This window comes from Pseudomonas tremae (genome assembly GCF_023278125.1).
Lineage (GTDB): Bacteria > Pseudomonadota > Gammaproteobacteria > Pseudomonadales > Pseudomonadaceae > Aquipseudomonas > Aquipseudomonas tremae.
In genome coordinates, this window is sequence record NZ_CP066270.1 from 4,864,905 (window position 1) to 5,095,590 (window position 230,686).

The following is a 230,686-nucleotide window of genomic DNA, read 5'->3' on the forward strand; positions in this document are numbered from 1 at the left end:
CAGAAATTGGTCGGAACCGACGATACGCCCCTTGGCCTTGTCGAACAGGCCGTCCTTGGAGGACAGCATGATGACCGGCGTCGATTTGAATGCGCGGTTGTTCTTGATCAGTGCACAGGTCTGATAGCCGTCCAGGCGCGGCATCATGATATCGACGAATATGATGCGCGGGTGGTTATCGGCAATTTTGGCCAGTGCGTCGAAACCGTCTATCGCCGTGATGACTTCACAGCCAGCGTTTTTAAGCAGCGTTTCGGCGGTGCGGCGGATAGTCTTCGAGTCATCGATGACCATGACTTTCAAGGCGGAGGCGTGTTGTTCCATAAGCTGCTCTTCCATCGCCGCAGCGAATTTTTGCGCATTCTGCGAGTCACCGGGAGCCTGACTTTATCGCTTCATTGATCCAAAGGGATTGAAGCCCGGATGCGCAGTCTTTTTAGCACACTCTCCAGACTCAATCCATAAACTGCACCGTGGCGGACCTGCCCCTTGACCGGGAGCAATCGGAACGCCACCCTGATGCCAATTTTACGGCCTTCACGGCCCTTACCGATCAGAGGATATTGCCCATGAGCGTTCGCCTAGGGATTGTCATGGACCCCATTGAGCGCATCTCCTATAAAAAGGACAGCTCGCTGGCCATGCTCCTTGCCGCCCAGAATCGCGGCTGGTCGCTGTTCTACATGGAACAGAAAGACCTGTACCAGAACGCTGGCCAGGCCCGCGCGCGCATGAAGCCGCTCAAGGTGTTTGCCGATCCAGCCAAGTGGTTTGAATTCGAGGCTGAAGTCGACGCTAGCCTGGACGATCTGGACGTGATCCTGATGCGCAAGGACCCGCCGTTCGACATGGAGTTCGTCTACGCCACTTACCTGCTGGAGCAGGCCGAGCGCGCCGGCGTGCTGGTGGTCAACAAGCCGCAAAGCCTGCGCGACTGCAACGAAAAGCTGTTTGCCACGCTGTTTCCGCAATGCACCCCGCCGACCTTGGTCAGCCGCCGTGCCGATATCATTCGCGAGTTCGCCGAACAGCAGGGCGACGTGATCCTCAAGCCGCTGGACGGCATGGGTGGCGCATCGATCTTTCGCCACCGTGCAGGCGATCCTAATCTGTCAGTCATCCTTGAAACACTGACGGCTCACGGCACTCAACAGATCATGGCGCAGGGCTATCTGCCAGCCATCAAGGACGGCGACAAACGCATCTTGATGGTTGACGGCGAGCCGGTGCCGTACTGCCTGGCGCGTATCCCGGCAGCGGGAGAAACACGCGGCAACCTGGCCGCTGGTGGCCGCGGCGAAGCCCGCCCGCTGAGTGACAAGGACCGCTGGATCGCCGAACAGATCGGCCCTACGCTGCGCGAAAAAGGCCTGTTGTTCGTCGGTCTGGACGTGATCGGCGAGCACCTGACCGAAATCAACGTGACCAGCCCGACCTGTATCCGCGAAATCGACAACGCCTACGGCACCGACATTGGTGGCCTGTTGATGGATGCCATCGAGAAGAAACTCGAAGCGCGCAAGGGCTGATCAAACGCTGACGCTGCTGGCTGCGGTCAAACCTTACGCCACGGCGTCCCTTCGTCCGATCCGCCGTAAAGCCGCACTACACATTGCGTTATCATGCGCCACCTGTAACACGACACGGATTTTGACATGCAGGCTGACGAGATGCTGAACCGCCAATGACATCCATGGCCAAGAACGACCTCCCCCTAGAGCTCTCCACTGCGGGTGTGCGCCCTGCCGATCGTCTGGGCTTCACCATGATGATCGCGGCGCTGATCCACCTGGCAGTGATCCTTGGCGTGGGCTTTACCTACGTCAAGCCGGAGCATATCTCGCAGACCCTGGAAATCACCCTCGCCACCTTCAAGAGCGAAGAAAAGCCCAAACAGGCGGATTTTCTGGCGCAGGACGACCAGCAGGGCAGCGGCACCCTCGACAAGGCCGAGACGCTCAAGACCACCGAACTGGCGCCCTATCAGGACACCAAGGTCAACAAGGTCACCCCGCCCCCAGCCAGCAAGCCCGTGGTCAGGCAGGAAGCACCCAAGACCGCCGTGGCGACCACAGCGCCCAGCCAGCAGAAAACCGTTGCCAAGCGCGAAGAGGTCAAGCCCGAACCGACAGCCAAGGCCGCACCGACCTTTGACAGCGCGGAACTGAGCAACGAGATCGCCAGCCTGGAAGCCGAACTTTCGACCGAACAACAGGCTTATGCCAAGCGCCCCAAGATCCATCGCCTCAATGCGGCTTCGACCATGCGCGACAAAGGCGCCTGGTATAAGGACGACTGGCGCAAGAAGGTCGAACGGGTCGGAAACCTGAACTATCCTGAGGAAGCACGCCGCAAGCAGATCTACGGCAATTTGCGACTTCTTGTGTCAATCAATCGGGATGGTTCGCTGTACGAGGTGCTGGTGCTGGAGTCGTCGGGGCAACCGCTGCTCGATCAGGCGGCTCAGCGAATCGTGCGTCTGGCAGCGCCTTTTGCGCCGTTCACCGGCGATCTGGCGGATATCGACAGACTTGAGATCATTCGCACCTGGAAATTTGCACGCGGCGACAAACTGTCCAGCAACTGACATTTTTGCCAATGGACAACGGGCACCTGCTAAGTGCCAGTTGTCAGGCCTGTAACACGACGCCAAACTAGGACTCATGAAAAAAGTCTCTCCGAGTTATCTCAAGCATCAGTTCCTGATCGCCATGCCCCACATGCACGACGAGAACTTTGCTCAGACCTTGACCTACGTTGTCGAGCACAACGCCAATGGCGCGATGGGGCTGGTGATCAACCGCCCGCAAGGCCTGTCTCTGGCGGATGTGCTTGAACAATTGCGGCCGGAGCTTCCTGCGCCCAAGCGCTGCGAGGAAATCGCCATTCATTACGGCGGCCCGGTGCAGACCGACCGCGGTTTTGTCTTGCACCCCAGCGGTCAGATGTTTCAGGCCACGGTCGCCTTGCCGGGCGGTATCTCGTTGTCCACTTCCCAGGATGTGCTGTTTTCCATCGCCGACGGCTATGGCCCTGATCAAAATGTGATCACCCTGGGCTATGCGGGCTGGGACGCCGGTCAACTGGATGCCGAAATGGCCGACAATGCCTGGCTGACCTGCTCGTTCGACCCAGCCATCCTGTTCGATGTCGACAGCGATCAGCGCCTCGACGCAGCAGCGAGGCGCCTTGGCGTCAACCTCAGCCTGATTTCGACCCAGGCAGGACACGCTTGATGGCCGCGCTACGGCTTCTGCTGGGCATCGATTACGGCACCAAACAGATCGGCGTTGCCGTCGGCCAGGCAATCACTGGTCAGGCTCGCGAACTCTGCACGCTCAAGGCGCAGAATGGCGTACCGGACTGGGACAAGGTCCAGGCGTTGATCACCGAATGGAAACCTGACGCAATTGTGGTCGGCCTGCCATTGAACATGGACGGCACACCCAGCGACATGAGCGCCCGCGCCGAGAAGTTCTCGCGCAGGCTCAATGGTCGCTTTGGTGTAACGGTCTACACCCACGATGAACGCCTGACCACCTTCGAGGCGAAAGGCGAGCGCATGGCGCGCGGCGGACAGAAAGGCAGCTATCGCGACAACCCGGTGGACGCCATCGCGGCTGCACTGCTTCTGCAAGGCTGGCTGGACGAGCACCCCGAGCTGCTGAATGTGTGACTTTTGCAGCCCAGACCGCTTCGAGATAACCGGATTCCACGTTACCGCTTGAGCAAGGCGCCATGGATGGACGCTGCCCGAGCCTCAAAGGAGCAACCATGAGTCTGCCAAATCCCGCCGAGCTGATTCGTCAGATGGCCACTGACCTGAACGCTCATCTGAGCAAGCGCAGCATCAGCGACCCTCGCTTCATCGGCATTCGTACCGGCGGCGTATGGGTCGCTCAGGCGCTGCTCAAAGCGCTGAACAATCCGTCGCCACTCGGCACCCTCGACGTTTCCTTCTATCGCGATGATTTCAGCCAGAATGGGCTGCACCCTCAGGTTCGCCCTTCAGAGCTGCCTTTCGAGATCGAAGGCCAGCACCTGGTGCTGATCGATGACGTACTGATGAGTGGCCGTACCATCCGCGCCGCACTCAACGAGCTGTTCGATTACGGCCGCCCGGCCAGCGTCACGCTGGTCTGCCTGCTGGACCTGGACGCCGGTGAATTGCCGATCTGCCCTGACGTGGTCGGGGCAACGCTGTCGCTGGCACCGAACGAACGCATCAAGCTGTCCGGCCCTGCGCCAATGACACTCGAACTTCAAGACCTTTCCACCGCCCTTTAAGAGTTCATTGCGATGACGCCTCTCGACGCCAAGAGCCCGCTGCAGCTCAACCATCAGGGCCAGCTGCGCCATTTCCTGTCTCTGGACGGCTTGCCCCGCGAGCTGCTTACCGAAATCCTCGACACCGCCGACTCTTTTCTCGAAGTCGGCGCCCGCGCGGTGAAAAAGGTCCCGCTGTTACGCGGCAAGACAGTGTGCAACGTGTTCTTCGAAAACTCGACGCGCACCCGAACCACATTCGAGCTGGCGGCACAGCGACTGTCGGCCGACGTGATCACCCTGAACGTCTCGACCTCCTCCACCAGCAAGGGCGAGACGCTGTTCGACACCCTGCGTAACCTTGAAGCGATGGCCGCCGACATGTTCGTCGTGCGCCACGCCGACTCGGGCGCAGCGCATTTCATTGCCGAGCACGTGTGCCCGGACGTGGCGATCATCAACGGCGGCGACGGCCGCCATGCCCACCCTACCCAGGGCATGCTCGACATGCTGACGATTCGTCGTCACAAGGGTGGTTTCGAGAACCTGTCGGTGGCCATCGTCGGCGATATCCTGCATTCGCGGGTGGCGCGTTCCAACATGATTGCGCTCAAGGCGCTGGGCTGCCCGGACATCCGTGTGATCGGGCCGAAGACCCTGCTGCCGGTGGGTGTCGAGCAGTATGGTGTGAAGGTCTACACCGACCTCAACGAAGGCCTGAAGGATGTCGACGTGGTGATCATGCTGCGCTTGCAACGCGAGCGCATGACCGGTGGCCTGCTGCCCAGCGAAGGCGAGTTCTATCGCCTGTTCGGTCTGACCACCACGCGCCTGGCGGCCGCGAAGCCGGATGCGATTGTCATGCACCCCGGCCCGATCAACCGCGGTGTAGAAATTGAATCGGCGGTGGCCGACGGAGCGCATTCGGTGATTCTCAATCAGGTGACCTACGGCATCGCCGTGCGCATGGCGGTGCTGTCGATGGCCATGAGTGGACAAAACGCGCAACGACAATTCGAGCAGGAGAACGCCCAGTGAAGCTAAGCATCCTCGGCGCTCGCGTCATCGACCCGGTCAGCGGGCTGGATCAGATTACCGACCTGCACATAGAAGCAGGCAAGCTGTGCGCAATCGGCGCCGCACCGGAAGGCTTCGAGCCCACCCAGACCATCGACGCCACCGGGCTGGTCGCAGCTCCCGGTCTGGTCGATCTCAACGTGGCCCTGCGCGAACCCGGCTACAGCCGCAAAGGCAGCATCGCCAGCGAAACCCGTGCAGCGGTAGCCGGCGGCGTGACCAGCGTGTGCTGCCCGCCGCAGACCAAACCGGTGCTCGACACCTCGGCAGTAGCCGAGTTGATTCTGGACCGCGCCCGCGAAGCCGGTTTCAGCAAAGTGTTCCCCATCGGGGCGCTGAGCAAGGGCCTGGAAGGCGAACAACTGGCAGAACTGATGGCCCTGCGCAGCGCAGGCTGCGTGGCCTTCGGCAATGGTCTGAGCAGCTTCAGCAATACCCGCACGCTGTGCCGGGCGCTGGAATATGCGGCCACGTTTGACCTGACGGTGATTTTCAATTCTCAGGATCGGGATCTGGCCGAAGGTGGTCTGGCGCATGATGGCCCGACTGCCGCCTTTCTGGGGCTGGCCGGCATTCCTGAAACAGCCGAAACAGTGGCGCTGGCTCGCGACCTGTTGCTGGTCGAGCAAAGCGGCGTGCGCGCGCATTTCAGCCAACTGACCAGCGCCCGTGGCGCGGCGCTGATCGCCCAGGCTCAGGCACGTGGGCTGCCTGTGACAGCGGATGTGGCGCTGTATCAGCTGATTTTGACCGATGAAGCGCTGATCGACTTCTCCAGCCTGTATCACGTCCAGCCGCCGCTGCGCACCCGTGCCGACCGCGATGGCCTGCGTGAAGCTGTGAGGTCAGGGGTTATTCAAGCGATATCGAGCCACCACCAGCCTCACGAGCGCGATGCCAAGCTGGCACCGTTTGGCGCGACAGAACCGGGCATCAGCAGTGTCGAACTGCTGTTGCCGCTGGCGATGACACTGGTTGAAGATGGCTTGCTGGACCTGCCAACCCTGCTGGCCCGCCTGAGCAGCGGCCCGGCACAAGCCTTGCGCCTGCCAGCCGGCAAGCTGAGTGCTGGCGCGCCTGCCGACATCGTGCTGTTCGACCCGGCTGCCTCCACCGTTGCAGGTGAGACCTGGCTGTCAAAAGGCGACAACTGCCCCTTCATCGGCCACTGCCTCCCGGGCTCGGTGCGCTACACACTGGTGGATGGGCGTATCAGCTACAGCCGCTGAGGCAAGCCACCGGCCTCCACGCTCTGACCAGCGGCGGGCGGACCGCACTCTGCGTCCGCCCACCCCAAGCATTCAACCGCGTCGGGCGTTCTTCATCGAGATCTGGTCATTCAACGTCCAGAAGTCATACAGGATGCCCACCAGGAACAACCCACCGGTCAACAGGTAGATGACGCCCGTTATCCACTTGCCCTGATACATGCGGTGCAGGCCGAACAGGCCGAACGTGAAGAACCAGATGGTCCCGGTCACCGGCTTGCCGTAGTAGAAACGATGCGCTCCCAGGAACCCGAAAATCCACATCAGGTAACCCATGACCTTGCTGTGCGTATCAGAACGATAGCCGTTCATTTTTAACCTCTTTGCGCTGATAGAAAAAAATACATAACATTTTTGTGACTTGGTTTCGCTCATCCGACGTATGGCACATGAGCCGGTTTAATGCCGCCAAGCCCTTGTCACTAAAGGGATTAGCGATAAAAAAGAAAGAGTCTGTCGCAGAAAACGCAACGATACCAGTGTGATGCACTCGACAAATGGGGTCAGATTTTTCGAAAAAGCTGTTATAAAGTTGCGCGCTGACCACTACGAGCCCTGCCGAATGCGTCCTTTTTTCAAGACATGGCTAACCATTTGCCTATTTATGCCACTGGCCGCCCACGCCACCAATCGTGAGCAACAACTTCCTGCGAGCTTCACGGGCCATACCGCCAAAAGTCACTCTTCACCGGCACTCGCGACTCGCACTGCACCCAAGGAAGCCACACCAGTATCCGTTCAACCCAAAAACTCTCGCGCCAGCAAGCCGCTGTCGCGCAAGAATGCCCAAAAGGCAGCCCTGCAGGCATCGGTGCCTGCCAAACAGGGCAATGCCGTTGTAAAACGGGCCTTGCAGGCTGTCGGGACGCCTTATCGCTGGGGCGGCAACACGCCCGGCAAAGGCCTCGACTGCAGCGGTCTGGTCAAATATGCCTACACGGATGTCCGTGAAGTCAATTTGCCACGCACCTCCAATGCCATGGCCCAGGGTCATGGTCAGACGGTGGATCGCAAGGACCTGAAACCCGGCGACCTGCTGTTCTTCAACATCAAGAGCAGCAACATCAACCACGTAGCCATCTACCTCGGCGACAACAAGTTCGTTCATGCGCCGCGCCGTGGCAAGGCCGTTACTGTCGATACGCTGAACAAACCGTATTGGAACAGTCACTACAAGGTCGCCAAGCGTGTGCTGCCCAAGCAGCCGGGGCAGATGCGCGTCGTCCAGCGCTGACCTGATCGCAGCGTGACAAAGGGGGCCTTGAATTCATTCAAAGCCCCCTTTTCGTTCCACTCTCATAACATCCGAAGGCTTGCGGAACAGGTCAGAAATTGTCAGGCACCTTGGCCCGCTCGCGTGCGCTCTCGCGGGTGATCAGGCCCTTCTTGACCAAGTCGGCCAGACACATGTCCAGCGTCTGCATACCGACCGACCCGCCGGTCTGGATCGAGGAATACATCTGCGCCACCTTGTCCTCACGAATCAGGTTACGAATCGCCGGGGTGCCCATCATGATTTCGTGCGCCGCCACGCGTCCTCCGCCAACCTTCTTGAGCAACGCCTGCGATACCACGGCGTGCAGCGATTCGGACAGCATCGAACGGATCATCGACTTTTCCTGTGCCGGAAACACATCGACGATCCGGTCAATGGTCTTTGCCGCCGACGTGGTGTGCAGGGTGCCGAATACCAGGTGACCAGTCTCCGCAGCGGTCAACGCCAGGCGAATGGTCTCAAGGTCGCGCATCTCGCCGACCAGAATCACATCCGGGTCCTCACGCAGGGCCGAGCGCAGCGCTTCCGAGAAACCCAGCGTGTCACGATGAACCTCACGCTGGTTGACCAGGCACTTCTTGGACTCGTGGACGAATTCGATCGGGTCTTCGATTGTCAGGATATGGTGATGCTTGTTGCAATTGAGGTAGTCGATCATCGCCGCCAGAGTGGTCGACTTGCCTGAACCGGTCGGCCCGGTGACCAGAATCAGGCCTCGCGCCACATCGGTAATCTTCCGAAACACATTGCCCATCCCCAAGTCTTCCATACTCAGAATTTTTGAAGGAATGGTCCGGAAAACGGCGCCTGCGCCACGATTCTGGTTGAATGCGTTGACCCGAAACCGCGCGACACCCGGCACTTCGAAGGAAAAGTCAGTCTCTAGACGCTCTTCGAAATCCTGACGCTGCTTGTCGTTCATGATGTCGTAGATCAGCGCCTTGACCTCCTTCGCGTCCAGCGGCGGCAGGTTGATGCGGCGCACATCACCATCGACACGAATCATCGGTGGCAGACCTGCAGAGAGGTGCAAGTCCGACGCGCCCTGTTTGGCACTGAAGGCCAGCAGCTCGGTAATATCCATACAGCTCCTCAATCACATAGAATGCCGCAGACCTTAGCCTGACTGGCGCAAATCAATGTCCACGATAGCAGCGAACATTTCAACGCTTGAACAGCGAATTCGCGACGCAGCCCACGCTGCCAACCGCGATCCGGCCTCCGTTGGCCTGCTGGCGGTCAGTAAAACCAAGCCGGCGAGCGACCTGCGAGAAGCTTACACGGAGGGCCTGCTTCATTTTGGCGAAAACTATTTACAGGAAGCACTGGGCAAACAGCTCGAATTGACCGACCTGCCCTTGTGCTGGCACTTCATCGGCCCCATTCAATCGAACAAGACGCGTGCTATTGCCGAGAACTTCGCCTGGGTACATTCCGTGGATCGCCTGAAAATCGCTCAACGCCTGTCCGAGCAGCGCCCCGACGCGTTGGAGCCGCTGAACATCTGCATTCAGGTGAACGTCAGTGGCGAAGCCAGCAAATCGGGTTGCGCGCCTCAGGACCTGCCGGAGCTGGCAGCCGCCATCAACGTGCTGCCGCGGCTGAAGCTGCGCGGCCTGATGGCGATTCCCGAGCCAACGGATGACCCTCATGAGCAGGCAGCGGCTTTTGCCGCCGTGCGCACCTTGCAGGAGCAACTGGGCCTGCCTCTCGACACACTTTCCATGGGCATGAGCCACGACCTGGAGGCCGCCATTGCACAAGGCGCCACCTGGGTACGGATCGGCACTGCCCTTTTTGGCGCTCGCGACTATGGGCAGCCATAACTTTGCACACAAGGACCCTTTCATGAGCAAGACCCGTATTGCCTTTGTCGGCGCAGGAAACATGGCCGCCAGCCTGATCGGCGGCCTGCGCGCGCAAGGTGTGGACGCGGCGCTGATCTGCGCCAGTGCGCCGGGCGCCGAAACCCGCGAGCGAATCGCAAAAGATCACGGCATCAAGGTATTCGCAGACAATGCAGACGCGATCAACGGCGCGGATGTCGTGGTGCTGGCAGTCAAGCCACAGATGATGAAAAGCGTCTGCCAGGCCTTGAAGTCCAACCTCGAACCTCACCAGTTGATTGTTTCGGTGGCTGCCGGTATTACCTGCGCCAGCCTGACTCAGTGGCTGGGCGAACAACCGGTTGTGCGTTGCATGCCCAACACCCCGTCGCTGCTGCGTCAGGGTGCCAGCGGGCTATATGCGACCGACAAGGTCACTGCCGAGCAACGCGATCAGGCCGAGCAACTGTTGTCAGCCGTCGGGCTGGCGGTCTGGGTCGAACAGGAAAAACACATGAACGCGGTGACGGCGGTGTCCGGCAGCGGCCCTGCGTACTTCTTCCTGATGATGGAAGCGATGACCGCGGCAGGCGTGAAACTGGGCCTGCCGAAGGATGTCGCTGAAAAGCTCACGCTGCAGACGGCGCTGGGCTCGGCCCTGATCGCGACTGGCAGCGATGTGGATGCGGGCGAATTGCGCCGTCGTGTCGCCTCACCGGGCGGGACCACCGAAGCAGCAATCAAGGCATTTCAGGCGGGCGGCTTCGAAGCGCTGGTGGAAACGGCGCTGACCGCCGCAGATCATCGTGCAGCCGAGCTGGCTGAACAACTGGGCAAATAATTTTCGGGTTTTCTGGAGCAGATCGATGATCGGATTGAACACCGCTGCAATTTACGTCCTGCAGACGCTCGGCAGTCTGTACCTGCTGATCGTACTGCTGCGCTTTGTGCTGCAATTGGTGCGGGCCAACTTCTATAACCCGCTGTGCCAGTTCATCGTGCGCGCCACTCAGCCGCTGCTCAAGCCACTGCGACGCATCATTCCGAGCCTGTTCGGCCTGGACATGTCGTCGCTGGTGCTGGCAATCATCGTGCAGATGATCCTGATGGCGCTGACCCTTCTGCTAATGTTTGGCACCACCGGCGATCCGCTGCACCTGCTGCTTTGGTCGATCATTGGCGTGACGGCGCTGTTCCTGAAGATATTCTTCTTCGCCCTGATCATCAGCGTGATCCTGTCGTGGGTGGCACCGGGCAGCAACAACCCTGGCGCAGAGCTGGTCAACCAGATCTGTGAGCCAGCCCTGGCACCGTTCCGCAAGATTGTCCCGAACCTGGGCGGTCTGGACATCTCGCCGATCCTGGCGTTTCTGGTGCTCAAGCTGCTCGACATGCTGGTCATCAACAACCTCGCCGCCATGAGCAACATGCCCGATGTACTGCGGTTGTTGATGTAAGCGAAGTTCCGAATCGTCCGGATATATAGAGGTTTTGTGGGAGCGAACCGGGCGACGCTCCCACAACAGCCCTGCCTCAACTATGGTGCGACGCTCTGCGTCCTAGCCAGATAGCGCAACTGATTTACGCCTCACAACATCCCTTATTGCCGCTGCACCCCGCGGTCTTTAGACTTACGCCTCATTCACGCGAGAGCAGGGTCGATGCCCACGGTTTTCCCCCACGATTCTGTCGGACTGGTCACACCGCAAATGGCGCATTTCAGCGAGCCTTTGCCGCTGGCCTGTGGCCGTTCGTTGCCAGCCTATGACCTGATTTACGAAACCTACGGTCAGCTCAACGCTGCTCGCAGCAACGCCGTGCTGATCTGCCACGCGCTGTCAGGGCATCATCATGCCGCAGGCTTTCACAGCGCCGACGACCGCAAGCCCGGTTGGTGGGACAGTTGCATCGGCCCTGGCAAGCCAATCGACACCGACCGGTTCTTCGTCGTCAGCCTCAACAACCTTGGCGGTTGCAATGGCTCGACCGGCCCAAGCAGCATCGATCCAGACACCGGCAAACCATTCGGTGCCAATTTCCCGGTACTGACCGTGGAAGACTGGGTCAACAGCCAGGCCCGGCTGGCCGATCTGCTGGGTATCGACACATGGGCTGCGGTGATTGGCGGCAGCCTGGGCGGCATGCAGGCGCTGCAATGGACCATCAGCTACCCGGATCGCGTGCGCCATTGCCTGGCAATCGCCTCGGCCCCCAAGTTGTCAGCGCAGAACATCGCCTTCAACGAAGTGGCGCGCCAGGCGATTCTCACCGACCCGGAATTTCACGGCGGCTCGTTCCAGGAGCAGGGCGTCATACCCAAACGCGGGCTAATGCTGGCGCGGATGGTCGGGCATATCACTTACCTGTCCGACGACTCGATGGGCGAGAAATTCGGTCGCGGCCTCAAAAGCGAGAAGCTCAACTACGATTTCCACAGCGTAGAGTTTCAGGTCGAAAGCTACCTGCGCTATCAAGGTGAAGAGTTTTCCGGGCGTTTCGACGCCAATACCTACCTGTTGATGACCAAAGCGCTGGATTACTTCGACCCTGCAGCCAGCTTCGACGACGACCTCGCAAAGACTTTCGCTAACGCCACCGCGAAGTTCTGCGTGATGTCGTTCACCACCGACTGGCGCTTCTCGCCAGCCCGCTCGCGGGAGCTGGTGGATGCGTTGATGGCTGCCCGCAAGGACGTCTGCTACCTGGAAATCGACGCGCCTCAAGGGCATGACGCTTTCCTGATCCCGATTCCGCGCTACCTGCAGGCTTTCGGTAATTACATGAACCGAATTTCGTTGTGAGGACCTCATGAGAGCCGATCTGGAAATCATCCAGGAATGGATCCCCGCAGGCAGCCGCGTGCTCGACCTCGGTTGTGGCAATGGCGAATTGCTGACCTGGCTGCGTGATCACAAACAAGTGACCGGGTACGGGCTTGAAAACGACGCCGAGAACATTGCCGAATGCGTAGCCAAAGGCATCAACGTCATCGAGCAGGACCTCGACAAGGGCCTGGGCAACTTTGCCAGCAACAGCTTCGACGTGGTGGTCATGACCCAGGCCCTGCAGGCCGTGCATTACCCGGACCGAATCCTCGACGAAATGCTCCGCGTCGGTCGGCAGTGCATCATCACATTCCCGAACTTCGGTCATTGGCGCTGCCGCTGGTATCTGGCCAGCAAGGGGCGCATGCCGGTGTCAGAATTTCTGCCGTACACCTGGTACAACACGCCGAACATCCACTTCTGCACCTTCGGCGACTTTGAAGAACTGTGCCGCGAACGCGATGCACAGGTGCTCGACAGGCTGGCGGTCGATCAGCAGCACCGTCATGGCTGGGCCAGCAAACTCTGGCCTAACCTGCTGGGAGAGATCGGCATCTACCGGGTTACCAGCCCAGGGCTGGCGGAGCACAAGATTGCCGTTTAAACGATCGTTTTCAAGCACCACCACCACAGGCCGACCATGAACCTCACACAACTCGTACTGGCCAGCCACAACGGCGGCAAACTCAAGGAACTCCAGGCCATGCTCGGCGGCAGCGTGACGCTACGTTCGGTGAGCGAGTTCAGCCTCGTGGAACCGGAGGAGACCGGGCTGTCGTTCGTCGAAAACGCGATCCTCAAGGCACGCAACGCATCGCGGCTGTCCGGGCTGCCTGCGCTGGCCGATGACTCGGGGCTGGCAGTAGATTTTCTCGGCGGTGCGCCAGGCATCTATTCCGCGCGCTATGCCGATGGTCAGGGCGACGCGGCCAACAATGCCAAGCTGCTGGAGGCGCTGAAAGACGTGCCGGACGAGCAGCGTAGCGCGCAATTCGTCTGTGTTCTGGCGCTGGTGCGGCATGCCGACGATCCGCTGCCGATTCTCTGTGAAGGCTTGTGGCACGGGCGCATTCTGCACGCCGCCAGCGGTGAGCACGGCTTTGGCTACGACCCGCTGTTCTGGGTGCCGGAGCGCAATTGCTCAAGTGCCGAACTCGGCCCCGGCGAGAAAAACCAGCTCAGCCATCGCGCTCGCGCGATGGTCCTGTTACGCCAACGCCTGGGTTTGCAATGACCCACGATTCGCCTGCACAGCCGCTGTTTCTCGGCGAAAGCGGTTTCTCATCAGAGAGCCCACGCCCTGCACTGCAGCACCTGCCACCGCTGTCGCTGTACATCCATATCCCGTGGTGCGTGCGCAAATGTCCGTACTGCGACTTCAACTCGCACACCGCCAGCCCGGTGCTGCCGGAACAGGAGTACGTCGACGCCTTGCTGGCCGATCTGGACCTGGACCTGCCGCACGTCTACGACCGCGAGCTGCAATCGATCTTCTTCGGTGGCGGTACGCCGAGCCTGTTCAGCGCCGACGCTTTGGGCCGCTTGCTGAAGGGCGTCGAGCAACGCATCCGCTTTGCCAGCGACATCGAGATCACCCTGGAAGCCAATCCCGGCACCTTCGAACAGGCCAAGTTCAGCGCCTATCGCGGCCTGGGGATCAATCGGCTGTCGATCGGCATCCAGAGCTTTCAGGAATCCAAACTCAAGGCGCTGGGCCGCATACACAATGGCGACGAAGCGATTCGTGCCGCTGACATGGCGCGTCAGGCCGGTTTCAACAACTTCAACCTGGACCTGATGCACGGCCTGCCGGACCAGTCCCAGGATGAAGCGCTGGCCGATCTGCGCCAGGCTATTGCGCTGGCACCGACTCACCTGTCCTGGTATCAGCTGACCCTGGAACCCAACACGGTGTTCTGGAATCAGCCACCGGTTTTGCCGGAAGACGACATTCTTTGGGATATTCAGGAAACCGGACAGCAGTTACTGGCCACTCATGGGTACGCGCAGTACGAAGTGTCGGCCTATGCGCAACCCGGAAAACCGGCGCGGCATAACCTCAACTACTGGGCGTTCGGTGATTTCATCGGTATCGGCGCAGGCGCGCACGGCAAGCTGAGCCATCCGGACGGGCGCATTATCCGCACATGGAAGACCCGGCTGCCCAAGGATTACCTGAACCCGGACAAGCCGTTTCAGGCAGGCTCGAAGCTTTTGCCGCTGGACGAATTACCGTTTGAATTCCTGATGAATGCACTGCGACTGACAAATGGTGTAGACGCTGCGTTATTTCGCGAAAGAACGGGTCTAAGCCTCGATTCGCTTGCCGAGGCACGCAGGCAGGCCGAACAAAAGGGTCTGCTGCATGAAGATCCGTCACGCCTGATCGCCACGCCTCAAGGCCAGCTGTTCCTCAATGACTTGCTGCAATACTTTCTGATCTAAGGACCCTGCATGGATTTCGTACTCGACTTGCTCGCCACCGTTTCGCGCTGGAGTCGCAGCAATCTTTCAGAAATCGCGCTGGCATTGGTGGGCTGCCTGCTGGTGCTGTTTGGCGCAGACATCAAAGGCTGGATAGAACAACGCATCAGCAGCATGACCGGCGCCCTGCGCATTCCGCTCATTGCCCTGCTCTGCGCAGTCGGCAGCGGTGCGGCGCTGATCTACGCCACTCCTTGGGTGGTGCGCGGCCTCAGTCAATTCAACAACTACAGCCTGGCGCCGGTGCTGTTGGTGGTGCTGGTGTTGATCGGGGTGATTGCGGACCGCAAGTGAGCCTTTCAACTGGAGCCCCACGTCGCGTTATTGAACGATGAGGCAACTGGCAAACGTGCATGCGCCTGTTTTCCCGGTGAGTGTCACAAACTTTATGCTCGGCGTGCCACTGACAGGGGTGATACTCAGCGGGTAAGTGGCGACGCGACTAATGACGTAGGTGCCCTTGCTCGCCACCTCCTGCTTCACGCCCTTCTGTATGACATAAATCGCGAACGTACTGTTATTGCGGACCTGTACCGCTGTCTCCACTTCCTGAGCGATATCAGTGGGCGGAGCTATTTCATTTTGGGTGGCGTCTGTTGAGTCAACTGCGTATGCACCAAGGCAAACGCTCATGAACAATGTCGGTGCCAGGAACCATGCTCTCATCACGTTCTCCATAACATTTGATAGCGGTTCGCCGCAGAGGATTTCGCGGCTGTTGGGCCACTGTATAGTGCTGAAACGCTCTCGACACCTGTCAGAAATACCACTGTGTCTAAAGTGCTGCGCACAATCTTTGGACAAAAAAACACCCCGACTGGCGGGGCGTTTTCATACCAAATCAAACGTTCGCGCTATGGCACCAGCTTGTCCAGCAACGCCTTGTCACGCACGGCGCCCTTGTCGGCACTGGTCGCCAGCAAGGCGTAGGCCTTGAGTGCAGTGGTCACCTTGCGTGGACGCGACTCGACAGGCTTCCAGCCGTTCTTGTCCTGTTCGGCGCGACGATCAGCCATCTCGGCGTCGTCGATCATCAGGTTGATCGAGCGATTCGGGATGTCGATCAGCACTTTGTCGCCGTCACGGACCAGACCGATTGCCCCGCCCGCTGCGGCTTCCGGCGAGGCGTGACCGATGGACAGACCGGACGTACCACCCGAGAAGCGGCCGTCGGTGAGAAGCGCACAATCCTTGCCCAGGCCTTTGGACTTCAGGTACGAGGTCGGATAGAGCATTTCCTGCATGCCCGGACCGCCTTTCGGGCCTTCGTAACGAATGATGACGATGTCGCCAGCCTTCACTTCGTCAGCCAGAATCCCGCGTACAGCGCTGTCCTGGCTTTCGAAGATCTTCGCGTTGCCTTTAAAGACGTGGATCGACTCGTCGACACCGGCGGTTTTAACCACGCAGCCATCCAGCGCGATGTTGCCGTACAGCACGGCCAGGCCGCCCTCTTGCGAGTAGGCGTGCTCGACGCTGCGGATGCAGCCGTTTTTACGGTCGTCATCCAGGCTTTCCCAACGGGTCGACTGGCTGAACGCGGTCTGGGTCGGGATGCCTGCCGGGCCGGCCTTGAAGAAGGTATGCACGGCTTCGTCGTCAGTCTGGGTGATATCCCATTTGGCGATGCCTTCGGCCAGGGTTTTGCTGTGTACGGTGGGCAGGTCGGTGTGCAGCAGGCCGCCACGGGCCAGCTCACCGAGGATGCTGAAGATCCCGCCGGCGCGGTGCACGTCTTCCATGTGGTACTTCTGGATGTTCGGTGCCACCTTGCACAGCTGCGGCACCTTGCGCGACAGACGATCGATGTGACGCAGGTCGAAGTCGATCTCGGCTTCCTGAGCGGCTGCCAGCAAGTGCAGGATGGTATTGGTCGAACCGCCCATGGCGATATCCAGCGTCATTGCGTTTTCGAACGCCTTGAAGTTGGCGATGTTGCGCGGCAACACCGAATCGTCGTTTTCCTTGTAGTACTGGCGGCACAGGTCAACGATGGTCCTACCAGCCTGCAGGAACAACTGCTCGCGGTCGCTGTGGGTAGCCAGTGCAGAGCCGTTGCCCGGCAGGGCCAGACCCAGCGCTTCGGTCAGGCAGTTCATCGAGTTGGCGGTGAACATACCCGAGCAGGAGCCGCATGTCGGACAGGCGCTGCGCTCGTATTCGGCGACTTTCTCGTCGCTGGCAGTCGAATCGGCAGCGATGACCATTGCATCGACAAGGTCCAGACCGTGGCTGGCCAGTTTGGTCTTGCCCGCTTCCATCGGCCCGCCGGAAACGAAGACCACCGGGATGTTGAGTCGCAACGCCGCCATCAGCATGCCGGGGGTGATCTTGTCGCAGTTGGAAATACACACGATGGCGTCGGCGCAGTGCGCGTTGACCATGTACTCGACCGAGTCGGCAATGATCTCGCGGCTCGGCAGCGAATACAGCATGCCGTCATGGCCCATCGCAATACCGTCATCGACCGCAATGGTGTTGAATTCCTTGGCCACGCCACCGGCGCGTTCGACTTCCCGCGCGACCAGTTGGCCCATGTCCTTGAGGTGGACGTGGCCCGGCACGAACTGAGTGAAGGAGTTGGCGATGGCGATGATCGGTTTCTTGAAATCTTCGTCTTTCATGCCCGTAGCGCGCCAAAGGGCACGGGCGCCGGCCATGTTGCGGCCGTGGGTGGACGTTTTCGAGCGGTAATCAGGCATTGGAGCACTCCGGCAAAAATAAGGCTGATCAGGAAGGGAGTGAGCTTCTATTGACGTCGCGGGCGTGCGGCAGTGACCACAGGCAGCGAAGAAACCGAACACCACGGGATCACCGTGTACTCGGCCTGAGCTCATAAACCCGCCGGGGATGAATGGCGATGAATAGCGCGATTCTACACCGCCGACTCCGTTTGGTGGGTGAACAATGTTTGTACAGCTCGCGCTGTAATCTCTGTGGACAAAACGCTACCAGCCCATCTATCTTGGTCGGCAGGCCGCCTCATGCGGCCGCGTCGCTCGGACGGTTCCGGGCGCTTACGTTTGCGAGATACTCATGGCCGAACAAGGTTCGCCGCGCCGCTTTGCGCGCATAGATCGACTCCCCCCTTACGTGTTCAATATCACCGCCGAGCTGAAAATGGCTGCCCGTCGTCGCGGTGAGGACATTATCGACTTGAGCATGGGCAACCCCGACGGGGCCACGCCGCCACATATTGTCGAAAAACTGGTTACCGTCGCCCAGCGCGAAGACACCCACGGTTACTCCACATCACGCGGTATCCCCCGCCTGCGTCGCGCCATTTCCAACTGGTACAAGAAGCGCTACGAGGTCGATATCGACCCTGAAAGCGAAGCCATCGTCACCATTGGTTCCAAGGAAGGCCTGGCGCACCTGATGCTCGCCACGCTGGATCAGGGCGACACGGTGCTGGTGCCCAACCCGAGCTATCCGATCCACATCTATGGTGCCGTGATTGCCGGCGCCCAGGTGCGGTCGGTGCCGCTGGTACCGGGCGTGGATTTCTTCGCCGAGCTGGAAAAGGCCATTCGCGGCTCGATTCCCAAGCCGAAGATGATGATTCTGGGCTTCCCGTCGAACCCGACCGCGCAATGCGTGGAGCTGGATTTCTTCGAGCGCGTGGTGGCGCTGGCCAAGCAGTACGACGTACTGGTGGTGCATGACCTGGCGTATGCCGACATCGTCTATGACGGCTGGAAAGCACCGTCGATCATGCAGGTGCCTGGAGCCAAGGACATCGCCGTCGAGTTCTTCACCTTGTCCAAGAGCTACAACATGGCAGGCTGGCGAATCGGTTTCATGGTCGGCAACCCGGAGCTGGTCAACGCATTGGGGCGCATCAAGAGCTACCACGACTACGGCACCTTCACGCCATTGCAGGTCGCGGCCATTGCGGCGCTGGAAGGCGATCAACAGTGCGTTCTCAACATCGCCGAACAGTATCGCCAGCGCCGCAACGTGCTGGTCAAAGGCTTGCATGAAATGGGCTGGATGGTCGAGAACCCCAAAGCGTCCATGTACGTCTGGGCCAAGATCCCGGAGGTTTACGCGCATCTGGGCTCGCTGGAGTTCGCCAAGAAACTGCTGGCAGAAGCTAAAGTCTGCGTCTCGCCGGGCATCGGTTTTGGTGAATACGGCGACGATCACGTGCGTTTTGCGCTGATCGAGAATCAGGACCGAATCCGTCAGGCTTTGCGCGGGATCCGCAGCATGTTCAGGGCCGACGACAAGCTCAAGTCCTGAGTTTTCCCTGCGCACCCTGCCTGCTGACCGACTGCGGTCGGCAGGCAGCAACCTCATCGTCAATTACGCTCCTCAGCCTGACCGACAGTCGCTTCGACAATTTTTACTTACTGCAAATGGCCGCAGACCGGTATGATCGCGCGCCCTGATACACCCGGAATTCTGAAATAAAATGAAACCCACCTTGATCGCCGCCGCAGAACTCGATCGCATCGACACTTGGGCCAAGTACTCCAGCCACATGTGCGGAGGCTGCATCTCCAGCTGCTGCACGCTGCCGGTAGAAGTGAAGATCAAGGACCTGATCCGCATCGGCATCGTCGATGAGTTCGAGCGCGGCGACCCGGCCAAGAACATCGCCAAACGCCTGCAGAAAGAAGGCATCGTCGAGCGTTACAACCAGAAGTCGGAAATCTTCACGTTGCAGCGCATGAGCAACAACGACTGCCTGTACCTGGACCGCAAAAGCCGCCTGTGCACCATCTACGAAAAGCGCCCTGACACCTGCCGCAACCATCCGAAGATCGGCCCGCGCCCCGGCTATTGCGCCTACAAGCCCAAAGAGGTCGTGCGTCAGGAAAGCGGCTCACTGAAGAACGCCACCAGCGCGCCAGTGCCAAAATTCTGAGCCTTCGTGGATGACGCAAGGCGTCAGCAATGCAGCGATTTCAATCAAGCCCCGGTCAGGGGCTTTTTTGTGGGCGATTGGAAAACCCCAAGAATGTTAAATTTTGTTAGAAATAAAAATACTTCACATTATTTACTCATTGATTCACTATCTGATTCACAGATCAGAACAATGACGCTCGAATGCCGGCTTCACAGGCATCGGCACTGACTTTGAGGATTACTGCATGAACACTAAAAACGTTGGCGTCATCGGCCTGGGCGCGATGGGCTTGGGTATCGCCCGCTCGTTGCTGCGCAGCGGTTTCAATGTGCATGCCTGCGATGTGCGCACCAGCGTGACCGAAGCGTTCGCCCAGGAAGGTGGTGTTGCCTGCCAATCCCCAGCCAGCATGGCCGCTGCCTGCGACGTGATCATTACCGTCGTGGTCAATGCCGAGCAGACCGAAACCGTCTTGTTTGGAGAAAACGGTGCCATTGCGGCCCTGCGTCCGGGCAGCCTGGTGATCGGCTGCGCAACCGTCGCACCGACCTTCGCCGTCGAACTCGGCGAACGTCTTGCCGCACAGAATCTGCTGTACCTCGACGCCCCGATCTCCGGCGGCGCAGCCAAGGCCGCTGCTGGCCAGATGACGATGATGACCTCCGGCCCGAACCAGTCCTATGCCAAGGCCGAAGCCATCCTCAACGGCATGGCCGGCAAGGTCTACCGCCTGGGCGACGTCCACGGCTTGGGCTCGAAGGTCAAAATCATCAACCAGTTGCTGGCGGGAGTGCATATCGCTGCCAGTGCCGAGGCAATGGCCCTAGGCCTGCGTGAAGGCGTCGATGCCGACGCACTCTACGAAGTGATCACCAACAGCGCCGGCAACTCGTGGATGTTCGAAAACCGCGTGCCGCACATCCTCAACGCCGATTACACACCGCTGTCGGCTGTGGATATCTTCGTCAAGGACCTGGGCCTGGTGCTGGATACCGCACGCAGCAGCAAATTCCCGCTGCCGCTGTCGGCCACTGCGCACCAGATGTTCATGCAGGCTTCCAGCGCTGGCTACGGTCGTGAAGATGACTCGGCAGTGATCAAGATTTTCCCGGGCATCGAATTGCCCAAAGCCAAGCCTGAAAAAGCCTGAGGAGCGAATGATGAGCCTGAACACCGCTCGCCCGCTGCTGGGCTGCATTGCCGACGACTTCACAGGCGCGACCGATCTGGCCAACATGCTGGTCCGTGGGGGCATGCGCACCGTGCAAAGCATCGGTATCCCCAGCGTCGAAATGGCTGCGGGGCTGGACGCCGACGCGATTGTCATCGCCCTGAAATCCCGTACCACGCCAAGCGCTGAAGCGGTTGCAGAGTCCCTCGCGGCGCTGGAATGGCTGCGCGAGCGCGGCTGCGAGCAGATTTTCTTCAAGTACTGTTCGACCTTCGACTCGACCGCAGCAGGCAACATCGGCCAGGTCAGCGAAGCGCTGCTGGAGCAACTGGGCAGTGATTTCACCCTCGCCTGCCCGGCCTTTCCGGAAAACGGCCGCACGATTTTCCGTGGTCACCTGTTCGTGCAGGACCAGTTACTCAGCGAATCGGGCATGCAGAACCATCCGCTGACACCCATGACCGATGCCAATCTGGTGCGCGTGCTGCAAGCGCAGACCACCCACAAAGTCGGCCTGCTGCGCTACGACACGGTTGCCAAAGGCGTAGAAAGCGTACGCGGCAAAATTGCCGAGCTGCGCGCCGAAGGGGTGAGCATGGCCATCGCCGATGCCCTGTCGGACGCCGACCTGTACACCCTGGGCGAAGCCTGCGCCGACTTGCCGCTCTTGACCGGCGGTTCGGGGCTGGCATTGGGCTTGCCGGGCAACTTCCGCAAGGCCGGCAAGTTGCGTGATATCGACGCGGCCAAACAGATCGCCATCAGCGGCGGTGAAGTGGTGCTGGCCGGCAGTGCATCGGTTGCGACCAATGGCCAGGTCGCGGCCTGGCTGGAAGCCAATCGCCCTGCCCTGCGCATCAACCCGCTTGATCTGGCCGCTGGCAAACCAGTAGTCGAGCAGGCGCTGGCGTTTGCCAGAGACGCCGCTCAGACAGTGCTGATCTACGCCACCAGCACCCCGGACGAAGTCAAAACCGTGCAGAAAGAACTGGGCGTCGAACGCTCCGGCGCGATGGTCGAAGCCGCACTCGGCGAAATCGCCAAAGGCCTTTTCGACGCTGGCGTACGCCGTTTCGTGGTGGCCGGTGGCGAGACGTCCGGGGCCGTGGTTCAGGCATTGGGCGTGCAACTGTTGCAGATCGGCGCACAGATCGATCCAGGTGTCCCGGCCACCGTCAGCAGTGGCAGTGAGCCGCTGGCACTGGCGCTGAAGTCCGGCAACTTCGGTGCTCGCGACTTCTTCGCCAAAGCCCTCAAGCATTTGGCGGGGGAAGCCTGATGATTGATGAAAACGCCCTGCGTCAGGAAATCTGCGACGTCGGCCGGCTGTTGTATGGCCGCGGCTACACGGTCGGCAGCGCGGGCAACATCAGCGCACGTCTTGATGACGGCTGGCTGATCACGCCGACCGACGCCTGCTTGGGCCGCATGGACCCGGCAGATATTGCCAAGGTCAATCTGGCTGGCGAATGGGTGTCGGGCAGCAAGCCGTCCAAGACCCTTGCGTTACATCGCGAAGTCTACGACCGCAACCCTGAAGTCGGCGGCGTGGTGCATACCCACTCGACGCATCTGGTGGCGCTGACCCTGGCCGGCGTGTGGCGTGAAGACGACATTCTGCCGCCGCTGACGCCCTATCAGGTCATGAAAGTCGGCCACATCCCCTTGATCCCTTACGAACGTCCGGGCTCGCCAAAAGTCGCCGAACGTGTTGCGCATCTGGCCAACAGCGTGCGCGGCGTGATGCTTGAACGGCTCGGCCCGGTGGTCTGGGAAAGCTCGGTGGCCAAGGCCTGCTACGCCCTCGAAGAGCTGGAAGAAACAGCTCGTCTATGGCTGATGACCGATCCAAAACCTGACCCGCTTGACCCTACGGCGCTTGAAGAATTGCGTCAGGTGTTCGGCGCGAAGTGGTAACGGGCACACATTGATCGTGAGGCGCACGACGCCTCCCGGCCAAAAAACAATAACAACAGGAATCGAGAGCATGACTCACCACAAACTCGCTGTTTCGCAATCATTCTTCACCAACATTGGTTGGAGTACACGGGCATGACGCCGCTCATGTTGATGGTCGTAGCCGGTGCGGGCATCGCACTGCTGCTGTTTCTGGTGCTCAAGTACAAATTCCAGCCCTTTGTCGCCCTGATGCTGGTCAGCATCATCGTGGCCTTGGTCGCCGGTGTTAAACCCGCCGATCTGGTTGCCACCATTGAAGGCGGCATGGGCAAGACCCTCGGCCATATCGCGATCATCATTGCCTTGGGCGCCATGATCGGGCGCATCATCGAGCTGTCGGGCGGCGCCGAAGCGTTGGCCAGAACCCTGATCAACCGCTTCGGCAACAAGCGTACGCCGCTGGCCCTGACGATCGCGGGCTTCATGGTCGGCATCCCGGTGTTCTTCGAGGTCGGCGTGATCATTCTTATGCCGCTGGCTTATGGTGTGGCCCGCGCGGCGCGCAAGCCGTTGCTGATTTTCGCGCTGCCGATGTGTGCTGCGTTGCTGGCGGTGCATGCGTTCCTGCCGCCACACCCTGGCGCCGTTGCTGCGGCCAGCCAGTTGGGTGCGGACCTGGGTCGTGTGTTGATGCTGGGTATCCCGATTGTCGCGGTGCTGTGCATGGTCGGCTACTTCGTCGCGGGCCGCATGACCCGCAAGACCTACCCGATGACCGATGACATCCGCGCCGAAGTCTACGGCCCGCACGTCACCAACGAAGACCTGGAAGCCTGGGCACGCAACGATTATTCAGCGGTACGTGAAGCCACTGAAACCAGAACCCTCGGCGCAGAAGAAAGCGCCAGCAGCCTGGCAAGCAAGCTGCCGCCAGCGCCCGCACCGGGTTTCGGGTTGATCATCGCCCTGATTCTGCTGCCGATCGTGCTGATTTTGATGGGCACTCTGGCAACCACGCTGCTGCCCGCAACCTCCACGCTGCGTGCGGTACTGACTGTTCTGGGCGCGCCACTAGTGGCCCTGCTGATCGACACCCTGCTGTGCGCCTGGCTGCTGGGCTCGCGTCGTGGCTGGAGCCGCACGCAGGTGTCCGACGTGATCGGCTCGGCCTTGCCCGGTGTGGCGATGGTCATCCTGATCGCCGGTGCCGGTGGCGTGTTCGGCAAGGTGCTGGTGGATACCGGTATTGGTGCGGTGGTTTCCGAGGCGCTGCGCAACACTGGTCTGCCAGTGCTGGCGCTGGGCTTTCTATTGACGCTGTTACTGCGCGCTGTTCAGGGTTCGACCACTGTTGCGCTGGTGACCACCGCCGGCATTCTCAGCCCGCTGATTGCCACACTTGACCTGAGCGCCAATCACCTTGCCCTGCTGTGCCTGGCAATGGGCGGTGGCGGTCTGGCCATGTCGCACATCAACGACGCCGGTTACTGGATGTTCACCAAACTGGCGGGCCTCAACGTCGCTGACGGCTTGCGCACCTGGACTGTGCTGGTCACGCTGCTCGGCACACTGGGTTTCGTGATCACTCTGCTGCTTTGGCCATTCGTCTGACCTTTTGAAGACTGGAGTCAACATGCCTCGTTTTGCCGCCAACCTCAGCATGCTCTATCCACAGCATGATTTTCTTGAGCGTTTTGCCGCCGCCGCTGCCGACGGTTTCGGAGCGGTTGAGTATTTGTTTCCTTACGCCTACACGCCGCAGGAGCTCAAACAACGCCTGAGCGACAACGGCCTGGTGCAGGCACTGTTCAACGCCCCACCGGGCGACTGGGATGCGTGCGAACGAGGCATCGCGACATTGCCAGGCCGCGAAGCGGAATTTCGCAGTGGCATCGAACGTGCGCTGGAATATGCGCAGGTGTTGGGTAATGACCGCGTGCATGTGATGGCCGGTCTGCTGCCCAGCGAGGACTTGCGCGAGCGCCATCAGGCGGTTTATCTGGAAAACCTGGCGTTTGCGGCCGAGCAGGCGAAGTCTGTTGGTGTCACGATCCTGATCGAACCGATCAACACGCGTGACATGCCGGGCTTCTTCCTCAACCGCCAGGATCAGGCGCAGGAAATCCGCAGGCTGGTGGGTGCAGACAACCTGAAGGTGCAGTTCGACTGCTACCACTGCCAGGTCGTCGAAGGCGACTTGACCAGCAAGCTGCGCCGGGACTTTGCAGGCATCGGCCACATTCAGATTGCAGGCGTACCGGATCGCAACGAGCCGAACCTCGGCGAACTGAATTACGAGCACCTGTTCAACGTCATCGACGATCTGGGCTACACCGGCTGGGTCGGCTGCGAATACCGCCCGAAAGGCGATACCAGCGAAGGCCTGGCGTGGTTGCGAGAGTTCCAGGCCAAGGGCTGAGCCAAGCTGTGTGGACGACGCGGAGCGTCGTGAAGGGCATTCCCAAACGGAGCGTGAGGTACGATCACTTTGTAACTATCGTGCCCACGCTCTGCGTGGGCATGCCGTTGCGAACGCTCTGCGTCCAATCTTCAGCAACCTGAACGTCAGTCCTCTACGTCGAACTGATCCTTTATATAGCGGATCTCGGTCCGCCCATGTGGCGCTGGCTGACCGTCTTCGTCGAGGTTGACGAAGACGATCTTCTCGACCGTCAAGATGCTCTTGCGGGTGATCTTGTTGCGCACCTGGCATTTGAGGGTGATCGAGGTGCGGCCGAACTCGGTGGCGGTGATGCCCAGCTCGATGATGTCGCCCTGACGCGAAGCGCTGACAAAGTTGATCTCGGAAATATACTTGGTCACCACCCGCTGGTTGCCCAACTGGACAATCGCATAGATCGCAGCCTCTTCATCGATCCAGCGCAGCAGGCTACCGCCGAACAGGGTGCCGTTGGGGTTGAGGTCTTCGGGCTTTACCCACTTGCGGGTGTGGAAATTCATGTTCATTCCTGAGCGTATGGCCGGTAGAGGGTTGCATGATGGCAGAGCAGAAGGCTTCCGCCCATGCTGGTCTCATAGAGACTATGCATAGACCCTATTACCGCTAGATGGCAAAAGCATGGCCTTTAACCCGACAGAAAGCCTTGGGAAGAATCGCCAGCACAGCTATACTGCCAAACGTTTCACAACGGTCATCAACGCTTGATACCGTTCCCGCCACCTGTCCGAGGGGCGCTGCAGCAGGTTTTCCCTGTCAGGCTCGGATAGGGCGTTGTTTGCAAGGTTGATCATCAGCCGGCAAGCCTTAAACGCACAACGGCGCCCATTCGCATTTTTATGGAATGGAGACTCTCAATGAGTGCTGTAATCACGCCCGCAGATTTTAACGACTACAAGGTTGCCGATATTTCTCTGGCCGCCTGGGGCCGCCGCGAAACCATCATCGCCGAATCCGAAATGCCTGCCCTGATGGGTCTGCGCAGCAAGTACGCCGCTGAACAGCCGCTCAAGGGCGCGAAAATTCTCGGCTGCATCCACATGACCATTCAGACCGCTGTACTGATCGAAACCCTGGTTGCCCTGGGTGCCGAAGTACGCTGGTCGTCTTGCAACATTTTCTCGACTCAGGACCAGGCCGCTGCTGCCATCGCCGCTGCGGGCATCCCTGTTTTCGCCTGGAAAGGCGAGACTGAAGAAGAGTACGAGTGGTGCATCGAGCAGACCATCCTCAAGGATGGCCAGCCATGGGACGCCAACATGATCCTCGACGACGGCGGCGACCTGACCGAGATCATCCACAAGAAATACCCGGCGATGCTGGACAAGATCCACGGCGTGACCGAAGAAACCACCACCGGCGTTCACCGCCTGCTGGACATGCTGGCCAAGGGCGAGCTGAAAATCCCGGCCATCAACGTCAACGACTCGGTGACCAAGAGCAAGAACGACAACAAGTACGGCTGCCGTCACAGCCTGAACGACGCCATCAAGCGTGGCACCGACCACTTGCTGTCCGGCAAGCAGGCGCTGGTGATCGGCTACGGTGACGTGGGCAAGGGCTCGGCCCAGTCCCTGCGTCAGGAAGGAATGATCGTCAAAGTGACCGAAGTCGACCCGATCTGCGCCATGCAGGCTTGCATGGATGGTTTCGAGCTTGTCTCCCCGTTCATCGACGGCGAAAACGACGGCACCGAAGCCAGCATCGACAAGGCTCTGCTGGGCAAGATCGACCTGATCGTGACCACCACCGGTAACGTCAACGTCTGCGACGCCAACATGCTTAAAGCGCTGAAAAAACGCGCTGTAGTGTGCAACATCGGTCACTTCGACAACGAAATCGACACTGCTTTCATGCGCAAGAACTGGGCATGGGAAGAAGTGAAGCCACAGGTTCACAAGATCCATCGTACTGGCGCCGGCTCGTTCGACGCGCAGAACGATGACTACCTGATCCTGCTTGCCGAAGGCCGTCTGGTTAACCTGGGCAACGCCACAGGTCACCCAAGCCGCATCATGGACGGCTCGTTCGCCAACCAGGTTCTGGCACAGATCTTCCTGTTCGAGCAGAAGTACGCTGACCTGGCTCCGGCCAAGAAAGCCGAGCGTCTGACTGTTGAAGTACTGCCGAAGAAACTTGACGAAGAAGTGGCCCTGGAAATGGTCCGCGGTTTCGGCGGTGTGGTGACCAAGCTGACCAAGACCCAGGCCGATTACATCGGCGTGACCGTCGAAGGTCCGTTCAAGCCAGATGCTTACCGCTACTGATTGAGCAGGTCCGGTACGCTTCTGCTGCCAAAAGAAGCAGATCGGGCCGTCTGCTCCCGTGCAAGTGGGCAGAGGTTGCAATCAGCCTTCACCGGACGTAGTTGATACTCCGGTGATGCTCGGTATCTGAAGGTCCTTCCGACCTTTTCGCGAACAAGTTCGCTCCTACGATGAGATCGGCTCCATGTCTCAAGATCGCCGCTTCAGTTTCGAGTTTTTTCCTACCAAGACCGACGCTGGACATGAAAAGCTGCTGACCGTTGCTCGTCAGCTGGCCACGTACAACCCCGATTTTTTCTCCTGCACCTACGGTGCCGGTGGTTCTACCCGCGACCGCACGCTCAATACCGTGTTGCAGCTGGAGAACGAAGTAAAAGTGCCTGCCGCGCCGCACCTGTCGTGCGTTGGCGACGGCAAGGACGACTTGCGCAGCCTGCTGGCCCAGTACAGGGAGGCAGGTATCAAGCGCATCGTAGCCTTGCGTGGCGACCTGCCTTCCGGCATGGGCATGGCCAGCGGCGAGCTGCGTCATGCCAACGACCTAGTGACCTTCATTCGTGAAGAAACCGGCAACCACTTCCACATCGAAGTTGCCGCCTACCCGGAAATGCACCCTCAGGCGCGCAATTTCGAAGACGACCTCAAGCACTTCGTCAACAAGGCAAACGCGGGTGCCGACAGCGCAATCACCCAGTACTTCTTCAACGCCGACAGCTATTTCAATTTTGTCGAGCGCGTCGAAAAGATGGGAGTGAGCATCCCGATCGTGCCCGGCATCATGCCGATCACCAATTACAGCAAGCTGGCACGCTTTTCCGATGCCTGCGGCGCAGAGATCCCGCGCTGGATCCGCAAGCAACTGGAAGCGTACGGCGATGACGTGCAGAGCATTCAGGCATTTGGCGAAGAAGTCATTACGCAGATGTGTGAACGCCTGCTGCAAGGTGGCGCCCCAGGCCTGCACTTCTACACGCTGAACCAGGCAGAACCGAGTCTGGCGGTGTGGAACAACCTGCAATTGCCACGCTGACAGTCCTGCAAAGCCGTGATCTGACGGGCAATTCCCTGAAGATCGCGGCCTGATACACCGTTGGGCAGCAGGAAAGCAGCGTATTGCGCTCGCTCTGTTATACTCCAGCCTTCCCGCCAGGCTTACGCCCGGACGCGCGGTCTTGCAATCGTCACTCGTTCACGCCATCAGCGCATTTTTTTCATCAAGCGCAGACGTCACGAGATGCACTGAAGACCCTGCAGGACCGGACGGGATCGCGTTGTCTTTACACGCCATTCGCGCCAGGCAAGACATCCCTTGAGCTTAAGCTCCAACAGAACAGGATTACTCATGTCCTTTGCTTCCCTCGGTCTCTCCGAGGCTTTAGTCCGCGCCATCGAGGCAGCGGGCTATACCCAGCCTACCCCCGTGCAACAGCGGGCCATTCCCGCCGTGTTGCAAGGTCGCGACCTGATGGTTGCGGCGCAGACAGGTACTGGTAAAACCGGTGGTTTCGCCCTCCCTATTCTGGAGCGGCTGTTTCCCAATGGTGTTCCGGACAAATCCCAGCGTCATGGCCCGCGCCAACCGCGCGTACTGGTCCTGACCCCGACTCGCGAACTCGCCGCGCAAGTGCATGAAAGCTTCAAGCTCTATGCACGCGACCTGAAGTTCGTCAGCGCCTGCATCTTCGGCGGCGTAGGCATGAACCCGCAGGTTCAGGCCATGTCCCGCGGTGTGGATGTACTGGTAGCCTGCCCTGGCCGCCTGCTCGACCTCGCCGGTCAAGGCAGCGTTGATCTGTCCCACGTCGAAATCCTGGTGCTTGATGAAGCAGACCGGATGCTCGACATGGGCTTCGTACATGACGTCAAAAAGGTCTTGGCTCGTCTGCCGGCCAAGCGTCAGAACCTGCTGTTCTCGGCGACGTTCTCCAATGACATCACGTCATTGGCAGGCAAGCTGCTGCACAACCCCGAGCGCATCGAAGTAACGCCTCCGAATACCACGGTCGAGCGTATCGAGCAGCGGGTGTTCCGTCTTGCGGCCAACCACAAGCGTTCGTTGCTGGCGCACTTGATCACCGTGGGGGCCTGGGAACAGGTGCTGATCTTCACGCGTACCAAGCACGGCGCCAACCGTCTGGCCGAGTACCTGGACAAGCACGGCCTTGCCGCCGTCGCTATCCACGGCAACAAGAGCCAGAACGCACGCACCAAGGCTCTGGCCGACTTCAAGGCCGGTGATGTGCGCATCATGGTCGCGACCGACATCGCCGCACGCGGCCTGGATATCGATCAGCTGCCACACGTCGTCAACTTCGAATTGCCGAATGTCGACGAAGATTACGTACACCGCATCGGCCGTACCGGTCGTGCAGGTCGCTCGGGCGAAGCCATTTCTCTGGTTGCACCGGACGAAGAAAAGCTGCTCAAAAGCATCGAGCGCATGACCAAGCAGAAAATCCCGGATGGCGACCTGATGGGCTTCGACATCACGGCAGTCGAGGCTGAAAAGCCGGAAGTACGTGAGCGTCCGGATGTTCGCAATTCCCGTGGTGCGCGCCCTGCTCGTGCCGATGGCGACAAGAACAACGGCGGTCGTCGCGACAAGGGCAAGGACAAAGGCAAGGAAAAACCTGCCGCTGCTGCCGCCACTGGCGAACGTCCTGCAAGGCAGCCACGCGAAAAAAAACCTCGTGAGGGCACGCCTCGCAGCGAACAGCGTGCATCGCAACCAGCCACACCGCGCCCGGCATCGGATCGCGCCCCGGACGAGTTCCGCGATGACGAAGTAGATAACTTCGGTAATCGCGCTGACTACGTGAGCCCTTATCAGGGCAAAGGCCAGAACCGCGGTCGTCGCCCTGCTGCCGCGCCTGGCGCAGCACCGGCAACCGGTGGCGCTGCACGCCCGGCCAATTCGGGCCGCCCTGCGGGTGGCGCACCACGTACCGGTTCCGCTACTGGCGCACCCAAGCGTAACGGCTCGGGTTCTTCGGCACCGCGCTCGCGCGATAGTCAGCCACGCGGTCGTCGCCCGGCACGTGAAGATCAACCCTTGCCACGTGAAGGCCAGGAGCCTGCTGTACGCGCCCCGCGCGACGGTCAGCCTCAGCCGAAGATCGTGCACAAGGAATCAAAGATCGACCGCTTCCCGTCTGCCGAGCAACTGGACCAATTGCCAGCACGCCCACGCGGTGAAAAACCGGCCCTGCTGACCCGCAACCGCGACAGCTGACAGCCACGCAACAAAAAAACGCCCCGACTTGCTCGGGGCGTTTTTGTTTGTGGTGTCGATCATGGCTCCCATGCGCCGCGTCCGATTCTGGGCAGCACCAACAAAAACGCCGACCCAAGGGTCGACGTTTTGTCGATCAGGCGAACACTTACTTCTTCTGTACGCCTTCGAAGGTGATGTCCAGGTCCAGCGTCTGCGACGTCGGGCCAGGGCCTTTGATGCCGAAGTCGTTCAGGTTCAGCGTCGAAGTACCGTTGAAACCGGCACGGTAGCCGCCCCACGGATCCTTGCCTTCGCCGTTGAAAGTCGCCTTGATCACGATTGGCTTGGTGACGCCGTGCAGGGTCAGGTCGCCAGTCACGTCAGCTGTTTTCTCACCGGTCGATTTGACGCTGGTGGAAACGAACTTGGCTTCCGGGTACTTGGCAACGTCCAGGAAGTCTTTGCTGGAGATGTGCTTGTCGCGCTCGGCGTGGTTGGTGAACAGGCTGGCGGTCTTCAACTCGACATTGATTTTGCTGGCCTCAGGCTTGGCAGCGTCGAAGCTGAACGTGCCGTCCCAGTCCTTGAACGTACCGTGAATGAAGCTGTAGCCCAGGTGGCTGATCTTGAAGTCAACGAATGCGTGTTGACCTTCCTTGTCGATAACGTAGTCGGCAGCCATGGCCTGGCCGGCAGACAACAGTGCGGTACCCAGAGCCAAAGCGGCGAGAGACTTCTTCAACATGCTTTTCTTCCCTTTTTGGTTAAACAATCAATTACGACCCAGCATGCGCTTGAGCGTCACATCGTGATCGATGAAGTGGTGTTTCAGTGCAGCAAGGCCGTGGAGCACCGCGAATATCACGATGACCCAAGCCAGATACAAATGAATCCAGCCCGCGGTTTCTGCCTGGTCAGGAAGACCTGATACCAGCGAAGGCACCTCGAACAGACCGAATACCGGTATTCCCACACCATCAGCTGTGGAGATCAGGTAGCCGGCAAACATCACGGCAAACAGTGCGACGTACAGGAATAGATGGCCGAACGCTGCGCCGAGACGCGTCAACTTACTGTAGCTGGTCAACGGCGGTGGCGGCGGGCTGAGCAAGCGCCAGACCACACGGATCAACATGACCGCAAACAGTGTGATGCCAATGCTTTTGTGCAGATCAGGGCCGGCCTTGCGCCAAGTGTCGTAGTAATCCAGCCCGACCATCCACAGCCCCAGCGCAAACATACCAAACACGACAGCAGCCACACCCCAGTGCAGCACCATGCTGACCAGACCGTAGCGAGAGGATGAATTACGTAGCTGCATTACCAGTACCTGTCAGAAGTATTACCAGACTAGCTTTTTATCTATCGAATGAAAGCGCAAAATTTCGCTTTGACCTATCGAACAATACGATGGATCTGCATGAAGCTTTTGCTTTCGCCATGCTGGTTTATCAATGTCTGGCGAGCCTCTCAGGGTTGCCAGACGGCGTTTGTCGCAGCAGCATCGCGATAATTTGCAGTCAGTAACACTTTGCAATGACCATCGGCCGTTCGATACCGATGAACGGCATAATCACGCCCGGTCTCATCAGCGCACATAAAACAGAACGAATTCGGCACGCGTAAAAAAGGGACGCGGCGTGAGCCGCGTCCCTTTCAGTCATCTGGCGCCAAGTCAGTTGTTGGCGTCTGCGGGGGCTGTTTCAGCGGATGGCTTGGCGGGAGCAGGCTTGGCCTGAGCCTTCTTCGCAGCCTCTTTTTTTGCTGCCTCCTTCTTGGCGGCTTCTTTTTTAGCGGCGTCCTTCCTGGCTGCTTCCTTTTTCGCAGCATCAGTCTTGGCGGCAGGCTTTTTCGCAGGCTCGGCCTTTACCGGAGGCTGGACTGCCGGTGCGACCACAGGAGCGGGCGCTGCAACCGGCGCTGGCGCTGGAGCGGGCTCCGGGGCTTTCTCTACCGGGGCAGGTACAGGCGCGGGAGCCGGCGCTTCAGAGCCGCCGAACATGCGCGAGAAGAAGCCAGGCTTGTCCGCTTGAGGTTTTACGGGTTCAGACGGCTTGTCGGAAGAACCACCGCCAAACAGGTTACTAAAGAAGTTGCCTTCGGATTTCTGCGAAGCCGGCGCCGGGGCTTTCGGCGGAGCGACCTTGACTGGCTCGAACGATTTGCCAGCGGCCAGATCCTGCACCTGACTGGCCGCACGCTGACCACTGCGCAAAGCGCCTTCCAGCGTGCCAGGGTACAAGGTGTCCGTGTGTTCGCCGGCGAAGGCTACACGCAGTATCGGCCTTTCCCACAAGCGCCAGTATTTACTGATCTGACCGGGACCGAACGCCAGGTAGGAGCCTCCCGTCGAGGGGTCAACGCTGTAACGACGAATTTCATAGCCGGTGTAGGCGCCGCGGGCTTCAGGGTAGAACGCATGCAGCCGGATCAAAACCTGATCGACCATCTGCTTGTCGCCGAATGATTGCATGATGCGGGCATTGTCGCCGGAGAGGTTGATCACCACATTGGCGCCACCCTTGAGTGCAGGCTCGACCCACAGCATGCCCAGGCCGGTGTTGCTGAACACTTCACCCGACATGCGCGCCTTGCTGTCCCAGACCGGGGTCTTGAACTTGAGCATGATCTGGTCGCGCCAGCCGTAGTTGGTGCTCTTGATCGCGCCCATGTGCTGGGCGTCCAGCGCTGGCGTCATCTGAATCTTGCTCAGCGAACGCAGCGGTACGGCCATGACCACGTAATCCGCCGTGTAGCTGATGGCGCCAGCCTTGACGGTGACCTTGTCCTTGTCCTGAATGACTGACGTCACAGGCGAGTTGGTCTTGACGGTCTTGAGCTGCTTGACGAAAGCCTGGGTCAATACCGCACTGCCACCGGGCAAGCGCGCAGCGCGCAAGTCACGCTCATCGACAGCACGATAAACCCGTGATTGCTGGGCGAGGTACAGCAGCGACAGCCGCGAAGGCTCGTCATAGCGAGTACGGATCTGCTGATTGATCAACTGACGAGCCGTGGCAGGCAGGCTCAGACGGTCCAGCCAGTTGGCGACGTTGATCTGATCCAGGGCATACAGCGTACTGTTGGACGCCGGGTTCTCCGGGTCGTCAACCGAGCGCGCCAGATTGTCCAGCGTGTCGTTGTAGCGCTTGATGGCTTCGGCGGTTGCAGGCTGTTTGACGGCCAGGTCGGCTTGAGTGAAGTACACACCGTCAATCAGGTAGCTGGGCGTACGCACAAATTCAGGGGCTGGCACGGTAGGTAGCTTGAAGCTGTCCAGGTAGTGGTTCAGCACCGGCTGGGCCTTGGTATTGCCGATCCATTCACTGGTTGCCAGACCGGAGCGACCGCCCAGCACAGGTTTGGCTTCAAGCAGCGTCACTTGCCAGCCCTTGGCCTGCAGCTCATAGGCAGCAGTCAGGCCTGCAAGACCACCGCCGACGACGATCGCGGTGCGTTGTTTTTCATCGGCGAGCGTCGAAACGCTGACCAGCCCTGCAACTATCAGCGCACATGCGCGCAGCCACCCAGAAAGCATTCGGCGAACTCCGAAAAAACGTAGGAAAGATTGGGCAAGTCACCCCGAAAGATCGACTCGCTGCGCAGGATACGCGAGCCATCAAATAGCTGCCAGCAATGTCAATCGGGCTTTAAAACTGCATCAAAGGTTGTTCCATGGGCGGGCATTGCATAGGCTTGCGCGATTGTTCGTCCTCGCATCAGGCGAGTCGCTACCCGGAGATTGAAAATGGGCCTCAATGACCAGTGGATGCAACGTGACCTCAAGGTCCTGTGGCACCCCTGCACCCAGATGAAAGACCACGAAAATCTGCCGCTGATACCGATCAAGCGTGGTGAAGGCGTATGGCTCGAAGACTTTGAAGGCAAGCGCTACCTGGATGCTGTCAGCTCTTGGTGGGTGAACGTGTTCGGGCATGCCAACCCGCGCATCAACCAGCGCATCAAGGATCAGGTCGACCAGCTGGAGCACGTGATTCTGGCCGGTTTCAGCCATCAGCCGGTAATCGAGTTGTCTGAGCGGCTGGTCAAGCTCACCCCCGAAGGTCTGACGCGTTGCTTCTACGCCGACAACGGTTCTTCGTGCATAGAAGTTGCGCTGAAGATGAGCTTTCACTACTGGCTCAATCGCGGCCAGCCAGAGAAGAAACGCTTCGTCACCCTGACCAACAGCTACCACGGTGAAACCATGGCGGCGATGTCGGTCGGCGATGTGCCGCTGTTTACCGAAACCTATAAGGCGCTGCTGCTGGACACCATCAAGGTGCCAAGCCCGGACTGCTATCATCGCCCTGAAGGCATGGGCTGGGAAGAGCATTCGCGGAATATGTTTGCCGCGATGGAACAGACCCTCGCCGAGCACCACGCCAGTGTCGCGGCAGTGATCGTCGAGCCCCTGATTCAGGGAGCCGGCGGCATGCGCATGTATCACCCGGTGTATCTCAAGCTGCTGCGCGAAGCCTGCGACCGCTATGGCGTGCACCTGATCCACGATGAAATTGCCGTTGGCTTTGGCCGTACCGGCACCATGTTCGCCTGTGAGCAGGCCGGCATTCGCCCGGATTTCCTGTGTCTGTCCAAGGCGCTGACCGGCGGCTATCTGCCGCTGGCGGCCTGCGTGACCACAGACGACGTGTACGACGCGTTCTATGACGACTACCCGACCCTGCGCGCGTTTCTGCACTCGCATAGCTATACCGGCAACCCGCTGGCCTGCGCTGCTGCGCTGGCGACCCTGGATATCTTCGAGCAGGACAACGTCATCGAGAACAACAAGGCGCTGGCGCAGCGTATGGCGGCGGCAACGGCGCACCTGGTGGATCATCCGCACGTCGCGGAAGTGCGTCAGACCGGCATGGCCATTGCGATCGAGATGGTTCAGGACAAGGCCACCAAAACTGCTTACCCGTGGCAGGAGCGGCGTGGCATGAAGGTATTCCAGCATGCACTGGAGCGTGGCGCGTTGCTGCGCCCGCTGGGCAGCGTGGTGTATTTCCTGCCCCCTTATGTGATTACCCCGGAGCAGATCGACTTTCTCGCTGAAGTGGCCAGCGAAGGCATTGATATCGCGACGCGCAGCAGCATCAGTGTTGCAGTGCGCGAGAATTTCCATCCGGATTTCAGGGATCCGGGTTAGGGCCGGAATTTTCGGCGCAATGGCTGGCGCCTTCGCGGACAAGTGCGCTCCCACAGTGTTTAGTCGACGGTTCGCTCGTGGGAGCGGACTTGTCTGCGAAGCCATCATCACAAAATAAACATCAGAACCGAGACACACCATGAGACTGTCCCGCTTTTTCACTGAAACGCCGCTGAGCCTGGGCGAGCACGAGCTGCCCGAGGCTCAGGCGCATTACATCAGCCGTGTGCTGCGCATGGCCGAGGGCGATGCGCTGCAACTCTTCGACGGCTCGGGCCTGGAGTTTCGCGGCACGCTGCTGGAAGTCGGCAAAAAGCGTGTGCGCGTGCAAATGACCGAGCGCTTCGCCGGGCAGGTTGAGTCAGGCTTGCGCATTCATCTGGGCCAAGGCTTGTCGCGTGGCGAGCGCATGGACTGGGCGATTCAGAAGGCGACCGAGCTGGGCGTCAGCGAGATCACCCCGATTGTCAGCGAACGCTGCGAAGTGCGCCTCAAGGACGAACGCGCCGAGAAGCGTCAGGCGCACTGGCAGCAGATCGCGATCAGCGCCTGCGAGCAGTGCGGTCGCTCGGTAGTGCCGGTGATCCATCCGCCCATGCCGTTGGCCGACTGGATCAAGCTGACCGAAGCCGACCTGAAGCTGGTGCTGCACCCGGTGGCCGAACCGCTGACCAGCCATGACAAGCCAGCCAGGCTGGCTTTCCTGATCGGCCCGGAAGGCGGACTGAACGATGCAGAAATCGATCAGGCGCAAGACGCAGGCTTCCACGCCGCCCGCCTTGGCCCACGCGTCCTGCGCACCGAAACCGCCCCGGTGGTTGCCTTAAGCGTGGCGCAGCAATTGTGGGGCGATTTCTGACTGTTTATCGTGCCAATGCGCCGCACTGAAGGCTCAAGAGCGGACGCGAAGCGTCCACGAGGGCGTTACCACGCTGGAGCGTGGTAACGATAATCGAACCCAACGAGAACCTGGCTTCAGCGCCCACCTTCACAACACATAAAAACAGATAGCCACAAAATGCATCAGGCTGCCGCCGATCACGAACAGGTGCCAGATGCCGTGAAAGTGGCGGATCTGGTCGTAGGCGAAGAACAGGATGCCGACGGTGTACAGCACGCCGCCGCCAGCCAGCCAGATGAAGCCCGCCGTGCCGAGCGCAGCCAGTAGCGGCTTGACCGCCACCAGCACGATCCAGCCCATCACGGCGTAGATCACGATGGACATGATTCGCGCTTCGGAGCGGGGTTTTATCTCCTGCAAAATACCGATCAGCGCCAGCCCCCAGACGATGCCGAACAGCGTCCAGCCCCACGCGCCGCGCAGCGTGACGAGGCAGAATGGCGTGTAACTGCCAGCGATCATGAGGTAGATCGAAAAGTGATCGACCTTTTGCATGATCGACTTCGTGCGCCCCTGAACGCTGTGGTAGACGGTTGAAACGCTGTACAGCGTTATCAGGCAGACACCGTAGATCGCCATGCTGACCACTTTCCAGACATCACCCTGCAGGCTTGCCATGACCAGCAGCCAGATCGCGCCGACGGTCGCCAACACTGCGCCCACCAGGTGGGACCACGCGTTGAATTTTTCTCCGTAGTACATCCGCTCTATACCCTCTTATGGCGAAAACACTGGTTACAGAGGCTCCGGCTTATTGAAACAAACCGCAACACCTATGTCTGTGAGGGATATTTTAAGCAGCTATCGGGGCATGAGTTGGGCACAATCAGCGCACACCAACAACAAGCGCCACGACATGCAGATCGATGACGAACTCACGCTGAAGAAACTGGAAATATTCCTGGCGTTCATGCGCACAGGCAATCTGGCCCGTGCTGCAGAAGCGCTGCAGACCAGCAATGTCAGCGTTCACCGGGCGATCCATTCTCTGGAGAGCGCCCTGCGCTGCCCTCTGTTCAAGCACGAAGGGCGCAATCTGACACCGCTGGAAAGTGCTTATGTGCTGGAAGAGCGCGCGCAAAAGCTGGTGCAGGATGTGCTCGCCACGGTCGAGCTGACGCGCCAGGCCGCGGGTTTCTCGGCGGCACGTTTTCGCCTTGGGGCGCTGTACTCGCTGACGGTCAAGACCGTGCCGCAATTGATCATGGGCCTGAAGATACGTCGCAGCGAGCTGAATATCGACCTGATTCTAGGCTCGAACATCGACCTGCTCTACAAGCTCAAGAACATGGAAGTCGATGCGATGCTGGTGTCGCTGGACGAAAGCACCAACGACCCGGATTGCGAACACTTGGCGCTGTTTTCAGATGACATCTTCCTCGCCGTACCGACCGATTCACCGTTCGCGGCACACGACGAAGTGGACTTGAGCGACTTGCGCGAAGCGACGTTCATCACCCTTACCCAAGGCTTCGCAACCCATCGCGACGGAGTACGGGTATTCCGGCAAGCCGGGTTCGAGCCCAAGGTGGCGATGCAGGTAAATGATATTTTCACTCTGTTGAGCATGGTCAGTTCCGGCGTCGGCTATGCCCTGCTGCCGGGACGCATCGCCGCAGTCTATGAAAACCGCGTGCGGCTGATTCCGCTGCAGAGCCGTTACCGGATGCAGCAGCACATCGGCATGGTCTTTCTCAAGTCAAAGGAACGCGACCCTAACCTGCTGGCGCTATTGGCTGAATGCCGCATGTACGCCAATCGCCTGCTGGACCAAGCTACCTGATCGACAGGCACTAACCGACGATGCCGCGCACAATGAAATACAACACCGAAGGCCCTAGCAGGCAGCCAAGCCCGGTGTGGAAGGTGGCAGTCAGCGCGCCATAAGGCACCAGGCGCCGATCCGTTGCGGCCAGCCCGGCGGTCACGCCGCTGACCGTACCCGCCAACCCACCGAAGACCATTGCCGAGCGCGGGTTGTCCAGGCCCATCCAGCGCGCAGCCATCGGCGTACCCACCATCACCAGAATCGCCTTGATCAGGCCCGTGGCGATCGACAGCGCCATGACGTCCGAGGTTGCTCCCAAGGCAGCACCGGTAACCGGACCGACGATATAGGTCACCGCACCCGCGCCAATGGTCGTCATGCTGATTGCATCACGATAGCCAAACATCCAGGCAATACTGGCACCCACGATAAACGGCAGAATGGTGCCCAGCAGCAAGGCAATCACACCGATCAGCCCTGCCTTGCGTGCTTCGGTGGCCTGCACTTCAAGGGCCGTCGCCACGATAGCGAAGTCGCGCAGCATCGCACCGCCCATCAGGCCGATGCCGGAAAACAGCGTGATATCGGCAAGACCTTTCTGGCCGCCGGTCATGGTGCCGCCGACCCAGGCCAGAATCAGACCGATGACGATAGCAATCGCAGAGCCGTGAACCCTGCCGAAGGTCAGGCGCTTTGAAAGCACTACCGAGACCCACATGATGATGCCGACAAAGGCAAACGCCGTGATCAGGCCGTTGTGCTCCAGTCCCTTTTCGATGAGAGCCCACATATCAGCGACCTCCAGCCGGAGCGATATCGGGGGTCAACAGCGGCTCTTCATCAGGCAACGGGTCGCCTCGATTGGTGCGACTGATGAGTGCGATAGTGCAGGCACACAGCACCACTGAACCTACTGCAGCCAGCACGGCAACAGGGCCGCCCTTCAATGCAGTCACGACGTTCTGTTGCGCAGCCATCGCGACCACCACCGGGATGTACAACGCGCCCCAGAAGCCGACGCCCATTTCACAGTCTTTGGTCATGCCGCCGTGTTTCTGCATCCACAGGCGTGCGCAGATCAACAGGATCATGGCGATCCCGACCCCGCCCACATTGGATTTGACGCCCAGCAGAACGCCGAGCATGTCACCGAGAATCACGCCCGCAAGCGTGCAGATAGCCAGTAGTGCAACACCGTAGATAATCATTGTTGTTATTCCTCTGTTTGCATTGCTGAAGTTGTTGTTTTTGTCCTTCGTAGCAGCTGCACGGCGGCTCTATCGGGTGCGGCAACCCTCCTCTCGCGACAGCGCGACCAGGCTGTCCAGACGCGCAGCCTGAAAAGCCAATGCGCTTCCCTGCTGGAAGACCTTGCGCGCCAGCCCGGTGAGCACGGAGCCGGGCGGCAACTCGATGTGCAGTCGCACACCGCGTTCGTAGGCGGTTTCCACCGTGCCGCGCCAGTCGATGACCCTGCACATATTGAAGGCCAGGTCATCACGCATCTTTTCGACATTCAGTAGCGGACGCGCCGTGCTGCCGCTGAGGTAGCGCACCTTGGGTGTTTTAAGCTCGATGCCTGAAAAAGCCTCGGCCAGCTTTTGTGCGGGTGCTTCAAGCAAGGCGCAATGAGAGGGCACGCTGACGGCCAGACGCTTTACGGCTGCGGCGCCTGCAGCCTTGGCCTGTCGACCGACCTGTTGCATCGCCTCGGCGCTGCCTGCGATGACCATCTGGTTGTCGGCATTGATATTGGCAAGAAACACGGGCGTTTTCGCGCTGTGTACCTGGCCGATCATCGCTTCGACCTGGGCCTGATCCAGCCCGATGACAGCGGTCATGCCGTAGCCTTCGGGGTAAGCGCTCTGCATCAGCTCGCCGCGCAGCGCTACCAGCCGCATGGCATCGTCGAAGGCCAGCGCGCCGCAGATGACGGCTGCCGGATAGGCGCCGATCGAAAGCCCTGCGACGTAATCCGGCACGCACTCGCGGGCCTGTAACAAGCGCGCGCAGGCAACACCGGCGATCAACAGACACAGCTGAACGGCGCGGGTCGATTGCAAAGCCTCGGGGGTGTCCAGCGCCATGACATCCTCACCCAGCGCATCAGCGGCCTCTTGCAGGCAATCGCGAATAATCGGGTCGTCAGGCAACTGATGCAGCATGCCCGCCTGCTGCGCACCCTGGCCGGGGAACACCCACAGGCTGCTCATGCGCACGCCTCGACCAGGTACCACGGATTGGTCACAAGTCGCGCTCCGCTGGCGGTCCTGAGCAGCACCCGCCCTGCTGGCCGTGCCCATTCCTGTAGAGCGATTGCACCGTGATCTAGCTGTAACTGGACATCGACCCGGCAGGCCGATGTCTCCAACGCCTCGACCAGCTCGGCGGCGCAACGCCGACTGAACGGCTCGGGGGTGCGCAGAATCAGGTCCAGGTCGCTGTCCTGATTCAGCGCTGCGAAACCGCTGGCCAGTTCGAATCCGGCACTGCCGCCGATGCCCCAGACCAGCTCCAGTGCTTCCATCACCGGACGGATCTGGCGCAGGGCGCACAAGGCTGGGCAGTCCTGACCAGACCCGGTCGGACAAGCGATAAGTTGCTCGGGGCTTACCCGGTGAGAAATCTGCGAGAGCAGCATGCTCGCGGCATAACGCTGCTCACGTCCGTGGCCACGCAACCCTACCGCCACCTGACCGGCTGGCATCGTCTGACGCCGCACCACAACCGGCTGCCCGGCGATCAAGCCCTCGACCGCCCACTTTGGCGCGTCGTTCGGCAAGGCGGACAGCGGCATACCCCACAGCAAATCATGGGGCAGCACTGCGCCAGTACGATCACTCACCATTGCGCTCGCATCAGCTGGCGCACTTTTGCCGACGCCGCTCGGTTGCTCGCGCCCAGGCGACTGCTCAGGTCGACGCCAGCGGCCTGCGTGTCCTTGATGGCACGACTCAGCACATCGCGGACCTGGGCCAGGTCATCTGCAGCGGGTTGTTCGATCTGACTGACCTGCAGGGTTTCCCACAGCAGACCGAGGCTGGCGTAGCTGTCGATGTCGTAGGCCATCGGCGGGATGCTGGCAGCGAGCTTTTTCAGGTCTTCGACACTGCGCAGGGTCACGCGGGCGGCCGAGGCTTTGCCCATCGCGTGCACCATGACGCCAGGGTCGCGCAGCGCGATCAACCGATTGGCCTGGTAGCCGTGGGCCAGAAACGCGCCGGACATCGCTTTGCCCACCAACAGGCCAACCACCGGATGCCCGGCCAACCGCGCCCGCGCATAGCTGTCCACTGCCCCGGCCAGCGCCTGGTGAATGCCTAGCGCCTCTTCGCGACGGCCAAAGGCCTGGCTCGGTACGTCGACAATGGCGATCAGGGCGCGCTTCTCGGCACGCTCGCGATCCTGTTCGATGGCATCGTCCACCGCCTTGGCCAGCCCCCAGCCTTCCAGCAAACCCACCTCGCCCTGACGCGCACGAGGGAAGCGGTTTTCGGTATCGGCAATCACCGCCAGAAAGCGCACCGGCTGCTCGCCCAGCCTGCCATCGGCTACCTTGAGCGAAGCAGGCAGACCCGCAACGGCGGCGCCCCCTGAGCTCAATGCGTTGAACCAGTTCAAACCCCGTTGTGAATGACTCATGAGAGGGCTCCTTGGTAAAGAGTGCGCACACGTTGTGGATCGATTTGCGCTTCGGTATCGAGGCTGGCCAGACGGTTTAAAAACAGCTCGTACTGGCTGCTGCGATGCGTTGCGGGCACGCCTTGCCTGAGCCAGTCGCTGACCTGCTGACGAATAGCGGCCACGTCATCGCTGGCAAAGCCATCGACCAGATCACTGGCGAAACGCTGTTCACCACCAGTCAGGCTCCAGATGAACGGTCGGTCACGGGAGTCGTATTCTTCGATGCCGGCTTCCTGCTCGATCACCTGCGGGCCGTTCAGCCCGAGGCGCGCTTCCTGGGTCACCAGCAGATAACTGCAAAGCCCTGCAGCAATGGACATTCCGCCAAAACAACCAACGCTGCCCGCTACTACGCCGATCACCGGTTGGTACTGACGCAGGTCGACCATCGCGGCATGAATTTCGGCAATCGCCGCCAGGCCCAGATTGGCTTCCTGTAAGCGCACACCGCCGGTTTCCAGCAATACAATCGCGGCGGTGGGAATACCGTTGCGATTGTCTTCGGCAGCCAGTTCCAGTGCGCCGGCCATTTTTGCGCCGCCGACCTCACCCATGCTGCCGCCCTGAAACGAGCCTTCGATGGCAGCGATGACCACCGGCAAACCATCGACAGTGCCTTTGGCGACCACCACGCCGTCGTCGGCCTGAGGCACCACGCCTTGCATGGCCAGCCAGGGCGACATGACGCGGTCGAACGGGCCGAGCAATTCCCGAAAGCTCCCCGTGTCCAGCAAAGCGCGGGCGCGTTGACGGGCGCCGAGTTCGATGAAGCTGCGCTGGCTCAGCAAACGTGCGTTATCAGTCATGGCCGATCTCCTCGAAACCTTGCTCCAGACGCAAGCGCACCACGCCGGGGGTTGCACCGAAGTCATGGATATCGATGCTCAGCGCGGGCGGGGTCTGGCCCTCGAACATGCGTTCAAACAGGTGCTTCCAGCGCAGCGAGGCGCCGTTCACCGAGGTCACCACCTGAATAGACAGTTTGCCCGGCTGTCCTGGTTCCAGCAGCACTTCCAGGTCACCGGAACCCACCACGCCCACCATCGCCCGGCCTTTGGGCGGCTGTCCGGCGGGGAATTCAAAAGACAGGGTTTCCATTTCAGGCACTCCTCGAAACAGGGCCTAGCGCAGGCTCCAGGCCATCGATAAACAGGCAGGCGGCGAGCAGATCAGCAGCTCCGCCAGGCGAAGCGTTCAGTGCCAGCAATTGCTGATCCAGTCCGTTCAGCGCTCGGCGACCGGCCAGGCTGGCACTGCCACCGGCATCCAGCACACGCTGCGCGCCCTGTTGCATGACGCTCAGCCCTTCGATACCCGAACGATGCAGCACGCAGGTGTCAGCCAGGCGGGTCATGATCGCCAGCAATGCATCAAGCCGGGCGTTCTGCTCGCCACTGCCTGTCGCGCGACTGCGCTGCAACTGCGGCAGCGCGAACAGCGTTATGGCAGGAAAGCCCTGCTGCGCCTGCTCCTTGGCCCCCATGACCTTGTAGCGACGAACCACTTCACTGCCGTGGCTATTTTGCGTGAGCACCTGGCGGTCCTTGATCATTGCCAGCCTGGCTGCGCGCTGACAGACTGCGTCAGATCCACAGTCATGCGGCTCCAGCGCCACCGCCGTGACCAGCAGCCCCAATGCCCAGATTGCGCCCCGATGGGTATTTACCCCGCCCGTGGTGCGCAACATGGAGCCCTCGCCCTCACGTCCCAGACGGCCAAGCGCCTCGCGCAACGGCTGGCCCACTGTCTTGAATTGCGCGGCGGCATCGGCCATCAGCTTGAACGTCGGCCATAACGAGAGCGCCGAAGCATGCATAAGCCCCAGGTGCAGGTCGGTGTGCGCGCCACTGCCACGACGGTCGACCAACGCGGGTTTCGGCGAAAGGTCGGCTTCGGCGATCAGGGCGTCGACTGCCAGATCAGCCAGTCGCTCGGCCAGTGAGGCCGGTTGCGGTGTCAGTTGAAGTGCGCTCATTACCAGCTCCTGAATTTGGCAGGCGGGTTGTAGAGGCCACCGGACCACTCGACCAGATCGGCGATGCTTTTGGCCGCCAGCAGTTCGCGACTGGCATCGGTGCGGCGGATGCCGAGGTCTTCAGGCAGCGCGATCAAGCCTTCTCGACGCATGCGGGCAGTGTCTTTCGGGTTGTGGCGCAAACCGATCACGGTCACGCCCGCCACCGCTGCAATCATCGCCTGACGCTCTTCCAGGCTGCGCGCCTTGTACAGATAGGCGATGCCTTCTTCGGTCAATAAATGAGTGACGTCGTCGCCGTAGATCATGATCGGCGCCAGCGGCATGCCGCTTTTCTTCGCCACCTCAACGGCATCGAGCGTTTCGACGAAGGTCGGTTTGCCGCCCTCCTGAAAGGTCTCGACCATCTGTACCACCAGCTTCTTGCCACGTTCCAGATAGGCAGCCGGGCCGTCTTCGGTCTGCTGGCGCATATCCAGCCAGGCCGGGGTGGTATGCCGTCGGCCACGCGGGTCATGGCCCATGTTCGGCGCGCCGCCGAAACCTGCCAGACGCCCACGAGTGACAGTCGAGGAATGCCCGTCACCGTCGACCTGCAGAGTCGCACCGATGAACAAATCAACGGCGTACTGACCAGCCAGCTGACAGAGCTGCCGGTTGGAACGCAGTGAGCCGTCGCGCCCGGTAAAGAACACGTCCGGGCGGGCGGCAATATAGTTTTCCATGCCCAGTTCGGTGCCGAAGCAATGCACGCTCTCGACCCAGCCGCTCTCGATGGCCGGGATCAGGGTCGGGTGCGGGTTGAGCGTCCAGTTGCGGCAGATCTTGCCTTTGAGCCCCAGCGACTCGCCATAGGTCGGCAGAATCAGTTCGATGGCGGCGGTGTTGAAACCGATGCCGTGGTTCAGCGATTGGACGTTGTGTTTCTCGTAGATGCCGCGAATCGCCATCATCGCCATCAGCACGTGTACTGGCTTGATGTGACGCGGGTCGCGGGTGAACAGCGGCTCGATATAGAAAGGCTTGTCGGCCACCACCACGAAATCGACCCAAGAGGCCGGAATGTCGACCCGAGGCAGTTCACTGACGTCATCGACCAACTGATTGACCTGAAAGATGACAATGCCGTCGCTGAAGGCAGCGGGCTCGATCAGTGCGGGGGTGTCTTCAGTGCTGGGCCCGGTATAGATGTTGCCTGCACGGTCGGCCATGAACCCTGCGGCCAGTACGACATTGGGGATAAGGTCCACCACCAGCCGTGAATAAAGCTCGATGTAAGTGTGAATCGCGCCGATTTCCAGCAAGCCGTCTTCCAGCAACTGGCTGATACGCAGGCTTTGTGTGCCGGCAAACGAGAAATCCAGTTTTCGGGCGATGCCCTGCTCGAACAGGTCCAGATGTTCTGCACGGCCAACGCTCGGCATGATCATGTGCAGGTCATGCACCTTGCCTGGGTCAACTTTGGCCAGCGCGCGGGAGAGAAAATCCGCCTGTTTCTGGTTATTGCCCTCAAGTACCACCCGATCACCGGAAACCAGCAACGCCTCCAGCGCCTCGACGATCTTGTCGGTCGGCAACACCACGCCATCGGCCAATGCCCGCACCTGCTCGAGACGCCTTTTTTTCTCGGTGCGACGACGTGTCCAGCGCGCGTCGGGGGAAGTTGTTGTTGTCATGATCGCTCCACGATTGTGCTGTCGTGGGCCACCTTAGGAGCGATGGATGCCTTGCATCAATCAAGCAGCGAGCCCGATCGTTACGGCTGGGGTAACGATGAGCGAAATAATCAGTTTTAGGCACACTTTATATGTGCCTCTGCAACATCTCTGAAACGCGCTGCTGATGTTTACGTGGGATGTGTCTTTAACTGGCTTTGGTCGATGCCGAGGCGCTGATTTGCACCTAGCCTCAGGCCTTCCGGAACCTACAGGAAGTACTGCCATGTCATTCATAGTCAGGGAAGGCGATTCCACTACAAGCGGCGGCTTTGTGCTGAGCGCATCGGCGCAAGAGGTGATCGACGAGCGCCGCGTAGCGCGCATGGGGGACCCGGTCTGGTGCCCCGCATGCACGAGTATCGGCTTCATCGCCCAGGGCAACCCGACTTACGTCGACGACCTGGTGGCAGTGGCCACTCAAGGCCACCATGTACGCTGCGGCTGCGAACCCGGCAGCAATACACTGACGGCCTCGCAGGAGAGATTTCAGGCTGATATGGACGCAACCATCAGCATCCCCGAAGAACAGGCCTCGAAAGCACGCCTGCATGGCGAACACCTGGCGCGCTCATTGAGAGACGGCAGCTACACGCCAGAGGTGCTGAGGCCACGATGACTCTCATGCCAATGCCCGTATGCCATTTTGGACGCTCTGCGCCCGCTATCGAGCAGGCGGCGCGGCGCAGATCTGTGACGTGGAGCGTCACCCAAGGCATTACCACGCTGGAGCGTGAGGAACGATAGACGCATATGCTGGGAGGTGAGGCACGATAGGCGTCCGGAAGAACTCCTATCGTGCCCACGCTCCAGCGTGGGCACGCATTTCTGGACGCTCTGCGTCCGATTTCGGGTGCGCAATGGCCCATCAAGGATGGGCATTGGTCTCCAGCAAATGGTGCAGGTCGACAAACTGTTGCGTCAGTTTGTGGCGTGGGTCTAGGTGGATCAGGGGCAGATTGGCCTGGTGCGATTCACGCATTTTCACCGAAGCATTCAAATAGACCGGCAGCACTGGCAGGCCCTCGGCGATGAGCTCGTCGAGCATCTGCTGCGGCAGGCTGGCCCGCGGCTGGAACTGGTTGACGATGATGCCCTCGACCAGCAGATCCTCGTTGTGATCTTCCTTCAACTCTTCGATTTCACGCAGCAGCCCGTACAGTGCCTGTCGCGAGAAACTGTCGCAATCGAAAGGGATCAATACGCGATCTGAAGCAATCAGCGCCGAAACCGCATAGAAATTCAGTGCAGGCGGCGTATCCAGATAGATCCGCTCGTAGTCCTCGCTTAGCTCATCCAGCAGTTTGCGAAGCTTGTTGATCTTGTGTTTTGCCTCAAGCTTGGGCTGCAGGTCAGCCAGCTCGGCCGTGGCGGTGACCACATGCAGATTGTCGAATGGCGTTTCATAGATATCGACGTGGTTTTTCTTGGCGAACGGGGCAGCCGCCAGCGTGTTCTTGAAAAACTCGGCAATCCCCATCGGAATATCGTGGCCAGTCAGGCCGGTAAGGTACTGGGTAGAGTTGGCCTGGGCATCGAGATCGATCAACAGTGTCCGATAGCCTTCGTGAGCGCTGACTGCAGCCAGATTGCAGGCGATGCTGGATTTGCCGACACCGCCCTTCTGATTGAATACCACGCGACGCATGCTTTGGACTCCTCGAAGATGAAGAAACAACAAGAGTGGCCGATAACGACCATAGGTGCATCGATTCTAGGCAGCAGATGTGACAACAACGAGCTTACCCCATACGGAGGGTGTCTGGTTGTCATACACAAAACAGACTCGAACCTTACAATACCTGCCTGTAAACAGTTTTTCATGTAACAAATTTGCTAGTAATGACACCCATCGGGATAATGCGCGCACTCGGGATAATGACCGCACCCAGGCTGATATCGACCTGATATCGATGTAGCGAGAAACATGCCCACAGGGGCGGGAAGGCATAGTCTTGATCACGTTCAACATTGCACGATGGCAGGCTTGGGCCCCGGGCCTGGCAAGCGCGGATGACTGGCAGAAATGGAGTCGTGACCCGACGCCTTTGCAAGACAGTGATGAAGCGCCGGACGTGTCTTTTCTGCCTGCCATGCAGCGCCGACGTCTGGGTCGCATGGCGCGCATGGCGTTTGCGGTCGGCTGGCCATTGACCGAAGGCTACGGGCGAGTGCCGCTGGTGTTCGTATCGCGCCACGGAGAAACCCCGAGAACGTTTGAAATTCTGCGTGACCTGGCCGCAGACGAGCCGCTTTCGCCGACCCAGTTCAGCCTCTCGGTGCATAACGCAGTGATTGGCCTGTGGTCGATAATGCGCGGCGAGACCAGTGAAATGACGGCGTTGGCAGCCGCAGGCGATGGCCTGGAATATGGAGCATTCGAGGCAGCTGCGCTGTTGGCCGAAGGAGCTGAAGCAGTGCTGCTGGTGGTGACCGAAGAGCAACCACCGCAAGCCTATGCCCAATGGATTGATGATGTGCCCTTTCCCTACGCCGTCGGCTTGCTGCTGACGCCTGGCAGCGAGTGGGAATTGTCTTTGCACGGCGACACGCAAGGAACCCGACGGACTCAGTGGCCCCACGCACTGAATCTGCTGCGCGCCTTGCACACTAATCAATCGGCCTGCCTGCACCCCTGGAATAACCGGTTATGGAACTGGCAACGCAGTCACTGAAAAAAGGTCAGGACGCCTATTACTGGCGCCTGCTGGCAACCGGCATCAGTTTCGCCCTGTTCGGGTTGAGCGGCCTGTGCCTTCGATTGTTCGTTTTTCCGGTATTGAGCTGCCTGCCAGGCAGCAAGGCCAGCCACCAGCGGCGCGCGCGACGGACCATCAGCCACCTGTTCTGGCGGTTCATCCGCATCATGGCGCGTATGGGCGTGCTGACCTACGAGGTGCAGGGCGCCGAAAAACTGGGGCGTCCCGGGCAGATGATCATCGCCAATCACCCATCACTGATCGACGTGGTGTTTCTGATCGGTCTGGTGCGTGACGCCAACTGCGTGGTCAAGCGCAGCCTCTGGGAGAACCCGTTCACACGTGGCCCGGTGCGCTCCACCGGATATATCAGCAACGACGGCAGCATGGACATGCTCGACGCCGCAGTGGAGCGCCTGCAAAGCGGCCAGACGCTGATCATCTTTCCTGAGGGCACGCGCACACGGCCCGGTCAGCCGCCGGTCTTTCATCGGGGCGCGGCCGCCATCGCGTTGCGCGGCGCGAGCCTCATCACCCCGGTGACCATTCAGGTACGCCCGACCACCCTGACCAAGGCCGAGCCTTGGTATCGCATTCCGCAACGCCGCGTGCACTTCACTTTTCGCGTCGGTGCCGATATAGACCCAAACGCCTTCAGTTCGCTAGGCCCGCCACCCATAGCGTCCCGCAAGCTCAACGATTACCTGCATGACTATTTCACCAAGGAGCTCGCCTCAGATGAGCGATCTGCACCAGGACATTAAATTGTTGATCATCGATGCCCTGGGCCTCGAAGACATCACTCCGGAGGATATCGGCAACGATATGACGTTGTTCGGCGAAGGACTTGGCCTGGATTCGGTCGATGCACTGGAATTGGGTCTAGCCATCCAGAAGCGCTACGGCATCAGGATCGACGCCGATGCAAAAGACACACGTAACCATTTTGCCAGCGTCGACAGCCTAGCGGCCTTCGTCAGCGCCAACCGGCCTGAGAATTGAACATGCAAACCCGTGAAGACATCTTCGAAATCCTGCGCACCGCAATGGTGGAACTGTTCGAACTGGAGGCCGAGAGGGTCACGCTTGACGCTAACCTCTATCAGGACCTGGAAATCGACAGCATTGACGCCGTGGACTTGATCGACCACATCAAACGCAAGACAGGGAAGAAGATCGCCGCTGAAGAGTTCAAGTCGGTCAAGACCGTGAACGACGTGGTCGAGGCTGTTTACCGACTGGTCAACGCGACCGAATGAAGCGCCTGATCGGGCTGATTCTGGTCCTGGCCGGTGTGCTGTATCCATTTGCCGTCTATTGGGGAACCGAGCACTTCGCTCCGTGGCAGTTTGCGCTGCTACTGGGAAGCCTGTGGCTCGCCCGCGCGCTTACCGGCGAACGAAAACCCGGCAGCCTGGCAATGGCGCTAGTGGCCCTGGCCTTCTGTGTGGTGCTCGGTGTCGTCGACAGCCACCTGATGCTGCGCTGGTATCCGGTGCTGGTCAGCGCATTCATGCTCAGCCTGTTCGGTTCAAGCCTGATCTACGGGCCGCCGATCGTGGAAAAAATGGCGCGCCTGAACCGTCCGGACCTGCCTGAGGCCGGCATCCGCTACACCCGCAGGGTCACGCAGATCTGGTGCGGGTTCTTTCTGTTCAACGGCCTTGCTGCAACGCTGCTGACGTTGTGGGCGCCGTTGTCTTGGTGGACGCTGTACACCGGCCTGATTTCCTACGGGTTGATGGGCGTGCTGTTTGCTGTCGAATGGATCGTCCGCCCTCCCTCTGCGGGCGGCAAATGAAATGGATCGCATGAACTGGTTGAATCTGCAAGACCTGCTGCTGGCCCCCCTGCCGGGTCGACTGCTGACCCAAGCCCCAGAGCTTGACCACGCGCAGTTCTGCCATCAGGCGCTGAGCGTCGCGGCGGACTTGCAGGCACGTGGTGTCAGGCAGATTGCGGTGCATCTGGAAGACGCCGCCGAGCTGGCTGTCGCGTTGTTCGGTGCCTGGCGCGCGGGTGTCCACGTACTGCTGCCCGCCGACCTGCAGGGTCAGACCCGTGAGCGCTGGGCAACTCAGGTAGATCTATGGCTGACCGATCAGCCAGGCGACACGCATCTGCACGACCTGCACGCTGCGCCGCTTGCCCCTGCTGCGCTGGACCTTGACCAGTGCCGGCTTGGCCTGTGTACCTCGGGGTCCAGTGGCGAGCCCAAACTGATTGAAAAGCGCCTTCGACAACTGGCCAACGAAGTCTGCGCACTGGAACAATTGTGGGGCGCAGAACTGGGTGAGGCGTGCATGATCGGCAGCGTCGCGACCCAGCATATTTATGGTTTGCTGTTCCGCCTGCTGTGGCCACTGTGCGCGGCACGCCCCTTTGTTCGCCACCAGTTGCCGTTTGCCGAAGACCTGCAACGCGCCAGTCGCGAGTACCCTTCATTCGCCTGGGTTGCCAGCCCGGCGCTGCTAAAACGCATGGGCGATAACCTCGACTGGGCCAGCCTGAGTGCCGTGCGCAGGGTCTTTTCATCCGGCGGCGTGCTGCATGCCGACGCCGCGCAGAGCCTGCAACAGCGCCTCGGCCAGTGGCCAACGGAAATTCTCGGCAGTTCGGAAACAGGCGGCATCGCATGGCGTCAGGGCGAACAGCACTGGCAAGCCTTCGCCGACGTCGAGCTGAGTCAGGACGCTGAAGGCGCATTGCGCATCCGCTCGCCCTACCTGCCGCCCGGTCATACCGAGCAGACCTCTGATGCCGTTCGAATAGGCCAAGACGGGCGTTTCGAGCTGCTGGGCAGACTGGACCGTATCGTCAAACTCGAAGAAAAACGCGTTTCGTTGCCACTGATCGAGCAAGCTCTCGCGACTCACGAATGGGTGAGTGAAACGCGCCTTGGCGTGATCCAGGAAAACCGTGCTTCGCTGGGCGCAGTGCTGGTGCTGAGCGATGCGGGCTTGCTGGCCCTGCGCAACCAGGGCCGCCGTGCCCTTACCGAGGTTTTGCGCCAGCACCTGCGGCCGCATTGCGAAACCATCGCGCTGCCGCGGCGCTGGCGTCTGCTGCGGCAGATGCCGCTGAATGCACAGGGCAAACTGCCTCAGGCAGAGGTCGAGGCGCTGCTGCTGGCGCCACGTTCGACACAACCGGAAGTACTCGAACAACAGACCGTCGAAGGCGAACTGCATCTGCAAATGATCGTCCCGCCCGACCTGGCGTTTTTCAGCGGGCACTTCCCCAAGGCGCCGATCCTGCCCGGCGTGGTTCAGGTCGACTGGGCAATCAGCCTGGGCCAGCGACTGCTGGATCTGCCACCCGATTTTGCTGGCATGGAAGTGCTCAAGTTTCAGCAACTGGTTCGCCCCGGCGATCGCCTGAAACTGACCCTGCGCTTCGACGCCGCGCGCTCCAAGCTGCATTTCGCCTTTCACAACAGCGAAAACGCACCCTGCTCCAGTGGCCGAATCCTGCTGGGGGGCAAGCATGCATAAGCCCTGCGTCATCATTCCGGTGTTCGATCACGAGTTGGCGGTGCCCAATGTGGTCAAGGCCGTGCGCGACGCCGGCTTGCCCTGCGTACTGGTGGACGACGCCAGCAGCCCGGCCTGCGCCGCCGTGCTGCAACAACTGGCCCGGGGCGACGACATTTACCTGCTGCGCCTGCCGGTCAACCAAGGCAAGGGCGGCGCAGTCATGGCAGGCTTCAGGGAAGCGGCACGCCTGGGTTTCAGCCATGCGTTGCAGGTCGATGCCGACGGCCAGCATGACCTGCGTGACATCCCGGTGTTTTTGGAGCAGTCGCGCCAGTACCCCGATGCGCTGATCTGCGGCTATCCGCAATACGACGACAGCGTGCCTAAAGGCCGCTTGTACGCTCGCTACCTCACCCACGTCTGGGTGTGGATCAATACGCTGTCGTTGCAGATTCGCGATTCGATGTGCGGCTTCCGCTTGTACCCGCTGGCGCCTGTGCTGACCCTGATCAACCATGTAAACATCGGCAAGCGCATGGACTTCGATTCGGAAATCCTCGTGCGCCTGTCATGGCGGGGGCAGGCGATGCGCTGGCTGCCGACCCGCGTTCATTATCCACAGGACGGGCTGTCGCATTTCCGGCTGTTTCATGACAACGCACTGATCTCGAAAATGCACGCCAAACTGTTCTTCGGCATGCTGATCCGATCGCCGATGATTGTTCGCCGCAGGTGGCGTTCATGAGCCTCAACAAGCCCCCCAAAGAACATTGGGCCAGTCACGAAGAGCGCGGCAGTTTCATGCTCATGAAACTCACCGCCTGGGGCATGCGTGTACTGGGCCGGCGCCTGCTCAGCCCGGTGCTGTATGGCATCGTCCTGTATTTCTTTGTGTTCGGTCGACGTGCCCGGAGCAGCATCTGGCAATACCAGCAGCGGCTGTCTGACTGGAGCGCCAGACCCGAACTACAACCCAGCCAGAGGCGGGTGTTTGGCCAGTTCATGGCCTTTGCCGAAGCGTTGCTCGACAAGCTCGATGTGTGGAACGGCAGGCTGGGCCTCGACCAGATCGAAATCGTCGACCGCGGCATGATCCGCCAGAACCTGCGCGGCGAACGCGGCCAGATGCTGGTGGGTGCGCACCTTGGCAACCTTGAAGTATGCCGCGCACTGGCCGAACTCGGCGAAAAGATCACCATGAACGTGTTGGTACACACCAAGCACGCCGAACGCTTCAATCGTCTGCTGGGCGAGGCTGGCGCGACCAACCTGCGGCTGATTCAGGTCAGCGAGCTGGACCCGGCGATCATGTTGCAATTGAGCCAGCGGCTGGACGAAGGCGAGTGGCTGGCGATTGCCGGCGACCGTGTCGCCTTGCATGGCGGACGCAATGTGCGGGTTGATTTCCTCGGCCATTCCGCCGCTTTTCCGCAAGGCCCGTGGTTGCTGGCCGGCCTGCTCAAATGCCCGGTCAACCTGTTCTTCTGCCTTAAAGGCACGCAGGGTTATCGAGTGATTCTTGAACCGTTCGCCGAGGCAATCGAATGGCGCCGCAGTGACCGCCCTCAGGTGATCGCCCTCTGGGCCACGCGCTACGCCGAGCGGCTTGGGCATTACTGCCTGGAGGCGCCGCAACAGTGGTTCAATTTCTACCCGTTCTGGAAATCCGACGATGAACCAAGCTCCTGATCCGATCACGTTCGGCGAACATGCCCTGCGTATCGAAGATGTGTTGACCCTGGCCAATCGCCAGGCACCCGGCGTGCTGCAGAACGACGCCACGTTTCGCGCACGCATCGCACGGGGCGCAAGGTTTCTGGACTCGTTGCTGGCCAGGGAAGGCGTTATCTACGGCGTCACTACCGGTTACGGCGACTCCTGCGTGGTAGCCGTACCGCTGGAGCATGTGGAGGCACTGCCACGTCATCTGTACACCTTTCACGGCTGCGGGCTGGGCAAGTTGCTGGATGAGCAAACAACCCGAGCAGTGCTGGCAGCGCGCTTGCAGTCATTGTGTCAGGGCGTTTCCGGGGTCAGGATCGAACTGCTCGAGCGTCTGCAGGCGTTTATCGATGAGGACGTCCTGCCGCTGATCCCGGAAGAAGGCTCGGTAGGCGCAAGTGGCGATCTGACGCCGCTGTCCTATGTAGCCGCGACCCTGTCCGGCGAGCGCGACGTTATGTTTCGCGGTGAACGCCGGCAGGCCGTTGATGTACATCGCGAGCTGGGCTGGACACCTCTGGTGCTGCGTCCCAAAGAGGCGCTGGCGCTGATGAACGGCACCGCAGTCATGACCGGCATTGCCTGCCTGGCGTTTGCCCGCGCCGATTACCTGCTGCAACTGGCAACCCGTATCACCGCCATGAACGTGGTGGCACTGCAAGGCAACCCGGAGCATTTCGACGAACGCCTGTTCGCCGCCAAGCCGCATCCCGGCCAGATGCAAGTGGCGGCGTGGCTGCGCCAGGACCTCGCAATCGACGCGCCGACCGCCCCATTGCACCGTTTGCAGGACCGCTACTCACTGCGTTGTGCGCCGCATGTGCTGGGCGTGCTGGCTGACAGCCTGAACTGGTTGCGCTCGTTCATCGAGATCGAACTGAACAGCGCCAACGACAACCCGATCATCGACGCCGAAGCCGAACGCGTGTTGCACGGTGGGCACTTCTACGGTGGGCATATCGCCTTTGCGATGGACAGCCTGAAAACCCTGGTGGCCAATGTGGCGGACCTGCTTGACCGACAACTGGCGCTGCTGGTCGACGAGCGCTATAACCACGGTCTGCCAAGCAACCTGTCAGGTGCCAGCGCCGAGCGGGCAATGCTCAATCACGGCTTCAAGGCGGTGCAGATCGGCACCAGCGCCTGGACTGCCGAAGCGTTGAAAAACACCATGCCGGCCAGCGTGTTCTCGCGCTCCACCGAGTGCCACAATCAGGACAAAGTGAGCATGGGCACCATCGCCGCGCGGGACGCCATCCGGGTGCTGGAACTGACCGAACAGGTGGCCGCGGCTACGCTGATCGCAGCCAATCAGGGCATCTGGCTGCGCAGCAAGGCTGCCGATGCGCGGCCGCTGCCGCCGGCCCTGGCCGCCATGCACGATCAGTTGAGCAAGGATTTCGCCCCTGTCATAGAAGACCGGGCACTGGAAGGCGAATTGCGCCTGTGCCTGAAACACATCGCCAACCGCCGCTGGAGGTTGCATGCGCAGTAAAGGCTTTCTGCACGTCGACACCGAAATCGTGGTGCCGTTTTTCGACGTCGACATGATGAACATCGTCTGGCACGGCAACTACGTCAAATACCTTGAGGTCGCGCGCTGCGCGTTGCTGGACCATATAGGGCATAACTACATGCAGATGCTCGAATCCGGTTATGGTTGGCCAGTGATCGACCTGCAATTGCGCTACGTGCGCAGCACCGTGTTCGGCCAGACGCTGAACGTGCGCGCCAGTCTGGTGGAATGGGAGAACCGTCTGAAGATCAACTACCTGATCACCGATGCACACACCGGGGAGCGACTGACGCGCGCCAGTACGGTGCAGGTCGCCGTGGACAGCCAAAGCCGCGAGATGCAGATGGTCTCGCCTCAGGTCTTTATCGATGCCGTAAAGAGAGCCCTGCCATGAGCCGACCGTTTCGTACGTTGCTGCTACTGGGTTTGCTGGTCCTGTCTTCACTGGCCCAGGCTTTCGACCTGCAGCAGTTGAGCGACCAGCTCGCCAAACCTGCGGTGGTGCAAGGCCGCTTCATTCAGGAAAAGCATTTGCGCGCCCTGCCGCAGCCGCTGCTCAGCAAAGGGCGCTTTGTCCTCGCCAGAGATTTCGGCCTGCTCTGGCTGCTGGAGACACCGCTGAAACAGGATTACCGCATCACAGCCAGCGGCATTTCCCGCCGTGAAACCGTCGGCGACGTCAGCACCTGGAAACCGGTGCCGAACAAGAACGCCGGTGCCGAGCAGAACCGCCTGTTCCTCTCCGTGCTGCAGGGTGACAGCAGCGGCCTGCAACGGGATTTCGACTTGCAGCTCAAAGGCGATGCGAGTGCCTGGCAACTGACTCTGGTGCCGCGCTCGCTGTTGCTGCAACAGGTCTTCAAGCAGATCAACATCGATGGCGGCGAGCTGGTCCAGCGGATCGAACTGCTGGAAACCCAGGGCGACAGCACGGTTCTGAAAATGATCGACAGCAGCAGCGCCCCGGCCCTGACAGATGCGCAGCGTAATGACTTCAGCAACTGAGCGGCGACTGCCGCGACTATTCCTGCTGATTCTGGCAGGCATTCTGGCGCTGGCCGTCTGGCAATGGCACGACCGTTCGCCGCTGTCGGCCAACCTCATGGAGCTGGTGCCGGGCACTGACAACGATGCGCTGGTAGAGAGCGCTGAAAAGCGCATGCAAGAGCCGCTCAACCGCGAAATGCTGGTGCTGGTGGGGCATACCGATCGCCAGCAAGCCGTCGAGCTGGCCCGCAAACTGGGCGAGCAATGGCAGGCGAGCGGTCTGTTCGAGAAGGTTCAGTGGACGCTGCAGGCTGACCTGCCGGCTTTGCGCACCCAGTTGCTGAAAGGCCGTATTGCGATGTTGCCGGCAGCGGATCGGGCCCTGTTGATCGAAGACCCGAAAACCTTCATCGAGCAACGCGTGCAGACCCTGTTCGACCCGTTCGCCGGTTTCAGCCTGGTGCCGAGCCAGGATGACTGGCTGGGCCTTACCGGACGCATTCAGAACGGCCTGCCAAAACAGGGCTCGGTCGAACCCGACTTGGCCAGTGGCGCGTTGATTGCTACCGCCGAGGGCAAAAGCTGGGTGCTGCTGCGCTCGCGAACCCGCAGTGATGCGTTCGACATGCACCTGCCCGGTCAGGTCGCCGACCTGCTGGCGCAGGCCCGAGTGCAGGCGAGCGACGCCGGTGGCCAGTTGCTTGCAGCCAGCGGCCTGCTTTACGCGGCAGACGGCCAGAAGCAGGCCAGCCGGGAAATTACTTGGGTTGGCGGGGGTGCGACGGCAGGTATTTTGTTACTGCTGTTGCTGGCCTTCCGGCGCTGGAGTGTGCTGCTGGCATTCGTCCCGGTGGTGGTCGGCATGCTGTTTGGTGCGGTCGCCTGCGTGGCATTTTTCGGCAACATGCATGTCATGACACTGGTGCTGGGCTCCAGCCTGATCGGCGTGGCCGTGGATTACCCGCTGCATTACCTGTCCAAAAGCTGGAGCATGAAGCCTTGGCGCAGCTGGCCTGCGTTGCGCCTGACGCTGCCCGGCCTGAGCCTGAGCCTGATCACCAGCTGTATCGGCTACCTTGCACTGGCTTGGACGCCATTCCCGGCACTGACGCAAATTGCTGTGTTCTCGGCTGCAGGCCTTGTGGGCGCCTACCTGACAGCGGTGTGCCTGCTGCCCGCGCTGCTCGCAAACGTAGAGATCCGTCCTGCGCAATGGCCATTGAGGCTGGCACAGCAGATGCTCGATTGCCGGGCTGCACTGCTGCAACGCATCAGCACGCCGATCCTGCTGGTACTGCTGCTGGCCTTTTGTGCCGTAGGCATCTGGCACCTGACCACCAAGAACGATATCCGCCAATGGGTAGCTGCCCCTCAGGCGCTGACCGACGAAGCCCAGACCATCGCGCAAATCACCGGCTATCAACCGACCAGCCAGTTCTTTCTGGTGCGCGGCAAGGATCAGCAGCAGTTGCTGGATCGCCAGACGGCGTTGACCCAGCGGCTTGATCAACTGGTGAGCATGGACAAGCTGCAGGGCTACATGGCGATCAACCAGTTGCTCGACTCGCCGGCCGAGCAGCAGGCGACCCGCGACGCTCTGAGCAAACTGCCGCAGTACTGGGAGCCGCTGGTGCAACTCGGCGTGCCGGCCAACGCCTTGAAGGCCGAACTCGCCCAACTGCAGGCCCTGCCGACGCAAGACATCGATGGTGCGCTGCAAGGCCCGCTGAGCGAGCCGTGGCGCACACTCTGGCTGGGCGCCATCGACAACCCTGAAGGCGGCGTTGCGGGAATCGTCAGCCTGCGCGGCCTGAACAGCATGGCGTTATTGCGCGTGCAGGCTATCGGGCTGGAAGGCGTGCAACTGGTTGACCGCCTTGGCGAACTCAATGACGTGTTCGCTCACACGCAGATCAGCGCCGCCGAGCTGAAACTGGCTTCATGCCTGTTGATCGTCCTGCTGCTGATTGTCCCGTTCGGCTTCAATGGCGCATTGCGCATCGTCGCGCTGCCTCTGCTGGCAGCGCTGTGCAGCCTCGCCAGCCTGGGTTGGCTTGGCCAGCCGTTGACCCTGTTCAGCCTGTTCGGCCTGCTGTTGGTCACCGCAATCAGCGTCGATTACGCCATCCTGATGCGCGAACAGGTCGGAGGGGCCGCAGTCAGCCTGCTTGGCACGCTGCTGGCGGCCGTCACCACCTGGCTGTCGTTCGGCCTGCTGGCGGTTTCCGGCACTCCGGCGATCAGCAATTTCGGGCTCTCGGTCAGCCTGGGGCTGGCCTTCAGCTTTTTGCTCGCACCGTGGGCCAGCCCGCGTCCAGACACTCATGTGCCCTTGTCGTCCTCCCCTGCCTCCGTCAAATCGGAAAGGAACAGCCGTGCCCATCATTGATAGGGAAATGCGTCAGGTCGTGGTCATCGGTGCCGGCCCCGCCGGTTCGATTGCGGCCGCGCTGCTAAAGCGCCAGGGTCATGACGTGCTGATCATCGAGCGCCAGCTTTTTCCGCGTTTTTCGATCGGCGAAAGCCTGCTCTGTCATTGCCTGGACTTCGTCGAAGAGGCGGGAATGCTCGACGCGGTGCAGGCTGCCGGTTTCCAGCGCAAGAATGGCGCAGCCTTCGCGCGCGGCGAGCAGTACAGCGATTTCGATTTCGGAGACACCTTCAGTCACGGCAAGCCCACCACCTTCCAGGTACAGCGCAGTGAGTTCGATAAACTGCTGGCCGATCAGGCCGAGCTGCAAGGTGTGGAGATTCGCTATGAGGAGGAAATCATCAGCGCAGATGTCGATGGCGCGCAGCCTGTATTGCGGGTAAAGCGCGCAGATGGCAGCCAATACAGCGTGCAGTCTGCCTTTGTGCTTGACGCCAGCGGCTACGGTCGCGTGCTGCCGCGCCTGCTGGACCTGGAAGCACCTTCGGGTTTTCCGGTACGTCAGGCAGTGTTCACGCATGTCGAAGATCACATCGACAGCCCACCTTTTGATCGTCAGAAAATCCTTGTCAGCATCCACCCGCAGCACAGCGACGTGTGGTTCTGGACGATCCCGTTCAGCGAGGGCCGTTGCTCGGTGGGCGTGGTGGCCTGCGCCGAGCGCTTCAAGGACAAGCCCGACGACCTGGACGCCTGCCTGCGAGCCTTTATCGATGAAACACCGCAACTGGCGAATGTGCTGAAAAATGCCGTCTGGGATACGCCTGCCAGAACCATCGGCGGCTACTCTGCCAACGTCAAAACGCTGCACGGCAAGGGCTTCGCGCTGCTAGGCAACGCTGCAGAGTTCCTCGATCCGGTGTTCTCTTCGGGCGTGACCATCGCCATGCGTTCAGCGAGCATGGCGGCCAGCGTCCTGAGCCGGCAGTTGCAGGGCGAGCCTGTGGATTGGGAAAGCGAATTTGCCATCCCGCTGAAACGCGGCATCGACACCTTCCGGGCCTATGTCGAAGGCTGGTACGACGGCACCTTCCAGAGCGTCATCTTCTACCCCGGCAGCGCTCCGGACATTCGCCGCATGATCAGCTCGATTCTGGCCGGCTATGCGTGGGACGAGCGCAACCCGTTCGTCAGCGAACCCAAGCGACGCCTGCGCACGCTGTCGGAAATCTGTGCGGACAGTGGCTCATGACTCGACCGTTCCTGAGCGACAGCTACGTCGAGGAAACCCGCTTCGGGCTGTGGTTTCTGCGCAGCCATACCTGGCAACACCGCGTGCTGCGCGTCGCGATCGACGACCTGCGCACGCTGTTTTCAAGCCCGCCACCGGTTGCGCCGGTCTTGCTGGATGCCGGTTGCGGGCAGGGCAAGTCGTTCCAGCACCTGAGCAAGGTCTTCAAGCCGTCCAGGCTGATCGGTGTCGACGCCGATCCGCACAGCCTGAGCATGAGCCGCCAGGAAGCGGTTGCCAAAGGCATTGAGGTGGAGCTGATCGGCAGTGACTGCGCCGCCCTGCAATTGCCGGATGCCAGCGTCGATCTGCTGTTCTGTCATCAGACCTTCCATCATCTGGTCGAGCAGGAACAAGCGCTGGCCGAGTTTTTCAGGGTACTCAAGCCGGGCGGTTATCTGTTGTTCGCAGAGTCCACCGAGGCCTATATCGATACCTGGGTGATTCGCTGGCTGTTCCGTCACCCGATGCACGTTCAGAAAAGCGCCGATCAGTATCTGGACATGCTCCGCGAGCAGGGCTTCGAATTCGCCGCACATAATGTTTCCTACCCTTACCTGTGGTGGAGCCGTGCCAGGGATTTCGGCTTGCTGGAAGCCCTGAAACTGCGCAAGCCCAAACCATTCGGGCAACGAGAAGAAACCCTCGTCAATGTCGTGGCCCAAAAACCGTTGCGAGGTGACGCCTCATGATCCGACTGCTGTTGCTGGCCTTTCTGTTGCTTGGCGGCTGCGCTGCACAGGCGCCACTGCCTGCTACCCCGCCGACCCTGCAATTGCCGATGCAACTGCACATCGAACGTCATCAGGCGGAGCAGAGTCAGGACTGGGTGCTGGTCATCCAGCGCGAACCGACCGGGCTACGTTGGTCGATGATGGACCCGATGGGCATTCCTCAGGCACGCCAGCTACTGATCAACGGAGAGTGGCAGGCCGATGGTCTGCTGCCGCCCAACCCAGAGGCCCGCGAATTGTTTGCGGCATTGATGTTTGCCATGACGCCTGATCTGGAAATGCATGGCCGCTATCCCACGGCTTATCGCCAAGGCATGCAGCGCCGCCTGGATGACCGCTGGCTGGTTGAATACCAGTCGGCCAACGCGTTCACCATCCGCCTCAAGGACCATCTGAGCTACAAAGTGACCCCGCTGAACAACGGGACCGCGCCATGACCGCCTACCTCAATGCGCTCGGGGTCATCTGTTCGCTGGGTGCAAGCCGAGAAGAAGTATCGCGCAGGCTGTTTGCCGGTGACAGCTCAGGCATGGTGGTCGAGAGCGGCTGGGTGCCAGAGCGTGCGCTGCCAGTCGGGGCGGTAAAGGCCGAACTGCCGGCCATGCCGCCAGCCATGAGTTCGCAACACAGCCGCAACAACCAGTTGTTGCTGGCCGCCGCCTTGCAGATCGAAGACGATATTCGGCTGGCCATCGAACGCTTCGGTGCAGCGCGCATCGGCGTCATCATCGGCACCAGCACTTCCGGCATCGACGAAGCGAGTAGCAGCATGGCGATCTGGCTGCGTGATAAAGCGTTCCCCGAACACTACGATTATCGCCAGCAGGAGCTGGGCGCACCGGCTGGTTTCCTTGCCAGCTGGCTGCAATTGACCGGCCCGGCATACGTGATTTCCACCGCATGCACATCCAGCGCACGCGCATTGCTCAGTGCTCGTCGGGCTCTGGACATGGGCCTGTGCGATGCAGTGCTGTGTGGCGGCGTCGACAGCCTGTGCAAGCTGACCCTCAACGGTTTCTCGGCGCTCGAAGCAATGTCGCCCCAGCTGTGCAATCCATTCTCGCGTCATCGAAACGGGATCAATATCGGCGAGGCGGCCGCGCTGTTTCTCATGACTCGAGAAGCTGGCAGCACGCATTCGGTTGCGCTGTTGGGCGCGGGCGCCAGTTGCGATGCTCACCACATATCAGCCCCCGAACCCAGCGGACGTGGCGCACAGAACGCCATGTTGCAGGCGTTGAGCAATGCCCGACTGGACGCCGCACAGATCGGCTATCTGAACCTGCATGGCACAGCAACGCCGCTCAACGATGCGATGGAAAGCCGTGCGGTGCAGGCCGTGTTCCCGGAGGGTGTGCCCTGCTCTTCGACCAAACCACTCAGCGGCCACACACTGGGCGCGGCCGGGGCGCTGGAAGCCGCCTTTTGCTGGCTGAGTCTGGCGCCGCACAACAGCCAACAGGCCCTGCCGCCACACGTGTGGGACGGCGAGGCAGACCCACAGCTGCCTGCCCTGCAATGGACACTGCCGGGCACTCGCCTGGCCTCTGCCGACGCTCGCTACATGATGAGCAATTCCTTTGCCTTCGGTGGCAACAACATCAGCCTGATTATCGGAGATGCCCCATGACCGAGTGGCCGCTCGCCGAACTTATTCCCCACGCTGGCGACATGATCCTTATCGATCAGGTTCTGGACTTTGACGCAGAGCAGATTCACACCCGTCTGACCGTGCGCGCCGACGGCCTGTTCAATCAGGCGGACGGCAGCCTGCCCGCCTGGCTCGGCGTAGAACTCATGGCACAGAGCGTGGCAGCCTTTGCCGGCTGCCAGGCGCGTATCAAGGGCGAAGCGGTCAAGCTGGGTTTTCTGCTCGGCAGCCGCAAGTTCGAATGCAATGTGGCGCGCTTCCCTCTGGGCAGCGAACTGCATATTCATGCCATACGCTCGCTGCAGGATGACAGCGGCATGGGCGTCTTCGAATGCACCCTGACCGGCCCGGACATCACAGCGTTTGCCCGCCTCAATGTATATTGCCCAACCAACACTGCTGATTACCTGGCTGAAGGAGCCCCGGCATGACTGAATCGATACTGGTCACCGGCTCCAGCCGTGGCATCGGCCGCGCCATCGCCTTGCGCCTGGCGCAGGCCGGCTATGACCTGATCTTGCATTGCCGCACCGGGCGCAGTGAAGCCGAGGCCGTGCAGGCCGAAGTACTCGCCTTGGGACGTCAGGCGCGGGTTCTGCAATTCGACGTCTCGGACCGCGCCGCCTGCAAGACGATTCTGGAAGAGGACGTGGAAACCCACGGTGCTTATTACGGCGTGGTGCTCAACGCCGGCCTGACCCGCGATGGCGCCTTTCCGGCACTCAGCGAGGACGACTGGGATCAGGTGCTGCGGACCAATCTGGACGGTTTCTACAATGTCCTGCATCCACTGACGATGCCGATGATTCGCCGTCGTGCTGCAGGCCGAATTGTGTGTATCACCTCGGTCTCGGGCCTGATCGGCAACCGTGGGCAGGTCAATTACAGCGCGTCCAAGGCAGGTCTGATCGGCGCTGCCAAAGCACTGGCCATTGAACTGGGCAAGCGCAAGATTACCGTCAACTGCGTCGCGCCGGGGCTGATCGACACAACGATGCTCGACGAGAACGTTCCCGTGGATGAACTGATGAAAATGATCCCGGCACAGCGCATGGGCACGCCCGAAGAAGTTGCTGGCGCTGTGAATTTTCTGATGTCGGCGGAAGCCAGTTACATTACCCGACAGGTGCTGGCCGTCAATGGAGGGTTGTGCTGATGAAGCGTGTGGTGGTCACCGGTATGTCCGGCATTACCTCAGTGGGCAGCGACTGGGCCACCATCAATGCGAGTTTCACGGCCAACCGCAGCGGCATTCGCCGGATGGACGAATGGGACCGTTTCATCGAGCTGAATACTCGCCTGGCTGGCCCCATCGACGATTTCGCCGTACCTGCGCACTGGACGCGCAAGCAGTTGCGCAGCATGGGCCGTGTCTCGCGGCTGGCAGTGGGCGCCGCCGAACAGGCGCTGATCATCGCCGGGCTGCTGAACGACCCGATCATTCGCGACGGCCGCATGGGCACAGCCTGCGGCTCATCCACCGGCAGTACCGACGAGATCAAGGCCTTCGGCAACATGTTGATCAACTCGGTGGCGCTGGACCTGAATGCCAATTCGTATGTGCGCATGATGCCGCACACCACGGCGGCCAACATCAGTATCTTTTTCGGCCTGACCGGACGCCTGATCCCGACCTCCAGCGCCTGCACCAGCGGCAGCCAGGGCATCGGTTACGCCTACGAAGCGATCAAATTCGGGCGTTTGCCCTTAATGCTGGCAGGCGGTGCCGAAGAACTGTGCCCGACCGAAGCGATGGTGTTCGACGCACTGTACGCGACCAGCCTGAAGAACGATGCACCGCACACCACGCCGCGTCCTTACGACAGCGGGCGCGACGGGCTAGTCATCGGTGAGGGCGGCGGCATGCTGGTGCTTGAAGAACTTGAACACGCCCAGGCACGCGGCGCGCCGATCTATGCCGAGGTAGTCGGCTTTGGCAGCAATGCCGACGGCGCTCACAGCACCCGGCCGGAACAAACCACCATGCGCCGCGCCATGGAGCTGGCCCTGGAAGATGCGGGCTTGCCGCCGGAGGCCATCGGCTACGTCAACGGGCACGGCACGGCCACCGAACAAGGCGACATCGCCGAAACCCTGGCCACCAGCAGCCTGTTCGGCCCACGCATGCCGCTCAGTTCCCAGAAAAGCTTCCTCGGCCACACCTTGGGCGCATGCGGCGCACTCGAATCATGGTTCAGCATCGAAATGCTCAACAGCGACCGATATATCCACACCCTGAACCTGACTGACATTGACCCACAATGCGGGGAACTGGACTACATCGTCGGCGAACCCCGGAAGATGAGTAACGAATACGTCATGAACAACAACTTTGCCTTTGGCGGAGTAAATACATCGTTGATCTTCAAGCGTTGGGGTTGAGAGGTAGTTCATACGCAGAACAAGGTTTCTGCCCCCAGGACGTGAGAGTTTCAGGAGGTTAAGACCGCTACGATGGGCTGCAAAGGGGCCTTCGAACAGGTCTACGCTCCGCGCAGGACGAAGATCTGAACGCCATGCAACCGATCTTGAGTCTGCGGGAGCGCACAGTTTTGTGACGCAGAGCGTCACGACAGGCATTCCCACGCTGAGCGTGAGTAACGCCAGGTATTCTTCCTCAGGCTACGTTGCGCGTCAGCAGGTCGGTAAATGCCTTGGCCATCGGTGATTGTTCGTCCTTGCGCTGTACCAGCCATACCGCGCTGGTTGCGCCGGGGTCGAGGACGTTGCGGTAGACCACGCCGTCAATGCGCATCCGCCGATAGGATGCAGGCAGCACCGTCACACCCAATCCGGCTGCGACCAGACCAATGATGGTCATGACTTCCCCCGCCTCCTGAGTGATAAGCGGGCTGAAACCCGCGGCGCGCGCCAGGCTCAGCACCTGCGCGTAGATGCCACTGCCATAGGTGCGCGGGAAGAACACGAACGGCTCGGCAGCCAGAGCCGCCATGTAGATCCCGTCCTCGGTACTCGCAGCCAGCGGATGGTCCGCGCGCATGATCGCCACCAGCGGCTCGTTCAGCAATTCGAACACCACCAGTGAGTCAGGCAACTCAAGTGGACGCATGATGCCGACCTGAATGGTCTTGTCCTCAAGACCTGCGGCCACTTCCTGGCTGGTGATTTCGGTCAGGGTAAGGTGTACGTCGGGGCAGGCCTGACGAAACGCAAAGATTGCCTGTGGAATGCTGGAAGTAAACGGCGCCGAGGACGTAAAGCCGATCTTCAGCTCACCGATTTCCCCCAGTTGCGCACGTCGCGCCACATCGGTGGCCTTGTCGACCTGAGCCAATACCAGACGTGCCTCTTCAAGAAACAGCCGCCCGGATTCACTTAGTTCAACACGGCGGTTGGTGCGGTCGAACAGCCGCGTGCCGAGCTCTTGCTCCAGCGTCTGGATCTGCTGACTGAGCGGCGGTTGAGAGATCCCCAGCGCCTGCGCTGCACGGCCGAAATGCAGCTCTTCGGCAACCGCGATGAAGTAACGCAGATGGCGCAATTCCATGCGACCCCCATTAAGTCGTTTTACCTATCAAACAGGTCGAACAATATATTGGATGGAATGATTAGCTAGCTATATGATTTTTTCATTGTCCGTCCAATAGTGCCCAGAGGTCCCCTTTGAATCCTGCCGTGGCCCCGCCCGTAACAGCCCAGAACACATCCGCTGAAACGTCTGGCGACACCTACATCGAAAAGAACACGCCGCTTTTCAAACGCACTGCACTGGCGCTGTTCGCTGGCGGATTTTCGACCTTCACCCTGCTGTATTGCGTCCAGCCGATGATGCCGACGCTGTCCGGCGAGTTCTCGTTATCGGCCGCTCAGAGCAGCCTGATCCTTTCGGTTGCCACGGCAATGCTAGCGATCGGCCTGCTGATTACCGGGCCGATATCCGACCGGCTCGGGCGCAAGTCGGTGATGGTCATGGCGCTGTTCTGCGCATCGCTGTTCACCATCGCCAGTGCGTTGATGCCAAGCTGGGAAGGTGTTCTTGTGACCCGCGCATTGGTCGGTTTGTCGCTGAGCGGTCTCGCGGCCGTAGCGATGACCTACCTGAGCGAGGAAATACACCCCACGCATCTGGGCCTGGCGATGGGACTGTACATCGGCGGCAGCGCAGTCGGCGGCATGAGCGGTCGATTGATCGTCGGCGTCCTGATTGACTACGTGAGCTGGCATGCAGCGATGCTGGTGGTCGGCGGGCTGGCCCTGATCGCAGCGGTGGTGTTCTGGAAAATCCTCCCGGAATCGCGCAATTTCCGCCCCCGTTCGTTGCACCCGCGCAGCCTGCTGGACGGCTTTGTGGTGCAGTTTAGAGACGCTGGGTTGCCGCTGCTGTTTCTGATCGGCTTTCTGCTGATGGGCGCCTTCGTCACGCTGTTCAACTACATCGCATACCGCTTTCTGAGCGCACCCTACAACCTGAGCCAGGCCGTGGTCGGGGTATTTTCCGTGGTGTATCTGTCGGGCATCTACAGCTCGGCGAAGATCGGCTCACTGGCCGACCGACTGGGCCGCCGACAAGTGCTGTGGGCCGTAATCGTGATGATGCTGGCGGGCCTGTTATTGACTCTGTTCACACCGCTGCCCTTGGTAATAATCGGCGTGCTGATCTTCACCTTCGGCTTTTTCGGCGCGCACTCGGTGGCCAGCAGCTGGGTGGGCCGCAGGGCCACCACGGCCAGAGGCCAGGCCGCTTCACTCTACCTGTTCTGCTACTACGCCGGCTCCAGCGTGGCCGGAACCGGCGGCGGAGTGTTCTGGCATTACGCGGGGTGGAACGGTATCGGGCTATTTATCGGCGTACTGCTGTTGATAGCGCTGGGGGTTGCGTTGAGGCTGGCGCGGCTGCAACCGCTGGGTGCCAAGGTCTAGTCATATATCAGGCACTGGCGGATGGGGTTAGCCAAGATACACTGGCGCATACGCCAGTTCTGGTAAAGAACCCGACATGCGCCTCGACCATCTCCACCTGCAGAATTTTCGTTGCTACGAAGATGCTCATTTCGACTTCCAGCCGGGCTTCAATCTAGTGGTGGGGATTAATGGGAGTGGGAAGACGTCGCTGTTGCAGCGGGGTGGCTTGTTGTTTCGGAAGTTTCCTCGCGAACATAGGTGCTAGCAACTCACTTTCAACTGAATTAGATGCCAGGTTCACTTTAGAAAGATCTGAAAACAGTGTTCACTTTGAACGTATCTTTCCCCTCAGGTTGACTGCCCAAGGCGATACATTTGGGTTTCAAAATTGGCACGTGGCGCGGAAGCGGGATGGCAGTAAAGGAAATTCCGGCAACCTTGAAAGCGTTACATCTCCAGAGAACCCATATCTCTCTCGACACGTCTGTGTTTGCCGTTTGCCGAGCCAATCGAGGCTGGCTGACTATGAATATAGTCGCCGAGCATGCAGCACAGACCAAACCCTCAAGGCTTGACGCCTACACGAACTGGTCCGATGCAGCCTCCAATTTGAAGAATTTTGAGACTTGGCTCATTGGCAAGACACTAGGGTTGTCTGAAAAGTACGAGATTGCCTGCAGAAATAGTCTGAGGCACGCTCTAACTTATTGATTTTACGTACCTGTAAGGCGCTAAAAAGGAGCTACAAGGCCGCTCACAAGACTTTCAGACAGACACTAGATCTTGAAAATTTTCTGACGCACCGGCCGGGAGCGGGAGCATAAGCATCAGTCAATAACCACCCTTTCGGGCATATCTAGAAAATACAAGCTGATAAGACTCCTTTATATGTAATACTCTCGGTCTGATTAAAAAGCGCGGAGACCCTATGCCACTACATAAAGCGCACGCTGGATTTCAGTTATTTTGAATTTTGCCAATGCGAACTCAAGGAGTCGTACAAAGCATTTGCTAAATTCAGACTCCTCACTTTCAGCATTATTGAAATCCAACGAACTTACCAGAAGGGCTGGGGTCACAGGATGTTCCCCGAAAATTGAGTAGGTATCAGAGTGGAAGTGCCGAGTTCTTTCCTTCATATCGCTAGTAGGATTAATTATCACAAGAGCCACAGAATTATTTAACCCTGTATCCTTTTGATGAATACCATGAATATACTTCATGGTCAAGTCAGGTAAATAATCTAAGAACGCCTTCTCGTTACGGGTATATTTAGCATCCAAAATTATAGACTTCTTATTTTTCTCACTATCTTTAATATTGATCACGAAATCAGGTGTGCGTCGTGAGAAGGTATGCCGATTACCTCTTTTTCCTTTGGCAAAATCGTCAACTTGATTAGCTGCATATTTATGCTTTCCTACCTTGCTCTTAGTCCAACCCTCACTATTTATCTCGAAAGCATTGGTTGCTTCAATATGACCAGCGGTCCAATAATGGGGTTCGTATAATAGGTCTATACTAAGACCTTTCCATGAGTATTGAAATTTTGCAAGATCGTCAGAGTTCCTGGCTTCCTCTAGAGGCATGCCAGAAACTCCAAATACTTTTTCCATTTTCGAACGAACTAGGAATAGACAATAGTACTCAAACAACTTGGAGATAGAAGTTATAGAAAGAAGCTCCTCTGTTGCACTCCAATCAGGTTTTCCAAAGCGAAGTAGTTCAATCATCTTAAAAAAAATTTCTCGATAACTATGATTTACTTTTGCCTTTGGGGTTAGACGTGGGATTCCAAGGGCGTGACGTGCCACGGGTAAATGTTTTCGAAGTCGCGCCAAAATAGTCGATAATCTGGCATCCAACGACTCACACTTATCTATTTTATTACGATTTATGATGGCTGAATATTTGTTTATCTGAGTGAAAAATGAGGAATACCCCTTTGGAGTCTCTTTGGGAACAACAATTTTCCTGTCCTGCATAGAGGACAATATGCTTTTTACAGCAAATTTTAATTGACTTGCATACCCATGTACGACTTGGTTTTCATAGCAGTCTGTTTTTCGGTCGACGAAAGTTTCTTGGATTTTGTTGGCGGTATAATGTAGACCATCAATCTCTAATGTTGAATCATAGGGATTATCAGTTTCATATAGTTCGTTAAGATTATCACTAATCCAAGCGACAGTTTTATCGTCAACTACGGACTGTCTGCTTGGAACAATAAGCCTTGTTTTTTCTATAATCTTGGTCAGTGGGTTGGATATTATCCTTCCAATCATTTGTTCCAGCTGAATTACGTTTCGTTCGATCCTGTCTAGATATTGTTTCTCCGCAGATCCATCATCATGTATAAATCCAGAGCGGAGTCTAGTGACCCGAAACACACTTGCTATTAGATTTGGGTCCTGTGATGCCAAAAAACCGATCATCGCGTCGACTCTATGAGCGTTTTCGGCTTTCGCCAAAACTTCGATTTCTTGATACTCGATTACTGTTGTGCCACTTAGCGAAATCGAGCTTTTATCATGGTAGCCTTCTATGTATAACTCTTCCTCATCCAGCAAAATGTCAAGAGTCGCAAGCCCGTAGTAGTTTTGAAAAAAACAGTTATAACGGTACTCACCAAACCCAGGATTCCATTCATAGGTCCATTCATCGCCATTTTGCTGCTCACTGGTTGCATGCATCTGAATTTCATGAAGTACAAGACGCGGCCTCGCCCTGTAACTCAGTGTCGCTGAGAACTTGATGACATCATCTTCACGAATCTGGGGGCGCGGTCGTACTTCATCACTTACAGGATGAAGGAGCGCAACTTCTCCCTTTCGAGAACCGGACAAAAATTCGAGCTTTAACATAATTAACACCTAGAAGAATGAATATGAATCCATCATTTCATCACCACGTTCAATTATTGAGTTAAGAAGGTGGCGTGATATTTCATAATTACATTCTCCTAGTTTTTGATGGAGCTGATTCAAACGTTCCCTATATCCCTTGCCAAAACCATTGATCATCGGGAGTACATGTTGAGCTATGGCAAAATCCATAGGTTGATAGCGCTGATACAAAAGCTCGTTTGCTGTTTTGCAGTATTTATGAATTGCCTGTGTTTTACGTGGACTAATATGAATTGGTGCTGCTCGATTATGAGCGGAAGAAAGTGTTGTGATGATTGATTTAAGATTATTTTCTTCAGTGTCGCTTAAGGCAAAGCTCAGATCTATGGGATTGAATGCATTATTCAAATTAGAAAACGGCAGGGCTCCATCAAACTCATTTTCTCCTAACGTCTCCAAGGGTAATGTAAACTGACCATGGTTCAGAGATATAACAGGTGCTCTATCGATCAGTCGAGGAGATAGTCGCTCTGTTGTTTCATCACTGTTTATGGTTGCTATAAATCTTAAGCTCTGAGGAATTCTCAAATGCTGCTGATCAGCATCTTGAATCCCCAGATTTATTCTGTTTCCTGACTTGTTAAATGTATCACTCAGTGTCAGAAAGTCGCTCCAATAGTGCTCTATACTTGAAAGATTGGCTTCATCGAGTAATACCATATTTAGAAAGTCGTTCGACAGCTCTGTGCTGGTGATTTCTGCGGCTCGCAAAAACTCGTATAGGCCAGACCTGGACGGCTGATATATATTTTTGAGTCCATTCCAGAAGCCAAGCAAGTCGCGGTTGGATGCCCATCCTTTACCTACAGGAATATTTATAAATCGGTTTATGATTTCTAATTCGCTTTCGCTCTGGTTTACCAGCTCTAGATGCTTAGCAAGACGAGTAACTGTAGAGGTCTTACCTGTACCAGGTGGACCAGAAAGAACAGTTAGGAATGATTGCATTACGCTTATGACTAAGTTTCCAACCTCGTCGAAATGGAACTGCCTACCATCTTCAACCTCCAGTTTTTTCCTTAGTGCCTCTATGAAGTCGCCACGGTTATGTTCGTCCAATACCGCTTTTGAGGTTTTCGGAAAATATGGTTTTATGGTTTGCGTCTGCGTCACTCTCTGGCCACTGAGGATCTGACTGATGGTTTTATGTTCAAGCATTACATTGCTTAAATCGGGTGACGATAGATATGCAGTTTGGCGTTGTACTAGTTTTTCCGTGTCATACTGTTGGCGCTTGACGGCCTCGAGTTGATTTTCACGTTCCTTCAACGTGAACTGAATCCCTTGAATTTCTTTTGGTAATTTGAGATTCTCTACTAGCTCTGCAAACTCATCAGTCTTCAGCTTTAAGTCGCCATCAAGCTGTTCCTTTTGCTCTTCCAACTTTCTTATATCATCTCTCAGCTCTTCCTGTCCTTTTAACGACTCTTCTTTAATTTGTGCCGCCGTCTTTTTCTTAATCTCCTCTATTTCCCTCTCTGAAATAAGCTTCTGCTCCAAAACCTTTTTTTCTTCTGCCTTGAACTCTTGCTTTTTCTGATCGATTTCGGCATTGAGCTTTGATAACTCTAAGTCTATTCGTTCTTTTTGCTCTTCTAAGCGTTTCCTGAGCTCTTCGCCTTTATCCTTCAGCAGGACGTCCCGATTTTCGCGCACAAACTTTTCTAAAAATTCTTTTCCATTACTAGTATTATTTAAATAACTATCGATAATATCTAAACCAATACCTTCCGAACTTAAATAACTGTCCAAGATCTCTTTTAGCCTACTAAGCCTGTCGTTATTCTCAACAGCCTTTTGAGTCTTTTTATATGCTTCTACCGCAGCTTTCAGCTTATTTGCTTCTGTTCGAGATAAAGTGTTTTTATCATTTTTCCCAAAACCGTTTCTTGTATAGTAGGTTATTAGACCTGCGTCAGAAATATAGTCTTTGACGTCGTGCTCGATATGTTTTGCCCGCTCCAATGACGACAGAAAGTTTCTTATTGTGCCATTCAAGCTTATGCTTATGAGTATTCCTGCTCCTGCTAGGTCGGCCTCGGAAAACTGAGCTATATTATGTGTTTGGAGAGAAAGAGGTGTGCTCACCGTAACTGGCGAAACAGACCAACTAGTTCCATTATGTTGTGCCGAAAACGGGCCATTGATGAAACCATCTGACCTAATCATGAAGTGACTGTGAGTGAGACTTACGCTCGGAATCAAATCCACGGTTCCAGTGCTGACATCAGGCATATCCATGTCGATTACTGGTAAATAACTACTTTTTTCTAATGGTCTCACTAAATTCCCGAAAGAAATGTACCTTTGGAATCTCCGAACAAGTCTTCAAATGTGCTGAAATACGCCTGACCACCTGATCCGAGCCGCCCATGAGCCAGATGAGCTTTTCCGATTTCGAATATGCCGGTAAGCGCAAGCAGACACGCCGCGAACGCTTCCTCGCCGAGATGGATCAGGTCGTGCCCTGGACAGGTCTACTGGGCCTGATCGAGCCGTTCTACCCCAAGGCCGGCGGAGGCAGAAAACCTTATCCTCTGGAAACCATGCTGCGCATTCATCTGTTGCAGAACTGGTTCTCCCTGAGCGACCCGGCCATGGAAGAAGCGCTCTACGAAATCACGCCCATGCGCCAGTTTGCACGCCTGACCTTGAGCGCCCCGATACCTGAAGACACCACGATCATGAACTTCCGGCACCTGCTGGAAAAGCATCAACTGGCCCCTGCGATCCTCGCGGTCATCAACGGTTATCTGCAAGAGAAAGGCCTGTCCCTGCGCCAGGGCACCATCGTCGATGCCACCATCATTCATGCCCCTTGCTCGACCAAGAACGAGGAAGGAAAGCGTGATCCCGAGATGCATCAGACGAAGAAAGGTAACCAATACTTCTTCGGGATGAAGGCGCATATCGGCGCCGATGCGGAGTCGGGCCTGGTTCATCATGTTCATGGCACTGCGGCCAATGTGGCCGATGTCACGCAGGTCGCCGAACTGCTCCACGGCGAAGAAAACGCGGTGTATGCAGACGCGGGATACACCGGTGTCGAGAAGCGTGAAGAGCATGAAAATCGTGAGGTCATCTGGCAAATCGCTGCGCGGCGCAGCACGTATTCCAGGCTCAATAAACGCAGCGTGCTCTACAAGGCCAAGCGCAAGATCGAGTACTGCAAAGCTCAGACACGGGCCAAGGTCGAGCATCCGTTTCGCGTAATCAAGCGTCAGTTTGGCTACGTGAAAGTGCGCTTTCGTGGGCTGATGAAAAACACAGCTCAGCTGACCACGCTGTTCGCCCTGTCGAATCTGTGGATGGCTCGAAAACAGCTGATGGGTATGGGTGAGTTGCGCGTTTAACACGGAAAACCGGGCGGAAACGCCCTCAACGCGCGCTGCATCAGGCCATTTTCAGCAAATAGCGCTGGGTGCCGGGCAAATTGCGACTCGCCGCCGCTGCGCAGCAAGTTGATCGGAGCATCCCTTTGTTTAGATGTGGTAGTTTTCCAATCGTCCCGGTCTGTTTCGTTCCAGCTGGATATGACGAACAGCTCGTCCTCCCTGTATGACTCATCAATTTTTACTTGGTAATCATCTGCGATAAATAGTTTATTTCCGTTCTCAAACTCGTCTTGATAAACTGCTCTAGGCTGATTTCCATCCTCTTCAATTATCAAGGGAATTACCACTCCCGTATTCCCTTGAAAGTGAGAGTGGGATTTAATTACGATTAATCGTGACATCATCTATCCTGCATGAGTTAAAAGTTTTAGTATTATTTTCTAAGCTATATCTTTTAAGACATTTGCATTTCCTTATGCTTCAGATTAAGTCACAATTTTAGTTGTTTTTTGCCCAATGCATCAGTACCACTGTGGGTTCAATTGGCCATATTCATGATTGTGCCTTGATATCACGCAAAACCGTCCCTGTCAAAACCACTTTTTACAAACGACTGAGCGAACAGCTACGTCAAATTTGACGCTCCTAGGGTTTGTCTGAAATGTCAGCCCGCAAGCATCTTTCGATGTAAACCAGTGTGATCATCGCTTTAAAGCTACTTGCCAGCTTGTCGTAACGCGTACAGATCCGACGCTTTTCCTTGAGCCATCTGAACAACCGCTCAGTAACGTTGCGTTTTTTGTACTGAGTGTAGTGGTCAACTGATCCCGGACACGACGTTAAGTTTTTTCTCGTACTGAGCGGGTGCCAGTCCATTATTGAACTGGTGTGGCCGAACCCAGTTGTAGCGATGCATCAGATAATGACTGATATCCCGCTGTGCCTCTTGGGCCGTCATGTAGCCCACGGCGGGTATCCACTCGGTTTTCAAGCTGCGGAATACACGCTCCATCGGCGAGTTGTCGTAGCAATTACCTCGGCGACTCATGCTCTGGCGCATGCGGTATCGCCAAAGCCGCTGGCGAAACTGTCGGCTCCCATATTGGGAGCCCTGATCTGAGTGAAACAGCAGGCCCTGAGGCTTGCCGCGTTGCTCATAAGCCATGTCCAGCGCCTTGATGACCAAGTCCGTGTCCGGTTTGTTTGAAAACGCCCAGCCCACCACCCGACGCGCATAAAGATCCATAACCACCGCCAGGTAATGCCATTTTCCTTGCGCCCAGATGTAGGTGATGTCGCCACACCAAACCTGATTGGGCGCGGGTACATCGAACTGCCGATTCAAAATGTTCGGAATGTCAGGCCTCTCCACTGTTGCTTTTTTATAAGCATGAGAGCCAGGTTGCTTGCTGATTAATCCCAGTTCCCGCATCAGGCCACGTACCTTGAACCGGCCAATTTGCTCGCCATCTTCCTGCAATACCGAAACGATACTGCGGCTGCCAGCAGCGCTTCGACTTTGCCCGAACAGCTCATTGACTCGACTGAGTAAACGAACCCGCTCGGTGTCTGGAGCCCGACGCCGCTGGCAATGGTCGTAGTAGCACGAGCGAGGTGTCTCGAACATCTCGCACAGCAATTCGATCGGCTCATGGGCACCTAGCTGATCGATCAGCGCAAGCGCTCGTGTTCTTCCGACATCAAGAGCGCGGTAGCCTTTTTAAAATGGATTTCTCCCGCTCAAGACGAGCGATGCGCGCTTCCAGCTCCTGAATTTTCTGCTGCTCGGGCGTCAGGGCTTTGCTCTGAGGCGTCACGCCATTGCGCTCCTGCTGGAGCTGGCTAACCCAGCGACGCAGCGCAGACTCGACCACTCCAAGCGAGCGAGAAGCTTCGACATGGCTATAACCTTGATCGAGCACGAGGCCTGCGGCCTCACGTTTGAATTCAGCGGAGAAGGTACGGCGTTGCTTGGTCATCAGACACCTCTATATCTGGCGATATTCTCGCCTAAATGAGTGTCCGGAATCATTAGACCACTACAGAGGCCCGTCAAACAGCCGAGGCAGGCCAGGTCGAGGCTTGCATCTTGCGCAGAGGAATCACCGGCTGCATGCCGTAGCGATCGCAGTACTGACGCAAGATCTGGCTATCATAACTCTTGTCGGTAAGCACATAACGGCAACGCTTGCGTGGGCGACCTTCGTACCAGGAAGGCTGATCTGATCCAGCAACGGCTTGAAGTAGCACGAGTCAGCCTGTTCGCCAAGCGACAGCATGATGGCCAGCGGGAAGCCATGGCTTTTGCAGGCGAGGTGTGTTTTGGTAGTCAGCCCGCCCCGGCTTCGGCCGAGACAGTGGTGTGGCGGTTCCTGCGGGCCCCCTTTTTTCCAGCGCCGTTGGCTGCCCGGGTGGCCTGGATTGATGTGGAATCGACCATCCAAGTGTCCATATCGATGAAACCGTCTTCTCGCAAACGAAGATGAAGGTGGCGCAGCACCTGCTCAAACGTGCCGTTATCACGCCATTGCCTGAAACGCTGGTAAACGGTCTTCCAAGGCCCGAAACGTTCTGGAAGATCCTGCCATTTGGCACCAGAGTACAAAATCCAGAAGTCCCATTAAGCATCTGATGATCATCGCGCCTTGGTCGCCCCATGATGCGTTGAGAAGGGGAAACAATGGCTTTAATGATCGCCCAGCGCTCAGATTAAATTTCATAACGATCAGTCATGATGGCTCTCTTGGCAACCAGAGAACATTATTTTAACCAAGGCGACTTTTCAGACAGACACTAGAACGCTTTCAGAAAATATCTAGAAATGGCTCCATCCCGGCTGGCAACGCAGCATTGCACCAGCGCTGAAAAAAGCGTTTCCCAGTGTCCAGTTCATTGCCGCCAACCACTCACCTCAAGTCATTGGCTGCCTGCAACCGGGTGAGATAATCCTGCTAAACAACGGCAACAGCTCTCACCCTCGAGCAACCTACGGACTGGATTCCAGCAACATTCTGGAAGAGGTCGTGGGTGTGTCGCAGCGCGAACCTAAAATTGAAACGTTGCTCAACGAGCTATTCAGCACGCTGGAAAACAACGAGTCTGAAAAAGCCAGACTGCAGCTTGATGCGCTAAAGAAGAAAGCGCCTGATCTACCCGAGTTCGCGGGGGCCGAAGCACTGCTCAAGCGCAAGGAGCTCATTGGCCGATGAGACGCATCATCAAAGGAATTGAACCTGCGCCTTTCATCGAATGGAAAGCCCGCGCAAATGAAGACTGGAAGCCTGCTTATCCAACCTTGCAGAACCCGCAAAAGCGCGAACTGCATGACGACCTGCTGCACGAGCAGAACTTCTCATGCTGCTATTACGGCAGAGAGATAGACCTTGATAACAGCCATATCGGACACTTCAGGCCGCAGGAGGGTTACCTGCTACTCGCGCTTGAATACAGCAATCTTCATACGTCATGTTTGCGGAAAACGAAGCTAGGCAATCCATTGCACTGCGGTCATTACAAGAGCAACTGGTTCGATGAGAGCCTACACATTTCCCCCTATGGAAGAAAATTGCGAGCAACGGTTCCGCTATCTGCTGACAGGAAAAACTCAAAGCTATCCAGAAAATCTTCCCGCCGCAACAATGATCGAAAAGCTTGCACTCGACATTGTCTACCTGACAAAACGACGCTAGGAAGCCACCACCGGTTTTTTTGACGAGCAGTTCATATCCAGCGTCAGTGAAGCTGAGCTAACGCCGATCATAAACAGTTTGCGCTCGGAGGGTGCCTGCAATCAGATCACCTTTGGCCATGTCATTGCACGTTATGCGGAGCAGCTATTGGCCCCGTTGACAAACCATCCTGGAAACCATGGTCAGAAAAGACGCTATGTAAGCCCTTGGTGCTGTTACTGGAAACATCGAATAAGAAAATTATTTTCACATATTTTTTTTATATCCAGTTTTCGTGTAATTTATTTTCATCACGAAAACAGAGATAACAATAATGAATACCTGTGATCGCCCTGAAACCTGCCTGTATTCTTTACCAGCGTCATCCCTGCCGAGTACTCCCGGGCTGCCTCCTGGCTGACGGTTTCCGCCGTTGCTGTTGCGCCCTCGCCTACCTACTTTGCAAGGAACCGCTGCTATGTCGCCGTCACCCGGTATTTCGCTGTTGGTCTACGCTGCTGTCGCAATCATTGCCTTGATCGTGCTGATCGCGCGTTATCGCCTTAACCCTTTTATCGTGATTACCCTTGTTTCAGTCGGTCTGGCGCTGGTTGCCGGGATGCCGGCCAGTGGCGTGGTCGCCTCTTATGAAGCGGGGGTCGGCAAAACGCTGGGGCATATCGCGCTGGTCGTGGCGCTGGGTACCATGCTGGGCAAGATGATGGCCGAATCCGGCGGTGCCGAGCAGGTGGCTCGCACCCTGATTGACCGCTTTGGTGAACGCAATGCGCATTGGGCCATGGTCTGCATCGCTTTCCTGGTGGGCCTGCCGCTGTTTTTCGAAGTCGGTTTTGTGTTGCTGGTGCCCATCGCCTTCACCGTAGCCCGCCGCGTCGGGGTGTCGATTCTGATGGTCGGCCTGCCGATGGTCGCCGGTCTGTCGGTCGTACACGCGCTAGTGCCGCCCCACCCCGCAGCGATGCTGGCCGTTCAGGCTTATCAGGCGTCGGTCGGGCAGACGCTGTTCTATGCCATTCTGATCGGCATACCCACCGCCATCATCGCAGGCCCGGTGTACGCCAGATTCATTGTGCCGCGCATTCATTTGCCGACTGAAAACCCGATGGCGAAGCAATTCCTCGACCGCGAACCTCGGGCAAAACTGCCCAGCTTCGGCCTGACCATGACGACCATCCTGCTGCCAGTGCTGCTGATGTTACTGGGCGGTTGGGCCAACCTGATCAGCACGCCGGGCAGCGCCTTCAATGGTTTTCTGCTGTTCATCGGCAACTCGGTGATCGCCCTGCTGCTGGCCACTTTGCTGAGCTTCTGGACGCTGGGCATCGCTCAGGGATTCAATCGCGACTCGATTCTGAAATTCACCAATGAGTGCCTGGCACCTACCGCCAGTATCACCTTACTGGTCGGCGCAGGTGGCGGTTTGAACCGTATTCTGGTCGACAGCGGTGTGACTCATCAAATCGTTGGCCTGGCGCAGGACTTCCATCTGTCGCCCTTGCTGATGGGCTGGTTGTTCGCGGCGCTCATGCGTATTGCTACGGGTTCAGCCACAGTGGCGATGACCACTGCGTCCGGCATCGTGGCACCGGTGGCGATGGGCTTGGGTTATCCGCATCCCGAGTTGCTGGTACTGGCCACAGGCGCAGGCTCGGTGATCTTTTCCCACGTCAACGACGGCGGTTTCTGGCTTATCAAAGAGTACTTCAACATGACCGTAGCGCAAACATTCAAGACCTGGACGGTACTGGAGACGCTGATTTCCATCATCGCCTTTGCCTTTACCCTGGGCCTGGCACAGGTGCTCTGAGTGGACATTCTGTACCAGATACGTGCCCGCCAGGATTCACTCAGCGCGGGTGAAAGCCGGATCGCCAAGCTGGTGCTCAGCGATATCGCCTTTGCTGCAAGTGCCAGCCTGGATGAGCTGGCCTGCCGCGCCGAAGTCAGCAGCGCCACGCTGTCGCGCTTCGCCCGCAGCATTGGTTGCCGTGACCTGCGCGACCTGCGTCTGCAACTCGCCCAGGCCAGCGGCGTTGGCAGCCGCTTTCTGCACCCGGAACAGGCTCCGGAGCAGTCGGCTTTTTTCACTCAGATTGTCGGCGACATTGAAGACACACTGCGTCGGCACCTCGCCGGGTTTGATGCATCGCGCTTTGCGGCAGCGGTAGCGTGTGTCGCCGATGCGCGGATGATTCATACGTTCGGCGTGGGCGGCTGCTCAAGCCTGTGCAGCGAAGAACTGCAAACCCGGCTGGTGCGTCTGGGCTACCCGGTGGCTGCCTGCCGCGACCCGGTAATGATGCGCATGATAGCCGCCACGCTTGGTCCGCAGCACAGCTTGATTGTCTGTTCGCTCAGCGGCCGCACACCAGAGCTGCTCGACGCGGTTAGCCTGGCGCGCAGCTATGGCGCACGCGTGCTGGCCATCACCTTGCCTGACTCGCCCTTGGCGCAACTGGCAGAGGTGGTATTGCCGCTGCAGATTGCTGAAACCAATTTCATCTATAAACCCACCGCAGCGCGCTACGGCATGCTGCTGACAATCGATGTGCTCGCCACTGAACTGGCGTTGCTGAGCCCTGAAGAAAATCAGGAGCGGCTGCGCCGGATCAAGCTTGCACTGGATGAATACCGAGGCGGCGAAGACGGCTTGCCGCTGGGAGACTGAACCATGCTTTATGACCTGATCATTCGCGACGCGCTGGTCATCGACGGCAGTGACACGCCCGGCATGCGCGCCGATGTGGCAATCAACGATGGACGCATCCAGCGCATCGGCAACCTGAACGGTGCCAGCGCGCGCGAAGAAGTCCATGCTGCGGGTCGTGTGCTGGCCCCCGGTTTTATCGATGTCCACACCCATGACGACACGGTGGTCATTCGCAAACCGGACATGCTGCCCAAGATCAGCCAGGGCGTGACGACGGTTATCGTAGGCAACTGCGGAATCAGCGCATCACCTGTCTCGCTACGCGGTGATCCGCCCGACCCGATGAACTTGTTGGGCAACGCGCGTGCCTTTGTCTACCCGCGTTTCGCCGATTACCGCGCAGCTGTGGACAACGCACGGCCTGCCGTGAACGTAGCTGCGCTGGTTGGCCATACGGCATTGCGCAGCAATCACATGGACGACTTGTTGCGCAGCGCCAGCGCGGAAGAAATCACCGCGATGCGCAAACAGTTGCGTGACAGTCTGGAAGAAGGCGCGTTGGGTTTGTCGACCGGCCTTGCCTATGCTTCGGCCTTTGCTGCCGAAACCAGTGAAGTCAAACAGCTGGCTGAAGAGCTGACAGCCTTTGGCGCTGTTTACACCACGCATTTGCGCAGCGAATTCGAGCCGGTGCTGGAAGCGATGGCCGAGGCGTTCGATATAGGCCGCCATGCACGCTCGCCGGTGGTCATTTCCCACATGAAATGCGCTGGCGCAGGTAACTGGGGCCGCAGCCCGCAATTGCTGGCTGCGCTGGAAAAAGCCGCAGAGAACCATCCGGTTGGCTGCGACTGTTATCCCTATGCGGCCAGTTCCTCGACGCTGGACCTCAAACAGGTCACCGATGCTTTCCGTATCACCATTACCTGGTCAACGCCGCACCCGGACCAAGGCGGTCGGGACCTGCAGGACATTGCCGCCGACTGGGGGCTGTCACTGATGGACACCGCGCGCAAGTTACAGCCTGCAGGGGCGGTTTATTACGGAATGGATGAGGGGGACGTCGAACGCATTCTGTCTCATCCGCTGTCGATGATCGGCTCCGATGGCCTTCCGGAAGACCCGTTTCCACATCCTCGCCTATGGGGCGCGTTCCCGCGCGTGCTCGGCCATTTCAGCCGGGACAAAGGCCTGTTTGCGCTGCACACCGCCGTACACAAAATGACCGGTCTTTCGGCGGCGCGCTTTGCCTTGCACGAGCGTGGCTTGATCCGGGAGGGTTATTGGGCGGATCTGGTGTTGTTCAACCCGAAAACCGTGCGCGACATCGCGGATTTCAAAGACCCTCAGCGAGCGGCACAAGGCATTGACGGCGTCTGGGTAAACGGCCAGTTGAGCTATGCCGACGGCAAACCGCAAGGGCAGCGACAAGGCAGGTTCCTGCCGCGCAATGGTTCATTGGTGGATGGCTTCGCGGGTGCAAAAACGCCGACTTGATCGTCGGCGCTGAAGAGGATCGATGTGTATTGGTGTATAGACACATCGGCAACACGCGGTTACTGGTGATACTGCGCCGACAACTCGTGTACCGCTTCGATGAACGCGCCAGCGTTGGCCGGGTCGACTTCCGGGGTGATGCCGTGGCCGAGGTTGAAGACGTGGCCCGTGCCGCTGCCGTAGCTGGCGAGGATGCGCGCGACTTCCTTGCGGATGGCTTCAGGGCGGGCGTAGAGCACCGTCGGGTCCATGTTGCCTTGCAGCGAAACCTTGTTGCCTACACGCTGCCGTGCTTCGCCGATATCGCAGGTCCAGTCCAGGCCAAGGGTGTCTGCACCAATGTCGGCGATGCTTTCCAGCCACAGCCCACCGCCTTTGGTGAAGACGATGACTGGCACCTTGCGCCCGTCATGTTCGCGAATCAGGCCGTTGACGATCTTGCGCATGTAGGCCAGCGAAAACTCTTGATAAGCCGCTGATGACAGGCTGCCGCCCCAACTGTCGAAAATCTGCACGGCCTGGGCACCGGCCATGATCTGGCCGTTCAGGTACGAGGTCACCGACTGCGCCAGTTTGTCCAGCAGCAGGTGCATGGCCTGCGGGTTGTCGTAGAGCATGGCCTTGGATTTGCGGAAGTCCTTCGACGAACCGCCTTCGACCATGTAGGTCGCCAGGGTCCAGGGGCTGCCAGCAAAACCGATCAGCGGCACACGACCGTTGAGTTCACGGCGAATAGTGCTGACGGCGTCCATCACATAACCCAGGTCCTTCTGCGCATCCGGGACCGGCAGGGCTTCGATATCGGCCAGGGTGCTGACGGTTTTCTTGAAACGCGGGCCTTCGCCGGTCTCGAAATACAGACCCAGGCCCATCGCGTCGGGAATGGTGAGGATGTCGGAGAACAGAATCGCCGCATCAAGCGGGTAGCGATCCAGCGGCTGCAACGTGACTTCACAGGCGAACTGCGGGTTCTTGCACAGGCTCATGAAGTCCCCGGCACTGGCACGACTGGCGCGGTATTCCGGCAGGTAACGCCCAGCCTGACGCATCATCCATACCGGCGTGACGTCTACGGGTTGCTTGAGCAAAGCGCGAAGGAAACGGTCGTTCTTCAGGGCAGTCATGTCGGCATCCGCAATAAAAGTGCCGGCATTTTCTCAGAGCACGACGCAAAAGGCACGGCGAGAGCCGTGCCTTTTGTCTATTGGCGCGATTTGTCGCAATAATTGACCTTTAATGACCGCTTCGCCTGCTCCGGAAAAACACCGGCCAGCTGCTTCATCAATGAGGGTCCAAAATGCTGTGGACTTTCAAAACCCCTTTTTTTGGTGGCTCGAACATCAAGCGCCAGGCGCCACGCCCTGTACTTTTGCCAACGCCGGGCAGGTCCAGCGAGTAAAGCCCTGCTTTCGATGGATGCAGACTGCCCTTACCTTCCAGGCGGTACTTTTCAACGGCTTTTTTGACGACCGGTATCAGATCGTCCTGGATGTTTTTCTGGGCTTTCTTGAAAGCGCTGCTCTCGAAGAATCCACTCATGTCCAGTTCGAACAGTTTTTTCCCCGTGCTTATGTCCGGCGAACTTGTGTCACTCCCCGAGCCACTGTCGGACTTCTTCGCTTTGGAGCCCTTCTTGCCACCGCGCAGTCCTACCGACACCTGCACCCAGCTACCCTTTTCGTCGAAGCGGATCGGCACCTGATAGTACGCATCTGGACGTCTGGCATCGATCACTCGCCAGGTAGCGACATCGGTGTCGTACCTGACCGCATAGGTCTTGCCCTGCTGCACCGCATAAAAACGACTGGCAGCACCTTCCTGAACCTTTTCGTGGACACCTTTGTAAATCCCGTCTTCACGCAGGTTCAGTCCACGAGGCGCTCTGGAGACGGCAATCTTCGGATCAAGTGCCGCGCGGCCAACTGCAATTGCTGTCGGTGATTTGACCCGGCGGCTTGTCGGAACAATCAAGCCATCAGCCAGCAACAGCGCCGCCTGGACAAAATACAACGAGGCACCTTTCTCATCACCGCCAGCCTTCTGGACGCCTTGCCAGATGGCGTAAAAGCTTCGGATCGCGGCAATCGGCAACCTGACCCTGAACGGCGCGAAAGCAAGCACGATGTCGCCGAAGGTTTTAGCAATTTCCCAGGCACTCTCCCAGTTGGTCTCCCAGGTGCTTGTGGTTTGTTCGTCTACGGCAGAAATGACACGCTCGACCTCAAAATCATAAATGGCCTCAAGAAAACTCCCGTTACACGGCAGCAACTCCATCGATAGAGCATCCCGACCGGCCGTCAACGCGCGCCTGATATCGGCTCGGGATGCCAGATGCGCCCTGCTGACCAGATAGTCCAGCAAAGCAGGCTCGAGGAGTACCTGATTCAGAAACTCCTCAGCGCTGCTTATTTCCCGAAAACACAGGCCATCAGGCGCCTGCGGAGTAAAAACGACTACCGTCACCACGCTAGCACGCGACTCGACGCTGAATACCAGAATCCCGCCCAATGGAATGCCATCGATGGACAACTGGCTGACCTGGATGCGATGCCCCTCCACTGCCTCCCGCTCGTCGTTATCGACCGGGTGATTCAGTGCCGCCATTACCCACTTGTAGCCTCTGTTGGCCAGTTCCTCGGGCAGACCGCCATCACCCAGAAAATCACCAGCCATTTTCGCTTCGATCGCATCCAGACGCATCTGGGCTTGCATGGCCCGCGCATAACACTCCCGGTGCCATTGACCAGAGGCGGAGGTCGAGAGGACGGTCCTCAGGAAATTCGAATAGTCTTCGCCGATGTTCAAATCACGAATCATTGCGAACAGATAGCCTGCATTCAAAAAGCTGAGCCGTTGCCCCTGACTGTCAAACGCATGGCTTGCGAGAAGGAAATTGAGGTTGGTGACAGCAAGGTTTTTCAGGGATAGATCAGTGAGGCTGCGTGACTCGGTCACGTATTGCGGCTCCAGCTCCGAAGGACCTGCAAAACCGAAATCGATATCCACCACAGTGTCCGGATCAATTTCGACACTGTAGGTGTGGACACTGATTTCGTCAGGGTCCACCGCTACACCGTGATCGAGCATGATTCGCTCTTTCAGTTTTTCACGCACATATTTTCGTAGCTGCTCTGGCTGACCGTGCAGGGAAGGGTCGAGCAGATCAGGCGTCTGTGCTTCGAGCAACGCCATGCTGTAATCATGTACCGCCGTCTTCCAGTTGCGCTTATCGGCGTCGGTTGCGTTCGCAAACCAGTCGGGCAAAAAACCGGTATCGATTTCAGTTGGTTTCTCGGGGTCGAACCAGCCTTGGTTTTCATTAATCGCCTGCCGGGTCAAAAGGCTGCGGAAACCTTTTATATCCTGCTCGAACTGCAGCCCCAACAGCGCGCGTTCGTCATCCTTCAATTGCGAACTGATTGCCAGATAGAAACTGTCGGTGCCCTCTTTGAATTCGGTGATCTCGCGATTACTCGCATCCTGTGCGCGATAATTACCGTAGCCGTCATGCAGCAATACAATCTGGGTTTCATCCGTCCTGGCAGCTACATATGCCTCCTTGTCGACTTCGACGATAACGAGTTCACGCCGCAATTCGCTCGCCAACAGCTCACTTGCAACCTTGTAGGCCAGTTCATGTGTATACGAATTGAAAAACCGGGTTCGTGACAGGCCATCAATCGCCAGACTGCTACTCCATTCTTTCGAGGAAATAGTCATCGCCTCAACGAAAGCATCCGGCAAAATGCCGTTTTCCAGGAAGTCAGTCTCCTGTTCCTCTGACAGTTTCATATGATCCAGCAGATCTTCAAGACGTCCGAGCGGCACGTCGGGGGTCAGTGCGTTGAGTATGCTCAGGACTGGAGAGCGCTCAGCCTGCCCGCGCTTCCAAAGCGGTAGAAATGGATTGGGCGGCCTGATCAGCGATTGGCTCTTGAAAGCGAAGTCAGCAGCCAGAAAGGCGTCGAAAAACAAAGGCCGCTGCGCTCGCGCCAGCCCGGCAACCTGCTCACGCAGGGTCACGATTCGGCCGGGCACACTGTTGCTTCCAGGGAAGTTGCCACCCGTGCCCAAGGTACAACCGGGTGGAAGCTGGCTGAACACCAGATGCAACAGCGGCTCTTCATCGGCGATGGAAACACCATCAGGCGCGATATACGTATCGTCAGCGCTTTGCGTCAATACGACGGTCTGTCGAGCAACGCTTTTATCGTTGCCTTTCAAATACAGCGCCAGCACTTCGTCGTTTTCGCTCTGAACCCGGAGCATCAGGTCAGCAGGCCATTCCGGCATTTGAACCAGCAAGGCAAACAGTGCGCCGTCATCGCCGTCAGGGAAGTAATTCTTTTCCGGGAAGTGCTCAATGAACTGATCAACGAATCGGTCCGCACGCTCGCGAGCACGATGCTCGCGAATGGCAAGGGTGCTGGGCGTGAACCGATGTGATCCAGCGTCCAGTTGATCATAGGACCGGGCCAGCTTGCCCGCAGGTGCTGCTCTCGACATGGCTATTTCCTTATAGCGACATGGATGGCGGGAGCGTCGGTATGTCGATGAGCCCCCGATGAGGGCGCGAGAGTAAGCGCTTTCCAGAAGCATCAGCAGAGGGCAGAAACCAGCGGTAACGCATCGGCTGTCGTACCTGCTTCAGCAGGTCATGACCGGAATCAAGGGAAGGGGATGAAACCTCGAGAAGCCGCCCCTGGCAGGGCGGCAAAACTCAACGAACGGCATGTTTGAGGACTGAGTCAGGGTTATTTCAAGAAGTCACAACTCAGCCTTATCGTCACTCAGACGCCCAGATAATCCATGATCCCTTCAGCCGCATTGCGGCCTTCGAAAATCGCAGTCACCACCAGGTCGGACCCGCGAACCATATCGCCGCCAGCGAAGATTTTCGGGTTGCTGGTCTGGTGCTTGTACTGCGCCTGTTCAGGAGCAACGACGCGCCCCTGGCTGTCGGTGCTGATTGTGAAGGGTTCGAACCACGCGGCTGGGCTTGGGCGGAAGCCGAAAGCGATGACCACTGCGTCTGCCGGAATGATCTCTTCAGAACCCGGAATCGGCTCGGGGCTGCGACGGCCACGGGCGTCGGGCTCGCCAAGACGCGTCTCGACGACCTTGACCCCTTCGACCTTGCCATTGCCAACGATGGCGATAGGCTGACGGTTGTAGAGGAAGCGTACGCCTTCTTCCTTGGCGTTTTTAACTTCCTTGCGCGAGCCAGGCATGTTTTCTTCGTCGCGACGGTAGGCGCAGGTCACCGACTTGGCACCCTGACGAATCGAGGTACGGTTGCAGTCCATCGCCGTGTCGCCACCGCCCAGTACCACAACCCGCTTGCCTTTCATGTCGACAAAATCTTCCGGCGCCTTTTCAAAGCCCAGGTTGCGGTTGACGTTGGCGATCAGGAAGTCGAGTGCATCGTGGACGCCCGGCAGGTCTTCACCGGCAAAACCGCCTTTCATGTAGGTGTAGGTGCCCATGCCCATGAACACTGCATCGTATTCTTCGAGCAGTTGGTCGATGGTGATGTCCTTGCCGATTTCGGTGTTGAGTCGAAACTCGATGCCCATGTCGGTGAACACTTCGCGGCGATGGCTGAGCACGGACTTTTCAAGCTTGAATTCTGGGATGCCAAAGGTCAGCAGACCACCGATTTCCGGGTTCTTGTCGAACACCACGGGGGTCACGCCACCGCGCACCAGCACGTCTGCACAGCCCAGGCCTGCAGGCCCGGCACCGATGATGGCCACACGTTTGCCGGTCGGCACGACGCGCGACATGTCCGGACGCCAGCCCATGGCGAATGCGGTGTCGGTGATGTACTTCTCGACCGAACCGATGGTGACTGCACCAAAACCGTCGTTCAGCGTGCAGGCGCCTTCACACAGGCGGTCCTGGGGGCACACGCGGCCGCAGACTTCCGGCAGGGTGTTGGTCTGGTGGGACAACTCCGCCGCCGCGAGAATATTGCCCTCGGCGACCAGCTTGAGCCAGTTGGGAATGAAATTGTGCACCGGGCACTTCCACTCGCAATAAGGATTGCCGCACCCCAGGCAACGGTGCGCCTGATCGGCGGACTGCTGGGGTTTGAAAGGTTCATAGATTTCCACGAACTCTTTCTTGCGTTGACGCAGCAGTTTCTTCTTCGGGTCTTTACGCCCGACGTCGATGAACTGGAAGTCGTTACTGAGACGTTCAGCCATTCTCTGGAGCCTCTTTACAGCCGCTTCAAGCTACGCACTTGAAGCAGCAAAAATCATGATCGCAGGCAATACGCGCACTGCCGTTGGCTTGCGGCCTGCAACAGGCCGCTAGCAGCTGCTTTTATTGCGGATTCGCACGGGTACTGGAGAGCAGCGATTTCAGGTTGGCCGCCTTGGGCTTGACCAGCCAGAAGCGACGCAGGTAGTCGTCCAGGTTTTCTGCCAGATTGCGACCCCACTCACTGTCGGTCTCCGCCACATACTCGTTCAGAACGCTCTGCAGGTGAGTGCGATAGGCTTCCATCGACTCGCCGCTGATGCGCTGGATCTCCACCAGCTCGTGGTTGACGAGGTCAACGAAGGTGTTGTCCTGGTCGAGCACATAAGCGAAACCGCCGGTCATGCCGGAACCGAAGTTGTAACCGGTCTTGCCCAATACGCAGACGAAACCGCCAGTCATGTATTCGCAGCAGTGGTCGCCGGTGCCTTCCACAACCGTGTGCGCACCCGAGTTACGCACTGCGAAACGCTCGCCTGCCGTGCCCGCCGCAAACAGCTTGCCGCCGGTTGCGCCGTACAGGCAGGTGTTACCGATAATCGCGCTCTCGTTGGTCTTGAACGGGCTGCCCTTGGGCGGCACGATCACCAGTTTGCCAGCGGTCATGCCTTTACCGACGTAGTCGTTGGCATCGCCTTCCAGATACATGTTCAGGCCACCGGCGTTCCACACCCCGAAGCTCTGACCGGCAGTGCCTTTGAAGCGGAACGTGATCGGCGCCTTGCTCATGCCCTGATTGCCGTGCAGCCGGGCGATTTCGCCAGAAATCCGCGCGCCGATGGAACGGTCGCAGTTGCAGATGTCCAGTTCGTACTCGCCGCCACTGAGCGCTTCGATGGCCGGTTTGGCCAGCTCTACCATTTTCTCTGCCAGCAGCCCTTTGTCGAATGGCGGGTTGCGATCAACCAGGCTGAATTGTGGCTTGTCAGCCGGAATGTGATCGCTGCCCAGCAAAGGCGTGAGGTCCAGATGCTGCTGCTTCTCGGTTTCGCCCGGCAGAATGTCCAGCAGGTCGGTACGACCGATCAGCTCTTCCAGCGAGCGAACGCCCAGCTTGGCCAGCCACTCGCGGGTTTCTTCAGCCACATAAGTGAAGAAGTTGATCACCATGTCGACGGTGCCGATGTAGTGGTCCTTGCGCAGCTTTTCGTTCTGCGTCGCAACGCCGGTGGCGCAGTTGTTCAGGTGACAGATACGCAGGTATTTGCAGCCCAGTGCAATCATTGGCGCGGTGCCGAAGCCGAAGCTTTCAGCGCCGAGAATCGCCGCCTTGATCACGTCCAGACCCGTTTTCAGGCCACCGTCGGTCTGCACCCGGACCTTGCCGCGCAGGTCGTTGCCGCGCAGGGTCTGGTGGGTTTCCGCCAGGCCCAGTTCCCACGGCGCGCCAGCGTATTTGATGGAGGTCAGCGGCGATGCACCGGTGCCGCCGTCGTAGCCGGAAATGGTGATCAGGTCGGCATAGGCCTTGGCCACGCCTGCGGCAATGGTGCCGACGCCGGCTTCTGCCACCAGCTTGACCGAGACCAGCGCTGCCGGGTTGACCTGTTTCAGGTCGAAAATCAGCTGCGACAAGTCTTCGATGGAGTAGATATCGTGGTGCGGCGGCGGCGAAATCAGCGTCACGCCCGGTACGGCATAGCGCAACTTGGCGATCAGGCCATTGACCTTTCCGCCCGGCAGTTGCCCGCCCTCGCCAGGCTTGGCGCCTTGCGCGACCTTGATTTGCAATACGTCGGCATTGACCAGGTATTCAGGCGTGACACCAAAGCGGCCAGTGGCGATCTGCTTGATCTTGGAGCTGCGGATCGTGCCGTAGCGCGCAGGGTCTTCGCCGCCCTCACCGGAGTTGGAGCGTGCGCCCAGACGGTTCATCGCCTCGGCCAATGCTTCGTGAGCTTCAGGCGACAAGGCCCCCAGCGAAATACCGGCCGAGTCGAAGCGCTTGAGGATTTCGCTCAGTGGCTCGATTTCGTCGATGTTCAGCGGCTGGTCGAGGGGCCTGACCTGCAGCAAGTCACGGATCATCGACACCGGACGCTGATCCACCAGCGCGGTGTATTCCTTGAACTTGCTGTAGTCGCCCTGCTGCACAGCGGCCTGCAGGGTGCTCACCACGTCCGGGTTATAGGCGTGGTATTCGCCACCGTAGACGAACTTCAACAGACCGCCCTGCTGGATCGGCTTGCGCGGGCTCCAGGCTTCGGCCGCCAGCGCTTTCTGTTCGGCTTCGAGGTCGACGAAGCGCGCGCCTTTCAGACGGCTCGGCACACCACGGAAGCTGGTGTTGCAGACTTCCTCGGACAGGCCGATGGCTTCGAACAACTGCGCGCCACGATAGGACGCAACAGTCGAGATACCCATCTTCGACAGAATCTTGAGCAGGCCCTTGGTGATGCCTTTGCGGTAGTTCTTGAAGACTTCATACAGATCGCCCAGCACTTCGCCGGTACGGATCAGGTCGCCCAGCACTTCGTAGGCCAGGAACGGGTAGACCGCCGAAGCGCCGAAACCGATCAGCACAGCGAAGTGATGCGGGTCACGCGCCGTGGCGGTTTCGACCAGAATGTTGCTGTCACAACGCAGGCCCTGTTCAGTCAGGCGATGGTGAACAGCGCCGACTGCCAGCGAAGCGTGAACCGGCAGTTTGCCCGGCGCAATGTGGCGGTCGCTCAGCACAATCAGGGTGTGCCCAGAACGCACCGCTTCTTCGGCCTGATCGGCGACGTTGCGCACAGCGGCTTCAAGGCCCAGGCTTTCGTCGTAGTTCAGGTCGATGATGTGGCGCTCGAAACCCGGACGCTCGAGGTTCATCAGCGAACGCCATTTGGCCGGCGAAATGACCGGCGAGCTGAGGATCACGCGCGAAGCATGCTCTGGCGACTCCTGGAATATGTTGCGCTCGGCACCGAGGCAGATCTCCAGCGACATGACGATGGCTTCACGCAGCGGGTCGATCGGCGGGTTGGTGACCTGCGCGAACTGCTGTCGGAAGTAGTCGTAAGGCGAGCGCACACGGCGCGACAATACTGCCATCGGCGTGTCATCGCCCATCGAGCCCACGGCTTCCTGGCCCTGCTCACCCAATGGGCGCAGCACCTGATCACGCTCTTCGAACGTGACCTGATACATCTTCATGTACTGCTTGAGCTGCTCGCTGTCGTAGAAAGCCGAACCGTGGTCGTTGTCTTCCATGGTGGCCTGAATGCGCAGCGCATTCTTGCGCAGCCATTGCTTGTACGGATGACGCGACTTGAGGCGGTTGTCGATGGCATCGGTGTCGAGGATCTGCCCGGTTTCGGTGTCCACGGCGAAGATCTGCCCCGGACCGACACGGCCCTTGGCGATGACGTCTTCGGGCTTGTAGTCCCACACTCCGATTTCCGACGCGAGGGTGATGTAGCCATTCTTGGTCGTGACCCAGCGCGCCGGGCGCAGGCCATTGCGGTCGAGCAGGCAGACCGCATGACGACCTTCGGTCATCACAATGCCGGCCGGGCCGTCCCACGGCTCCATGTGCATGGAGTTGTATTCATAGAAGGCGCGTAGATCCGGGTCCATGGTCTCGACGTTCTGCCACGCAGGCGGAATGATCATGCGCACGCCACGGAACAGGTCGATGCCACCGGTAACCATCAGCTCGAGCATGTTGTCCATGCTCGACGAGTCGGAGCCCACGCGATTGACCAGCGGGCCGAGTTCGTCCAGCTCCATCAGGTCATTGGTGAACTTGGTGCGACGCGCCTGTGCCCAGTTGCGGTTGCCGGTGATGGTGTTGATCTCGCCATTGTGGGCCAGAAAGCGGAAAGGCTGGGCGAGCGGCCATTTCGGCAGGGTGTTGGTCGAAAAGCGCTGGTGAAACACGCAGATCGCGGTTTGCAGACGCTCGTCGCTAAGGTCCGGGAAAAAGGCCGTGAGATCGGCCGGCATCATCAGGCCTTTATAAATGATGGTCTTGTGCGAAAAGCTGCAGATGTAGTGGTCGGTGTCTGCGGCGTTGGACACCGATGAACGACGACGCGCGCTGAACAGCTTGATCGCGAATTCCTGATCGCTCAGGCCTTCACCACCGATATAGACCTGCTCGATTTTCGGCAGACGCTCCAGCGCCAGCTGACCCAGCACGCTGGTATCAATCGGTACCTGACGCCAGCCCACCAGCTCCAGGCCTTCGGCCAGGATCTCGCGGTTCATGTTTTCGCGCGCGGCCTCGGCTTTGGTGTCGTCCTGATTGAGGAACACCATGCCCACAGCGTATTGGCGGGGCAGATCGGCGCCAAAGTGTTCTTTGGCCATTGCGCGCAGGAAGCCATCGGGCTTCTGAATCAACAGACCGCAACCGTCGCCGGTCTTGCCGTCGGCATTGATACCGCCACGGTGGGTCATGCAGGTCAGGGCCTGAACGGCCGTCTGCAACAGGTGATGACTGGGCTCGCCCTGCATATGAGCGATCAGGCCGAAGCCGCAGTTATCCTTGAATTCATCTGGTTGGTACAGACCTGCTTTCATAGACACTTTCTCACCAGGCTGCCTCTTTAAGAGGCAAATTTCCTTTTAATTCAACCAATTACCTGTCACGCCGAACGTACGCCGGCTTCGGACAGGCAAAACGGAGGTCATTGTACACAGCGACACAAGGGCTAACAAATTTAGCGACGACTGGTTGATAATCAATGTCGCAATTATGAAAGTTTTAAAACGGGTCGCTGTGCTAGTCAAAGCATTTGTTCATGAATCTGACTGACGCGACGGGAGACTGTAGAGCGCTTGTAACGCAGACACCGCAAGCAGCACGCCAATAAAGTGGCGCACTGGAGCGGGTTAAGTCAGGTTTGCTTGGTGAGCGGCCCGGATAGAGCCGCTGCGACTTCAGCGACTGGCGCCGAGCTCTTGTTGGACGCTGGCGACAGTACGAGGCCAAGGTTTACCAGCCTGAACCTTCGCTGGCAATACCTTGATGGCTGCCAGGGCGGCAGCACGGTCAGGAAAGTTGCCATACGTGACGACGTAAAGCGGCTTGCCCTGCAGGGTTTTCTTGAAGTAACGGTACTCGCCGCCCTGTTCCGCGATGTAGGCCTGGGCAGTTGCTTCAGAGCTGGTGCCGAGGATCTGCACCACGTAATGGCCAGGTGCCTGGCTGCTGTACCAGCTACCACCGGTCGCCGGTTTGGCAGCTGCAGCTGGTTTTTCGGCAGGCTTGGCAGCCGGGGCCGGGGCAGGCTTGGCCGTCGCGACCTGAGCCGGAGCAGGCTTGGCGGCTGGGGCTGGCGCCGGAGCTGCCGGGGTAGGTGCAGGAATCGACGAACGCGGCGTTTGGGCCGCCGCCTGACCTGCAGGTACACCGGCTGGCGGTGCAGTGGTGGTCACGGTTGGAGGCTGAGCAGGCGACCCGGTAGGCACTGCGTCTTCGTCGGCATCGCTGGAGCCGGCGGCTTCAGCCAGCGGGCCGCGCATCACCGGCTGCGAATTGCCATTCATGGGCAACGGCATCGGTTGGGAATTGCCCGCGAACTCGATGGCAGGGCCACCGTTGTTCGATTGCTGAGCAGTCGGCTTGCCTTCGCCCAGCGGCAATTGTGCCTGGGCAGACGCTGGAGCATCGGCGGTAGTGCCTGTCTTGTTGCCACGACCCGGGATCAGCACTGCTGCTGCCACGGCCACGATGACAACTGCACCCAAGGCCAATACGTGTTTTTTCGGCATTTTGAACCCCACACTTGGACGCTTGACCGCGGAACGACTCGCGATCATCGCCTCGATCATTGAATCGCGGGCCACCTGGTTGATCGCCCCAGGCCAGCCATCGGATTGTTCATGAATATCGGTGATCTGGTCGGCAGTGAACAACGCGATTCCTTGCCCTGCACCCTCCAGACGTTGAGCCAGATACTCCCGGGTTTCCTCTTCCGTATAGGGTTGCAGCTCGATGACGTGAAAGCGCTCGCCTTCTACATCGCCCTGCAGGTCGGCACACATCTGATCGAGACGATCGAGCAGCGATGGCTCTCCGAACAGGAATACATGCGGGCGCCCTTCAGGGGTTCCCGCAGCAAGACCCAGCAACGCTTCGAGCGCCGAATCGCCAAGTTGTTCCGCATCGTCAACCAGCACGTAAACTTCTTGCCCGGTCAGACCCAGCTGCACAACCTGCGACAGGATCGCCTGCATTTCAAGCTGGGCGACGCTGAGCGACTGAGCGACCTGCTGCAACACGCCTGCCGCATCGCCGGCACCGCGCGCGGAAACCACGACGCTTTGCACCGATTGCTTGTTGGTACTTGCCACCAACGCCTGGCGCAACAGCGTCTTGCCGCTGCCCTGTGGGCCGGTGACTGCCAGCAGCAACTGGCTGTAGCGCGCCAGATGATGAAGCTGACCCAACACAGGCTTGCGCTGGGCAGGGAAGAATTTGAAGCCAGGTACCCGCGCCGCAAAGGGGTCATGACTCAACTGATAATGACCGAGGAAGGCCTCGTCGGCATGCAAACTAGTCATGGGGTTTCCGTTAACCTCTAAGCTGATCCACCAGGGCGCGATAGTCCGCAACCAGAGTGGCCTGTAATACTTCTTTTGGATAATCGTCCGTGATAACCGCTTCGCCCATCTGGCGCAACAGCACCAGACGCAGGCGACCGTCGATGACTTTCTTGTCGATCGCCATGTGTTCGAGGAAATTATCTTCCGTCATGTCCTGCGGCGGTACGACGGGCAACCCGGCACGTTGAAACAGGCGAATACCACGGTCCCGTTTCTGGGTGCTGATCCAGCCCAGACGCGAGGACATTTCCAGCGCCATTACCGTACCGGCCGCTACCGCCTCGCCATGCAGCCAGACACCATAGCCCATATGCGTCTCGATGGCGTGACCGAATGTGTGACCCAGGTTCAATGTCGCACGCACACCCGATTCGCGCTCGTCGGCGCCGACCACCAGCGCCTTGGCTGCGCAGGAGCGCTCGATGGCGACGGTAAGCGCCGCCTGATCCAGCCCGCGCAGGGCGTCCACGTGCTCTTCGAGCCAGGTCAGAAAAGGCTCGTCGCAGATCAGGCCGTACTTGATGACTTCTGCCAGCCCGGCGGACAGCTCACGCTCGGGAAGGGTATTGAGCGAGGTGGTGTCGATAATAACGACGCCTGGCTGATAAAAGGCACCGACCATGTTCTTGCCCAGCGGGTGGTTGATGCCGGTCTTGCCGCCGACCGAGGAGTCCACCTGAGACAAAAGAGTGGTCGGAATCTGGATGAAATTCACGCCGCGCTGGTAGCAGGCGGCAGCAAAGCCGGCCATGTCACCGATCACCCCGCCCCCCAAAGCGATAACGGTGGTGCGCCGGTCGTGACGCGCCGTGAGCAATGCATCAAAAATGGTCTGCAGGGTTTCCCAGTTCTTGAACGCCTCGCCATCAGGCAGAACAATCGGAAGCACGTTGTAACCGGCCAGGGTCCGGGTCAGACGCTCCAGATACAGAGGCGCCACTGTCGTGTTGGAAACAATGGCCACCTGACGCCCGACGATGTGCGGTGCCAGTAATTCCGGCTGATCCAGCAGGCCTTCGCCTATGTGAATCGGGTAGCTACGCTCGCCCAGCTCGACCTTAAGTGTCTGCATGTGTCCCCACATTGATTACCGGTTGCACCGTTGTGTGCTCAGCGGGTCATGACGTCAGGCCATGCACCGTCGCTGTTTTTATGGTCGACGAGGATAGCGCATTTTCGTCTGCGCTTTAACGGGGAGGAAGCTCTGCCAGACGCCCGAGTATCTCGAGAACCACCATTCGGGGTGGCCGCTCATCGGTTTCGATCACCAGATCGGCAATTTCTCGATACAACGGGTCCCGAATGGCGAGCAACTCGCTCAGCACACGGGCCGGATCGGCAGTACGCAGCAAAGGGCGATTGCGATCACGTGCGGTACGTCCGACCTGCTGTTCGATAGACGCATGCAAGTAGACGACACGCCCACCGGCGCGCAGGGCCTGACGATTTTCGCTACGCATCACTGCGCCGCCGCCAGTCGCCAGCACCACGCCATCGGCGTCACACAACTCGGCAATCATGGCCTGCTCGCGATCACGAAAACCCGGTTCGCCTTCCTTGTCGAAGATCCAGGGGATATTGGCGCCCGTACGCAGCTCGATTTCCTTGTCGGAATCCTTGAACGGCAGTCGCAACTCTTTGGCAAGCAAGCGGCCGATGGTGCTCTTGCCAGCACCCATCGGCCCCACAAGTATTAAATTTCGCACAAAATCAACGACTCACAGAAATCGCCTGGTTGTTCATGATACGCGGAGTCAAAAATACCAACAGCTCGGATTTGGACTCGGATACCACATCGCGCCTGAAAAGCCGGCCAAGATACGGTACATCGCCGAGAAATGGCACTTTATCGACAACTTTACTTTGCGTATTCGAGAACACGCCGCCAATGACGATGGTTTCGCCGTCGGAAATCAGCACTTTGGCGTTGACTTCGTTTTTCTTGATAGGCGGAACGCCAAGCACCGCATTCAGGTAGTCCGGCTCATCCTTGGTGACCTTGACCTCCATGATGATGCGGTTATCGGGCGTGATCTGCGGCGTCACTTCAAGCGACAGGGACGCCTCCTTGAAGCTCACGGTGGTTGCGCCGCTGGAGCTGGATTCCTGGTACGGGATTTCCGTGCCCTTGAGGATCTTGGCAGTTTCCTTGTCGGACGTGACCACTTTGGGCTGGGAGACGATTTCACCGTTGCCGGTTTTTTCCATCGCGCTCAGCTCAAGGTCCAGCAGCGTGTTGTTGGTCACGAAACCCAGGCCGATACCTGTCGTCGCATTAGCAGCGCCCAGGTCGACAAACGGAATGTTGGGCCCCAGATTGTTGCCGGTATTGCCTGCCTCATCGCCGTTATTGTCCAGACCGCCAGCGCTCCATTTGCTGGAACCCGACAGGTTGGTCCGGCCGCCCCAACGCACACCCAACTGTTTGTTGTAATCGACGTTGGCCTCGACGATGCGCGCCTCGATCATCACCTGACGCACCGGAATGTCCAGTTGCGAAACGATACGGCGAAGTTCGTCCAGGCGGTCCTGGGTCTGATAGGCAATGATGTTATTGGTGCGGTCGTCCACTGTAATGGAGCCACGCTCGTCAGCCTTGGCCTCGGCGCTGGTCACCGACTGGAACAGCTTGGCGATATCGGCGGCCTTGGCGTAGTTGACCTGCAGCAGTTCACGACGCAGCGGTGCCAGTTCGGCGATCTGCTTGAGCGATTCCAGCTCCTGACGTTCGCGGGCGGCGATTTCGTCAGCTGGCGCGACCAGCAGGACGTTGCCGATCTTGCGCTTGTCCAGCCCCTTGGTTTTCAGCACCAGATCCAGTGCCTGATCCCACGGCACGTTCTGCAAGCGCAGCGTGATGCCACCCTGGACAGTGTCGCTGGCGACCAGATTAAGGTTGGTGAAGTCGGCAATCAGTTGCAGCACCGAACGCACATCGATGTCTTGGAAGTTCAGCGACAGCTTCTCACCGGTGTACACCGGCTTGTCGGCGGCGCGGCGGTCCACGTCCTCGTTGGTCAACGGACGCACACTGATCGTCAGCTTGTTTTCGGTCTGGAACGCCGAGTAATCGAAAGCGCCCGACGGCTCGATCAGGATGCTGGCCTTGTCGCCAGAAGTAGAAGCACTGACGAACTGCACGGGGGTCGCGAAGTCCTTGACGTCGAGGCGGACACGCAGCGGTTCAGGCAGCAGGGTCTTGGCGAAATCGACGCGGATCTTGCCGCCCTGCTCCTGAATATCAGGGGCAATGCTGGCATTGCTCAGGTCGATGACCACATTACCTTCACCCAACTCGCCGCGCTGGAAGTCGATATTTCTGATTGCCTTGGCGCCGGCAGGCACGTAAGGCCTGGCGGAAGCCGGAGTGGGCGGCGGCACAGCCACTCTCTGCGCGCCCATTGCGGTGGTTGGCTGAGAGGCCTGCGCGGCAGATGCTCCTTGCCCGATGACCACGAACAGGTTGTTGCCGTCGACCCGCGAGCTGTAAGGCGACAGCGTCGTCAGGTTGATGATCACCCGCGTGCGATCCTGGGCCTGCACCACGACCACACTGCGTGCATTGCCGGTGCCCAGCTCTCGACTTTTGGTCGATAACTGGCTGGTCACGCCCGGCAGGTCCAGCGCGATGCGAGCCGGTTGCGCGGTAGTGTAGCCACGAGGCGCAGGCACGGGCGCATCGAATGAAAGCTTGAGCTCGATGCGATCGCCCGGCAGGGCAGCCACATCCAGGGTCTTGAGGTTGGCAGCCTGGAGAACCGGCGAAAGCATCGCGATGCATAACGACACGCCGATAATCGAGAAAATCCGGGTCATGATCAATTTCCGTTGAGCGCTACTGTGCATACTTGGCCTTGCCCACTTCATGAGCGTTCTTTGAGGGAAATACTGCGCGGCCTTTCCAGCCAGGCCCCCTCTCCATCAGGAACTATTTCGATGACATCTACCTGCGCGTCGCCGATCGACACAACCCGACCGTTATTGCGCCCCAGGTAATCGCCCACCTTGACGCGATGTACACCACCAGCGCCGCGCAACAGGGCAAAGGTGCCTGATTCATTGCCAATCGTGCCGACCATTTCGAACGACTCGATGTTGAAGCCTTCCAGAAACTGCTTGACCCTATGCTCATCCGGCGCCACCAGCCGCGTGCCCTTCTGGCGATTGAGCAGGTCAATCTTCACCGGCGGCTGGAAAGGGCTGCGCAGGGCCGATGCGTTATAAGTGAACGCTTCGTAGGGGCGAAACTTGGGCAGGGGTTCGATGGTGCCACTCGGACGCGCCCGAGCCTGATCCATGAAGCCGGTCAAATCAGCAAAGTCATTGTCATTGCCGCAACCGGCCAGCCCCGCAAAAATCACACTGACGCACAACAATCGCGCCGCCTTCATTTTTTCAGCCCTTCATCGTTGTAGCGGTAGGTCTTGGCCAGAATGCTCATGCGCAATTTGCCCGGGACTTTCGGATCGACCGGTTTGATCTCGAAGTCATGCAGCGTGACGATGCGTGGCAGGCTGGCAACGCCGCTGACGAAAGTCGCCAGGTCGTGATAACCACCGACCACGGTGATCTGTATCGGCAGCTCGATGTAGAACTGCTGGACGGCCTCGGGCAGCAGCTTGATTTCCTCGAACTCAAGGCCGCTTCCCAGCCCGGTCCGCGTGATGTCCTCGAGCAAACCCGGCACTTCGGTGTCGCTGGGCAATTGCCTCAGCAGCGCACCGAAGGTGTTTTCCATTTCTTCCATCTGTTTCTTGTAGGGCTCCAGGTTGGCGGCCTGAAATGCCTTGTTGGAAAATTGATCCTTGAGCGTTATCTCGCTGGTCTGAGCGGCTTCCAGCTGGGTCTCCAGGTCTTGAATAAAGAAGAAGTAGCCCAGTGCGAAAATCAATACTGCGACCAGTACGCCTGCAATGACCTTGACCGCCGCAGGCCAGGAGCCGGTGTTGTTCAGTTCCAGCTCGCTCAGGTCGACCTTGCGCAGCCCTTCCATCCATTCGGAGATGTTCATGGCTTGGCTCCTTCGGCAGCGACAACCGGTGGCTGCGTCTGGCGCACAGTCAGCTGGAAGATATTGGCCTGATCCACGGCACCCGCCGTCGTCGCCTTGACCTCGGTCAGGCTCGGCGCTTCAAGCCATTCGGAGGCTTCAAGGTTGCGCATCAGGTCCGAAACCCGGTTATTGGACTCTGCTGCACCGCTGATGGAAATCAGCTTGCTGGCCATCTTGACCTGCGAGTAGTAGACGCCATCGGGCAAGGTGCGGGCCAACTGGTCGAATACACGCCCGGTGATCGGCCGGTTGCCTTGCAGGTCCTGAATGATCTTCATGCGCTCAAGCAGTTGCTTGCGACGCGCCTTCAGGTCGCTGATCTCCTTGATGCGGATATCCAGTTGCGCGATCTGGGTCTGGAGGAATGCATTGCGCGCCATCTGATGCTCGATGGCATTGCTGACGTAGCGGTCGACCAGAAACAGAATGCTGACAGACACCACCAGCACACCGACCAGCGCCGTCAAAAAGCGCTTCTTTCGCTCTTCGCGAAGCTCTTCACGCCACGGTAAAAGGTTGATCCGTGCCATCAGTCGAAGCTCCTCAACGCCAGACCGCACGCGATCATCAAGGCAGGCGCATCACTCGCCAGGGCGCCAGCATTGACCTTGGCGCTCAAAGCCATGTCGGCAAACGGGTTGGCCACCATAGTCGGCGTACCAATGCGCCGCTGGATCAGATGCTCCAGCCCGGAGATTGAAGCCGTGCCGCCTGCCAGCATGATGTGATCCACTGAGTTGTACTGACCTGCCGCAAAAAAGAACTGCAGAGAACGGGAAACCTGCTGCACCAATGCATCCTTGAACGGGTCCAGCACTTCGCTGACGTAGTCGTCGGGCAGCCCGCCCTGCTTTTTGGCAAGCCCGGCTTCCTCCATCGAGAGCCCGTAACGGCGCTGAATTTCGTCAGTCAGCTGGCGACCACCGAACAGTTGCTCGCGGGTATAGATGATCCGGCCATGGTGCAGCACGCTCAAGGTGGTCATTGTGGCGCCGATATCAACCACCGCCACGGTAAGCTCGTCATGACCGTTGCCCAGTTGCGCGGCCAGCAGGCCGAACGAACGCTCCAGCGCATAAGCTTCGACATCGACGACACGCGCGGTCAGACCGGCCAGCGCCAGCGCGGCCTCGCGCACTTCGACGTTTTCCTTGCGGCAGGCCGCCAGAAGGACCTCGACGCGTTCCGGGTTGCGGACCGAATAGCCCTGCACCTCAAAATCGATGGCGACTTCTTCAAGCGGGTAGGGAATGTACTGATCAGCTTCAAGCTTGAGCTGGTTTTCCATGTCGTCGTCGGAAAGACCGGCGTCCATCTCGATGGTCTTGGTAATAACGGCGGACCCGGCAACGGCCACCGCCACAATCTTGACGCTGGTCTTTGCCTTGGCAAGCACGCGAGACAGTGCCTGACCCACCCCTTCGAGTTCGGCAATATTTTTTTCGACCACAGCGTTGGCCGGCAACGGCTCGACTGCGTAAGACTCGACCTTGTAACGAGTGCCGGAACGACTCAATTCCAGGAGTTTTACCGAGGTGGAGCTAATATCGATCCCTAGAAGGGTGTTGGCCTTCTTCTTGAAGAGTTCGAACACAACCTGATTCCTATTGAGTTTCCGTCACTTACGGAGTTATTTCGGGTCAACGTCACTGTCGACAGCCTTGACAGTAGCGCAAATCACGCTCGGGGACGAAAAATGCTTATAATGCCCAGCGTTTTTTTCGTTTAACAAAGCTTCAAGGCGTGTTCATTTGTAAACGCCTGCGCTTAACCCATTATTTTTTCTGGAAATCCAAAAGCCTTGATACGCCTGCTGAAGTTTTTCTGGTGGTCCCTCGTCGCGGTATTCTGCTCGCTGTTGCTTGGCTTGAGCGGCGCGTTTCTTTACCTGAGCCCGACCCTGCCCTCCGTTGAAGCGCTGCGAAGCATTCAACTGCAAATTCCCCTGCGCGTGTTTAGCAGCGACGGCAAGCTGATTGCCGAATTCGGTGAAATGCGTCGCACGCCGATTCGCTTCGCGGAAATCCCGCCCAATTTCATCAATGCCCTGCTGTCGGCCGAAGACGACAATTTCGCCAACCACTACGGCGTCGACCCTGGCAGCCTGATGCGCGCTGCCACTCAGCTGGTGAAAAGCGGCCACATTCAATCAGGCGGCAGCACCATCACCATGCAGGTCGCGAAAAACTTTTTCCTGACCAGCGAACGAAGCTTTTCACGGAAAACCACCGAGATTCTTCTGGCCTTGCAAATCGAGCGCCAACTCACCAAAGACGAGATTCTCGAGCTGTACGTCAACAAGATTTATCTGGGTAACCGGGCCTATGGCATCGAGGCCGCGGCGCAAGTCTACTATGGCAAATCGATTCGCGATGTAAGCCTTGCGCAAATGGCCATGATTGCCGGTTTGCCCAAGGCGCCTTCGCGCTTCAACCCACTGGCCAACCCGACCCGCGCCAAGGAACGTCGTGACTGGATCCTCGGCCGCATGTTCCGTTTGGGCAAGATCGACCAAAGCGCTTATCAAGCCGCCTTGAGCGAACCCCTCAATGCCAGCTATCACGTGCCGACACCTGAAGTGAACGCCCCGTACATTGCTGAAATGGCGCGCGCAGAAATGGTCGGCCGCTACGGCAGCGCCGCGTATACAGAGGGTTTCCGCGTCACAACCACGGTGCCGAGCGACCTTCAGGAACATGCCAACAAGGCTATCCAGCAGGGCTTGATCGACTACGATCAGCGCCACGGCTACCGAGGTCCGGAAAGCCGCTTCCCGGCCATGACCCGAGCTAACTGGGTACAGGAGCTGACCAAGCAACGGACTATCAACGGCCTCGAACCCGCCATCGTGACCCAGGTCGACAAGACCGGGCTGCGCGTTCTGACCCGCAATGGCGAGAAGGAAGAGACTGTCGATTGGGCCACCATGAAGTGGGCGCGCCCTTATCTGAACACCAACAGCCTGGGTGCAAATCCAAAGCAGCCAGGCGATGTTGCGAAGGTCGGTGACTTGGTTCGCTTGCTGCGCCAGGACGATGGCTCGCTGAAATTCAGTCAAATTCCCGTCGCGCAAAGCGCCCTGGTCTCGCTTGATCCGCAAAACGGCGCCATTCGTGCGTTGGTCGGCGGTTTTGCTTTCGAGCAAAGCAACTACAACCGGGCCATGCAGGCCAAGCGCCAGCCGGGTTCCAGCTTCAAACCGTTCATTTACAGCGCCGCGCTTGATAACGGCTACACCGCATCAAGCCTGGTGAACGATGCCCCTATCGTGTTTGTCGACGAGTACCTGGACAAGGTGTGGCGTCCGAAGAACGACACCAATACGTTCCTCGGGCCAATTCGCCTGCGCGAAGCGCTGTACAAGTCGCGCAACCTGGTTTCGATCCGCCTGCTTCAGGCGCTGGGTATCGACAGCACTATCGATTACATCACCCGCTTCGGTTTCGCCAAGCAGGACCTGCCGCGTAACCTTTCGCTGGCATTGGGTACAGCCACACTGACGCCGATGGAGATCGCCACTGGCTGGGCCACGTTCGCCAACGGTGGCTACAAGATCAGCCCTTATCTGATCCAGACCATCGAGAACCGTGACGGTCAGACGCTGTTTGTCGCCAACCCGCCCAGCGTTCCGGCCAACGACGTCAAGACTGCGCCCGACACATCGACCTTTGCCGTACACGACAGCCCAAGCGTCGCGACCACGGCACCGGGCACGCCTGCCGAACCGCAAGCGCCGGCCTTTGCAGAGCGTATTGTGGATGGCCGCACGACCTATATCCTTAACAGCATGCTGCAGGATGTGATCAAGCGCGGCACCGGCCGTCGCGCCTTGGCAATGAATCGTCCGGACATCGCGGGCAAGACCGGTACGACCAACGACTCCAAGGATGCGTGGTTCTCTGGCTACAACTCTGACTACGTGACAACGGTCTGGAGCGGTTTTGATCAGCCTGAAAGTCTTGGCCGTCATGAATTTGGCGGTACCGTCTCACTGCCGATCTGGATGGACTACATGAGCGCTGCGCTCAAGGACAAGCCTCCGCATCAGCAAGCGCAACCGGACGGTATCCTCAGCCTGCGTGTCGATCCGTTGAGCGGACGTGCCGCTACGCCAAGCACACCGAATGCGTTCTTCGAGCTGTTCAAAAGCGAAGACACGCCGCCTAGCGTCAACGAAATGGGCGGCAGCAGCGCACCCGGCAGCCCACTGCCCGCAGACGAGTCAGCGCCGATCGATTTGTTCTGATCCACAGCCGTGTGACGCGGAGCGTCACCAAAGGCATTCCCACGCTGGAGCGTGAGGAACGATAGTCTTTAAGCAGGCACTATCGTGCCCATGCTCTGTGTCCACTTCGCAGGCATAAAAAAACCCCTGCATCGCTGCAGGGGTTTTTTATTGGGTCAGGTATCAACCCTTGAACACATCGTCCACGCTGGTCAGCGGGTAGTGCTTTGGATACGGCAGGGTGGCAACGCCGCTTTCGATGGCTGCCTTGGCGACCGCATCGGCGATCAGGCCCAGCAGGCGGGTGTCCATTGGTTTCGGGATGATGTACTCACGACCGAATTCCAGCTTGATGCCGCCGTAAGCGTCGCAGACTTCCTGTGGGACCGGCAGCTTGGCCAGTTCACGCAGAGCATTGGCTGCGGCGATTTTCATCTCTTCGTTGATGCGCTTGGCGCGAACATCCAGAGCACCACGGAAGATGAACGGGAAACCCAGCACGTTGTTGACCTGGTTCGGGTAGTCCGAACGGCCGGTCGCCATGATCACGTCGCTACGGGTAGCGTGAGCCAGTTCCGGGGAGATCTCCGGGTCTGGGTTCGAGCAAGCGAACACGATCGGATCCTTGGCCATCAACTTGAGGTTTTCAGCACTCAGCAGATTAGGGCCGGACAGGCCTACGAACACATCAGCGCCGTCAAGTGCGTCAGTCAGCGAGCGCTTTTCGGTGGCGTGGGCGAACACAGCCTTGTACTGGTTCAGGTCGGTACGGCCGGAATGGATCACGCCAGTACGGTCAACCATGAAGATGTTTTCGATCTTCGCGCCCATGCTGACCAGCAGCTTCATGCACGAGATGGCAGCAGCGCCAGCGCCGAGGCAGACGATCTTCGCGGTATCCAGGCTTTTACCGACAATTTCCAGCGCGTTGATCATGCCGGCAGCAGTTACGATTGCGGTGCCGTGCTGGTCATCGTGGAAGACCGGAATGTCGCACTGTTCGATCAGCGCCTTCTCGATTTCAAAGCACTCAGGCGCCTTGATGTCTTCCAGGTTGATGCCACCGAACGTAATGGAGATACGCTTGACGGTGTCGATGAAAGCCTGCGGGCTTTCGGAATCGACTTCGATATCGAAAACGTCGATACCGGCGAAACGCTTGAACAGAACCCCTTTACCTTCCATGACCGGCTTGGAAGCCAGTGGGCCCAGATCGCCGAGGCCCAGAATCGCGGTGCCATCGGAAATAACTGCTACCAGGTTACCTTTGCCGGTGTACTTGTAAGCCAGCTCGGGGTCACGGGCAATTTCACGCACGGGTTCAGCAACGCCAGGGCTGTAGGCCAGAGCCAGGTCACGAGCGGTTGCGGTCGGCTTGGTGAGTTCGACGCTCAGCTTCCCCGGACGAGGATTGGCATGGTATTCGAGCGCGGCAGTTTTCAAATCTGACATGTATTGGATTCCGCTTTTTTTACTGTGGGACAGACGGACCGCCGAGGATACGCAAGATGCATAGTCCTAACAAGACTGACCAGTCACTGCTGTCAAGGGGCGTGGCGTTAGACTTTACGCCTACATACCTGAAAACCGAATACCCGACAGCCCATCGGAAGAAGGGCGACTTTGCGGAAATTTCTATTCTTCGGGCTGGCTCAGCATGGCCGGATGAGTCAGTGTCATCATCCAGCGCGATTGCCCGGCCTTCAGGCCTCCGCGCCTGGAACGGTCGACAACCCAGCCGCGCGCTTCGACTTTTCTGCCTTTAAGGCTTTCGAGCTTCACACGATCGAAACCGGGCACCTGACCGGGCGCAACGCGCAGTACCAGCGAGCCCTGCAGCTCGATCCAGATACCACCGCCATTGCGCTGCACGCGTCTGACCTTGCCGGATACAAGGGCAAAGCCGCTGCTGCTGATTCTGTCTGAAGGCTGCACCGGCGAATTGCGCCACAAGCCGCGCCGGGCCTGACGCGCCTGCTGCTCGACACCCTGCTGGCAATTGACAAGTGCCACATTGGGCGCAACGGCGACCAGATAGCCCAGCCCTTCGCTGAGCAACTGCGCTTCAAGATTACTGCCGTCACGGCCATAGACGTTGGCCAGCGTACGGCCGTAATGATCCTTGCTTTGCTGCCCGACACGCAGGCTGACGCGCCCGTCGCTTTCATCCACCAAGGCTTGCAGGCGCGCCTTGGCTGCATCGGCAAACGGCTCGGCAGATCGGTCTTTTTTGCCGGTTTCAGGTGTATTGAGGCCGATCATGCGCACATTACGACCATCGGTCAGGCGCAGCGTATCGCCGTCGATCACCCGCTGCACCTGCGCGACAGGCAATGAAGCAGGCGCCGGGCAGAAGGCCTGAGCCCCGGACAGCCAAATCGCGGATATAAAAAAGGCGCCCACAAGGGGCGCCTTTTGAAGCAGTCTGGAAAGGCCCAATGGGCAACCAGTCTTGCTATCAGTCCTGCTTCGGCTTGGTTGCGCCGAACGCACCGAAACGGGACTTGAACTTGTCAACACGGCCGCCAACGTCAAGCATCTTCTGCTTGCCGGTGTAGAACGGGTGGCACTCGTTGCACACGTCCAGGCTCAAAGGGCCGGTCAGAGTGGAACGGGTTTTGATGACATTGCCGCAGCTACAGGTCGCGTCAATGGCTTCGTAAACTGGATGGATATTAGCTTTCATCGGTACTTCCTCAGTCTAACGTGCCGCCACCCAACACTATTGTTGAATACCGCACGGAAATAGGCTGCGGATAGTACCAGACAATTGCAGCCACGCAAGCGAACCTTCACACCGGCCGTCTGCTAAGATCGCGTCTTCTTATTACAGACCACCACAGGGAAACATTGCGTGCCCGACGCCATCCTGCGCCTTGCCCTGCCCTCGCCGCTCCGCCGCCTGTTCGACTACCGCGCCCCTGCCGGTGTAACGCGCAGCGCCTTGCAGCCGGGCATGCGCCTGCGAGTGCCGTTCGGGCGTCGGGAGATGATCGGCATTCTGGTGGAAGTGGTCGATCACAGCGAAGTGCCCGCCGACAAGCTCAAACCCGCCATCGCCCTGCTCGACAGCGAAGCACCGTTGCCGCCTGCGCTGTTCAAGCTGTGCCTGTGGACGTCGCAGTATTATCAGCACAGCCTCGGCGATACGTTGAGCTGGGCCTTGCCAGTGCTGCTGCGCCAGGGCGAACTGGCAGAAAGCCATCAGGAGCGTTTCTGGCATGTGGCAGCCAATGCCAGTGTCGATGATCCGCGCATCGCCCGCGCGCCCAAGCAGCGTGAAGCGTTGACCACCCTCGCCCAGCACCCGCATGGCGTGGCGCACCAGTTGCTCAGTAAGCTGATGCTCAACAAGGACAGCCTCAATCTGCTGCTGGCCAAGGAGCTGGTCTATGTAGAAGTGCGCAGCCATGCGCCCAGCGCACGTCACGAACACTGGCTGGCCCAGCCGGAGTTGCCTCTCAACACTGAACAACGTGCTGCCTATGAGGCCATCAGAGCCGGGTTCGACAGCTTTCATGCGTTTCTGCTGGCCGGTGTGACGGGCAGCGGCAAGACCGAAGTCTATCTGCAACTTATTCGCGAAACCCTTGAGGCAGGTAAACAGGCGCTGGTGCTGATCCCGGAGATCAACCTGGGGCCACAAACCCTGGCGCGCTTCGAACAGCGCTTCAACGCCCGGATTGCGCTGGTACATTCTGCCGTCAACGACCGCGAACGACTGGATGCCTGGCTGGCAGCACGCGATGGTGAAGCCGACATCATCATCGGTACGCGATCGGCGCTGTTCACGCCAATGAAAAACCCCGGTTTAATCATTATCGACGAAGAACACGACGGCTCCTATAAACAGCAGGAAGGCCTGCGCTATCACGCCCGGGATCTGGCGCTGGTGCGCGCCCGCCAGGAAAACATTCCGATTGTACTCGGGTCGGCCACGCCTTCGCTGGAAAGCCTGCACAACGCTTACACCGGACGTTACGGCCTGCTGCGCCTGAACCAGCGCGCAGGTGGCGCGCAACAACCTCGCTTCATGCGCCTGGACGTCAAGAGCCGGCCACTGGACAGCGGGATTTCCGGGCCGATGCAACAGGCCATCGGCCAGACCCTGGCGGCAGGCCAGCAAGTGCTGGTGTTCCTCAACCGTCGCGGCTTTGCGCCAACGCTTCTGTGCCATGACTGCGGCTGGATGTCCGGCTGCCAGCGCTGCGACGCTCGCATGACCGTGCATCAGCGCTCAGGCGAGCTGCGCTGCCACCACTGCGGTTATGTCGAACGCGTGCCGCGCCAGTGTCCTTCCTGCGGCAAGGTGGATTTACGCCCCGTAGGTGCAGGCACTGAACGCGCCGAAGAGCGGCTGGCGATTCTGTTTCCGGACTTTCCCGTGTTGCGCGTGGATCGCGACAGCACCTCGCGCAAGGACGCAATGAACCAGTTGTTCGCGACCATCCAGCGCGGCCAGCCGTGCATTCTGGTCGGCACCCAGATGCTCGCCAAGGGGCATCACTTCCCACGAGTGACACTGGTGTCGATTCTCGACGCTGACGGCGGGCTGTTTTCCGGTGACTTCCGCGCCAGCGAACGCATGGCGCAGCTGATTGTGCAGGTTGCCGGGCGCGCAGGACGAGCCGAAGAACCTGGCAAAGTGATCATCCAGACCCATCTGGCGGATCACCCACTGTTGATCCAGCTCACCGAACAAGGTTATTTCGCGTTCGCCGAACAGGCCCTGAGCGAGCGCCGTTCGGCGGGTCTGCCACCGTTTTCGCACTTGGCGCTGCTGCGTGCCGAGGCGCACAAGCCTGGTCAGGCAGAAGCCTTCCTCGATCAGGCCTGCAGCGATGCCGAGCAACTGGTGGCGCAAATGCAGCTGGGTGGCATAGAGCTGCTGGGGCCAATTCCGGCACCGATGGAGCGTCGGGCCGGGCGATATCGTGCGCAGTTGCTCGTGCAATCCAGCGCGCGCGCGCCCCTGCATAAATTACTCGGCACCTGGCTGCTGGCGCTGGAGCAAATGCCCAGCGGGCGACAGGTCCGATGGTCGCTGGATGTGGATCCGGTGGATCTTTATTAGGTCACGCCGTTGGCAAGCAGGCTCCGGCAACGGATAATGCGGCGTTTTTCCACCCGCGCATCAAAGCGCCACCGCGCTTGCGGTTGAAGAGAGCACCATGAAAGACACCATTCGCCAGCTGATTCAACAAGCCCTGACCCGTCTCGTCACCGAGGGCGTCTTGCCAGAAGGGCTGACGCCGGCGATCCAGGTAGAAAACGCCCGCGACAAGACTCACGGCGACTTCGCCAGTAATATCGCGATGATGCTCGCCAAACCTGCTGGCATGAAGCCCCGCGACCTGGCTGAAAAGCTGATCGCCGCGCTGCCTGCCGACGAGCAGGTAAGCAAGGTCGAGATTGCCGGCCCAGGCTTTCTGAACTTCTTCCAGAACACTGCCGCACTGGCTTTACGCCTCGACGCCGCCCTTGCCGACGCCAACCTGTCGGTGCGCAAGGCGGGCGCAGCGCAGCGTGTGGTGGTCGACCTGTCGGCCCCCAACCTGGCCAAGGAAATGCACGTTGGCCACTTGCGCTCGACCATTATTGGCGACGGCGTGGCGAACGTCCTCGAGTTTCTGGGCGACACGGTCATTCGCCAGAACCACGTGGGCGACTGGGGCACCCAGTTCGGCATGCTGCTGGCCTACCTGCAGGAAAAACCGGCGACCAGCGACGAACTGTCCGACCTGGAAAACTTCTACCGTGCCGCCAAGCAGCGTTTTGACGAGTCTGCGGAGTTTGCCGAGCGCGCTCGAGGCCTGGTAGTCAAGCTACAAGCGGGCGACGCCGAATGCCTCACATTGTGGGAGCGTTTCAAGGACATTTCGTTGTCGCACTGTCAGCAAACCTACGAGCGCCTCAACGTCAAGCTGACCCCGGCCGATGTCATGGGCGAAAGTGCTTACAACGATGACCTGGCCAATGTGGTCAACGACCTGAAAGCCACCGGCCTGCTGGTCGAGAGCAACGGCGCGCAGTGCGTGTTCCTCGAAGAATTCCGCACCGCCGACGATACGCCTCTGCCAGTGATCGTGCAGAAGGCAGGCGGCGGTTATCTGTATGCCACCACCGATCTGGCTGCCATTCGCTACCGCAGCAAGGTGCTCAAGGCCGATCGCGTGCTGTATTTCGTCGATCAGCGTCAGGCGCTGCATTTCCAGCAGGTATTCGAAGTCGCCCGCCGCGCAGGTTTCGTCCACAACGGCATGCAACTGGAACACATGGGCTTCGGCACCATGAATGGCGCTGATGGCCGCCCGTTCAAGACCCGCGACGGCGGTACGGTCAAGCTCATCGACCTGCTCGATGAAGCAGAAGAGCGCGCTTACACGCTGGTAAAGGAAAAGAACCCGGAAGTCGCCGAGACCGAGTTGCGCAGCATCGCCAAGGCCGTGGGCATCAGCGCGGTGAAATACGCCGACCTGTCCAAGCACCGTGCCAGTGATTACAGTTTCAACTTCGATCAGATGCTGAGTTTCGAGGGCAATACCGCGCCTTATCTGCTGTACGCCTATACCCGTGTAGCAGGCGTATTCCGCAAACTGGGCACACCTTTCGACGCCAGCAAGGGGCAAATCGTCCTTGAGGCGCCGCAGGAGCAGGAACTGGCTGCACGCCTGGCGCAGTTCACTGAAACATTGAACAACGTCGCAGAAAAAGGCACACCGCACGTACTTTGTGCTTACCTGTATGACCTTGCGGGTCTGTTTTCGAGCTTTTATGAAAACTGCCCGATCCTTGGTGCGGAAAGTCCCGATCAGCAACAGAGCCGTCTGCGCCTGGCTGCCCTGACCGGTCGCACCCTCAAGCAAGGCCTGGATCTATTGGGTCTGGAAACTCTGGAGCGTATGTAAGTTGGCAGTTGCGAAGAAAAAACCGGCACCCAAGCGGGGCGCCAGCCGTTATCAGGCACCCGCGAAGAAGCCGATTCCAGGATGGTTGTGGCTGGTCATCGGCTTGAGCGTGGGCGCATTTGTAGTCTTCCTGATGAAGCTCGAACCGGGTGGCGAAGACGTCAAGCGGGTCAAGGCGGACGCCAAGGCTGCGAAAATCGCCGAAGCGAACAAGACCCCGCCAAGCCCGACAGCACCGGTCAAACCCAAGTACGACTTCTACACACTGCTGCCTGAGTCGGAAGTGATCGTGCCGAACGAAGCCGTCCCGGAAAAGACCCCACCGGCCGTGGCACCAACGGCACCGGTGTCTCCCGAGCAGGCTGCCAAGATCGACACTGCGCGGGCTCAGGCAGCACTCAGCGGCTTGACGCCTCCACCGGCGCCAGCGGTTGCCACGACCAAGCCAGCGGCGGTCACGACGTTCTTCCTGCAGGCTGGTTCGTTCCGCAAGCAGGCGGACGCCGAGAAGGTCCGCGCGCAGATCATCCTGCTGGGCCAGACCTCGACAGTCGAGTCCGGCACCGTGAAGGATGAAACCTGGTACCGCGTACTGGTCGGCCCGTTCAGCAACCGCGAACAACTGACCACTGCCCAGAAACAACTGGCGGGCGGCGGTTTTAGTAACCTGTTGTTGCAACAGCGCCAGAGCCGGTAGCCAAAGCGCCGCTGTTTCTGTGCTCATCGCGATGTTCCGATGAGCACAGAGCTTCTGCTAGAGGGCGTAGGAGCGGAGCGGGCGACGCTTCGCTTGTCCGCGATCTGCAGGGAACCGGCAGCAAAACCAGCCACATCGGAGTATCAGGCACATCCGAGGCAGCCTGTTTTGGGGCCGTTTCGCAGCCCATCGCGGACAAGTCCGCTCCTAAATATCATCTGAGCGTCGCCCGGCCGCTAAAGGGTTCGGATCAACTCACGGTCGTTCCCCCCGATTCACCTCCAAGGTTGAAATACTCGCTCACACCCCCATATGAGTTTGCATCAGGGCATTTTCGCCCCGCAGTGTGGAGACTCTCCCTTGACCACCATCGTTTCAGTGCGCCGCCACGGTAAAGTCGTCATGGCCGGCGACGGCCAGGTTTCCCTGGGCAACACCGTCATGAAAGGCAACGCCAAGAAGGTGCGCCGCCTGTATCACGGAGAAGTGATCGCAGGCTTCGCTGGCGCCACCGCCGATGCATTCACGCTGTTCGAGCGTTTTGAAGCCCAGCTGGAAAAACACCAGGGGCATCTGGTCCGCGCAGCCGTGGAACTGGCCAAGGACTGGCGTACCGATCGCTCCCTGAGTCGCCTTGAAGCCATGCTGGCGGTTGCCAATAAGGATGCCTCGCTGATCATCACCGGCAACGGCGATGTCGTCGAACCCGAGGATGGCTTGATCGCGATGGGCTCCGGCGGTGCATTTGCTCAGGCAGCTGCACGCGCCCTGCTGCTCAAGACTGATCTGTCGGCACGCGAAATCGCCGAGACTTCGCTGCACATCGCTGGCGACATCTGTGTCTTCACCAACCACAACATCACCATTGAGGAGCAGGACCTCGCCGGCTAAGCCCTTGCCGGGCCGCACATGCTGCGGCCCCATTGGCTTTACCGCGCAAGAGGGCCGTGAATAATCATGTCCATGACTCCCCGCGAAATCGTCCACGAACTCGATCGCCATATCATCGGCCAGGACGATGCCAAGCGCGCCGTTGCCATTGCCTTGCGCAATCGCTGGCGCCGTATGCAGCTGCCTGAAGAGCTGCGTGTCGAAGTAACTCCCAAGAACATCCTGATGATCGGCCCGACCGGTGTCGGTAAAACCGAAATTGCGCGTCGGCTGGCCAAGCTCGCCAATGCACCGTTCATCAAGGTTGAAGCGACCAAATTTACCGAAGTTGGCTATGTAGGCCGCGATGTTGAGTCGATCATCCGCGATCTTGCCGACGCGGCGATCAAATTGCTGCGCGAGCAGGAAATCATCAAGGTCCGTCACCGTGCCGAAGATGCTGCCGAGGACCGCATTCTCGATGCCCTGTTGCCGCCTGCACGTGCAGGCTTCAACGAGGATCAGGCCCAGAGCAACGATTCCAACACCCGCCAGCTGTTCCGCAAGCGCCTGCGTGAAGGCCAGCTGGATGACAAGGAAATCGAACTCGAGATCAACGAAGCCGTTGGTGTCGATATTTCCGCGCCACCCGGCATGGAAGAAATGACCAACCAGCTACAAAGCCTGTTTGCCAACATGGGCAAAGGCAAGACCAAGAGCCGCAAACTCAAGGTCAAGGACGCACTGAAGCTGGTGCGCGAGGAAGAAGCGGGCCGCCTGGTTAACGAGGAAGAGCTGAAGGCCAAGGCGCTGGAAGCCGTCGAGCAGCACGGCATAGTGTTCATCGACGAAATCGACAAAGTCGCCAAGCGCGGCAATTCCGGTGGCGTCGATGTATCCCGTGAAGGCGTGCAGCGTGATCTGCTGCCGCTGATCGAAGGCTGCACCGTGAATACCAAACTGGGCATGGTCAAGACCGACCACATCCTGTTCATTGCTTCCGGCGCATTCCACCTGAGCAAACCGAGCGATCTGGTGCCGGAACTACAGGGCCGCCTGCCGATTCGTGTCGAGCTCAAGGCTCTTTCGCCGCAGGACTTCGAACGCATTCTCAGCGAGCCGCACGCTTCGCTGACCGAGCAATATCGCGAGCTGCTCAAGACCGAAGGTCTGAAGATCGAGTTCAAGCCCGAGGGCATCAAACGTCTTGCCGAGATCGCCTGGCAAGTTAACGAGAAGACTGAAAACATCGGCGCTCGCCGCCTGCATACGCTGCTTGAGCGCTTGCTGGAAGAGGTGTCGTTCAGCGCCGGTGACCTGGCCATCAACCCGGACGCAGCCACCATCGAAATCGATGCCGAATACGTCAACAGCCACTTGGGCGATCTGGCAGAAAACGAAGACCTGTCCCGCTACATTCTCTAAAACTTCGGCACCAGACGGTAAGTTGAAAGCTGCAAGAGGTCGTTCACTCTTGCAGCTTTTTTGCTTCTGCCTGAAGCTCACAGCTCAACACCCGAGACTGCTTCCCATGCTCCCCACCGCCATCCAGCTGCACAAGGCCTCCAAAACCCTGACGCTGAAGTACGCATCCGGCGAGGAATACCACCTGCCTGCGGAGTTTCTGCGGGTGCACTCTCCGTCTGCCGAAGTTCAGGGGCATGGCAGGCCGATCCTGCAGTTCGGCAAGCTGGGCGTCGGCCTGACCAAGGTCGAGCCGGCTGGCCAATATGCATTGAAACTGACCTTCGACGACGGCCATGACTCAGGACTGTTCACCTGGGACTACCTGTATGAGCTAGGCAGGCGTCAGCAATCCCTGTGGGAAGACTACATTCAGGAATTGCAGAAAGCCGGGAAGTCTCGCGATCCTTCAGAGCAGGTCGTCAAGCTGATGCTTTGAGCCACTTTGCACGCTTTGGAAAAAGCCCGACCTGCTTGGCAGGCCGGGCTTTGATGTTGCAGCTGACTGTCAGGACCGGCTGGCTGGCGTTTCTGGTGCGGACGAAGGTGCGGACGCTGCAGTCGAGCTGTTTGCCGAGGTAGACGCTGCGGGCTTGGCGGCAGTTTTTCTCGCCGCAGGTTTTTTCGCTGCCGCAGGCTTGGCGGCTGATTTCGCTTTGCTGGCGGTTGCAGTAGCGGCTTTGCTGGCTGCCTGGGCCGGTTTGGCGGCTGTTCTGTTCACGGCCGGCTTGGCGGCTGCGGTTTTATCCGCCGTTTTGGCGACAGACTTGGCGGCGGCCTTGACCAAAGGTTTTGCAGCAGCTTTCGGGGCTGGTCTGGGTGCGCTTTTGGGTGCTACAGACTTGGCGGCGGCAGCACGCGGCGGAACAGGTCTGGCCTTTTGACCCGTCAACTGCTCGATCTGCCGGGTCAGTTGATCGACCTTGCTGTGCAGCTCCTTGACTTCATGGCGGCTTGGTACGCCCAGACGTGAGATAGCGCTGTTCAGACGCTCGTCAAAAGCTCCCTCCAGCTCGTTCCATTTGCCAACCGCAAGGTCTTTGACATTATCGACACGGGACTTGGACTTCTTGCCAGCGTCTTTCACTTCGTCGAGCTGCTTCTGCGCCTCGAGCTTGGTCTTCTTCTCGGCTTTTTCGCCGTCCTTGACCAGCGTCTCGAAGAACTTGCTGCCATCGTTGCTGATCTTGGAATAAGCGCCCAGACCAGCCAGCCAGATTTGCCGAGAGTATTTCTCGACGTCTCCCATCCACGAGCCGCCATCCTTATCAACTTTTTTCTTGCCAGCCATCCTGCTCTCCTTATTGTCCAGACTCGGAACGTTCGAGTCATTTCGACTCAGAGCGTTTGAGGTTTCAGGCCCGACACGTCCCAATAACGCTGTCAGTTAAACGAGCTTAGCAGAGCGCGTGTCTACGTCATGTCCAGACACAATTCGGATGCGATTCAAGAATTTTTCGGCACGCCGGAAGCTGTATCCAGTGTGGCCTCAGGCGGCCAGCGCCTTATCCAGCACGCGTTCGATTTCAGTCTTGATCGGGCCACTCATGGCCGACAACATGAAGCTCAGCTCTATCTCGATACGAATCATCGCCTCTTCGACTTCGACCTTGCCTTTGGCGCCCTTGCCTTCCAGCATCACGGTATCGCCTGCCCATTCGTGAGCCAGGCCATATTTGTCGGTGAGCTTTTGCACCAGTTGCCCGGCCTTCTCGCGGGCCTTTTCCCGGCCCAGAGTATGCGGGCGTTCAACGGTTATCTTGGCCATCGGAGAGTTCCTTGATCGTCTTGTGAAATGCGGCGCAACTATATACATCCGTCCGCATCCAAGAAAGCGTTGCAAGTGAGCCTTGTCAAGACAAAGCCAGCCTTGGCGATTAGAATGACACGCACTCTATTCCGGTGAACGATATGAACGATCAGCGCAAAGGCAGCGATGCCGAACCTACTACTCACTTCGGTTACAAAAACGTACCGGAAAGCCAGAAGGCAGAGAAAGTCGCTGAGGTTTTCCACTCGGTTGCTGCCAAGTACGACCTGATGAACGACCTGCTGTCTGGCGGCATGCACCGCCTCTGGAAACGTTTCGCCATCGAGCTTTCAGGTGTCCGCACCGGCAACCGTGTACTGGACATCGCCGGCGGCACAGGCGATCTGACCCGCAAGTTTTCCAATCTGGTCGGCCCGACTGGCCAGGTGGTTCTGGCAGACATCAATGCCTCCATGCTCAAGGTAGGCCGCGACCGCCTGCTGGATCTGGGCGTGTCGGGCAATGTCGAATTCGTCCAGGCCGATGCCGAAAAGCTGCCGTTTCCAGACAACCATTTCGACTGCGTGACTATTGCCTTCGGCCTGCGCAACGTGACGCACAAGGAAGACGCCCTGCGCTCCATGCTGCGCGTGCTCAAGCCCGGCGGTCGCCTGTTGGTGCTGGAATTCTCCAAACCGACCAGCAAGCTGATGTCCAAGGCTTATGACGCCTACTCGTTCGCGTTCATGCCGTTGATGGGCAAACTGGTCACCAACGACTCTGAAAGCTATCGTTACCTGGCCGAGTCGATTCGTATGCACCCCAATCAGGAAACCCTCAAGTCCATGATGGTAGAAGCCGGGTTTGACCGCGTGACCTATCACAACATGACTGCGGGCGTTGTTGCTCTGCATCGCGGCATCAAACCCTGATGTTGCTTCGGGGGCTGCTCGCCGGCATCGAGCACGGCATCAATCGGGTATTGCGCCTGGACAGCACGGCGCTGCCGCGCATGGCGCGTCTGTCCGGCCGCATCATTGCCGTAGACTGTCGCGACCCGTCCCTGAAAATCTTCATTTTGCCCAGTGACGAAGGCCTGCTGCTGGCGGCCGACTGGGCTGCCGACGCCGATTGCACCCTGCGCGCGTCAGCGTCCAGCCTGATGCGTCTTGCCCTGAGCAAGGACAAGACGGCCATACTGCACGGGCCGGATGTCGAGATTGACGGTGACAGCGGTGCCTTGCTCGAACTGGTCGGTATTCTGCAAGACCTGGAGCTGGACTGGGAGCATGAACTGTCCCGCTGGGTTGGCCCGGTCGCCAGCCAGATGTTCGGCAGCCATTTGCGCAATCGGGGGCGTTGGACCCGCGACAGCGTCGCCAGCCTCAGCCAGAACGTCACCGATTACCTGAGCGAAGAATCGCGCACGCTGGTAGGCAACCACGAAGCCGAAGCCCGATTTGCCGAGCTCGATCAGATGAAAATGGATCTGGAACGTCTCGAGGCGCGCTTTGCACGCCTTGCCCACTCCCTCAATACCAGCGATAACGCATGAAGCTGCTTGCCGTCCGACGTCTGTTTCGCATTCAACGTGTCGTTATTCGCTATCGCCTCGATGACCTGTTGTTCGCCTTGCCCCTGCCGTGGTGGATGCTCGCGGTACGTTTCGTGCTGCCCTGGCGCTGGCTGCCGCGGCGCAAGTCCGAGCTGAACCGTGGCGTGCGCTTTCGTCTCGCCCTGCAAGACCTGGGGCCGATCTTCATCAAGTTCGGGCAATTGCTGTCGACCCGGCGCGATCTGCTGCCAGAGGACATTGCCGATGAGCTGATGCTGCTGCAGGACCGCGTGCCGCCGTTCGACCAGCAACTGGCGATCAAGCTGATCGAAGAGCAACTGGGCGCACGCATCTGTGATGTATTCAGCCGTTTCGACGAAACACCACTGGCCTCCGCCTCAGTAGCACAGGTGCATGCCGCCTGCCTGAAGACCGGCGAAGAAGTCGTGGTCAAGGTCGTGCGTCCGGGGCTCAAGCCGATCATCGGCCAGGACTTGGCGTGGCTGTTCATTCTTGCCCGCATGGCCGAACGCGTGTCTGCCGATGCGCGCCTGCTGCACCCAGTGCAGGTGGTGATGGATTACGAAAAAACCATCTACGACGAACTGGACCTGCTGCGCGAAGCAGCCAACTCCAGTCAGTTGCGACGCAATTTCGAAGGCTCCGACCTGCTCTACGTGCCCCAGGTGTACTGGGACTGGTGCCGCCCGAAGGTGCTGGTCATGGAGCGCATCTACGGCCTGCAGGTGACCGACATGGCCGGCCTGGCCGACCAGCGCACGGACATGAAACTGCTGGCCGAGCGTGGCGTGGAAATCTTTTTCACGCAGATCTTTCGCGACAGCTTCTTTCACGCCGACATGCATCCCGGCAATATTTTCATCAGCACGGTCAACCCGTGGGCCCCGAAATACATTGCCATCGACTGCGGTATCGTCGGCAGCCTGACCCCGGAAGATCAGGATTATCTGGCGCGCAACCTGTTTGCCTTCTTCAAACGGGATTATCGTCGGGTTGCGCAGTTGCACATCGACTCGGGCTGGGTACCGGCAGAGACCAAGCTCAATGAGTTCGAAGCGGCGATCCGCACGGTCTGCGAGCCGATTTTCGAGAAGCCACTGAAGGATATTTCCTTCGGTCAGGTGCTGATGCGTCTGTTCCAGACCGCGCGCCGCTTCAATATGGAAGTGCAGCCACAGCTGGTGCTGCTGCAGAAGACGCTGCTCAATATCGAGGGGCTGGGTCGCCAGCTGTATCCCGAACTGGACCTCTGGAGCACCGCGCAGCCTTATCTGGAGCGCTGGATGCGTGAGCGGGTCAGCCCCAAAACGCTGCTCGGCAACCTGCAGTCACAAGTCGAGCAACTGCCGCATATTGCCGGCATGACCCGTGACCTGCTGGAGCGCATGTCCCGACCTCATGCGTCCGATCCTCCACGCCCCTGGCACGACCGCAAAGACGAACCTATCCTGCGGCTCATCGGTGCGGCCCTGCTGGTAGGTGGCGCGATACAGGGCTGGGTGATGAGCGAGGCTGCCACACAGTTGCTGACGCTTACCGCCTGGCCAGCGGCGATCATGCTGGTCGCCGGCCTGTATCTGATCGTTCGCCGATAGCCAGCAGCGTATGGCGCTGGCACACTGTTCAATCCGCCGGGCCTGAAGTCCGGCTGCCGGAGTAGATATGAAAGACTGGCTGGACGAGATTCACTGGAACAGCGACGGTCTGGTGCCTGCAATCGCTCAGGATCACAAGACCGGACGGGTACTGATGATGGCCTGGATGAACCGCGAGGCGCTGAGCCTTACGGCCTCCGAGAATCGTGCAATCTATTGGTCGCGTTCACGTGGCAAACTCTGGCGCAAGGGTGAAGAATCAGGTCATGTACAAAAGCTCCATGAACTGCGCCTCGACTGTGACGCCGATGTCATTATCCTGATGGTCGAGCAGATCGGCGGCATCGCGTGCCACACCGGACGCGAAAGTTGCTTCTACCGGGTGTACGAAAATTCGGAGTGGAAGACCGTAGACCCGGTCTTGAAAGATCCTGATGCCATTTACCACGCAGGCCACTGACCATGACTGATACGTTGTCTCGCCTGGCCGAGGTGCTGGAATCACGCAAGGACGCCGCTGCCGACAGTTCCTATGTCGCAAGCCTGTACCACAAGGGCCTGAACAAGATTCTCGAAAAGCTCGGTGAAGAGTCGATCGAGACCATAATTGCCGCAAAGGATGCTGCTGTCAGTGGTGATTGCAGTGACGTGATCTATGAAACCGCTGACCTGTGGTTTCACAGCATGGTGATGCTTGCCGCGCTGGGTCAGCACCCACAGGCCGTGCTCGATGAGCTGGACCGCCGCTTCGGCTTGTCCGGCCACGCGGAAAAAGCCGCACGCACGGCAGATTAACGCTCTCTCCTTTCAAGCTTGAAATCTTTTACGAGGACTGTTTCATGGGTATTTTTGACTGGAAACACTGGATCGTCATCCTGATCGTCGTAGTGCTGGTTTTCGGGACCAAGAAACTCAAGGGTCTGGGCAGCGATGTTGGTGAATCGATCAAAGGCTTTCGCAAGGCCATGCATGAAGACGACAAGCCGGAAGAACAACCTGCGCCTCAGCCACAACAGGCACAGCCCACTCCTCAGGGCTCGCCTTTGAATCAGCCGCACACCATCGACGCTCGGGCGCACAAAGTCGACGAGCCGCTCCGCAAAGATCAGGTTTAAGCCCATGTTCGGTATCAGCTTCTCTGAACTGCTGCTCGTCGGCCTGGTTGCCTTGCTGGTACTGGGTCCCGAGCGCCTGCCAGGTGCTGCACGCACCGCAGGCTTATGGATCGGTCGGTTGAAGCGCAGCTTCAATGCGATCAAACAGGAAGTTGAGCGTGAAATCGGTGCCGACGAGATTCGTCGGCAATTGCACAACGAGCACATCGTTTCGCTTGAAGACGAAGCGCGCAAGATGTTCTCCCATAATCAGCAACCAGGGACCACTTCGGACCCTGTAAGCCCGGCATCGACACCGGTGCAGACAGAATCCGCAGCCCCCGCACCTCAGCACATTGGTCCCGCAGAACCAGCGCTGCCTGAAACAGGGCTGTCGCTCGATAAAACCGCGAAGCCAGCCGATGCGTCTGCACCGCCTCCGACGCCTCCCGCCCACGATTCGTCATTGCCACCACGAGCCCCATGAGCGCTGATATCCCGGAAAACGATCAGCAGATGCCGCTGATCTCGCACCTCACCGAGCTGCGTACACGTCTGTTGCGCTGTGTTGCGGCAGTATTTCTGATTTTTGCCGGTCTGTTCTACTTCACGCAGAAGATCTACACCCTGGTCTCGGCGCCGTTGCGGGTCTATCTGCCTGAAGGCGCAACGATGATCGCCACCGATGTGGCCTCGCCGTTCATCACGCCGTTCAAGCTGACCATGATGGTCGCGCTGTTCCTTTCCATGCCGGTTATCCTGCACCAGATCTGGGGTTTCATCGCGCCGGGCCTGTACAAGCATGAAAAGCGCGTGGCCATTCCGCTGCTGGTCTCGAGCATTATCCTGTTCTACGCAGGCATGGCGTTCGCGTACTTTCTGGTCTTCCCGATCATCTTCCACTTCTTCGCCAGCGTGACGCCCGAAGGCGTGTCGATGATGACCGACATTGCCAGCTATCTCGATTTCGTGATGACACTGTTCTTTGCTTTCGGCGTGGCCTTTGAAATCCCGGTGGCGGTGGTATTGCTGGTCTGGATCGGCATCGTCGACGTCAAATACCTGAAGAAGATCCGTCCTTACGTGGTCATTGGTTGCTTTATGGTCGGCATGATCCTGACTCCGCCAGACATCTTCTCGCAAACGCTGTTGGCCGTGCCGATGTGGCTGTTGTTCGAACTGGGCGTGCTGTGCAGCACGATGATCAAGAAGCGCGGCGAACATCCGGACGATCAGGCCGAAGATGCCGACAAGCAAGACCAGCCGCCCGCGACCACTCCGTGAACCTGCTGCTGCTTGAGGAGGCCGATTTCATTGCGGCCGACCGGGTCATCCTGCGTGACCGACGACTCAAGCACATGCAGGAGGTGCATCGGGCCGAGGTTGGCGATAGCCTGCGTGTCGGTCGCATCGACGACCTGCTGGGCAGTGCCGAATTGCTGCGCCTTGAGCCCCATGAAGCAGAACTGCGTGTCGTCCTGAACGCCGCACCTCCCGCAAAGCTCCCACTGACACTACTGCTGGCGCTGCCGCGCCCCAAGATGCTGCGTAGAGTGTTTCAGACCATTGCGACCATGGGTGTACCCAAAGTCGTCCTGATGAACAGCTATCGGGTCGAGAAGAGCTTTTGGCAAACGCCTTTTCTGGAACACGAAGCCATCCGCGAGCAGCTGATTCTGGGGCTGGAGCAGGCGCGCGATTGTGTACTGCCCGAGATCGTGATCGAGAAGCGCTTCAAACCCTTTGTCGAAGACCGGCTGCCGCAAATGGCGGCGAATACACTGGGCCTGGTCGGACATCCTGGCGACTTCCCTGCCTGCCCGCGCGCTGTCACACAGCCCGTGACGCTGGCCATCGGCCCCGAGGGCGGATGGATACCCTACGAGATCGACCTGTTGCAGAAGTCCGGCTTGCAGCCTGTGCAACTGGGAGAACGCATCCTGCGCGTCGAAACCGCTGTCACCGCCCTTCTGGCCCGTTTGTTCTAGGCGCTATCGCGTTCCCGCCCTGCTTCAGTTAGCTGAAGCGCAGCCGATGCATGTGGAACTATAACGAATAGACAAAGGAGCAGTCATGTCCCGTGGGTTATCTGGAAGCCTCGCCAATGCGAGCGTCAGTCTTAAATTGGCAGGTGGCTTCGGCCTCGTTCTGTTGATGACCATAATGATCTCGGCAATTGGCTGGTTCAGCAACCAGACCTTGATAGATCGCGGTGACCGGGTGACTGCCATCGGCAAGGTCAACGAGCTGACCCTTCAATTGCGCATCAACCGCATGCGCTACGAGGATTTGTTTAACGCAGAAGCAGCCGCGGCAGTAAGAACCAGCCTTGATCAACTCGACGCTGCCCTTGGAGCTGCCAGAAACCTGCTGCGCTCCCCTGAAAACATTCAACTTCTGGATCGCCAGATTCAAACGACCCGTGATTATCGCCAGTCTTTCAAAGACATGACCGACGCTATTGCCATCCGTGAAACCAGCCGCACGCAGATGGGCGCCAATGCCGACAAGGCGGTGGCCCAGGCCGACAAAGTAGAAGCCGAACTGCTCAAGGCGAACGACATTCTCGCCTTCAACGGTATCGTTGGCGTCAGCAAGCTGATTCAGCAGGCACGCTTCCAGGTTCGCGGCTACACCTACAGTGGCCGTCCCGATTTTGAAAAGAACGCCAATCAGGCGATTGACGAAGCCATCACCGGGATCAATACCCTGGCCGGTGACATTTCTTCCGACTACACGCCATTGCTGCAACAGGCAGTCCTGGGCCTCAAGGGCTATCGCGAAGCGGTGGGGCAATATCGCGACTCGCAGGCTGCGAGCACAGCTGCGCTGGACAAGATGACCGCGCAGGGCACAGAAATGCTGGCCGTAAGCAAAGACCTGATCGCCAGGCAAAACAAAAGCCGCAATATCGACAGCGAAAAGTCAGTGATGATGATCGTGGTTGCCACCGTTCTGGCATTGGTGCTGAGCATACTGGCTGCCTGGGTCATCACCCGCCAGATCACTACGCCACTCCAGGAGACCCTCGAGGTCGTGGAGCGTGTCGCCGCGGGTGACTTGAGCCGCAACCTGCGGGTCGATCGCAAGGATGAACTGGGCAGGCTGCAAAGCACCATTCAGCGCATGACCGTCAGCCTGCGCGAGCTGGTGGGCGGTATTCGCGATGGCGTGACGCAAATTGCCAGTGCCGCAGAAGAACTGTCGGCGGTGACTGAGCAGACCAGCGCCGGGGTCAACAGCCAGAAGGTCGAAACCGATCAGGTGGCCACGGCCATGCACGAAATGACCGCCACAGTGCAGGAAGTTGCACGAAATGCCGAAGAGGCCTCGGAAGCAGCCGTTGCCGCCGACCAGCAAGCCCGCGACGGCGAACGTGTGGTCAACGAGGCAATTGCGCAGATCGAACGTCTTGCAGTAGCCGTGGCTAACTCCAGCGAAGCGATGGGCGCCCTGAAACAGGAAAGCAGCCAGATCGGCAGCGTGCTGGACGTAATCAAATCGGTCGCCGAGCAAACCAACCTGTTGGCCCTGAACGCCGCCATCGAGGCCGCCCGCGCCGGAGAGGCTGGCCGCGGTTTTGCCGTGGTCGCCGACGAAGTACGCAGTCTGGCGCAACGAACCCAGAAATCCACCGAAGAAATCGAAGCACTGATCGCTCGTCTGCAAAGCGGCACGCAGCAAGCCGCGACGGTCATGGACAGCAGCCGCGAGTTGAGCGCCAGCAGCGTGGAACTGACCCGCCGGGCCGGCGGATCGCTGGAGAACATCACCAGAACCGTTTCGGCGATTCAGGCCATGAACCAGCAGATCGCGGCCGCAGCCGAACAGCAAAGCGCCACGGCTGAAGAGATCAATCGCAGCATCATCAATGTGCGCGATGTTTCTGAGCAGACTTCGGCCGCCAGTGAAGAAACAGCAGCTTCCAGCGTCGAGCTGGCAAGACTGGGCAACCATCTTCAGTTGCTGGTCAGCCGCTTCACCGTCTGATAATCAACTGCCAGACCTGCGCTGCGCAATGGCGCGGGTCTTTTCCATCGGCTAAACGTGACGCCCGTCACCGCTGCCTTCTGCTCGGAAATCTCCTACGACCTTCTCAGGTCACACAATGGATCGCCATGCCGATGCGCTCACAACGCACGTCCTGACTCGCTCGGGACCTGCTTTTGTTAGCTCATTTGCAGGAGATTCCAATGTTCCGACTGATCAATCAAGCACTCGGCAACATGAACGTCAGGTTCAAGTTGTCACTGGGTTTCGGCCTGGTGCTGCTACTGACGCTGATCATCACGTTTACCGGGTGGTATGGCCTGTACACGATGATTGACCGATCCGAGTCGCTTTCCGATGTTGCCCAGCTCACCAGCCTCACCAAGGATTTGCGCGCCGAACGGATCATCGACCGTGTACAGAAAACGCCGGAGACGAGCGCTCAGGTGACAAGAAAAATCGATGAAATGAAGACCCATCTGACATCGCTGCACCGGCAGAGCACCGAGCCGGCAACAATGACCCTGCTCAACGAGCAGCTTCAGACGGTGAGCGAACTGGAGAAATCATTCGCCGACGTACGTATCAATCGACAAACCCGAGAGCAAATACGCCAGCACCTGGATCAGAAATCAGAGCAAGCCTCGCAAGCCGTTGCGCAGGTCGAAGCTGAAGTGCTCAAGGGCGTAAGCCAGGAGCAGGAAAGCAGCGAGCGAATGGAGGAATTCACCAACATATCGCAGCTGAGGCAGCAGATTCAGGTTGCGCGTTATCAGGTGCAGACCTACACATTCACTACCAACGATGCCGATGAGGCCGCCGCCATCAACGCCATCGACGAAGCGCTAAAGGAAGTCGAGGAGATAGCCAGGGACCAGCGTAAAGACCAGCTTCAAGGTCTGACACCTGCGTCGAAAGCGCTGAAGGACTATCGGGACAGCCTGAACAACTTCAAACAGATACAGACCAAAGCCGAGGCTGATCAGCAGTCCATGGAAGTCCTCGGGGAGAAACTGCTGGAATCGGTAGCGACACTGACCCGCCTGCAAACTGCGCAACGTGACAGCGAGGCGGCAAACGCCAGGACTACCCTCACCAGCATTGCGGCTCTGGCGCTACTGATTGGATTGACGGCCGCCTGGATCATGACCCGGCAGATCACCATTCCCTTGCAGCAGACCCTGGTGGTGGCAGCACGAATCGCTCAGGGCGATCTGAGTCAGGATATGTCGGTCACACGCCATGATGAAATGGGTCAGCTGCAGCGCAGCATGCAGGCCATGACTGTCAGCCTGCGCGGGTTGATCGGCGGAATCAGCGATGGTGTATCGCAAATCGCCAGCGCAGCCGAACAGCTTTCGGCTGTTACAGAACAGACATGCGCCGGGGTCAACAGCCAAAAAGATGAGACCGATCAAGTGGCCACTGCCATGAACCAGATGGCGGCCACTGTGCAGGAAGTGGCGCGCAATGCGCAAAATGCATCGCAGGCTGCAGTGCAGGCAGATAAACAGGCGCGCAGCGGCGATGAGGTCGTCGGCAAGGCCATTGCGCAGATCGAGCAACTGGCTCGCGAAGTGGCAAACTCTACTCAGTCAATGAACCAGCTCAAGCAAGAAAGCGGCAAGATCGTAGGTGTTCTTGACGTGATCAAATCCGTATCGCAGCAAACCAACCTGCTGGCACTGAACGCCGCCATCGAAGCCGCTCGTGCAGGGGAAGCCGGGCGCGGGTTTGCCGTGGTCGCTGATGAAGTGCGCGGCCTGGCGCAACGCACACAGAAGTCCACCGAAGAAATCGAGGAGCTGATCGCCGCCCTGCAAACCGGCACCCAGCAGGTTGCAACCACACTCGACAATAGCCGCACCTTGACTGACAACACCGTCGAGCTGAGCCGCCGCGCGGGCAGTGGCCTGGAGGAGATCACATGCACCGTTGCCTCTATCCAGCTCATGAATGAACAGATCGCCACGGCCAGCGAAGAACAAAGTGTGGTGGCCGAACAGATCAATCGTAACGTGATCAGCGTCCGCGACATCTCGGAGCAAACCGCTGCCGCCAGCGAAGAAACAGCAGCCTCCAGCATCGAACTGGCCAGGCTGGGCACCCATCTGCAAGGGTTGGTGGGGAAATTCAGAGTGAGCTGAACGCCACTGCTGTGGCCACGTCAGTGCCGTGTGAAACGAGCGCTGTCGGGATAAAAAAAGCCCCCGAAGCGAGGCTTCGGGGGCTTTTTTACCGCTGAGTGGACGTTAAGCCAGAACTGGCTCGGACGCCTTGCCCAGTGGCTGCAAAGGCAGCAACGGCGCATGTGGGTCAGCTTCTATGGAAGCTCTCCACGCCGCCAGCCACTCTTCGTGACCTTCGCTCCAGACGCGCTCGTGCAAGCGGCCTAAGGCAACCGGGTCACTCAGGACCATCAGACGTTCCTGATTGCTGAGTTTCGCCGGCCCTACCTTGAGTGCGTGATCAACGCGCTCCATACGCACCACTTCGATCGGCTGCGCCTGACGGTGACGCGATGTCGCCAAGGCGCACGCCAGAGCGTTTTGGCGAGGATCGACCACGGCGCGGATGAAGCCTTGCTTCAGGGCGTGCCAGCGGTTCTCATGGGTGTAATGATCGGTAGAGATCAGTTCTTGCGGCGGCTCGAACTCTTCGGGAATCAGGAAGAATTTCTCGTCACGCGCTTTCAGCCCCAGACCTGTACGGCTGGAAATCACCGACACAGGAATCGACAGCATCAACGACACCACGATCGGCGCCAGCCACCACAGGAAGCTTGGGTTCAACCAGAACACCAGCAGGGCCCAGCAAGCACCCAGCAACGTTTGCGGACCATGACGCTTGACCGCTTCGATCCACGGTGTCGAGTCATCGTCGCGTTGTGGCGAGTTCCAGGTCGCGGCCCAGCCCAGGAAAGCAGCCAGTACGAAGCGGGTGTGGAACAGCATGCGCACCGGCGCCAGAAGCACCGAGAACAGCATTTCCAGCAGCATCGAAACCGTGACCTTGAACTTGCCACCAAAGCCTTTCGCGCCCTTTGCCCAGATCAGAATGACACTGAGCAGTTTAGGCAGGAACAGCAGAACGATGGTGGTCGAAAACAGCGCGACGGCTTTTTCCGGGTGCCACTGTGGCCACAACGGGTACAACTGACGTGGTTCAAGGAAGTAGGTCGGCTCCATCAGCGTGTTCACGGCAAGCAACGCGGTGGACAGCACGAGGAAGAAGAACCACAGCGGCGCCGACAGGTAAGACATCACGCCAGTCAGGAACACCGCACGGTGAACCGGGTGCATGCCTTTGACCAGAAACAGCCTGAAGTTCATCAGGTTGCCGTGGCACCAGCGACGGTCACGCTTGAGTTCGTCGAGCAGGTTGGGCGGCAGTTCTTCATAGCTGCCCGGCAGATCGTAAGCAATCCACACACCCCAGCCGGCGCGGCGCATCAGCGCAGCTTCGACGAAGTCGTGGGACAGAATCGCACCGGCGAACGCACCCTTGCCCGGCAACGGCGCCAAGGCGCAATGCTCGATGAACGGCTTCATGCGGATGATCGCGTTGTGACCCCAGTAGTGGGATTCACCCAACTGCCAGAAGTGCAGGCCAGCAGTAAACAGCGGACCGTAGACGCGAGTAGCGAACTGCTGCATGCGCGCATACAGCGTGTCCATGCCCGAGGCACGTGGCGCGGTCTGGATGATACCGGCGTCTGGCGTGGCTTCCATCAAGCGCACCAGACTGGTCAGGCATTCACCGCTCATCACGCTATCGGCATCAAGCACGACCATGTAACGATACTCACCGCCCCAGCGACGGCAGAAGTCGTCCAGGTTGCCGCTTTTGCGTTTTACGCGACGACGACGGCGGCGATAGAAGATGCTGCCGAAGCCTTTGGTTTCGCGGCACACGTCCAGCCAGGCCTGTTGCTCGGCAACGGCAATGTCGGTCTCGTTGGTGTCGCTGAGTACGAAGAAGTCGAAGCGGTCCAGGTTGCCCGTGGCCGCCACCGATTCGAATGTCGCACGCAGACCGGCGAAAACCCGCGGTACGTCTTCGTTGCAAATCGGCATGACCAGCGCGGTGCGCGCACCGGCTTCGATCGGCTCGTTACCGGCGCTGGCGCCCGAAATACGATACTTGTCGCGACCAGTGAGCAATTCCAGAAAGCCCATCAGTGCGGTCCAGAAACCGGCCGACACCCAGCAGAACAGAATCCCGAACAGCAACAGAATGCTGGTCTGCAGTGCATAAGGCATGACCTGCAAGGCTGTCTGCACGAAGGTCTGACGAGTGATTTCGTCCAGCGAAACCAGCGACCAGCCCTGATAAGGCAGAATGCCCTTCATGTACCAGCCCGCCACGATCGTCTGACCCAGCATCAGGATCAGCAGAATATAGCGGCGGATCGAACCGACAGTACGCCAGCGCGACTTCGGCAAATCCCGTGGCAGATCATCATGATCCGGCTTGGGCGGGTTGGTCTTGCCGGTCAGGCGACGCCAGCCACGCACCAGAATGTTGGTACGCCACGGCTCGGGCACAACCTTGGTCCGGCGAATAGGCGGTGTCGCCTTGAGGCACAGACGCCCGCTGGCATCGACGCCGAGCATCTCGGCGTCTTCCAGATCATCGGCAGACAGCGTGAGGCGACGCCCCACCGAAGCCTGGGCGGCCTCGGAGGGATCGTTGAGCGGCTGCGCCGACAGGCGTTCATGCAACTCGGCGAAGGTCTTGCAGCTGGCAAGTTCTGCCCGCTGCTCGTCGCTCATCGGTAGATGTGCCAGGTACTCGTTCAGAGACACAGGCACCAGTTGAGAATTACTCATCGCTCGGCAACTGATAGTTCCAGGTCTCGGTCATGACTTGCAGCGTCTTGGCCGGTTCCGGATGGGTGGGCGCTGCCTCGGTTTCAGGCTGCTTATTCTCTTTAGCGTCTTTATCCTTGGCGTCATCTGCCTTGGCAGCGTCGGCCTTGGCGGCGTCGGCTTTCGCAGTGTCGGCCTTGGCGCTGGCTTTGGAAGCTTCGGCTTTACCGGTTTCAGGCTTGGCAGCTTCGGGCTTGGCGTCAGACTTCGGCGCATCAGCCTTGGCAATCTCTACCTGATCGGTCGCGGACTCTTTGACGGCGGCCGGTTTGGCTGCTTCCTTGGCGGCGGCTTTCTTCTCTTCGGCCTTGTCAGCCACGAGCAGCGCAGGTTCCTTGCCCGGTTCGGCAGGAATTTCACGCAACAGGTAAGCGCTCATCTCGGTCGGCTTGCCGGAATCCTTGACCTTCACACGAAGGGTCAGGCGGTAGCCTTTAGTGACCGGGTTGTAACGCAGGTTGTTTTCGACCAGTTCGACGTTATCGTCGGTGGTTACCTGGCTACGGATGGTCTTGTCCTCAGGCAAGGCGGCCAGTACCGGGCCAACGAAATCGACCAGGAATGCAAGGCTGCCATCCGGCTGACGAACTAGGTTGGACTGACGCACGTCACCGATGGAGCGTTGAGTCTGCTTGACCCAGCCCAGATCAGGGGAGTGAATCGAGTTTTCCTGCATGGTCCAGTGCAGACGGTAATCGAAGCTCATCTGTTCGCCCGGAGCAGCCAAAGTATCAGGCTTCCAGAACGCTACGATGTTGTCGTTGGTTTCGTCGGCAGTCGGGATCTCGACCAGATCGACAGTCCCTTTGCCCCAGTCACCCTTCGGCTCGATCCAGGCGCTTGGGCGCTTGTCGTAACGATCATCGAGGTCTTCGTACTGACTGAAGTCACGGCCGCGTTGCAGCAAGCCGAAACCGCGCGGGTTCTCGACCGAGAAGCTGCTGATGGACAGGTGTTTAGGGTTGTTCAGCGGACGCCACAGCCACTGACCATTGGCAGCCTGAATCGACAGACCGCTGGAGTCGTGCAGCTCGCGACGGAAGTTAGGCACACGCGACGGCTGGTTGGCACCGAACAGGAACATGCTGGTCAATGGAGCCACACCCAGCTTGGTGACCTTGTCACGCAGGAACATGCGCGATTTGACGTCGACCAGGGTGTTGGTGCCAGGACGCAGGGTCAGCTGGTAAGCACCAGTAGCACGTGGCGAATCAAGCAGCGCGAAGATCACCAGATGGTTGTCATCCGGGCCTGGCTTCTCGATCCAGAATTCCTTGAAGCGCGGGAACTCTTCGCCGGACGGCAATGCAGTGTCGATGGCCATGCCGCGCGCGGACAGACCGTACACCTGGCCTTTGCCGATCACGCGGAAATAGCTCGCGCCCAGCATGGTCATGATTTCGTCCTGCTTGTCATCCTTGTTGATCGGATACAGGACACGGAAACCGGCGTAACCCAGCTTCTCGGTGGATTTCGGGTCGATCTTCAGGTCGCCGAAGTCAAAACGACTCGGGTCGTACTTGATTTCGTCGACGCTGGTCGCGGTAACTTCGTTGATCTTGACCGGCGTATCGAAGTGCATGCCCTGGTGATAGAACGAGATTTTGAACGGCGTTTTTTCGCCCGCCCATTCGGCCTTGTCATCACGGAAGCGGATCTTCTGATAATCGGCGAACTTCATGTCGCGCAGTTCGTTCGGCAGATTGCTCCGCGGAGCCTCGAACTTCTGCCCGGCCATTTCTTTGGCCCTTGCCGCTACATCATCAAGACTGAACGCCCACAGCTGGCCTGCACTGAACAGACACACAAGGGCCGAGCCAGCCAGAAGCGCATTGCGCAACCGCTTGACAGGTGTTTTTGGAGCATCACAGGGACTAACAATCACGAGCAACCCTCGCCGAAAACAGATGAAGAAACCAACGGCCAGCTATCGAATGCCGGGTTGGCGAGCATTGTTCCGACTCCGAATGGGCTTAATGATTCCCCAACCGGACGTCAGAACCGCTTTTGTCATACAAATGGACCAACAGTGCCGATCCCCGTAACGCGCGATTATCCAGCAGCGCGCGTTACAACGCATCAGGTATGACAAAGAAATTTATCCGCCTTGCGACAGATAAATTCGGAAAAATCAAAAGCAATCAAGGTTCACGTATCAAACAAAAACGTCACGGGCCCATCGTTTATCAGATGCACTTGCATGTCCGCACCAAATTGGCCCGCAGCAACAACGGGATGCGCGATTCTGGCCTGACTCAATAGATAGTCGAACAACTCGGCCCCCAGCGCTGGAGCAGCCGCTTTCGAGAACCCTGCGCGCAACCCGCTTTTGGTGTCGGCCGCCAACGTAAATTGCGAAACCAGCAACAGGCCGCCACTCACTTCCCGCAACGACAGGTTCATCTTGCCCTCGGCATCGCCGAACACACGATAATTGAGCAGCTTGTGCAGCAACTTATCGGCACTGGCACGCGTGTCTTGAGGTTCTATTCCGACCAGCACCAATATGCCGTGATCAATAGCTCCGACGACCTCTGTCGCCACCTCGACACGCGCACTTCGCACGCGCTGCAGCAACCCTTTCATGAATACCTTTCCGTACTGGAAACAAAAGACAACAACACTGTCAGGCTTCTTCGGGCGGCAGATCGAGAAGGTTCTGTGCAACCTGTGCAGCCGCCCGCACCAGCGCATCGGCAATACCAGGCTCGGCTGCCGAATGCCCCGCCTCGCGAATCACCTGCAACTCGCTGCCCTGCCAGTTCTGATGCAGCTCCCATGCATTGTCCAGCGGGCAGATCACGTCATAACGACCGTGCACGATGATTGCCGGCAGGTGCGCAATCTTCGGCATGTCGCGGATCAACTGGTTTTCTTCAAGGAAAGCGTTGTTCATGAAGTAATGGCATTCGATGCGTGCGATGGACAGCGCACGGTGCGGTTCGGCGAATCTATCGACCACCTGCGGGTTGGGACGCAATGTGGCGCAGCGACCTTCCCACGTAGACCAAGCCTTGGCGGCATGCATCTGGGCAATCTGGTCCGGGCCCGTGAGTCGCTTGTAGAAGGCCGCCAGAAGGTTGTCGCGTTCATCCATCGGGATAGGCGCAACGTAGTCTTGCCAATAGTCGGGGAACAGGCGACTCGCGCCAGCTTGATAGAACCAGTCGATTTCCTGCTTGCGTGCCAGAAACACCCCACGCAGGATCAGCGCATGCACGCGATCAGGGTGCGTCTGAGCATAGGCCAGCGCAAGCGTCGAACCCCATGACCCCCCGAACAGCACCCATTTTTCAATCCCCAGATGCTCGCGAATCCGCTCCAGGTCTTCGACCAGCTTCCAGGTGGTGTTATTTTCCAGGCTGGCGTGAGGCGTGGAACGACCGCAGCCGCGCTGGTCGAACGTGACGATACGGTACAGGTTGGGGTCGAAGTAACAGCGGCTGTGCGCGTCGCAACCGGAACCCGGACCGCCGTGAATGAACACCACAGGCAAACCTTCAGGCGAACCACTTTCATCGACGTAAAGCACATGCGGTTGTTCCACGGCCAGATCGTGCCGGGCGTAGGGTTTGATCTGCGGGTACAAGGTCTGCATAAGTGCTCCATAAGTCCAGTTCAGAGGCTTCTATTATTCTGCCGTGGGGCATCATAAACCCGAAACGAAGAATGAGCATGCTGCACGTCATCGATCGGGATGGAACGATCAATGCAAGCGTTTTGCCAATTTGAACAGTTCGCGAACCAGAGCCGTTAAGCTGGGTCGAAGCGTGAGTCGTAAACCGATTTATTTCTCTTTTTTCAGGAAATAACTGACGACACGCCTACAGTCTAAGAATCCCATATCCCATTCGTCAGACTACTTGAGGTTGTATCGATGTCTCAGGAACCACTTGTTCGTGACGCTGATGTGGCTGCTTTCCGCGCCGCTGTGCTCGCCAAACTCACCTATTCGGTGGGCAAGGACCCCGCCCATGCGTTTGAGCATGACTGGTTCGAAGCTGTCGCTCTCGCGGCTCGCGACCACATGGTCGAACACTGGATGGACCATACGCGACAGATTTATCGCAAGGTCCAGAAGCGCGTTTACTACCTGTCGCTGGAATTTCTCATCGGTCGTCTGCTGTATGACAGCCTGAGCAACCTCGGCCTGCTGGAAGTCGCCCGCGAGGCGCTGACCGAGCTGGGCGTGGACATCGAGCGTATCCGCCTGCTTGAGCCGGATGCAGCGCTGGGCAACGGCGGCCTCGGGCGCCTGGCAGCATGCTTCATGGAAAGCATGTCGACCCTCGGCATCGCCGGCCACGGCTACGGCATTCGTTACGAGCACGGGCTGTTTCGTCAGGGCATCGTCGATGGCTGGCAGCAGGAGCAGACCGAGAACTGGCTGGACTTCGGCAACCCTTGGGAATTCGAACGCCCTGAAGTGGTGTATTCGATCGGCTTCGGCGGCAGTGTCGATACCGTTGTTTCTGAAACCGGCGAGCCGCGCCATGCATGGCGTCCGGGCGAAACGGTGCGAGCCATCGCTTATGACACCCCGGTGGTGGGCTGGCGTGGCAAGAGCGTCAACACGTTGCGTCTGTGGCGCGCGCGCGCCGTAGAAGACCTGCACCTGGAGCGCTTCAACGCCGGCGACCACTTTGGCGCCGTTGCCGAGGTCGTTCGTGCAGAAAGTATCTCCCGCGTGCTTTACCCGAATGACGCCACTGAAGCGGGTCAGGAACTGCGCCTGCGTCAGGAATACTTCTTTGTGTCTGCATCCCTGCAGGATTTGCTGCGCCGCCACCTGAACCAGCACGCCACGCTGACCGATCTGGCCGAGCACGCTGCCATTCAGATGAACGACACGCACCCTTCCATCGCAGTTGCCGAACTGATGCGTCAATTGGTCGACAACCACAACATTCCGTGGGACACCGCCTGGAAAATCACCGTCGGCACCCTCGGCTACACCAACCACACGTTGCTGCCTGAGGCGCTGGAGACCTGGTCTGTCGGTTTGATGGAGCGGATGCTGCCGCGCCACATGCAGATCATCTATCTGATCAACGCGCAGCACATCGATACGCTGCGCGCCAAAGGCGTCGACGATGTCAACGTCCTGCGTGCGGTGTCGTTGATCGAAGAAGACAACGGTCGTCGCGTGCGCATGGGCAACCTCGCCTTCCTCGGTTCGCACAGCGTCAATGGCGTCTCGGCCTTGCACACCCAGTTGATGCGCAAGACTGTGTTCGCCGAACTGCACAAAATCTATCCGGACCGGATCAACAATAAAACCAACGGCATCACCTTCCGCCGCTGGTTGTTCCAGGCTAACCCGAAGCTGACTGAAATGCTGGTCGAGGCGCTGGGCGAAGACATTATGGACAACGCTGAAACCCGCTTGAGAGAGCTGGAGCCGTTCGCCGAAAAGTCGTCGTTCCGCAAGCAGATGGCCGATCAACGCCTGCACAGCAAACGTGCGCTGGCAGCGATCATTCACGAACGACTGGGTATCGCAGTAAACCCTGCAGCGATGTTCGACGTTCAGGTCAAGCGGATCCACGAGTACAAACGTCAGCTGCTGAACCTGTTTCACACCGTGGCGCTGTACCAGGCCATTCGTGCCGAGCCAGGCACGGACTGGGTACCTCGGGTGAAGATCTTTGCAGGCAAGGCGGCAGCCAGCTATCACTCGGCCAAGCTGATCATCAAGCTGACCAACGATATCGCGAGGACCGTGAACAACGATCCTACGGTTCGCGGCTTGCTGAAAGTGGTGTTCATGCCCAACTACAACGTCAGCCTGGCGGAAAGCATCATTCCGGCAGCCGACCTTTCCGAACAGATCTCCACGGCAGGCCTGGAAGCCTCGGGCACCAGTAACATGAAGTTCGGCCTCAATGGCGCACTGACCATCGGCACGCTGGACGGTGCCAACGTGGAAATGAGCGAGCAAGTGGGTCTGGAACACATGTTCATCTTCGGCATGACGTCGCAGCAGGTCGAGGCACGCAAGCGCGCCGGCGATTTCAGCGCTCATGGCGACGTGGCCGCTTCGGGACGTCTGAACGATGTTCTGCAGGCGATACGCGGCGGGGTGTTCTCGCCTGATGACCCGAATCGCTATGTAGGTCTGGTAGATGAGCTGCTGGCGTACGACCGCTTCCTGGTCTGCGCTGACTTCGATTCTTACTGGGCAGCCCAGGCCAAGGTCGAAGAACGCTGGCACGACTCCAAGGAATGGTGGCGCTCGGCGGTGCTCAATACCGCACGCATGGGCTGGTTCTCTTCGGACCGGACCATTCGTGAATACGCCGGAGACATCTGGAAGGCACTGGACTGACCAGCTCGCACACTCACCTGACTCGCGCTACCACGCCCCACAGCGTGGTAACGCGGCTCTATAACGTGGAGCGTCAGCCAAGGCATCCCTACGCTAACGTGAAGAACGAAAGGTGCAGAGACTGGCCGCGTTCTGCATAAAACATTACAAACGATGCCCACCCGCCCCTATATACTGCGCACGATGAACCTTCACACACCGAAAAGGATGTCGTCGCGTGCTTTGGATTTGTCTGCTGGTGGGTGGCGCACTGCTGGGCTACTCGTTGAGTTACGACGAGTGGGCAGGCGCTTTGATTGGCGCGATCATGGGCATGGCGATGTGGGCCGGTATCCGTGTGCGCGTGCTGGGCAGGCAATCTGCTGACCATTTGCAACAACTCCTCGAAACCCGAAAATCCCTCGACTCCGTTCAGCAACGCCTGAGCGCGCTTGAACGCAAGCCTGCGTCCATCGTACCGCCTGCTCAGGACAGCGCGCCGCTACCAGCCGACGCTGTGATTCTCAACGCGCCAACCCAAGGGCCAGAGCTGATCTGGGACCTGCCTGACGAAGCACTGCAAGTCGACACTCCAATCCCTCACATAAAACCGGCCATTCCACCACGCCAGCCGTCTGCACCGGCCAGCCCCAACCTGCTCGACAGCGCCATTGGCCGCGCCAGGGACTGGTTGTTGGGCGGCAATACGGTACTGCGGGTCGGCGTCGTGGTGCTATCCCTCGGCCTGGCTTTTCTGCTGCGTTATGCCACCGAAGGGGTGGTCGTGCCGATTGAAGCGCGTTACGCCGGCGTCGCGCTGAGTGCGCTGGCATTGCTGGGGCTGGGCTGGTGGCTGCGCTTGCGCAACGGTCCTTACGCGCTGATGTTGCAAGGTGCAGGCATTGGCGTCTTGTACCTGACCATTTTTGCCGCGATGAAACTGCACGCTTTGCTGGACCCCACCCTCGGCTTTGCGCTGCTGGTCGCGATCACCTGTTTCTCGGCCGTCCTGGCGTTGACCCAGAACTCGCTGCCCCTGGCCTGCGCTGGTGCGCTCGGCGGTTTTGCGGCGCCGATTCTGGCCTCTACCGGACAAGGCAGCCATGTTTCGCTGTTCAGCTATTTCGCTCTGCTCAACGCCGGCATTTTTGCCATCGCCTGGTTCAAGGCTTGGCGCATCCTCAACCTGATCGGCTTTTTCGGCACCTTCGGTATCGGCTTCGCCTGGGGCATGAAGGCTTACACGCCCGAACTGTTCTGGAGCACCGAACCGTTCCTGATTCTGTTTTTCCTGATGTATCTGGCCATCGGCCTGTTGTTCGCCCGGCAAAAACTGCTGCAGCTCACCCACGCGGCCCAGGATGAAACCCGAGCAGCCATGCTGCGCTGGTCTGCCCGCCAGGGCGACTACGTCGATGGCACGCTGCTGTTCGGTACCCCCATCGCAGGCTTTGGACTGCAATACGCGCTGGTCGAGCATATGGAGTTTGGCGCAGCCTTCAGTGCGCTGGCGCTGGGCCTGATCTACATGGGGCTGGCACGCTGGCTGGCAGGGCACACTTCGGGACGCACCGTATTGCTGATGGAAACCTGTCTGGCTCTTGGCGTGGTGTTTGCCACCCTGGCGATCCCGCTGGGCCTTGGTTCACAGTGGACAACCAGCGCCTGGGCTGTGGAAGGCGCGGCGATTTTGTGGCTGGGCCTGCGTCAGCAACGCAGGCTGGCACAGGCGTTCGGCCTGCTGCTGCAAGTGGGCGCAAGCGCGATTCTGTTCAGCGGCGGCACCGACAGCTCGGCACAGGCTTTCGCCAACGATTACTGGACGCCGATGGTTCTGGCGGTTGCAGCGATGGTCAGTGCATGGTGCGTGTTCCGCTTCAATTCGCTGGCACTCATGAGCCCGGTCCGCGCACGGAAATTACTGATCATCTGGGGCGCGTTCTGGTGGCTGGTTTCGCTGGCCAGCGCTGCGGTTCTGCATGTGCAAGCGTCCTATCTGGCCTCCGCATTCCTGATAGCTATTGCACTCAGTGTGGCGCTTTGGGCATCACTTGCCCTGAGCTTGCGCTGGCCGGACCTGGCCACGCTATCCAGCGCATTGACGCCCTTCAGCGCTTTGGTACTGATGATCTCGATAAACCTGCGAAACAATCCGGCAGGCAACCTGGGCTGGCTGGCCTGGCTGGCGGTGTTCGCTGTGCATCTGCTGACCTTGCGCTACGTGTCGGACCTGCTGTCCATTCTTGCAAAACGCGTTGCTCACACCGTGGGCTGTCTGCTGATCATCAGTGTGCTGGCGCTGGAGCTGCGTTTCGGCCTGCTGCAGCTGTCCGAGAACTACAACGCCTGGCGCTGGCTGGGCTGGGCGATTCTGCCCAGCCTGTTCCTGCTGGCGATGAGCTCCAGGCGTCAATGGCCGTGGCCAGTAGCAGCCTGCCCTGAGGCTTATCACCTTGGGGCCGCTGCGCCACTGGCAGCGTTGATGCTGGCGTGGTTCTGGCTGGCCAACATCTTCAGCGACGGCGCGGCCGATCCGCTGCCCTATGTACCGCTGCTCAATCCACTCGAAGTCGGCCTGCTGCTGTCTCTGGCGGGGGTATGCCTGTGGATGCGCGACCATATGGCGCACAGGCGCACCCTGCTGGTGGCAGGTGCCTCATTGTTTGCACTGGTCACGGCCATGGTCATGCGCACAGCCCATCACTGGGCTGATGTGCCGTGGTACACCGAGGCGCTGTTCGAGTCGATGCGCGTTCAGGCTGGCCTGTCGATCGTCTGGACGTTGATGGCGCTGGCCTTGATGATCGGTGGCCACATGCGATCCAGACGCGAAATATGGCTGGGCGGTGCCGCGTTGATCGGGGTGGTAGTGATCAAATTGTTCTTCGTCGAACTGGGCAATCGCGGCGGCATGGAGCGCATCGTCTCGTTTATCGGTGTTGGCATTCTGCTACTGGTGGTGGGATATTTCGCACCATTACCGCCGAAATCACCTGTCAAAGAAACTGTCGAAGACCCTGGCACCGGCCCGATCGCCGCGCCTGAAACTCCGTGAGGAACTGTTCTTGAGTCATCCTGCCATGAAAATCGCCGTGTTTGGCCTGGCATTGTGCGCGTCGATCACCGCCAATGCTCAGGACAAGCCAGCGGACTTTGCCAGCCAGACCCCGCTGAGTCTGAGTGGCGAAGGACCTTGGTACCGCCTTGAGTTGCCGTTGGGCGTCCAGCTGAATGCCCGACAGACTGACCTGGGCGACCTGCGCGTGTTCAACGCCGAAGGCCAGCCACAGGCGTATGCAATCACGCCGCGACAACCTGCGCGCGAGGAGGAACCGGCGCCGATCCCGGTCAAATGGTTCGCGCTCTACAGCACCCAGGAATCAGGCGACGCAGCGCCCGTCATCCGCATCGAACGCTCAAGCAGTGGCAGCGTGATCGAGGTCCAGCCACAAAGCGATATCGAGGCTGGCGAAGAAGTGCTGCGCGGCTGGTTGCTGGACACTAGCGCAATCAAGGCGCCACTGGAGCAGTTGATCATCGACTGGAGCACCGAGCGCGAAGGCTTTCAGAACTTCAGCATCGAGGCCAGCGACGACCTGCAACACTGGCGAGACTGGGGCGAAGGACAAATTGCACGGTTGTCGTTTGCCGATGAAGTGGTCGAGCAACGAGAAGTCGGCCTGCCCGGCCAGAGCGCCCGCTACCTGCGGCTGCTGTGGCGCGCACCTCACAGCGCGCCGCTGTTGATCTCCGCGCACCTGCTGAGCGCCAGCAGCGACATGCCGACACCGCCGTTGACATGGTCGCCACCGGTTAAAGGCTCTGTTGAAAGCCCCAACGAATACGTCTGGCAATTGCCGGCCGGCCTGCCGATAGGAAGGGTAAAAGTCGATATAACCCAGCCCAACAGCCTTGCACCGGCGATTCTGTATGGCCGGACAGACTCTAAGCAGCCGTGGCAACCCATCAGCAGCGGCCTGCTGTATCGCTTGTCGCAAAACAACAGCGACGTGCTGCAGGACCAACTGCAATTGCCCGGACGCGTCGTTCAGCAGCTCAAGCTGGTGGTCGATGACCGAGGCGGCGGTCTGGGGAACGAGGCGCCGCAGTTGAGCGTCGCAGTGCCTGCCACTGAGGTAGTGTTTCTGGCACGCGGCAATGGGCCGTTCACGCTGGCGGTCGGCAACTCGACGGCCAAGGCGGCAAACCTGTCGCTGGCGACGCTGATCCCCGATTACAGTGCGGCAAAACTCGCGTCCCTCGGTACCGCGAAACCCGCCACTGCGAGCATCGCCAACATGGCTGCCGCACCGGTGCAGGTGGCACCACAGGGGACCGACTTCAAACGCCTGGGGCTCTGGGCAGTATTGCTTCTGGGGGTGCTGTTTCTGGGCTGGATGGCCTTCAGCACCCTGCGCACCTCAAAACGTTGAAACACGCGGGCTGTCGGGCACGGTTCGCCCGGCATATGAACTGAAACAGTCATAAGCCAGTCTCATAGCAGTATTAAGTCACCACTCGCGTTAAACTGCGCGGGTTTTCATACCCCTATTTTCGGAGCTATCCATGTCCCGCGTCACACTAAGTCGTTACTTGATTGAGCAGACCCGCAGTAACAACACCCCTGCCGATCTGCGCTTCCTGATCGAAGTTGTGGCGCGCGCATGCAAGGAAATCAGCCATGCAGTCTCCAAGGGCGCGCTGGGCGGCGTTCTGGGCAGCATGGGCACCGAAAACGTACAGGGTGAAGTGCAGAAAAAACTCGACGTGATCTCCAACGAGATCCTGCTCGAAGCCAACGAATGGGGCGGTCACCTGGCCGGCATGGCGTCCGAAGAAATGGACAACGCCTACCAGATCCCCGGCAAATACCCTAAAGGTGCCTACCTGCTGGTTTTCGACCCGCTGGACGGCTCGTCGAACATCGACATCAACGCGCCGGTCGGGACTATCTTTTCGGTGCTGCGCTGCCCGAACCAGTACCTGAGCCAGAACGAACCGCTGAATGAGAAGGCGTTCCTGCAGCCAGGCACCGAGCAGGTGGCAGCCGGTTACGCAATCTATGGCCCGCAGACCATGCTGGTGCTGACCTTGGGTGACGGCGTGAAAGGCTTCACGCTTGACCGTGAAATGGGCAGCTTCGTGCTTACCCACGAAGACATCCGGATCCCGGAATCCACTCAGGAATTCGCGATCAACATGTCCAACCAGCGTCACTGGGAAGCTCCGGTACAGCGCTACGTGAACGAGCTGTTGGCCGGTGAAGACGGCCCCCTGAAAAAGAATTACAACATGCGCTGGGTTGCCGCGATGGTGGGCGACGTGCATCGCATCCTGACCCGTGGCGGTCTGTTCATGTACCCGCGTGACAGCCGCGAACCGTCCAAGCCAGGCAAGCTGCGCCTGATGTACGAAGCCAACCCGATGTCTTTCCTGGTCGAGCAGGCTGGTGGCGCGTCTACCGATGGTCATCAGCGTATTCTCGACATCCAGCCCGATGGCCTGCATCAGCGCGTCGCGGTTTACCTGGGTTCCAAGGAAGAAGTGGAACGCGCAACGGCCTATCACAAAGAGTAAGACCGCTTTCTGATGCCACACTGGCGATTCGACCCGAGCGAATCGCCAGCGCGCATATAGCTGCGCAAAACGGCCAATCGAGAACCTTATCCACACCCGTCTACAGCCCTATCTGCCGACCTGCGGCACAAATCCTTTCCCCCTGCGGGAACCAGATCCCCTTTTTCTCTTCTAAGCTTGCGGTAATGCGCCAGCGCCAGACTGCATCGGCCTGCACTGCGACGCGACCCCCTTCCGTTCAGGAGCTACATCCATGTCCTTGCGCACTGTCGCGTTACTCTCGTTCTGCGTCTTTCTGGCTGCCTGCAGCAAGATCACCCAGGAAAACTATTCGAAAATTTCCGCTGGCATGCCCAAGGCACAGGTCGAGTCCTTGCTGGGCAGCCCGACCGAGTGTTCCGGTGCGCTGGGGATGTCCAGCTGTACCTGGGGCGATCAAAACACCTTTATCAGCGTGCAGTACGCAGCGGACAAGGTTGTACTGTTCTCGGGTCAAGGTCTCAAATAACACATGATCAAGTTATTGGTACGTTTTGGAATTTGTGTCATGGCCAGCTTTCTGGCCATCGGTTTTGCCCACTCGGCTGACAACCTTGAGCCGAAGACGGTTGATAACGTCGACCTCAAGCAGTATCAGGGCACCTGGTATGAAATCGCGCGGCTGCCGATGTTTTTCCAGCGTAAATGCGCGCAGTCAGAGGCGCTTTACACGCTCAAGGACGACGGGAATATTGCGGTAACCAACCGCTGCCGCACCCTTGAAGGCAAGTGGGAAGAAGCCACCGGCACCGCCTCGCCGCAGGTTCCGGGCAAGACCGACAAACTGTGGGTTGTGTTCGATAACTGGTTCTCGCGGTTGCTGCCTGGCGTTGCCAAGGGCGATTACTGGATTCTGGACGTCAGCGAAGGCTATCGCACCGCCGTGGTCGGCAATCCGGATCGCAAGTACCTGTGGTTGCTGTCGCGAACGCCTGTGGTTTCTCAGGCAGACAAAGAGAACATGCTGAGCAAGGCTCGCCAGCAGGGTTACGACACCTCCCGCCTGATCTGGCGCGAGGATGACTCGAAGATCGGCAAGGGCGAGAAGTAAGGGGGCTTACGTCGTGCAGCGTCACGCAAGGCCTTCCCACGCGGAATGAGGAACGATAGGTGTCTGGACTCGATCGTTAGGAACGAGAACCGGCTGGCAACACCATCGTGCCCACGCTCCAGCACTCATCGTTATACACAAGTCCGCTCTTGATTCTGGCCGAAGGCCGTGGGAGTGAAAAGGGCACTACTAGGGTGCCCGCGCTCCAGCGTGGGCACACCGGTTCTGGACGCTCTGCGTCCGATCTTGCATCAGCCCAGCAACTCCCTCAATACCTGTGCAAACTCGCGGTTGCTCTGCTCTTCGGCTGCGTGTCGTCCTTCGCGTATGACCCAGCGGCCATTCACAGCCACGTCGCGAATCTGCCGATCGCTGCCAGCGAATAGCCAGCGGTTGAGGATCGCGTCGCCGGAGGCTGTCTCGATGTATGGGTCTTTGCCATCCAGCACCAGCCAGTCGGCACGATGCCCTGCTTGCAGTTTGCCAGTCTGCTGACCCAGCGCCTGCGCGCCACCGGCGAGTGCAGCGTCGTACAGTGTGCGACCGACCATCGGCTGATCACTGCGATGCAGCCGGTTGCGACGCTGGTCGCGCAGCCGCTGCCCGTACTCCAGCCAGCGCAGTTCCTCGACCACGCTGAGCGAGACGTGGCTGTCCGAGCCAACGCCCCAACGCCCACCCTGCGCGATGTAATCCACCGCCGGAAATATCCCGTCGCCGAGGTTGGCCTCAGTGGTCAGACACAGTCCTGCCACGGCACCGCTCTGCGCCATCAACTGCACCTCGCGCGCATCGGCGTGGGTCGCATGGACCAGGCACCAACGGTTATCCACAGGGGTGTTTTCATACAACCACTGCAGCGGACGCCGACCGCTCCAGCTCAGGCAGTCATCGACTTCCTTCTGTTGCTCGGCAATATGAATATGCACCGGACACTGCGGGTCGCTGGCGGCAAGCACTTCGCTGATCTGCTGTGGGGTGACTGCGCGCAGCGAGTGGAAACACAGGCCGAGCTGTTGCGCCGGCTGGGCCGCCAGAACAGCTCGCAGACGAGCCTGCAAATCCAGATAGCTGTCAGTGCTGTGGATAAACCGGCGTTGCCCTTCGTTCGGCGCCAGCCCGCCAAACCCGGAGTGGCTGTAAAGCACCGGCAGCAGCGTCAGGCCGATGCCCGCCGAGCTTGCCGCCTGGCTGATCTGCACGGCCAGTTCGCCAGGATCAGCGTAAGGCAGACCACTGACGTCATGATGCACATAATGAAATTCCGCCACCGAGGTGTAACCGCCCTTGAGCATCTCGATGTACAGCTGACGAGCGATGACGCCCAATTGCGCGGGACTTATACGCCCGACCATGCGGTACATCAGATCGCGCCAGGTCCAGAAACTGTCGTTGGGGTTGCCCGCCACTTCGGCCAGACCGGCCATTGCCCGCTGAAACGCATGAGAATGCAGGTTCGGCATGCCGGGCAACAGTGGACCACCGATGAGTTCGGCACCCTGCCGGTGCGCACTGGCTTCGACACGGGTCAATACGCCCTCCTGGCTGACCTCCAGGCGTACATCGCTGGCCCAGCCGTCGGGAAGTAGCGCACGCTCGGCAAAGAAGGCTGACATTGACTTGGCACCTCATCACGGTAATTTGTATATACATATACAGACGTTCCAGCGAGTGGTAAACCGCTCGCACGCTTGCCGTGTACCGGGTTAATGGTTAGCGTTGGCGCTTTGCTGTATTTGAATCATCTCGAACAAGGACTCATCCGTGTCGACTCCGCCCGCCGCTTCTCCCCTGGCTGCCCAGATGGGCGAAAGTCCCGCACCCTTGTACGCCCGCGTCAAACACATGATCGCGCTGCAGATTCAAAACGGCACCTGGCCGCCGCATCACCGCGTGCCTTCGGAAAGCGAGTTGGTGACGCAACTGGGTTTCAGCCGCATGACCATCAACCGCGCGTTGCGCGAGCTGACCGCCGAAGGCCTGCTGGTGCGCATGCAAGGCGTCGGCACTTTTGTCGCTGAGCCAAAGAGCCAGTCTGCGCTGTTCGAAGTGCATAACATCGCCGACGAGATCGCCGCGCGCGGTCATCGCCATACCTGCAAGGTCATGGTGCTCAAAGAGGAAGCCGCAGGCTCCGAGCGCGCTCTGGCGCTGGATATGCGTGAAGGCCAAAAGGTGTTTCATTCGCTGATAGTGCATTTCGAGAACGACATTCCCGTGCAGATCGAAGACCGCTTCGTAAATGCTCAGGTAGCACCGGACTACCTCAAGCAGGACTTTACCCTGCAGACGCCCTACGCCTATCTATCTCAGGTCGCCCCGCTGACCGAAGGCGAGCACGTGGTCGAAGCGATTCTCGCCGAAGCCGCCGAGTGCCAACTGTTGCAGATCGAGGCTGGCGAGCCCTGCCTGCTGATTCGCCGCCGCACTTGGTCAGGTCGCCAGCCGGTCACGGCGGCGCGCCTGATACACCCAGGTTCCCGTCATCGCCTTGAAGGACGCTTTACCAAATGAGCCAGACTCGACTCCTGCGCGCTGCCGATTACCCGCGCATGCCTTGGAAGAACGGTGGCGGCAGCACTGAAGAAATCGCCCGCGATGCAGGTCATGATCTGGACGGTTTCGGTTGGCGCCTGTCGATTGCCGACATCGAGACCTCCGGGGGCTTCTCGGTGTTCGCCGGCTACCAACGGATCATTACCGTCTTGCAGGGCGCAGGCATGACGCTGACGGTAGATGGCATGACGAGTCGCGCGCTGTTGCCATCCGACCCATTTGCCTTCAGCGGCGACAGTCAAGTCAGCTGCACCCTGCTGGATGGCCCGATTCGCGACTTCAACCTCATCTATGCGCCACACCGGTATACTGCGCGCCTGCACTGGATCGATGTGCGCCAACCGCAACGGCTGTTCAGTTCGGCCAGCACGTTCGTGCTGTTCAGCATGGCCGCGCAAGTGGCGATCAGCGTCGACAGTCAGCCATGGGAAGTCCTCGGCAAACATGATTGTGCGCTTGTGGATAACCCTGGCGGCTTGCTGGAAATAGAGCTGCAATCTCCTCGCGTCAGTCGCTGCTGCCTGATCGAGCTCAGTGCCACGGGCCAGTAACCGCACGCCTGCCACCACAATAAAAACAGCTTCTCGTTTCAAGGACGACCATGAATCAGGCTCCACATCGGGAAACACCACGCGCCATCGCCATTCTTGCCCGCTTTCTGGCTTCTGAATCAGCAGGCGGCATCGTCCTGATGATGGCTGCGCTGGCGGCACTGATCGTTGCCAACTCAGCGCTTTCCGCCAGTTATTTCTCGATACTGCACAGCGTCTGGCTGGGCCTGTCGGTCGAGCTGTGGATCAACGACGGGCTGATGGCGATTTTCTTCCTGATGGTCGGCCTGGAGATCAAGCGCGAAGTGCTGGCCGGTGGCCTGTCGACCTGGGGACAGCGCGCCCTGCCCGGCTTTGCAGCGGCAGGCGGCATGCTGGTACCTGCACTGATCTACATCGCGATCAACTGGGGCAACCCGCAGACCCTCAGCGGCTGGGCCATTCCGGCGGCAACCGACATCGCCTTCGCGCTTGGTGTGCTTTCGCTGCTGGGCAATCGAGTGCCCACATCACTGAAAGTCTTTCTGGCTGCGCTGGCTATCCTCGACGACTTGGGGGCGGTTACCATCATTGCGTTCTTTTACAGCTCCGGCCTGAACCTGCCGATGCTCGCTGCCGCATTCGCGACCCTAGCTGTACTGATCGTACTGAACCGCCTGCATGTCCGTCGCCTGTTGCCCTATCTGCTGCTCGGCGCATTGCTGTGGTTTTTTGTCCTGCAATCAGGCGTGCATGCCACGCTGGCCGGTGTCGCGCTGGCGCTGTGCATCCCGATGGGCAAACCCGAGGAAGAGGCGCGCTCGCCGCTGTTGTTCCTTGAAGAAAAAATGCATTACTGGGTGGCCTTTGCGGTAGTGCCTGTATTCGGCTTTGCCAATGCTGGGGTGTCACTGGCCGGTATCACCCTTGAAAACCTTATAGATCCAGTGCCGCTGGGTGTTGCGCTGGGGCTGTTCGCGGGCAAGCAGATCGGTGTTTTCCTTGCCGCACTACTGGCGATTCGTGCCGGGCTGGCGACCTTGCCGGAAGGCAGCAACTGGGTGCAGTTGTACGGCGTGGCGATCCTGTGCGGCATCGGCTTCACCATGAGCCTGTTCATCGGCAACCTGGCATTCCCTGGTTCACAGCACCTGATCGACGAGGTGAAAGTCGGCGTGCTGATCGGCTCGGGGCTCGCGGCCATTGCCGGAATACTGCTGTTGCGAAGCCGTTTCAGCCGGCATTGAAAAAATATTTTCAAATCACTGCATCCAGATGGATTTCTCGCGGGTAGTACATTCAGCAGCCACTTCGAGTTGCTGAGCGCGGTTAAACAATCTGGAGATTTCTGCATGAACGCAAAACGCTTGCTCTGCCTTGCCGGTACTACCTTGGCCTTCACCTGCCTGTCATCCGTGGCCCTGGCTCAGACCGACCTTCCGGAAAGCGTGCGCGTGCCGGCTGGCAACAAAGTCGGCATGCAAACCACAGGTGTTGGCGAAATCACCTACGAGTGCCGCGCCAAAGCCAACATGCCTAGCGAAATGGAGTGGGCGTTCGTCGGCCCCAAAGCAGTGCTCAACGACAAGGGCGGCAAACAGATCGGTACTTACTACGGCCCGCCTGCCACCTGGGAAGCCAAAGACGGCTCCAAAGTGACCGGCACCCAGGTGGCCGTAGCACCATCCAGCGCTGGCAACCTGCCGTATCAACTGGTCAAGGCCAACCCGGCTGAAGGCAAAGGCGCAATGACTGGCGTGACTTACATCCAGCGTGTAGCCCTGAAAGGCGGCGTTGCCCCGGCCAAAGCCTGCGCCGAGAGCAACAAGGGTGCGAAGGAAGTGGTCAAGTATCAAGCCGACTACCTGTTCTGGACCGCGAGCTGATCGCGGCCATTAGCCGGGTGACCGCGCAGAGGTTGAGCTATGCTGCTGCGCGGGAGCCTCGTGATCTCAACGAGGCAGTAGTCTTCCATTGATGGCGGATCATCTTGTCCTCGCACGAATCTCTCTTTGATTACGAAGCCACGTTGCAGGCCTGCGCTCGCGGTGAGAAACAGGCCTTGCAGCGTCTCTATCAACAGGAAAGCGCCCGATTGCTCGGCGTCGTCCAGCGGCTGGTACGTGACAGCGCTCTGGCCGAGGACATCGTGCACGACGCCTTTCTGAAAATCTGGACCCGCGCTGCCAGTTTCGATGTTTCCCGTGGCTCGGCGCGTGGCTGGATATTCAGCGTGACCCGGCATCTGGCACTCAATACGCTGCGCAACACCGCCCGCGAGGTACGTATCGAGGAAGACGGCAGCGAAGATCATCATGAACAGGCGACCCTGGAAGGCTGGCAGGAAGCCGGGGATGCTTTTGACTGGCGGGTCAATCCAGGACGGATTACTTCATGCATGGAGCAATTGGAGCCGGTAAGACGAAACTGTGTTTTTCATGCTTACGTAGACGGCTATTCGCATCAGGAAATCGCGCAGAAAATCGGCGCGCCATTGGGTACGGTCAAAGCCTGGATCAAGCGCAGCCTGACGGCTTTGCGGGAGTGCATGGGATGACCCGGCCTTTAGACGACAACATTCATGACTTGGCTGGCGAGTACGTGCTCGGCACCCTGTCGGCGCAGGATCGGCTCGACGTGCAGCGTCGCCTGTCCCGCGAGCCAGACCTGCAAGCGGCCATCGATGCCTGGGAGCAACGCTTGTTGCCCCTGACGGAACTGGCCGAGCCCGTTACGCCATCGCCCGGTCTGTGGCACCGAATCGAACGCAACCTGCTGGAGATCACCGCGCCCGCCAGTGTTTCGCCAAGACCGCGCGTGCGCTGGTGGGACAACCTGTCGGTCTGGCGCGGGCTGGCTGGGGCCGGGCTGGCGGCATCGCTGGTATTGGGCATGACCCTGCTGACCCGCGCCCCGGCGCAGACTTCCTACCTTGTGGTTCTGGTCGGGCCGCAGGACAGGTCGCCCGGCTGGGTAGTGCAGGCCAGTAATTCGCAGGAAATCCAGCTTATTCCGCTGGGCGTGGTCGAGGTTCCGGCTGACAAGGCACTGGAGTTCTGGACCAAAGGCGACGACTGGCAAGGCCCGGTTTCTCTGGGGCTGGTAAAACCGGGGCAAAGCCTGAACATTGCGCTGGATAAACTGCCGCCGCTGCAGCCCAATCAGTTGTTCGAGCTGACGCTGGAAACATCCTCCGGCTCGCCTATCGGGAAACCCACCGGCCCGATTCAGTTCATCGGGCGGGCGGTGAAAGTCATCTGAGCTTCACGCAGGCATCACTTTTTCGAGCAGTCGTCCTGTTGCAGCAGGTTGGCCTGAGTCAGGTTGCAGTCTGCCGGCACGCTGCGGGTCAGCCAGACATTGCCGCCGATGGTCGAGCCTTTGCCAATCGTGATGCGCCCCAGAATGGTCGCCCCGGCGTAAATAACCACGTCATCTTCGACGATCGGGTGCCGTGCGTGGCCTTTCTGCAACTGACCATCCTCGTCCGCAGGGAAACGCTTGGCGCCCAGCGTCACGGCCTGATATATCCGCACTCGCTCACCGATAATGGCAGTTTCGCCAATGACCACACCCGTCCCGTGATCAATGAAGAAGCTCGGGCCGATCTGCGCGCCGGGGTGAATATCGATACCGGTCGCCGAATGGGCGATTTCCGAGCTGATGCGCGCCAGCAGCGGCAGGCCAGCCCGGTACAGGTGGTGAGCCAGGCGATGATGAATCACAGCAAGTACGCCCGGATAGCACAGCAGAACTTCATCCACACTGCGCGCCGCCGGGTCGCCGTGGTAGGCAGCCAGCACGTCAGTGTCCAGTAACAGGCGGATGCCCGGCAGTGCCGTGGCGAAATCCTGAATCAACCTGAGCGCATGAGCATCGATGTTCTTGAGGTCGCCACCCTGTTGATGGGCCACATAGCGCAATTCCAGCCGGGCCTGAGCCAGCAGCGCATTGAGTGCCACGTCCAGCGTGTGGCCAACATAGAAGTCCTCGCTCTCTTCGCGCAGGTCTACCGGCCCAAGCCGCATCGGAAACAGTGCGCCACTCAACGCCTCGAGAATGTCGCCCATGGCCGCACGAGAAGGCAGCTCACGCCCGCCGTGCTCGCCGCTCACTCGCCTGTTGCGCGCCCGCCAGTCTTCCCGCGCACCGCGCAACTGGCTGACGATCCGTTGCAACTGCCAATGGCTGGAACGGCCGTCGGCGGAGGCTTCTGGAATATCACTCACGCTGATCTCTCCTTGACACATTAGGGTGTCGACCGACAGTGACGGCCGCTGATGCCTTCACTCTACGGCAAACATTCGAACGCAAAGAACAACAATTTCCACAGGAACAGGCTGACGAGATGATAAACACAGAGAAGTTGCCGTGTAGGAAACGTCTGCCTATAGTCCGGTGACTCTTTACACGGCTTATCTATCACCATGATCAAACATCAGCTCGCCCGCTTCAATCGTCTCGACCTGATCAGTGCGCCGACGGCTCTGGAGAAGCTCGAACGCCTGTCCGCCTGGGCAGACCGCGATATCTACATCAAACGTGATGACACCACGACCCTGGCACTGGGCGGCAACAAGGCTCGCAAGCTAGAATACCTGGCTGCCGATGCCCTGGCCCAGGGCGCCGATACGCTGATCACCGCCGGTGCGATCCAGTCCAACCATGTGCGTCAGACCGCAGCGCTGGCAGCGCGGCTGGGCATGGGCTGCGTAGCCCTGCTGGAAAACCCCATCGGCAGCGAAGACCCCAACTACCTGAGCAACGGCAACCGCCTGCTGCTGGAGCTGTTCGATGCTCGGGTAGAGCTGGTCGAAAACCTCGATAGCGCGGATGAACAGCTGCACGCACTGGCTGCACGCCTGCGCTCCAGTGGCAGAAATCCCTATCTGGTCCCCATCGGCGGCTCTAGTCCGATAGGCACTTTGGGCTACGTGCGCGCCGGTTTGGAGCTGGCCGAGCAGATCAAGCAGACCGGCATTGAGTTCGCTGCAGTTGTGCTGGCCTCCGGCAGCGCGGGTACACATAGCGGTCTGGCGCTGGCGCTGGCCCATGAACTGCCGCAACTGCCGGTCATCGGCGTCACCGTGTCGCGCAGTGAAGAGGACCAGTTGCCCAAGGTACAGAGCCTGGCCGAACGCACCGCCGAATTGCTCGGCATCGCGCTGCCGGAAACATTCAAGGTCGAGCTGTGGGACGAGTATTTCGCCCCCCGTTACGGCGAACCGAACGCAGGCACGCTGTCTGCGATCAAACTGGTGGCCAGCCATGAGGGTGTCTTGCTTGACCCGGTCTACACCGGCAAGGCGATGTCCGGCATGCTGGACGGCATAGGGCGGCAGCGTTTCAATGACGGCCCGCTGATATTCCTGCACACCGGAGGCGCACCCGCGTTGTTTGCCTACCCTGATGCCTTCAGCAATTGACCGAGGTCTTTATTCCGTTTTTTGGCGGACTGTGCATTTTTAGTTATTTTTATTCATAAGAAGATGGCTATATAGTCGCGCCCGGAACATCGGTGTGACGTAACTGCTTGAAAAAAAACCAAACCCTCAGCACCAAGTCGCTTCAGTCGGGTCAGAAAATAGCCAGACACTTTCGTATCAACAAGGGGCTCGCATGAACATTTCCGCTATTCGTCGTACGTTTCTTTTCTCCGCACTGGGCCTGATGCTTGGTACCGGTATCGCCGGGCAAGCCATGGCTGGCGAGCAACTGCAGAAAATCAAGGATAGCGGCACTCTGAATGTGGGCCTTGAAGGCACTTATCCGCCGTTCAGCTTCGTGGATGAAAACGGCAAACTCACTGGCTTCGAAGTAGAGTTTTCCGAAGCGCTGGCCAAGGAACTAGGCGTGAAGGCCAAGATCCAGCCGTCCAAATGGGATGGCATTCTCGCTGCACTGGACTCCAAGCGTCTGGACGTGGTGATCAACCAGGTCACCATCTCCGACGAGCGCAAGAAAAAGTACGATTTCTCCGAGCCTTACACCATTTCCGGCATTCAGGCGCTGGTTCTGAAGAAGAATGCAGACGCCATCAAGTCCGCTGACGACCTGAAGGGCAAAAAGGTCGGCGTAGGCCTGGGCACCAACTACGAGCAGTGGCTCAAGGAGAACGTGCCGGGCGCCATCGTCAGGACTTACGATGATGACCCAACAAAAATTCAGGACCTGAGCGTAGGCCGTATCGACGTGATTCTCGTTGACCGTCTGGCGGCCCTAGAAATGGCAACCAAGACCAAAAACAAACTCGTGCCTGCCGGCGTTGCCTTTTCCCGCCAGGAATCCGGTATTGCCATGCGCAAAGGCGAGCCTGAGCTGCAGGCTGCAATCGACAAGGCGATCGACAAACTGCGTGCCGACGGCACACTGGAAAAACTGTCGAAAAAGTATTTCAACGCTGACGTCACACAATGATCGAAGAGAGCCTTCAGCTCGCGCTGGACTCCGCGCCCTTCCTGCTGAAGGGCGCGTACTACACAGTATTCCTCAGCCTGGGCGGTATGTTCTTCGGGTTAGTGCTGGGCTTCGGCCTGGCGCTGATGCGCCTGTCGCGTTTCAAGCCGGTGAACTGGCTGGCGCGCATCTACGTATCGTTCTTTCGCGGCACGCCGTTGCTGGTGCAGTTGTTCCTGATCTACTACGGCTTGCCGGAGTTGGGCATCGAGCTTGACCCGTTGACCGCAGCGCTGATCGGCTTTTCGCTGAACATGGCCGCCTACGCCTGCGAAATTCTCCGCTCGGCCATAGGCTCCATAGAGCGCGGCCAGTGGGAAGCCGCAGCGAGTATCGGCATGACCCGCTGGCAAACCCTGCGCCGGGCAATTCTGCCGCAAGCAGCACGTACCGCTTTGCCACCACTGGGCAACAGCTTTATATCGCTGGTCAAGGACACGGCTCTGGCGGCCACTATTCAGGTGCCCGAGTTGTTCCGCCAGGCTCAGTTGATCACCGCACGTACCTTCGAAATTTTCACCATGTACCTGGCCGCAGCACTGATCTACTGGATCCTTGCCACTGCGCTTTCGTACCTGCAAAACAGGCTGGAAGCGAGGGTCAACCGGCATGATCTGGAGTCCTGACGCATGATCGTGGTTGAAAAACTCACCAAGGACTTCAACGGTAACCAAGTCCTCAAGGGCATCGATCTGCGCATCGAAGCAGGCGAGGTCGTGGCGATCATCGGCCCCAGCGGCTCGGGCAAGACCACCCTGTTGCGCTGCCTGAATCTTCTGGAAACGCCTACTGGCGGCAGGATCAAGGTCGGCGACATCGAAATCGATGGCGCGCGTTCGGTGGGCCAGCAGCAAGGGTTGATCCGTCAACTGCGCCAGCAGGTCGGGTTCGTGTTTCAGAACTTCAACCTGTTTCCGCATCGCACTGCGCTGGAGAACGTCATCGAAGGCCCGGTGGTGGTCAAGAAGATCCCTCTGGCGACGGCAGAAGCACTGGGTCGCCAATTGCTGGCCAAGGTCGGCCTGACCGGCAAGGAAGATGCTTACCCGCGCAGACTCTCGGGCGGGCAGCAGCAACGTGTGGCGATCGCCAGAGCGCTGGCGATGGAGCCGCAGGTCATTCTGTTCGACGAACCGACTTCGGCGCTGGACCCTGAGCTGGTCGGCGAGGTGCTGACCACCATCCGCGCCCTGGCCGAAGAGAACCGCACTATGGTGATCGTCACTCATGAAATGAGCTTCGCGAGGGATGTCGCCAATCGGGTGATCTTCATCGACAAAGGTGTAATCGTCGAACAGGGCGAAGCCAAGGCGCTGTTTGCGAACCCCAGGGAAGAACGCACCAGGCAGTTTCTTGAGCGCACGCGATCCTGATAAAGCCGCTACACACCCTCCGAAAGCAGCGTCCGTCCCGGCGCTGCTTTTTTCTTACATTTCAGAAAGGTTTAATCGTTCAGGATCCTTGCTGAATTCCCGCCTTATTTTCCGAAAATTCATCGAAATAATAAAACCTGAAAGCGTCAGCCTCCGCGCCTGACGCGCGCCCCTGTGATCAACGACGATGACCTGTTTACAGCCCATCCCTCCCGGTCGTAACGGCATCTTTCGTGTGCATGCATAACTGATACTTTGTGGTAGGACAGTTGTTTGCCAGTGGGTAAACACTTCCAAATACCGCGTGTAGGAAGTGTCCGTTTTTCAAGTAAAAAGTCGTTAAACATCTTTCGTATATTGACAAGTGCTCGCAAAGAACATTAGCTCACCTCAATGAGGCATTTGATCAACCACTCAAGTTTCAAGTGAAACTTTCCCTCCAATTGTAATGTTTGCCATGACTTGGTTATTTAAGGTACTTATCGCTCCGCCCGAACCGGGCTTTATATTACTTGACCATGACAACTTATGACGATTCTTTACTTGAATTACTGATTATCAGGAGCACCTCAACATGAGCCACACTACTTGCACTACCGCACGCCCAGGGCTCCAGCCCCCTTCTGTACCGCAGGCCAGCCGACACGGCATCGGCGTGAGGATCGCGTCTCAACTCATGGTTCACGTTGCCCCCTACGACAACATGGATAAGGGGGACCTTATCGAACTGTTCTGGGATGGCTGTTACGTGGCGTCAACGATTTTAGAGCCATCCGACATCGACAAAGCCATCGCCCTACGTGTGCCCGAAAGCTTTCTTCAGAACGGCAAGGCGAGGACCTACTACCGGGTCATGAAAATAGGCGGGACACCCGTCACCTCGCCGTGCCGCAAGCTCTGGGTCAAGCTGAACGCACCTGGCGGACAACTGATCGGTGCCAGCAGCGAAGAAAATCAGGGGCTGGCGCCGCTCCATGTCGCGCCATCGGTCATACGCCGCGGACTGTCCCGCAGGCACCTTGAAGGCGGTTTGCCGATGGTCATCGAGCCGTACCTGAACATGGCCGTTCACGACGAGATCACTGTGCGCTGGGGCGATCTGCGCATGGATCTGCCGCCCCTCACCACAGAGGATATCGGAGAATCCGTCGACTTGATCGTGCCACCCACGCTGATCATGGAGGGCGGCGGCGAACAACAAGTGGACGTGACTTACTGCATTATCGACCGGGTAGGAAACAACTCGTTGTGGGCGCTGGCCCGGGTCATTAACGTTCAGCCTCTGGGTGAATTGACGCATTGACAAAGGGCCGTCGAACAGCAACAGGTTGTATGCCAACAGTCGTTTAACGGTCCTCCCGCTAACGAGGAAAACCACACACCACAATCAGTTCGCGTTGATTAATACAAGCGTCCCTTACACCCGGTGTGCCTACGTGCGTTGTTACTCACATCAACCACTTCATCCTGTTCACTGCCGTCGTTATGGCGCCATGTGCAGTGTGTTCAGCGCAAAGTGAATGCCGGGACGTCGCTATCAGCTGGCGATAGCTGTCTATGCTTATTCCAAAAAGCATGTTTTAAAAAGCCTTATACACGCTTAGGGTATATGCACCGGACCACCGGACATCGTGATTTTTTCCCAGCCGCTTTCGCAGCGGTCTATTTTTACGAGGTTCCGATGGTCCCTTTCACAACTACCCCTGTGGATAAACCAAGGGCTGGTTCGATTGCCGGTGAGCGACGCGAGTCTGATCCCGCTAACGTAACTGCCCACACCGTCAACGCTCCACAAGAGCCAGACGTTGCTCCCCGACTGTTACCCGCCACGGTGTTGCACAACGATGCCGAGGCTATTGCAGCCGCTCATGAACTGGCAGCAGCTGCACGCCTTACTGCTGCGAGCCGCGATCAGCAACGCGCTTTGCCGTGGGCTGAAATAGAACAATTCACCCGCAGCGGGCTCGGCAGTATTTCAATTCCACGCGCCTATGGCGGCCCCGAGGTCTCGTTTGTCACGGTGGCGGAAGTGTTCAGAATCATCTCCACTGTCGACCCGGCGCTGGGGCAGATCCCGCAAAATCAGTTCGGCATTCTGCACCTGCTGCAGAACAGCGCCACTGAACAGCAGAAACGCACCCTGTTCCAGAGCGTGCTGGAAGGCTGGCGTATCGGCAATGCGGGGCCTGAACGTGGCACCAAAAACACCCTTGAACTCAAGGCGCGGATCACAACTGAAGGCGACCGCCTGAGCATCACAGGTCAGAAGTTCTACTCCACCGGCGCATTGTTTGCGCACTGGGTGGCGGTCAAAGCGCTTGATGACCAGGGCCGGCAGATCATGGCGTTCGTCAAACGCGGTTCGCCGGGTCTGAGTATCGTCGACGACTGGTCAGGCTTCGGGCAACGCACCACAGCGAGCGGCACGGTGCTGCTCGACAACGTGCCGGTGGATGCCGAACAGGTGATAGACAACTGGCGTCTGGGACTGACACCCAATATTCAGGGCGCCGTGTCGCAACTCATTCAGGCGGCAATCGATGCTGGTATTGCCCGGGGCGCAATCGATGATGCGATCGCCTTTGTTCGCGAGAAATCCCGTCCGTGGATCGATGCCAGAGTAGAGCGTGCCAGCGACGACCTGTACGTGATCGCCGATATCGGCAAGCTGAAGCTTGATTTGCATGCCGCCGAAGCCCTGTTGCGTAAAGCCGGACAGGAGCTGGACGAAATAAATGCCAGCCCCATAGACGAGCAATCGGCAGCCCGCGCGTCGATTGCCGTGGCGCGCGCCAAGGTGCTGACCACCGAGATCTCACTGCTGGCCAGCGAAAAGCTCTTCGAACTGGCAGGCAGCCGCGCGACTCTCGCCGAGTTCAATCTTGACCGCCACTGGCGCAACGCGCGCGTCCACACCCTGCACGACCCGGTGCGCTGGAAATACCACGCAGTTGGCACCTGGCATTTGAACGGCACCCTGCCCGCTCGCCATTCCTGGATCTGAACCAGACCACTGGAGAACACTCTTCATGAGCTTCAATACTCAAGCGCGTGACAACGCTGCGCTGATTACCAGTGACGCTCAGGCTTTGCGCGTGGCGAGCGAGCTGGCACTAATTTTCGAAGCCGAAAGCGCCCGACGCGACCGCGAGCGCCGTTTGCCCCATGCTGAACTCGACGTTTACAGCCAGTCCGGGCTGTGGGGCATCAGCGTGCCGAAAGCGTTTGGCGGCGCGGGTGTTTCAAACGTGACGTTGGCCAAGGTGATCCAGCTGATTTCCGAAGCCGATGGCTCGCTGGGACAGATTCCGCAAAACCATTTTTATGCGCTCGAAGTGCTGCGCGTGAACGGCAGTGCGCAACAGCAGGCAAGGCTGTACGCAGAAGCGCTGGCCGGTCGACGCTTTGGCAACGCACTGGCTGAACTGGGAACCAGGACGGCACACGACCGCACCACACGCCTTACACGCGATGGCGATGGTTATCGCATCAACGGGCGCAAGTTTTATGCAACCGGCGCGCTGTATGCCCAACGCATTCCCACCTCGGTGATCGACGACAATGGCGCGCAGCAACTGGTGTTCGTAGCGCACGACAGCGAGGGGCTGAAGGTTATCGATGACTGGAGCGGCTTCGGCCAGCGCACTACCGGCAGCGGTTCAGTGGTATTCGACAACGTGTATGTCAGCGCCGACGACGTGGTGCCATTCCAGAGCGCTTTCGAGCGCCCCACGACAGTAGGCCCGCTGGCGCAGATTCTTCACGCAGCCATCGACACCGGTATAGCTCGCGCAGCGTTCGAGGACGCACTGACGTTCGTTCGCACACGCACCCGACCGTGGATCGATTCGGGTATCGAAAAGGCCGTAGACGATCCGCTGACCCTGCACAGCTTCGGCAGGCTCGGCATTCGCCTGCATGCAGCTGAAGCGTTGCTGGAACGGGCCGGAGAATTCCTGGACATCGCACAGGCCGAGAGCAACGCCGAGAATGTGGCGGCGGCCTCGATAGCCGTGGCCGAGGCACGCGCCATCAGCACGGAGATTTCCCTGGCGGCTGGCAGCACACTTTTCGAACTGGCCGGCAGCCAGTCCACCCTGGCGGAACACGGCCTTGATCGCCACTGGCGCAACGCCCGCGTACACACGCTGCACGACCCGGTGCGCTGGAAGTTTCACGCCATCGGCAATTACTACCTCAATGACACGCCTCCCCCATTGCGGGGGACGATCTGATGGCGCGCAAGAAGATCCTTTTCAATGCGTTCAACATGAACTGTATCGGCCACATCAATCATGGCCTGTGGACGCATCCGCGTGACACCTCCACGCAATTCAACAGCCTGGAATACTGGACCGACCTGGCGAAACTGCTGGAACGTGGCTTGTTCGACGGGTTGTTCATCGCCGATATCGTGGGGGTGTACGACGTCTATCAGAACTCGGTGGACGTCACGCTCAAGGAAGCCATTCAGTTACCGGTCAATGATCCGCTGCTGCTGGTGTCTGCAATGGCCGGGGTGACGAAACACCTGGGCTTCGGCCTGACCGCCAACCTGACCTACGACGCGCCGTACCTGTTCGCCAGGCGCATGTCGACGCTGGACCACCTGAGCCGTGGTCGGGTGGGCTGGAATATTGTCACCGGTTATCTCGACAGCGCGGCGCGGGCAATGGGCCTGAGCGAGCAGAACGAGCACGACCGGCGCTACGACCAGGCCGATGAATACCTGGAGGTGCTGTACAAGCTCTGGGAGGGCAGTTGGGAGGACGACGCGGTCATCAACGACACGCAGCAGCGCGTCTACGCCCAGCCGGGCAAGGTTCACAAGGTTCGGCACCAGGGCGAGTTCTATCAGGTCGAGGGATATCACCTCTGCGAACCGTCACCGCAACGCACGCCGGTGCTGTTTCAGGCGGGCAGTTCCGAGCGCGGCCTTCAGTTTGCCGGGCAGAACGCCGAGTGCGTGTTCATCAGCGGCCAGAACAAGACGGCGACCCGCGAGCAAGTGAACAAGGTGCGCGCCAGCGCGGTACAGGCCGGGCGCAACCCGGAGGACATCAAGGTATTCATGGGCCTGAACGTGATTGTTGCGGCGACCGAGGCGCTGGCCCGCGAGAAGCACGCTGAATACCGCCGTTATGCCAGCGCAGAAGCGGGGGTGGCGCATTTCGCGGCATCGACCGGTATTGATTTCGCCGAATACGAGCTGGACGAACCCATTCAGTACGTGAAGAACAATGCCATCCAGTCCGCGACCAAAAACCTCCAGAACAACGACTGGACCCGCCAGAAATTGCTCGACCAGCACGCGCTGGGTGGCCGCTACATCACCTTGATCGGCTCGCCCGAACAGGTCGCCGACGAGCTGGAATCGTGGATCGAGGAAACCGGCCTGGATGGCTTCAACCTGACCCGAATCGTCACCCCGGAAAGCTATGAGGATTTCATCGATCTGGTCATCCCGGAACTGCAACGCCGCGGGTCATACAAGACTGCTTATCAGGACGGCACCTTGCGTAAAAAACTGTTTCCGGAAGGTACTGATCGTTTACCGGAACGGCATGCGGGGGCGGCACATAGACATATTTGATGATGACATGCGCTCCCACGCTGGTTACACACAGCTCCCACAAAGCTCCATATTCAAGGAACCCCAGGACTTTGTGTAGAACGCAGGAACAAGAATCTCTTAAAGGACCGCACCATGACCAAAACCCTCGCAGCACTGGCCCTCGGGCTGTTGACCCTGACCGCTTACGCCGCAGATAAACCCTTGAAGGTCGGCACCACGGCAGCCTTTGCGATACCGCTGGAAGCCGCTGTCGAAGAGGCTGGCAAGCAGGGCCTTGAAGTCGAGCTGGTGGAGTTCACCGACTGGATCGCGCCCAACGTCAGCCTTGCCGCAGGTGATATCGACGTGAATTACTTTCAGCACATTCCGTTTCTGACCAACGCCAATGAAGCCGCTGGTTTCGGTCTGGTGCCTTATGCACCGGGGATCATCAATAACGTCGGGCTGTACTCGAAAAAGTACCAGCGCTTCGATGAGTTGCCGACCGGCGCCACCGTGGCCATCGCCAATGATCCGATAAACAGCGGACGCGGTCTGCAACTGCTGGCCAAAGCCGGACTGATCACCCTCAAGGAGGGCGTTGGCTACAAGGCCACCGAGGAAGACATCACCGCCAACCCGAAAAAGCTCAAGCTCATTCAGGTCGAGGCCGTGCAACTGGTGCGCGCCTACGATGACGCTGATCTGGTGCAGGGCTACCCCGCCTATATCCGCCTGGCCAAGACCTTTCCTGCCGATTCGGCGATTCTGTTCGACGGCATGGATCACCCTGAATACGTGATTCAGTTCGTGATCAAACCCGATCACAAGGACGATCCACGCCTGGCAAAATTCGTCGATATCTACCAGCACTCGCCGGTGGTCCGCGCCGCGCTGGACAAGGTCAACGGCAAGCTCTACCAAGTAGGGTGGAAAGAATGACGGCAACCTCGCAACGGCAACTGCCATTCGACACCACGGGCACAGGTCAGTTGGCGCAACACACCGAGCTGCACCCGGAGCTGAACCGCGCCCATGTGCGGCTCATCAACCTGGGCAAGACCTACCACGGCAAGCAAGGTCCGGTGGAGGCCCTGGGCAATATAGACGTGGCCATCCAGCGCGGCGAGATCTTCGGCATCATTGGCCGTAGCGGCGCAGGCAAATCCTCGCTGATCCGCACCATCAACCGCCTGGAACAACCCAGTAGCGGCAGGGTGCTGATCGATCAGGTGGACATCGGCGAGTTCGACGAAGACAAACTGGTCGAGCTGCGCCGACGCATCGGGATGATCTTTCAGCACTTCAACCTGATGTCGGCCAAGACCGTGTGGCAGAACGTCGAGCTGCCATTGAAAGTGGCCGGCGTACCGAAAGAGCAGCGAGCGCTCAAGGTCGCGCAGTTGCTGGAACTGGTGGGTTTGCAGGACAAGCACAAGGCGTATCCGGCGCAATTGTCCGGCGGGCAGAAACAGCGCGTCGGCATCGCTCGCGCACTGGTTCACGACCCGGCGATACTGCTCTGCGACGAAGCCACCTCAGCGCTGGACCCGGAAACCACCCAGTCGATTCTTGCCCTGCTGCGCGAGATCAATCAGCGTCTGGGCCTGACCATTGTGCTGATCACCCATGAAATGGCAGTGATCCGCGATATCTGCCACCGCGTCGTGGTGCTGGAACAGGGCTGCATCGTCGAGCAAGGGCCGGTCTGGCAAGTGTTCGGCGACCCGCAGCACGAAGTCAGCAAAACCCTGCTCGCGCCGCTGCAGCTCGGGCTGGCGAAGGAATGGACCGAGCGCCTGAGCGATCAGCCGCAACGACCGGATTCGGCCATGTTGCTGGACGTGCATTTCACCGGCACAAGCAACCAAGGGCCTGACCTGGCAGCGCTGTTTGCGACACTGGGCGGCAAGGTGCAATTGCTGCAGGGCGGTGTCGAGCGTATTCAGGACCGTGCCATCGGGCACATGATTCTGTTGGTTGCCGGCTCGCCGCACGGTCGCGACGAACTGCTGGGCCGCGCCCGCACACTGGCACCGCGCGCGGAGGTATTGGGCTATGTGGACTGATCGCTTGCTGCAAGGCACCCTCGACACCTTTCTGATGGTCGGCGTGTCGTCATTGATCGCATTGCTGCTGGGCATTCCGCTGGCGGTGATTCTGGTCACCAGTTCCAAAGGCGGCATCTACGAAGCACCAGCGATCAACCGGGCGCTGGGCGGTTTCGTGAACCTGTTTCGCTCTATTCCGTTTTTGATTCTGATGGTGGCGTTGATCCCGTTTACGCGGATGATCGTCGGCACCACGTACGGTGTATGGGCCGCCGTCGTGCCACTGACCATCGCAGCCACGCCGTTCTTTGCGCGAATAGCTGAAGTGAGCCTGCGCGAGGTCGATCACGGTCTGGTAGAGGCGGCGCAGGCGATGGGCTGTCGGCGCTGGCACATCATCTGGCATGTGCTGCTGCCAGAAGCGCGTCCCGGCATCGTCGGCGGCTTCACTATCACGCTGGTGACCATGATCAACTCGTCGGCGATGGCCGGCGCGATCGGGGCAGGTGGGCTGGGCGACATTGCTTATCGCTATGGCTATCAACGCTTCGATACACAGGTGATGCTGACCGTGATCGTGTTACTGGTGGCGGTCGTGGCGCTGGTGCAACTGGGCGGTGACCGGCTGGCACGCAGTTTTGACAGACGCTGAGCAGCCCGCGCGGTCCGAGGGTATATTGGCGTTCTTCCTTTACCGGACCGCCTTTGATGAAACTCGACCCACAGACCCTTGCGCAGATTACCTCGACCACCGTCAGTCATTACAACAGCGTGGCTGACGACTTCCGCGAAGGCACCCGCGACCACGACGTCAGCCAGAATATCGATGCATTGCTGCGCCACATCGACGGACCGAAGCCGTGGCAGATTCTCGATTTCGGCTGCGGCCCGGGGCGTGATTTGAAGACGTTCACGGCAATGGGGCATGTGGCGGTCGGGCTCGACGGCTCCGAGCGTTTCGCTGAAATGGCACGTGCCGAAACCGGTTGCGAAGTGTTTCAGCAAAACTTCCTTGAACTCGACCTGCCGGAAGGCCGCTTCGATGGCATCTTCGCCAATGCGGTGTTGTTCCACATCCCGAAGCAGGAACTGCCGCGCGTGCTGCGCGAGCTGTATGCCACGCTCAAACCGGAAGGCGTGCTGTTCAGCTCCAACCCGCGCGGTCAGAACCAGGAAGGCTGGAACGGCGAGCGTTATGGTGCTTATCACGACCTGCAAGCGTGGCGCGAATTACTGACTGAAGCCGGGTTTACCGAGCTGGAACACTACTACCGTCCAGCGGGGCTGCCGAGGGAACAGCAGCCGTGGCTGGCGAGCGTGTGGCGGCGCTAGGCCTCGTGTCAATGCGCCGCATTGGCCAGAAGTTCAGGACGCTCTGCGTCCCCTTTGCGACGCAGAGCGTCTAGAAATGCATCCCCACGCGGAGCGTGGGGACGATAATCAAACCGGGGGCGTGGGCAATAATCATCCTTGCGCAGGCTGTGCGTTTTCGCTCTCGTTCTTGTCCTCGGCTTCCTTACGCTGTTCGTCGGTCGGTTCCTTGATGCGATACCAGGCCACGTACAGCGCTGGCAGAAACAGCAAGGTCAGCAGCGTGGCGATGATGATGCCGCCGATCATGGCGTAGGCCATCGGCCCCCAGAACACTTCCCGAGCAATCGGAATCATGCCCAGGCTGGCCGCTGCCGCCGTCAGCAGAATCGGCCGCCGGCGATGTTCGGTGGCTTCGACCACGGCGTCCCAGGGCAGATAACCACTGCGCTCATAGGCATCGATCTGGGTCACCAGAATCACCGAGTTGCGGATGATGATGCCTATCAGCGCCAGCACCCCGAGAATCGCCACAAACCCCAACGGCGTACCTGTAGGAATCAGCGCCAGCACCACGCCTATAAGGCCCAGCGGTGCGACGCTGGCCACCAGAAACATCTTCTGCACGCTGTGCAACTGGATCATCAGAAACGTCGCCATCAGGAACAGCATCAGCGGTGCAACGCTGGCAATCGGTCCCTGCGCCTTGCTGCTTTCCTCAACCGTGCCACCGGTCGCGACTTTGTAGCCTACCGGCAAACCGGCTGAAAACTTGTCGATTTCCGGCTTAAGCTGATTGACCAGATCGGTCGGCTGAATCTCGTCGCGCACCGAGCCCTTTACGGTGATGGTCGGCTTGCGATCACGCCGCCAGACCAGCGGCTGCTCAAGCTCATAGCCGACATTGGCAAATGCCAGCAGTGGAATCGAGGTGCCGCTGGGGGTCACGATCTGCAGATTTTGCAGGGTTTCCGGCGTACCACGCTCGGCGTCTTCAGCACGTCCGACCACGTTGATCAGGTAGATGTCGTCACGCACCTGAGTCACGGTAGAACCACTGACCACGGTGTTCATCAGTTTGGCGACGTCCTCGGACGACAGCCCCAGTTGCCTGGCCTTGTCCTGATTGATGTCAATGCGCAGGACCTTGCCCGGCTCGTTCCAGTCGTAGATAACTTCGCCCACATGCGGGTTCTGGTCCAGCAACGTGGCCAGCTCGATGGCGTGCTGACGCACCTTGTCGATATTCTCGCCGCTGACGCGATACTGCAGCGGACGACCCACCGGCGGGCCCATTTCCAGCGCCTGTACGTAGGAGCCGATGCCGACGAAATCATCGCGCAGACGCTTTTGCAGCCGAGCGGTCAATGCGCCCCGCTCTTCCAGGCCTTTGCTGACAATCACCAACTGGGCATAGAACGGGTTTTCCAGCTGCTGATCGAGCGGCAGGTAGAAGCGCACCGCACCTTGCCCGATGTAGGTGCTCCAGCGCTCGATGTCCGGGTCGTCCTTGAGGCTCGCTTCAAAGCGGTCCACTACCTTGCGCGTCTCGTTGATCGAGGCGTTTTGCGGCAGGTTCAGGTCGACCAGAATTTCCGGACGGTCCGAAGACGGGAAGAACTGGTTCTGCACGAACTGCATGGAAAACAGCGACGCGGCGAACAACCCTACCGTGATGCCGATCGCCAGCCAGCGATGGCGCATGGCCCAAAGCATGCTGCCGTTGAACGCACGGCCAATGCGGCCGGGTTCTTCGGATTTCGGTTTGATATTGGCCTTGAGGATATGCACGCCGATCACCGGCGCAAACAGCACGGCAACCACCCACGACACCAGCATCGCCACGGCAATCACAGCAAACAGCGTGAAGGTGTACTCCCCCGCCGAGCTGTTGTTCAGACCGATAGGCACAAAACCGGCCACTGTCACCAGCGTACCGGTGAGCATCGGGAACGCTGTCGAGGTGTAGGCGTAAGTCGCGGCCTGCTCCTTGGTTTCACCCATTTCCAGCCGTGTGACCATCATCTCCACGGTAATCATGGCGTCGTCCACCAACAGACCTAGGGCGATGATCAACGCACCCAGAGAGATCCGCTGCATGGTGATGCCGCTGTATTCCATGAACACGAATACCATCGCCAGCACCAACGGAATCGAACAGGCAACCACCAGTCCCGCACGAAACCCGAGGCTGACGAAGCTGACCAACAGCACGATGATCACCGCCTCGAACAACGCGCTGGTAAAGCCACCTACCGCCTTGTTCACCACCTCGGCCTGATCCGATACCTTGTGTACGCCGATGCCAACAGGCAGCTCGGCGGTCGTGGCGTCCATGCGTTCATGCAGCGCCTTGCCGAACGCTTGAATGTTGCCGCCCTTCTGCATCGCGATAGACAGCCCGATGGCCGGTTTGCCGTCAAAGCGAAACAGCGGTTTGGGCGGATCGGTGTAACCGCGCGTGATGTCGGCAATGTCGCTCAGGCGGTAAAAACGGTCGTTGATCCGCAGGTTGACCGCAGCCAGATCCTTCTCGGAAGCAAACTGCCCGGAGGTGCGCACGGAAATCCGCTCTGGCCCCGCTTCTATCACCCCCGCAGGCGTCACCGCGTTCTGCGATTGCAGGCTCTGTACCACCTGAGTCTGGTCGATGCCCAGCGCAGCGAGTTTGCGCGTGGAGAAGTTCAGGTAGAGCACTTCTTCCTGCTGGCCGATCATCTCGACCTTGCCCAGACCAGGCACTTCGCGGATGTCGGCACGAACCTTTTCTACGTAGTCACGCAACTGCCGCATCGAGAAGCCATCTGCGGTAAACGCGTAGATCGAGCCGTAGACATCACCGAACTCATCGTTGAACGACGGGCCTTGCAAGCCCTGCGGGAACTGGCCGCGGATGTCGTCGACCTTTTTGCGCACCTGATACCAGATCTCCGGTATCGCCTTGGCACTGGTGGTGTCACGCAGATAAACGAAGACCGTGGATTCACCCGGCCGCGTATAGCTCTTCACGTAGTCCAGCGAGTCCAGCTCTTCAAGCTTCTTCTCGATGCGGTCGGTGACCTGCTCCAGGGTCTCGTCCACCGTCGCGCCTGGCCAGCGGGTCTGGATAATCATGGTCTTGATGGTGAAAGACGGGTCTTCCTCGCGCCCAAGCTTCATGTAGGAAAACACGCCCATCAACAGCGCGACGAACATCAGGTACCAGACAAACGACTGATGCTTGATGGCCCACTCGGACAGATTGAAATTCCCTTTCATCGCGAGCGTTCCCCATCGACTTTGACTTGCTGACCCGGCTTGAGGCTGTTGACGCCTGCGCTTACAACTTTTTCGCCCGCTTTGACACCGTCTGCCAGCAGAAAGCTGTCGTTGTCACGACTGATGATGCTCACTGTTCTGGGGCTCACCGTCTGGCTTTGCGGGTCGACGATCCACACCTGAAGTTTGCCATCGACTTCCTGCAGGGCACTGATCGGTAAACGCATACGCGGCGAGATGGTCGAGCTGAGCTTCACGCTGATGGCGGTACCCAGCCGGAACGCTGGCGGGGTATCGGTCAGTGACAGCCGCGCGCGGCGTGTGCGCGTTGTGCTGTCGGCCTGAGGTTCGATTTCACGAATGATCGCCGTGGTGTTCACCTCAGGGTTCAACTGACTGGCAACGGTGAAAACCACATCGCCAGGCAATTGCTCCGCCAATGCAGCGGGCAGGTCGATAACAGCTTCCTTGATGTCGGGGCGCGCCAGAGTCACCACTTCCTGGCCTGCGGTGACGACTTGTCCGGCTTCGACCTTCCACTCGGTAACCACGGCGTCGTGATCACTGCGCAGCTCGCTGTAGCTCAATTGATCGCGCGCCTGCTGGGCAGCGGCCTTGGCCTGCTCCTGCGACGAGCTGGCAGTCTTCAGGTCAGTCAGTGCAATGTCCAGCTGCGCCTGAGCACCGACGCCACGGTCGAACAGCTCTTGCTGACGACGGGCATTGGCCTGCGCGTTGATCCACTGCGCCTGAACATTGGCCAGGTCGCCCTGCCGGGCACGTACGTTATTCTGCTGATCGGTCGGATCGAGGGTGGCGAGCAAGTCGCCCTTCTTCACTTCGCTGCCGACGTCGACGTTACGCCGGGCGATACGTCCCGACACTCGAAAACCCAGCACACTCTGGTAACGCGCCTGAATGTTGCCAGCGAAACGCCCGAAAGCCAGATTCGATTCAGGCAATGCCTTAACGAAGACCACAGGGCGTACCGGCTCGGGGGGCTTTTCATCCTTGCCGCAACCGCTTAACAAAAGGCCGCCAAGCAACAGACATGACAGGCGCTTCATGGCTTCACCTGCGCGTTTTGCTGTTCAGGCTGTTCGGCAATTTCGACCTGCATGTCCGGATGTAGCAACTGTCCGCCTGCCACCACAACTTTTTCTCCATTTTTGAGCCCGTCACCGATGATGACCTTGGCGGTCAGGTAGCGGGTGACAGTGACTTTGCGCAAGTTGACCTTGCCTTGCTCGTCCACCACCCACACGGCGGGCTTGCCTAATTGCTCGCCAAGGTCCTTGGTGAGCGCCGCCCAAGGCAACTCTACGCTGGCACTGGCAGGTGCGCTCAGCGCCACACTGACCACCGACCCCAGGTCCATGCCTTGCGGTAACGAATCGAGCGCGACCTTGACCTGCAACGTGCCGGTCTGCGCCGAGACGGCAGGCGTCACTTCGCGCACCTTGCCGCTGACTTTTATATTCGGGTTTTCGAGCAAAGTGACTTGCACCGGCTGATTGACAGGCGGCTGGACAAACAGCGATTCATACACGTTGAACACCGCATCGCGCTCGCCGTCACGGGCCAGATCGAAAATCGGTGCAGTGGCCTGCACGACTTGTCCGACCTCAGCCTGACGCGCAGTGATCACCCCTGGCGCATCTGCAATCAGCGCGGTGTAGCTCAGTTGCTCGCGAGCATTGGCCAGCTGCGCCTGCGCCGCTTTCAACGAACTCTCGCTACCGCGCACAGCCGCCTGAGCAGAGTCATATTCACTGCGGCTTGTGTAGCCCTTGGGCAACAGCTTTTGCTGGCGGACGAACGCTGCGCGGGTCTGGCTCACGCGAGCCTGCTCGGCAGCCACCGAGGCAGCGGCGGAATCGACATTGATCTGCAGATCCTTGGGATCAAGTCGGGCCAGCACCTGCCGGGCAGTGACGCGATCGCCGACATCCACATTGCGCTGGATGATCTTGCCGTTGACCCTGAAAGACAGGCGGGTCTGTACACGGGCCTGAACATCGCCCGTCAACGCCACGCTGGCCGCGAAGTCGGCACTTTTTACCGTTTGCACATAAACCCTTGGCAGCTCCGGAGCGAGCGGCTTTTCCTCGCCACACCCCGCCAGCATCGCCAAGGCAGCAGCGAGACCGAATGTAATCAGTCTAGAAGGACGAACGGGCATGCAGACTCCTTGTGCGGCAGCCAGGGGTGGGCGAGATATCAGGAGAGAATAACGTGAGCATGCGACTTTGCGCGAGGGGCAGGGTTCATTGGGCGAAGAACTTTTGCACTGGAATAACCCGGCGTGGGCCAGACCTGCGATGTCTTTTTGAGCCGAAGAGCAAGAATGAGTGATCTGACGAGGAGGATTACCCTCCGATGCCCCTCAGAGACGCCGACTGAGAAACGCGGGGTCACCGGTGCAACATGAACAGCCGCACACAGTGCCCCTTAAATCCACACATCTTTATTCAGCGCTTTCTTTGTAGATATCCACACAGGATAATTTCCCGTCAATACCGTTATAGTAACGCCCCTCAAAATATTCCAGCCCGTCTGTTACCTCACCCAGCGGAAGGTCTGGGGCCAGAGAGTTAGGCCAGAAGTTCTCTATAGACTTGGTCAATTTGTACTTATAATAATCGTCGTCAAAACGATTGCTGTCATTGCACCTATCGTCATAAAAAGCGATGACGGTCGCCGTGCCGTCTATAGGATAAACATTGCTTAACCTGTAGGCAGTAGCAGCATCATTCTGGCATCCATAGTCGGTGCCCATTTGAAAGAATTGCTCAACCCACGGAATGCTGCAGGTCATTTTCCACCCTCCAGGAACACCGCTGTCTCTCTGCCAAAACTCCAGCGCAGCGGCGCTGCTGGCAGAGTGTGGCACGTCAAGGGGTACTGTCGGGGTAGTCATGCGAGGCTGACAGCCCAGCAAGGTCGACAGTACTGTCACCGTCGCTATCGTTTTGATAAGAGTACTGTGCGGCCTGCACCCTTTTTTTATATATTCCGCCGTCTTAATATTCATGACCTCTCCGTGCTGTCAACCATCAAACTTCCGTTTAGCGCAACATGACGCAGCATGTTGCAGGGAACGTGAGAGTGGCACGAGGGGTTGTCAGAAAATACTATCAACGTCGATAGGTATTCAGATCAGCGCTCAGATACGTATGACCTATAAGTGGGTCACTTCCTCTACGTAACGGATATTTGCAGGTTTGCGTGCCGCGCGCTTTGCCGCTTCTGTACGCGCAAAACCCCAGCCACGCATGCCTAGAGTTGAAGCAGCAAAAGCTACAGCGACCGCCGCCAATGGGCGAGCGACAGCTGAGTCAGGATTGACACTTCGGACAACGAAAGCAGAGGCCCACGTAATACCACTTGCCACCGCCCCTATCGCAACAACAGCTGAAATTCTCTCCGTCGTATTTGCCTTTCTTCTGGGCACCGTGACGAGCTGACCGAAAGGTGCATCCAGATCGGAATTCACCTTTACTCCTTTGATCACCGCTCTTATCGATGAACGATTAACCATCAGACCAATGCCTGCCGTGAGAAGCCCCCCACCGATATAGACAGATGAGAGTAATACATCTATGAACTCACGTCCGTCCGGATCAGCGCGATTAACCGGATCCCCCCCACAATATGCATACGCATTCAGCCCGCCTTTGCCGAATGGGCTGAGACTGTCGGGGCTGTTGAAGCGCATCAACACGGGGTTGTAGGCGCGGTAGCCATTACCCAGCAAATAGTGGCCGGTAATGGAATCAAGCAATTCGCCATTGAAACCCGGCAGTGACATAGACTGTTGTGATACCACTGCGACAGCCTTGGCGAGCGGTGTGCGGGTCGCGATACGGTCAAGCGCGTCGTAACGGTATCGGCACAGACTGATTTGCTGAGGCATGGCGAGTAACCAGGTAGCGGTGGGTAAAGCGAGGCACGCCTCACTGCCCCTCACAGTGAAGGGTTGAAGAGGCATCCGCTACTCGTAGAATTACTAGGTTTTCATACACTGATCAACTGCCGTCAGTACCCTGCGCTTCTTCGAAAAAATAATCCTTCCAGCTCGCGGCCTTGTTTTTCAGCACGCCCAGCTCATGCAGTTTCTCGGCGTAGATGAAGGTGCGCTGCGGGGTGATGGTGAAGTCGATTTCCGGGTCCGAGACGATTTTCTCTACCAGCGGCAGCGGCAATTTCGATTGTTCGACGCGGATGTAGGTCTGCGCGGCAGCCGGCTTGTCGGCCTTGATGATCTTCTCGGCTTCGGCCAGTGCGGCGTAGAACGCCTTGTAGGTCTTGGGATTTTCGTCGTGGAATTTTTCGGTGGTGTAGAGCACGTTGAACGTCGCCTGACCACCCAGCACGTCATAAGAGCTGAGCACCTTGTGGACATTGGGGTTTTCCAGTGCCTGATACTGGAACGGCGGGCTGGAGAAATGCGAGTTGATTTCCGAGCCGCCAGCAATCAACGCTGACGTTGCATCCGGGTGCGCAAGGCTCACCGAGATGTTGTCGAATTTCTTGTAGTTGTCGTTACCGAATACCTTGGCGGTCTCGATCTGCAAGGTGCGCGACTGAAAACCCACGCCGGCAGCAGGTACGGCTATGCGGTCCTTGTCAGTGAAATCCTTGATGGTTTTCACGTTGGGGTTGTTAGTCAGCAAATAGTTGGGCATCGATCCCAGCGAAGCGATGGCCTTGACGTTCTGCTTGCCCTTGGTACGGTCCCAGATGGTCAGCATCGGTGGCACGCCTGCCGATACAACATCCAGAGCACCGGCCAGCAGCGCCTCGTTCATTGCCGTAGCACCGGAAATGCTGTTCCAGTCGACCTTGATGTCAAGCCCCTGCTCCTTGCCGTGTTTCTCGATCAGCTTCTGATCACGCACCACGTCGAGGATCAGGTAGCCGATACCGAATTGCTGAGCGATGCTGATCTTGCCTTCCGCCTGCGCGCCGCTGCTGAGCAAGGCACCGCACAAGCCGAGAGCGGCTGCCAGCACAGTCAGTGCCTGGCGTTGAAATGCAGTTGTCATGTGGTTCTCACCCTGATTATTCGAAAGAAGAAGGCGTTTCAACGCTGCATGCCCCAGCGCTTGACGGTCAGGCGCTCAATGTTGGCAAACAGCAGGTTCTCGACCAGCAGCCCAATGAGGATCACTGCAGCCAGGCCAGCGAAAACCTTGTCGGTATACAGCTCGTTACGATTCTGGAAGATGTACCAACCCAGCCCGCCTTTGCCGGACGAGGCACCAAATACCAGCTCGGCGGCGATCAGAGTGCGCCAGGCAAAGGCCCAACCGATTTTCAGGCCGGCGAGAATCGATGGCAGGGCAGCAGGAATCAGAATGTGCCAGACGAAGCGCAAGCCCTTCAGGCCATAGTTGCGCCCGGCCATGCGCTGGGTTTCCGAAACGCCGAGAAAGCCCGCGTAGGTATTAAGCGCCAACGCCCACAGCACCGAATGCACCAGCACGAAGATCAGGCTGTTCTGCCCCAGTCCGAACCACAACAGCGCCAACGGCAGCAGCGCAATGGCAGGCAGCGGGTTGAACATGGCGGTCAACGTGCTCAGCAAGTCGCGGCCCAGTTGAGTGGACACTGCCAGTGTGGTCAGAGCGAACGCCAATACGATGCCGATCAGGTAGCCCTGGATCAGCACCGTCAGGGAGATCCACACCTTGCCCGGCAGCTCGCCGGAGATCAGCCCGTCATAAAAGGCGGCGGCCGTCTGCAGGAAACTCGGCAGCAGCAGATCGTTATTCTGCAGCCGCGCCGCAAGCTCCCAGATAACGGCAAGGGCGATCATGATCACGCTTTTGCGCACCCAGCTCAGCTGCCAGATGCGCTGCGCGAGCGGCAGGTCTCGGGCCAAGTCTTCCTGAGTGAAAGGCTCCAGCGTGATTTCGTACTCTTCGCGAGCAGGAGGTGCGAGGCTCATGGTTTGGGTTTCTCGGTAGTCGTAAAAAGCGTATACACAGCGCTCTGGGAAACGGTTTTGTGGGGGGAGCGGACTTGTCCGCGAAAGGGCCGGTGCACTCTCTGAAGGTGCATCGTCTGAACTACCGTCTTCGCGACCAAGCTCGCTCCCACGCCCCTGCGGGCAGAAGCGCGTATCAATAAGCGATCCGGATGTCCTGGAAGTTCAGTTCCCGATCGACCGGCTCAGTCTCACCTTCGTCAAACAGCAGGCGATGAATACGCTGGGCGGTTTGCTGGAAGCCGACGCCGCCAAGGCTTTTCAGATCGTATTGATGGCTGTTGATTTCCGCCCGCACACGTCCCGGATGCGGCGACAGCAACAGGATGCGATTACCCACCACCAGCGCCTCTTCGATGGAATGCGTGACGAACAGCAAGGTGAAACGCACCTCCTCCCACAGCTCCAGCAGCTCTTCCTGCATCTTGCGTCGGGTCAGTGCGTCCAGCGCGGCGAACGGCTCGTCCATCAGCAGTATTTTCGGCTGCATGGCCAAGGCTCTGGCAATCGCCACACGGGCTTTCATGCCACCGGACAGGGTATGTGGATAGGCGTCGGCAAACGCGCTGAGGCCCGCTTTTTCCAGGTAATAACGTGCGCGCTCCAGCGCCTCGGGGCGCTTCAAGGTGCGCGATGCCAGCAGCGGAAACATGACGTTCTCGATCACGGTTTTCCAAGGCGGCAACTGGTCGAACTCCTGAAACACCACGATGCGATCCGGACCGGGCTCGGTGACCTGGTTGCCCGCCAGACGAATCTCGCCTTCGCTGGGCTGAATGAAACCGGCCACCGCCTTGAGCAAAGTGGACTTGCCGCAGCCAGATGGGCCAAGCAGCACGAAGCGATCTGCCGGGTCGACCTCGAAGCTGACCTGATGCGTTGCCCGCACCACACGTTCTGGCGTGCGGTATTCGAGGCTGACGCCGCGAACCTGCAGCAAGGCTTCGGCGGTGTGCTGAACAACCGGTTGCAGTTGGGCACTCGTGCTGGCCGTGTGGCCTTGCGCGACAGCATTCATGAAAGGCTCTCCTGACTCAAAACGGCGCGGAGCCTTGAATGGTCGTGCGATGCAGCTTGCGTCGCAGATGGGCCGGGCAACCGGCAGCCAGGTGAATCAGGGACCGGTTGTCCCAGAACACCATGTCGCCGGGCTGCCACTGATGCCGGTATATGTGCTCGGGCTTCACGCTGTGGGCGTAGATTTCGTCGAGAATCTGCCGGCTTTCAGCTTCAGGCAGGCCGAGAATACGCGTGGTGAAACCCTCGCTGACAAACAATGCCTTGCGACCGTTTTCAGGATGAGTGCGCACAATAGGGTGACTGACCTCGACCACCTGAGCCAATTGCTCGGCTGTCAGGGTCGGCCGCCAGCTAGCGGCGTTATGGCCTTCGGCATAGCGCGCGGTATAGCTATGAACCGCCGAGCGGCCTTCAACGGCATCGCGCAGATGTTGCGGCAATGTGTCCCACGCCTGGTGCATGTCCGCGAACAACGTGTCGCCGCCCTCACTGGGCAGTTCCTGGGCGTAGAGCATTGAACCCAGGCTCGGCAGTTCTTTATAGGACAGATCCGAATGCCAGTATTTACCGGCATCGCCCAAACCTACCGGCTGACCGTTTTCGACGATGTTGGAGACGATCAGGATTTCCAGGTGATCGGGCAGCAGAAACTGCTTGAGCACGTGAATCTGCAGCATGCCAAAGCGACGGCTGAAATCGATCTGCTGTTGCGGCGTGATGTGCTGGTCGCGGAAGACCACGACGTGATGATTCAGGTGCGCTTGATGCACACGTGCAAAGTCTGCGTCGTTTAAAGGTCTGGACAGATCCAGCCCGACGACTTCAGCGCCCACCTTGCCGGTGAATGGACGCACATCAAACGATTGCGAGGCGATGTGAGCGGACGATGAAGCGAGGGAGGCTGCTGGCATGAGAACTCCAACTCCAGAACAGACAAGACTGAAAGAAGAAACTCTATAGGCATAAGAAAGAGTTTTTAAATACCGTTAGGGAATATCGATAGCGCCGAATATTTCATACCCATTTCACGCAGGCCTGATTCACCATAAATGTGTCATGACAGTTACATCGAAGTGTCAGAACTGCTTGCTAGGGTCGGCGCCTCATCCGAATCGAGTGAAGCGCCTGCTATGCGATCCAATAAACCGGTTGCCCATGTAATAGTGTCGTCATTGATACTTTCGTTGCTCGCCGTATCCGTTCAGGCGGCAAGCCGTTCAGGTGACAACCGTATAAACGGTGTCGACCTGCTTTCCGGGTTCAATACCTTGTGGACCACCGGTGCAACCTGGGATACGGGCACGCCGACCGCTCTGGGCCAGAGTCTGCTTCGGCGCAACCTGCAGATCGTGGTCGATCGCGCGAACTCGCGTACCCTGGCGCAGGAAACAGCCGCCTATTTTGACGACCGCCGCGATCAAAGCTACAGCGCAATCAGCGGTCTGGGTTCATTGAGTGCAGCCTACAAGACCGGCGCGGGTGCCTTCACAACCATCACTCAATTCGATGACAGCAACAAAACCGTCAAGTACGACGATAAAGGCAACGGCGCCGGCAGCTCGACTTCGGCACTGGGCAAAGTGGTCGATCTGGTAGGTGCTGTGCGCAACGATGCATCCACCACACCGGCCAAATCCCACTATCTGTACCCACGCCCTTGGCGACAGAGCCTGGACGGTCAAAACCTGGCGTTCGTGGTTGCGCCGTCCCTGCGCCCGGCCGAAAGCACCACGCCAGCCAGCGACTCGGGCTTCCCCAGTGGCCACACCAACGCGGCTTATCTTTCTTCCTACGCACTGGCCTACGCGATTCCCGAACGTTTCAGCGAGTTGATGCTGCGAGCTTCGGAAATTGGCGACAACCGCATCGAAGCCGGCATGCACTCGCCCTTCGACGTGATGGGCGGGCGCATTACCGCAACCTATTTCGCCATCGACAACCTGTCCAACCCGGCTAACGCCCAGTTACGCGCCGACGCCCGTGCGCAGGCACTGAGTTATTTCACGACGCAGTGCGGCGGCGACGTCAACAACTGCATGGCGAGCATCGACCCGGCTACCGATCGCACGTCCCAACACGCACAGGACAAGGCGCTGTACACCTCGCGCATGACGTACGGCTTCGATCCGGTAGGCCCGACCAACCTGGCGCCAGTGGTGCCGACCAACGCTGAAGTCCTGCTGGAAACCCGCTTCCCGTACCTGGACGCCAACCAGCGCCGCGAGATTCTGGCGACCACCGAGATTTCGTCCGGCTATGCAGTCATCGACCAGTCAGGTGGTTACGGCCGCCTGAACCTTTACGCAGCGGGCGACGGTTACGCGGCGTTCAACTCAAATGTCACGGTTAACATGAATGCCAGCCTTGGCGGCTACAACGCCATCGACGCCTGGCGCAACGACATCAGCGGCAGCGGCGCGCTGATCAAGAACGGTACCGGCAATCTGATGCTGACCGGCAACAACACTTACACGGGCGGCACCGTGATCAACGGCGGCGTACTTACCGGTCATGCCCAGGCATTCGGCAGCGGGACGATCACCGACAACGCGACGCTGGTGGTCGATCAGTCCACGAACGACACACTCGCCAACACCCTGGCGGGCAGCGGTGCGTTGATCAAACGCGGTGCCGGTTCGTTGAACCTGACCGGCAACAACAGCCTGTCGGGTGCAACCACTGTGCAAGCGGGTCGCCTGGCGGTAAACGGCAACCTGGGCAACTCCATCGTCAGTGTGCAGCAAGGCGCCACACTGGGCGGCAATGGCACGGTCGGCGGCATCAACGTTGCTCAGGGCGGCGTGGTTGCACCTGGCAATTCGGTGGGCCAGTTGAGCGTGAACGGTAACGTCAACCTCGCTCAGGGCGCGGTTTACCAGATAGAGTCCGACGCCAACGGCAACGCCGACCGCATTGTCGCCAGTGGCCGCGCAACCATCAATAACAGCACGCTGTCACTGGTCGAAGGCGGCAACTGGCTGGCCGCGAGCCGTTACTCGATCATCTCGGCAGCCGGCGGCGTGAGCGGCGCGTTTACAGCAGTGCAAACCAACTTTGCGTTTCTTACGCCTACATTGAACTACACCGCGACCGATGTCGGGTTGACGCTGGATCGCAACGCACAGAGCTTTTCCAGCCTGGCGACCACCGGCAACGCCCGCGCCGTCGCGCAAGGCCTGGACAGCGCTGGCGCTGGCAATGCGCTCTGGCGTCAGGTGGTGCAAGATGATGCGTCGACCGCGCAGGCTACGTTCAAGGCGCTGTCCAACGAGCTGCATGCATCGACGCAGTCTGCGCTGATCGAAGACAGTCGGCTGGTGCGCAACGCCCTGAATGACCGCATGCAGCAAGCGCAGTCCGCACAGGCTTTCGGCAGCTCGACACAAACCCTCGCCGGCGACGCTTCACGTGGCGTGGTCTGGACTCAAGCCATCGGTGCTACCGGCAAGACTGAAAGCACCCGCGATGTCTCGGGCCTCGACACGCACACCAGCGGCTTGCTGTTCGGCGCTGACGTACCGCTCGACGACACATGGCGCCTGGGCGCAATGGCCGGTTTCAGCAACAGCAGCTTCGACCTGCGCCATGCGTCGGGCTCCACTGACAGCGACAACTACCATCTGGGTGTCTATGCCGGGGCCAAGTGGGGCCAACTGGGCCTGCGCCTCGGTGCAGTGCGCACCTGGCATGAACTGACAGCCAAACGCACGCTGGACCTGCCGGGCTCGTCCGAGCATTTCAAGGAAGATTACAAAGCGGCGACCAATCAGGTCTTCGGCGAACTGGGTTACGCCATCGACATGGGTAACGCGCAGCTCGAACCCTTCGCCAACCTCGCACACGTACGGCTGGACACTGACGCGTTCGATGAAAACAGCAACGCGATCAGCCTGGAGAACAAGTCCCAAGATAATCACATCACCTTCAGTACCCTCGGCCTTCGCGCAGCCACGCGTCTGAGTGTCGGCAGCGTCGCCGTCAAACCCAACGCCACACTGGGCTGGCGTCGAGCTTATGGCGACGTCACTCCGGAAAGCCGTGCAGCATTCAGCGGCGGCAGCACCTTCGAACTCTCCGGCGCACCGATCGCACGCAGCGCAGCGGTACTCGGCGCAGGTGTTGATCTGGGGTTGAGCGACACGCTGAGCGTAGGGCTGAGCTACAACGGACAAGTGAGCAGCGATGCGTCTGATCAGACGCTGAATGCGCGGGTGACGTTGGCGTTTTAAAACTGAAAATTCCCAACTGTGCAGCTCTCTGCAAGTTTAGAGAGCTGCACTGCATGCAGGACTTTGCGACTCAATGTGTAGGACCCATCAGAAAACCTCAGGTCGCTTTGACTTCATTATCGGCCTTCTCTATCGTGCCCCCACCAGCCGGAGCAGTCAGGGAGACGCCGAGTGCCGCTATGGAGCATTGTGCCGTCGTGGCTTGATATAGCGACGCTTTAGCCGAAGCATGGGATACCAGCCTGGAGCCAGCTTCCAGCGCAGCCTCAACGATGAACCGGTTTCGACCTTACAGCTCAACCTTCGACGCATCAGCAATATCAGAACCGCATTCATCCGTGCCGAATGGCAAGCAGCCCGCCGGCTTGGGCGGCGTTTCGCAGACATCGACATCGCCAGCATCATCAACGACCTGATAGACGTGGTTAGCCAAATGGCCATGATCGTCGCCGGCAGCACGCTCGTCGGAGGCGCGATAGGTGCAGGGATCGGCTTCGGTTTCTTTGGGATCGGCGCGCTTCCTTCTGGCGCAGCAGGTGCCGCAATCGGCCTGGAAGTCAGCACCTGGATTTTAGCGATTCTCGGCCTGGCCTCCATTGCCGAATTTTTCGTCGACGGCCTTCCGCAGATTTTCGACCATTACGTGCGTGGCATCAAAGTCGCCTGGGAAGGCACCCGTGGCGAGCCTGGCCTCAACCCCTTCGGCGGCGATGATCCCCAGGTTGTTGACCGCGCCGCCTATCACATCGCCCAAGGCCACGAAGAAGTGGTGATACTGCTACTGGGCGCCATCGTCGCCTACCTGACGCGCGGCCGAGGCAATGCAAACGTGCTTGCCAGCGAAATGCAGGCCAGCTCAAAAGGTGCGAAGCTGGGCCAATGGATGCTCCAGCACGAAGAAGCCCTGAAAAGACACCCCGACCTGCAAAACGCCGGCCCTCGTAGAGGGGCGCTGGACAAACCGGAGTCACCGCCCACGCCTCCACCACCCAATCGACGTGCGGACGAGCCTGAGCCGAAGAAACCGTTGGGTATGGCGGAGCATGAGGTGCCATGCTTTAGATTAAGTGAAAAGCACCGCAACCTTGCTAAAGAGTTTGATGACCAGCTAGAAGCTCAGCAAAATGGGCTGAATGACCTGACGGTGGATGAGTACCTGAAAGGGCGGAAGGCTTTTACGGATGGCGATGTTGTAAGGGATCCTAAGGTGGCGAGGGATGCACGCAATGAATTTAGACAAAAGTTAAAACAAGACTTCATAGATGAACTAAGGTCAAAAAATATAAGTGCATCGGAAGCAGAGAGTCAAGCAGAGCTACTGGCCGCACAAAAAATGTCTACATTAGCAGCCTTGCATAATCCTGACTTATTTGCCGGAGGAAAAGACATTATCGGGGGCTTTGGTGACAAACGGATCAATTCAAGCATAGGCCCTCAGTGGTCGAACCGTATAGGCGGATTGGACAGCGCTGCCAACGATATTCCTGAGTCAATTCGTGATGGCACGAAGATTAACGCGAAACTTGAAAGATGTGATAAGAAAGGGGTTAAAAATGGATGAGGATTTCGCTTTTTTTCTAGAAAAATTCGGCACAGAATTTAGCCGCCAAGAGGTTCCCACATCAAGTATTGATCGGTACAAAAACAAACTACCTAATCAGCTACTTGAATACTGGAAAGATCATGGCTGGAGCGGATATGCTCAAGGAATATTCTGGACGGTCAACCCTCAAGACTATGAAGAATTACTTGAACAATGGCTTGTGGGCACAGATATATTTGAACAGGACAACTATCATGTTATAGCCCGTAGCGCTTTTGGCAAGCTTTATGTGTGGGGTGAAAGACAAGGTAGTTGCCTGACCATTAACAGCTACTTAGCCCGATACACTCCACGAACCTCTAAATTTACAGGAGAAAAGCTTGACTTCGGCATAAAAGTTTTTTTCTCGTCAAAAAAACCTGACGAAAGCGATTTAGACGATCTATTCAGACCGGCTCTCGAAAAACTCGGCCCACTCAAAAGTGACGAAATGTACGGCTTCGTTCCTGCGTTGGCACTCGGTGGTCCAATGGAATTAAAAAATCTGCAAAAAGTAAAAACCATCGAACACTTAACATTCCTATCTCAGCTCTCTCCACTTCAGGACTGGGGATTTCCTGATGTTTGAATTCGGGAACCAGAAATTGGCTTTCTTTGTAATAATGCTAGCTTGGACTGCATGATGGACGAGCACTATGCTTTTTTTCTCAAAAAGTTCGGCCCGGCGATGGAACGCCGTGAAGTACCCGCATCAAGCATTGCCAAGTACAAACACAGGCTCCCTGATCAGTTACTTGATTACTGGGCTGATCACGGCTGGAGCGGGTATGCGGAGGGACTTTTCTGGACAGTAAACCCTCAAGATTATGAAGAAATACTTGATCAATGGCTTTCAGACACCAAATTCTGCAATCAAGACAATTACCACGTTATAGCTCGAAGTGCGTTTGGAAAACTTTACGTATGGGGTGAGAAAAACGGATTCAGCTTAAATATCACCAGTTCTATGGCACGTTATATAGAGCGGGAATCTAAGTTTAAAGGCGACGCACTCGACTTGGGAATAAGAGCATTTTTCTCTACAAAAAGCCCAAAGACCAATGGCTTTGAAGAACTATTCCCGCCCGCCCTTGAAACTCTCGGCTCACTTAAAGCGGATGAAATGTACGGCTTCGTTCCTGCTCTTGCCCTCGGCGGACCGATGGAGTTAAAAAATTTAAAAAAAGTGAAAACTATCGAGCACTTAACATTTCTCTCCCAGCTTTCTCCACTTCAGGATTGGGGGTTCCCTGATGCCTAAACTCTTGCATCAAAAATTGGCTTTCTTCGTGACCCTGCTAGCAGGGACTGTGTAATGGACGAGCACTATGCATCATTCCTTAAGGACTTTAACCCGACAACTGACCGCCAAGAAGTCCCGCAATCAAGCATTGATCGATACGAGAAAAAACTACCCGCCCAGCTGCTTGAATATTGGAAAGAGTACGGATGGTGCGGTTATGCGGACGGAATATTCTGGACCGTTAACCCGCAAGAATACGAAACTATACTTAGCCATTGGCTTAGCGAAACTAACCTTCCTAAAAACGACAACTATTATGTGATTGCCCGCAGCGCATTCGGCATTCTTTATGTATGGGGTCAAGAGCAAGGCTATTGTCTGACAATATAATCTTATCGAACGCGGTATTCCTCTCGCATCTCCAGATTTACAGGAGAAAAGCTAGATGCAGGAGTTAACGCATTTTTCTTTTCAATGAGCCCTAATCACAACGACATCGACGGCCTTTTGAGCCTGCACGAGAAAAACTCGGCCCACTAAAAAGTGATGAAATGTACGGTTTCGTTCCTGCTTTGGCACTCGGCGGACCGATGGAATTAGAAAATTTACAAAAAGTAAAAACCATCGAGCACTTAACATTCCTGTCTCAGCTCTCGCCACTTCAGGACTGGGGATTTCCTGATGTTTGAATCCCCCAACGGATCAGCGCTCACGGAGGTCTTGACCCGGATTGCGTAATGGACAAACACGGTGCTTTTTCTAAGGATTCAGCCCCGGCTCTCGCCTGATTCGGCGAAACGGAGTCAGCCCCATTTTTCATTTTCCGGCATCCCGATCAGCCTCAAGCATCAAGGGCGGGAATGGCGCGTGGGCCTTTGCAAACCACCACACTGCGCCTGCTCCGAGAATGGAGGTCAGCACGGCCAGTATCAGGATTACCTTTTGGGTGCCCAAGGGTGCGGCCAGCAAAGCCACCAGCAAACCTGCCAAAGGCTGGGACAGGTTGTTCAGCAACGTGATCACGCCCACTGTCTTGCCGAAGTCCTGGGCCGGTATCACCCGCTGCCGGATAGTGCGCATGTAGACGTTGAACATCTTGTCGAAACCGACGATCAACAGAAACCCCACCGCATAGCCGATCAGGTTAGGGCTCAGGGCGCTGATAAATGCCCCGATCGCAATCATTGAATACCCGACCCCGCCCAGAACCCGCAGAGGCAGCACGACACGGGCCAGAAAGAACAGGATCACGATAGTGGTCACCGCACCCGCCGCCTGCAGTCCTGCATAGTTGTCTTTGCCTGCGCTGTACTCGCCGATCATCATGGCTGCCGAGGTCGCCAACGTCACACCGACGATCAGGTTGACCCCTACCGCCAGCGTGATGATCTTTTTCAATTCCGCCAGGCCACGGATGTGCCCAACAGCAATCCGCAAAGGTTGCAGCCAGATGTCCTGATGCTGCTCGAACACCGCAAGCGTAATACGGCTAAGACGTTGCCACGCCAACATGCTCAGGTCTGCCAGCAGGAATAATCCGGCGACCCAGAGCACCACCCAGTGCCAGGCCCATACCTCCAGCATCAGAGCCGCCACCAGAGGCCCGAGCACCAGCCCCGTTTGGTCGGCGATCTGAGAATAGGACAACGTTTTGGTGTAGCTGTAGTGCTGAAAGATATGGGGCATGAGCACTTCGCGAGCCATGATGCCTTGCGTGGTCAACACCCCGCACAATGCCGAAAGCACCACAAGCCATCCAATGCCACCAAAGATTGCGTAGAGCCCCATCGCCAGCACGCTGAGCAATGCCCGGTAGACCTGACTGATGTGCAGAATTCTGATAGGCGAGTACTTGTCGCACAGGGCACCGCACAACGGAAACGCGAGAAATCTCGGTAAAGATTCGACAAAGAAAGCCAGCCCGGCCCATGAGGCGCTGTTGGTGGTCTGGAACACCACCAGCGGCACGATAAACAACAGGATCTGATCCGCCAGTCTCGATAGAAAAAGCGAGATAAAAAAAGCGAGGTAATCCTTACGCATGGAGAACTCCTGTCAGTAAGCGGTGTGGCATAGCGGCCAGAAGAAACATCAGTAGGCGGATCCCGTACCGTCATTGAGGTTATGTCGCTCGTCCCCACGCAAAGGCGGATTGAAGACGCTGACCAGTATCAGGTCCTGCTCCTTGCCTCCGCGCAGAAAGTGCCGATCATGCTGGTCAAGCACATACACATCTCCAGGCCGGATCGGAAATACGTTGCCTTGCATGTCCTCGACTTCGCCTTCGCCTCCAATGCAATAGCACGCCTCAAGATGATTGCGGTAATGCAAGAGCGACTCTGTGCCCGCGCGGACAATGGTGTGGCACAGCGTAAAGCCCATAGCATCACGTTCAGTGAGCAGACGGTGACTGGTTCCGGCGCCCCATTCGACGAAATAAGGGGTGTTCTCGACATCGGTTTTGTTGCGAACAAACATGTTAAACCTCTCTGAGGTGGCCGACGGGGGGAAACTCAATTCTTTTGAGCGTTGTCAGTGGCAGGCCGCAGAATCGCGTCGCCACAGGCCTGCATCGTTTCGTTCCACGCCACGTCTCGGTGCGCGGCCATCGCCTGGATATCACGCCAGTGGCGCTGAAGCGGGTTACTGGCGACCAAGGAAGACGCACCGAGCCTTTCCACTAACCGGTGCACGGCCTGCACGCATTGTTGCGCCAGATAGGCGCGGTCGCGCGTGAGCTGCAACAATTGCGCTGCGTCCAGAACCCGGTCACTGAGACCCGCCTCGTGCAGCCGGGAGATCAACGAGTCATACAACAGTTCGACGCTGTAGAGCTGTGCGGCCGAATGAGCAGCCTGTTCGGCGATCCGGGGATCACTTACCGCCGATGAACTGAAGGCAGCTACAAACGCGGCAAGAGCACCCTCTGCACAGCCCAGTAGCGGGCCAATGATCGAGGTGGTCAGATAGGGCACGAGGGGCAACCTGTCGATGTAGTCGCACGCCAATGCAAGCGGGTCCTGCGCAAACACGTCATGCAGCGCGAAGACGCGGTCATGCGGCACCAACAACCGCCGGAGCAGCACGTCGTGAGAACCGGTTGCCGCCATGCCGCAGCTGTCCCAACTGTGAAGCCTCTCCACTTCGTTGGCGGCGACCAGCACCAGAAAGCGCGGGGTGCAAGCGGCTTCGGGGTGGTCAGCGCAGGGGGCGTTGAGCATTAACCAGGTAGCATCCTCAATGCCCGAACTGAAGCGCCAGCGCCCGTCAACCCGAACACCTTCTGGCTCAAAGGACAGCAGGCTATCGGTACTGGTAGATGCTGAAGCGAACAACTGTCGTGGACCATGCCTGTAAAGCTGGTCTACGCAGGAGGGGGGCAGTCGCCGGGCGATTGAGCCGTGACCACCCACCAACGCCAGCATCCAGCCTGTAGAGGCACACGCCCGAGCCGCAATCCGTGCGCTTTCTACCAGAGTGGGCCAGTGACCCGTACGTGTGACAGGCGCGCGTGGCGACACCAGATCCAGCCAGCCTTCGGTAAACAGTTCGTCGAATGTGCTACTGCTCAGCCGGCGATTTTTTTCGGCCACAGCAGCCCGCTCTCGCCACAAAGGCAGATACGCGGCCGCCCGCTGACACATTAAGGACACTACGTTGCGCTGGAACGCTTGCTCGGCAGGCTCAAGCATCGCCAAACTCCACAACACCTTTTTGCGAAGGAGCTATGGCGCCAAGACGCGAACGTTCAAAGCAAAAATCCGCTGGCTGGACTGTCGGGCCCAGTAGATCCAGAAACTGTTCTAACTGTTGCGGGTCGTCCGAGGCAACGAACTCACAGAAGTTGCTGCTGCTCCATAGAAGGTGCACACATTTGAAGCGAGCGCAAAGAGCGCTCACCAGCACTTCCAGCGTGACTTGACCGTTTTGCATGTGTTCGAGCATCTGCTGGCGCTTCCAGCGTATCTCTTCTTCACTGAAGTAGCGGGTCTTGAACAGCTCATCCTTGATCCGCTCCCGCAAAAGGTATTCTTCCGGATCGGGGTGATCGAGCTTCTCCAGAAAAAATACCAGGCCGCCCGGCTTCAGAAATTGCTTGATGTGGGAAATCTGGCCAACGCGGTCACGGGTATAGAACTGGAATGCGGCCATCTCATAGATGAAGTCGAATCCCCCCCTGAAGCGATCGTATTCGGGGGTAGCCAACAGAGCGCCTGTTACCTTGAACACCGACTGCGCAAAGAACAACGACAACGCCGGGTCGGCATGCCGATTGAAGGTAATCTGATTGGCTGCGTTCGGAGAGGACGTAAAGCTTTGAATCAAGCCATGCGAATGACCCGCGAGTGCGCGGCCGTTACTTCCGTCAAAGGCGTCCACTTCGAACAGGCTGAAGGTTTGACCTGTTTCCCTGCTATTTAGCTGAGCAAAACGGGTCAGCGCAACGCCGACTCTGGCCAGTTCCTCGAGGATGTAGGGCACGCTGGCCAGAAAGTGGGAAAATAATGGCCCGGCACCCGAGATGAGTCGATCGTGGTAATCAAGGACCTGCGGGTCCTGGATTTCGCACCGTAGATGACTGTCCAGGGACTGCAAGGGCACTTGAGTGGCACCTGTTGCCAAACTGTGGAAGTGTCCTGAAAGTTTCAGCATCGCACTCTGTTGCAGGTCACGGTCGAGGGGCGTGTCGACATTTGGCTGGAGTGACGTCTTCATGGCATAGCTCCTTCTATCAGATTAGTCCTTTGGCGGAAAACTTGCCCGAATCGGTTTTTGGCAGAGCCTCAAGAAACACGCACTGAGTCGGGACCATGTGCCAATCCAGATGCGCCTTGCAATAGTCGATCAGCGTTTGTCCGCTGGTCTGACGGTGGTCGCTATCAAGCACGATGCAAGCCTTGGGCACATGCCCGGCCGACTCGTCAGCGACCGGCACCACCAGCACCTCGGCAACCGCCGGGTGCGAAGCCAGACACTGCTCGATCTCCCGCGGGTTCACGTTCCAGATATTGCGCGCAAATACGTCGTTCTTGCGGGCAACATAGTAGAGATAGCCCTCTGCGTCCTGCTTGAACAGATCGCCCGTGCGGTACAGCCGCGAGTGACCGAAAGCATTGTGAACAAAGGCTCTGGCGTTCGCTTCAGGCATGTCCCAGTACTCAAGCATCAGGTAGTCGCTTGTCACCAGCAGCTCGCCAACCTGCCCAGGCTGGTCGATCACCCGGTCATGCTCGTCCAGCAAGTACAGACTGACACCGGGCAGAGGTTTGCCTACAGACGTTGGCCGTCGATCAATTTCCTCAGGGGGCAGGTAGCTCACGCGCTTGCATTCAGTGAGTCCGTAGTTGGAGAAAATCTGCACCTGAGGCAGCGCCTGGCGAATGCGCTGAATGTGACGGCTATGAAGGGCCTGTCCGCTGCTGGAGATATAACGCAAGGCAGGTACCCGTGCCTGCCACTCGGGTCCGGCATTGGCCAGCAGGAAAAATACCGGAGGAAAGACATGCATTGCGGTCACCGCCTCGCGTTCGACGACCGCGAGTATTTCTTCTGCACTACCTGCAGGCCGGCTCTCAATGACACTGGTAGCCCCTGCGTACAACGGCATCATTACGTTATAGACGCCGTAGTCCGAAGCCAGTGTTGAGTAGCTGAGGATTCGGTCATCGGCTTCGTTACCCAGGTAAGCCGTGACCCGACTGCTGGCCGCCAACATGATGCGGTGATTGACGAGTACGCCTTTCGGATTGAAGGTCGATCCCGAGGTATAAAATATCGATGTGGGGCGTTCAGGGTCATCGGTCAATAATGAGGCTACGGCGCTCACTTCATTGCGGTACCCCGAGACAGCCTCGGCAAGTTGAATAACCCCAGGTATTGCTGTTGGAATCGGGACGGTGAGCAAAACAAGCTCGAGACCGGCCTCATTGATCAAGTCAGGCAAATCATCAGTGCAGTCGGTGATCAACACACGGGCACCGGAATGCTTGAGTTGATGAATCAGCTTGGTACGGCTGAGGGTGTGATGAGTCGCAGCGGTGATCACTCCGGCTTGCAGCATACCCAGATAGCTTGCGATCAGGTCAATGGAGATAGGCGCATAGAGACCTACACGGTCGCCAGGGAGGATACCGAGCGTTGCAAGCAACGACGCGATGTCATCTACCCGCTGTTGCAATTCCCGATAAGAAGTCGCTTGCCCGTCTAGAATAATGGCCGGCTTGGTCGGATATCGACTGGCGTTATCTGCGATAACCTGATGAAATAACTGCATCGTTTAACTTCCTTTTAAGCGAAACATCCCTGGCATCACTTACGTTTTTTAGCACACACCGACACATAAGTACCTTGCCAAGTATAAGGTTCTATTGGCAGGCTTACGGAGTCGGTAAGTGGCCAACTTTGATTATCAAAAAAGTGACTGAAATCAACAATATCGAAGCCACTAAGCCATCGATCAAAAAAGCCTTCGCTGTCCTGAATGGAGAGCCCGGCTTCTTTATCCCAGATAAACGGCTCTCCCGTGGCTTGAAAGAAACGAGTCAAGTCGGACAACAAGTCCAGAACGATATACCCGCCGGGTTTCACTGCACCGATTATTTTCGGCATGACCTGTTGAAGCTCATCTTTAGTGAAAAAGTGGAGCACTTCAGAACACACCAGTACGTCGTAACCTTCAGGTGCTGGAGTGTAGTTCAGGATATTCGCTTGCTGAAAATTCATGTCCTTTAGCCATGGGTTGAGCTGGCGGCTATGTACCGTGCTGTCAACCATGTCCACGCCGCTAAGGCTGTAGCCTTTAAGCGCCAAAGCCGCGAGGTTGCGACCGTCTCCGCAGCCAAGCTCCAGCACATCACCAGGACCATCAGGCAAGTTTGATAAAAACCGTTTTAACTCCTCCCTTAACTCGCCAAACAAAGTACCACTACTGCACGCACTGTACTCGCTGTCGTACCACTTTTTCAGAACGGAACTGTCCACTACTCTCATAGTAACTCCCTGTCCATTTTAGAGGTCAATGTACAACACATTGTTTCGCGCTACCGGCGCGACCTGCAAATACCAACAATGATATTATGGACTTTGAAGCGCTGTAGCGAATAGAGGATGGCGATCGAGACAATAGGGCATCATTTAAAATCCATTTTATTATTAGTCGTGTCGCATCCATTTTTAACAGCCTAATAAACGGATTGCAGCGGGCGAAATATCTACACCCAACCCCACTTCCTGTCAAGAAAAATCAAGGTATTGGATCCGGTGTTTTGTCACCGACGAATGACAGGATCCATCCATATGAGGGTCTTAGTTCAAAAGTACGAATAGAATAGCAGGCTTGCTCACATCGCTCGATTCATGCACTGGACCTGCTGCACTCAGTGACGCTGGTACTTCAATCGGCTTACTATCGAAGGCACTGATACACCCTCTCCTGTGAACGTGCGGAGAAATATTCATGTACTCGTCGCCAGGATCCTCTACCGCTCTGGTCGCCTTGCTGATAGCTTTGCTCACAGGCTGTAGCGGAGCACCAGGCACTAGCGCGAAAACTGTCGCCGCTACCCAGCCAGGCGAAGGCGGTGTTCCCGCGTTTTACGCATGGACAGATAAAGTGCCGTCAACGCCCGGACGAATGCTGCGCGCCGAGCCACTGACGCCCATTCAGAGCCTTGATAATGCTGGCCAGAATGTCCGTATTTTGTATACCTCCACCGATGGGCTCAACAACCAGCCAGTCGTAGTCTCCGGCGCACTGTTCACTCCCAAGGGCACGCCGCCGAACGGTGGATGGCCGTTGATGGCGTGGGCGCATGGCACGGTTGGTAGTGCAGATGTCTGCGCGCCTTCTTTTACCGGGCGCAGTGGTCGCGATACGCGCTATCTGAATGAATGGCTCGGGCGCGGTTACGCGATTGTGGCCACTGACTATGAGGGTCTGGGGACGCCGGGGCTGCATCCGTTCGGGCTGAGCAGCCCGTTGGCTTACGGCGTTCTGGACAGCATTCGTGCGGTTCAGAGGGCGGATTTCAATCTGTCTTCGAGGGTTGTTGTGTTTGGTCAGTCGCAGGGCGGTCGTGCTGCGTTTGCGACGGCGGCCTACAAGAAGGCCTACGCACCTGAGTTGAATATTGTCGGTGTAGTTGCGACCGGGACGCCGTATCCGATGGCTTCAGGGTATGCGGGGGTTATCGGGCGGGACACTTCACGCGATCAGGTCACGCCATCCTTGGCTTACAACCTGCTGCGGCTGAGCACTGCCGGGCTGATCAACCCGTCGTTCGTGCCCACTGATTATCTGAGCGACCGTGCACAGCCTGCGTTTGGAGTCAGTCAGCGTGATTGCCTGCATGCCATTGAGCGTGAGGTTGTTGCAGATGGGCTGACGTTCAACAACAGTTTCAGGCGCTCGCCGGAGGCTGCGCTTGATCAGGTGAACCGCGAGTCGTCCTACCCGACGTTGACGTCGGACATCCCGATTTTTATAGGTACAGGCGGCAAGGATGTCGTTTCACCGGTCCGCAGCCAGATCGCGCTGGTCAAGGATGCGTGCGCCGCTGGTGACCGCGTTGAATGGCATTACTATTCGCAACTGGATCATTCGGGGGCTGTGAACGGCTCTCTGCCGGACTCGACACGTTTTGTCGAGAAAGCGTTTTCGGGGGAGTTTATGGCGGGGAACTGTGGGGCGATTGGGGCGATGCGCCAGCGCTGATCTTGAGCCAGGCACTCATCGTTCCTCACGCTCCAGCGTAGGAATGCCGTGGGTGACGCTCCGTGTGTAAAAGATCGGACGCGGAGCGTCCAGAACGGCATGCGACGCTGAGCGTCGCACGATAGTTGAGATTATCGTTCCTCAGTGCGGGAACGATAATCAGTGGGTCAGAACGCAGGCAATACCGCGCCTTCATACTTCTTGTTGATGAAGTCTTTGACTTGCTGGCTGGTCAGCGCTTTCGACAGCTTTTCGATGGCGTCGGTGTGGGCGTTATCTTCGCGAGTGACGAGGAAGTTCACATACGGCGAATCGGCCCCTTCAATGATCAGCGCGTCTTTCTTCGGATTGAGTTTGGCTTCCAGCGCGTAGTTGGTATTGATCAGCGCAAGATCAACCTGATCCAGTGCGCGCGGCAGTACCGCCGATTCTAGCTCGCGGAACTTGAAGTTCTTCGGGTTGCTCGCGATGTCTTTCGGGGTAGACAGTGCGTTGGTCGGGTCTTTCAGAGTGATCAGACCACCCTTCTGCAACAGCAAAAGCGCACGGCCAGCGTTGCTGCCTTCATTTGGGATGGCGATGGTTGCGCCTTTAGGCAGATCGGCAAGGTTCTTGTACTTTCTGGAATAGCCGCCAAACGGCTCGACGTGGACACCAACACCAGTTACCAGATTAGTACCCTTGCCTTTGTTGAAGCCATCCAGGTATGGCTTGGTCTGAAAGTAGTTGGCGTCCAGACGCTTTTCGCTCAATTGAACGTTCGGCTGTACGTAGTCAGTGAAGACCTTGATTTGCAGGTCCACGCCTTCCTTGGCCAGGGTTGGTTTGATCAGTTCAAGGATTTCCGCATGGGGCACCGGCGTCGCGCCGACCACCAGCTTTTCGCCGGCATGAGCCAGGCCAATCGAGAATACTGCCGCCAGTGCGGTCATCAGAAACGTCTTTTTCATGCGGTGTCCTTAGCAAGATCCAGGAGCGTCATCAAAAGATGGCGCCTTAATATTCAGGGGTTTGCCGCAGCCTTATCCAATGCTGCGACATCATGCAGACATTACCGATGTTTTATATTCCGAGAAAAGACTTTTTAAGCGAATGCTTATGCTTTTTCGCGCAGTGCATGCCTGAGTGGGCCCGCCACCGGTTTTTCAGGCGGTCTTTTGGTCAAGTTGTGCGGTGACGGCTTCCAGCAGTTTGCGTAACCCCGAAAGCTGTTCGCGGTTTCCTTTTTGCAGCAGCAGACGCGCCTGGCGCTCGATCAGCGTCAGCGGGGTGGCGATGTCCGGCAAGTTGATGTCTTCAGCCTGAATCTCGTCGCCGCTGCTGACCAGCAAGGCAAAGTGGATGACGTTCTCCAGCTCGCGAGTGTTGCCGGGCCAGCTATGGGCTTCCAGCGTGCGTTGCGCGTCTTCGCTGATCAACTGCACTGGCAGGTTAAGACGCTGGCTGTAAATGCCGACAAAGTATTCGGCCAGCGGCAGGATGTTGCCCGGCTGCTCGCGCAATGCAGGCAGGTCTAGCCGCCCTTCGCTGAGATAATGGTAAAGCCGCTCGTGAAATTTCCCGGCGGCCACCGCTTGCGCCAGATCGATACTGGTGGCGGCAACCAGGCGTACATCAACCGGGCTGGGCTGGTGTGCGCCTACACGGGTGACTTCGTGATTTTCCAGCGCGGCGAGCAGCTTGACCTGAATGGGCAATGGCAAATCGCCGATCTCATCCAGATACAGGGTGCCGCCATTGGCAGAACCAAACCATCCTGCCCGGCTGCTGACGGTTCCAGTGTGGGCTCCGGCTGCGTAGCCAAACAGTTCGGCGTCGGCATAGGTCGGGCTGATCGCTCCGCAGTTAACCGACACGAACAAGCCAGCGCGATCACTGCCGCGATGAATATGCCGTGCCAGCAATTCTTTACCGGTCCCCGACTCGCCGCGGATCAGAACAGGCAGCGAACGAGGCGCCAATTGCTCCATCTCCTCGCGCAGACGACGCGAACGCGGATCGATGAAAACCAGCGCCTTGGCGCGGATACTGAGGGGGCTTTTTTCCGCATCGGGAAAGGTCAGCAGCGGCTGGCCGAAAGTTTCGTGAAGGCTCATGACACACTCCCGCGCGAGCCCTTGCGACGGCTGACGCGTTAAAAAAACAGGGCCAGACAGGCTCGATAAACAGGTAGTCCGGTCATGCGCGACGGCGCGCGCGTTGCTCCAGACGATTTTGCAGCCTGTAGAGATAGGCAAAACCCTGTTCCCACCGCTTATGACCGGACTTGACGTTGATGTGCCCGGCCTGACTCAGAAAACCGAGTTCGGCCCCCCAGTGACGCGCTATTTCGATAGCACGCTGGGAGCTGACGGCAGGATCGTTGTCGGAGCTGACAATCTGTGTAGGAAACGGCAGCAGGTCACCAGGAATCGGGGCGAAGTTGCGCAACGCGGGTGGGCAATTAGGGCGTTCGACATCGGCGGGCGCGACCAGCAGTGCGCCTTGCACCTGGCGTAGCGTTTCCAGCGGCGCGAGCTGTGCCCAGTGCGCGACCGTGACGCACCCCAGGCTGTGAGCGATCAGGATTACCGGCGTGCTGTCGGCCGCAATCGTGCGCTGCAATTCGCCCACCCAGTCTTCACGGCGTGGTTTGAGCCAGTCGGCCTGCTCCACGCGCGTACTGTTGGGCAGGCTGTTTTGCCAATGGGTTTGCCAATGATCATCAGGAGACCCTTGCCAGCCTGGCACGATCAGATACCGGATCGACTCGTTATGCATGGATTCGCCTCCTGCACATATGCGTTCATGAGGCGAGTATAAGGATCGAAGCGCAATCCTCTAAGGAATAAGAAAATATTTATTAATTCCCAAAAGGAATATGGATTCACAGGCAAAAAAAAGGGACTGCACCCTGCCTTCAAGGAACAGCCCCTAACAAATCACTTTCAGAGCAAAGACTACTCGTCGTTGGTTACAGGAATACGACGGACCTCATGTCGCCGGCACAGGACGCACGCCTGACTGGCCGGTCTCCGGCATCGCCAACGCGTCGGTCTGCGGGACTTCCCGAGCCACGTTCCAGACCACGATCGCAGCGATCAGATCGAACACCGCCAGCACCACGAACAGTGGGCTGTAACCAATTTTGGTGACCAGCACGCCAAACACCATCGTGAATGCCGCCGCACCAAAAAAACCGAACATCCCGCCCATGCCGGTGGCCGTGGCGACCTCGTTTTTGCCGAACGAATCCGAGGTGATCGAGTACAGCGCACCTGACAGGGTCTGGTGTGCGAAGCCGCCGATGCACAGCAATGCGATCGCCGTATAAGGGCTCTCGACCAAGCCGATGCAGGCGGGTCCGATCATGCAGGAACAGCCGAACAGCATGACCATCTTGCGGGAAGTGAACAGCGATACCTTGCAGTATTTGTGAAACAGCGGGCTGAGGTAACCGCCCAGCACGCAGCCGACATCAGCCGCCAGGAACGGCAGCCAGGCGAACATCGCGACTTCCTTGATGTTCATGTGGCGCTCCGTCATCAGGTACAGCGGAATCCACGCGTTGAAGGTTTGCCAGGCCGGCTCGGAGAGGATGCGCGCTGAAGCAATGGCGTAGAAGTTGCGGTTCTTGAAGAGCCGCTTCCAGCTGCCTTTTTGCGCGGGAGCATCCTTCAGGCGTGCTTCCTGACCACTGAGGATGTAATCGCGCTCGGTGTCGCTCAGCAGCTTTTGATCGCGGGGATGCTTGTACAGCAGCATCCATACACCGCTCCAGATTATTCCCAGCCCACCCACGATCAGAAACGCCAGCTCCCAGCCACTTTGCAGAATCGCCCAGACCACCAGCGGCGGTGCAAGCAATGCACCGAACGACGAGCCGATGTTGAACCAGCCAATGGCGACCGAACGCTCTTTGGCCGGGAACCACTCGGTTGTGGTCTTCACGCCGGCAGGCAGACCGGCAGCTTCGGTGAGGCCGAGCAGGCCACGGAAAATCGCCAGACTCTGCCAGCCCGTTGCGAACGCTGCCGCCGCACAGGCTGCAGACCAAGCCACCGCGAAAATGGCGAAGCCCATCTTGGTGCCTATTGCATCAATGATGTAACCCGCCACCGGCTGCATGACGGCATAGCAAAGCTGCCAGGCAACAACGATGTGCGCGTATTGCTCAGTGGAAATGCTCAGCTCACTCATCAGCGTCGGCGCTGCGACAGACAGCGTGTTACGTGCGAGGTAGTTGACGACCAGGCCGGCCGTGACCAGGCCCACCATCCACCACCTAATGCCTTTTATCTTCATCTCTTCACCTGATTATTTTTAGATTGGCGATGAGCGTCCCGCGGCCGAAACCGAGAGGCGGCTGGATTTATGTAACGTCAGATTTCAATTGTACAGGGAGGGAAAACGCCACTGATCGCAGCTTTTCGTGCAAAAAATAAGATTTTTGACGTAGCGCAGGCGTACTTATTGCCTGAAGGAAAAGACTGACCATAGACTTGTTACTCTTTGAATTATTTTTATGGTTGCAATTTTATCGAAGTCTTATGTTGTCGTACAACATGCCGCAGTTATAGTCATTTGCCATGACGCTGTCAATTGTCAAAACGGTGCTCGACCATGCTGTACGGACGCCCGAAGGGTTTTTCGATCACGGCTAGCCTTTCGCGTTATACGACAACTAGCGTAAACCGACGATTTTGGGCGGCGCATCGCCCTTATGGCGGCCGACTTCCAGCGGGCAGTGCCAAAAGATTTCAGACCGAATGCAAGAAACCTCTTCAGGCGCTTGCACAACGGTCACAAATGATCTCATTCTGGCGCTGGTGTCAGGCAATGGAACTGCTGGCGACATCTGTCCGGGCCTGACCCGGTGTTAACTGCCACCGATCCAAGGAAGAGGCGCCCGCATGCCTGAACCAAGCAGTCTCGCCAGCTGGAACCGCGCTCTGCGCAAGCAACTTGACGCTGTGGACACGGACAGCGAAGCGCTGTGCCGCAGGGCCGGAATCGACCCCAAGTCGCTGGACGACGCGAGCATGCAATTTCCGGCAGACGTCACCGCCAGGCTTTGGCAACTGGCGGTTGCATCCAGCCGCGATCCGGCGCTCGGGCTGCGAGTTTCGCGCTTTGTCAGCCCCACTGCGTTCCATGCGCTGGGCTATACGCTGGTGGCCAGCGGTTCACTGCGGGAGGTTTTCGAGAGAATCGTGCGTTACCGCTCGACGGCTGAGGACTCTCTGGAGCTGGACTTCAGAACAGTCGGCGAGCGCTATGAATTCCGCTTCGGCACACCGAAGTCGTGCCAATCGCCTGTTCATGAACTGCTGGACGCTTTCGCAGCCATTTACGTGCGCACTTGTCGCAACCGGCTGGGCAGAGGCTATGCCCCTCTGGCCATACACCTGCAACGCCCCGAGCCTGAAGATCCCCGACCATGGGAAGACCTGTTCCGTTCGCCGTTGAATTTCTCGGCAAACGAAAACCTGTTGGTGTTTGGCGGCGAAGATTTCGACAGTCATCTGGACGATGGTCCGATGCAGGTAAATGAGCAGGAAAGCACCAGCGATCTTCTACCTTCGCTGATCTGGGAGCAACGCGTGCGCTCGGCCATCGAGACGTTGCTGCCGGATGGCGAGCCCACTGCGCAAAACATCGCAGAAGCCCTGCACCTCAGCCCCCGCAGTCTGGAGCGCCATCTGGCAGATGAGGGCTGTTGCTATGACCTGCTGCTCAGCCAGTGCCGACAGAATCTGGCGCTGCTGCACATGAGCGAGCCACAGACTTCATTGAGCGAGATTGCCTGGCTACTGGGTTTCGGCGATACCGAGAGCCTGAGCCGCGCGTTCAAACGCTGGACAGGACTGACGCCCGAGGAGTATCGAAGTGCATCGGGGCGGTGATCCCGACTACCGTGCGACGCTCCACGTCGGCATAACGCTCTAGGCGCTCTGCGTCCAATCCTGAACAGGCCGTGCGGCGCAGATCTGTGACGCAGAGCGTCACCCAAGGCATTCCCACGCTGAGCGTGAGGAACGATAAGTGCGGGTGGACGCTATCGCTCTGCGTCAGAACCTAGCGGGCGTCGATACGCGCCAGCTCAGGCAAGTCGCCAGACAACCCCAGTGCTTCGCGCACGAACAGGGCTTTCGCTTCCGGCATCTGATTGACCATCTTGAGCCCGGCATTACGTAACCAGCGCAAAGGCAGCGGGTTGGCCTGGAAAAGACGCTCGAAGCCTTCCATCGCAGCCATCAGCGCCAGATTGTGCGGCATGCGGCGCCGCTCGTAGCGACCCAGGACACGTGTATCCGCCACGCGCTCGCCGCGCAGTGCAGCGTGCGTCAACACCTCGGCCAGCACGGCAGCGTCAAGAAACCCCAGGTTCACACCCTGCCCCGCCAGCGGATGAATGGTGTGCGCAGCATCACCAATCAGTGCCAGCCCTTTGGCCACATAGCGTTTGGCGTGACGCTGGCGCAGCGGCACACACAGGCGAGCGTCGGCACTCAATACCTGACCGAGCCGGCCCTCGAACGCGCTTTCCAGCTCGCGGCAGAACGGCTCGTCATCCAGCAGCATCAAGCGTTCAGCCTCGCTCGGCGTGACCGACCAGACGATCGAGCACCAGTGTTCACCCTCGCGATCCAGCGGCAGAAAAGCCAACGGGCCGTCGTCGGTAAAACGCTGCCATGCGGTTTTTCTGTGGGAATCGGCCGTCCGCACGCTGGTGACAATCGCGTGGTGCTGGTAATCCCATTCCCGGGTTGGTGTTTCGGTGAGACGGCGCACCGCCGAGTTCGCTCCATCGGCCGCAACCACCAGCGGCGCCCGCAGCAGGCGCCCGTCGGCAAGCGTCAGCAGCCAGTCATCACCGGAATGACGCATCTGCTCGAGACGCGCATTGGCCAGCAACCCGATATCGCTGTCATGCAGCCGGTCGAGCAGCGCATCCTGCACCACACGGTTTTCGACAATATGACCCAACACATCGGCATGCACGCTGGAGGCAGAAAAGTGAATCTGCCCGGTGCCGCTACCATCCCAGACGTGCATGTGTGCGTACGGGCTGGTACGACGTGACACGATGCCTTCCCACACACCGAGGCGCTGCAGGATCCGCTGGCTGGCGGCCGACAGGGCACTGACCCGCGGCTCGAACGTTGACTGCCTGTCGAACGGCTTGACGCTCATCGGGCCACCATCGACCACCAGCACGTCAAGCCCGCTTTCCTGCAAGGCCAGCGCAAGAGCGCTGCCGACCATTCCGGCTCCGACAATCAGCACATCTGCGCGCGTTTCCATGGTCAAACCATTCTCGCTTGCGGCCGTAGCCGGTTATTGAAAGTGTTTGTTTCACACATCGGTTCGCGTCCCCAGCCCCATGGCCTGACGAGCAAACCAGCGCTTGGCGACGGGCAGCAGGTCCAGCCCCAGCAACCCAAGATTACGACCAGTGGCGACTGCCGACCGGCTGCTGCCGAAAAGGCGCGTCACCTTGTCGGAAAAGCCAACGGTCAACTGCTGATCCTGCCGCTGACGCTCGCGGTACAGCTCCAGCGTCGGCAGGTCGCCGAGCGGTGCGTCGCTGTTCAGCAATGTCTCGGCCAGTGCATCGGCATCGCGCAATGAGAGGTTGAAACCCTGCCCTGCAATCGGATGCAGGCTATGGGCAGCGTTGCCCAGAATAACCAGATGCGAGCGCACCTGTTCCTCGGCCTCGACCAACGCCAGCGGGTACACATGGCGCGCGCCGACCTGACGCAATGCTCCCAGACGATAACCGAATACGCCCTGCAGCTCTTCGAGAAAGCTGCGGTCATCCAGTTCGGCCAGTCGCTGAGTGTCGTTGCCAGGACGCGTCCAGACCAACGCACAGCGATTGTCAGGCAACGGCAACAGGGCCATCGGCCCATCATCGGTAAAACGCTCGAACGCCTGACCACAATGGGCTTCGCTCGGCGAAATGTTAGCGATCAGCGCGCTCTGGTCATAGGGACGCTGCCGCACACCAATCCCCAACTGGTCACGCAGACTGGAACGACCACCGTCGGCAAGCACTGCCAAGTCGCACTCCAGCTCGGAGTCATCGTTCAGCGTCAGACGATAACCATCAGCCAGCGGCTGCATTTGCCTGACCTCTGCCGGCACCCGCCAGCTGACGACATCCCGATCGAGCCCGGCCCAGAGAGCCTGTCCGAGCCAGGCGTTTTCCACCACATAGCCGAGCGCCGGAACGCCCTCTTCGATCGCGGACAAACGGGTGGCGCCGAAGCGGCCCCGGTCCGAGACCTGAATTTGCAGGATCGGCTCGGCGCGGCGGGAAATCTGTTGCCAGATACCCAGCCGCTCGTAGATACGCCGGGCACCGAACGACAGTGCCGAAGAGCGGGCATCGTAACTGGGCTGCCAGGCTTCGCCAGGCGCAAAAGGCTCGATCAGCACGATCTTCCAGCCGCGCGCCTTGGCTCCCGCCTGAAGCGAAAGCGCAAGACTTGCACCAACCAGACCACCGCCGACAATCGCGATATTGAACCGGCTCATGCGACCTGCCCCCGTGCAGCAGCCATCAGCGCCTCGATTTCGGCGACGGTCTTGGGCACACCGCCGGACAGGATTTCACAGCCCTGCCTGGTTACAACCACGTCATCCTCGATTCGCACACCTATACCTCGCCATTTCTTCGCGACATCCAGATTGTCGGGGGATATATAGATCCCGGGTTCGACGGTCAGCGTCATGCCAACCTCCAGAACTCGCCATTCGCCGCCGACCTTGTATTCGCCGACGTCATGCACATCCATGCCCAGCCAGTGGCCGGCGCGGTGCATGTAGAACGCTTTGTAGGCCTCAGTCTCGATCAATTGATCGACATCGCCGCGCAACAGTCCCAGCTCGACCAGGCCCGCAGTAATAACCTGGACCGTCGCTTCGTGCGCCTGGTTCCAGTGCTTCTCGGGGCCGATGGCGTCAAACGCCGCGTACTGGGACTTGAGCACCAATTCATAAATGGCTTTTTGCTCGGCTGAAAACCTGCCATTCACCGGGAAGGTGCGGGTGATGTCGCTGGCGTAACAATCGATTTCGCACCCTGCGTCGATCAGCACCAGATCACCGTCCCGCAAGGCTGCGTCATTCTGCTGATAATGCAGGATGCAGCCATTACGGCCCGAAGCGACAATCGAGCCGTATGCCGGCATCTTCGAGCCGCCCTTGCGGAACTCGTAATCCAGCTCGGCTTCCAGGCTGAACTCGTGCAGACCGGCGCGACAGGCCTGCATCGCACGCACATGGGCACGCGCGGAGATATCTGCCGCCGCCCGCATTACCTTGATTTCTGCTGCAGACTTGTAAAGACGCATGTCATGCAGCAGATGATCCAGCGCGACAAACTCCTTGGGCGGCTGGGCGCCCAGGTGCGCCTTGGAGCGAATCACGTTGATCCAGTCCATCAGGTGCCGGTCAAACTCGGGGTTGCTGCCCATCGCCGAATACACCCGGTCGCGGCCTTCTATCAGCCCCGGCAGGATCTCGTCGATATCCGTTATCGGGAACGCATCGTCCGCACCAAAATCACGAATCGCGCCTTCCTGCCCGGCGCGCAAGCCGTCCCACAATTCCCGCTCGGGGTTTCGCTCGCGGCAGAAGAGCACGTACTCGCCGTACTCGCGTCCGGGAATAAGCACCACCACCGCTTCTGGTTCGGGGAAGCCGCTCAGGTACTGAAAGTCACTGTCCTGCCGATAGACATGCTCGACATCGCGATTGCGAATGGCAACCGCGGCAGCCGGCAGTATCGCGATACTGTTCGGCTCCATCTGAGCCATCAGAGCTTTGCGGCGGCGGGCGTATTCGGACTTCGGGATTTGAATCATTGGCAGCATGAGTCCTGATGGAGTCTGCCGGCGCAGGCGGTATCAGCCCGCGCCGGTGTCGCAGTAGTCGCTATCGGTCAGTGCAGGGAAGGCTTTGGTTCCGGCGCGGCAGGTTCGTTGAACTCGGTGAACAGCAGCAACGGTGCAACGCGCATGTATTCCATGACCTCCATGTAATCGGTCTCACCGTCCTCGGACTCTTCCAGCGCATCCTGCACCTGGGCGATGGCAGCCAGGTCTTCGAGCACCGCTTTTGCTTCGCTGCCAAGCTCCTTGTCGCCGATGGCAAGGCCAAAGCCCGACAAAAAGCCCTGACACCACTGGCCCAGTGCGGCGGCGCGCTCGGTGAGCGGCTCGTCATCACCGGGCAGCAACAGCACGACAGTCATGTCGTCGCCGGTGAGCTCACCTTTGGCCATCTCTTGCAGACCGACCAGCGCAGCACGAATGTTGTCTTGCGGCTCGGTTTCGAGCAGCATCGAGGCATCGGCAAACCAGCCTTCGCTGTCGAAGCCGGCCCCCGCGCAACTGCGGCCCAACAGCAGGCCGTGCAGCTCGGCAGGTGATACGTTGTGACCGCCACTGTTGAGCAGAGTGGCAAACGCTTTGTACGGAGAATTCTGAATGGGCATGGGTAGCTAGTCGCCAAACGGCGCAATGTCTAGAATGGAGGCCTTGTATCCTAGACTATCCGCGCGACAAGATCACCCGGACGGCGGTTCGAGCTTGAGCATGAGCATCGCTCCCCCTGCCATTCATCAGAAAGTATCCAGTGGAAAACAATGGAAGACACCGACCTGCAAGCGCTGATGAAACGTGTGGAGTTGCTCCTGAAGTACGTCGAGCAACTTAAAGGCCAAAACGCACTCCTATTAGCTCAGGAAAAGTCCTGGCGCGAGGAACGCGCCCAACTCATTGAAAAAAACGAAATCGCCCGGCAGAAGGTCGAGTCAATGATTTCGCGCCTCAAAGCCCTGGAGCAAGACTCATGAGCAATGGCAACAGCGTTACCGTTCAAATCCTCGACAAGGAATACTCCATCATCTGCCCTCAGGAAGAGCGCACCAACCTGGTCAGCGCCGCCCGCTACCTGGATGGCAAGATGCGTGAAATCCGCAGCAGCGGCAAAGTCATCGGGGCCGATCGCATCGCCGTGATGGCTGCCCTGAACATCACTCACGACCTGCTGCACAAGGAGCACGTGCCTGACGTGCAGACCAGCGGCTCGACCCGTGAACAGGTGCGCGACCTGCTAGACAAGGTGGATCTGGTGCTGGCCACAGACACGCCCGGCACACCGGATTCAACTCGGGGCTGATTATTTCGGGGCATTTCTGTATACTTGCGCCGCTCCCTGGAGTGCTTGACAGTCGGTCATGTCCCTGAGCCGATACGCACAACCACGGGGGTTGCACGTTGGGGTTGGTGTGCATGTCCGCTAGACGGAAAGCCTTAAAACCTCCTGCAATCTCCACCTTGAACTTTCGGGTTCAAGGGCTACACCGACAGCGGTACGTCGGGGAGTCCATATTCAACACGTTGACTGGCAACCCGCCTGGCAACGACGATCCAGCTCTGGTTTCAACCTCTCGGATCAGCCTGCATGACCTCTCTCATGATCAGCGCTCAATCGCTCACACGTCCGCAACTGCGTCGCCAGCTACGCACGGCGCGCAGGGCGCTGAGTAAAGTCCAGCAGCGCCAGGCCGCCCGTGGCATCTTCCATCAGCTGGCGCAGCACCCGTTGTTTCGTCGCGCCCGGCACGTTTCGCTGTACCTGCCGATGGATGGCGAGATCGACCCGCGCCTTCTGCTGCGCGAAGCGCAACGTCGTGGCAAGGCAACTTATCTCCCGGTACTCAACGCATGGCCGCGCACGCGCATGGTGTTTCAGCGCGTGCGACCCGGCGAACGGTTCGTCCCCAATCGCTTTCGCATCCCCGAGCCACGCATCAACCGTGCGAAGCAACGCAGGATCTGGGCACTCGATCTGGTTTTGATGCCACTGGTGGGTTTCGATGACGAAGGCGGTCGCCTCGGTATGGGCGGCGGCTTCTATGACCGCAGCCTGGCTTACCTGGCGCGCAGAAAGGCCTGGCGCAAGCCGATTCTGCTGGGACTTGCTCACGAATGTCAGAAAGTGGATCGGCTGGCACAGGCCAGCTGGGACGTACCGCTACAAGGCACGGTGTCGGACAGGAACTGGTATTTGAATAAAGGTATCTGAAAAGCGCACTCTGATCGCGAGGCATTCAACGATCAGAGTATCAACAGGGCTTAATGCCTGCCGGGGACTTTCTGCTGGTGCTGAGTGATCTCTACAGGCGCGTTGTCCTTGGTGGTCCACAAGCTCTGCGCATAACCCGTTGTTACGATACCCAAGCCAAACAAAATAACCAGAATCCAGAGTAAATCAGGCTTGCGCTTCAATGACTGCCCTCCTTAGGCAAATCAATACACTGTCCGCACCGGTTACCTGAGCAACCGTGCAGCAGCGTGGAACTTGAAAGGTCGGCATTTTGCGGTAACGTGAACCAGTACGCAAATAGTGGCGCCAGCCGACTGTCGGTTTGTCATACAACTTTTTTTGCTTACGTGAACTTTCTGCCTCTGGAGCATGCACGATGGCCTATTGGCTGATGAAGTCCGAGCCTGACGAATTCTCGATCAGCGACCTGCAACGACTAGGCAAAGCGCGCTGGGACGGTGTCCGCAATTACCAGGCGCGTAACTTCCTGAGGGCGATGGCCGCAGGGGACGAATTCTTTTTCTATCACTCCAGTTGCCCGGAGCCGGGCATTGCCGGCATCGGCAAAATAGCTCGAGTTGCGTATCCAGACCCGACAGCCCTTGACCCCGACAGCCACTATCACGACGCGAAGGCCACTGAGGAGAAGAACCCGTGGAGTGCCATCGACGTCGAGTTTGTGGATATCTTCAAGAAGGTGCTGGGGTTGGGTTATCTGAAGCAACAAAGCCAGCTTGAGCAATTGCCGCTGGTGCAAAAAGGCAGTCGGCTCTCAGTCATGCCAGTCACCGCCGAACAATGGGCGGCGATCCTGGCATTACGCTGACAGGGGCTTACTGAACGATGAAGTTATTGAACAGCAAGTCTTCGACAACCGGCTTGCCCTCTTCATCATTTATGACACGCTGCACCTGTTTGAGCGCTTCCTGACGAATGTTTTCCTTCGCTTCGGCGCTGCTCATGGAGTCAACCGTCTGCTGCGTGAACAACGATACCAACTGATTGCGGATCAAGGCATCGTTGCGCTTCACGGCAGCTTCGGCATCGGCGCCGGTCACACGCAAGGAGATATCAGCTTTGTAGACGCGCAGTTTGGGGCCGCCATCCAGCGCGTAGTTGCCCACGAATGGAGGCGTCAGCGACACATATGCCGCTTTGGGCGGGCCCCCTTCTTCCTTGGCTTCTTCCTGCGCCATGACGGGCAATGACAAGGCCAGCAATAACAGAATCCACGCTTTCACAGTCCACTCCTTAATACGGTTTGCCACGTAGCTTACAGCTTATGTGTGCTTATCAGGCAGGGCCATGCTTGTTGACCCAAGAACCCACTTAACTGACTTTATCGGCCATTACCGGAAAAGGAATAGCCCGATGAAAGCCCTGTTATGCAAAGCCTTCGGTCCTGCCAGCACGCTGGTACTCGAAGACGTGCCTAGCCCCGAGATCAAAAAGAATGAAATCCTCCTTGATGTGCACGCTGCCGGGGTCAACTTTCCCGACACGTTGATCATAGAAGGCAAATACCAGTTCAAACCACCCTTCCCTTTCTCACCGGGTGGCGAGGCCGCAGGCGTGATAGCGGCCGTCGGGGAAAACGTCAGCCACCTGAAACCCGGCGACCGCGTGATGGCCCTTACCGGCTGGGGCAGCTTTGCCGAGCAGGTCGCCGTGCCTCACTACAACGTATTGCCGATCCCGGAAAGCATGGACTTCACCACCGCCGCTGCATTCAGCATGACTTACGGCACCTCCATGCACGCCCTCAAACAACGCGCCAACCTGCAACCCGGCGAAACCCTGCTGGTGCTCGGTGCATCCGGTGGCGTGGGTCTGGCCGCCGTGGAAATCGGCAAAGCCCTCGGCGCCCGCGTCATTGCCGCCGCCAGCAGCGCCGAAAAACTCGAAGTTGCCAAAAACGCAGGCGCAGACGAACTGATCAACTACAGCGAAACCAGCCTCAAGGACGAAGTAAAACGCCTCACCAACGGCAACGGCGCCGACGTGATCTACGACCCGGTCGGCGGCGACCTGTTCGACCAGGCCATCCGCGCCATCGCCTGGAACGGCCGCCTGCTGGTGGTCGGCTTCGCCAGCGGCCGCATCCCCGACCTGCCGGTCAATCTTGCGCTGCTCAAGGGCGCATCGGTGGTTGGCGTGTTCTGGGGCTCGTTTGCCCAGCGACAACCGCAAGATAATGCGGCGAACTTCACGCAGTTGTTTGCATGGTTTGAAGAAGGGAAGTTGAAGCCGCTGGTATCGACGGTTTATCCACTGGAAAGGGCTGGGGAGGCGATTGATTTGTTGGGTGGGCGTAGGGCTGTGGGGAAGGTGGTGGTTACAAGTAATACTGGCGCAAACGAGCAAAAATCTTGCCCCCTACGCGACTAAAAATTTTTGTACGCCGATAAATATCAACCACATTACAAGCGCTAAAACCTTTTAGATACACCATACAGAACAAGGAGAACTGTATGAGTGATAATAATAAACCAATTGAACTCGAACCCATATTTATTACAGATACACTCGACGTCCCCAGAGTGGAGGGCGTTTTAGGTGGCGCGGGTAACAGCAATCCCGCTTCAAGCTGGAGTGTTGGGTTTGGCCATAGTGGTGCTGGCGGCGTAACGGGCAGTGGCCTGGGTGCAGGTAGAGGTCGACGAAGAGGAATCACCAACAAACAGTTAAGACGACAGCTTAGGCAGCAAGAAGCTGCTAGAGCCCAGGAAGCAGAAGCTCAAGCACAACGTGAGCTAGCTGATAAGATGTACAAACAACTGGTGGAAAAACTTACTCATGTAGTGGTCTAATGATTCCGGACACTCATTTAGGCGAGAATATCGCCAGATATAGAGGTGTCTGATGACCAAGCAACGCCGTACCTTCTCCGCTGAATTCAAACGTGAGGCCGCAGGCCTCGTGCTCGATCAAGGTTATAGCCATGTCGAAGCTTCTCGCTCGCTTGGAGTGGTCGAGTCTGCGCTGCGTCGCTGGGTTAGCCAGCTCCAGCAGGAGCGCAATGGCGTGACGCCTCAGAGCAAAGCCCTGACGCCCGAGCAGCAGAAAATTCAGGAGCTGGAAGCGCGCATCGCTCGTCTTGAGCGGGAGAAATCCATTTTAAAAAAGGCTACCGCGCTCTTGATGTCGGAAGAACACGAGCGCTTGCGCTGATCGATCAGCTAGGTGCCCATGAGCCGATCGAATTGCTGTGCGAGATGTTCGAGACACCTCGCTCGTGCTACTACGACCATTGCCAGCGGCGTCGGGCTCCAGACACCGAGCGGGTTCGTTTACTCAGTCGAGTCAATGAGCTGTTCGGGCAAAGTCGAAGCGCTGCTGGCAGCCGCAGTATCGTTTCGGTATTGCAGGAAGATGGCGAGCAAATTGGCCGGTTCAAGGTACGTGGCCTGATGCGGGAACTGGGATTAATCAGCAAGCAACCTGGCTCTCATGCTTATAAAAAAGCAACAGTGGAGAGGCCTGACATTCCGAACATTTTGAATCGGCAGTTCGATGTACCCGCGCCCAATCAGGTTTGGTGTGGCGACATCACCTACATCTGGGCGCAAGGAAAATGGCATTACCTGGCGGTGGTTATGGATCTTTATGCGCGTCGGGTGGTGGGCTGGGCGTTTTCAAACAAACCGGACACGGACTTGGTCATCAAGGCGCTGGACATGGCTTATGAGCAACGCGGCAAGCCTCAGGGCCTGCTGTTTCACTCAGATCAGGGCTCCCAATATGGGAGCCGACAGTTTCGCCAGCGGCTTTGGCGATACCGCATGCGCCAGAGCATGAGTCGCCGAGGTAATTGCTACGACAACTCGCCGATGGAGCGTGTATTCCGCAGCTTGAAAACCGAGTGGATACCCGCCGTGGGCTACATGACGGCCCAAGAGGCACAGCGGGATATCAGTCATTATCTGATGCATCGCTACAACTGGGTTCGGCCACACCAGTTCAATAATGGACTGGCACCCGCTCAGTACGAGAAAAAACTTAACGTCGTGTCCGGGATCAGTTGACCACTACACATGTCAGCGCAACCGCTTGATCAGGGTTCCACGAAAGCGGTGCTAGTGGTCGTTCGAGACATCACCCAGCTCAAACTGGCGCAACAGCAATTGCAAATGTCCGAAGAGAAGTTCGCCAAGGCGTTCCATGCTTCGCCCGACGGGCTAGGCATCACCCGCCAACTGGACGGAATGATGCTGGAGGTCAATGAAGGTTTCTGCCAGATCACCGGGTATGACGAACAATACTGCCTTGAGCACTCGACGTTCGATCTGGGCATCTGGGCTGATCTGAACGAGCGTTATCAACTCATCGAACAAATGAAGCGTAATGGCTCGGTCCGGGACTTCCGCGCCCGGCTGCGCACTGCCAGCGGTGCTATCAAGCTGTGCGAGCTGTCCTCGCAACCGCTGATCATTGCTGGCGAAGAGTGCCTGCTGACCATTTCGCGGGACATTACCCAAAGCCAGCAAATGCAGGAAAAGCTGCTGCTGGCCGCAACGGTTTTCGAGAGCACGGCCGAAGGCGTACTGATCACCGACACCTTCCAGCGTATCAGTGCCGTTAACCGCGCCTTTACTGAAATAACCGGGTACAGCGAAAGCGACGCCATCGGCCAAACACCTCGTCTGCTTGCTTCAGGCCAGCATGACAGCGCCTTCTACGCCTCCATGTGGCATCAATTGACAGCGGAAGGCCATTGGCAAGGCGAGATCAGCAACCGGCGCAAGAACGGCGAGCTGTACCCAAGCTGGCTGACGATCAGCGCCGTGCATAACAAAGAAAACCTGCTCACTCACTTCGTCGCAGTGTTTGCAGACATTTCCAGCCTCAAGCAAGCCCAAGCGCGCCTGGACTACCAGGCCCACCACGACCCGCTCACCGGCCTGCCCAACCGCACCCTGTTCGAAAGTCGCCTTCAGTCAGCGTTACTGCACAGCGAAGAGTCCGGCAGCCTTGGCGCCGTTCTGTTCCTTGACCTGGATCGCTTCAAACACATCAATGACAGCCTGGGCCACCCGGTGGGCGATCTGTTGCTCAAGGGCATCGCCCATCGGCTCAAGGAAACCCTGCGCGACATCGATACCGTGGCGCGCCTCGGCGGCGACGAGTTCATCGTCCTGCTGCCTGGCCTGCTGCACGCCAGCGACGCCAAAGCCATCGCAACCAAACTGCTGGCCTGTTTCAGCACGCCGTTCGAGTTAGGTGAGCACGAGCTGTATATCAGCTCGAGCATCGGCAGCTGCGTGTTCCCCACCGATGGCACCGATGTAGCTACCCTGGTCAAAAATGCCGACGCCGCCATGTACCGCTCCAAGGCACAGGGCCGCAACCGGGTCGAGTGCTACACCCGCGACCTCACCGAACAGGCCAGCGAGCGCATAGCGCTCGAGCAGGAATTGAGAAGAGCACTGGACCGCAATCAGCTGAGCCTGGCCTTCCAGCCCAAGATCAGCCTCCTCGACGGCACACTGGTAGGCGCAGAGGCACTGATCCGCTGGAGCCACCCTACCCTCGGCGAAGTCCCGCCCGAACATTTCATTCCGCTTGCGGAAGAAAACGGCATGATCCTGCAGATTGGCGATTGGGTGCTGGAGCAGGCGTGCCTGAAAATGGGCAAATGGCGCAAGGCCTTCAAACTGTTCGGCCCGGTATCGGTCAACCTGGCCGGCGCCCAACTGCGCCAGCCAAACCTGGTCGAACGCATCGAGCAACTGCTTGCCGACAATGGCTTGGTTCCTAACTGCCTGCAACTGGAAATCACCGAAAACTTCATCATGAGCCAGACCCAGGAAGCACTGGCCGTGCTGCACAAATTGAAAAACCTTGGCGTCCAGCTGGCCATCGACGACTTCGGCACCGGCTACTCCTCACTGAGCTACCTCAAGCGGCTGCCGCTAGACATCCTCAAGATCGACCAGTCCTTCATCCGCGGCCTCCCGGAAGACACCCACGACGCCGCCATCGTCCGCGCCATCATCGCACTCGGCCGCAGCATGCAACTGACCGTAATCGCCGAGGGCGTCGAAAACAGCGAACAGCAGAAATTCCTCACCGACGAAGGCTGCGAACAGATCCAGGGCTACATCATCAGCCTGCCCCTCAACCCCGACGAATTCAGCACGAAATTTCTTCTTATGAATGTTTCGGACTTTTCGGATAGCACAGCCGCGAAACCGCCGTTATAATCCGCGACCTACTGAGGGCCCATAGCTCAGTTGGTTAGAGCAGAGGACTCATAATCCTTTGGTCCACGGTTCGAGTCCGTGTGGGCCCACCATACTCAAAGCCGCGCATTGCGCGGCTTTCGCGTTTCTGGGTGGTTCTCCACTAATACAGTCCTATGGTCCAAAGGTACAAAATCGGTACAGTGCTGGTGCGCCAGTACACCTTTGGAGTCCTTTCAGATGGCAACATTAGTCAAAACTCCTTCCGGCACTTGGAAGGCTTTGATCCGCAAAACCGGCTGGCCAACTGTGGCTAAAACCTTCCGCACCAAGCGTGATGCGGAGGACTGGTCTCGGCGCACCGAAGACGAGATGGTCAGAGGTGTGTATATCCAGCGCACCGGCTCCGAGCGCATGACGCTGGAGGCAGCCCTCAAGCGATACTTGAGCGACATCACCCCCACCAAGAAGCCCACCACTCAGCGTGGCGAAACCTCGAAAGCCAAGAAGCTCATCGAGCATCTGGGCAAATACTCACTGGCTGCGCTCTCCGCTGACATCATCGCCGGCTATCGCGACAAGCGCCTGAACGAGCCCAGTCGTGGTGGGACCATTAGCAACAACACTGTGCGCCTCGAACTGGCCCTGTTGAGCCACCTGTACACCGTAGCGATTCAGGAGTGGGGATTGGGCCTGACTTTCAACCCAGTGCTGAATATCCGCAAGCCTAGCCCTGGGGATGGTCGTGATCGGAGGCTATCGCCGGAGGAAGAACGTCTTCTGCTCGCGGCCGTGAATCGACATAGCAATCCTATGTTGGGCTGGATTGTTTGCATCGCTTTGGAAACGGGCATGCGCTCGTCAGAGATCTCATCCCTACGTCGACCTCAAGTGGATTTGGCAAAGCGCGTCATACGTCTCTCCGACACAAAGAACGACGGCTCGCGCACTGTGCCTCTAAGCAAGCGTGCCACCGAAGTATTCAAAGCCGCGATGGATAACCCGGTGCGACCAATCGACTGCAATCTGGTGTTCTTCGGCGAGCCTGGAAAGGACGGGAAGCGCCGGCCTTATACCTTCACGAAAATTTGGGGTCAGCTGAAGAAGAAGCTCGACCTACCTGACTTCAGGTTTCACGACCTGCGTCATGAGGCAGTGAGTCGGCTTGTCGAAGGCGGGCTATCTGACCAAGAGGTTTCTGCCATCAGTGGTCATAAGTCGATGCAGATGTTGAAGCGCTATACGCATCTTCGGGCGGAGGATCTGGTTGTGAGGCTTGACAGCCTGAAGAAAAAAAATAAGTAAAAATAAATTATATCAAATACGTAAAATCAATAGATTTCAATCAACACCCTATAAATCCTGGACCTAACACCCAAAAGCATGACCAAGATTATATAAATTGGCATATGCAGATAAGTAACTCCACTAATCCAAACTAATACGTCCTGGTCGGAAATCACGACATACCCATTTGACGGCTGCCTATAACTACTCAAAGATACGCTCAATTGCTACCAACATGGTCACAATGACAAACGACCAGTACGGAGACCTCATGACTGCTGAAGAATATCTTTTGGACCGATTCGGTCCTTTGATGAGCATGGCCCAAGTCGCGGACTTACTGGATAGGTCTCCAGACGGTTTCAGGGTCGCAATGTACACGGACTCAGACTTGTCTCGAAAGCTAAAGCCAACCGTGGTAAGGGTTGGACGCCGGGTATTTTTCCGCACGATCCAAGTCAATGACGCCCTAGGCTTAGATGCAATAGCGGAATGACTATCCGCGCCGGCAACTGGATCTGGACAGCCCTAGCCAGTCAAATCGAAGGTTTCGGGAAGGGTTACGCCAAGTTACTTTCACTAGCGAACTATCAGGCTTTTCGTTAAACACCTAAGCAGCATGCCGCATGGTGCAGTAACCAAAAAGCAGAAACCAAAAGACCCGGCGTGGTAGCCGGGCCTTTTGGAGTAGTTAGAACAGGTTTTCTCTTTCGACGGTAGAAACCTACTTCTAATCCCCCTCGATTCACATAAGAAGGTGAGCTGATTATGGCTGGCACCTCGACTTCGCACAAGTCGAAGAAACCAGTTTCAATCATCTTACCGCCGAATGGCGGGAACATGAACGCAATTTCAAATGCTTTGACCTCGGCATCCGTTACCGATAGCGCACGAAGCAAAAAACAGACAAGCAAGGCTAAAGCGGTCCCAACCCGCTACTTTGAAGAGGGGACCGCCCTCAACAGAATTCTTACTGAATCGCCTTACCTCGCGCGTTGTAGTGATAACAAAACCGCCGCGCTGGTTCGACCACGTGAGCATGCGATTCGATTCCCCTACATGCAGATCAACCGGCGCGAAATGGTGTCGTGGTTGATCTTTGACCTCGATCACGCGAACTCCTTGATCTGGGATGATCTAGGCCTTCCGCAACCCAATCTGATAGTGCGTAACCGCGTAAACGGGCATTCCCATCTGTACTATGCCATCTCCCCCGTATGCACGTCAGAGAAGGCTAGAGACAAACCGATTCAATATATGAAAGCGGTTTACTCTGCTTTTGCGTTACTTCTCAAGGCAGACCCGGACTACAACAGCGGCCCGGTAGCCAAGACACCGGGCCACCCTTGGTGGCTTACGACGGAGCTACATGACAGCGTCTACGAGCTTGCTGATCTGGCTGACTATGTGGACACGCAGGTTTCGTCCTGGAGCAAGGCATCAAGGCTTGAGGACCTGCCTGAATCCAGGCACGTAATTTTATTTGAGAAGCTGCGCTACTACGCATACAGCGTGGTCGGCCAACAGCGTGAGGAAGGAAATTTCGAGTCGTTCTGTCGGTTGCTCGATACATATGCCGCAAACATCAACAATTTCAGCCGTCAGGGGTTCCAGACTGGAAACCTACCCTTGTCGTCACTCCGAGCGACCGTTAGGTCAGTCAGCCGTTGGACGTGGGACAAATATTGGGGGACCGCGAGTGCCTGCCGTGGGGTGATGGCGCTAGACAGATTGTTGCCCCTAAAACGGCGACAAAGCCTTGCAGCGGCACGCACTCACGCAGTTCGCCAAAAGGCAACGGAGTCCAAGATTCGTGATGCCTGCCGTCTTCTGCATGAACGAGGCGAACAGCTTCGTTTGATCTCTGTGGCAAAGGAAGCAGGTGTAACCCGTCAGACGGTTGCTAACTACATTCATATCTTGTCGGACGCACTGATGGCCCCATCAGACACCAGCGTTAGACCGCAGTCGGTGATAAAGGCACCTGAGCATTCTGTGCAGGGCTTCCCACCAAAAGACCGCCCCTTCAAGACATGGTCAGGCTCGAAACGCTACCACTATGGGGAACAAAGGAACCACGATAAAAATGTTAAGCATGCTATACATCAGATAACAGCACGCAGTGCGGCACCAGTGGCCTCGCCTTTGGAGGACTCACCAGGCCACGACTCTTCGTAGCCCTAATGATAGTTCGCCACTGCCTGTGGGTTGTTATCACTGGTCCCAAGCTGCGCTTTACCCAAGGCTGTTTTCGGTCAGAAGCGGACTATCGGATAGATCAAGAACGCTGGCATGTACTTCCTCTCAATGAGCGAAGATCAATCCAGGTCGAAATTTGGGGGCTTCCATGAGATAACGACGCTCGATATTTTGCAAAGGGATGCCCACGATCCATGTTTCCGTACATAGCTGCATATCTGCTTTTCGCCGCAGTCCTCGCCATTTTCGACCATTTAAGCGACAGGCCACTGTTCGTCCGCTCTCACTCGAAACATTTTCCTTGGAAGCTAAACTACAGCTTCCGCTGGTGGGGGGCGCAGGAATGGTGGGCAGCAGTGACCGTAATATCTATGTGCGCCCTACTGTTCCTGTTGTTCTGGTATTGCGTTGGGGGCACGCTCAAGCGCGATGCGGGCCAGCTGTTGTACGTGCCAATTGCCCTCGGATCGACTGTAATTGCTACGCGTCACTTTAGAATCATTGAACAATTTAGAGCCAACGCTTGGTGGATCACTTTGCTAGTCGCCCTGCCAACGATCGGTCTAGGAATCTTTGCCAGCGCACATGCTGACTCCTACATTCTCAACCTCACACGAGTTGACGCCTCAAAATTTCCGCTTGCCCAAAAAGCGCTGGCCAGCCTAATGCTTGTGAGCCTATGGGTTTTCATAGGCGTTGTTTTACTGAATGTTGTCGTTTTTCTTGCCTCAATCCTTATCGCTTCGAAGACACCTACCTTCATCGGGTCGGCGAAGCTTGACCCAGTCAAATCTATGGCATGGAAAAAACATACACCCGGAAGAGTGGATAATAGAAAGCGGATAATGCTCATCATCATCTTTGGAGGATCCACCACCACAGCAACAATCGCCATGAGTTTTCTCGATTACATTGGGCGCCATGCCGAGGGAGCTCTTCAGGAGACACTGATCTTTTCATCTTTTCACCTTCATCCCAGAGACTGTGGGATTCCTGGCTGGACGCCCGAAACCTGGGTAGCACTGATCGATGACAGTCAGGCAGTCTTGGCCGAAAAAACTACTAAAGGTTACTCTGTAGTGGTCAACTGATCCCGGACACGACGTTAAGTTTTTTCTCGTACTGAGCGGGTGCCAGTCCATTATTGAACTGGTGTGGCCGAACCCAGTTGTAGCGATGCATCAGATAATGACTGATATCCCGCTGTGCCTCTTGGGCCGTCATGTAGCCCACGGCGGGTATCCACTCGGTTTTCAAGCTGCGGAATACACGCTCCATCGGCGAGTTGTCGTAGCAATTACCTCGGCGACTCATGCTCTGGCGCATGCGGTATCGCCAAAGCCGCTGGCGAAACTGTCGGCTCCCATATTGGGAGCCCTGATCTGAGTGAAACAGCAGGCCCTGAGGCTTGCCGCGTTGCTCATAAGCCATGTCCAGCGCCTTGATGACCAAGTCCGTGTCCGGTTTGTTTGAAAACGCCCAGCCCACCACCCGACGCGCATAAAGATCCATAACCACCGCCAGGTAATGCCATTTTCCTTGCGCCCAGATGTAGGTGATGTCGCCACACCAAACCTGATTGGGCGCGGGTACATCGAACTGCCGATTCAAAATGTTCGGAATGTCAGGCCTCTCCACTGTTGCTTTTTTATAAGCATGAGAGCCAGGTTGCTTGCTGATTAATCCCAGTTCCCGCATCAGGCCACGTACCTTGAACCGGCCAATTTGCTCGCCATCTTCCTGCAATACCGAAACGATACTGCGGCTGCCAGCAGCGCTTCGACTTTGCCCGAACAGCTCATTGACTCGACTGAGTAAACGAACCCGCTCGGTGTCTGGAGCCCGACGCCGCTGGCAATGGTCGTAGTAGCACGAGCGAGGTGTCTCGAACATCTCGCACAGCAATTCGATCGGCTCATGGGCACCTAGCTGATCGATCAGCGCAAGCGCTCGTGTTCTTCCGACATCAAGAGCGCGGTAGCCTTTTTTAAAATGGATTTCTCCCGCTCAAGACGAGCGATGCGCGCTTCCAGCTCCTGAATTTTCTGCTGCTCGGGCGTCAGGGCTTTGCTCTGAGGCGTCACGCCATTGCGCTCCTGCTGGAGCTGGCTAACCCAGCGACGCAGCGCAGACTCGACCACTCCAAGCGAGCGAGAAGCTTCGACATGGCTATAACCTTGATCGAGCACGAGGCCTGCGGCCTCACGTTTGAATTCAGCGGAGAAGGTACGGCGTTGCTTGGTCATCAGACACCTCTATATCTGGCGATATTCTCGCCTAAATGAGTGTCCGGAATCATTAGACCACTACATCTTGTTTTTACTGATGAGTAAGGGTAGTTCGTACGCACCCTGGCAGGGTGAGCCTCAGAGCTTTCCGGTGTTGGACCATGAGATTCTGGCTGGCTCTGAGGTTGAGTCGATGATGATTGCGCCGCCTTTCCAGCGCCTTCATTCGAAATGCTCGGCAAAGGACCGGTTACACCAGCGTTATGGATTTTCATCTCACCCTCAACGAATCGAATACTTTAACCATGTTCGCTAAGTCGTCACCTGGTCCGGGTTGGTTCCTCCCAAGCAGGTCCGCTCATCCAGGCTGTGGCCGCTGATGCGAAACCAATTGGCTTTCCGAGGTTGCAATGACTCAGGCTATTGCGCACTCGAGACAGAAACTAGCTAACCTCACCGACCTCGCCTCACCGTGAGCCTGAGCCCCACAGAACCCTCCTGCCTCATTGACCCTCTCAATCAGCCGATCAAAACATCCGATTAGCCATTTTCCGAAACATTCCGTAACGTCATGGGCCGGTGCGACAGATGCGCGCACCGCCTGAGCTTTTAGTCCGCATGCTCAGCCCACGACCACGCACGAGCCCACCATGTCTTTGAACACCCCGCAGCAAATCGCTGAAATTGCCGTTGAAAGCGGCGTCAAGAAGGCTCACTTGAGCTTGTCGTCGTTAATGATCCTGGGCTTTCTGGCGGGGGCTTTCATTGCCCTCGGGTTTCTCCTCGATATTCATGTCAGCACCATGATCCCTCACGAGTGGGCTTCGCTGGGCAATCTGCTTGGCGCCGTGGTATTCCCGGTCGGGCTGATTCTGGTGGTGCTGGCCGGCGGCGAGTTGCTGACTGGCAATATGATGAGCCTGCCAATGGCGCTGTTCGCCGGGCGTATCGGCCTGGGTCAGTTGGTGCGTAACTGGCTGCTGGTGACCTTGGCCAATCTGATTGGCGCACTGTTCGTCGCCTATTGTTTCGGCCATGTGGTGGGCCTGACTGAAGGCGCCTTCATGGCCAAGACCGTGGCCATCGCCAATGCCAAGGTGGGGGCCAGTTTCGAACAGGCTTTTATCTCCGGCATTGGCTGCAATTGGCTGGTTTGCCTGGCGGTATGGCTCAGCTACGCGAGCAAGGACGTGATCGGTAAAGTGGTCGGCATGTGGTTTCCGGTGATGGCATTCGTCGCAATCGGCTTTCAGCACATCGTCGCCAACATGTTCGTCATCCCTGCGGCGATCTTTGCCGGAGCCCTGAGCTGGGCACAGTTCGGCGACAATTTCGTTCCGGTATTTTTGGGTAACGCAGTGGGCGGCGCGGTGTTCGTCGGCCTGGCCTATCATTTGGCTTTTTTCAATGCGGCAAACCGGCCTGCTGAGCTGTCCAGCACCAGTGGCGCGCAAACCCCGGAATAATCTGACGCCCTACAGGCTCTGCGACGATAAGAGATGACGATCGCAGAGCGAAAAAACTCATAGAACAAAGAGCTGCTGGCTGCTCGACACGATCGGCTTTGAAATGAAGCCGACTCCTCGTATGTCACTGCCAACCGGCGCTTACCCAAGCCCCCCACCCCCCACTTTCACACACTGTCCATAAAACCGATCCACGCTGCCAAATGAGTAGCTGACACCCATGCCGACGAGCAGCACCAACAGTGAAGCACCGGTGCAGGTGCCCAGAATCAAAGGTACGACGGCGCGCCAGCCGAAGCGGGCACTGTTGCTTAATACCAGGATATTGGTGGGGCCGGGGGTGATCGAGGCAGCATCTGATAAGTAAAGCCTTCGGCGCACGGAGCATTGCCATAATGGATTTCATCCGGCTCCAGTGTGAACACCCGCCCAAGCGTGCTGGCATGACGCTGACGGCTGCAATTGAACTGCTGAACACACCTTGCCGGGTAACGCCTACCAAATAGCTGTCGTGCCAGTGGGGATCGTAAGCATGGCCCTGAAAGGGCGCGTGCAGGGTTTCGATGCCTGTATCAAGGTCGCGAGCGAGGTCTATCCAGTGTGTGGAAGGCATAAAACACCTGAATCGATGAAAGCGATTGGTTATCGCTGACGTCAGGAGGTGAGTCTAGAACATTCGTGTACTTATCTTCGATTGGCAGCAAGCATCAATCAAGGTGGCGTGCGCCGCTCAGCTGATTCAGGTATTCCATCAAACCGGACTCAACGCCACCACGCCAACCAACCCGTCCCCCAACTCAACTTCGGCACCCACTCCCTGCAACCCATCCACTGCCGTCCATTCCTCAAGCGCCAATCCATGCAACTTCAAGAACGCTTCGCGCCTGCACCATGCCTTGGTAAAGGCCACCGGACGCGACGAGTCGGGCATGCCTGACAGCACACTGGCAACATCAGCCCCCAGATAATCCTGCGCGACAACATGCCAGTCCGGCACAGCCTGAACCTGCATCACGTCCACGCCCACTGCGCCACGGAGATTGACGGCAGCCAGCGAGAATCCAGCTTCATGGCTGATGGAAAAACCAGGCTCTGACAGCCTGTCGATAAGCAATCGAGGTGCGACACCTGGGGCGCTGATGAACGTAATTGCCTCGGCTGGCAAGCCGAGCCATTGAGTCACGGCATTACGCACGCAGCTGCGAATGCTATCTCGCGCCTCTGCTCTGGTGGTGCCCGTTCTGATTGCGCAGCTCACCAGTAATATCCCGTCATGCGGGAATGGCTTGCGAAAGGCGAGCCGGCCATCCTCGTCGAATGCCCAGATCGCCCCGAGGCTCATGCCCTGTCAGGTGCAGCAGGGCATCCGGCCCAGCGGCTGGCGGCGGGGATGTGTTCGCCTTTCATGACCAGGGTCAGCGAGCCGAGGTGCGCATCGTCGCCCACTGCGGCACTGTAGAGCACGGAGCTGCGTGGCCCCATGTAGACGCGTTCGCCGATGATCACCTGGTCAATTTTCATTATTCGGTCTTCGAACAGGTGGGTTTGCGGGCAGGCCCCGGCGTTCAGTTCGCTGTGCGCGCCGATGCGCACGCAGTCAAATTCGGTGATGTCGGTGGTGTCCATGTACACACCGCGGCCAATCTTGCAGCCGAGCATGTTGAAGGCCAGTGGCAACCAGGGCGTGCCACGCAGGTAGCGCATGAAATTCGGCGCGGCCATGCCCTCATAGAGGCTGGTGATGCCTTCTGAAAACCACACAAACGGTGTCCACATCGGATCTGCGCGTTTGCGGTAGCGACCGATGACCAGCCATTTCATGGCAGCGATGAACAGAAAGTTACCCGCGCTGTAGCTCAGGCCAATCAGCGCCAGGTAGCCCAGCACGGCACCCCAGCGGTCGTCTTCGGCCAGCGGCATGAGGTCGAGCATGACGGTGTAGCCGACTGCGATGACCACTGCGTGCGGGGTGACGATGCGCACGGCTTCGACCAGGCCTCGGGCCAGACGGCGCAATGTCGACGGCTTGAAGGTCAGCGATTCTGGCGCACCGCTTGACTGTTCCCGGGCAGGCAGATTGATCGGTGGCGAGCCCAGCCAGGTATCGCCGTCGGTAATTTCGTCGTTGCGCGGCGCGCAGGAGTGAACGCCGATCAGGACGTTTTCTGGCAGTACCGTGCCGTCCGGGATGTAACTGCCATTGCCGACAAAGCTGCGATTGGAAATGGACGTCGGCTGCAAGGTCATCCAGCCGCCATCGATACGCTCGTCACCGAGCATCACCGCATCAGCGATAAAGGTTTCGTCACCCAGCGTGAGCATGTCGGGGATGACGCCCTGAGCGCTGGAAATCTCCGCGTCGCGGCCGACTTTCGCGCCAAGCAGCCTGTACCAGAATGGCGAATACACCGTGGCGTAAATGCCGGACAGCACGTTCAGGCTCGCCTCCTGGATCTGGCTGATCAGCCACTTGGCGCAATAGGTGTTGCTGTGGACGGCGTAACGGCCAGGCAGGAGACGTGGGAAAACAGCCCAGCGCAAGGCGGCAGAGGCCAGCACGGTAGCGACGATCAACACGGCACTGGCCGGGAAGGCGAGGAGGAAATAGCGGGCGAGTTGCCCCGCCACCCCGCTCCCCTCGAACCCAGGCAGAACGTGTTGGGCATCGAACCAGTCAATCAGGAAAAAGGTCGGGAACACCGGAATGAAAAACAGCGTGGCGATCAACAAAACGCCCAGGCAGAAGAACAGCTTTTCTGTACGCAGGCGCGCACGGCTGACCACAGGGCGTGCAGGCTGACTGCGAATATCAAAGGCACCGACATCCCGCGCAGGCGAACCCTGCCAGATGCGGCCGGCCGGGACTTTGCGACCTTCCGCCAACGCAGACTGGGCTTCCAGATGCCCCCACGGCGCGACAGCGGTATTGCCTTCCATGATCACGTAAGAGCCGACGCATGCGTTGTCTTGTAACGCGATAGTTCCCAAGTGCAGCTCGCCCCGCTCGACGCGCGCGTTCTCGAGGCTGACACCGTTGCCGATGCTGACGTTGTCGCCTATCTGTAGAAGGTCAGGAGCCCTGACCGTGGTGCCGCCGATCACCACTTCCTGACCGATCTTCGCGCCCAAGGCCCTTAGCCACATGGGATAAAGCGAAGAACCACTCAGCAGATAGACCGGTGCTGACTCGACCACGCGGTCGGCGGCCCACCAGCGGAAGTAGGTGACGCCCCACAACGGATAAACGCCGGGTTTCAAACGTCCGGCAATCAGCCATTTGCCCGCAATCGCGATAAAAAATTGCAGCACGGTGGCGAACAGGAATACCGAAACAGACGCGATGGTCGCCAGTGCAATGGAGTCTCCGGGCGAGCCGGTGAGCAAGTGATAGGTAAAAAAGGGTGCAAGCCACTGGGTCATTCGCAGGCTGACCATTACCGGCAACGCCAGCGCCTGCGCAACGCCGCAACGCCAGCGCCGCCAGGCTGAAGGTGGTGTCCAGTCGTCCGCAGCAGGCGTTTCCTGGCGCGCCAGATCAAGCACCTCGGCAATCGCGCCGACACGCCGTTGCTGGTAGATGTCGCGCACAGTGATCTGATCGAAACGAGGATTGGCACGCAAGGCCGACGCCAGACGTGCAGCGAAGAAAGAGTGCCCGCCCAGATCGGTAAAAAAATCGGCGTCACGGCGGATCGGCATGCCTGGAAAGAGCGTCGCCAAGGCTTCGAACAGTGCGGCTTCGCCTTCAGTTTCCGGCACATCGGATTCGGCACTGCCGACACTGAGCGCAAGCGGGCGGGCCTTGAGCGCCTTGCGGTCGATTTTGCCAGAGGTCAGGCGCGGCATGCTGTCGAGCACTTCAAAATGCCCCGGCACCATGTAGGGCGGCAGTTGCTTTTGCAAAACCTTGCGCAGCTGGCTCGTGAAAGCGGGAGTAACTTCGCTGTCGCATACGAGGTAGGCAATCAGTTGATCGACGCCGTTTTCGTGACGCAGCAGCACGGCAGTGGTGCCGACACCGGGCTGTTGCGCCAGCAAGGCTTCGATCTCGCCCAGCTCCACACGAAAGCCACGAATCTTCACCTGATCGTCCGCGCGTCCGAGGCATTGCACCTGCCCTTCGGCGTCGATGCGCGCCAGGTCGCCGGTGCGGTACAGGCGTGCGTCGTGATAACCGGTGGACCACGGGTTAGGCAGAAATTTCTCTTGGGTCAGGTCAGGTCGGCCAAGATAACCTTCGGCCACACCGGGGCCAATGATGCACAGCTCGCCCACTTCGCCAATTGGCAGAAGAGTGGGCGCCACCTGGCTCCCGACCGCGGGGTCATTGGCGATCACCAACAGCCCGTAATTGGGCAGCGGCGTACCGATGGTCACCGGCCTGCCACGCGACAACGCCGCCAGACTGGCCGACACCGTGGCTTCCGTAGGTCCGTATGTATTGAACATCTGCCGCTCTGGCGTGGCCCAGCGCTCGACCAGCGAGTCGGGGCACATTTCGCCGCCCAGATTGATCAGGCGCAAACTCGGTACATCTTCACTGAACAGCGCCAGCAAGGTGGGCACCGCATGCAACACGCTGATTCGCTGCTCGTTCAGCAGTCGCGGCAGGATTTCGGGGTCGCCACTGGTTTCCTTCGGGCCGATCCACAGCGTCGCCCCTACCAGATAGGCGATCCAGATTTCTTCGAAGGACATGTCGAACGCGACCGAAAAGCCCTGATAAACCCGGTCGCTGGAACGTATTCCCAGGATCGCGTTTTCGCTGCGCAAAAAATGGCAGATGCTGCGCTGAGAAATCACGATGCCCTTGGGCTTGCCGGTCGAACCCGAGGTGTAGATCACGTAGGCAGGATGATCCGGCGAAACACCGCTGCGGCGAACCGGGGCCGTATAGCTCTGCATCAACAGCACTTCGGCGGTCCAGACCGTCAGCCCGGTATGCGCCAGCAGCGGTCTCAGCGTTTCACAGCACACCACACCCACTGCATCGGCGTCTTCCAGACAAATCTGCAGACGTTCGACCGGCGTATCCTGATCCAGTGGCAGCCAGGCCGCGCCGGTCTTGGCAATGCCGGCCTGCATGACCAGAAGTTCGATGCCGCGCGGCAACCACAGACCGACGATCTGCCCCGGCCGCACGCCGGCTTCAATCAGGGCGGACGCTACCTGATCTGCCTGTCGATCAAGCTCTCTGTAACTGACCTGTCGCTCGCCAAAGATCAATGCCACGTGTTCAGGATCGCGTTGCGCGCTGGCCTCCAGCAGGTCGGCCAATACTTCTTCACGTAACAATTGGGGTTGAATCGGACCGTAAATCACATTCGCCGACGGTTCGTTCCGGTAAGGCTGGAGCAGGTTCAGGTTATTCATGGCAGCAAATAGTCGCTCGTCAGAAAGGAGAAGCCTGATATTTTTTCGTTATGGGTTCAGAGCCGGTCCATCAGCGAGTGGCATGCAGTGTGTAGTGGCAAAGCGTCCACAATATTTCTGTCTGGATACATTTTGACTGGAGCATCGCAGCTCTCACCGAAGCGAAAGAACGGGCTGGCAGAGCGAATATGGCAAAGGCTGGCTGTACAAATGTTGAACAATGGACCGAAGGCAAATGGCTGATCAGTGATGACAGCAGCGCCAGAGGGTTTCACGCGTCGCCGGATCGAGCATCAGCGACTGACGCTCTACAACAGCCTTCAGCCCCGCGCCCATTTGGGCCTCAGGCATAGGGATGAAGCCGTGCTTTCGAAACCAGGGTCCATTCCAGAGAGGTGCGCGGAAGGTGGTCAGGCTTAGTGCCTGCACCTGAAGGACCTGCGCCCAGGCTTGGACAGCCTCCAGCAAAGCCGTGCCCACGCCGTGGCCTGAGGCACGCGGATCAACAGAGATATTGTCCAGATACAAAAGTCCGTCGAGAGGCCGCATGGCCGCAAAGCCGATAACCTGCTGACATTCCCGGTCCACAGCAACCACGACACGGCAGGCTTTGAATCTGTCTGCGCTTAGCGCAGGCGTATCGGCGACGTACGCCAGCGAAGGAATGGTTTTATAGCTAACACGGGCCTGCGCCGAAATACGTATCAAATCCGGCAGATCGCAGTCTTGCGACAGACGCAGTTCAAACGTCATCGGGGGCCTCCCTGATCGTTATGTCCCCATGCACAACCGCTCGACGTCATTGTTGCAAGAGACGTGTACCACTGGTCGCCTGTACCGCAGCATCCAGTTCCGCGCCAACAAGAAACTGACTGTAGTAGTCATGCAGCTCGGCTTCCCAACCGGCCACTTCATCCAATACCGCTTCCGCCTCTGACTTGGTCAGCGCGAAGTGGAGGTGCTGGCTCAACAGGTTGCCTCGATTGAGACGCGGCCCTTCGATACCCACTGACATGGCCAGCGATTGTGCGGGGCCTTCGTCCAGAATCGGCAGCACGTCGTACATGGGCGACAGGCGCCATGCTCCGTCTATCCAGATAACGGCATGGTTGCGAGGGTGGTCATCGGCGTTACCGACTAATACGTTGTAGGCCATGCGCCGATACAACTCTTGCCTGTCCTGATCCGGGGCGCCTCGACGATAAAGCTCGTCGGCGAGCGCCGCATACTGCCAGTCCGGGTGACTTCGTGCCTTCCACTCTGCATCCAGCAGGGTCAGCCCGCTGAGCATCGGCAGGCGCCGGAAACGACCCGTCAGCTCATCAAATGCCCGATCAAAGCGTTCGACCAGAAGCGTATTGATTCTTTCGCTGCGATACAGCGATGTTCTGGCAGTTTCTAGCCCTTTGAGCCCTGCGAACGTCATGCAGGCATGTTCCACAGACGGCAGATCATAGTGATCGAATTTGTCGCGCGGCTTGGCAAGGATCAGCTTCTTGTCGAACAGATAAGTGCGCTTTGGACGAGCGCCACCTGCCGAAGATCGCTGATCCCTGACCTTCAGGGCCTTAAGCTGTTCAGCACCCAACTGGCTGTCGTAAATCGCTTCGCAAGCGTCGATGAAGTGATCAAGACCTTTGGCATGCAGAGCCTTGGAAGGCGTATGGCCCAGTCCGTCCTGCGGCACGCGTGCCGTGCCGGCCATAATGTTGCCCGCTCTGTCACCATTGGGAGACTTGAGCAGAAGCTGGATCGAGTCCAGTGGGCCTTTTTCGACCCGATGCAACAGCCGCTCCCCCCAGCCATCAGGCATTGCGTCGTCAATAAAGCCGGGAACGCCGCCGTTTTTCGTCACCGTATAAAAACGTGCAGACAGTGGATACCTGACAGCATCGGGCACCCAGATTTTCTCCTGCACCGCATCAGGTGAATACTGAAAAGTCCCGACCCCGGCCTGAATCGTCAGTTTGCCCAGCGTAAGTGTTTGTCCGCTGACAGGGCACTCCATATAGATGTAAGCCTGAGCCATCAGAAGTCCTCCGGCTTGTTCCGGGGCAGGCGGACGCGCTTGCGATCAGCAGCTTCAAGCTGTTCGACGGTGAACGACTCGTCATCACGCAGCCCCTGAAAGAGGCGCTCTGACACACCCAGGCTCCAGACCACCAGCATGAAGTCGCGCAGCGATACGCCGTCGGCGCTGCCCGCCTCAATGCGGCGAAGCGTACGCAAGGAAATGCCCAGACGCTCGACAAGATCGGTTTGACGAACGTCCTGCTGCAGCCTGGCCTGCTTTACCAGCAAGGCAATTCGCAAAAGCGTGTCGGTGCATTGAACAGGGAAAAAGGCCTTCATCAGCAGTTACCAGTGAGCAGGCGCGAGAATCATGGATGCACAAAGTAGCACATACAAGGACATGAATGAATAAATAAGAGAGCACTTAATGATACTTTATACCGAATAAAGCATCATCTTGAGATACCTTAAATTTCCATTAAACGACGTGTTCGAATACTCATGGTGCTGCTTCCACCCCAAAAGCAGCTAATGCTGCGCCTGTTTGCCGACAACAAACACCACCCATTTCCTGTCAAATGTGGCTTACTTGACTTCATCATCATCCAATCAGGGATTTCTTCCCTACCCTCGCGGTCTCTTTACGCATGACGAACTCGCGCTCTGCTTTCATACCCTCCTGGCTTCGCCCTGTTCTGCGTCCTTTGCTGGACCCGTATCGCCGTTATCGGCATGCGCGACTGATCCACGCTGCGCGAATCGCGGTGGGGTTGCTGGTGACCATCCTGTTGACCACAGGCCTCAATCTGCCGCACGGCGAATGGGCGTCGGTCACGATGCTGATCGTGATCGGTGGCTTGCAGCACCACGGCAACATCGGCAAGAAGTCGGTCGAGCGTGCCTACGGGACACTGATCGGGGCCGGGCTGGGTTTGATCGTCGTGGTGCAGCAGGGCTATCTGGAAATGCCGCTGCTGACCTACGCCATGATGTCGGTGATGTGCGGTTTCTTTGCGTACCACGCCATCGGCAAAGGTGGCTACACAGCGCTGCTTTCAGCGATCACGCTGTTTATCGTGGCCGGGCATGGTTACAACCCGATCAGCGACGGCCTGTGGCGAACCGTGGACATCCTGATCGGTATCGCGCTGGCGCTGGCGTTTTCCTTCGCCCTGCCCCTTTATGCAGTGTTCTCCTGGCGCTACAACCTGGCCAGCGGCCTGCGCGACTGTGCCAAGGTGTATGGGCGCATCGTGCAAGGCCAGCCGGTAGCCGCTGACGAACATCTGAAGCTAACGGCCAGGCTCAACGGCACGATGCTGCAACTGCGTTCGCTGCTGCCGTCGGTTTCCAAGGAAGTGAAGATGTCGATGGTCGAGCTGGATGCGATTCAGGGCCATTTCCGCATGTGCCTGAGCACCCTCGAAATTCTGGCCAACATACGCCCGGCCAACCTGGATCAGGTCGCAGGCGAATCCTTCAAGACCTCGCTGGACAACGATTACCGCCAGATTCGCCGCCAGTTGATCGGCATGGCGCGGGCGCTGCAAACGGGCGCCACTGAACGCTTGGAACGCACCTCGGAAACCTCCCTTGCACAACCCGTCATACCTCCTGCCGAGCTGATGGGCTATCACTTGATGACCCAACAGCTGGCGCAGAACCTGGACGGCTTGCAAGCGCGCCTGGCGAAGACCGCCAGACGCTGGAAGTTCTGAAGGAAATGCCCGTGCCCGACAGCCGTCAGCCAACACTGGATGAGATCGATCGAAAACTGATCGCTGCGCTGCAGATCAATGCCCGCGAAAGCGTCGCCACGCTGGCCCGCCAGTTGGGTATCGCCCGCACCACCGTGACGTCGCGGCTGGCCCGACTGGAAAGCAGCAAAGTGATTACCGGCTATGGCGTGCGCCTTGGTCAGCGTGTGGTGGATGGTGGCTTGCAGGCGTATGTCGGCATCACTGTGCAACCGCGCTCCGGCAAGGAAGTGCTGCGTCGGCTGAGCGCCATGGCTCAGGTTCAGCAGCTGTGTGCGGTCAGCGGCGAGTTCGATTACGTGGCCTGGTTGCGCACCGAGTCTCCCGAGCAACTGGATCAATTGCTGGACCTGATTGGCAGCGTGGACGGCGTTGAGAAAACCACCACATCGATCATTCTCAGCAGCAAGATAGACCGCGGGCAACCGGTCTGAACATCAGTTGAGCCTGTTCGACCAATCAAAATAACCAGCAGCCTCGTCGTTTAGCACAAACAAACAGCATTTCGACGACACTTTGCGTCTTATTAACGTGCGCGCCCTTCTCTAGACTGTTGTTTTCGCCGTTGCCCACCAAGGTCCGTCATGAAAACCAACCGTCACCCCGCCAACGGCAAAAAGCCGATCACGATGTTCGGCCCTGATTTTCCGTTTGCCTTCGATGACTGGATCGAGCATCCGAAAGGACTGGGCAGCATCCCGAGCGAAAACCACGGCGCAGAAGTCGCGATTATCGGCGCGGGTATAGCCGGTCTGGTAGCGGCTTACGAGTTGATGAAGATGGGCCTCAAGCCTGTGGTGTACGAGGCCTCCAAAATGGGCGGCCGCCTACGCTCGCAGGAGTTCGAAGGCGCCAAAGGCATCGTTGCCGAATTGGGCGGCATGCGCTTTCCGGTGTCATCGACAGCGTTCTTTCACTACGTCGACAAGTTGGGCCTTGAGTCCCGGCCCTTCCCCAACCCGCTGACTGCCGCGTCAGGCAGCACGGTCATCGACCTGGAAGGCACCACGTATTACGCCCAGATGCTCTCGGACCTGCCCGCGCTGTTTCAGGAAGTCGCCGATGCATGGGCCGATGCACTGGAAAGCGGCTCGCAGTTTGGCGATATCCAGCAGGCGATTCGTGACCGTGACGTGCCGCGTCTCAAGGAACTGTGGAACAAGCTGGTCCCTCTCTGGGACGACCGCACCTTCTATGACTTCGTCGCAACGTCCAAAGCGTTCGCCAAACTGTCGTTCTTTCACCGTGAGGTGTTCGGTCAGGTCGGGTTCGGTACGGGCGGCTGGGATTCGGATTTCCCCAATTCGATGCTGGAAATATTTCGCGTGGTGATGACCAACTGCGACGAGCACCAGCACCTGATCGTCGGCGGCGTGCAGCAAGTGCCGGTCGGGTTGTGGAGCCATGTGCCTGAGCATTGCGCTCACTGGCCGAAAGGCACCAGCCTGTCGTCGCTGCATCGCGGCGCACCGCGTCCCGGCGTGAAACGCATCGCGCGGGCCGAGGACGGGAGCTTCAGCGTTACCGACAACTGGGGTGACACCCGGCAATACGCCGCCGTGCTGACCACCTGCCAGAGCTGGCTGCTGACCACGCAGATCGAATGCGAGGAAACGCTGTTCTCGCAGAAGATGTGGATGGCACTGGACCGCACACGCTACATGCAGTCCTCCAAGACTTTCGTCATGGTCGACCGCCCGTTCTGGAAGGACAAGGACCCGGAAACCGGGCGCGACCTGATGAGCATGACCCTGACGGATCGCCTGACCCGTGGCACGTACCTGTTCGATAACGGCGATGACAAACCGGGTGTGATCTGCCTGTCTTATTCGTGGATGAGCGATGCGCTGAAGATGTTGCCGCAGCCTGTCGAAAAGCGCGTAAAGCTTGCGCTTGATGCACTGAAGAAGATCTACCCGAAAGTGGACATCGCCGCGCGGATCATTGGCGACCCAATTACCGTTTCGTGGGAGGCAGACCCACACTTCCTGGGCGCCTTCAAAGGTGCGCTGCCGGGCCATTACCGCTATAACCAGCGCATGTACGCGCACTTCATGCAGCAGGACATGCCCAGCGAACAGCGTGGGATGTTCATCGCCGGTGACGACGTGTCCTGGACACCGGCCTGGGTGGAAGGCGCGGTACAGACTTCGCTGAACGCGGTGTGGGGCATCATGAACTACTTCGGCGGCAAGACCCACAAGGACAACCCCGGCCCGGGCGATGTGTTCAACGAAATCGGCCCGATCAAGCTGGCTGACTGACAAAAGGAAACGTCATGCGCATTGCGCTGTATCAGTGCCCACCCTTGCCGCTGGACATCAGCGGCAACCTTAACAGGCTTGAACAACAGGCCATTGCCGCAGCCAGCCAAGGCGCGCAGGTGTTGATTTGTCCGGAGATGTTTCTGACCGGCTATAACATCGGCGCACGGGCAGTCGGCGAGCTGGCACAACCTTCTGATGGTTTGGCCGCAACGCGTATTGCCGCCATCGCTCAGGCAAACGGTATCGCGATTCTGTATGGGTACCCGGAGCGCGGTGCAAATGAACAGTTCTACAACGCTGTGCAACTGATCGACAGCCATGGCGTCAGGCTGTGCAACTACCGCAAGACGCACCTGTTCAGCGAGCTGGACAGGTCGATGTTCTCGGCGGGCGATGATCACTGTCCGGTGGTTGAGCTGAACGGCTGGCGACTGGGCCTGCTGATTTGCTACGACGTCGAATTTCCCGAAAACACCCGTCGTCTGGCGCTGGCGGGTGCCGAACTGATTCTGGTGCCGACAGCAAACATGGCGCCTTACGACTTTGTCTGTGACGTGACCGTGCGGGCACGGGCGTTCGAGAATCACTGTTACGTGGTGTACGCCAACTATTGCGGCAGCGAAGGCGAGATTCGTTACTGCGGGCTCAGCAGCCTCTGCGCCCCGGACGGCAGCCGGCCGGTATTGGCAGGCCAGGACGAAGCGCTGCTGGTCGGCACGCTGGACCGGGCACTGCTGAGCCAGGCCAGAACCGTGAATGACTATTTTGTTGATCGAAGGCCCGAGCTCTATGCGCCACTGACTCGAACCTGATGCTTGCGTTGCGGCACAAGCCTGCGACGCTCTGCGTCCGATCTTTGGCGTGTCTGAGCAGCACGCTCGCGAAACCGGTCGTTAATCCACTAGCATGATGCGCAGATTTTCACGCTTTTCCGGACCTTCTCATGCCTGCCCCCAACCCCGCTGACATAAGACGCCTAACGCTGGCCAACGGCCTGAACGTGGTGCTGTGTCATGAGGCGCGGCTCAAGCGCAGTGCGGCTTCGTTGCGTGTGGCGGTCGGCAGCCACGATGTGCCACAGGCGTGGCCGGGGCTGGCGCACTTTCTGGAACACCTGCTCTTCCTCGGCACCGAGCGTTTTCCGCAGAGGGAAAACCTGATGACGTTCGTGCAGCGGCACGGCGGGCAGGTCAACGCCAGCACCCGCGAGCGCACTACCGATTTTTTCTTCGAGCTGCCGCAGTCATGCTTTGCCCAAGGCCTGGAGCGCCTGTGTGACATGCTTGCCAAGCCGCGCATGGCGATGGCTGATCAGCGCCGCGAGCGCGAAGTGCTGCACGCAGAGTTCATCGCCTGGGTGGGTGATGCCGAAGCACGCGGTCAAATAAACCTGCTGTCGACGCTCAACCCTCAACATCCTTTGCGCGGCTTTCATGCCGGCAATCGCTACAGCCTGTCGGTCCCCAACCCCGCATTTCAACGCGCCCTCAAGGATTTTTTCCAGCGCTTTTATCAGGCCGGGCAGATGACCTTATGCCTGAGCGGGCCGCAATCGGTGGATGAACTGGAGGCGCTGGCACGAACCTGCGGCGCAATGTTCGCGAGCGGCGAACAGGCCCCTCGACTGCCGTCGCCGACGTTGATCGCCCCTTCGGCGAACCCTCGACAGGTCGAAGTTGAAAAACATCTGCTGTTCGCCTGCGAGGCTCTGCCGGACAAGGCTGACGAGGCAGCTGCGTTCCTCTGCCATTGGCTGAACGCCGCACAAGAGGGCGGGCTGGGCGCCGAACTGGTCAAACGAGGTCTGGCTGACTCATTAAATGCCACCGTGCTCTATCAGTTCGGTGACCAACTCTTACTCGACATCGAGTTCAAGGGCGCTGAGGCAGACGCCACTGCCCGCAACGCGCTGTTTTTCAGCTGGCTTGAATTCTTCAGCGCCCACTGGCCTGCATTGGTCGAGGAATATCAAAGCGTTCAGCAGCGGCGTCTGCAAACAGGCAGTGCATTGGCGCTGGCGCATCATTACTGCCGCGAAACCCCTTGCCGGCTGAGCGAGCAAGGCGCGGTAGCCTTGAGCGTATTGCTGGACCAACTCAGCGCCACTGCGCAGGTCAACATGGCGGTGCTGGAAAGCCTGAAAGATGCAGCGCTGCGGTGGCAACTGCCGACACCCAACCCATTCCTCGGGCCAACGCCAAACGACAATGCCGAGGCCGCGGTTTACCTGCGTTGGACGTTGCCGTCCCCGCAGCCTGCGCTGTGGCGAATGCTCGATGCCCGGCTAAAACGACTGACCGAGGACGCACGACAAGCCGGTGTGCTTTTGACATTCAGCGCTTACGGCTCCTTTTGGCAGCTCCAGCTCAACGGGTTGCGGGAACCAATGGCGGCGGTAATCGAACACTGCATGCGCCAACTGCATCCTTTAGACGACGAGACGCTGGCTTCGGCAAAGCAATATGAGGAGCCCGCACAGATTCCGATTCGCCAGTTGCTCAAGCGGCTTGCCGATCATTACCTGACCAGCGACACAGCGCAGCCGGCACACTACCTCAAAACCATCTGGGCACACTCACGCTGGATCAGTTTCGTCAGCGGGTTCTGCCCGTCCAGCCTGCCGCCGATGAACGTCGAGCTGAGTAACGCGCCAGGCAGTCGTCAAGATGGGTCAGTGGCGTTGCCAGCCGTCACCGCCGGCAAGCGCTGGGTCGCCGAGGCATGCCCTTCGCCCGAAGCCGCGGTGCTGGTGTTCTGCCCTGCACCAACGGCGTCCATTGAAGATGAAGCCGCATGGCGCCTGCTTGCGCACCTGCTGCAAGCCCCGTTCTATCAGCGATTGCGGGTCGAATTGCAGCTGGGCTACGCCGTGTTCAGTAGCGTCAGGCAGATCGCGGGAAGGACTGGATTGCTATTCGGTGTACAGTCGCCCACCTGCAGCGCCGAACAGCTTGTTCAGCACATAGAAGCCTTCATCGATGAGCTGCCGGAGCTGATTCGCAGCATCGACCTGCCTGCGCAGATCCAGGCTCTGTCAGCGCAATTCGACTCATCGAGCATGCCCGACCAGCAGCAGGCAGACATGCAATGGCACGCATGCCTCGCCGGGCATGAGGGCGATCACCTGAGCGCATTGCAAAGTGCGCTGTCAAATCTGGATACACACTTGTTGCTGGCTGCCGCAAAACAATTGAAACACGCTGTCGGCGGCTGGCTCATTGTGGCCAACAGCCCTGTTTCCGAGGTCGTTGCTCGATCCTTACCTGAACAGTAAGGGTCTTTGGTGAATATTCCGGCCCTGCTTAATTGTGAAAATGAGTAAGATAGCTCCCTAAGCATCTGAACGTATGGCGTCAGCCACGCACTAAGATGTAGTCACACACCGCCGCACTTATCCGAGGAGATTTTTATGTCGTGGACTAAACCTGCTTACACTGATCTGCGTATCGGTTTCGAAGTCACCATGTACTTCGCAAGCCGTTGATTTCAGTGCGCTGTGAAGCCTCGGTTCGCCGGGGCTTTTTTTATGGTTATGGCTGTTTTTTATTTTTGTGTACCAGGGGAGCTGACATGTACATCCAGATTCTAGGTTCCGCTGCGGGCGGCGGGTTCCCTCAATGGAACTGCAACTGCGTCAATTGCGCAGGTTTCCGTGACGGTAGCCTGCGGGCACAGGCGCGGACCCAGTCGTCCATTGCGCTGTCCGACGACGGCGTGAACTGGGTGCTGTGCAATGCCTCCCCTGACATTCGTGAGCAACTGCAGGGCTTTGCGCCCATGCAACCTGGACGAGCGCTGCGCGATACCGGCATCAGCGCCATCGTGCTGATGGACAGCCAGATCGATCACACCACTGGCCTGCTCAGCCTGCGCGAGGGCTGTCCGCATCAGGTGTGGTGTACCGAAATGGTGCACGAGGACCTGAGCACCGGTTTCCCGTTGTTCGAGATGCTCAAGCACTGGAACGGCGGCCTGGACTGGAACCGCATCGAGCTGCACGGCAGCTTCGTGATCCCGGCCTGCCCGAACCTGCGCTTCACGCCCTTCCCGCTGCGCAGCGCCGCGCCACCCTATTCGCCGCACCGTTTCGACCCGCATCCAGGCGATAACATCGGCTTGCTGGTCGAAGACACGCGCACTGGCGGCAAGCTGTTCTACGCACCGGGGCTGGGCAAGGTCGACGAAGCGTTGGCCGATAAAATGCGCGACGCAGACTGCCTGCTGGTCGACGGCACGATGTGGGACGACGATGAAATGCAACGCCGTGGCGTCGGCACGCGCACAGGCCGGGAGATGGGCCATCTGGCGCAGAGCGGCCCTGGCGGCATGCTCGAAGTGCTGGAAGGCTTCCCGCAGCAGCGCAAGGTGCTTATCCACATCAACAACACCAACCCGATTCTCGACGAAGACTCCCCACAGCGCGCCGAACTGGTTCGTCGCAACGTCGAAGTCGCCTACGACGGCATGAGCATCGAGCTTTAGGAACCGACATGAGCCAGACGACTGCACTGTCCCCTGCTGAATTCGAACAGGCCCTGCGTGCCAAAGGCGCGTATTACCACATTTATCACCCGTTTCATGTGGCGATGTACGAAGGCCGCGCCACCCGTGAGCAGATTCAGGGCTGGGTTGCCAACCGCTTCTACTATCAGGTGAACATCCCGCTCAAGGACGCAGCGATTCTGGCCAACTGCCCGGATCGCGAGATTCGTCGCGAGTGGATTCAGCGCCTGCTCGATCACGACGGCGCCCCCGGTGAAGATGGTGGCATCGAAGCCTGGCTGCGCCTCGGTGAGGCCGTCGGCCTGGACCCGGATCAATTGCGCTATCAGGAGCTGGTGCTGCCGGGCGTGCGCTTTGCCGTCGATGCCTACGTGAACTTCGCCCGCCGCGCCAACTGGCAGGAGGCCGCCAGCAGCTCGCTGACCGAACTGTTCGCGCCGCAGATCCACCAGTCGCGACTGGACAGCTGGCCGCAGCATTACCCGTGGATTGATCCGACAGGCTATGAATATTTCCGCACCCGCCTGGGTCAGGCCCGGCGCGATGTGGAACATGGCCTCGCCATCACGTTACAGCACTACACTACCTATGAAGGCCAGCAGCGCATGCTGGAAATCCTGCAGTTCAAACTCGACATTCTGTGGAGCATGCTCGATGCCATGTCCATGGCCTACGAATTGAATCGCCCGCCGTATCACAGCGTCACAGACCAAAGGGTCTGGCATAAGGGGATTACGCCATGAAGCACGATCCGGCTTTTCGAGCCCTTACTCCGAAGTGGCACCAAGGCTATCGTTTTCAGTACGAGCCGGCGCAAAAAGCGCATGTGGTGCTTTATCCGGAAGGCATGATCAAGCTCAATGAAAGCGCGGCGCTGATCGCCGGGCTGATCGATGGACAGCGAACGACCGCCGTCATCATTGATGAGCTTCATCAGCAATTCCCCAATGTCCCCGAGCTGGGAATGGACGTCGACGAGTTCATGGAAGGCGCCAGAAAGAAAAACTGGATCGATCTTGTCTGACATCGTGCCTGTGATGAACAGCCCCTACATACCGCCCACGCCCGAGGTCGGCCTGCCACTGTGGCTGCTCGCCGAGCTGACCTATCGCTGCCCGCTGCAATGCCCGTATTGCTCCAACCCGCTGGACTTCGCAAAACAGGGCCAGGAGTTGACCACCGAGCAGTGGTTCAAGGTCATGCAGGAAGCACGCGAAATGGGCGCGGCGCAAATCGGCTTTTCCGGGGGCGAGCCGCTGGTGCGTCAGGACCTTGCCGAGCTGATCGCCGAAGCCCGACGTCTTGGTTTCTATACCAATCTGATCACCTCGGGCATCGGCCTCACAGAAGAAAAGATCATCGCTTTCAAGGAGGCTGGCCTGGACCATATCCAGATCAGCTTTCAGGCCAGTGACGAGCAGGTGAACAACATGCTCGCCGGCTCGAAGAAAGCCTTCGCCCAGAAGCTGGAAATGGCCAAGGCGGTGAAAAAGCACGGCTACCCGATGGTCCTGAACTTCGTGACCCACCGGCACAACATCGACCGGATCGACAAAATAATCGAGCTGTGTCTGGCACTGGAGGCTGACTTCGTCGAACTGGCGACCTGTCAGTTTTACGGCTGGGCGCATTTGAACCGTGTCGGCCTGCTGCCGACCAGGGATCAACTGGTACGCGCTGAAGCGGTCACTAACCAATACCGTGACCAACTGGCTGCGCAAAACCATCCGTGCAAGCTGATCTTCGTCACCCCCGACTATTACGAAGAGCGTCCCAAAGCCTGCATGAACGGCTGGGGCAATATTTTCCTGACAGTGACGCCAGATGGCACCGCCCTGCCGTGTCATGGCGCGCGGCAGATGCCGATCCAGTTTCCCAATGTGCGCGATCACAGCATGCAGCACATCTGGTACGACTCGTTCGGCTTCAACCGCTTTCGCGGCTACGACTGGATGCCCGAGCCATGCCGCTCGTGCGACGAGAAGGAAAAGGACTTCGGCGGCTGTCGCTGCCAAGCCTTCATGCTGACCGGGGATGCTGCCAATGCCGACCCGGTGTGCAGCAAATCCTATCACCACGGGATCATCACTCAGGCT

At 58.5% G+C, this 230,686-nt stretch carries 202 protein-coding genes, 1 tRNA gene, 1 other RNA gene, 11 pseudogenes and 1 riboswitch (2 of these 216 only partly in view); of the genes and pseudogenes, 132 read left to right on the forward strand and 83 right to left on the reverse strand.

Translation table 11 applies throughout. The features are described from left to right. Positions 1-324, reverse strand: the 5' portion of a protein-coding gene (gene pilG / locus I9H09_RS21885) for a twitching motility response regulator PilG (RefSeq protein ID WP_005888348.1). The gene continues 87 nt to the left of window position 1, outside the view; the window shows 324 of its 411 coding nt (coding positions 1-324); the start codon lies at positions 322-324; its stop codon lies off the left edge, out of view. Positions 325-569: 245 nt separating this feature from the next. Here pilG and gshB point away from each other — a divergent pair, with 245 nt between their 5' ends. The 7 genes from gshB (at position 570) to I9H09_RS21920 (ending at position 6,572) form a co-directional block, all read left to right on the forward strand. Next, positions 570-1,529: a glutathione synthase gene (gene gshB, locus I9H09_RS21890; protein WP_024668621.1), complete on the forward strand. Its 960-nt coding sequence runs from the start codon at positions 570-572 to the stop codon at positions 1,527-1,529. Between the two features lie 155 nt (positions 1,530-1,684). Further along, entirely contained in the window at positions 1,685-2,587 is a 903-nt protein-coding gene (locus I9H09_RS21895) for an energy transducer TonB (RefSeq protein ID WP_024668620.1), read from the forward strand. Between the two features lie 76 nt (positions 2,588-2,663). Continuing rightward, positions 2,664-3,236 carry a YqgE/AlgH family protein gene (locus tag I9H09_RS21900; RefSeq protein WP_005888343.1) on the forward strand — a complete coding sequence of 191 codons (573 nt, stop codon included), beginning with the start codon at positions 2,664-2,666 and terminating at the stop codon, positions 3,234-3,236. Then, complete coding sequence (ruvX, locus tag I9H09_RS21905; protein ID WP_005888341.1) at positions 3,236-3,676, forward strand: Holliday junction resolvase RuvX; 441 nt, start codon at positions 3,236-3,238, stop codon at positions 3,674-3,676. The genes I9H09_RS21900 and ruvX overlap by 1 nt, the downstream gene beginning before the upstream one ends. A gap of 98 nt (positions 3,677-3,774) precedes the next feature. Beyond that, positions 3,775-4,287, forward strand: a complete 513-nt coding sequence (gene pyrR, locus I9H09_RS21910) for a bifunctional pyr operon transcriptional regulator/uracil phosphoribosyltransferase PyrR (protein ID WP_122346981.1) — start codon at positions 3,775-3,777, stop codon at positions 4,285-4,287. A 12-nt stretch (positions 4,288-4,299) separates the two neighbouring features. Further along, positions 4,300-5,304 (forward strand): aspartate carbamoyltransferase catalytic subunit, encoded by a 1,005-nt coding sequence (locus I9H09_RS21915; protein WP_122346982.1) that lies wholly within the window; start codon positions 4,300-4,302, stop codon positions 5,302-5,304. Continuing rightward, entirely contained in the window at positions 5,301-6,572 is a 1,272-nt protein-coding gene (locus I9H09_RS21920) for a dihydroorotase (protein WP_053479858.1), read from the forward strand. The genes I9H09_RS21915 and I9H09_RS21920 overlap by 4 nt, the downstream gene beginning before the upstream one ends. Before the next feature lie 72 nt (positions 6,573-6,644). On the opposite strand, the gene I9H09_RS21925 is transcribed toward I9H09_RS21920, so the two are convergent. Then, a complete protein-coding gene (locus I9H09_RS21925) occupies positions 6,645-6,923 on the reverse strand; it encodes an NINE protein (RefSeq protein WP_122346983.1) in 279 nt (92 codons plus the stop codon). A 250-nt stretch (positions 6,924-7,173) separates the two neighbouring features. On the opposite strand from I9H09_RS21925, the gene I9H09_RS21930 reads away from it, so the two are divergent. Beyond that, on the forward strand, positions 7,174-7,845 hold the full coding sequence (locus I9H09_RS21930) for a C40 family peptidase (RefSeq protein WP_122312956.1): 672 nt from the start codon (positions 7,174-7,176) through the stop codon (positions 7,843-7,845). Between the two features lie 91 nt (positions 7,846-7,936). On the opposite strand, the gene I9H09_RS21935 is transcribed toward I9H09_RS21930, so the two are convergent. After that, the gene (locus I9H09_RS21935) at positions 7,937-8,971 is read right to left on the reverse strand and encodes a type IV pilus twitching motility protein PilT (RefSeq protein WP_024668616.1); all 1,035 of its coding nucleotides are present in this window, start codon (positions 8,969-8,971) and stop codon (positions 7,937-7,939) included. Between the two features lie 55 nt (positions 8,972-9,026). Here I9H09_RS21935 and I9H09_RS21940 point away from each other — a divergent pair, with 55 nt between their 5' ends. The 8 genes from I9H09_RS21940 to I9H09_RS21975 all read left to right on the forward strand — a co-directional run bounded on the left by I9H09_RS21940 (position 9,027) and on the right by I9H09_RS21975 (position 15,316). Then, on the forward strand, positions 9,027-9,713 hold the full coding sequence (locus tag I9H09_RS21940) for a YggS family pyridoxal phosphate-dependent enzyme (RefSeq protein WP_024668615.1): 687 nt from the start codon (positions 9,027-9,029) through the stop codon (positions 9,711-9,713). 22 nt (positions 9,714-9,735) lie between these two features. Continuing rightward, on the forward strand, positions 9,736-10,554 hold the full coding sequence (gene proC, locus I9H09_RS21945) for a pyrroline-5-carboxylate reductase (RefSeq protein WP_122347005.1): 819 nt from the start codon (positions 9,736-9,738) through the stop codon (positions 10,552-10,554). 25 nt (positions 10,555-10,579) lie between these two features. Continuing rightward, positions 10,580-11,170: a YggT family protein gene (locus I9H09_RS21950; protein WP_005888327.1), complete on the forward strand. Its 591-nt coding sequence runs from the start codon at positions 10,580-10,582 to the stop codon at positions 11,168-11,170. A 204-nt stretch (positions 11,171-11,374) separates the two neighbouring features. Next, positions 11,375-12,514 (forward strand): homoserine O-succinyltransferase MetX, encoded by a 1,140-nt coding sequence (gene metX, locus I9H09_RS21955; protein WP_005888326.1) that lies wholly within the window; start codon positions 11,375-11,377, stop codon positions 12,512-12,514. Positions 12,515-12,521: 7 nt separating this feature from the next. Beyond that, positions 12,522-13,142, forward strand: a complete 621-nt coding sequence (gene metW / locus I9H09_RS21960; protein WP_005888325.1) for a methionine biosynthesis protein MetW — start codon at positions 12,522-12,524, stop codon at positions 13,140-13,142. Positions 13,143-13,178: 36 nt separating this feature from the next. Further along, entirely contained in the window at positions 13,179-13,772 is a 594-nt protein-coding gene (gene rdgB, locus I9H09_RS21965) for an RdgB/HAM1 family non-canonical purine NTP pyrophosphatase (RefSeq protein WP_122312957.1), read from the forward strand. Then, positions 13,769-14,983: a radical SAM family heme chaperone HemW gene (hemW, locus tag I9H09_RS21970; RefSeq protein WP_122312958.1), complete on the forward strand. Its 1,215-nt coding sequence runs from the start codon at positions 13,769-13,771 to the stop codon at positions 14,981-14,983. Before rdgB ends, hemW begins: the two co-directional genes overlap by 4 nt. 9 nt (positions 14,984-14,992) lie before the next feature. Beyond that, positions 14,993-15,316 carry a DUF3392 domain-containing protein gene (locus I9H09_RS21975; protein ID WP_005888321.1) on the forward strand — a complete coding sequence of 108 codons (324 nt, stop codon included), beginning with the start codon at positions 14,993-14,995 and terminating at the stop codon, positions 15,314-15,316. A gap of 27 nt (positions 15,317-15,343) precedes the next feature. Here I9H09_RS21975 and I9H09_RS21980 read toward each other — a convergent pair whose 3' ends face one another. Together I9H09_RS21980 and ilvD are read right to left on the reverse strand one after the other, a co-directional pair. Beyond that, positions 15,344-15,688, reverse strand: a complete 345-nt coding sequence (locus tag I9H09_RS21980; RefSeq protein WP_005888318.1) for a hypothetical protein — start codon at positions 15,686-15,688, stop codon at positions 15,344-15,346. A 188-nt stretch (positions 15,689-15,876) separates the two neighbouring features. Beyond that, entirely contained in the window at positions 15,877-17,724 is a 1,848-nt protein-coding gene (gene ilvD, locus I9H09_RS21985; RefSeq protein ID WP_122346984.1) for a dihydroxy-acid dehydratase, read from the reverse strand. Between the two features lie 334 nt (positions 17,725-18,058). Here ilvD and alaC point away from each other — a divergent pair, with 334 nt between their 5' ends. The 7 genes from alaC to otnI all read left to right on the forward strand — a co-directional run bounded on the left by alaC (position 18,059) and on the right by otnI (position 25,366). Then, positions 18,059-19,267, forward strand: a complete 1,209-nt coding sequence (alaC, locus tag I9H09_RS21990; protein ID WP_122346985.1) for an alanine transaminase — start codon at positions 18,059-18,061, stop codon at positions 19,265-19,267. A gap of 172 nt (positions 19,268-19,439) precedes the next feature. Then, positions 19,440-19,895, forward strand: a complete 456-nt coding sequence (locus tag I9H09_RS21995) for a YkgJ family cysteine cluster protein (RefSeq protein ID WP_005888313.1) — start codon at positions 19,440-19,442, stop codon at positions 19,893-19,895. Between the two features lie 226 nt (positions 19,896-20,121). Continuing rightward, on the forward strand, positions 20,122-21,027 hold the full coding sequence (gene ltnD / locus I9H09_RS22000) for an L-threonate dehydrogenase (protein WP_005888311.1): 906 nt from the start codon (positions 20,122-20,124) through the stop codon (positions 21,025-21,027). A gap of 10 nt (positions 21,028-21,037) precedes the next feature. After that, on the forward strand, positions 21,038-22,327 hold the full coding sequence (gene otnK, locus I9H09_RS22005) for a 3-oxo-tetronate kinase (protein ID WP_122346986.1): 1,290 nt from the start codon (positions 21,038-21,040) through the stop codon (positions 22,325-22,327). After that, complete coding sequence (gene otnC, locus I9H09_RS22010) at positions 22,327-22,965, forward strand: 3-oxo-tetronate 4-phosphate decarboxylase (RefSeq protein ID WP_005888307.1); 639 nt, start codon at positions 22,327-22,329, stop codon at positions 22,963-22,965. The genes otnK and otnC overlap by 1 nt, the downstream gene beginning before the upstream one ends. Positions 22,966-23,100: 135 nt before the next feature. Continuing rightward, positions 23,101-24,558: a GntT/GntP/DsdX family permease gene (locus I9H09_RS22015; RefSeq protein ID WP_122312592.1), complete on the forward strand. Its 1,458-nt coding sequence runs from the start codon at positions 23,101-23,103 to the stop codon at positions 24,556-24,558. Positions 24,559-24,580: 22 nt separating this feature from the next. Beyond that, the gene (gene otnI / locus I9H09_RS22020) at positions 24,581-25,366 is read left to right on the forward strand and encodes a 2-oxo-tetronate isomerase (protein WP_053931615.1); all 786 of its coding nucleotides are present in this window, start codon (positions 24,581-24,583) and stop codon (positions 25,364-25,366) included. Between the two features lie 146 nt (positions 25,367-25,512). On the opposite strand, the gene I9H09_RS22025 is transcribed toward otnI, so the two are convergent. Beyond that, entirely contained in the window at positions 25,513-25,908 is a 396-nt protein-coding gene (locus I9H09_RS22025; protein WP_002551711.1) for an acyl-CoA thioesterase, read from the reverse strand. A 220-nt stretch (positions 25,909-26,128) separates the two neighbouring features. Further along, a riboswitch (S-adenosyl-L-homocysteine riboswitch) is annotated at positions 26,129-26,239 on the forward strand. A 23-nt stretch (positions 26,240-26,262) separates the two neighbouring features. On the opposite strand from I9H09_RS22025, the gene ahcY reads away from it, so the two are divergent. The 3 genes from ahcY to rhlE2 all read left to right on the forward strand — a co-directional run bounded on the left by ahcY (position 26,263) and on the right by rhlE2 (position 30,904). Continuing rightward, positions 26,263-27,672 (forward strand): adenosylhomocysteinase, encoded by a 1,410-nt coding sequence (ahcY, locus tag I9H09_RS22030; protein WP_005888304.1) that lies wholly within the window; start codon positions 26,263-26,265, stop codon positions 27,670-27,672. A 184-nt stretch (positions 27,673-27,856) separates the two neighbouring features. Beyond that, positions 27,857-28,702, forward strand: coding sequence for a methylenetetrahydrofolate reductase [NAD(P)H] (gene metF / locus I9H09_RS22035; RefSeq protein WP_122346987.1), 846 nt, complete (start codon positions 27,857-27,859; stop codon positions 28,700-28,702). A gap of 312 nt (positions 28,703-29,014) precedes the next feature. Next, positions 29,015-30,904, forward strand: coding sequence for an RNA helicase RhlE2 (rhlE2, locus tag I9H09_RS22040; RefSeq protein ID WP_005888302.1), 1,890 nt, complete (start codon positions 29,015-29,017; stop codon positions 30,902-30,904). 148 nt (positions 30,905-31,052) lie between these two features. Here the strand turns inward: rhlE2 and I9H09_RS22045 are convergent, their stop codons facing one another. From I9H09_RS22045 to I9H09_RS22055, 3 genes are all read right to left on the reverse strand, one after another. Then, the gene (locus I9H09_RS22045) at positions 31,053-31,631 is read right to left on the reverse strand and encodes a YceI family protein (RefSeq protein WP_005888301.1); all 579 of its coding nucleotides are present in this window, start codon (positions 31,629-31,631) and stop codon (positions 31,053-31,055) included. A 27-nt stretch (positions 31,632-31,658) separates the two neighbouring features. Beyond that, entirely contained in the window at positions 31,659-32,207 is a 549-nt protein-coding gene (locus I9H09_RS22050; protein WP_005888300.1) for a cytochrome b, read from the reverse strand. 354 nt (positions 32,208-32,561) lie between these two features. After that, positions 32,562-34,424: a flavin monoamine oxidase family protein gene (locus I9H09_RS22055; protein WP_122346988.1), complete on the reverse strand. Its 1,863-nt coding sequence runs from the start codon at positions 34,422-34,424 to the stop codon at positions 32,562-32,564. Between the two features lie 210 nt (positions 34,425-34,634). Here I9H09_RS22055 and I9H09_RS22060 point away from each other — a divergent pair, with 210 nt between their 5' ends. Together I9H09_RS22060 and I9H09_RS22065 are read left to right on the forward strand one after the other, a co-directional pair. Beyond that, entirely contained in the window at positions 34,635-36,041 is a 1,407-nt protein-coding gene (locus tag I9H09_RS22060; protein ID WP_122312595.1) for an adenosylmethionine--8-amino-7-oxononanoate transaminase, read from the forward strand. 139 nt (positions 36,042-36,180) lie between these two features. Beyond that, positions 36,181-36,900 (forward strand): 16S rRNA (uracil(1498)-N(3))-methyltransferase, encoded by a 720-nt coding sequence (locus I9H09_RS22065; protein ID WP_055004320.1) that lies wholly within the window; start codon positions 36,181-36,183, stop codon positions 36,898-36,900. Positions 36,901-37,029: 129 nt separating this feature from the next. Here I9H09_RS22065 and trhA read toward each other — a convergent pair whose 3' ends face one another. After that, positions 37,030-37,644: a PAQR family membrane homeostasis protein TrhA gene (gene trhA, locus I9H09_RS22070; RefSeq protein WP_005888294.1), complete on the reverse strand. Its 615-nt coding sequence runs from the start codon at positions 37,642-37,644 to the stop codon at positions 37,030-37,032. A gap of 154 nt (positions 37,645-37,798) precedes the next feature. Between trhA and I9H09_RS22075 the strand changes: the two genes are divergently transcribed. Beyond that, positions 37,799-38,725 (forward strand): LysR family transcriptional regulator, encoded by a 927-nt coding sequence (locus I9H09_RS22075; RefSeq protein WP_005888292.1) that lies wholly within the window; start codon positions 37,799-37,801, stop codon positions 38,723-38,725. Positions 38,726-38,735: 10 nt separating this feature from the next. On the opposite strand, the gene madM is transcribed toward I9H09_RS22075, so the two are convergent. The 9 genes from madM to mdcA form a co-directional block, all read right to left on the reverse strand. Further along, positions 38,736-39,500 carry a malonate transporter subunit MadM gene (gene madM, locus I9H09_RS22080; RefSeq protein ID WP_122346989.1) on the reverse strand — a complete coding sequence of 255 codons (765 nt, stop codon included), beginning with the start codon at positions 39,498-39,500 and terminating at the stop codon, positions 38,736-38,738. A 1-nt stretch (position 39,501) separates the two neighbouring features. Continuing rightward, positions 39,502-39,918, reverse strand: a complete 417-nt coding sequence (gene madL / locus I9H09_RS22085; protein WP_024689943.1) for a malonate transporter subunit MadL — start codon at positions 39,916-39,918, stop codon at positions 39,502-39,504. Between the two features lie 69 nt (positions 39,919-39,987). Continuing rightward, positions 39,988-40,923 carry a malonate decarboxylase subunit epsilon gene (mdcH, locus tag I9H09_RS22090; protein ID WP_122312597.1) on the reverse strand — a complete coding sequence of 312 codons (936 nt, stop codon included), beginning with the start codon at positions 40,921-40,923 and terminating at the stop codon, positions 39,988-39,990. Next, on the reverse strand, positions 40,920-41,558 hold the full coding sequence (locus I9H09_RS22095; RefSeq protein WP_122323431.1) for a malonate decarboxylase holo-ACP synthase: 639 nt from the start codon (positions 41,556-41,558) through the stop codon (positions 40,920-40,922). The genes mdcH and I9H09_RS22095 overlap by 4 nt, the downstream gene beginning before the upstream one ends. Next, a complete protein-coding gene (gene mdcE, locus I9H09_RS22100) occupies positions 41,552-42,352 on the reverse strand; it encodes a biotin-independent malonate decarboxylase subunit gamma (protein ID WP_122346990.1) in 801 nt (266 codons plus the stop codon). The genes I9H09_RS22095 and mdcE overlap by 7 nt, the downstream gene beginning before the upstream one ends. Further along, on the reverse strand, positions 42,349-43,200 hold the full coding sequence (locus I9H09_RS22105) for a biotin-independent malonate decarboxylase subunit beta (protein ID WP_122323433.1): 852 nt from the start codon (positions 43,198-43,200) through the stop codon (positions 42,349-42,351). The genes mdcE and I9H09_RS22105 overlap by 4 nt, the downstream gene beginning before the upstream one ends. After that, on the reverse strand, positions 43,193-43,492 hold the full coding sequence (locus I9H09_RS22110; RefSeq protein WP_005888275.1) for a malonate decarboxylase subunit delta: 300 nt from the start codon (positions 43,490-43,492) through the stop codon (positions 43,193-43,195). Before I9H09_RS22110 ends, I9H09_RS22105 begins: the two co-directional genes overlap by 8 nt. A gap of 1 nt (position 43,493) precedes the next feature. Further along, positions 43,494-44,369 (reverse strand): triphosphoribosyl-dephospho-CoA synthase, encoded by an 876-nt coding sequence (locus I9H09_RS22115; RefSeq protein WP_122323434.1) that lies wholly within the window; start codon positions 44,367-44,369, stop codon positions 43,494-43,496. After that, the gene (gene mdcA / locus I9H09_RS22120; protein WP_122346991.1) at positions 44,369-46,045 is read right to left on the reverse strand and encodes a malonate decarboxylase subunit alpha; all 1,677 of its coding nucleotides are present in this window, start codon (positions 46,043-46,045) and stop codon (positions 44,369-44,371) included. Before mdcA ends, I9H09_RS22115 begins: the two co-directional genes overlap by 1 nt. A 265-nt stretch (positions 46,046-46,310) precedes the next feature. Here mdcA and I9H09_RS22125 point away from each other — a divergent pair, with 265 nt between their 5' ends. Further along, entirely contained in the window at positions 46,311-46,703 is a 393-nt protein-coding gene (locus tag I9H09_RS22125; protein WP_122346992.1) for a PAAR domain-containing protein, read from the forward strand. Positions 46,704-46,952: 249 nt separating this feature from the next. Here the strand turns inward: I9H09_RS22125 and I9H09_RS22130 are convergent, their stop codons facing one another. Next, entirely contained in the window at positions 46,953-47,732 is a 780-nt protein-coding gene (locus I9H09_RS22130; protein WP_054989834.1) for a ParA family protein, read from the reverse strand. A gap of 307 nt (positions 47,733-48,039) precedes the next feature. Between I9H09_RS22130 and I9H09_RS22135 the strand changes: the two genes are divergently transcribed. Genes I9H09_RS22135 through I9H09_RS22225 form a run of 19 tightly spaced genes read left to right on the forward strand, consistent with a single transcriptional unit; the run spans position 48,040 to position 64,913 of the window. Further along, positions 48,040-48,759, forward strand: a complete 720-nt coding sequence (locus I9H09_RS22135) for a beta-ketoacyl synthase chain length factor (protein WP_005888268.1) — start codon at positions 48,040-48,042, stop codon at positions 48,757-48,759. Beyond that, positions 48,735-49,547 carry a lysophospholipid acyltransferase family protein gene (locus I9H09_RS22140; RefSeq protein ID WP_024690750.1) on the forward strand — a complete coding sequence of 271 codons (813 nt, stop codon included), beginning with the start codon at positions 48,735-48,737 and terminating at the stop codon, positions 49,545-49,547. Before I9H09_RS22135 ends, I9H09_RS22140 begins: the two co-directional genes overlap by 25 nt. Then, positions 49,522-49,785, forward strand: a complete 264-nt coding sequence (locus I9H09_RS22145) for a phosphopantetheine-binding protein (RefSeq protein WP_005888264.1) — start codon at positions 49,522-49,524, stop codon at positions 49,783-49,785. Before I9H09_RS22140 ends, I9H09_RS22145 begins: the two co-directional genes overlap by 26 nt. Positions 49,786-49,787: 2 nt before the next feature. Beyond that, a complete protein-coding gene (locus I9H09_RS22150; RefSeq protein WP_054989833.1) occupies positions 49,788-50,042 on the forward strand; it encodes an acyl carrier protein in 255 nt (84 codons plus the stop codon). Next, the gene (locus I9H09_RS22155; RefSeq protein WP_005888260.1) at positions 50,039-50,584 is read left to right on the forward strand and encodes a COG4648 family protein; all 546 of its coding nucleotides are present in this window, start codon (positions 50,039-50,041) and stop codon (positions 50,582-50,584) included. The genes I9H09_RS22150 and I9H09_RS22155 overlap by 4 nt, the downstream gene beginning before the upstream one ends. Positions 50,585-50,594: 10 nt before the next feature. Further along, positions 50,595-52,277 (forward strand): acyl-CoA synthetase family protein, encoded by a 1,683-nt coding sequence (locus tag I9H09_RS22160; RefSeq protein WP_183142437.1) that lies wholly within the window; start codon positions 50,595-50,597, stop codon positions 52,275-52,277. Next, positions 52,270-53,004, forward strand: a complete 735-nt coding sequence (locus I9H09_RS22165) for a glycosyltransferase family 2 protein (protein WP_024671190.1) — start codon at positions 52,270-52,272, stop codon at positions 53,002-53,004. Before I9H09_RS22160 ends, I9H09_RS22165 begins: the two co-directional genes overlap by 8 nt. Next, positions 53,001-53,948, forward strand: a complete 948-nt coding sequence (locus I9H09_RS22170) for a lysophospholipid acyltransferase family protein (protein ID WP_005888254.1) — start codon at positions 53,001-53,003, stop codon at positions 53,946-53,948. Before I9H09_RS22165 ends, I9H09_RS22170 begins: the two co-directional genes overlap by 4 nt. Continuing rightward, positions 53,932-55,476 carry an HAL/PAL/TAL family ammonia-lyase gene (locus tag I9H09_RS22175; RefSeq protein ID WP_122346995.1) on the forward strand — a complete coding sequence of 515 codons (1,545 nt, stop codon included), beginning with the start codon at positions 53,932-53,934 and terminating at the stop codon, positions 55,474-55,476. Before I9H09_RS22170 ends, I9H09_RS22175 begins: the two co-directional genes overlap by 17 nt. Next, a complete protein-coding gene (locus tag I9H09_RS22180; protein ID WP_005888250.1) occupies positions 55,466-55,891 on the forward strand; it encodes an acyl-CoA thioesterase in 426 nt (141 codons plus the stop codon). Before I9H09_RS22175 ends, I9H09_RS22180 begins: the two co-directional genes overlap by 11 nt. After that, a complete protein-coding gene (locus I9H09_RS22185) occupies positions 55,888-56,502 on the forward strand; it encodes an outer membrane lipoprotein carrier protein LolA (protein ID WP_122312607.1) in 615 nt (204 codons plus the stop codon). Before I9H09_RS22180 ends, I9H09_RS22185 begins: the two co-directional genes overlap by 4 nt. Then, positions 56,486-58,873 (forward strand): MMPL family transporter, encoded by a 2,388-nt coding sequence (locus I9H09_RS22190; protein ID WP_122347006.1) that lies wholly within the window; start codon positions 56,486-56,488, stop codon positions 58,871-58,873. Before I9H09_RS22185 ends, I9H09_RS22190 begins: the two co-directional genes overlap by 17 nt. Then, positions 58,860-60,107, forward strand: a complete 1,248-nt coding sequence (locus I9H09_RS22195) for an NAD(P)/FAD-dependent oxidoreductase (protein ID WP_122346996.1) — start codon at positions 58,860-58,862, stop codon at positions 60,105-60,107. Before I9H09_RS22190 ends, I9H09_RS22195 begins: the two co-directional genes overlap by 14 nt. Continuing rightward, on the forward strand, positions 60,104-60,838 hold the full coding sequence (locus I9H09_RS22200) for a class I SAM-dependent methyltransferase (RefSeq protein ID WP_122346997.1): 735 nt from the start codon (positions 60,104-60,106) through the stop codon (positions 60,836-60,838). The genes I9H09_RS22195 and I9H09_RS22200 overlap by 4 nt, the downstream gene beginning before the upstream one ends. Continuing rightward, positions 60,835-61,317, forward strand: coding sequence for a hypothetical protein (locus I9H09_RS22205; RefSeq protein WP_005888245.1), 483 nt, complete (start codon positions 60,835-60,837; stop codon positions 61,315-61,317). The genes I9H09_RS22200 and I9H09_RS22205 overlap by 4 nt, the downstream gene beginning before the upstream one ends. Further along, the gene (locus I9H09_RS22210) at positions 61,314-62,510 is read left to right on the forward strand and encodes a beta-ketoacyl-[acyl-carrier-protein] synthase family protein (RefSeq protein WP_024671184.1); all 1,197 of its coding nucleotides are present in this window, start codon (positions 61,314-61,316) and stop codon (positions 62,508-62,510) included. The genes I9H09_RS22205 and I9H09_RS22210 overlap by 4 nt, the downstream gene beginning before the upstream one ends. Further along, entirely contained in the window at positions 62,507-62,962 is a 456-nt protein-coding gene (locus I9H09_RS22215) for a hotdog family protein (RefSeq protein ID WP_005888242.1), read from the forward strand. The genes I9H09_RS22210 and I9H09_RS22215 overlap by 4 nt, the downstream gene beginning before the upstream one ends. Continuing rightward, positions 62,959-63,687, forward strand: coding sequence for a 3-oxoacyl-ACP reductase FabG (fabG, locus tag I9H09_RS22220; RefSeq protein ID WP_122323441.1), 729 nt, complete (start codon positions 62,959-62,961; stop codon positions 63,685-63,687). The genes I9H09_RS22215 and fabG overlap by 4 nt, the downstream gene beginning before the upstream one ends. Further along, positions 63,687-64,913, forward strand: a complete 1,227-nt coding sequence (locus I9H09_RS22225; RefSeq protein ID WP_053931625.1) for a beta-ketoacyl-ACP synthase — start codon at positions 63,687-63,689, stop codon at positions 64,911-64,913. The genes fabG and I9H09_RS22225 overlap by 1 nt, the downstream gene beginning before the upstream one ends. 235 nt (positions 64,914-65,148) lie before the next feature. On the opposite strand, the gene I9H09_RS22230 is transcribed toward I9H09_RS22225, so the two are convergent. Next, a complete protein-coding gene (locus I9H09_RS22230) occupies positions 65,149-66,039 on the reverse strand; it encodes a LysR family transcriptional regulator (protein ID WP_053479844.1) in 891 nt (296 codons plus the stop codon). A gap of 116 nt (positions 66,040-66,155) precedes the next feature. Here I9H09_RS22230 and I9H09_RS22235 point away from each other — a divergent pair, with 116 nt between their 5' ends. After that, a complete protein-coding gene (locus I9H09_RS22235; RefSeq protein ID WP_005888235.1) occupies positions 66,156-67,412 on the forward strand; it encodes an MFS transporter in 1,257 nt (418 codons plus the stop codon). 76 nt (positions 67,413-67,488) lie between these two features. Continuing rightward, positions 67,489-67,659 carry an AAA family ATPase gene (locus tag I9H09_RS22240; RefSeq protein WP_235662434.1) on the forward strand — a complete coding sequence of 57 codons (171 nt, stop codon included), beginning with the start codon at positions 67,489-67,491 and terminating at the stop codon, positions 67,657-67,659. Positions 67,660-68,320: 661 nt separating this feature from the next. Here I9H09_RS22240 and I9H09_RS22245 read toward each other — a convergent pair. Both I9H09_RS22245 and I9H09_RS22250 read right to left on the reverse strand, forming a co-directional pair. After that, entirely contained in the window at positions 68,321-70,258 is a 1,938-nt protein-coding gene (locus tag I9H09_RS22245; protein ID WP_236502545.1) for a hypothetical protein, read from the reverse strand. A gap of 9 nt (positions 70,259-70,267) precedes the next feature. After that, positions 70,268-72,583 (reverse strand): hypothetical protein, encoded by a 2,316-nt coding sequence (locus I9H09_RS22250; RefSeq protein WP_248972581.1) that lies wholly within the window; start codon positions 72,581-72,583, stop codon positions 70,268-70,270. Positions 72,584-72,672: 89 nt separating this feature from the next. Between I9H09_RS22250 and I9H09_RS22255 the strand changes: the two genes are divergently transcribed. After that, a complete protein-coding gene (locus I9H09_RS22255; protein WP_105223850.1) occupies positions 72,673-73,653 on the forward strand; it encodes an IS5 family transposase in 981 nt (326 codons plus the stop codon). On the opposite strand, the gene I9H09_RS22260 is transcribed toward I9H09_RS22255, so the two are convergent. From I9H09_RS22260 to I9H09_RS22275, 4 genes and pseudogenes are all read right to left on the reverse strand, one after another. Beyond that, positions 73,650-73,970: a hypothetical protein gene (locus I9H09_RS22260; protein WP_248972582.1), complete on the reverse strand. Its 321-nt coding sequence runs from the start codon at positions 73,968-73,970 to the stop codon at positions 73,650-73,652. The two genes, I9H09_RS22255 and I9H09_RS22260, sit on opposite strands and share 4 nt — an antisense overlap. 310 nt (positions 73,971-74,280) lie before the next feature. Then, positions 74,281-74,511 carry a transposase gene (locus I9H09_RS22265; protein ID WP_428847122.1) on the reverse strand — a complete coding sequence of 77 codons (231 nt, stop codon included), beginning with the start codon at positions 74,509-74,511 and terminating at the stop codon, positions 74,281-74,283. After that, a protein-coding gene (locus tag I9H09_RS22270) for an IS3 family transposase (RefSeq protein ID WP_248943741.1) occupies positions 74,453-75,614 on the reverse strand; the annotation gives its coding sequence in 2 pieces (ribosomal slippage) (positions 74,453-75,356 and positions 75,355-75,614; 1,164 coding nt in all). Before I9H09_RS22270 ends, I9H09_RS22265 begins: the two co-directional genes overlap by 59 nt. Before the next feature lie 66 nt (positions 75,615-75,680). Continuing rightward, positions 75,681-76,329, reverse strand: a pseudogene (locus I9H09_RS22275) (IS5 family transposase); the annotation flags it as partial. A gap of 131 nt (positions 76,330-76,460) precedes the next feature. Here I9H09_RS22275 and I9H09_RS22280 point away from each other — a divergent pair. From I9H09_RS22280 to I9H09_RS22300, 5 genes and pseudogenes are all read left to right on the forward strand, one after another. Beyond that, positions 76,461-76,844 (forward strand): annotated as a pseudogene (locus tag I9H09_RS22280) (AAA family ATPase); the annotation flags it as partial. Continuing rightward, positions 76,841-77,477, forward strand: a pseudogene (locus I9H09_RS22285) (retron system putative HNH endonuclease); the annotation flags it as partial. The pseudogenes I9H09_RS22280 and I9H09_RS22285, both read left to right, overlap by 4 nt. 304 nt (positions 77,478-77,781) lie before the next feature. Beyond that, complete coding sequence (locus I9H09_RS22290; RefSeq protein WP_024668742.1) at positions 77,782-79,131, forward strand: GntT/GntP/DsdX family permease; 1,350 nt, start codon at positions 77,782-77,784, stop codon at positions 79,129-79,131. Beyond that, positions 79,132-79,992, forward strand: a complete 861-nt coding sequence (locus tag I9H09_RS22295; protein WP_122312612.1) for a MurR/RpiR family transcriptional regulator — start codon at positions 79,132-79,134, stop codon at positions 79,990-79,992. Positions 79,993-79,995: 3 nt separating this feature from the next. Then, entirely contained in the window at positions 79,996-81,471 is a 1,476-nt protein-coding gene (locus I9H09_RS22300) for an N-acyl-D-amino-acid deacylase family protein (RefSeq protein ID WP_122347000.1), read from the forward strand. 59 nt (positions 81,472-81,530) lie between these two features. On the opposite strand, the gene hemE is transcribed toward I9H09_RS22300, so the two are convergent. The 12 genes from hemE to I9H09_RS22360 form a co-directional block, all read right to left on the reverse strand. Further along, on the reverse strand, positions 81,531-82,595 hold the full coding sequence (hemE, locus tag I9H09_RS22305; RefSeq protein WP_005888228.1) for a uroporphyrinogen decarboxylase: 1,065 nt from the start codon (positions 82,593-82,595) through the stop codon (positions 81,531-81,533). A 157-nt stretch (positions 82,596-82,752) separates the two neighbouring features. Further along, on the reverse strand, positions 82,753-85,977 hold the full coding sequence (locus I9H09_RS22310; RefSeq protein WP_236502320.1) for a dermonecrotic toxin domain-containing protein: 3,225 nt from the start codon (positions 85,975-85,977) through the stop codon (positions 82,753-82,755). A 284-nt stretch (positions 85,978-86,261) separates the two neighbouring features. Further along, positions 86,262-87,680, reverse strand: coding sequence for an FAD-dependent oxidoreductase (locus I9H09_RS22315; protein ID WP_024690763.1), 1,419 nt, complete (start codon positions 87,678-87,680; stop codon positions 86,262-86,264). Positions 87,681-87,801: 121 nt separating this feature from the next. After that, positions 87,802-92,247, reverse strand: coding sequence for a glutamate synthase large subunit (gltB, locus tag I9H09_RS22320; protein ID WP_122347001.1), 4,446 nt, complete (start codon positions 92,245-92,247; stop codon positions 87,802-87,804). A 360-nt stretch (positions 92,248-92,607) separates the two neighbouring features. Continuing rightward, positions 92,608-94,233, reverse strand: a complete 1,626-nt coding sequence (locus I9H09_RS22325; protein WP_122347002.1) for an SPOR domain-containing protein — start codon at positions 94,231-94,233, stop codon at positions 92,608-92,610. 10 nt (positions 94,234-94,243) lie between these two features. Next, on the reverse strand, positions 94,244-95,347 hold the full coding sequence (gene aroB / locus I9H09_RS22330; protein WP_122347003.1) for a 3-dehydroquinate synthase: 1,104 nt from the start codon (positions 95,345-95,347) through the stop codon (positions 94,244-94,246). 115 nt (positions 95,348-95,462) lie between these two features. Next, positions 95,463-95,981: a shikimate kinase AroK gene (gene aroK / locus I9H09_RS22335; protein WP_005888214.1), complete on the reverse strand. Its 519-nt coding sequence runs from the start codon at positions 95,979-95,981 to the stop codon at positions 95,463-95,465. Positions 95,982-95,985: 4 nt separating this feature from the next. Then, positions 95,986-98,091 carry a type IV pilus secretin PilQ gene (locus I9H09_RS22340; RefSeq protein ID WP_005888212.1) on the reverse strand — a complete coding sequence of 702 codons (2,106 nt, stop codon included), beginning with the start codon at positions 98,089-98,091 and terminating at the stop codon, positions 95,986-95,988. Between the two features lie 47 nt (positions 98,092-98,138). Then, positions 98,139-98,666: a type 4a pilus biogenesis lipoprotein PilP gene (pilP, locus tag I9H09_RS22345; protein ID WP_005888210.1), complete on the reverse strand. Its 528-nt coding sequence runs from the start codon at positions 98,664-98,666 to the stop codon at positions 98,139-98,141. Beyond that, a complete protein-coding gene (gene pilO / locus I9H09_RS22350; RefSeq protein WP_005888208.1) occupies positions 98,663-99,286 on the reverse strand; it encodes a type 4a pilus biogenesis protein PilO in 624 nt (207 codons plus the stop codon). The genes pilP and pilO overlap by 4 nt, the downstream gene beginning before the upstream one ends. Beyond that, the gene (locus tag I9H09_RS22355; protein WP_005888206.1) at positions 99,283-99,858 is read right to left on the reverse strand and encodes a PilN domain-containing protein; all 576 of its coding nucleotides are present in this window, start codon (positions 99,856-99,858) and stop codon (positions 99,283-99,285) included. The genes pilO and I9H09_RS22355 overlap by 4 nt, the downstream gene beginning before the upstream one ends. Continuing rightward, the gene (locus I9H09_RS22360) at positions 99,858-100,922 is read right to left on the reverse strand and encodes a pilus assembly protein PilM (RefSeq protein ID WP_005888204.1); all 1,065 of its coding nucleotides are present in this window, start codon (positions 100,920-100,922) and stop codon (positions 99,858-99,860) included. Before I9H09_RS22360 ends, I9H09_RS22355 begins: the two co-directional genes overlap by 1 nt. Before the next feature lie 210 nt (positions 100,923-101,132). On the opposite strand from I9H09_RS22360, the gene I9H09_RS22365 reads away from it, so the two are divergent. Continuing rightward, the gene (locus I9H09_RS22365) at positions 101,133-103,574 is read left to right on the forward strand and encodes a penicillin-binding protein 1A (protein WP_371903650.1); all 2,442 of its coding nucleotides are present in this window, start codon (positions 101,133-101,135) and stop codon (positions 103,572-103,574) included. Between the two features lie 162 nt (positions 103,575-103,736). On the opposite strand, the gene I9H09_RS22370 is transcribed toward I9H09_RS22365, so the two are convergent. The 3 genes from I9H09_RS22370 to rpmE form a co-directional block, all read right to left on the reverse strand. Then, complete coding sequence (locus I9H09_RS22370) at positions 103,737-105,005, reverse strand: malic enzyme-like NAD(P)-binding protein (RefSeq protein WP_005888200.1); 1,269 nt, start codon at positions 105,003-105,005, stop codon at positions 103,737-103,739. A 183-nt stretch (positions 105,006-105,188) separates the two neighbouring features. Next, positions 105,189-105,992 carry a thermonuclease family protein gene (locus tag I9H09_RS22375; RefSeq protein WP_183142438.1) on the reverse strand — a complete coding sequence of 268 codons (804 nt, stop codon included), beginning with the start codon at positions 105,990-105,992 and terminating at the stop codon, positions 105,189-105,191. A gap of 19 nt (positions 105,993-106,011) precedes the next feature. Beyond that, entirely contained in the window at positions 106,012-106,239 is a 228-nt protein-coding gene (rpmE, locus tag I9H09_RS22380) for a 50S ribosomal protein L31 (RefSeq protein WP_005888197.1), read from the reverse strand. A gap of 168 nt (positions 106,240-106,407) precedes the next feature. On the opposite strand from rpmE, the gene I9H09_RS22385 reads away from it, so the two are divergent. The 6 genes from I9H09_RS22385 (at position 106,408) to I9H09_RS22410 (ending at position 113,931) form a co-directional block, all read left to right on the forward strand. After that, entirely contained in the window at positions 106,408-108,627 is a 2,220-nt protein-coding gene (locus I9H09_RS22385) for a primosomal protein N' (RefSeq protein ID WP_122347004.1), read from the forward strand. Between the two features lie 97 nt (positions 108,628-108,724). Next, complete coding sequence (gene argS / locus I9H09_RS22390) at positions 108,725-110,461, forward strand: arginine--tRNA ligase (protein ID WP_005888193.1); 1,737 nt, start codon at positions 108,725-108,727, stop codon at positions 110,459-110,461. Position 110,462: 1 nt separating this feature from the next. Beyond that, on the forward strand, positions 110,463-111,158 hold the full coding sequence (locus I9H09_RS22395; RefSeq protein ID WP_024668731.1) for an SPOR domain-containing protein: 696 nt from the start codon (positions 110,463-110,465) through the stop codon (positions 111,156-111,158). A gap of 360 nt (positions 111,159-111,518) precedes the next feature. Beyond that, positions 111,519-112,049, forward strand: a complete 531-nt coding sequence (gene hslV / locus I9H09_RS22400; protein ID WP_003392345.1) for an ATP-dependent protease subunit HslV — start codon at positions 111,519-111,521, stop codon at positions 112,047-112,049. A 66-nt stretch (positions 112,050-112,115) separates the two neighbouring features. Continuing rightward, entirely contained in the window at positions 112,116-113,453 is a 1,338-nt protein-coding gene (gene hslU / locus I9H09_RS22405) for an ATP-dependent protease ATPase subunit HslU (protein ID WP_053931632.1), read from the forward strand. Positions 113,454-113,559: 106 nt separating this feature from the next. Continuing rightward, a complete protein-coding gene (locus I9H09_RS22410) occupies positions 113,560-113,931 on the forward strand; it encodes a gamma-butyrobetaine hydroxylase family protein (RefSeq protein ID WP_005888187.1) in 372 nt (123 codons plus the stop codon). A gap of 69 nt (positions 113,932-114,000) precedes the next feature. Here I9H09_RS22410 and I9H09_RS22415 read toward each other — a convergent pair whose 3' ends face one another. Beyond that, positions 114,001-114,783 carry a phasin family protein gene (locus I9H09_RS22415; RefSeq protein ID WP_122312620.1) on the reverse strand — a complete coding sequence of 261 codons (783 nt, stop codon included), beginning with the start codon at positions 114,781-114,783 and terminating at the stop codon, positions 114,001-114,003. Between the two features lie 198 nt (positions 114,784-114,981). Further along, positions 114,982-115,260 (reverse strand): polyhydroxyalkanoic acid system family protein, encoded by a 279-nt coding sequence (locus tag I9H09_RS22420; protein WP_122312621.1) that lies wholly within the window; start codon positions 115,258-115,260, stop codon positions 114,982-114,984. Positions 115,261-115,403: 143 nt separating this feature from the next. Between I9H09_RS22420 and ubiE the strand changes: the two genes are divergently transcribed. The 13 genes and pseudogenes from ubiE to I9H09_RS27265 all read left to right on the forward strand — a co-directional run bounded on the left by ubiE (position 115,404) and on the right by I9H09_RS27265 (position 125,644). Further along, positions 115,404-116,174, forward strand: a complete 771-nt coding sequence (gene ubiE / locus I9H09_RS22425; RefSeq protein ID WP_005888184.1) for a bifunctional demethylmenaquinone methyltransferase/2-methoxy-6-polyprenyl-1,4-benzoquinol methylase UbiE — start codon at positions 115,404-115,406, stop codon at positions 116,172-116,174. Then, positions 116,174-116,797: a ubiquinone biosynthesis accessory factor UbiJ gene (locus tag I9H09_RS22430; RefSeq protein WP_122312622.1), complete on the forward strand. Its 624-nt coding sequence runs from the start codon at positions 116,174-116,176 to the stop codon at positions 116,795-116,797. Before ubiE ends, I9H09_RS22430 begins: the two co-directional genes overlap by 1 nt. Beyond that, positions 116,794-118,413, forward strand: coding sequence for a ubiquinone biosynthesis regulatory protein kinase UbiB (ubiB, locus tag I9H09_RS22435; RefSeq protein ID WP_005888182.1), 1,620 nt, complete (start codon positions 116,794-116,796; stop codon positions 118,411-118,413). The genes I9H09_RS22430 and ubiB overlap by 4 nt, the downstream gene beginning before the upstream one ends. Positions 118,414-118,480: 67 nt before the next feature. Continuing rightward, the gene (gene hisI, locus I9H09_RS22440; RefSeq protein ID WP_024668727.1) at positions 118,481-118,873 is read left to right on the forward strand and encodes a phosphoribosyl-AMP cyclohydrolase; all 393 of its coding nucleotides are present in this window, start codon (positions 118,481-118,483) and stop codon (positions 118,871-118,873) included. A 2-nt stretch (positions 118,874-118,875) separates the two neighbouring features. Next, positions 118,876-119,208 carry a phosphoribosyl-ATP diphosphatase gene (locus I9H09_RS22445; RefSeq protein ID WP_024668726.1) on the forward strand — a complete coding sequence of 111 codons (333 nt, stop codon included), beginning with the start codon at positions 118,876-118,878 and terminating at the stop codon, positions 119,206-119,208. 44 nt (positions 119,209-119,252) lie between these two features. Next, the gene (locus I9H09_RS22450; protein ID WP_122346542.1) at positions 119,253-119,528 is read left to right on the forward strand and encodes a twin-arginine translocase TatA/TatE family subunit; all 276 of its coding nucleotides are present in this window, start codon (positions 119,253-119,255) and stop codon (positions 119,526-119,528) included. Between the two features lie 4 nt (positions 119,529-119,532). Beyond that, the gene (gene tatB / locus I9H09_RS22455; RefSeq protein WP_005888177.1) at positions 119,533-119,994 is read left to right on the forward strand and encodes a Sec-independent protein translocase protein TatB; all 462 of its coding nucleotides are present in this window, start codon (positions 119,533-119,535) and stop codon (positions 119,992-119,994) included. Continuing rightward, positions 119,991-120,791: a twin-arginine translocase subunit TatC gene (tatC, locus tag I9H09_RS22460; protein ID WP_122346541.1), complete on the forward strand. Its 801-nt coding sequence runs from the start codon at positions 119,991-119,993 to the stop codon at positions 120,789-120,791. Before tatB ends, tatC begins: the two co-directional genes overlap by 4 nt. After that, positions 120,788-121,495 carry a 16S rRNA (uracil(1498)-N(3))-methyltransferase gene (locus tag I9H09_RS22465; protein WP_122346540.1) on the forward strand — a complete coding sequence of 236 codons (708 nt, stop codon included), beginning with the start codon at positions 120,788-120,790 and terminating at the stop codon, positions 121,493-121,495. The genes tatC and I9H09_RS22465 overlap by 4 nt, the downstream gene beginning before the upstream one ends. Before the next feature lie 175 nt (positions 121,496-121,670). Continuing rightward, positions 121,671-122,642: pseudogene (locus I9H09_RS27345) on the forward strand (methyl-accepting chemotaxis protein); the annotation flags it as partial. Next, a complete protein-coding gene (locus I9H09_RS27350; protein ID WP_454203642.1) occupies positions 122,634-123,497 on the forward strand; it encodes a methyl-accepting chemotaxis protein in 864 nt (287 codons plus the stop codon). The pseudogene I9H09_RS27345 and the gene I9H09_RS27350, both read left to right, overlap by 9 nt. 236 nt (positions 123,498-123,733) lie before the next feature. Beyond that, positions 123,734-124,783: pseudogene (locus tag I9H09_RS27260) on the forward strand (methyl-accepting chemotaxis protein); the annotation flags it as partial. Between the two features lie 144 nt (positions 124,784-124,927). After that, positions 124,928-125,644, forward strand: coding sequence for a methyl-accepting chemotaxis protein (locus tag I9H09_RS27265; RefSeq protein WP_413469774.1), 717 nt, complete (start codon positions 124,928-124,930; stop codon positions 125,642-125,644). A gap of 105 nt (positions 125,645-125,749) precedes the next feature. Here the strand turns inward: I9H09_RS27265 and mdoH are convergent, their stop codons facing one another. The 4 genes from mdoH to pip all read right to left on the reverse strand — a co-directional run bounded on the left by mdoH (position 125,750) and on the right by pip (position 131,966). Continuing rightward, positions 125,750-128,329, reverse strand: coding sequence for a glucans biosynthesis glucosyltransferase MdoH (mdoH, locus tag I9H09_RS22480; RefSeq protein ID WP_122346538.1), 2,580 nt, complete (start codon positions 128,327-128,329; stop codon positions 125,750-125,752). After that, complete coding sequence (locus tag I9H09_RS22485) at positions 128,322-130,253, reverse strand: glucan biosynthesis protein G (protein ID WP_024668720.1); 1,932 nt, start codon at positions 130,251-130,253, stop codon at positions 128,322-128,324. Before I9H09_RS22485 ends, mdoH begins: the two co-directional genes overlap by 8 nt. Positions 130,254-130,516: 263 nt before the next feature. Next, on the reverse strand, positions 130,517-130,954 hold the full coding sequence (dtd, locus tag I9H09_RS22490) for a D-aminoacyl-tRNA deacylase (protein ID WP_005888163.1): 438 nt from the start codon (positions 130,952-130,954) through the stop codon (positions 130,517-130,519). Positions 130,955-130,994: 40 nt separating this feature from the next. Further along, positions 130,995-131,966 (reverse strand): prolyl aminopeptidase, encoded by a 972-nt coding sequence (gene pip, locus I9H09_RS22495; RefSeq protein WP_005888161.1) that lies wholly within the window; start codon positions 131,964-131,966, stop codon positions 130,995-130,997. 279 nt (positions 131,967-132,245) lie between these two features. Here pip and I9H09_RS22500 point away from each other — a divergent pair, with 279 nt between their 5' ends. From I9H09_RS22500 to I9H09_RS22525, 6 genes are all read left to right on the forward strand, one after another. Continuing rightward, positions 132,246-134,696, forward strand: coding sequence for a glycogen/starch/alpha-glucan phosphorylase (locus I9H09_RS22500; RefSeq protein WP_005888159.1), 2,451 nt, complete (start codon positions 132,246-132,248; stop codon positions 134,694-134,696). A gap of 217 nt (positions 134,697-134,913) precedes the next feature. After that, positions 134,914-137,730: a DUF2339 domain-containing protein gene (locus I9H09_RS22505; protein WP_122346537.1), complete on the forward strand. Its 2,817-nt coding sequence runs from the start codon at positions 134,914-134,916 to the stop codon at positions 137,728-137,730. A 25-nt stretch (positions 137,731-137,755) separates the two neighbouring features. Next, positions 137,756-139,108, forward strand: coding sequence for a DUF3999 domain-containing protein (locus I9H09_RS22510; protein ID WP_183142397.1), 1,353 nt, complete (start codon positions 137,756-137,758; stop codon positions 139,106-139,108). Positions 139,109-139,241: 133 nt separating this feature from the next. After that, positions 139,242-140,252, forward strand: a complete 1,011-nt coding sequence (locus tag I9H09_RS22515) for a class 1 fructose-bisphosphatase (protein WP_005888153.1) — start codon at positions 139,242-139,244, stop codon at positions 140,250-140,252. A 253-nt stretch (positions 140,253-140,505) separates the two neighbouring features. Further along, positions 140,506-140,760, forward strand: a complete 255-nt coding sequence (bamE, locus tag I9H09_RS22520; protein ID WP_002551616.1) for an outer membrane protein assembly factor BamE domain-containing protein — start codon at positions 140,506-140,508, stop codon at positions 140,758-140,760. Positions 140,761-140,763: 3 nt separating this feature from the next. Continuing rightward, positions 140,764-141,342 (forward strand): lipocalin family protein, encoded by a 579-nt coding sequence (locus I9H09_RS22525; protein ID WP_024690284.1) that lies wholly within the window; start codon positions 140,764-140,766, stop codon positions 141,340-141,342. A gap of 251 nt (positions 141,343-141,593) precedes the next feature. On the opposite strand, the gene I9H09_RS22530 is transcribed toward I9H09_RS22525, so the two are convergent. After that, the gene (locus tag I9H09_RS22530) at positions 141,594-142,958 is read right to left on the reverse strand and encodes a formimidoylglutamate deiminase (protein ID WP_122346535.1); all 1,365 of its coding nucleotides are present in this window, start codon (positions 142,956-142,958) and stop codon (positions 141,594-141,596) included. A 187-nt stretch (positions 142,959-143,145) separates the two neighbouring features. On the opposite strand from I9H09_RS22530, the gene hutC reads away from it, so the two are divergent. The 6 genes from hutC to I9H09_RS22560 all read left to right on the forward strand — a co-directional run bounded on the left by hutC (position 143,146) and on the right by I9H09_RS22560 (position 147,689). After that, complete coding sequence (gene hutC / locus I9H09_RS22535; RefSeq protein WP_162010117.1) at positions 143,146-143,856, forward strand: histidine utilization transcriptional repressor HutC; 711 nt, start codon at positions 143,146-143,148, stop codon at positions 143,854-143,856. After that, positions 143,853-144,449 (forward strand): HutD/Ves family protein, encoded by a 597-nt coding sequence (locus I9H09_RS22540; RefSeq protein WP_053931641.1) that lies wholly within the window; start codon positions 143,853-143,855, stop codon positions 144,447-144,449. The genes hutC and I9H09_RS22540 overlap by 4 nt, the downstream gene beginning before the upstream one ends. A 50-nt stretch (positions 144,450-144,499) precedes the next feature. Further along, a complete protein-coding gene (gene nhaA, locus I9H09_RS22545; protein WP_054989799.1) occupies positions 144,500-145,675 on the forward strand; it encodes a Na+/H+ antiporter NhaA in 1,176 nt (391 codons plus the stop codon). A gap of 105 nt (positions 145,676-145,780) precedes the next feature. Next, positions 145,781-146,314 (forward strand): DUF3455 domain-containing protein, encoded by a 534-nt coding sequence (locus I9H09_RS22550; RefSeq protein WP_122346534.1) that lies wholly within the window; start codon positions 145,781-145,783, stop codon positions 146,312-146,314. 104 nt (positions 146,315-146,418) lie between these two features. Further along, positions 146,419-146,985: a sigma-70 family RNA polymerase sigma factor gene (locus I9H09_RS22555; protein ID WP_122346533.1), complete on the forward strand. Its 567-nt coding sequence runs from the start codon at positions 146,419-146,421 to the stop codon at positions 146,983-146,985. Further along, a complete protein-coding gene (locus I9H09_RS22560) occupies positions 146,982-147,689 on the forward strand; it encodes an anti-sigma factor (RefSeq protein ID WP_053479818.1) in 708 nt (235 codons plus the stop codon). Before I9H09_RS22555 ends, I9H09_RS22560 begins: the two co-directional genes overlap by 4 nt. 14 nt (positions 147,690-147,703) lie before the next feature. On the opposite strand, the gene epsC is transcribed toward I9H09_RS22560, so the two are convergent. Continuing rightward, complete coding sequence (gene epsC / locus I9H09_RS22565; RefSeq protein ID WP_005888141.1) at positions 147,704-148,657, reverse strand: serine O-acetyltransferase EpsC; 954 nt, start codon at positions 148,655-148,657, stop codon at positions 147,704-147,706. A 198-nt stretch (positions 148,658-148,855) separates the two neighbouring features. On the opposite strand from epsC, the gene I9H09_RS22570 reads away from it, so the two are divergent. From I9H09_RS22570 to I9H09_RS22625, 12 genes are all read left to right on the forward strand, one after another. Then, the gene (locus I9H09_RS22570) at positions 148,856-149,854 is read left to right on the forward strand and encodes a D-cysteine desulfhydrase (protein ID WP_122325475.1); all 999 of its coding nucleotides are present in this window, start codon (positions 148,856-148,858) and stop codon (positions 149,852-149,854) included. Between the two features lie 193 nt (positions 149,855-150,047). Then, the gene (gene tcyJ, locus I9H09_RS22575; protein ID WP_054997103.1) at positions 150,048-150,845 is read left to right on the forward strand and encodes a cystine ABC transporter substrate-binding protein; all 798 of its coding nucleotides are present in this window, start codon (positions 150,048-150,050) and stop codon (positions 150,843-150,845) included. Continuing rightward, positions 150,842-151,510, forward strand: coding sequence for a cystine ABC transporter permease (gene tcyL, locus I9H09_RS22580; RefSeq protein WP_005888137.1), 669 nt, complete (start codon positions 150,842-150,844; stop codon positions 151,508-151,510). The genes tcyJ and tcyL overlap by 4 nt, the downstream gene beginning before the upstream one ends. A 3-nt stretch (positions 151,511-151,513) precedes the next feature. Further along, positions 151,514-152,257 carry an L-cystine ABC transporter ATP-binding protein TcyN gene (tcyN, locus tag I9H09_RS22585; RefSeq protein ID WP_122346532.1) on the forward strand — a complete coding sequence of 248 codons (744 nt, stop codon included), beginning with the start codon at positions 151,514-151,516 and terminating at the stop codon, positions 152,255-152,257. Between the two features lie 574 nt (positions 152,258-152,831). Continuing rightward, positions 152,832-153,560 carry a hypothetical protein gene (locus tag I9H09_RS22590; protein WP_122346531.1) on the forward strand — a complete coding sequence of 243 codons (729 nt, stop codon included), beginning with the start codon at positions 152,832-152,834 and terminating at the stop codon, positions 153,558-153,560. A gap of 528 nt (positions 153,561-154,088) precedes the next feature. Continuing rightward, positions 154,089-155,261 carry an SfnB family sulfur acquisition oxidoreductase gene (locus I9H09_RS22595; protein ID WP_235662912.1) on the forward strand — a complete coding sequence of 391 codons (1,173 nt, stop codon included), beginning with the start codon at positions 154,089-154,091 and terminating at the stop codon, positions 155,259-155,261. Positions 155,262-155,286: 25 nt separating this feature from the next. Then, positions 155,287-156,492 (forward strand): SfnB family sulfur acquisition oxidoreductase, encoded by a 1,206-nt coding sequence (locus I9H09_RS22600; protein WP_122346530.1) that lies wholly within the window; start codon positions 155,287-155,289, stop codon positions 156,490-156,492. Beyond that, complete coding sequence (locus I9H09_RS22605; protein WP_122346529.1) at positions 156,492-157,850, forward strand: LLM class flavin-dependent oxidoreductase; 1,359 nt, start codon at positions 156,492-156,494, stop codon at positions 157,848-157,850. The genes I9H09_RS22600 and I9H09_RS22605 overlap by 1 nt, the downstream gene beginning before the upstream one ends. Positions 157,851-157,964: 114 nt before the next feature. After that, a complete protein-coding gene (locus I9H09_RS22610; RefSeq protein WP_122312636.1) occupies positions 157,965-158,753 on the forward strand; it encodes a MetQ/NlpA family ABC transporter substrate-binding protein in 789 nt (262 codons plus the stop codon). Continuing rightward, positions 158,750-159,880, forward strand: coding sequence for a methionine ABC transporter ATP-binding protein (locus I9H09_RS22615; RefSeq protein ID WP_122325482.1), 1,131 nt, complete (start codon positions 158,750-158,752; stop codon positions 159,878-159,880). Before I9H09_RS22610 ends, I9H09_RS22615 begins: the two co-directional genes overlap by 4 nt. Beyond that, positions 159,870-160,514, forward strand: coding sequence for a methionine ABC transporter permease (locus I9H09_RS22620; protein ID WP_005888124.1), 645 nt, complete (start codon positions 159,870-159,872; stop codon positions 160,512-160,514). Before I9H09_RS22615 ends, I9H09_RS22620 begins: the two co-directional genes overlap by 11 nt. A gap of 56 nt (positions 160,515-160,570) precedes the next feature. Further along, positions 160,571-161,194 carry a class I SAM-dependent methyltransferase gene (locus tag I9H09_RS22625; RefSeq protein ID WP_005888122.1) on the forward strand — a complete coding sequence of 208 codons (624 nt, stop codon included), beginning with the start codon at positions 160,571-160,573 and terminating at the stop codon, positions 161,192-161,194. A gap of 132 nt (positions 161,195-161,326) precedes the next feature. On the opposite strand, the gene I9H09_RS22630 is transcribed toward I9H09_RS22625, so the two are convergent. From I9H09_RS22630 to I9H09_RS22670, 9 genes are all read right to left on the reverse strand, one after another. Further along, complete coding sequence (locus I9H09_RS22630; protein WP_236502322.1) at positions 161,327-164,431, reverse strand: efflux RND transporter permease subunit; 3,105 nt, start codon at positions 164,429-164,431, stop codon at positions 161,327-161,329. Further along, the gene (locus tag I9H09_RS22635) at positions 164,428-165,498 is read right to left on the reverse strand and encodes an efflux RND transporter periplasmic adaptor subunit (protein ID WP_122346528.1); all 1,071 of its coding nucleotides are present in this window, start codon (positions 165,496-165,498) and stop codon (positions 164,428-164,430) included. The genes I9H09_RS22630 and I9H09_RS22635 overlap by 4 nt, the downstream gene beginning before the upstream one ends. After that, entirely contained in the window at positions 165,495-166,613 is a 1,119-nt protein-coding gene (locus I9H09_RS22640; RefSeq protein ID WP_005888117.1) for an efflux RND transporter periplasmic adaptor subunit, read from the reverse strand. The genes I9H09_RS22635 and I9H09_RS22640 overlap by 4 nt, the downstream gene beginning before the upstream one ends. Before the next feature lie 285 nt (positions 166,614-166,898). Then, positions 166,899-167,465 carry a hypothetical protein gene (locus tag I9H09_RS22645; RefSeq protein ID WP_122346527.1) on the reverse strand — a complete coding sequence of 189 codons (567 nt, stop codon included), beginning with the start codon at positions 167,463-167,465 and terminating at the stop codon, positions 166,899-166,901. Between the two features lie 147 nt (positions 167,466-167,612). Continuing rightward, positions 167,613-168,347 carry an RHS repeat-associated core domain-containing protein gene (locus tag I9H09_RS22650; RefSeq protein WP_235662911.1) on the reverse strand — a complete coding sequence of 245 codons (735 nt, stop codon included), beginning with the start codon at positions 168,345-168,347 and terminating at the stop codon, positions 167,613-167,615. 112 nt (positions 168,348-168,459) lie between these two features. Next, positions 168,460-169,479 carry an ABC transporter substrate-binding protein gene (locus I9H09_RS22655; RefSeq protein WP_005888111.1) on the reverse strand — a complete coding sequence of 340 codons (1,020 nt, stop codon included), beginning with the start codon at positions 169,477-169,479 and terminating at the stop codon, positions 168,460-168,462. Between the two features lie 38 nt (positions 169,480-169,517). Beyond that, positions 169,518-170,384 carry an ABC transporter permease gene (locus I9H09_RS22660; protein ID WP_005621338.1) on the reverse strand — a complete coding sequence of 289 codons (867 nt, stop codon included), beginning with the start codon at positions 170,382-170,384 and terminating at the stop codon, positions 169,518-169,520. A 175-nt stretch (positions 170,385-170,559) separates the two neighbouring features. Continuing rightward, positions 170,560-171,441, reverse strand: coding sequence for an ABC transporter ATP-binding protein (locus tag I9H09_RS22665; protein WP_236502323.1), 882 nt, complete (start codon positions 171,439-171,441; stop codon positions 170,560-170,562). A 16-nt stretch (positions 171,442-171,457) separates the two neighbouring features. Then, positions 171,458-172,354, reverse strand: coding sequence for a TauD/TfdA dioxygenase family protein (locus tag I9H09_RS22670; protein ID WP_122346525.1), 897 nt, complete (start codon positions 172,352-172,354; stop codon positions 171,458-171,460). Positions 172,355-172,573: 219 nt separating this feature from the next. Here I9H09_RS22670 and I9H09_RS22675 point away from each other — a divergent pair, with 219 nt between their 5' ends. The 5 genes and pseudogenes from I9H09_RS22675 (at position 172,574) to I9H09_RS22695 (ending at position 179,186) form a co-directional block, all read left to right on the forward strand. Further along, a complete protein-coding gene (locus tag I9H09_RS22675; protein WP_147467997.1) occupies positions 172,574-175,672 on the forward strand; it encodes an autotransporter domain-containing protein in 3,099 nt (1,032 codons plus the stop codon). A gap of 171 nt (positions 175,673-175,843) precedes the next feature. Further along, a pseudogene (locus I9H09_RS22680) lies at positions 175,844-177,233 on the forward strand (DUF6861 domain-containing protein). Beyond that, positions 177,226-177,843 (forward strand): GAD-like domain-containing protein, encoded by a 618-nt coding sequence (locus tag I9H09_RS22685; RefSeq protein WP_005888101.1) that lies wholly within the window; start codon positions 177,226-177,228, stop codon positions 177,841-177,843. The pseudogene I9H09_RS22680 and the gene I9H09_RS22685 overlap by 8 nt, the downstream one beginning before the upstream one ends. A 54-nt stretch (positions 177,844-177,897) precedes the next feature. Beyond that, positions 177,898-178,515 (forward strand): GAD-like domain-containing protein, encoded by a 618-nt coding sequence (locus tag I9H09_RS22690; RefSeq protein ID WP_122346543.1) that lies wholly within the window; start codon positions 177,898-177,900, stop codon positions 178,513-178,515. Between the two features lie 54 nt (positions 178,516-178,569). Then, positions 178,570-179,186, forward strand: a pseudogene (locus I9H09_RS22695) (GAD-like domain-containing protein). Between the two features lie 127 nt (positions 179,187-179,313). On the opposite strand, the gene I9H09_RS22700 reads toward I9H09_RS22695, so the two are convergent. From I9H09_RS22700 to I9H09_RS22725, 6 genes are read right to left on the reverse strand one after another with little or no spacing between them, the layout of a single operon-like run. Further along, complete coding sequence (locus I9H09_RS22700; RefSeq protein ID WP_122346524.1) at positions 179,314-180,540, reverse strand: MFS transporter; 1,227 nt, start codon at positions 180,538-180,540, stop codon at positions 179,314-179,316. Between the two features lie 48 nt (positions 180,541-180,588). Continuing rightward, positions 180,589-180,975, reverse strand: a complete 387-nt coding sequence (locus I9H09_RS22705; protein WP_003403190.1) for an ectoine synthase — start codon at positions 180,973-180,975, stop codon at positions 180,589-180,591. A 35-nt stretch (positions 180,976-181,010) separates the two neighbouring features. Further along, a complete protein-coding gene (locus I9H09_RS22710) occupies positions 181,011-182,189 on the reverse strand; it encodes an acyl-CoA dehydrogenase family protein (protein ID WP_122324883.1) in 1,179 nt (392 codons plus the stop codon). Then, positions 182,182-183,213 carry a class I SAM-dependent methyltransferase gene (locus I9H09_RS22715; RefSeq protein ID WP_122324884.1) on the reverse strand — a complete coding sequence of 344 codons (1,032 nt, stop codon included), beginning with the start codon at positions 183,211-183,213 and terminating at the stop codon, positions 182,182-182,184. The genes I9H09_RS22710 and I9H09_RS22715 overlap by 8 nt, the downstream gene beginning before the upstream one ends. 16 nt (positions 183,214-183,229) lie before the next feature. Continuing rightward, on the reverse strand, positions 183,230-184,771 hold the full coding sequence (locus I9H09_RS22720; RefSeq protein ID WP_122346523.1) for a class I adenylate-forming enzyme family protein: 1,542 nt from the start codon (positions 184,769-184,771) through the stop codon (positions 183,230-183,232). Positions 184,772-184,806: 35 nt separating this feature from the next. After that, complete coding sequence (locus tag I9H09_RS22725) at positions 184,807-185,487, reverse strand: class I SAM-dependent methyltransferase (RefSeq protein ID WP_005888089.1); 681 nt, start codon at positions 185,485-185,487, stop codon at positions 184,807-184,809. A 466-nt stretch (positions 185,488-185,953) separates the two neighbouring features. Here I9H09_RS22725 and I9H09_RS22730 point away from each other — a divergent pair, with 466 nt between their 5' ends. Next, a complete protein-coding gene (locus I9H09_RS22730; protein WP_122324886.1) occupies positions 185,954-187,210 on the forward strand; it encodes a lipase family protein in 1,257 nt (418 codons plus the stop codon). Between the two features lie 167 nt (positions 187,211-187,377). Here I9H09_RS22730 and I9H09_RS22735 read toward each other — a convergent pair whose 3' ends face one another. The 4 genes from I9H09_RS22735 to I9H09_RS22750 all read right to left on the reverse strand — a co-directional run bounded on the left by I9H09_RS22735 (position 187,378) and on the right by I9H09_RS22750 (position 191,494). Then, complete coding sequence (locus tag I9H09_RS22735; protein WP_005888085.1) at positions 187,378-188,160, reverse strand: MetQ/NlpA family ABC transporter substrate-binding protein; 783 nt, start codon at positions 188,158-188,160, stop codon at positions 187,378-187,380. A 195-nt stretch (positions 188,161-188,355) separates the two neighbouring features. Next, a complete protein-coding gene (locus I9H09_RS22740; RefSeq protein ID WP_005888083.1) occupies positions 188,356-189,306 on the reverse strand; it encodes a sigma 54-interacting transcriptional regulator in 951 nt (316 codons plus the stop codon). Positions 189,307-189,388: 82 nt separating this feature from the next. After that, positions 189,389-189,970: an alpha/beta hydrolase gene (locus I9H09_RS22745; RefSeq protein ID WP_053481031.1), complete on the reverse strand. Its 582-nt coding sequence runs from the start codon at positions 189,968-189,970 to the stop codon at positions 189,389-189,391. 213 nt (positions 189,971-190,183) lie between these two features. Continuing rightward, positions 190,184-191,494 (reverse strand): MFS transporter, encoded by a 1,311-nt coding sequence (locus I9H09_RS22750; protein WP_081002931.1) that lies wholly within the window; start codon positions 191,492-191,494, stop codon positions 190,184-190,186. Positions 191,495-192,102: 608 nt separating this feature from the next. Between I9H09_RS22750 and I9H09_RS22755 the strand changes: the two genes are divergently transcribed. Continuing rightward, positions 192,103-193,095, forward strand: a complete 993-nt coding sequence (locus I9H09_RS22755; protein ID WP_122312647.1) for an AraC family transcriptional regulator — start codon at positions 192,103-192,105, stop codon at positions 193,093-193,095. 172 nt (positions 193,096-193,267) lie between these two features. On the opposite strand, the gene I9H09_RS22760 is transcribed toward I9H09_RS22755, so the two are convergent. The 4 genes from I9H09_RS22760 to I9H09_RS22775 all read right to left on the reverse strand — a co-directional run bounded on the left by I9H09_RS22760 (position 193,268) and on the right by I9H09_RS22775 (position 197,699). Further along, positions 193,268-194,497: a 2-octaprenyl-3-methyl-6-methoxy-1,4-benzoquinol hydroxylase gene (locus I9H09_RS22760; RefSeq protein WP_005888074.1), complete on the reverse strand. Its 1,230-nt coding sequence runs from the start codon at positions 194,495-194,497 to the stop codon at positions 193,268-193,270. A gap of 51 nt (positions 194,498-194,548) precedes the next feature. Beyond that, positions 194,549-195,736, reverse strand: a complete 1,188-nt coding sequence (gene ubiH / locus I9H09_RS22765) for a 2-octaprenyl-6-methoxyphenyl hydroxylase (RefSeq protein WP_005888072.1) — start codon at positions 195,734-195,736, stop codon at positions 194,549-194,551. After that, positions 195,733-197,067 (reverse strand): Xaa-Pro aminopeptidase, encoded by a 1,335-nt coding sequence (pepP, locus tag I9H09_RS22770; protein ID WP_024691355.1) that lies wholly within the window; start codon positions 197,065-197,067, stop codon positions 195,733-195,735. Before pepP ends, ubiH begins: the two co-directional genes overlap by 4 nt. A 77-nt stretch (positions 197,068-197,144) precedes the next feature. After that, complete coding sequence (locus I9H09_RS22775) at positions 197,145-197,699, reverse strand: YecA/YgfB family protein (RefSeq protein WP_005888068.1); 555 nt, start codon at positions 197,697-197,699, stop codon at positions 197,145-197,147. A 150-nt stretch (positions 197,700-197,849) separates the two neighbouring features. Here I9H09_RS22775 and I9H09_RS22780 point away from each other — a divergent pair, with 150 nt between their 5' ends. From I9H09_RS22780 to I9H09_RS22795, 4 genes are all read left to right on the forward strand, one after another. Continuing rightward, positions 197,850-198,059 (forward strand): TIGR02449 family protein, encoded by a 210-nt coding sequence (locus tag I9H09_RS22780; protein WP_122346821.1) that lies wholly within the window; start codon positions 197,850-197,852, stop codon positions 198,057-198,059. Next, a complete protein-coding gene (locus I9H09_RS22785; RefSeq protein WP_005888066.1) occupies positions 198,056-198,385 on the forward strand; it encodes a cell division protein ZapA in 330 nt (109 codons plus the stop codon). The genes I9H09_RS22780 and I9H09_RS22785 overlap by 4 nt, the downstream gene beginning before the upstream one ends. A gap of 30 nt (positions 198,386-198,415) precedes the next feature. Continuing rightward, positions 198,416-198,594, forward strand: a non-coding RNA gene (gene ssrS, locus I9H09_RS22790) — 6S RNA. Between the two features lie 88 nt (positions 198,595-198,682). Beyond that, positions 198,683-199,294 (forward strand): 5-formyltetrahydrofolate cyclo-ligase, encoded by a 612-nt coding sequence (locus I9H09_RS22795; protein WP_122346822.1) that lies wholly within the window; start codon positions 198,683-198,685, stop codon positions 199,292-199,294. A gap of 50 nt (positions 199,295-199,344) precedes the next feature. Here I9H09_RS22795 and I9H09_RS22800 read toward each other — a convergent pair whose 3' ends face one another. Next, positions 199,345-199,497: a hypothetical protein gene (locus I9H09_RS22800; RefSeq protein ID WP_122346823.1), complete on the reverse strand. Its 153-nt coding sequence runs from the start codon at positions 199,495-199,497 to the stop codon at positions 199,345-199,347. 194 nt (positions 199,498-199,691) lie between these two features. Here I9H09_RS22800 and I9H09_RS22805 point away from each other — a divergent pair, with 194 nt between their 5' ends. After that, positions 199,692-200,141, forward strand: coding sequence for an EVE domain-containing protein (locus I9H09_RS22805; RefSeq protein WP_005888061.1), 450 nt, complete (start codon positions 199,692-199,694; stop codon positions 200,139-200,141). Positions 200,142-200,148: 7 nt separating this feature from the next. Here the strand turns inward: I9H09_RS22805 and I9H09_RS22810 are convergent, their stop codons facing one another. Further along, complete coding sequence (locus tag I9H09_RS22810; RefSeq protein WP_122346824.1) at positions 200,149-200,556, reverse strand: flagellar basal body-associated protein FliL; 408 nt, start codon at positions 200,554-200,556, stop codon at positions 200,149-200,151. 130 nt (positions 200,557-200,686) lie between these two features. Here I9H09_RS22810 and I9H09_RS22815 point away from each other — a divergent pair, with 130 nt between their 5' ends. The 8 genes and pseudogenes from I9H09_RS22815 (at position 200,687) to I9H09_RS22850 (ending at position 210,074) form a co-directional block, all read left to right on the forward strand. Next, the gene (locus I9H09_RS22815; RefSeq protein WP_122346825.1) at positions 200,687-201,703 is read left to right on the forward strand and encodes an NADPH:quinone oxidoreductase family protein; all 1,017 of its coding nucleotides are present in this window, start codon (positions 200,687-200,689) and stop codon (positions 201,701-201,703) included. Between the two features lie 83 nt (positions 201,704-201,786). Beyond that, a complete protein-coding gene (locus tag I9H09_RS22820) occupies positions 201,787-202,125 on the forward strand; it encodes a hypothetical protein (RefSeq protein ID WP_183142426.1) in 339 nt (112 codons plus the stop codon). 52 nt (positions 202,126-202,177) lie between these two features. Next, a protein-coding gene (locus tag I9H09_RS22825; protein ID WP_122346372.1) for an IS3 family transposase occupies positions 202,178-203,340 on the forward strand; the annotation gives its coding sequence in 2 pieces (ribosomal slippage) (positions 202,178-202,433 and positions 202,433-203,340; 1,164 coding nt in all). A 9-nt stretch (positions 203,341-203,349) separates the two neighbouring features. After that, positions 203,350-205,518 (forward strand): annotated as a pseudogene (locus I9H09_RS22830) (putative bifunctional diguanylate cyclase/phosphodiesterase); the annotation flags it as partial. Between the two features lie 15 nt (positions 205,519-205,533). Then, positions 205,534-205,610: transfer RNA gene (locus I9H09_RS22835), tRNA-Ile, on the forward strand. Between the two features lie 127 nt (positions 205,611-205,737). After that, positions 205,738-206,802 (forward strand): site-specific integrase, encoded by a 1,065-nt coding sequence (locus I9H09_RS22840; protein ID WP_183142407.1) that lies wholly within the window; start codon positions 205,738-205,740, stop codon positions 206,800-206,802. 750 nt (positions 206,803-207,552) lie between these two features. Continuing rightward, a complete protein-coding gene (locus I9H09_RS22845; RefSeq protein ID WP_122325388.1) occupies positions 207,553-208,962 on the forward strand; it encodes a replication initiation protein in 1,410 nt (469 codons plus the stop codon). 215 nt (positions 208,963-209,177) lie between these two features. Continuing rightward, complete coding sequence (locus tag I9H09_RS22850; protein ID WP_236502623.1) at positions 209,178-210,074, forward strand: hypothetical protein; 897 nt, start codon at positions 209,178-209,180, stop codon at positions 210,072-210,074. Here I9H09_RS22850 and I9H09_RS22855 read toward each other — a convergent pair. After that, a protein-coding gene (locus tag I9H09_RS22855) for an IS3 family transposase (protein WP_122346372.1) occupies positions 210,067-211,229 on the reverse strand; the annotation gives its coding sequence in 2 pieces (ribosomal slippage) (positions 210,067-210,974 and positions 210,974-211,229; 1,164 coding nt in all). The genes I9H09_RS22850 and I9H09_RS22855 overlap by 8 nt on opposite strands. A 632-nt stretch (positions 211,230-211,861) precedes the next feature. Between I9H09_RS22855 and I9H09_RS22860 the strand changes: the two genes are divergently transcribed. Further along, positions 211,862-212,677 (forward strand): formate/nitrite transporter family protein, encoded by an 816-nt coding sequence (locus tag I9H09_RS22860; protein ID WP_024689707.1) that lies wholly within the window; start codon positions 211,862-211,864, stop codon positions 212,675-212,677. 204 nt (positions 212,678-212,881) lie between these two features. Here I9H09_RS22860 and I9H09_RS22865 read toward each other — a convergent pair. The 7 genes and pseudogenes from I9H09_RS22865 to I9H09_RS22895 all read right to left on the reverse strand — a co-directional run. Next, positions 212,882-213,058, reverse strand: a pseudogene (locus I9H09_RS22865) (LysE family transporter); the annotation flags it as partial. Next, positions 213,016-213,290: pseudogene (locus I9H09_RS22870) on the reverse strand (AraC family ligand binding domain-containing protein); the annotation flags it as partial. The pseudogenes I9H09_RS22865 and I9H09_RS22870, both read right to left, overlap by 43 nt. Positions 213,291-213,388: 98 nt before the next feature. Next, a pseudogene (locus tag I9H09_RS22875) lies at positions 213,389-214,019 on the reverse strand (4'-phosphopantetheinyl transferase family protein). Further along, positions 214,016-218,050, reverse strand: coding sequence for a Pls/PosA family non-ribosomal peptide synthetase (locus I9H09_RS22880; protein WP_122346520.1), 4,035 nt, complete (start codon positions 218,048-218,050; stop codon positions 214,016-214,018). Before I9H09_RS22880 ends, I9H09_RS22875 begins: the two are co-directional and overlap by 4 nt. Positions 218,051-218,293: 243 nt before the next feature. Beyond that, entirely contained in the window at positions 218,294-218,803 is a 510-nt protein-coding gene (locus I9H09_RS22885) for a GNAT family N-acetyltransferase (protein ID WP_122312029.1), read from the reverse strand. A gap of 46 nt (positions 218,804-218,849) precedes the next feature. Then, complete coding sequence (locus I9H09_RS22890; RefSeq protein ID WP_122346519.1) at positions 218,850-220,079, reverse strand: type II toxin-antitoxin system HipA family toxin; 1,230 nt, start codon at positions 220,077-220,079, stop codon at positions 218,850-218,852. Next, the gene (locus I9H09_RS22895; protein WP_005896527.1) at positions 220,079-220,402 is read right to left on the reverse strand and encodes a helix-turn-helix domain-containing protein; all 324 of its coding nucleotides are present in this window, start codon (positions 220,400-220,402) and stop codon (positions 220,079-220,081) included. The genes I9H09_RS22890 and I9H09_RS22895 overlap by 1 nt, the downstream gene beginning before the upstream one ends. A 308-nt stretch (positions 220,403-220,710) precedes the next feature. Here I9H09_RS22895 and I9H09_RS22900 point away from each other — a divergent pair, with 308 nt between their 5' ends. From I9H09_RS22900 to pqqE, 10 genes are all read left to right on the forward strand, one after another. Continuing rightward, on the forward strand, positions 220,711-221,781 hold the full coding sequence (locus I9H09_RS22900) for an FUSC family protein (protein ID WP_005896525.1): 1,071 nt from the start codon (positions 220,711-220,713) through the stop codon (positions 221,779-221,781). 11 nt (positions 221,782-221,792) lie between these two features. Further along, positions 221,793-222,254, forward strand: coding sequence for an Lrp/AsnC family transcriptional regulator (locus I9H09_RS22905; protein ID WP_005896523.1), 462 nt, complete (start codon positions 221,793-221,795; stop codon positions 222,252-222,254). Between the two features lie 150 nt (positions 222,255-222,404). Then, complete coding sequence (locus I9H09_RS22910; RefSeq protein ID WP_122312030.1) at positions 222,405-224,084, forward strand: flavin monoamine oxidase family protein; 1,680 nt, start codon at positions 222,405-222,407, stop codon at positions 224,082-224,084. Positions 224,085-224,098: 14 nt separating this feature from the next. Further along, positions 224,099-224,899, forward strand: coding sequence for a carbon-nitrogen hydrolase family protein (locus tag I9H09_RS22915; RefSeq protein ID WP_005896519.1), 801 nt, complete (start codon positions 224,099-224,101; stop codon positions 224,897-224,899). A gap of 131 nt (positions 224,900-225,030) precedes the next feature. Beyond that, the gene (pqqF, locus tag I9H09_RS22920) at positions 225,031-227,361 is read left to right on the forward strand and encodes a pyrroloquinoline quinone biosynthesis protein PqqF (protein ID WP_122346518.1); all 2,331 of its coding nucleotides are present in this window, start codon (positions 225,031-225,033) and stop codon (positions 227,359-227,361) included. A 135-nt stretch (positions 227,362-227,496) separates the two neighbouring features. After that, positions 227,497-227,571 (forward strand): pyrroloquinoline quinone precursor peptide PqqA, encoded by a 75-nt coding sequence (gene pqqA / locus I9H09_RS22925; RefSeq protein WP_003422658.1) that lies wholly within the window; start codon positions 227,497-227,499, stop codon positions 227,569-227,571. 86 nt (positions 227,572-227,657) lie between these two features. Continuing rightward, entirely contained in the window at positions 227,658-228,569 is a 912-nt protein-coding gene (pqqB, locus tag I9H09_RS22930; RefSeq protein WP_122346517.1) for a pyrroloquinoline quinone biosynthesis protein PqqB, read from the forward strand. Between the two features lie 8 nt (positions 228,570-228,577). Then, positions 228,578-229,333 carry a pyrroloquinoline-quinone synthase PqqC gene (pqqC, locus tag I9H09_RS22935; protein WP_236502244.1) on the forward strand — a complete coding sequence of 252 codons (756 nt, stop codon included), beginning with the start codon at positions 228,578-228,580 and terminating at the stop codon, positions 229,331-229,333. After that, a complete protein-coding gene (gene pqqD / locus I9H09_RS22940) occupies positions 229,330-229,614 on the forward strand; it encodes a pyrroloquinoline quinone biosynthesis peptide chaperone PqqD (protein WP_005896508.1) in 285 nt (94 codons plus the stop codon). The genes pqqC and pqqD overlap by 4 nt, the downstream gene beginning before the upstream one ends. Further along, positions 229,607-230,686, forward strand: the 5' portion of a protein-coding gene (pqqE, locus tag I9H09_RS22945) for a pyrroloquinoline quinone biosynthesis protein PqqE (RefSeq protein WP_054997536.1). It continues 90 nt past the right edge of the window; only the first 1,080 of its 1,170 coding nucleotides appear in the window; its start codon is at positions 229,607-229,609; its stop codon lies beyond the right edge, outside the window. Before pqqD ends, pqqE begins: the two co-directional genes overlap by 8 nt.

Bases quoted from the DNA above. Each gene is read 5' to 3' on its own strand.
- gshB (WP_024668621.1), top strand. From the start codon at position 570: ATGAGCGTTCGCCTAGGGATTGTCATGGACCCCATTGAGCGCATCTCC.
- I9H09_RS21895 (WP_024668620.1), top strand. From the start codon at position 1,685: ATGACATCCATGGCCAAGAACGACCTCCCCCTAGAGCTCTCCACTGCG.
- I9H09_RS21900 (WP_005888343.1), top strand. From the start codon at position 2,664: ATGAAAAAAGTCTCTCCGAGTTATCTCAAGCATCAGTTCCTGATCGCC.
- ruvX (WP_005888341.1), top strand. From the start codon at position 3,236: ATGGCCGCGCTACGGCTTCTGCTGGGCATCGATTACGGCACCAAACAG.
- pyrR (WP_122346981.1), top strand. From the start codon at position 3,775: ATGAGTCTGCCAAATCCCGCCGAGCTGATTCGTCAGATGGCCACTGAC.
- I9H09_RS21915 (WP_122346982.1), top strand. From the start codon at position 4,300: ATGACGCCTCTCGACGCCAAGAGCCCGCTGCAGCTCAACCATCAGGGC.
- I9H09_RS21925 (WP_122346983.1), bottom strand. From the start codon at position 6,923: ATGAACGGCTATCGTTCTGATACGCACAGCAAGGTCATGGGTTACCTG.
- I9H09_RS21930 (WP_122312956.1), top strand. From the start codon at position 7,174: ATGCGTCCTTTTTTCAAGACATGGCTAACCATTTGCCTATTTATGCCA.
- I9H09_RS21935 (WP_024668616.1), bottom strand. From the start codon at position 8,971: ATGGATATTACCGAGCTGCTGGCCTTCAGTGCCAAACAGGGCGCGTCG.
- I9H09_RS21940 (WP_024668615.1), top strand. From the start codon at position 9,027: ATGTCCACGATAGCAGCGAACATTTCAACGCTTGAACAGCGAATTCGC.
- proC (WP_122347005.1), top strand. From the start codon at position 9,736: ATGAGCAAGACCCGTATTGCCTTTGTCGGCGCAGGAAACATGGCCGCC.
- I9H09_RS21950 (WP_005888327.1), top strand. From the start codon at position 10,580: ATGATCGGATTGAACACCGCTGCAATTTACGTCCTGCAGACGCTCGGC.
- metX (WP_005888326.1), top strand. From the start codon at position 11,375: ATGCCCACGGTTTTCCCCCACGATTCTGTCGGACTGGTCACACCGCAA.
- metW (WP_005888325.1), top strand. From the start codon at position 12,522: ATGAGAGCCGATCTGGAAATCATCCAGGAATGGATCCCCGCAGGCAGC.
- rdgB (WP_122312957.1), top strand. From the start codon at position 13,179: ATGAACCTCACACAACTCGTACTGGCCAGCCACAACGGCGGCAAACTC.
- hemW (WP_122312958.1), top strand. From the start codon at position 13,769: ATGACCCACGATTCGCCTGCACAGCCGCTGTTTCTCGGCGAAAGCGGT.
- I9H09_RS21975 (WP_005888321.1), top strand. From the start codon at position 14,993: ATGGATTTCGTACTCGACTTGCTCGCCACCGTTTCGCGCTGGAGTCGC.
- I9H09_RS21980 (WP_005888318.1), bottom strand. From the start codon at position 15,688: ATGAGAGCATGGTTCCTGGCACCGACATTGTTCATGAGCGTTTGCCTT.
- ilvD (WP_122346984.1), bottom strand. From the start codon at position 17,724: ATGCCTGATTACCGCTCGAAAACGTCCACCCACGGCCGCAACATGGCC.
- alaC (WP_122346985.1), top strand. From the start codon at position 18,059: ATGGCCGAACAAGGTTCGCCGCGCCGCTTTGCGCGCATAGATCGACTC.
- I9H09_RS21995 (WP_005888313.1), top strand. From the start codon at position 19,440: ATGAAACCCACCTTGATCGCCGCCGCAGAACTCGATCGCATCGACACT.
- ltnD (WP_005888311.1), top strand. From the start codon at position 20,122: ATGAACACTAAAAACGTTGGCGTCATCGGCCTGGGCGCGATGGGCTTG.
- otnK (WP_122346986.1), top strand. From the start codon at position 21,038: ATGAGCCTGAACACCGCTCGCCCGCTGCTGGGCTGCATTGCCGACGAC.
- otnC (WP_005888307.1), top strand. From the start codon at position 22,327: ATGATTGATGAAAACGCCCTGCGTCAGGAAATCTGCGACGTCGGCCGG.
- I9H09_RS22015 (WP_122312592.1), top strand. From the start codon at position 23,101: ATGACGCCGCTCATGTTGATGGTCGTAGCCGGTGCGGGCATCGCACTG.
- otnI (WP_053931615.1), top strand. From the start codon at position 24,581: ATGCCTCGTTTTGCCGCCAACCTCAGCATGCTCTATCCACAGCATGAT.
- I9H09_RS22025 (WP_002551711.1), bottom strand. From the start codon at position 25,908: ATGAATTTCCACACCCGCAAGTGGGTAAAGCCCGAAGACCTCAACCCC.
- ahcY (WP_005888304.1), top strand. From the start codon at position 26,263: ATGAGTGCTGTAATCACGCCCGCAGATTTTAACGACTACAAGGTTGCC.
- metF (WP_122346987.1), top strand. From the start codon at position 27,857: ATGTCTCAAGATCGCCGCTTCAGTTTCGAGTTTTTTCCTACCAAGACC.
- rhlE2 (WP_005888302.1), top strand. From the start codon at position 29,015: ATGTCCTTTGCTTCCCTCGGTCTCTCCGAGGCTTTAGTCCGCGCCATC.
- I9H09_RS22045 (WP_005888301.1), bottom strand. From the start codon at position 31,631: ATGTTGAAGAAGTCTCTCGCCGCTTTGGCTCTGGGTACCGCACTGTTG.
- I9H09_RS22050 (WP_005888300.1), bottom strand. From the start codon at position 32,207: ATGCAGCTACGTAATTCATCCTCTCGCTACGGTCTGGTCAGCATGGTG.
- I9H09_RS22055 (WP_122346988.1), bottom strand. From the start codon at position 34,424: ATGCTTTCTGGGTGGCTGCGCGCATGTGCGCTGATAGTTGCAGGGCTG.
- I9H09_RS22060 (WP_122312595.1), top strand. From the start codon at position 34,635: ATGGGCCTCAATGACCAGTGGATGCAACGTGACCTCAAGGTCCTGTGG.
- I9H09_RS22065 (WP_055004320.1), top strand. From the start codon at position 36,181: ATGAGACTGTCCCGCTTTTTCACTGAAACGCCGCTGAGCCTGGGCGAG.
- trhA (WP_005888294.1), bottom strand. From the start codon at position 37,644: ATGTACTACGGAGAAAAATTCAACGCGTGGTCCCACCTGGTGGGCGCA.
- I9H09_RS22075 (WP_005888292.1), top strand. From the start codon at position 37,799: ATGCAGATCGATGACGAACTCACGCTGAAGAAACTGGAAATATTCCTG.
- madM (WP_122346989.1), bottom strand. From the start codon at position 39,500: ATGTGGGCTCTCATCGAAAAGGGACTGGAGCACAACGGCCTGATCACG.
- madL (WP_024689943.1), bottom strand. From the start codon at position 39,918: ATGATTATCTACGGTGTTGCACTACTGGCTATCTGCACGCTTGCGGGC.
- mdcH (WP_122312597.1), bottom strand. From the start codon at position 40,923: ATGAGCAGCCTGTGGGTGTTCCCCGGCCAGGGTGCGCAGCAGGCGGGC.
- I9H09_RS22095 (WP_122323431.1), bottom strand. From the start codon at position 41,558: ATGGTGAGTGATCGTACTGGCGCAGTGCTGCCCCATGATTTGCTGTGG.
- mdcE (WP_122346990.1), bottom strand. From the start codon at position 42,352: ATGAGTCATTCACAACGGGGTTTGAACTGGTTCAACGCATTGAGCTCA.
- I9H09_RS22105 (WP_122323433.1), bottom strand. From the start codon at position 43,200: ATGACTGATAACGCACGTTTGCTGAGCCAGCGCAGCTTCATCGAACTC.
- I9H09_RS22110 (WP_005888275.1), bottom strand. From the start codon at position 43,492: ATGGAAACCCTGTCTTTTGAATTCCCCGCCGGACAGCCGCCCAAAGGC.
- I9H09_RS22115 (WP_122323434.1), bottom strand. From the start codon at position 44,369: ATGAGCGCACTTCAACTGACACCGCAACCGGCCTCACTGGCCGAGCGA.
- mdcA (WP_122346991.1), bottom strand. From the start codon at position 46,045: ATGACAACAACAACTTCCCCCGACGCGCGCTGGACACGTCGTCGCACC.
- I9H09_RS22125 (WP_122346992.1), top strand. From the start codon at position 46,311: ATGTCATTCATAGTCAGGGAAGGCGATTCCACTACAAGCGGCGGCTTT.
- I9H09_RS22130 (WP_054989834.1), bottom strand. From the start codon at position 47,732: ATGCGTCGCGTGGTATTCAATCAGAAGGGCGGTGTCGGCAAATCCAGC.
- I9H09_RS22140 (WP_024690750.1), top strand. From the start codon at position 48,735: ATGGAACTGGCAACGCAGTCACTGAAAAAAGGTCAGGACGCCTATTAC.
- I9H09_RS22145 (WP_005888264.1), top strand. From the start codon at position 49,522: ATGAGCGATCTGCACCAGGACATTAAATTGTTGATCATCGATGCCCTG.
- I9H09_RS22150 (WP_054989833.1), top strand. From the start codon at position 49,788: ATGCAAACCCGTGAAGACATCTTCGAAATCCTGCGCACCGCAATGGTG.
- I9H09_RS22155 (WP_005888260.1), top strand. From the start codon at position 50,039: ATGAAGCGCCTGATCGGGCTGATTCTGGTCCTGGCCGGTGTGCTGTAT.
- I9H09_RS22160 (WP_183142437.1), top strand. From the start codon at position 50,595: ATGAACTGGTTGAATCTGCAAGACCTGCTGCTGGCCCCCCTGCCGGGT.
- I9H09_RS22165 (WP_024671190.1), top strand. From the start codon at position 52,270: ATGCATAAGCCCTGCGTCATCATTCCGGTGTTCGATCACGAGTTGGCG.
- I9H09_RS22170 (WP_005888254.1), top strand. From the start codon at position 53,001: ATGAGCCTCAACAAGCCCCCCAAAGAACATTGGGCCAGTCACGAAGAG.
- I9H09_RS22175 (WP_122346995.1), top strand. From the start codon at position 53,932: ATGAACCAAGCTCCTGATCCGATCACGTTCGGCGAACATGCCCTGCGT.
- I9H09_RS22180 (WP_005888250.1), top strand. From the start codon at position 55,466: ATGCGCAGTAAAGGCTTTCTGCACGTCGACACCGAAATCGTGGTGCCG.
- I9H09_RS22185 (WP_122312607.1), top strand. From the start codon at position 55,888: ATGAGCCGACCGTTTCGTACGTTGCTGCTACTGGGTTTGCTGGTCCTG.
- I9H09_RS22190 (WP_122347006.1), top strand. From the start codon at position 56,486: ATGACTTCAGCAACTGAGCGGCGACTGCCGCGACTATTCCTGCTGATT.
- I9H09_RS22200 (WP_122346997.1), top strand. From the start codon at position 60,104: ATGACTCGACCGTTCCTGAGCGACAGCTACGTCGAGGAAACCCGCTTC.
- I9H09_RS22205 (WP_005888245.1), top strand. From the start codon at position 60,835: ATGATCCGACTGCTGTTGCTGGCCTTTCTGTTGCTTGGCGGCTGCGCT.
- I9H09_RS22210 (WP_024671184.1), top strand. From the start codon at position 61,314: ATGACCGCCTACCTCAATGCGCTCGGGGTCATCTGTTCGCTGGGTGCA.
- I9H09_RS22215 (WP_005888242.1), top strand. From the start codon at position 62,507: ATGACCGAGTGGCCGCTCGCCGAACTTATTCCCCACGCTGGCGACATG.
- fabG (WP_122323441.1), top strand. From the start codon at position 62,959: ATGACTGAATCGATACTGGTCACCGGCTCCAGCCGTGGCATCGGCCGC.
- I9H09_RS22225 (WP_053931625.1), top strand. From the start codon at position 63,687: ATGAAGCGTGTGGTGGTCACCGGTATGTCCGGCATTACCTCAGTGGGC.
- I9H09_RS22230 (WP_053479844.1), bottom strand. From the start codon at position 66,039: ATGGAATTGCGCCATCTGCGTTACTTCATCGCGGTTGCCGAAGAGCTG.
- I9H09_RS22240 (WP_235662434.1), top strand. From the start codon at position 67,489: ATGCGCCTCGACCATCTCCACCTGCAGAATTTTCGTTGCTACGAAGAT.
- I9H09_RS22245 (WP_236502545.1), bottom strand. From the start codon at position 70,258: ATGTTAAAGCTCGAATTTTTGTCCGGTTCTCGAAAGGGAGAAGTTGCG.
- I9H09_RS22255 (WP_105223850.1), top strand. From the start codon at position 72,673: ATGAGCCAGATGAGCTTTTCCGATTTCGAATATGCCGGTAAGCGCAAG.
- I9H09_RS22265 (WP_428847122.1), bottom strand. From the start codon at position 74,511: ATGGACTGGCACCCGCTCAGTACGAGAAAAAACTTAACGTCGTGTCCG.
- I9H09_RS22290 (WP_024668742.1), top strand. From the start codon at position 77,782: ATGTCGCCGTCACCCGGTATTTCGCTGTTGGTCTACGCTGCTGTCGCA.
- I9H09_RS22300 (WP_122347000.1), top strand. From the start codon at position 79,996: ATGCTTTATGACCTGATCATTCGCGACGCGCTGGTCATCGACGGCAGT.
- hemE (WP_005888228.1), bottom strand. From the start codon at position 82,595: ATGACTGCCCTGAAGAACGACCGTTTCCTTCGCGCTTTGCTCAAGCAA.
- I9H09_RS22310 (WP_236502320.1), bottom strand. From the start codon at position 85,977: ATGTCGAGAGCAGCACCTGCGGGCAAGCTGGCCCGGTCCTATGATCAA.
- I9H09_RS22315 (WP_024690763.1), bottom strand. From the start codon at position 87,680: ATGGCTGAACGTCTCAGTAACGACTTCCAGTTCATCGACGTCGGGCGT.
- gltB (WP_122347001.1), bottom strand. From the start codon at position 92,247: ATGAAAGCAGGTCTGTACCAACCAGATGAATTCAAGGATAACTGCGGC.
- I9H09_RS22325 (WP_122347002.1), bottom strand. From the start codon at position 94,233: ATGACTAGTTTGCATGCCGACGAGGCCTTCCTCGGTCATTATCAGTTG.
- aroB (WP_122347003.1), bottom strand. From the start codon at position 95,347: ATGCAGACACTTAAGGTCGAGCTGGGCGAGCGTAGCTACCCGATTCAC.
- I9H09_RS22340 (WP_005888212.1), bottom strand. From the start codon at position 98,091: ATGACCCGGATTTTCTCGATTATCGGCGTGTCGTTATGCATCGCGATG.
- pilP (WP_005888210.1), bottom strand. From the start codon at position 98,666: ATGAAGGCGGCGCGATTGTTGTGCGTCAGTGTGATTTTTGCGGGGCTG.
- pilO (WP_005888208.1), bottom strand. From the start codon at position 99,286: ATGAACATCTCCGAATGGATGGAAGGGCTGCGCAAGGTCGACCTGAGC.
- I9H09_RS22355 (WP_005888206.1), bottom strand. From the start codon at position 99,858: ATGGCACGGATCAACCTTTTACCGTGGCGTGAAGAGCTTCGCGAAGAG.
- I9H09_RS22370 (WP_005888200.1), bottom strand. From the start codon at position 105,005: ATGTCAGATTTGAAAACTGCCGCGCTCGAATACCATGCCAATCCTCGT.
- rpmE (WP_005888197.1), bottom strand. From the start codon at position 106,239: ATGAAAGCTAATATCCATCCAGTTTACGAAGCCATTGACGCGACCTGT.
- argS (WP_005888193.1), top strand. From the start codon at position 108,725: ATGAAAGACACCATTCGCCAGCTGATTCAACAAGCCCTGACCCGTCTC.
- hslU (WP_053931632.1), top strand. From the start codon at position 112,116: ATGTCCATGACTCCCCGCGAAATCGTCCACGAACTCGATCGCCATATC.
- I9H09_RS22410 (WP_005888187.1), top strand. From the start codon at position 113,560: ATGCTCCCCACCGCCATCCAGCTGCACAAGGCCTCCAAAACCCTGACG.
- I9H09_RS22415 (WP_122312620.1), bottom strand. From the start codon at position 114,783: ATGGCTGGCAAGAAAAAAGTTGATAAGGATGGCGGCTCGTGGATGGGA.
- I9H09_RS22420 (WP_122312621.1), bottom strand. From the start codon at position 115,260: ATGGCCAAGATAACCGTTGAACGCCCGCATACTCTGGGCCGGGAAAAG.
- ubiE (WP_005888184.1), top strand. From the start codon at position 115,404: ATGAACGATCAGCGCAAAGGCAGCGATGCCGAACCTACTACTCACTTC.
- I9H09_RS22430 (WP_122312622.1), top strand. From the start codon at position 116,174: ATGTTGCTTCGGGGGCTGCTCGCCGGCATCGAGCACGGCATCAATCGG.
- ubiB (WP_005888182.1), top strand. From the start codon at position 116,794: ATGAAGCTGCTTGCCGTCCGACGTCTGTTTCGCATTCAACGTGTCGTT.
- hisI (WP_024668727.1), top strand. From the start codon at position 118,481: ATGAAAGACTGGCTGGACGAGATTCACTGGAACAGCGACGGTCTGGTG.
- I9H09_RS22445 (WP_024668726.1), top strand. From the start codon at position 118,876: ATGACTGATACGTTGTCTCGCCTGGCCGAGGTGCTGGAATCACGCAAG.
- I9H09_RS22450 (WP_122346542.1), top strand. From the start codon at position 119,253: ATGGGTATTTTTGACTGGAAACACTGGATCGTCATCCTGATCGTCGTA.
- tatB (WP_005888177.1), top strand. From the start codon at position 119,533: ATGTTCGGTATCAGCTTCTCTGAACTGCTGCTCGTCGGCCTGGTTGCC.
- tatC (WP_122346541.1), top strand. From the start codon at position 119,991: ATGAGCGCTGATATCCCGGAAAACGATCAGCAGATGCCGCTGATCTCG.
- I9H09_RS27350 (WP_454203642.1), top strand. From the start codon at position 122,634: ATGACCGTCAGCCTGCGCGAGCTGGTGGGCGGTATTCGCGATGGCGTG.
- I9H09_RS27265 (WP_413469774.1), top strand. From the start codon at position 124,928: ATGAACCAGATGGCGGCCACTGTGCAGGAAGTGGCGCGCAATGCGCAA.
- mdoH (WP_122346538.1), bottom strand. From the start codon at position 128,329: ATGAGTAATTCTCAACTGGTGCCTGTGTCTCTGAACGAGTACCTGGCA.
- dtd (WP_005888163.1), bottom strand. From the start codon at position 130,954: ATGAAAGGGTTGCTGCAGCGCGTGCGAAGTGCGCGTGTCGAGGTGGCG.
- pip (WP_005888161.1), bottom strand. From the start codon at position 131,966: ATGCAGACCTTGTACCCGCAGATCAAACCCTACGCCCGGCACGATCTG.
- I9H09_RS22500 (WP_005888159.1), top strand. From the start codon at position 132,246: ATGTCTCAGGAACCACTTGTTCGTGACGCTGATGTGGCTGCTTTCCGC.
- I9H09_RS22510 (WP_183142397.1), top strand. From the start codon at position 137,756: ATGAAAATCGCCGTGTTTGGCCTGGCATTGTGCGCGTCGATCACCGCC.
- I9H09_RS22515 (WP_005888153.1), top strand. From the start codon at position 139,242: ATGTCCCGCGTCACACTAAGTCGTTACTTGATTGAGCAGACCCGCAGT.
- bamE (WP_002551616.1), top strand. From the start codon at position 140,506: ATGTCCTTGCGCACTGTCGCGTTACTCTCGTTCTGCGTCTTTCTGGCT.
- I9H09_RS22525 (WP_024690284.1), top strand. From the start codon at position 140,764: ATGATCAAGTTATTGGTACGTTTTGGAATTTGTGTCATGGCCAGCTTT.
- I9H09_RS22530 (WP_122346535.1), bottom strand. From the start codon at position 142,958: ATGTCAGCCTTCTTTGCCGAGCGTGCGCTACTTCCCGACGGCTGGGCC.
- hutC (WP_162010117.1), top strand. From the start codon at position 143,146: ATGGGCGAAAGTCCCGCACCCTTGTACGCCCGCGTCAAACACATGATC.
- I9H09_RS22540 (WP_053931641.1), top strand. From the start codon at position 143,853: ATGAGCCAGACTCGACTCCTGCGCGCTGCCGATTACCCGCGCATGCCT.
- nhaA (WP_054989799.1), top strand. From the start codon at position 144,500: ATGAATCAGGCTCCACATCGGGAAACACCACGCGCCATCGCCATTCTT.
- I9H09_RS22550 (WP_122346534.1), top strand. From the start codon at position 145,781: ATGAACGCAAAACGCTTGCTCTGCCTTGCCGGTACTACCTTGGCCTTC.
- I9H09_RS22560 (WP_053479818.1), top strand. From the start codon at position 146,982: ATGACCCGGCCTTTAGACGACAACATTCATGACTTGGCTGGCGAGTAC.
- I9H09_RS22570 (WP_122325475.1), top strand. From the start codon at position 148,856: ATGATCAAACATCAGCTCGCCCGCTTCAATCGTCTCGACCTGATCAGT.
- tcyJ (WP_054997103.1), top strand. From the start codon at position 150,048: ATGAACATTTCCGCTATTCGTCGTACGTTTCTTTTCTCCGCACTGGGC.
- tcyL (WP_005888137.1), top strand. From the start codon at position 150,842: ATGATCGAAGAGAGCCTTCAGCTCGCGCTGGACTCCGCGCCCTTCCTG.
- tcyN (WP_122346532.1), top strand. From the start codon at position 151,514: ATGATCGTGGTTGAAAAACTCACCAAGGACTTCAACGGTAACCAAGTC.
- I9H09_RS22590 (WP_122346531.1), top strand. From the start codon at position 152,832: ATGAGCCACACTACTTGCACTACCGCACGCCCAGGGCTCCAGCCCCCT.
- I9H09_RS22600 (WP_122346530.1), top strand. From the start codon at position 155,287: ATGAGCTTCAATACTCAAGCGCGTGACAACGCTGCGCTGATTACCAGT.
- I9H09_RS22605 (WP_122346529.1), top strand. From the start codon at position 156,492: ATGGCGCGCAAGAAGATCCTTTTCAATGCGTTCAACATGAACTGTATC.
- I9H09_RS22610 (WP_122312636.1), top strand. From the start codon at position 157,965: ATGACCAAAACCCTCGCAGCACTGGCCCTCGGGCTGTTGACCCTGACC.
- I9H09_RS22615 (WP_122325482.1), top strand. From the start codon at position 158,750: ATGACGGCAACCTCGCAACGGCAACTGCCATTCGACACCACGGGCACA.
- I9H09_RS22620 (WP_005888124.1), top strand. From the start codon at position 159,870: ATGTGGACTGATCGCTTGCTGCAAGGCACCCTCGACACCTTTCTGATG.
- I9H09_RS22625 (WP_005888122.1), top strand. From the start codon at position 160,571: ATGAAACTCGACCCACAGACCCTTGCGCAGATTACCTCGACCACCGTC.
- I9H09_RS22630 (WP_236502322.1), bottom strand. From the start codon at position 164,431: ATGAAAGGGAATTTCAATCTGTCCGAGTGGGCCATCAAGCATCAGTCG.
- I9H09_RS22635 (WP_122346528.1), bottom strand. From the start codon at position 165,498: ATGAAGCGCCTGTCATGTCTGTTGCTTGGCGGCCTTTTGTTAAGCGGT.
- I9H09_RS22640 (WP_005888117.1), bottom strand. From the start codon at position 166,613: ATGCCCGTTCGTCCTTCTAGACTGATTACATTCGGTCTCGCTGCTGCC.
- I9H09_RS22645 (WP_122346527.1), bottom strand. From the start codon at position 167,465: ATGAATATTAAGACGGCGGAATATATAAAAAAAGGGTGCAGGCCGCAC.
- I9H09_RS22650 (WP_235662911.1), bottom strand. From the start codon at position 168,347: ATGCCTCAGCAAATCAGTCTGTGCCGATACCGTTACGACGCGCTTGAC.
- I9H09_RS22655 (WP_005888111.1), bottom strand. From the start codon at position 169,479: ATGACAACTGCATTTCAACGCCAGGCACTGACTGTGCTGGCAGCCGCT.
- I9H09_RS22660 (WP_005621338.1), bottom strand. From the start codon at position 170,384: ATGAGCCTCGCACCTCCTGCTCGCGAAGAGTACGAAATCACGCTGGAG.
- I9H09_RS22665 (WP_236502323.1), bottom strand. From the start codon at position 171,441: ATGAATGCTGTCGCGCAAGGCCACACGGCCAGCACGAGTGCCCAACTG.
- I9H09_RS22670 (WP_122346525.1), bottom strand. From the start codon at position 172,354: ATGCCAGCAGCCTCCCTCGCTTCATCGTCCGCTCACATCGCCTCGCAA.
- I9H09_RS22675 (WP_147467997.1), top strand. From the start codon at position 172,574: ATGCGATCCAATAAACCGGTTGCCCATGTAATAGTGTCGTCATTGATA.
- I9H09_RS22685 (WP_005888101.1), top strand. From the start codon at position 177,226: ATGGATGAGGATTTCGCTTTTTTTCTAGAAAAATTCGGCACAGAATTT.
- I9H09_RS22690 (WP_122346543.1), top strand. From the start codon at position 177,898: ATGGACGAGCACTATGCTTTTTTTCTCAAAAAGTTCGGCCCGGCGATG.
- I9H09_RS22700 (WP_122346524.1), bottom strand. From the start codon at position 180,540: ATGCGTAAGGATTACCTCGCTTTTTTTATCTCGCTTTTTCTATCGAGA.
- I9H09_RS22705 (WP_003403190.1), bottom strand. From the start codon at position 180,975: ATGTTTGTTCGCAACAAAACCGATGTCGAGAACACCCCTTATTTCGTC.
- I9H09_RS22710 (WP_122324883.1), bottom strand. From the start codon at position 182,189: ATGCTTGAGCCTGCCGAGCAAGCGTTCCAGCGCAACGTAGTGTCCTTA.
- I9H09_RS22715 (WP_122324884.1), bottom strand. From the start codon at position 183,213: ATGAAGACGTCACTCCAGCCAAATGTCGACACGCCCCTCGACCGTGAC.
- I9H09_RS22720 (WP_122346523.1), bottom strand. From the start codon at position 184,771: ATGCAGTTATTTCATCAGGTTATCGCAGATAACGCCAGTCGATATCCG.
- I9H09_RS22725 (WP_005888089.1), bottom strand. From the start codon at position 185,487: ATGAGAGTAGTGGACAGTTCCGTTCTGAAAAAGTGGTACGACAGCGAG.
- I9H09_RS22730 (WP_122324886.1), top strand. From the start codon at position 185,954: ATGTACTCGTCGCCAGGATCCTCTACCGCTCTGGTCGCCTTGCTGATA.
- I9H09_RS22735 (WP_005888085.1), bottom strand. From the start codon at position 188,160: ATGAAAAAGACGTTTCTGATGACCGCACTGGCGGCAGTATTCTCGATT.
- I9H09_RS22740 (WP_005888083.1), bottom strand. From the start codon at position 189,306: ATGAGCCTTCACGAAACTTTCGGCCAGCCGCTGCTGACCTTTCCCGAT.
- I9H09_RS22745 (WP_053481031.1), bottom strand. From the start codon at position 189,970: ATGCATAACGAGTCGATCCGGTATCTGATCGTGCCAGGCTGGCAAGGG.
- I9H09_RS22750 (WP_081002931.1), bottom strand. From the start codon at position 191,494: ATGAAGATAAAAGGCATTAGGTGGTGGATGGTGGGCCTGGTCACGGCC.
- I9H09_RS22755 (WP_122312647.1), top strand. From the start codon at position 192,103: ATGCCTGAACCAAGCAGTCTCGCCAGCTGGAACCGCGCTCTGCGCAAG.
- I9H09_RS22760 (WP_005888074.1), bottom strand. From the start codon at position 194,497: ATGGAAACGCGCGCAGATGTGCTGATTGTCGGAGCCGGAATGGTCGGC.
- ubiH (WP_005888072.1), bottom strand. From the start codon at position 195,736: ATGAGCCGGTTCAATATCGCGATTGTCGGCGGTGGTCTGGTTGGTGCA.
- pepP (WP_024691355.1), bottom strand. From the start codon at position 197,067: ATGATTCAAATCCCGAAGTCCGAATACGCCCGCCGCCGCAAAGCTCTG.
- I9H09_RS22775 (WP_005888068.1), bottom strand. From the start codon at position 197,699: ATGCCCATTCAGAATTCTCCGTACAAAGCGTTTGCCACTCTGCTCAAC.
- I9H09_RS22780 (WP_122346821.1), top strand. From the start codon at position 197,850: ATGGAAGACACCGACCTGCAAGCGCTGATGAAACGTGTGGAGTTGCTC.
- I9H09_RS22785 (WP_005888066.1), top strand. From the start codon at position 198,056: ATGAGCAATGGCAACAGCGTTACCGTTCAAATCCTCGACAAGGAATAC.
- I9H09_RS22795 (WP_122346822.1), top strand. From the start codon at position 198,683: ATGATCAGCGCTCAATCGCTCACACGTCCGCAACTGCGTCGCCAGCTA.
- I9H09_RS22805 (WP_005888061.1), top strand. From the start codon at position 199,692: ATGGCCTATTGGCTGATGAAGTCCGAGCCTGACGAATTCTCGATCAGC.
- I9H09_RS22815 (WP_122346825.1), top strand. From the start codon at position 200,687: ATGAAAGCCCTGTTATGCAAAGCCTTCGGTCCTGCCAGCACGCTGGTA.
- I9H09_RS22820 (WP_183142426.1), top strand. From the start codon at position 201,787: ATGAGTGATAATAATAAACCAATTGAACTCGAACCCATATTTATTACA.
- I9H09_RS22840 (WP_183142407.1), top strand. From the start codon at position 205,738: ATGGCAACATTAGTCAAAACTCCTTCCGGCACTTGGAAGGCTTTGATC.
- I9H09_RS22845 (WP_122325388.1), top strand. From the start codon at position 207,553: ATGGCTGGCACCTCGACTTCGCACAAGTCGAAGAAACCAGTTTCAATC.
- I9H09_RS22850 (WP_236502623.1), top strand. From the start codon at position 209,178: ATGTTTCCGTACATAGCTGCATATCTGCTTTTCGCCGCAGTCCTCGCC.
- I9H09_RS22860 (WP_024689707.1), top strand. From the start codon at position 211,862: ATGTCTTTGAACACCCCGCAGCAAATCGCTGAAATTGCCGTTGAAAGC.
- I9H09_RS22880 (WP_122346520.1), bottom strand. From the start codon at position 218,050: ATGAATAACCTGAACCTGCTCCAGCCTTACCGGAACGAACCGTCGGCG.
- I9H09_RS22885 (WP_122312029.1), bottom strand. From the start codon at position 218,803: ATGACGTTTGAACTGCGTCTGTCGCAAGACTGCGATCTGCCGGATTTG.
- I9H09_RS22890 (WP_122346519.1), bottom strand. From the start codon at position 220,079: ATGGCTCAGGCTTACATCTATATGGAGTGCCCTGTCAGCGGACAAACA.
- I9H09_RS22895 (WP_005896527.1), bottom strand. From the start codon at position 220,402: ATGAAGGCCTTTTTCCCTGTTCAATGCACCGACACGCTTTTGCGAATT.
- I9H09_RS22900 (WP_005896525.1), top strand. From the start codon at position 220,711: ATGACGAACTCGCGCTCTGCTTTCATACCCTCCTGGCTTCGCCCTGTT.
- I9H09_RS22910 (WP_122312030.1), top strand. From the start codon at position 222,405: ATGAAAACCAACCGTCACCCCGCCAACGGCAAAAAGCCGATCACGATG.
- I9H09_RS22915 (WP_005896519.1), top strand. From the start codon at position 224,099: ATGCGCATTGCGCTGTATCAGTGCCCACCCTTGCCGCTGGACATCAGC.
- pqqF (WP_122346518.1), top strand. From the start codon at position 225,031: ATGCCTGCCCCCAACCCCGCTGACATAAGACGCCTAACGCTGGCCAAC.
- pqqB (WP_122346517.1), top strand. From the start codon at position 227,658: ATGTACATCCAGATTCTAGGTTCCGCTGCGGGCGGCGGGTTCCCTCAA.
- pqqC (WP_236502244.1), top strand. From the start codon at position 228,578: ATGAGCCAGACGACTGCACTGTCCCCTGCTGAATTCGAACAGGCCCTG.
- pqqD (WP_005896508.1), top strand. From the start codon at position 229,330: ATGAAGCACGATCCGGCTTTTCGAGCCCTTACTCCGAAGTGGCACCAA.